General features: G+C 67.7%; 208 protein-coding genes and 1 other RNA gene (2 of these 209 cut by a window edge). 116 read left to right on the forward strand and 93 right to left on the reverse strand.

What is annotated here, in order from left to right; translation table 11 throughout:
• The 3 genes in view from ABL843_RS04125 to ABL843_RS04135 are tightly spaced (at most 3 nt apart) and all read right to left on the reverse strand, a layout consistent with a single transcriptional unit that may run on beyond the window.
• Positions 1–75 carry the beginning of an ABC transporter ATP-binding protein gene (locus tag ABL843_RS04125; RefSeq protein ID WP_418119075.1) on the reverse strand. 627 nt of this gene lie to the left of the window's left edge, so the window shows 75 of its 702 coding nt (coding positions 1–75); it begins with the start codon at positions 73–75; its stop codon lies beyond the left edge, outside the window.
• A 3-nt stretch (positions 76–78) separates the two neighbouring features.
• Positions 79–882 carry an ABC transporter permease gene (locus ABL843_RS04130; RefSeq protein ID WP_418119076.1) on the reverse strand — a complete coding sequence of 268 codons (804 nt, stop codon included), beginning with the start codon at positions 880–882 and terminating at the stop codon, positions 79–81.
• The gene (locus tag ABL843_RS04135; RefSeq protein WP_418119077.1) at positions 879–2,297 is read right to left on the reverse strand and encodes a mannose-1-phosphate guanylyltransferase/mannose-6-phosphate isomerase; all 1,419 of its coding nucleotides are present in this window, start codon (positions 2,295–2,297) and stop codon (positions 879–881) included. The genes ABL843_RS04130 and ABL843_RS04135 overlap by 4 nt, the downstream gene beginning before the upstream one ends.
• Positions 2,298–2,517: 220 nt before the next feature.
• On the opposite strand from ABL843_RS04135, the gene ABL843_RS04140 reads away from it, so the two are divergent.
• Complete coding sequence (locus ABL843_RS04140) at positions 2,518–4,380, forward strand: glycosyltransferase family 2 protein (protein ID WP_418119078.1); 1,863 nt, start codon at positions 2,518–2,520, stop codon at positions 4,378–4,380.
• 10 nt (positions 4,381–4,390) lie between these two features.
• Positions 4,391–5,374: a glycosyltransferase family 2 protein gene (locus ABL843_RS04145; RefSeq protein WP_418119079.1), complete on the forward strand. Its 984-nt coding sequence runs from the start codon at positions 4,391–4,393 to the stop codon at positions 5,372–5,374.
• 21 nt (positions 5,375–5,395) lie between these two features.
• On the opposite strand, the gene ABL843_RS04150 is transcribed toward ABL843_RS04145, so the two are convergent.
• Positions 5,396–6,145 carry a glycosyltransferase family 2 protein gene (locus tag ABL843_RS04150; RefSeq protein WP_418119080.1) on the reverse strand — a complete coding sequence of 250 codons (750 nt, stop codon included), beginning with the start codon at positions 6,143–6,145 and terminating at the stop codon, positions 5,396–5,398.
• Between the two features lie 45 nt (positions 6,146–6,190).
• Between ABL843_RS04150 and ABL843_RS04155 the strand changes: the two genes are divergently transcribed.
• From ABL843_RS04155 to ABL843_RS04170, 4 genes are all read left to right on the forward strand, one after another.
• Positions 6,191–7,288 carry a glycosyltransferase family 4 protein gene (locus ABL843_RS04155; RefSeq protein ID WP_184634494.1) on the forward strand — a complete coding sequence of 366 codons (1,098 nt, stop codon included), beginning with the start codon at positions 6,191–6,193 and terminating at the stop codon, positions 7,286–7,288.
• A 166-nt stretch (positions 7,289–7,454) separates the two neighbouring features.
• Positions 7,455–8,348: an acetylglutamate kinase gene (gene argB / locus ABL843_RS04160; protein WP_093207312.1), complete on the forward strand. Its 894-nt coding sequence runs from the start codon at positions 7,455–7,457 to the stop codon at positions 8,346–8,348.
• Positions 8,349–8,416: 68 nt separating this feature from the next.
• A complete protein-coding gene (slmA, locus tag ABL843_RS04165; RefSeq protein WP_126021561.1) occupies positions 8,417–9,067 on the forward strand; it encodes a nucleoid occlusion factor SlmA in 651 nt (216 codons plus the stop codon).
• A gap of 182 nt (positions 9,068–9,249) precedes the next feature.
• Entirely contained in the window at positions 9,250–10,131 is an 882-nt protein-coding gene (locus ABL843_RS04170; protein ID WP_418119081.1) for a DMT family transporter, read from the forward strand.
• A gap of 20 nt (positions 10,132–10,151) precedes the next feature.
• Here the strand turns inward: ABL843_RS04170 and ABL843_RS04175 are convergent, their stop codons facing one another.
• Genes ABL843_RS04175 through ABL843_RS04190 form a run of 4 tightly spaced genes read right to left on the reverse strand, consistent with a single transcriptional unit; the run spans position 10,152 to position 14,444 of the window.
• The gene (locus ABL843_RS04175) at positions 10,152–11,210 is read right to left on the reverse strand and encodes a malate/lactate/ureidoglycolate dehydrogenase (RefSeq protein ID WP_418119082.1); all 1,059 of its coding nucleotides are present in this window, start codon (positions 11,208–11,210) and stop codon (positions 10,152–10,154) included.
• A gap of 3 nt (positions 11,211–11,213) precedes the next feature.
• Entirely contained in the window at positions 11,214–12,146 is a 933-nt protein-coding gene (locus ABL843_RS04180; RefSeq protein ID WP_418119083.1) for an SMP-30/gluconolactonase/LRE family protein, read from the reverse strand.
• A gap of 25 nt (positions 12,147–12,171) precedes the next feature.
• The gene (locus tag ABL843_RS04185) at positions 12,172–13,698 is read right to left on the reverse strand and encodes a UxaA family hydrolase (RefSeq protein ID WP_418119084.1); all 1,527 of its coding nucleotides are present in this window, start codon (positions 13,696–13,698) and stop codon (positions 12,172–12,174) included.
• A gap of 29 nt (positions 13,699–13,727) precedes the next feature.
• The gene (locus tag ABL843_RS04190; protein WP_418119085.1) at positions 13,728–14,444 is read right to left on the reverse strand and encodes a FadR/GntR family transcriptional regulator; all 717 of its coding nucleotides are present in this window, start codon (positions 14,442–14,444) and stop codon (positions 13,728–13,730) included.
• Positions 14,445–14,595: 151 nt separating this feature from the next.
• On the opposite strand from ABL843_RS04190, the gene ABL843_RS04195 reads away from it, so the two are divergent.
• The 3 genes from ABL843_RS04195 to ABL843_RS04205 are packed head-to-tail and all read left to right on the forward strand — an operon-like array spanning position 14,596 to position 17,088.
• The gene (locus tag ABL843_RS04195) at positions 14,596–15,351 is read left to right on the forward strand and encodes an SDR family NAD(P)-dependent oxidoreductase (protein WP_418119086.1); all 756 of its coding nucleotides are present in this window, start codon (positions 14,596–14,598) and stop codon (positions 15,349–15,351) included.
• 25 nt (positions 15,352–15,376) lie between these two features.
• Positions 15,377–16,225, forward strand: coding sequence for a fumarylacetoacetate hydrolase family protein (locus ABL843_RS04200; protein ID WP_184634508.1), 849 nt, complete (start codon positions 15,377–15,379; stop codon positions 16,223–16,225).
• Between the two features lie 35 nt (positions 16,226–16,260).
• A complete protein-coding gene (locus ABL843_RS04205) occupies positions 16,261–17,088 on the forward strand; it encodes a helix-turn-helix domain-containing protein (protein WP_418119087.1) in 828 nt (275 codons plus the stop codon).
• A 7-nt stretch (positions 17,089–17,095) separates the two neighbouring features.
• On the opposite strand, the gene ABL843_RS04210 is transcribed toward ABL843_RS04205, so the two are convergent.
• On the reverse strand, positions 17,096–17,983 hold the full coding sequence (locus tag ABL843_RS04210) for a LysR family transcriptional regulator (protein ID WP_418119088.1): 888 nt from the start codon (positions 17,981–17,983) through the stop codon (positions 17,096–17,098).
• 122 nt (positions 17,984–18,105) lie between these two features.
• Here ABL843_RS04210 and ABL843_RS04215 point away from each other — a divergent pair, with 122 nt between their 5' ends.
• The 13 genes from ABL843_RS04215 (at position 18,106) to ABL843_RS04275 (ending at position 31,492) form a co-directional block, all read left to right on the forward strand.
• Positions 18,106–18,864, forward strand: a complete 759-nt coding sequence (locus ABL843_RS04215) for an SDR family oxidoreductase (protein WP_418119089.1) — start codon at positions 18,106–18,108, stop codon at positions 18,862–18,864.
• A 153-nt stretch (positions 18,865–19,017) separates the two neighbouring features.
• The gene (locus tag ABL843_RS04220; protein ID WP_184634516.1) at positions 19,018–19,713 is read left to right on the forward strand and encodes a TetR/AcrR family transcriptional regulator; all 696 of its coding nucleotides are present in this window, start codon (positions 19,018–19,020) and stop codon (positions 19,711–19,713) included.
• Between the two features lie 67 nt (positions 19,714–19,780).
• The gene (locus tag ABL843_RS04225; RefSeq protein ID WP_418119090.1) at positions 19,781–21,577 is read left to right on the forward strand and encodes an acyl-CoA dehydrogenase C-terminal domain-containing protein; all 1,797 of its coding nucleotides are present in this window, start codon (positions 19,781–19,783) and stop codon (positions 21,575–21,577) included.
• A 44-nt stretch (positions 21,578–21,621) separates the two neighbouring features.
• Positions 21,622–22,065 carry a DUF2147 domain-containing protein gene (locus ABL843_RS04230; RefSeq protein ID WP_126021538.1) on the forward strand — a complete coding sequence of 148 codons (444 nt, stop codon included), beginning with the start codon at positions 21,622–21,624 and terminating at the stop codon, positions 22,063–22,065.
• Between the two features lie 36 nt (positions 22,066–22,101).
• Entirely contained in the window at positions 22,102–24,501 is a 2,400-nt protein-coding gene (locus tag ABL843_RS04235) for a 3-hydroxyacyl-CoA dehydrogenase/enoyl-CoA hydratase family protein (protein ID WP_418119091.1), read from the forward strand.
• A gap of 13 nt (positions 24,502–24,514) precedes the next feature.
• A complete protein-coding gene (locus ABL843_RS04240; RefSeq protein ID WP_418119092.1) occupies positions 24,515–25,000 on the forward strand; it encodes an endonuclease domain-containing protein in 486 nt (161 codons plus the stop codon).
• Entirely contained in the window at positions 24,997–26,193 is a 1,197-nt protein-coding gene (locus ABL843_RS04245; RefSeq protein WP_418119093.1) for an acetyl-CoA C-acyltransferase, read from the forward strand. The genes ABL843_RS04240 and ABL843_RS04245 overlap by 4 nt, the downstream gene beginning before the upstream one ends.
• 55 nt (positions 26,194–26,248) lie before the next feature.
• A complete protein-coding gene (locus tag ABL843_RS04250) occupies positions 26,249–27,148 on the forward strand; it encodes an alpha/beta fold hydrolase (RefSeq protein WP_418119094.1) in 900 nt (299 codons plus the stop codon).
• A gap of 28 nt (positions 27,149–27,176) precedes the next feature.
• Positions 27,177–28,013 (forward strand): acyl-CoA thioesterase, encoded by an 837-nt coding sequence (locus ABL843_RS04255; protein ID WP_418119095.1) that lies wholly within the window; start codon positions 27,177–27,179, stop codon positions 28,011–28,013.
• Positions 28,014–28,017: 4 nt separating this feature from the next.
• Entirely contained in the window at positions 28,018–28,767 is a 750-nt protein-coding gene (locus ABL843_RS04260; RefSeq protein ID WP_418119096.1) for an SDR family oxidoreductase, read from the forward strand.
• Positions 28,768–28,793: 26 nt separating this feature from the next.
• A complete protein-coding gene (locus tag ABL843_RS04265) occupies positions 28,794–29,390 on the forward strand; it encodes a 2-hydroxychromene-2-carboxylate isomerase (protein ID WP_184634532.1) in 597 nt (198 codons plus the stop codon).
• Between the two features lie 35 nt (positions 29,391–29,425).
• The gene (locus ABL843_RS04270; protein ID WP_418119097.1) at positions 29,426–30,190 is read left to right on the forward strand and encodes an enoyl-CoA hydratase; all 765 of its coding nucleotides are present in this window, start codon (positions 29,426–29,428) and stop codon (positions 30,188–30,190) included.
• Positions 30,191–30,385: 195 nt separating this feature from the next.
• A complete protein-coding gene (locus ABL843_RS04275) occupies positions 30,386–31,492 on the forward strand; it encodes an ABC transporter substrate-binding protein (protein ID WP_418120435.1) in 1,107 nt (368 codons plus the stop codon).
• Between the two features lie 151 nt (positions 31,493–31,643).
• Here the strand turns inward: ABL843_RS04275 and ABL843_RS04280 are convergent, their stop codons facing one another.
• Positions 31,644–32,078, reverse strand: a complete 435-nt coding sequence (locus ABL843_RS04280; RefSeq protein WP_184634536.1) for an acyl-CoA thioesterase — start codon at positions 32,076–32,078, stop codon at positions 31,644–31,646.
• A 41-nt stretch (positions 32,079–32,119) separates the two neighbouring features.
• On the opposite strand from ABL843_RS04280, the gene ABL843_RS04285 reads away from it, so the two are divergent.
• A complete protein-coding gene (locus ABL843_RS04285) occupies positions 32,120–33,964 on the forward strand; it encodes an ABCB family ABC transporter ATP-binding protein/permease (RefSeq protein WP_418120436.1) in 1,845 nt (614 codons plus the stop codon).
• Positions 33,965–34,010: 46 nt separating this feature from the next.
• The gene (locus ABL843_RS04290) at positions 34,011–34,949 is read left to right on the forward strand and encodes a 2-hydroxyacid dehydrogenase (RefSeq protein WP_418119098.1); all 939 of its coding nucleotides are present in this window, start codon (positions 34,011–34,013) and stop codon (positions 34,947–34,949) included.
• A 33-nt stretch (positions 34,950–34,982) separates the two neighbouring features.
• Here the strand turns inward: ABL843_RS04290 and ABL843_RS04295 are convergent, their stop codons facing one another.
• The gene (locus ABL843_RS04295) at positions 34,983–36,425 is read right to left on the reverse strand and encodes an amidase (protein WP_418119099.1); all 1,443 of its coding nucleotides are present in this window, start codon (positions 36,423–36,425) and stop codon (positions 34,983–34,985) included.
• A gap of 61 nt (positions 36,426–36,486) precedes the next feature.
• On the opposite strand from ABL843_RS04295, the gene ABL843_RS04300 reads away from it, so the two are divergent.
• The 7 genes from ABL843_RS04300 (at position 36,487) to ABL843_RS04330 (ending at position 43,108) form a co-directional block, all read left to right on the forward strand.
• A complete protein-coding gene (locus tag ABL843_RS04300; protein WP_126021525.1) occupies positions 36,487–37,470 on the forward strand; it encodes a LysR substrate-binding domain-containing protein in 984 nt (327 codons plus the stop codon).
• A 186-nt stretch (positions 37,471–37,656) separates the two neighbouring features.
• Complete coding sequence (locus ABL843_RS04305; protein ID WP_126021524.1) at positions 37,657–39,129, forward strand: aspartate ammonia-lyase; 1,473 nt, start codon at positions 37,657–37,659, stop codon at positions 39,127–39,129.
• A 145-nt stretch (positions 39,130–39,274) separates the two neighbouring features.
• A complete protein-coding gene (locus ABL843_RS04310; RefSeq protein WP_126021523.1) occupies positions 39,275–40,171 on the forward strand; it encodes a transporter substrate-binding domain-containing protein in 897 nt (298 codons plus the stop codon).
• Positions 40,172–40,269: 98 nt separating this feature from the next.
• Complete coding sequence (locus ABL843_RS04315) at positions 40,270–41,028, forward strand: amino acid ABC transporter permease (protein WP_375792069.1); 759 nt, start codon at positions 40,270–40,272, stop codon at positions 41,026–41,028.
• A gap of 1 nt (position 41,029) precedes the next feature.
• Positions 41,030–41,698 (forward strand): amino acid ABC transporter permease, encoded by a 669-nt coding sequence (locus tag ABL843_RS04320; protein ID WP_184634543.1) that lies wholly within the window; start codon positions 41,030–41,032, stop codon positions 41,696–41,698.
• 40 nt (positions 41,699–41,738) lie between these two features.
• Complete coding sequence (locus ABL843_RS04325) at positions 41,739–42,476, forward strand: amino acid ABC transporter ATP-binding protein (protein ID WP_126021710.1); 738 nt, start codon at positions 41,739–41,741, stop codon at positions 42,474–42,476.
• Positions 42,477–42,661: 185 nt separating this feature from the next.
• Positions 42,662–43,108 carry an SRPBCC family protein gene (locus ABL843_RS04330; protein WP_418119100.1) on the forward strand — a complete coding sequence of 149 codons (447 nt, stop codon included), beginning with the start codon at positions 42,662–42,664 and terminating at the stop codon, positions 43,106–43,108.
• Positions 43,109–43,151: 43 nt separating this feature from the next.
• On the opposite strand, the gene ABL843_RS04335 is transcribed toward ABL843_RS04330, so the two are convergent.
• Both ABL843_RS04335 and ABL843_RS04340 read right to left on the reverse strand, forming a co-directional pair.
• A complete protein-coding gene (locus ABL843_RS04335) occupies positions 43,152–44,246 on the reverse strand; it encodes a nucleoside hydrolase (protein WP_418119101.1) in 1,095 nt (364 codons plus the stop codon).
• A gap of 245 nt (positions 44,247–44,491) precedes the next feature.
• Complete coding sequence (locus tag ABL843_RS04340; RefSeq protein ID WP_418119102.1) at positions 44,492–45,328, reverse strand: dienelactone hydrolase family protein; 837 nt, start codon at positions 45,326–45,328, stop codon at positions 44,492–44,494.
• 119 nt (positions 45,329–45,447) lie between these two features.
• On the opposite strand from ABL843_RS04340, the gene ABL843_RS04345 reads away from it, so the two are divergent.
• Entirely contained in the window at positions 45,448–46,413 is a 966-nt protein-coding gene (locus ABL843_RS04345; RefSeq protein WP_418119103.1) for a GlxA family transcriptional regulator, read from the forward strand.
• Between the two features lie 34 nt (positions 46,414–46,447).
• Here ABL843_RS04345 and ABL843_RS04350 read toward each other — a convergent pair whose 3' ends face one another.
• The 5 genes from ABL843_RS04350 to ABL843_RS04370 form a co-directional block, all read right to left on the reverse strand.
• The gene (locus tag ABL843_RS04350) at positions 46,448–47,485 is read right to left on the reverse strand and encodes a DctP family TRAP transporter solute-binding subunit (protein ID WP_418119104.1); all 1,038 of its coding nucleotides are present in this window, start codon (positions 47,483–47,485) and stop codon (positions 46,448–46,450) included.
• Between the two features lie 158 nt (positions 47,486–47,643).
• Positions 47,644–48,942 carry a TRAP transporter large permease gene (locus ABL843_RS04355; protein WP_126021517.1) on the reverse strand — a complete coding sequence of 433 codons (1,299 nt, stop codon included), beginning with the start codon at positions 48,940–48,942 and terminating at the stop codon, positions 47,644–47,646.
• A complete protein-coding gene (locus tag ABL843_RS04360; RefSeq protein ID WP_418119105.1) occupies positions 48,939–49,526 on the reverse strand; it encodes a TRAP transporter small permease in 588 nt (195 codons plus the stop codon). Before ABL843_RS04360 ends, ABL843_RS04355 begins: the two co-directional genes overlap by 4 nt.
• A gap of 742 nt (positions 49,527–50,268) precedes the next feature.
• Complete coding sequence (locus ABL843_RS04365) at positions 50,269–50,706, reverse strand: hypothetical protein (protein ID WP_418119106.1); 438 nt, start codon at positions 50,704–50,706, stop codon at positions 50,269–50,271.
• Between the two features lie 632 nt (positions 50,707–51,338).
• Positions 51,339–52,283: a hypothetical protein gene (locus tag ABL843_RS04370; RefSeq protein ID WP_418119107.1), complete on the reverse strand. Its 945-nt coding sequence runs from the start codon at positions 52,281–52,283 to the stop codon at positions 51,339–51,341.
• A gap of 159 nt (positions 52,284–52,442) precedes the next feature.
• Between ABL843_RS04370 and ABL843_RS04375 the strand changes: the two genes are divergently transcribed.
• Genes ABL843_RS04375 through ABL843_RS04385 form a run of 3 tightly spaced genes read left to right on the forward strand, consistent with a single transcriptional unit; the run spans position 52,443 to position 54,255 of the window.
• Positions 52,443–53,027 carry a hypothetical protein gene (locus ABL843_RS04375; RefSeq protein ID WP_418119108.1) on the forward strand — a complete coding sequence of 195 codons (585 nt, stop codon included), beginning with the start codon at positions 52,443–52,445 and terminating at the stop codon, positions 53,025–53,027.
• Positions 53,024–53,416, forward strand: a complete 393-nt coding sequence (locus ABL843_RS04380) for a hypothetical protein (RefSeq protein ID WP_418119109.1) — start codon at positions 53,024–53,026, stop codon at positions 53,414–53,416. Before ABL843_RS04375 ends, ABL843_RS04380 begins: the two co-directional genes overlap by 4 nt.
• Positions 53,413–54,255: an ImmA/IrrE family metallo-endopeptidase gene (locus ABL843_RS04385; RefSeq protein WP_418119110.1), complete on the forward strand. Its 843-nt coding sequence runs from the start codon at positions 53,413–53,415 to the stop codon at positions 54,253–54,255. Before ABL843_RS04380 ends, ABL843_RS04385 begins: the two co-directional genes overlap by 4 nt.
• An 833-nt stretch (positions 54,256–55,088) precedes the next feature.
• On the opposite strand, the gene ABL843_RS04390 is transcribed toward ABL843_RS04385, so the two are convergent.
• The 12 genes from ABL843_RS04390 to ABL843_RS04445 all read right to left on the reverse strand — a co-directional run bounded on the left by ABL843_RS04390 (position 55,089) and on the right by ABL843_RS04445 (position 69,739).
• Positions 55,089–56,060, reverse strand: a complete 972-nt coding sequence (locus ABL843_RS04390; protein ID WP_418119111.1) for an NAD(P)H-dependent flavin oxidoreductase — start codon at positions 56,058–56,060, stop codon at positions 55,089–55,091.
• Between the two features lie 16 nt (positions 56,061–56,076).
• Entirely contained in the window at positions 56,077–57,009 is a 933-nt protein-coding gene (locus tag ABL843_RS04395; RefSeq protein ID WP_418119112.1) for an electron transfer flavoprotein subunit alpha/FixB family protein, read from the reverse strand.
• A 2-nt stretch (positions 57,010–57,011) separates the two neighbouring features.
• Complete coding sequence (locus ABL843_RS04400; RefSeq protein WP_019656080.1) at positions 57,012–57,761, reverse strand: electron transfer flavoprotein subunit beta/FixA family protein; 750 nt, start codon at positions 57,759–57,761, stop codon at positions 57,012–57,014.
• A gap of 49 nt (positions 57,762–57,810) precedes the next feature.
• Positions 57,811–58,812, reverse strand: coding sequence for a Bug family tripartite tricarboxylate transporter substrate binding protein (locus ABL843_RS04405; protein WP_418119113.1), 1,002 nt, complete (start codon positions 58,810–58,812; stop codon positions 57,811–57,813).
• Positions 58,813–58,844: 32 nt separating this feature from the next.
• A complete protein-coding gene (locus ABL843_RS04410) occupies positions 58,845–60,797 on the reverse strand; it encodes an acyl-CoA synthetase (RefSeq protein ID WP_418119114.1) in 1,953 nt (650 codons plus the stop codon).
• 43 nt (positions 60,798–60,840) lie between these two features.
• Positions 60,841–61,827, reverse strand: coding sequence for a Bug family tripartite tricarboxylate transporter substrate binding protein (locus tag ABL843_RS04415; RefSeq protein WP_418119115.1), 987 nt, complete (start codon positions 61,825–61,827; stop codon positions 60,841–60,843).
• 52 nt (positions 61,828–61,879) lie between these two features.
• Entirely contained in the window at positions 61,880–63,088 is a 1,209-nt protein-coding gene (locus ABL843_RS04420) for a CaiB/BaiF CoA transferase family protein (RefSeq protein WP_418119116.1), read from the reverse strand.
• An 81-nt stretch (positions 63,089–63,169) separates the two neighbouring features.
• On the reverse strand, positions 63,170–63,985 hold the full coding sequence (locus ABL843_RS04425) for an oxepin-CoA hydrolase, alternative type (RefSeq protein WP_418119117.1): 816 nt from the start codon (positions 63,983–63,985) through the stop codon (positions 63,170–63,172).
• Positions 63,982–65,136, reverse strand: coding sequence for an acyl-CoA dehydrogenase family protein (locus ABL843_RS04430; RefSeq protein WP_418119118.1), 1,155 nt, complete (start codon positions 65,134–65,136; stop codon positions 63,982–63,984). Before ABL843_RS04430 ends, ABL843_RS04425 begins: the two co-directional genes overlap by 4 nt.
• A gap of 12 nt (positions 65,137–65,148) precedes the next feature.
• Positions 65,149–66,357, reverse strand: coding sequence for an acyl-CoA dehydrogenase family protein (locus tag ABL843_RS04435; RefSeq protein ID WP_418119119.1), 1,209 nt, complete (start codon positions 66,355–66,357; stop codon positions 65,149–65,151).
• Positions 66,358–66,367: 10 nt separating this feature from the next.
• Entirely contained in the window at positions 66,368–67,558 is a 1,191-nt protein-coding gene (locus tag ABL843_RS04440) for an acetyl-CoA C-acyltransferase (protein WP_418119120.1), read from the reverse strand.
• 42 nt (positions 67,559–67,600) lie between these two features.
• On the reverse strand, positions 67,601–69,739 hold the full coding sequence (locus ABL843_RS04445; protein WP_418119121.1) for a 3-hydroxyacyl-CoA dehydrogenase NAD-binding domain-containing protein: 2,139 nt from the start codon (positions 69,737–69,739) through the stop codon (positions 67,601–67,603).
• Between the two features lie 140 nt (positions 69,740–69,879).
• On the opposite strand from ABL843_RS04445, the gene ABL843_RS04450 reads away from it, so the two are divergent.
• On the forward strand, positions 69,880–70,794 hold the full coding sequence (locus ABL843_RS04450; protein ID WP_184634590.1) for a LysR family transcriptional regulator: 915 nt from the start codon (positions 69,880–69,882) through the stop codon (positions 70,792–70,794).
• A gap of 21 nt (positions 70,795–70,815) precedes the next feature.
• Here ABL843_RS04450 and ABL843_RS04455 read toward each other — a convergent pair whose 3' ends face one another.
• The 7 genes from ABL843_RS04455 to ABL843_RS04485 all read right to left on the reverse strand — a co-directional run bounded on the left by ABL843_RS04455 (position 70,816) and on the right by ABL843_RS04485 (position 80,380).
• Positions 70,816–72,315: a sensor domain-containing diguanylate cyclase gene (locus tag ABL843_RS04455; protein WP_184634592.1), complete on the reverse strand. Its 1,500-nt coding sequence runs from the start codon at positions 72,313–72,315 to the stop codon at positions 70,816–70,818.
• Positions 72,316–72,401: 86 nt separating this feature from the next.
• Entirely contained in the window at positions 72,402–73,004 is a 603-nt protein-coding gene (locus tag ABL843_RS04460; RefSeq protein WP_126021495.1) for a YbhB/YbcL family Raf kinase inhibitor-like protein, read from the reverse strand.
• Between the two features lie 42 nt (positions 73,005–73,046).
• Positions 73,047–73,421 (reverse strand): Rieske (2Fe-2S) protein, encoded by a 375-nt coding sequence (locus ABL843_RS04465; RefSeq protein WP_418119122.1) that lies wholly within the window; start codon positions 73,419–73,421, stop codon positions 73,047–73,049.
• Positions 73,422–73,444: 23 nt separating this feature from the next.
• Positions 73,445–74,824 carry a sigma-54-dependent transcriptional regulator gene (locus ABL843_RS04470; RefSeq protein ID WP_418119123.1) on the reverse strand — a complete coding sequence of 460 codons (1,380 nt, stop codon included), beginning with the start codon at positions 74,822–74,824 and terminating at the stop codon, positions 73,445–73,447.
• Positions 74,821–76,860, reverse strand: coding sequence for a sensor histidine kinase (locus tag ABL843_RS04475; RefSeq protein ID WP_418119124.1), 2,040 nt, complete (start codon positions 76,858–76,860; stop codon positions 74,821–74,823). Before ABL843_RS04475 ends, ABL843_RS04470 begins: the two co-directional genes overlap by 4 nt.
• A gap of 122 nt (positions 76,861–76,982) precedes the next feature.
• Positions 76,983–77,984 carry a tripartite tricarboxylate transporter substrate-binding protein gene (locus tag ABL843_RS04480; RefSeq protein WP_418119125.1) on the reverse strand — a complete coding sequence of 334 codons (1,002 nt, stop codon included), beginning with the start codon at positions 77,982–77,984 and terminating at the stop codon, positions 76,983–76,985.
• Between the two features lie 83 nt (positions 77,985–78,067).
• Positions 78,068–80,380: a DUF6351 family protein gene (locus tag ABL843_RS04485; RefSeq protein ID WP_418119126.1), complete on the reverse strand. Its 2,313-nt coding sequence runs from the start codon at positions 80,378–80,380 to the stop codon at positions 78,068–78,070.
• A 435-nt stretch (positions 80,381–80,815) separates the two neighbouring features.
• On the opposite strand from ABL843_RS04485, the gene ABL843_RS04490 reads away from it, so the two are divergent.
• The 8 genes from ABL843_RS04490 to htpX all read left to right on the forward strand — a co-directional run bounded on the left by ABL843_RS04490 (position 80,816) and on the right by htpX (position 88,061).
• Complete coding sequence (locus tag ABL843_RS04490; protein WP_418119127.1) at positions 80,816–82,078, forward strand: putative DNA modification/repair radical SAM protein; 1,263 nt, start codon at positions 80,816–80,818, stop codon at positions 82,076–82,078.
• 22 nt (positions 82,079–82,100) lie between these two features.
• Positions 82,101–83,531 carry a UdgX family uracil-DNA binding protein gene (locus ABL843_RS04495; RefSeq protein WP_418119128.1) on the forward strand — a complete coding sequence of 477 codons (1,431 nt, stop codon included), beginning with the start codon at positions 82,101–82,103 and terminating at the stop codon, positions 83,529–83,531.
• 111 nt (positions 83,532–83,642) lie between these two features.
• Positions 83,643–83,861, forward strand: coding sequence for a YgaP family membrane protein (locus tag ABL843_RS04500; protein WP_126021487.1), 219 nt, complete (start codon positions 83,643–83,645; stop codon positions 83,859–83,861).
• Positions 83,862–83,864: 3 nt separating this feature from the next.
• Entirely contained in the window at positions 83,865–84,392 is a 528-nt protein-coding gene (locus ABL843_RS04505; RefSeq protein WP_418119129.1) for an RNA polymerase sigma factor, read from the forward strand.
• Positions 84,393–84,440: 48 nt separating this feature from the next.
• Positions 84,441–85,472: a dihydroorotase gene (gene pyrC, locus ABL843_RS04510; RefSeq protein ID WP_418119130.1), complete on the forward strand. Its 1,032-nt coding sequence runs from the start codon at positions 84,441–84,443 to the stop codon at positions 85,470–85,472.
• Positions 85,469–86,266, forward strand: a complete 798-nt coding sequence (locus tag ABL843_RS04515; protein ID WP_418119131.1) for an NYN domain-containing protein — start codon at positions 85,469–85,471, stop codon at positions 86,264–86,266. Before pyrC ends, ABL843_RS04515 begins: the two co-directional genes overlap by 4 nt.
• Positions 86,263–87,024 (forward strand): DUF3025 domain-containing protein, encoded by a 762-nt coding sequence (locus ABL843_RS04520; RefSeq protein WP_418119132.1) that lies wholly within the window; start codon positions 86,263–86,265, stop codon positions 87,022–87,024. The genes ABL843_RS04515 and ABL843_RS04520 overlap by 4 nt, the downstream gene beginning before the upstream one ends.
• Positions 87,025–87,185: 161 nt before the next feature.
• On the forward strand, positions 87,186–88,061 hold the full coding sequence (htpX, locus tag ABL843_RS04525) for a protease HtpX (protein ID WP_019658374.1): 876 nt from the start codon (positions 87,186–87,188) through the stop codon (positions 88,059–88,061).
• Between the two features lie 81 nt (positions 88,062–88,142).
• Here htpX and ABL843_RS04530 read toward each other — a convergent pair whose 3' ends face one another.
• The 6 genes from ABL843_RS04530 to cysK form a co-directional block, all read right to left on the reverse strand.
• Positions 88,143–88,685, reverse strand: a complete 543-nt coding sequence (locus ABL843_RS04530; protein ID WP_418119133.1) for a hypothetical protein — start codon at positions 88,683–88,685, stop codon at positions 88,143–88,145.
• Complete coding sequence (locus tag ABL843_RS04535) at positions 88,682–89,125, reverse strand: hypothetical protein (RefSeq protein ID WP_418119134.1); 444 nt, start codon at positions 89,123–89,125, stop codon at positions 88,682–88,684. The genes ABL843_RS04530 and ABL843_RS04535 overlap by 4 nt, the downstream gene beginning before the upstream one ends.
• Before the next feature lie 96 nt (positions 89,126–89,221).
• A complete protein-coding gene (locus ABL843_RS04540; protein ID WP_418119135.1) occupies positions 89,222–90,139 on the reverse strand; it encodes a ProQ/FINO family protein in 918 nt (305 codons plus the stop codon).
• A 123-nt stretch (positions 90,140–90,262) separates the two neighbouring features.
• Positions 90,263–90,829 (reverse strand): VUT family protein, encoded by a 567-nt coding sequence (locus ABL843_RS04545; RefSeq protein WP_418119136.1) that lies wholly within the window; start codon positions 90,827–90,829, stop codon positions 90,263–90,265.
• Entirely contained in the window at positions 90,829–92,499 is a 1,671-nt protein-coding gene (locus ABL843_RS04550; RefSeq protein WP_418119137.1) for an NAD(P)/FAD-dependent oxidoreductase, read from the reverse strand. Before ABL843_RS04550 ends, ABL843_RS04545 begins: the two co-directional genes overlap by 1 nt.
• A gap of 147 nt (positions 92,500–92,646) precedes the next feature.
• Entirely contained in the window at positions 92,647–93,567 is a 921-nt protein-coding gene (gene cysK, locus ABL843_RS04555; protein WP_019658370.1) for a cysteine synthase A, read from the reverse strand.
• A 122-nt stretch (positions 93,568–93,689) separates the two neighbouring features.
• Here cysK and ABL843_RS04560 point away from each other — a divergent pair, with 122 nt between their 5' ends.
• From ABL843_RS04560 to ABL843_RS04595, 8 genes are all read left to right on the forward strand, one after another.
• Positions 93,690–94,217, forward strand: coding sequence for a shikimate kinase (locus ABL843_RS04560; protein WP_418119138.1), 528 nt, complete (start codon positions 93,690–93,692; stop codon positions 94,215–94,217).
• Between the two features lie 34 nt (positions 94,218–94,251).
• Positions 94,252–94,580: RNase P RNA component class A (gene rnpB, locus ABL843_RS04565), an RNA gene on the forward strand.
• Positions 94,581–94,751: 171 nt separating this feature from the next.
• The gene (locus ABL843_RS04570) at positions 94,752–95,216 is read left to right on the forward strand and encodes a MarR family winged helix-turn-helix transcriptional regulator (protein WP_126021706.1); all 465 of its coding nucleotides are present in this window, start codon (positions 94,752–94,754) and stop codon (positions 95,214–95,216) included.
• 6 nt (positions 95,217–95,222) lie between these two features.
• Positions 95,223–97,352: an FUSC family protein gene (locus ABL843_RS04575; protein ID WP_418119139.1), complete on the forward strand. Its 2,130-nt coding sequence runs from the start codon at positions 95,223–95,225 to the stop codon at positions 97,350–97,352.
• On the forward strand, positions 97,349–97,555 hold the full coding sequence (locus tag ABL843_RS04580) for a DUF1656 domain-containing protein (RefSeq protein WP_019658367.1): 207 nt from the start codon (positions 97,349–97,351) through the stop codon (positions 97,553–97,555). Before ABL843_RS04575 ends, ABL843_RS04580 begins: the two co-directional genes overlap by 4 nt.
• Before the next feature lie 16 nt (positions 97,556–97,571).
• Positions 97,572–98,513 (forward strand): HlyD family secretion protein, encoded by a 942-nt coding sequence (locus ABL843_RS04585; RefSeq protein WP_184634634.1) that lies wholly within the window; start codon positions 97,572–97,574, stop codon positions 98,511–98,513.
• The gene (locus tag ABL843_RS04590) at positions 98,510–99,985 is read left to right on the forward strand and encodes an efflux transporter outer membrane subunit (protein WP_418119140.1); all 1,476 of its coding nucleotides are present in this window, start codon (positions 98,510–98,512) and stop codon (positions 99,983–99,985) included. The genes ABL843_RS04585 and ABL843_RS04590 overlap by 4 nt, the downstream gene beginning before the upstream one ends.
• Positions 99,982–101,220 carry a multidrug effflux MFS transporter gene (locus ABL843_RS04595; protein ID WP_418119141.1) on the forward strand — a complete coding sequence of 413 codons (1,239 nt, stop codon included), beginning with the start codon at positions 99,982–99,984 and terminating at the stop codon, positions 101,218–101,220. Before ABL843_RS04590 ends, ABL843_RS04595 begins: the two co-directional genes overlap by 4 nt.
• Here the strand turns inward: ABL843_RS04595 and ABL843_RS04600 are convergent.
• From ABL843_RS04600 to ABL843_RS04610, 3 genes are all read right to left on the reverse strand, one after another.
• The gene (locus ABL843_RS04600; RefSeq protein WP_126021470.1) at positions 101,210–101,752 is read right to left on the reverse strand and encodes a hypothetical protein; all 543 of its coding nucleotides are present in this window, start codon (positions 101,750–101,752) and stop codon (positions 101,210–101,212) included. The genes ABL843_RS04595 and ABL843_RS04600 overlap by 11 nt on opposite strands.
• A gap of 145 nt (positions 101,753–101,897) precedes the next feature.
• On the reverse strand, positions 101,898–102,617 hold the full coding sequence (locus ABL843_RS04605; protein WP_418119142.1) for an RNA pseudouridine synthase: 720 nt from the start codon (positions 102,615–102,617) through the stop codon (positions 101,898–101,900).
• Between the two features lie 5 nt (positions 102,618–102,622).
• Positions 102,623–104,293 carry an MBL fold metallo-hydrolase gene (locus ABL843_RS04610; protein WP_126021468.1) on the reverse strand — a complete coding sequence of 557 codons (1,671 nt, stop codon included), beginning with the start codon at positions 104,291–104,293 and terminating at the stop codon, positions 102,623–102,625.
• A 136-nt stretch (positions 104,294–104,429) separates the two neighbouring features.
• Between ABL843_RS04610 and ABL843_RS04615 the strand changes: the two genes are divergently transcribed.
• The gene (locus ABL843_RS04615) at positions 104,430–105,458 is read left to right on the forward strand and encodes a Bug family tripartite tricarboxylate transporter substrate binding protein (RefSeq protein WP_418119143.1); all 1,029 of its coding nucleotides are present in this window, start codon (positions 104,430–104,432) and stop codon (positions 105,456–105,458) included.
• Positions 105,459–105,467: 9 nt separating this feature from the next.
• Here the strand turns inward: ABL843_RS04615 and ABL843_RS04620 are convergent, their stop codons facing one another.
• The 8 genes from ABL843_RS04620 to ABL843_RS04655 form a co-directional block, all read right to left on the reverse strand.
• Entirely contained in the window at positions 105,468–106,298 is an 831-nt protein-coding gene (locus ABL843_RS04620; RefSeq protein ID WP_418119144.1) for a TorF family putative porin, read from the reverse strand.
• A 116-nt stretch (positions 106,299–106,414) separates the two neighbouring features.
• Positions 106,415–106,861, reverse strand: coding sequence for a type II 3-dehydroquinate dehydratase (gene aroQ / locus ABL843_RS04625; RefSeq protein WP_184634650.1), 447 nt, complete (start codon positions 106,859–106,861; stop codon positions 106,415–106,417).
• Positions 106,862–106,911: 50 nt separating this feature from the next.
• Complete coding sequence (locus ABL843_RS04630) at positions 106,912–107,712, reverse strand: sugar phosphate isomerase/epimerase family protein (RefSeq protein WP_221297365.1); 801 nt, start codon at positions 107,710–107,712, stop codon at positions 106,912–106,914.
• 5 nt (positions 107,713–107,717) lie between these two features.
• Positions 107,718–108,473 carry an amino acid ABC transporter ATP-binding protein gene (locus tag ABL843_RS04635; RefSeq protein ID WP_418120437.1) on the reverse strand — a complete coding sequence of 252 codons (756 nt, stop codon included), beginning with the start codon at positions 108,471–108,473 and terminating at the stop codon, positions 107,718–107,720.
• A 68-nt stretch (positions 108,474–108,541) separates the two neighbouring features.
• Complete coding sequence (locus ABL843_RS04640) at positions 108,542–109,375, reverse strand: transporter substrate-binding domain-containing protein (protein ID WP_184634654.1); 834 nt, start codon at positions 109,373–109,375, stop codon at positions 108,542–108,544.
• A 59-nt stretch (positions 109,376–109,434) separates the two neighbouring features.
• On the reverse strand, positions 109,435–110,082 hold the full coding sequence (locus ABL843_RS04645; protein WP_375792079.1) for an amino acid ABC transporter permease: 648 nt from the start codon (positions 110,080–110,082) through the stop codon (positions 109,435–109,437).
• A gap of 13 nt (positions 110,083–110,095) precedes the next feature.
• Positions 110,096–110,764, reverse strand: a complete 669-nt coding sequence (locus ABL843_RS04650) for an amino acid ABC transporter permease (RefSeq protein WP_184634658.1) — start codon at positions 110,762–110,764, stop codon at positions 110,096–110,098.
• A 117-nt stretch (positions 110,765–110,881) separates the two neighbouring features.
• Positions 110,882–111,931 carry a Gfo/Idh/MocA family protein gene (locus ABL843_RS04655; protein WP_184634660.1) on the reverse strand — a complete coding sequence of 350 codons (1,050 nt, stop codon included), beginning with the start codon at positions 111,929–111,931 and terminating at the stop codon, positions 110,882–110,884.
• Between the two features lie 115 nt (positions 111,932–112,046).
• Here ABL843_RS04655 and ABL843_RS04660 point away from each other — a divergent pair, with 115 nt between their 5' ends.
• On the forward strand, positions 112,047–112,970 hold the full coding sequence (locus tag ABL843_RS04660; RefSeq protein ID WP_418119145.1) for a LysR family transcriptional regulator: 924 nt from the start codon (positions 112,047–112,049) through the stop codon (positions 112,968–112,970).
• A 10-nt stretch (positions 112,971–112,980) separates the two neighbouring features.
• Here ABL843_RS04660 and ABL843_RS04665 read toward each other — a convergent pair whose 3' ends face one another.
• The gene (locus ABL843_RS04665) at positions 112,981–113,910 is read right to left on the reverse strand and encodes a DMT family transporter (RefSeq protein WP_418119146.1); all 930 of its coding nucleotides are present in this window, start codon (positions 113,908–113,910) and stop codon (positions 112,981–112,983) included.
• A gap of 63 nt (positions 113,911–113,973) precedes the next feature.
• Positions 113,974–114,747, reverse strand: a complete 774-nt coding sequence (locus ABL843_RS04670; protein ID WP_418119147.1) for a GntR family transcriptional regulator — start codon at positions 114,745–114,747, stop codon at positions 113,974–113,976.
• A gap of 166 nt (positions 114,748–114,913) precedes the next feature.
• On the opposite strand from ABL843_RS04670, the gene ABL843_RS04675 reads away from it, so the two are divergent.
• From ABL843_RS04675 to ABL843_RS04695, 5 genes are read left to right on the forward strand one after another with little or no spacing between them, the layout of a single operon-like run.
• The gene (locus ABL843_RS04675) at positions 114,914–115,138 is read left to right on the forward strand and encodes a DUF3311 domain-containing protein (protein ID WP_184634668.1); all 225 of its coding nucleotides are present in this window, start codon (positions 114,914–114,916) and stop codon (positions 115,136–115,138) included.
• Positions 115,135–116,610: a sodium:solute symporter family protein gene (locus tag ABL843_RS04680; RefSeq protein WP_184634670.1), complete on the forward strand. Its 1,476-nt coding sequence runs from the start codon at positions 115,135–115,137 to the stop codon at positions 116,608–116,610. The genes ABL843_RS04675 and ABL843_RS04680 overlap by 4 nt, the downstream gene beginning before the upstream one ends.
• A gap of 31 nt (positions 116,611–116,641) precedes the next feature.
• The gene (locus tag ABL843_RS04685; RefSeq protein WP_418119148.1) at positions 116,642–117,844 is read left to right on the forward strand and encodes an amidohydrolase family protein; all 1,203 of its coding nucleotides are present in this window, start codon (positions 116,642–116,644) and stop codon (positions 117,842–117,844) included.
• Positions 117,841–119,121 (forward strand): cyanate transporter, encoded by a 1,281-nt coding sequence (locus ABL843_RS04690; RefSeq protein ID WP_418119149.1) that lies wholly within the window; start codon positions 117,841–117,843, stop codon positions 119,119–119,121. The genes ABL843_RS04685 and ABL843_RS04690 overlap by 4 nt, the downstream gene beginning before the upstream one ends.
• Before the next feature lie 5 nt (positions 119,122–119,126).
• Entirely contained in the window at positions 119,127–119,621 is a 495-nt protein-coding gene (locus tag ABL843_RS04695) for a nucleoside deaminase (RefSeq protein ID WP_418119150.1), read from the forward strand.
• A 23-nt stretch (positions 119,622–119,644) separates the two neighbouring features.
• Here ABL843_RS04695 and ABL843_RS04700 read toward each other — a convergent pair whose 3' ends face one another.
• The gene (locus tag ABL843_RS04700) at positions 119,645–121,477 is read right to left on the reverse strand and encodes a WD40/YVTN/BNR-like repeat-containing protein (protein WP_418119151.1); all 1,833 of its coding nucleotides are present in this window, start codon (positions 121,475–121,477) and stop codon (positions 119,645–119,647) included.
• 180 nt (positions 121,478–121,657) lie between these two features.
• Here ABL843_RS04700 and ABL843_RS04705 point away from each other — a divergent pair, with 180 nt between their 5' ends.
• The 3 genes from ABL843_RS04705 to ABL843_RS04715 all read left to right on the forward strand — a co-directional run bounded on the left by ABL843_RS04705 (position 121,658) and on the right by ABL843_RS04715 (position 123,696).
• On the forward strand, positions 121,658–121,912 hold the full coding sequence (locus ABL843_RS04705) for a hypothetical protein (protein ID WP_418119152.1): 255 nt from the start codon (positions 121,658–121,660) through the stop codon (positions 121,910–121,912).
• 189 nt (positions 121,913–122,101) lie between these two features.
• A complete protein-coding gene (locus ABL843_RS04710; protein ID WP_126021456.1) occupies positions 122,102–123,091 on the forward strand; it encodes a patatin-like phospholipase family protein in 990 nt (329 codons plus the stop codon).
• 56 nt (positions 123,092–123,147) lie between these two features.
• Positions 123,148–123,696: an RICIN domain-containing protein gene (locus ABL843_RS04715; protein ID WP_369659623.1), complete on the forward strand. Its 549-nt coding sequence runs from the start codon at positions 123,148–123,150 to the stop codon at positions 123,694–123,696.
• A 23-nt stretch (positions 123,697–123,719) separates the two neighbouring features.
• On the opposite strand, the gene dkgB is transcribed toward ABL843_RS04715, so the two are convergent.
• Positions 123,720–124,544, reverse strand: a complete 825-nt coding sequence (dkgB, locus tag ABL843_RS04720; protein ID WP_369659622.1) for a 2,5-didehydrogluconate reductase DkgB — start codon at positions 124,542–124,544, stop codon at positions 123,720–123,722.
• 46 nt (positions 124,545–124,590) lie between these two features.
• Entirely contained in the window at positions 124,591–125,793 is a 1,203-nt protein-coding gene (locus ABL843_RS04725; RefSeq protein ID WP_369659621.1) for an MFS transporter, read from the reverse strand.
• A gap of 435 nt (positions 125,794–126,228) precedes the next feature.
• Between ABL843_RS04725 and ABL843_RS04730 the strand changes: the two genes are divergently transcribed.
• Positions 126,229–126,540 carry a hypothetical protein gene (locus ABL843_RS04730; protein ID WP_418119153.1) on the forward strand — a complete coding sequence of 104 codons (312 nt, stop codon included), beginning with the start codon at positions 126,229–126,231 and terminating at the stop codon, positions 126,538–126,540.
• Positions 126,541–126,684: 144 nt separating this feature from the next.
• Here ABL843_RS04730 and ABL843_RS04735 read toward each other — a convergent pair whose 3' ends face one another.
• The 7 genes from ABL843_RS04735 to ABL843_RS04765 form a co-directional block, all read right to left on the reverse strand.
• Positions 126,685–126,993, reverse strand: a complete 309-nt coding sequence (locus ABL843_RS04735; protein ID WP_369659620.1) for a hypothetical protein — start codon at positions 126,991–126,993, stop codon at positions 126,685–126,687.
• A gap of 116 nt (positions 126,994–127,109) precedes the next feature.
• The gene (locus ABL843_RS04740) at positions 127,110–127,613 is read right to left on the reverse strand and encodes a hypothetical protein (protein ID WP_369659619.1); all 504 of its coding nucleotides are present in this window, start codon (positions 127,611–127,613) and stop codon (positions 127,110–127,112) included.
• The gene (locus ABL843_RS04745; RefSeq protein ID WP_369659618.1) at positions 127,610–127,984 is read right to left on the reverse strand and encodes a hypothetical protein; all 375 of its coding nucleotides are present in this window, start codon (positions 127,982–127,984) and stop codon (positions 127,610–127,612) included. The genes ABL843_RS04740 and ABL843_RS04745 overlap by 4 nt, the downstream gene beginning before the upstream one ends.
• Positions 127,985–128,147: 163 nt before the next feature.
• Complete coding sequence (locus ABL843_RS04750) at positions 128,148–128,525, reverse strand: hypothetical protein (protein WP_418119154.1); 378 nt, start codon at positions 128,523–128,525, stop codon at positions 128,148–128,150.
• Positions 128,526–128,598: 73 nt separating this feature from the next.
• Positions 128,599–129,603, reverse strand: coding sequence for a M35 family metallo-endopeptidase (locus tag ABL843_RS04755; protein ID WP_369659616.1), 1,005 nt, complete (start codon positions 129,601–129,603; stop codon positions 128,599–128,601).
• Between the two features lie 158 nt (positions 129,604–129,761).
• Positions 129,762–130,349 (reverse strand): hypothetical protein, encoded by a 588-nt coding sequence (locus ABL843_RS04760; protein ID WP_369659615.1) that lies wholly within the window; start codon positions 130,347–130,349, stop codon positions 129,762–129,764.
• Positions 130,350–130,454: 105 nt separating this feature from the next.
• Positions 130,455–131,438 (reverse strand): LysR substrate-binding domain-containing protein, encoded by a 984-nt coding sequence (locus ABL843_RS04765; RefSeq protein ID WP_369659614.1) that lies wholly within the window; start codon positions 131,436–131,438, stop codon positions 130,455–130,457.
• Between the two features lie 146 nt (positions 131,439–131,584).
• Between ABL843_RS04765 and ABL843_RS04770 the strand changes: the two genes are divergently transcribed.
• Positions 131,585–133,021: an MFS transporter gene (locus tag ABL843_RS04770; RefSeq protein ID WP_418119155.1), complete on the forward strand. Its 1,437-nt coding sequence runs from the start codon at positions 131,585–131,587 to the stop codon at positions 133,019–133,021.
• Positions 133,022–133,070: 49 nt separating this feature from the next.
• Here ABL843_RS04770 and ABL843_RS04775 read toward each other — a convergent pair whose 3' ends face one another.
• Positions 133,071–133,376 (reverse strand): hypothetical protein, encoded by a 306-nt coding sequence (locus tag ABL843_RS04775; RefSeq protein ID WP_418119156.1) that lies wholly within the window; start codon positions 133,374–133,376, stop codon positions 133,071–133,073.
• Between the two features lie 520 nt (positions 133,377–133,896).
• On the opposite strand from ABL843_RS04775, the gene ABL843_RS04780 reads away from it, so the two are divergent.
• Both ABL843_RS04780 and ABL843_RS04785 read left to right on the forward strand, forming a co-directional pair.
• The gene (locus ABL843_RS04780) at positions 133,897–134,463 is read left to right on the forward strand and encodes a DUF3455 domain-containing protein (RefSeq protein ID WP_369659611.1); all 567 of its coding nucleotides are present in this window, start codon (positions 133,897–133,899) and stop codon (positions 134,461–134,463) included.
• 206 nt (positions 134,464–134,669) lie between these two features.
• Positions 134,670–135,791, forward strand: coding sequence for a PDDEXK nuclease domain-containing protein (locus ABL843_RS04785; protein ID WP_369659610.1), 1,122 nt, complete (start codon positions 134,670–134,672; stop codon positions 135,789–135,791).
• Here ABL843_RS04785 and ABL843_RS04790 read toward each other — a convergent pair.
• Positions 135,778–136,965 (reverse strand): MFS transporter, encoded by a 1,188-nt coding sequence (locus ABL843_RS04790; RefSeq protein ID WP_418119157.1) that lies wholly within the window; start codon positions 136,963–136,965, stop codon positions 135,778–135,780. The genes ABL843_RS04785 and ABL843_RS04790 overlap by 14 nt on opposite strands.
• A gap of 86 nt (positions 136,966–137,051) precedes the next feature.
• Here ABL843_RS04790 and ABL843_RS04795 point away from each other — a divergent pair, with 86 nt between their 5' ends.
• On the forward strand, positions 137,052–137,681 hold the full coding sequence (locus ABL843_RS04795) for a 2-hydroxychromene-2-carboxylate isomerase (RefSeq protein ID WP_418119158.1): 630 nt from the start codon (positions 137,052–137,054) through the stop codon (positions 137,679–137,681).
• Positions 137,682–137,693: 12 nt separating this feature from the next.
• On the opposite strand, the gene ABL843_RS04800 is transcribed toward ABL843_RS04795, so the two are convergent.
• Both ABL843_RS04800 and ABL843_RS04805 read right to left on the reverse strand, forming a co-directional pair.
• On the reverse strand, positions 137,694–139,073 hold the full coding sequence (locus ABL843_RS04800) for a DUF4303 domain-containing protein (protein ID WP_418119159.1): 1,380 nt from the start codon (positions 139,071–139,073) through the stop codon (positions 137,694–137,696).
• Between the two features lie 50 nt (positions 139,074–139,123).
• Entirely contained in the window at positions 139,124–140,032 is a 909-nt protein-coding gene (locus tag ABL843_RS04805) for a LysR family transcriptional regulator (protein WP_418119160.1), read from the reverse strand.
• Between the two features lie 188 nt (positions 140,033–140,220).
• On the opposite strand from ABL843_RS04805, the gene ABL843_RS04810 reads away from it, so the two are divergent.
• The 11 genes from ABL843_RS04810 to ABL843_RS04860 all read left to right on the forward strand — a co-directional run bounded on the left by ABL843_RS04810 (position 140,221) and on the right by ABL843_RS04860 (position 150,937).
• Positions 140,221–140,874: a hydrolase gene (locus ABL843_RS04810; RefSeq protein WP_418119161.1), complete on the forward strand. Its 654-nt coding sequence runs from the start codon at positions 140,221–140,223 to the stop codon at positions 140,872–140,874.
• 25 nt (positions 140,875–140,899) lie between these two features.
• Positions 140,900–141,193 carry a DUF1427 family protein gene (locus ABL843_RS04815; protein WP_184634705.1) on the forward strand — a complete coding sequence of 98 codons (294 nt, stop codon included), beginning with the start codon at positions 140,900–140,902 and terminating at the stop codon, positions 141,191–141,193.
• A 95-nt stretch (positions 141,194–141,288) separates the two neighbouring features.
• Positions 141,289–143,181, forward strand: coding sequence for an amidohydrolase (locus ABL843_RS04820; protein ID WP_418120438.1), 1,893 nt, complete (start codon positions 141,289–141,291; stop codon positions 143,179–143,181).
• An 11-nt stretch (positions 143,182–143,192) separates the two neighbouring features.
• The gene (locus ABL843_RS04825) at positions 143,193–143,591 is read left to right on the forward strand and encodes a DoxX family protein (protein WP_126021431.1); all 399 of its coding nucleotides are present in this window, start codon (positions 143,193–143,195) and stop codon (positions 143,589–143,591) included.
• Positions 143,584–145,185, forward strand: a complete 1,602-nt coding sequence (locus ABL843_RS04830) for an MFS transporter (protein ID WP_418119162.1) — start codon at positions 143,584–143,586, stop codon at positions 145,183–145,185. The genes ABL843_RS04825 and ABL843_RS04830 overlap by 8 nt, the downstream gene beginning before the upstream one ends.
• A gap of 71 nt (positions 145,186–145,256) precedes the next feature.
• Entirely contained in the window at positions 145,257–146,132 is an 876-nt protein-coding gene (gene dapF, locus ABL843_RS04835; protein WP_418119163.1) for a diaminopimelate epimerase, read from the forward strand.
• Entirely contained in the window at positions 146,129–146,833 is a 705-nt protein-coding gene (locus tag ABL843_RS04840) for a DUF484 family protein (RefSeq protein WP_184634711.1), read from the forward strand. The genes dapF and ABL843_RS04840 overlap by 4 nt, the downstream gene beginning before the upstream one ends.
• Positions 146,830–147,465 carry a YdcF family protein gene (locus ABL843_RS04845; protein ID WP_418119164.1) on the forward strand — a complete coding sequence of 212 codons (636 nt, stop codon included), beginning with the start codon at positions 146,830–146,832 and terminating at the stop codon, positions 147,463–147,465. The genes ABL843_RS04840 and ABL843_RS04845 overlap by 4 nt, the downstream gene beginning before the upstream one ends.
• 119 nt (positions 147,466–147,584) lie before the next feature.
• Positions 147,585–148,538 carry a tyrosine recombinase XerC gene (locus ABL843_RS04850; RefSeq protein ID WP_418119165.1) on the forward strand — a complete coding sequence of 318 codons (954 nt, stop codon included), beginning with the start codon at positions 147,585–147,587 and terminating at the stop codon, positions 148,536–148,538.
• Between the two features lie 13 nt (positions 148,539–148,551).
• Entirely contained in the window at positions 148,552–149,775 is a 1,224-nt protein-coding gene (locus ABL843_RS04855) for a class I SAM-dependent rRNA methyltransferase (RefSeq protein WP_418119166.1), read from the forward strand.
• Positions 149,776–149,884: 109 nt separating this feature from the next.
• Positions 149,885–150,937 carry a CobW family GTP-binding protein gene (locus ABL843_RS04860; RefSeq protein ID WP_019656743.1) on the forward strand — a complete coding sequence of 351 codons (1,053 nt, stop codon included), beginning with the start codon at positions 149,885–149,887 and terminating at the stop codon, positions 150,935–150,937.
• A 111-nt stretch (positions 150,938–151,048) separates the two neighbouring features.
• Here the strand turns inward: ABL843_RS04860 and ABL843_RS04865 are convergent, their stop codons facing one another.
• Positions 151,049–152,548, reverse strand: a complete 1,500-nt coding sequence (locus ABL843_RS04865; protein ID WP_418119167.1) for a YdgA family protein — start codon at positions 152,546–152,548, stop codon at positions 151,049–151,051.
• A gap of 405 nt (positions 152,549–152,953) precedes the next feature.
• Between ABL843_RS04865 and dksA the strand changes: the two genes are divergently transcribed.
• The 21 genes from dksA to ABL843_RS04970 all read left to right on the forward strand — a co-directional run bounded on the left by dksA (position 152,954) and on the right by ABL843_RS04970 (position 177,419).
• Positions 152,954–153,916, forward strand: coding sequence for an RNA polymerase-binding protein DksA (dksA, locus tag ABL843_RS04870; protein ID WP_240650570.1), 963 nt, complete (start codon positions 152,954–152,956; stop codon positions 153,914–153,916).
• A gap of 49 nt (positions 153,917–153,965) precedes the next feature.
• Entirely contained in the window at positions 153,966–155,648 is a 1,683-nt protein-coding gene (locus tag ABL843_RS04875) for an STAS domain-containing protein (protein ID WP_126021420.1), read from the forward strand.
• Positions 155,649–155,704: 56 nt separating this feature from the next.
• On the forward strand, positions 155,705–156,250 hold the full coding sequence (gene hslV, locus ABL843_RS04880) for an ATP-dependent protease subunit HslV (RefSeq protein WP_019656748.1): 546 nt from the start codon (positions 155,705–155,707) through the stop codon (positions 156,248–156,250).
• 2 nt (positions 156,251–156,252) lie between these two features.
• Complete coding sequence (gene hslU / locus ABL843_RS04885; RefSeq protein ID WP_126021419.1) at positions 156,253–157,581, forward strand: ATP-dependent protease ATPase subunit HslU; 1,329 nt, start codon at positions 156,253–156,255, stop codon at positions 157,579–157,581.
• A 272-nt stretch (positions 157,582–157,853) separates the two neighbouring features.
• Positions 157,854–158,282 carry a division/cell wall cluster transcriptional repressor MraZ gene (gene mraZ / locus ABL843_RS04890; RefSeq protein WP_081270207.1) on the forward strand — a complete coding sequence of 143 codons (429 nt, stop codon included), beginning with the start codon at positions 157,854–157,856 and terminating at the stop codon, positions 158,280–158,282.
• A gap of 8 nt (positions 158,283–158,290) precedes the next feature.
• Positions 158,291–159,214 carry a 16S rRNA (cytosine(1402)-N(4))-methyltransferase RsmH gene (gene rsmH, locus ABL843_RS04895; RefSeq protein ID WP_418119168.1) on the forward strand — a complete coding sequence of 308 codons (924 nt, stop codon included), beginning with the start codon at positions 158,291–158,293 and terminating at the stop codon, positions 159,212–159,214.
• Position 159,215: 1 nt separating this feature from the next.
• Complete coding sequence (gene ftsL / locus ABL843_RS04900; RefSeq protein ID WP_418119169.1) at positions 159,216–159,590, forward strand: cell division protein FtsL; 375 nt, start codon at positions 159,216–159,218, stop codon at positions 159,588–159,590.
• Complete coding sequence (locus ABL843_RS04905) at positions 159,587–161,341, forward strand: peptidoglycan D,D-transpeptidase FtsI family protein (protein ID WP_418119170.1); 1,755 nt, start codon at positions 159,587–159,589, stop codon at positions 161,339–161,341. Before ftsL ends, ABL843_RS04905 begins: the two co-directional genes overlap by 4 nt.
• 2 nt (positions 161,342–161,343) lie before the next feature.
• Positions 161,344–162,912: a UDP-N-acetylmuramoyl-L-alanyl-D-glutamate--2,6-diaminopimelate ligase gene (locus tag ABL843_RS04910; RefSeq protein WP_418119171.1), complete on the forward strand. Its 1,569-nt coding sequence runs from the start codon at positions 161,344–161,346 to the stop codon at positions 162,910–162,912.
• Positions 162,909–164,357, forward strand: a complete 1,449-nt coding sequence (locus ABL843_RS04915) for a UDP-N-acetylmuramoyl-tripeptide--D-alanyl-D-alanine ligase (protein WP_418119172.1) — start codon at positions 162,909–162,911, stop codon at positions 164,355–164,357. The genes ABL843_RS04910 and ABL843_RS04915 overlap by 4 nt, the downstream gene beginning before the upstream one ends.
• 15 nt (positions 164,358–164,372) lie before the next feature.
• Positions 164,373–165,551, forward strand: coding sequence for a phospho-N-acetylmuramoyl-pentapeptide-transferase (gene mraY, locus ABL843_RS04920; RefSeq protein WP_093299737.1), 1,179 nt, complete (start codon positions 164,373–164,375; stop codon positions 165,549–165,551).
• 22 nt (positions 165,552–165,573) lie between these two features.
• Positions 165,574–167,751, forward strand: a complete 2,178-nt coding sequence (murD, locus tag ABL843_RS04925; protein ID WP_418119173.1) for a UDP-N-acetylmuramoyl-L-alanine--D-glutamate ligase — start codon at positions 165,574–165,576, stop codon at positions 167,749–167,751.
• Positions 167,748–169,046, forward strand: a complete 1,299-nt coding sequence (gene ftsW, locus ABL843_RS04930; protein ID WP_126021413.1) for a putative lipid II flippase FtsW — start codon at positions 167,748–167,750, stop codon at positions 169,044–169,046. Before murD ends, ftsW begins: the two co-directional genes overlap by 4 nt.
• Positions 169,043–170,107 (forward strand): undecaprenyldiphospho-muramoylpentapeptide beta-N-acetylglucosaminyltransferase, encoded by a 1,065-nt coding sequence (gene murG / locus ABL843_RS04935; RefSeq protein WP_418119174.1) that lies wholly within the window; start codon positions 169,043–169,045, stop codon positions 170,105–170,107. Before ftsW ends, murG begins: the two co-directional genes overlap by 4 nt.
• A complete protein-coding gene (gene murC / locus ABL843_RS04940) occupies positions 170,104–171,579 on the forward strand; it encodes a UDP-N-acetylmuramate--L-alanine ligase (protein ID WP_184634737.1) in 1,476 nt (491 codons plus the stop codon). The genes murG and murC overlap by 4 nt, the downstream gene beginning before the upstream one ends.
• Positions 171,576–172,547, forward strand: a complete 972-nt coding sequence (locus ABL843_RS04945) for a D-alanine--D-alanine ligase (protein WP_184634739.1) — start codon at positions 171,576–171,578, stop codon at positions 172,545–172,547. The genes murC and ABL843_RS04945 overlap by 4 nt, the downstream gene beginning before the upstream one ends.
• 2 nt (positions 172,548–172,549) lie before the next feature.
• Positions 172,550–173,338 (forward strand): cell division protein FtsQ/DivIB, encoded by a 789-nt coding sequence (locus ABL843_RS04950; RefSeq protein ID WP_126021409.1) that lies wholly within the window; start codon positions 172,550–172,552, stop codon positions 173,336–173,338.
• A gap of 30 nt (positions 173,339–173,368) precedes the next feature.
• The gene (ftsA, locus tag ABL843_RS04955) at positions 173,369–174,598 is read left to right on the forward strand and encodes a cell division protein FtsA (RefSeq protein WP_093196937.1); all 1,230 of its coding nucleotides are present in this window, start codon (positions 173,369–173,371) and stop codon (positions 174,596–174,598) included.
• Positions 174,599–174,768: 170 nt separating this feature from the next.
• Positions 174,769–175,983 (forward strand): cell division protein FtsZ, encoded by a 1,215-nt coding sequence (ftsZ, locus tag ABL843_RS04960; protein WP_126021408.1) that lies wholly within the window; start codon positions 174,769–174,771, stop codon positions 175,981–175,983.
• A 317-nt stretch (positions 175,984–176,300) separates the two neighbouring features.
• Positions 176,301–177,224, forward strand: a complete 924-nt coding sequence (gene lpxC / locus ABL843_RS04965) for a UDP-3-O-acyl-N-acetylglucosamine deacetylase (protein ID WP_165909589.1) — start codon at positions 176,301–176,303, stop codon at positions 177,222–177,224.
• Between the two features lie 18 nt (positions 177,225–177,242).
• Positions 177,243–177,419, forward strand: coding sequence for a hypothetical protein (locus tag ABL843_RS04970; RefSeq protein WP_019656766.1), 177 nt, complete (start codon positions 177,243–177,245; stop codon positions 177,417–177,419).
• A gap of 25 nt (positions 177,420–177,444) precedes the next feature.
• Here ABL843_RS04970 and ABL843_RS04975 read toward each other — a convergent pair whose 3' ends face one another.
• Positions 177,445–178,404 (reverse strand): LysR family transcriptional regulator, encoded by a 960-nt coding sequence (locus ABL843_RS04975; protein WP_418119175.1) that lies wholly within the window; start codon positions 178,402–178,404, stop codon positions 177,445–177,447.
• Between the two features lie 116 nt (positions 178,405–178,520).
• On the opposite strand from ABL843_RS04975, the gene glyA reads away from it, so the two are divergent.
• Positions 178,521–179,846 carry a serine hydroxymethyltransferase gene (glyA, locus tag ABL843_RS04980; protein WP_418119176.1) on the forward strand — a complete coding sequence of 442 codons (1,326 nt, stop codon included), beginning with the start codon at positions 178,521–178,523 and terminating at the stop codon, positions 179,844–179,846.
• 19 nt (positions 179,847–179,865) lie between these two features.
• Here the strand turns inward: glyA and ruvC are convergent, their stop codons facing one another.
• Complete coding sequence (ruvC, locus tag ABL843_RS04985; RefSeq protein WP_126021404.1) at positions 179,866–180,429, reverse strand: crossover junction endodeoxyribonuclease RuvC; 564 nt, start codon at positions 180,427–180,429, stop codon at positions 179,866–179,868.
• 150 nt (positions 180,430–180,579) lie between these two features.
• Here ruvC and ABL843_RS04990 point away from each other — a divergent pair, with 150 nt between their 5' ends.
• Entirely contained in the window at positions 180,580–182,658 is a 2,079-nt protein-coding gene (locus ABL843_RS04990; RefSeq protein WP_418119177.1) for a tetratricopeptide repeat protein, read from the forward strand.
• Between the two features lie 140 nt (positions 182,659–182,798).
• Here the strand turns inward: ABL843_RS04990 and ABL843_RS04995 are convergent, their stop codons facing one another.
• Positions 182,799–183,788 (reverse strand): phosphatidate cytidylyltransferase, encoded by a 990-nt coding sequence (locus ABL843_RS04995; protein ID WP_418119178.1) that lies wholly within the window; start codon positions 183,786–183,788, stop codon positions 182,799–182,801.
• 7 nt (positions 183,789–183,795) lie between these two features.
• Positions 183,796–184,674 (reverse strand): lysophospholipid acyltransferase family protein, encoded by an 879-nt coding sequence (locus ABL843_RS05000; RefSeq protein ID WP_418119179.1) that lies wholly within the window; start codon positions 184,672–184,674, stop codon positions 183,796–183,798.
• A gap of 9 nt (positions 184,675–184,683) precedes the next feature.
• Here ABL843_RS05000 and ABL843_RS05005 point away from each other — a divergent pair, with 9 nt between their 5' ends.
• Complete coding sequence (locus ABL843_RS05005) at positions 184,684–185,103, forward strand: DUF2809 domain-containing protein (protein ID WP_418119180.1); 420 nt, start codon at positions 184,684–184,686, stop codon at positions 185,101–185,103.
• Here the strand turns inward: ABL843_RS05005 and mtgA are convergent.
• The 5 genes from mtgA to ABL843_RS05030 form a co-directional block, all read right to left on the reverse strand.
• Entirely contained in the window at positions 185,069–185,812 is a 744-nt protein-coding gene (gene mtgA, locus ABL843_RS05010; RefSeq protein WP_418119181.1) for a monofunctional biosynthetic peptidoglycan transglycosylase, read from the reverse strand. The two genes, ABL843_RS05005 and mtgA, sit on opposite strands and share 35 nt — an antisense overlap.
• Positions 185,813–186,661 carry a shikimate dehydrogenase gene (aroE, locus tag ABL843_RS05015; protein WP_418119182.1) on the reverse strand — a complete coding sequence of 283 codons (849 nt, stop codon included), beginning with the start codon at positions 186,659–186,661 and terminating at the stop codon, positions 185,813–185,815.
• A 59-nt stretch (positions 186,662–186,720) separates the two neighbouring features.
• Positions 186,721–187,575: an energy transducer TonB gene (locus ABL843_RS05020; protein WP_184634750.1), complete on the reverse strand. Its 855-nt coding sequence runs from the start codon at positions 187,573–187,575 to the stop codon at positions 186,721–186,723.
• Between the two features lie 49 nt (positions 187,576–187,624).
• The gene (locus ABL843_RS05025) at positions 187,625–189,691 is read right to left on the reverse strand and encodes a ribonuclease catalytic domain-containing protein (RefSeq protein WP_418119183.1); all 2,067 of its coding nucleotides are present in this window, start codon (positions 189,689–189,691) and stop codon (positions 187,625–187,627) included.
• 124 nt (positions 189,692–189,815) lie between these two features.
• Entirely contained in the window at positions 189,816–190,409 is a 594-nt protein-coding gene (locus ABL843_RS05030; RefSeq protein ID WP_184634753.1) for a YqiA/YcfP family alpha/beta fold hydrolase, read from the reverse strand.
• A gap of 386 nt (positions 190,410–190,795) precedes the next feature.
• Here ABL843_RS05030 and ABL843_RS05035 point away from each other — a divergent pair, with 386 nt between their 5' ends.
• The 6 genes from ABL843_RS05035 to ABL843_RS05060 all read left to right on the forward strand — a co-directional run bounded on the left by ABL843_RS05035 (position 190,796) and on the right by ABL843_RS05060 (position 198,075).
• Positions 190,796–191,542, forward strand: a complete 747-nt coding sequence (locus ABL843_RS05035; protein ID WP_126021702.1) for a response regulator transcription factor — start codon at positions 190,796–190,798, stop codon at positions 191,540–191,542.
• A gap of 6 nt (positions 191,543–191,548) precedes the next feature.
• The gene (locus tag ABL843_RS05040; protein ID WP_418119184.1) at positions 191,549–193,411 is read left to right on the forward strand and encodes a sensor histidine kinase; all 1,863 of its coding nucleotides are present in this window, start codon (positions 191,549–191,551) and stop codon (positions 193,409–193,411) included.
• A 32-nt stretch (positions 193,412–193,443) separates the two neighbouring features.
• On the forward strand, positions 193,444–194,598 hold the full coding sequence (gene rodA / locus ABL843_RS05045) for a rod shape-determining protein RodA (RefSeq protein ID WP_126021393.1): 1,155 nt from the start codon (positions 193,444–193,446) through the stop codon (positions 194,596–194,598).
• A gap of 33 nt (positions 194,599–194,631) precedes the next feature.
• Positions 194,632–196,092 carry a metalloprotease TldD gene (gene tldD / locus ABL843_RS05050; RefSeq protein ID WP_418119185.1) on the forward strand — a complete coding sequence of 487 codons (1,461 nt, stop codon included), beginning with the start codon at positions 194,632–194,634 and terminating at the stop codon, positions 196,090–196,092.
• A gap of 84 nt (positions 196,093–196,176) precedes the next feature.
• Positions 196,177–196,716 (forward strand): hypothetical protein, encoded by a 540-nt coding sequence (locus tag ABL843_RS05055; protein ID WP_184634758.1) that lies wholly within the window; start codon positions 196,177–196,179, stop codon positions 196,714–196,716.
• A gap of 240 nt (positions 196,717–196,956) precedes the next feature.
• The gene (locus tag ABL843_RS05060; RefSeq protein ID WP_126021390.1) at positions 196,957–198,075 is read left to right on the forward strand and encodes a 3-deoxy-7-phosphoheptulonate synthase; all 1,119 of its coding nucleotides are present in this window, start codon (positions 196,957–196,959) and stop codon (positions 198,073–198,075) included.
• 12 nt (positions 198,076–198,087) lie between these two features.
• On the opposite strand, the gene ABL843_RS05065 is transcribed toward ABL843_RS05060, so the two are convergent.
• Together ABL843_RS05065 and mpl are read right to left on the reverse strand one after the other, a co-directional pair.
• On the reverse strand, positions 198,088–198,606 hold the full coding sequence (locus tag ABL843_RS05065; RefSeq protein WP_418119186.1) for a cupin domain-containing protein: 519 nt from the start codon (positions 198,604–198,606) through the stop codon (positions 198,088–198,090).
• Positions 198,603–200,006 (reverse strand): UDP-N-acetylmuramate:L-alanyl-gamma-D-glutamyl-meso-diaminopimelate ligase, encoded by a 1,404-nt coding sequence (gene mpl, locus ABL843_RS05070; RefSeq protein ID WP_418119187.1) that lies wholly within the window; start codon positions 200,004–200,006, stop codon positions 198,603–198,605. The genes ABL843_RS05065 and mpl overlap by 4 nt, the downstream gene beginning before the upstream one ends.
• A gap of 111 nt (positions 200,007–200,117) precedes the next feature.
• Between mpl and ABL843_RS05075 the strand changes: the two genes are divergently transcribed.
• From ABL843_RS05075 to ABL843_RS05105, 7 genes are all read left to right on the forward strand, one after another.
• Positions 200,118–200,714 carry a hypothetical protein gene (locus tag ABL843_RS05075; protein WP_184634762.1) on the forward strand — a complete coding sequence of 199 codons (597 nt, stop codon included), beginning with the start codon at positions 200,118–200,120 and terminating at the stop codon, positions 200,712–200,714.
• Positions 200,715–201,269, forward strand: coding sequence for a TlpA family protein disulfide reductase (locus ABL843_RS05080; protein ID WP_418119188.1), 555 nt, complete (start codon positions 200,715–200,717; stop codon positions 201,267–201,269). It abuts the gene before it with no gap.
• 100 nt (positions 201,270–201,369) lie between these two features.
• Positions 201,370–201,843 (forward strand): acetyl-CoA carboxylase biotin carboxyl carrier protein, encoded by a 474-nt coding sequence (gene accB, locus ABL843_RS05085; RefSeq protein ID WP_369659581.1) that lies wholly within the window; start codon positions 201,370–201,372, stop codon positions 201,841–201,843.
• 2 nt (positions 201,844–201,845) lie between these two features.
• Positions 201,846–203,195, forward strand: coding sequence for an acetyl-CoA carboxylase biotin carboxylase subunit (accC, locus tag ABL843_RS05090; protein WP_184634765.1), 1,350 nt, complete (start codon positions 201,846–201,848; stop codon positions 203,193–203,195).
• A gap of 15 nt (positions 203,196–203,210) precedes the next feature.
• Positions 203,211–204,104, forward strand: a complete 894-nt coding sequence (gene prmA / locus ABL843_RS05095; RefSeq protein ID WP_418119189.1) for a 50S ribosomal protein L11 methyltransferase — start codon at positions 203,211–203,213, stop codon at positions 204,102–204,104.
• Between the two features lie 83 nt (positions 204,105–204,187).
• Positions 204,188–205,723: a zinc-ribbon and DUF3426 domain-containing protein gene (locus tag ABL843_RS05100; RefSeq protein WP_418119190.1), complete on the forward strand. Its 1,536-nt coding sequence runs from the start codon at positions 204,188–204,190 to the stop codon at positions 205,721–205,723.
• Between the two features lie 66 nt (positions 205,724–205,789).
• The gene (locus tag ABL843_RS05105; RefSeq protein ID WP_126021381.1) at positions 205,790–206,692 is read left to right on the forward strand and encodes a carbohydrate kinase family protein; all 903 of its coding nucleotides are present in this window, start codon (positions 205,790–205,792) and stop codon (positions 206,690–206,692) included.
• 102 nt (positions 206,693–206,794) lie between these two features.
• Here ABL843_RS05105 and ABL843_RS05110 read toward each other — a convergent pair whose 3' ends face one another.
• From ABL843_RS05110 to ABL843_RS05145, 8 genes are all read right to left on the reverse strand, one after another.
• Entirely contained in the window at positions 206,795–207,304 is a 510-nt protein-coding gene (locus tag ABL843_RS05110; RefSeq protein WP_019656794.1) for a histone H1-like DNA-binding protein, read from the reverse strand.
• A 196-nt stretch (positions 207,305–207,500) separates the two neighbouring features.
• Complete coding sequence (locus tag ABL843_RS05115; protein WP_126021380.1) at positions 207,501–208,760, reverse strand: ribonucleotide-diphosphate reductase subunit beta; 1,260 nt, start codon at positions 208,758–208,760, stop codon at positions 207,501–207,503.
• Positions 208,761–208,951: 191 nt separating this feature from the next.
• Positions 208,952–211,876: a ribonucleoside-diphosphate reductase subunit alpha gene (locus ABL843_RS05120; RefSeq protein ID WP_418119191.1), complete on the reverse strand. Its 2,925-nt coding sequence runs from the start codon at positions 211,874–211,876 to the stop codon at positions 208,952–208,954.
• Between the two features lie 349 nt (positions 211,877–212,225).
• A complete protein-coding gene (ampD, locus tag ABL843_RS05125) occupies positions 212,226–212,837 on the reverse strand; it encodes a 1,6-anhydro-N-acetylmuramyl-L-alanine amidase AmpD (RefSeq protein ID WP_418119192.1) in 612 nt (203 codons plus the stop codon).
• Positions 212,824–214,398, reverse strand: a complete 1,575-nt coding sequence (locus ABL843_RS05130; RefSeq protein ID WP_184634774.1) for a sigma-54-dependent transcriptional regulator — start codon at positions 214,396–214,398, stop codon at positions 212,824–212,826. The genes ampD and ABL843_RS05130 overlap by 14 nt, the downstream gene beginning before the upstream one ends.
• 5 nt (positions 214,399–214,403) lie before the next feature.
• Positions 214,404–216,101, reverse strand: coding sequence for a two-component system sensor histidine kinase NtrB (locus ABL843_RS05135; RefSeq protein ID WP_418119193.1), 1,698 nt, complete (start codon positions 216,099–216,101; stop codon positions 214,404–214,406).
• The gene (locus tag ABL843_RS05140; protein ID WP_184634778.1) at positions 216,098–216,358 is read right to left on the reverse strand and encodes a PP0621 family protein; all 261 of its coding nucleotides are present in this window, start codon (positions 216,356–216,358) and stop codon (positions 216,098–216,100) included. Before ABL843_RS05140 ends, ABL843_RS05135 begins: the two co-directional genes overlap by 4 nt.
• Position 216,359: 1 nt before the next feature.
• On the reverse strand, positions 216,360–217,175 hold the full coding sequence (locus tag ABL843_RS05145) for a cytochrome C assembly family protein (protein ID WP_126021374.1): 816 nt from the start codon (positions 217,173–217,175) through the stop codon (positions 216,360–216,362).
• Between the two features lie 115 nt (positions 217,176–217,290).
• On the opposite strand from ABL843_RS05145, the gene ffh reads away from it, so the two are divergent.
• Positions 217,291–218,679: a signal recognition particle protein gene (gene ffh, locus ABL843_RS05150; RefSeq protein ID WP_184634780.1), complete on the forward strand. Its 1,389-nt coding sequence runs from the start codon at positions 217,291–217,293 to the stop codon at positions 218,677–218,679.
• A gap of 69 nt (positions 218,680–218,748) precedes the next feature.
• Here the strand turns inward: ffh and ABL843_RS05155 are convergent, their stop codons facing one another.
• The 3 genes from ABL843_RS05155 to mdoH form a co-directional block, all read right to left on the reverse strand.
• On the reverse strand, positions 218,749–219,888 hold the full coding sequence (locus tag ABL843_RS05155; RefSeq protein WP_418119194.1) for an AAA family ATPase: 1,140 nt from the start codon (positions 219,886–219,888) through the stop codon (positions 218,749–218,751).
• The gene (locus ABL843_RS05160; RefSeq protein ID WP_418119195.1) at positions 219,885–220,784 is read right to left on the reverse strand and encodes an RNA ligase family protein; all 900 of its coding nucleotides are present in this window, start codon (positions 220,782–220,784) and stop codon (positions 219,885–219,887) included. Before ABL843_RS05160 ends, ABL843_RS05155 begins: the two co-directional genes overlap by 4 nt.
• Before the next feature lie 298 nt (positions 220,785–221,082).
• A protein-coding gene (mdoH, locus tag ABL843_RS05165; RefSeq protein ID WP_418119196.1) for a glucans biosynthesis glucosyltransferase MdoH crosses the window boundary here: on the reverse strand, positions 221,083–222,376 show its 3' portion. 719 nt of this gene lie beyond the right edge of the window; only the last 1,294 of its 2,013 coding nucleotides appear in the window; its start codon lies off the right edge, out of view; the stop codon is at positions 221,083–221,085.

The raw sequence follows: 222,376 nt of genomic DNA on the forward strand, positions 1-222,376 counted from the left end.
CTTCTTGAGCGAGTTCGCGCCGGCCCCGTAGATCGGGAAGTTGACGGCGACGTTCTTGAGGGAAATGAATGCCATGGATCAGAGCCAGTAGACGACGCGGCGACGGTACTTCGAGAAAATCAGGATGGCCAGGGTCAGGCAAACCGCCGTCCAGAACAGGATGCCGATCCAGCTGTGGATGTGCGCGGTGCCGCCCATCAGGGGCGTGCGAAGCAGGTCGAGCATCTGCGCGAAGGGGTTCCACAGCACGTACTTGGCGCGGCCGGGGAGGTTCTCGGGCAGCCAGAAGACCGGCGTGAGAAACATCAGCATCTGCATCACGCTGGTGATGATCTGGGTGACGTCGCGGTAGCGTGTGCAGATCAGCCCCAGCAGCAGGCCGAGCGCATGGGCGTTGATGATCAGGATGGCAAAGGCCGGCAGCACGAGCAGCACCGACCAGGACAGCGACACGCCAGCCCAGATCGCCACGGGTATATAGAGCACGATCTGGTGAGCGAACTGGATCAGGTTGCGTGCCAGGCTGCGCCAGACGAACAGGCTGATCGGAAAGTAGCCCTGCTTGAGATAGTTGGACGACCCGATGAACGCGTTGCAGGCGTCCGTCACGATGCTGGAGAAGAAGCCCCAGAAGATGATGCCCAGCGCCAGGTGAGGGAAGAAGCGGGAGAGATCGGTGCCGAACAGCGAACTGTAGAGCGGCCCCATGCCGGCGATCATCACGCCCATGCTCAGCGTGAGCCACATCGGCCCGAGCATGGAGCGGCGATAGCGCAGGACGATGTCGAACCAGGCGAGGGTCCACCAGATGTCTGTGCGGCGGGTGCCCTGCCACCAGTCTGACAGGGCGCTTCGATGAAGATTGGAGTGGACTTGACTCATGTACGGCCGTAGGTGTCTGCGAGGCGGACGATGTCGTCCTCGCCCAGGTACCCGCCGCATTGGACTTCGATGAGCACCAGTTCCTCATCGCCGATGTTGGTCAGGCGATGTTTTTCCTTCAGGGGAATGTAGCGATATTGACCGGGGAGGGTTTCGTACTCGGTTTCTCCGATCTGCACGATGCCACGGCCCTGAACCACCACCCAGTGCTCGGCGCGCTGGTGGTGATACTGCAGCGACAGCGCCTCGCCGGGTCGCACCGTGATGCGTTTGACCTTATAGCCCTCTTCTTCCTTGAGCGATGCGTAGGTTCCCCAGGGACGATGGACCACGGGCGGAAGGTGCACCGTCTCGTGCTTGCGGGCCTTGAGCACGTCGACGACCTTCTTCACCTTCTGCGCGCTGTCCTTGTGAAGCACCAGCAGCGCATCGGGTGTGTCGACTATCACGAGGTCGCGGACCCCCACGGTGGCAACGACCTTCGGGCCATAGCTCTCGACCTGTACGTGCGTGCCCGTCGTATCCAGAGCAACGACGTCGTCGGGGAGGGTATTGCCGCTGGCGTCAGGCGTCAGCGCATTGGAGACTGCGGGCCAGGAGCCCACGTCGCTCCAGCCGAACTTGGCCGGGACGACATGCACGTTGGAAGCGTGCTCCAGCACCGCGTAGTCGATGCTGATGTCCGGCTGCAGGCCGAACGCGTGCAAATCGAAATTGACCGAGTTGCCTGCGGACTTCGAGGTTTCCATCGCATGCCGCGCCGCCCGGATGACATCGGGCGCATGCTTCTCGAGTGCCGCGATGATCGTGTCGGCCGTGAAGGCGAACATGCCGCTGTTCCAGTAGTAACGTCCCGTGGCCAGGTACTTCTGCGCGGTTTCGAGGTCGGGCTTTTCCACGAAACGCTTGACCGCCTGGCTCTCGCGCGAGACATGCTCGACTTCGATGTAGCCGAAGCCGGTATCGGGGCTGGTGGGGCTCACGCCGAACACGACGAGGTTGCCTTCCTGTGCCAGGCGGAAGGCTTCGGTGGCGCTGGCGACAAAAGCCTCCACGTCCGGGACGAGGTGGTCCGCGGACAGGACAAGCATCACCGTGTCGCCGCTGAACTGGCGAGCACACTGAAGTGCGGCCAGCGCAATTGCCGGGCCGGTATTGCGCCCCTTGGGTTCGAGGAGGAAAGTCGTCGATGGCGGATCGCTCATCTGCCCGAGCACGTCCTTCGTCAGGAACAGGTGATCCTTGTTGGTCACGACCATCAGGTCACCGGTGCCGCAGGCCTGTCCGCGTTCGACGGCCTGTTGAAGCAGCGTGGAATCGCCGAGCTTCATGAAAGGCTTGGGAAAGGCCTGGCGCGAAGCAGGCCAGAGCCTGGAACCGGCGCCTCCCGAAAGCACCACAGAGAGTAACCTCATCGTTTTCCTTTAGCTTTTTAACCGGCCAATTTTAAGGGAGCCCCCCGGAGGGCTTGGCGGGACGGACGAAACGTCGGCCTTCGGCCCTCTTGTTGCAGCTGGTTGCGCAGATAATCCCCTGCCGCAAGGCCCGCGACGCTAGGTTCCGGCATCGCCCCGGCTGATTCAGCTTTTCCTCAAGGCTCCGCCCGCATGCCGCGAGGCGGTGCCCAATCTCTTTATGAAATCTGTCTATCGATTCATCCTCGGCCTGGCCGGACTCTGGCAAGGCCCCGGAATGATGGGGCGCGTGCAGCGGGCATGGCGAATGTTCAAGAAGTCGGGCTGGCCTGGCATCCGCTGGGAGCTGGGCCGGCGTTTCGGGGGCTACAACGACTACACGAAGTGGGTGCAGCGTTACGACACCCTGACGCCCGAGCTGCGCGAGAAGATCACCCAGCGTGTGGCCGCAATGAAGGATCGGCCGCTGATTTCGGTCGTGATGCCCACCTACAACCCCAACCCGGCTTGGCTGCGCGAGGCCATCGAGTCGGTGCGCAGCCAGATCTACCCGAACTGGGAGCTCTGCATCGCGGACGACGCCTCGCCATCGGCGGAAGTGCGCGAGATCCTCAAGTCGTACAGCGAAAGCGACCTGCGCATCAAGGTCGTGTTCCGTCCGAAGAACGGCCACATTTCGGCCGCTTCCAACAGCGCGCTCGAACTGGTTTCCGGCCCCTGGGTAGCGCTCATGGACCACGACGACCTGCTGCCGGCCCATGCGCTCTTCTGGGTGGCCGATTGCATCGCGGCCCATCCCGACGTGAAGCTGATCTACTCGGATGAGGACAAGGCCGACGAGGGCGGCCACCGCTTCGGGCCCTACTTCAAGTCCGACTGGAACGTCGATCTCTTCCGTTCGCAGAACATGTTCAGCCACCTGGGCGTGCTCTCGACCGAGCTCATGCGCTCGGTCGGCGGCTTTCGCGTGGGCATGGAGGGCTCGCAGGACTGGGACCTGGTGCTGCGCTGCATGGAGCGGGTCGAGCCGGGCCAGATCCGCCACATTCCGCGCGTGCTGTACCACTGGCGCGTGCACGTCGAAAGCACGGCCAAGTCGATGAATGCCAAGCCCTATGCCGCCCTCGCAGGGGAGCGTGCGCTGAACGAGCATTTCGAGCGCACGGGCGTGCGGGCCACCGCCGAACACCTCGATTTCGGGTATCGCGTGCATTACGCCTTGCCCGATGTCTTACCGTTGGTTTCCGTGATCATCCCGACGCGCAATGCCCTGCAGCTCACGCGGCAGTGTGTCCAGTCGATCCTGGAGAAGACGAGCTATTCGAACTACGAGATCATCATCGTCGACAACGGCTCCGATGATCCGGACACCCTGGCCTGGTTCAAGCGTATCGCCTCCGAAAAGCCCAATGTCCGCGTGCTGCGCGACGACCGCGACTTCAACTACGCGGCGCTGAATAACGGCGCGGTATCGGTTGCCAATGGCGAGCTCGTGGCACTGGTCAACAACGACATCGAAGTCATCACGCCTGATTGGCTAGGCGAAATGGTCAGTCTCGCGCTGCAACCGGGCGTCGGGGCAGTGGGTGCGCGGTTGTGGTTCCCGAACAGGACGCTGCAGCACGCTGGCGTGATCCTCGGCGTAGGCGGCATTGCCGCCCACTCGCATCGCCGCATGCCGATGGGCCGTGAAGGCTATGCCGGCCGCGCGGCGCTGATCCAGACGCTCTCCGCGGTCACTGCGGCCTGCCTCGTGATCCGCAAGAGCCACTACCTGGAGGTTGGCGGGCTCGATGAAGTGCATTTGAAGGAATCCTTCAACGACATCGACTTCTGCCTGCGCCTGCGCGAGGCGGGCCTGCGCAACGTGTGGACGCCCTATGCGGAGCTGTTCCACTACGAGTCGGCCACCCGCGCCAAGGACGTTTCGCCTCAGAAGCAGGCCCAGTTCCAGGAAGAAGCTGCATACATGCACGAGCGCTGGGGCGACCTGATCCAGAACGACCCCGCCTACAGCCCCAACCTCATGCTGGCCCGCGAAGACTTCAGCTACGCCTGGCCCCCTCGCGTGGCGCCGGTCTGATCGAGGTCCGATGCCTCTCGCAGTCTCCGTCGCCCTCTGCACCCGCAACGGCGCACGCTATCTCCCCGAGCAGCTGCGCAGCATCTGCGCACAAGAGCCGCTGCCGCAAGAGATCGTCGTGTCCGACGACGGCTCCACCGACGACACGCTGGCGGTGGTGCGCGACATCCTCGCCCAGTGCGGCGTTGCCGACCGCATCGTGCTGCGCGTGTTCAGCAACTCCCCGCCGCTGGGCGTCACGCGCAATTTCGAGCAGGCGGTGCGCGCCTGCAGCCACGACCTCATCGCGCTGTGCGACCAGGACGACGTCTGGCACCCCGGGCGGCTGGCGCGCATGGTGGCGCAGTTCGAGGCGCGGCCCGATCTGCTGCTGCTGCATACCGACGCACGCCTGGTCGACGGCGATCTTAAGCCGCTGGGCTCCACGCTCTTCCATGCGCTCGAGGTGCAGCCGGCCGAGTTGCAGGCCATCGCGGGCGGCGAGGCCTTTGGCGTGCTGCTGCGCCGCAATCTGGTGACCGGTGCGACGACGATGTTCCGCAGGAGCCTGCTCGATGCGGCGCTGCCGTTCTCGCCCGAGTGGGTGCACGACGAGTGGCTCGCCGCTATTGCCGCTGCCACGGGCCGCATGGACGTGCTGCCCGAGCCGACCATCGACTACCGCCAGCACGGCAACAACCAGATCGGCGCGCGTCGGCTGACGCTGTCCGAGAAGGTGGCGAAGGCTTTCGTGGAGCGGGGCGACAAGCATGTGGCGCGGCTGCGCCGGGCCGAGGCGCTGCTGCGGCGACTGGAGCAGCTCGGCGACCGGGTACGGCCGGGCTGCCTGGATGCGCAGCTCGCCAAGGTTGCGCACCAGCGGTTCAGGGCCGAGTTGCCGGCGGCGCGTCCGCTGCGCGTGCTCCCGATCCTCCTGGAGGCCGCGCGCGGCCGTTATGAACGCTTCGGCCGTGGCAAGCAGGCCATCGTGCAGGACGTTTTCGAGCGCGGCTGACCGTCCCGGCTGAAGGGCCGGCTAGCGGCCCTGCAGTCGCAGGTATCGCCAGAACGAGGCCGACAGCCACACCTTCAGCAGGCTGGTCACGTGCCAGTACAGGTACTTCCTGCTGCGGTGGCTCTCGCGCTGCGCATCGTGCCGGGCGAGCAGGTTCTCGCCCACCTGCAGCTTCCAGCCCGCCAGGCGGGTGCGGGCGCAGATGTCGAAGTCCTCGCCGTACATGAAGAACTTCTCGTCGAAGCCGCCGACCTGCCGGTAGGCCTTGCTGCGAAAGAGCATGAACAGGCCTGGAATCCATGCCGGCACCGTCGGTCCCACGTAGCCGGGCTTCTTTCTTCCGACGATTTCCAGCGGCGTAAGCAGCGCCCGGTGTGGTTCGGGCTCCGTCTTGCCGGGTTCCAGGATGCGCGGCGTCAGCAGGCCGGCGTCCGTCGCGGCCTGCGCGAGCAGTGGCGACAGCACGTCGTTGTCGAAGCGGATGTCGGGGTTCAGCACCAGGAACCACTCGGTGCCGCAGCGTTCGAAGGCCTGGTTGTGATTGGCCCCGAAGCCCTTGGGGCTCGCGTTCTCGATCCGCTCCACCCTGAAGCCCCAGCTGCGGCCGGCAAGAACGTCGGCCTCGGGGATGTTCAATGTAAGCAAAACCTTGTCGATGACGGCGCGGCTGTGCCTGTCCAGCTGCTCCAGCAGCGGCAGCACCAGCGCGAGCTGGCCGTGGCTCACGATCGAAATGGTGATGCGAGGGCGGGAGGAGGAGGGCGTGGGCATGGTCTAATTTCGCCCGGGAATTCTAGGGTTCCCCAAACCCCACACATGATTGCTCTGATCGTCATCAGTTTCTTCGTCGCCGCCTTCTCGGTCCAGGTGTTCATGCGACGTGCGCGGCGGCATGCCCGCATCTACGGCGCCGACATGCCCCAGCGCTTCCACAAGGGCCACGTGCCGCGCCTGGGCGGCGCGGGCATCCTGATGGGCATGGGCGTGGCCTGGCTGGCTGCCGGCATCACCGGCACCGACCCGTTCAACGTCTCCTGGCCGGTCGCGACCTCGATGCTCACGCTGGTGTGCATCCTGCCCGCGGTGCTCGGCGGCATCGTCGAGGACGTCACCCAGCGCGTGAAGGTGCGCTACCGGCTGGGGCTGACCATCGGCTCGGCGCTGCTGGTTTGCTGGCTGCTGGGGCTGGGCGTGGCGCGCACCGGCTTCGAGACGGTCGACGGCTGGCTGGCGATGGTTCCCTATGCCACCGTGCTCTTCGCGGCCCTGGCGATCGGCGGCCTGCCGCATGCCTTCAACATCATCGACGGCTACAACGGGCTCGCGGGCACGGTCGCCGTGCTGGTCTGTCTGGCAATCTCGCACGTGGCGCTGCAGGTCGGCGACCGGCAGCTGGCGGCCATGGTGGTCTGCCTGGTCGGCGCCACCTTCGGCTTCCTGGTGTGGAACTACCCGCGCGGCAAGATCTTCGCCGGCGACGGCGGTGCCTACGTCTGGGGCATGGTGATCGCCGTGGCCTGCGTGACGCTGGTGCAGCGCCATCGCGTGGTGTCGCCGTGGTTCCCGATGCTGTTGCTGATCTACCCGGTGTGGGAGACGCTGTTCTCCATCTACCGCAAGCTGGCGCGCGGGCAGTCGCCGGGCACGGCCGACGCGCTGCACTTCCACCAGCTGATCTTCCGACGCATCGTGCGCGTGGCCTTCGCGGACGACGAGGCCCGCCAGCTGCTGGCGCGCAACAACCGCACCTCGCCCTACCTGTGGATGTTCGCGGCCCTGTCGGTGGTGCCGGCGGTGCTGTTCTGGAACAACACGATCGTGCTGATGTTCTTCTGCCTGCTGTTCGTGACGACCTATGTCGGGGCGTACCTGATGATCGTGCGCTTCAAGGTCCCGCGCTGGCTGAGGCCGTGACTGGCAAACCCCCAGGCTTCGCGCGCTCAGTGTCGCGCGCCTTCCCTTTTGCAGGGGGGCAACACCGGTTCCACGGTGTTCCCCGCGCAGTCAGCCGGCTGTCACCGGGATTGCGCGAGAATTTGAGCCTCACCTGATCGTCCACCGCTTCGGAGCCTGACCGCCCATGACCGACCCCGTCCTCAACATCCCCCCGCGCGACAAGGCCGAGATCCTGGCCCAGGCGCTGCCGTACATCCGCAAGTTCCACGGCAAGACCATCGTCATCAAGTACGGCGGCAACGCCATGACCGACCCGGCGCTGCAGGCCGACTTCGCCGAAGACGTGGTACTGCTCAAGCTGGTGGGCATGAACCCGGTGGTGGTGCACGGCGGCGGCCCGCAGATCGAGGCGGCGCTGAACCGCCTGGGCAAGAAGGGCAGCTTCATCCAGGGCATGCGCGTGACCGACGCCGAGACCATGGAAGTCGTCGAGTGGGTGCTGGCCGGCGAGGTGCAGCAGGACATCGTGGGCCTGATCAACCAGGCCGGCGGCAAGGCCGTGGGCCTGACCGGCCGCGACGGCGGCCTGATCCGCGCGCAGAAGCTCAAGATGGCCGACCGCAACGATCCCAACCTGCACCACGACGTGGGCCAGGTCGGCGACATCGTCTCCATCGACCCCAGCGTGGTCAAGGCGCTGCAGGACGACGCCTTCATCCCGGTAGTCAGCCCCATCGGCTTCGGCGAGGAGAACGAGAGCTACAACATCAACGCCGACGTCGTCGCCGGCAAGCTCGCCACCGTGCTCAAGGCCGAGAAGCTCATGCTGCTGACCAACACGCCCGGCGTGCTCGACAAGGACGGCAAGCTGCTCACCAACCTGAGCGCCCGCGAGATCGACGACCTGTTCGCCGACGGCACCATCTCCGGTGGCATGCTGCCCAAGATCGAAGGCGCGCTCGACGCGGCCAAGAGCGGCGTGAACGCGGTGCACATCATCGACGGCCGCGTGCCGCACGCGATGCTGCTGGAGATCCTGACCGACCAGGCCTACGGGACGATGATCCGCGCCCGTTGAGCCCGGCGTGGGCGCGTGCTCACTGCGCTGTGCGAGAATCAATTGATTACATCTTTGCACGCGCTCCCATGCAGAACGAAGAGACGACCAGTGCTTCCGGCGTAGAGACTCCTGCGGAAACGACCACTCCCCCGGCGCGCAAGCGCCCCAAGCCGGGCGAGCGGCGCGTGCAGATCCTGCAGGCGCTCGCCTCCATGCTGGAGCAGCCGGGCGCAGAGCGGGTCACCACCGCCGCGCTGGCCGCACGGCTCGAAGTGAGCGAAGCTGCGCTCTATCGCCATTTCGCGAGCAAGGCCCAGATGTTCGAGGGCCTGATCGACTTCATCGAGCAGAGCGTCTTCACGCTCGTCAACCAGATCCTCGAGCGCGAAGGCGCCACCGGTGCCCAGCAGGCCGCCCGCATCCTCACGCTGCTCGTGCAGTTCGCCGAACGCAACCCCGGCATGACCCGCGTCATGGTGGGCGACGCGCTGGTCTACGAGAACGAGCGCCTGCAGCAGCGCATGAACCAGTTCTTCGACAAGATCGAATCCACGCTGCGCCAGGTGCTGCGCGGCGCCGCCGCGGCCGACGGCTCGGCCACGCCCAGCGTCGACGCCCAGGTGCGCGCCGCGGCGCTCACGGCCTTCGTGGTGGGGCAGCTGCAGCGCTTCGCGCGCTCGGGCTTTCGCCGCGCGCCGTCCGAGCACCTGGAAGCGACGATCGCGCTGATCGTCTGACGGGGTACCCTGCAGGGGCCCTGGCCGGCTCGCCTCGAGCTCTCGGGCGGAGTAGCATCGTCCAGCCCCTCGCCGCCAGCCCAGGTGGCGAGCCGATGGTTGCCCCGATTGCCTCGACGGAGGGCGCATGAGCCATGGCACGGTCGGTCCGATGGAGCCCCGCCTGTGGCGGGTGTGCGAGCATGCCTGACGCGGCGCGTGGCCCCCAAGGTCTGCGGACCATCCTCCTCACGACGGTGGCCATGCTCGCATTCGCGGCCAACTCCCTGCTGTGCCGGCTCGCGTTGCAGCACAAGGGCATCGACCCCACGAGCTTCGGCAGCGTCAGGCTCGTGGCGGGAGCGCTCATGCTGGGGCTCATCGTGCGCTTCAGGGCGCAGCCGCAGGCCTCGCCGGCTCGCGTGGACTGGCTGGCCGCCGTCATGCTGTTCGGCTACGTTGCCTTCTTCTCCTTCGCCTACCTCAGCCTGCCGGCGGGCACGGGTGCGCTGATCCTGTTCGGCGCGGTCCAACTGACGATGTTCGGCGTGGGCCTGCGCTCCGGCACCGAGCGCTTCGGGGCGCTCGCATGGCTCGGCTTCGCGATGGCGGCGGGCGGGCTCGTCTACCTGGTGCTGCCGGGCATTGCCGCGCCGCCGCTGCTGGGCGCCGCGCTGATGGCGGTCGCTGGCGTGGCCTGGGGTGTGTATTCGCTGCGCGGCCGTGGCGTGGCCGATCCGCTGGCTGCCACCGCGCGCAACTTCACGCGTGCGGTGCCGCTCGCACTGGCGCTGAGCCTCGTGTTCGCGGCCAGCGCCCGCGCGGACGCGACCGGCCTCGTGCTCGCTGTCGCCTCCGGTGCGCTGACCTCAGGGCTCGGCTACGTGGTCTGGTACGCGGCCCTGAGCCGCCTCGGCGCCATGCGCGCGGCCACCGTGCAGCTGTCGGTGCCGCTGCTGGCGGCGTTCGGCGGCGTGCTGTTCCTGTCGGAGGCGATCACGCCGCGGCTGGCGGCGGCCTCCGTGGCAATCCTGGGCGGCATCGCGCTCGTGCTCGGCCAGAAGGCGCGAAGCGCCCGTCCTTAGGCTGGATGGCCGGCCAGGGGCTACGAGACCTGCACGCCCACCTTCGCGCCCGCCGCGACGATCTCCCCCCAGGTCGCATCGTCCACCCAGATCCCGTCCGTGCGCCGCGCCGATCGCGCCTTGCGCTCCGGCTCGCCCGCGATCTGCACTTCCTCGAAGCCCTGCCCGGGCGGGCTCTGCCGCAGCCAGGCGACGAACTCGCGGGCTTCCTCGTCGAAGGATTTCTGCGTGCCCAGCTTCGCCGGGTCGATCAGCACCGTGAGCATGCCGTTGAGCACGGTGCGCGCCGTGTCCGCCTGCCGATGCCAGGTGCCGCCGCCGGTGAGCGCGCCGCCGAGCAGCTCGCAGGCCACGGCCATGCCGTAGCCCTTGTGCTCGCCGAAGGTCATGAGCGCGCCGAAGAGGCCGTTGCCCTGCGGCACCACCACCACGCCGGGGTCGTTGGTGGGCGCGCCTTTCTCGTCGATGAGGTAGCCGTCGGGCACGCGCTCGCCCTTGTTGTGCGCCACGCGCATCTTGCCCTGCGCCACGCGGCTGGTCGCGTAGTCGAGCACGAAGGGCTCCGCGCCTGCGAGCGGAATGCCGATGCAGCACGGGTTGGTGCCGAAGCGCCCGTCGCCGCCGCCCCAGGGCGCGACCACCGGCCGCGAGAGCACGTTGACGAAGTGCATCGACACCAGCCCCTGCGCCGTCGCCATCTCCGCGAAGTGTCCGATGCGCCCCAGATGGTGCGCATGCGCCAGCGTGAAGATGCAGCTGCCGTGCTGCTTCGCCCGCGCGATGCCCAGTTCCATCGCCTGCACGCCGACGATCTGGCCGTAGCCGTGCTGGCCGTCCAGGCCCATCAGCGTGCCGATGTCGAGGTTCACGCGCACCGCGGCGTTCGGCTTCAGGCCGCCCTCGGCCACTGCGTCGACATATCGAGGCAGCATGCCCACGCCATGCGAATCGTGCCCGCTCAGGTTGGCAAGCACCAGGTTGGCCGCCACCTGCCGGGCCTCGGCGGGCGAGCTGCCCGCGGCTTCGAGGATGCGGGCGACGGTGGCCTGCAGGTGGTCGGCCTTGAGCGTATGGGACATGGATCAGGCTCCTTTCGCGTTCAGTGTGATGGCGTAGAGCGACGTGGTCGCGCAGATGAAGAGGCGGTTGCGCTTGGGGCCGCCGAAGCAGACGTTGGCCACGCGCTCGGGCAGCAGGATCTTGCCCAGCAGCGTGCCGTCGGGGTGGTAGGCGTGCACGCCGTCGAGCGCGCTGGTCCAGATGCGGCCTTCGGTGTCGAGGCGGAAGCCGTCGAAGAGGCCACTGGTGCACTCGGCGAAGACCTCGCCGCCGCTCAAGGTGCGGCCATCGGCTCCGAGCTTGAATTTTCGGATGTGCCGGGGACCGTCCGCCGCATGGCTGGCTCCCGTGTCGGCGATGTACAGCAGCGACTCGTCCGGCGAGAACGCCAGCCCGTTGGGCTTCACGAAGTCGTCGGCCATGAGTTCCACTTCGCCGCTTTGCGGATCGATGCGGTAGACATGGCAGGCGCCGATCTCGCTGTCGGCCTTCAGGCCCTCGTAGTCGGAAAGAATGCCGTAGCTCGGATCGGTGAACCACACGGCGCCGTCGGAATGAACCACCACATCGTTCGGCGAATTGAGCCGCTTGCCCTTCCAGTGCGAGGCCAGCACGGTGACTGTGCCGTCGTGCTCGGTGCGCGTCACGCGCCGCGTGAGGTGCTCGCAGCTCACCAGCCGGCCCTGGCGGTCGACCGTGTTGCCGTTGGTGTTGTCCGATGGCTCGCGAAAGGTGCCCACCGTGCCGTTGACTTCGTCGAAGCGCAGCATGCGGTTGTTCGGGATGTCCGACCACACCAGCGTGCGGTGCGCGGCGAACCACGCGGGGCCCTCGCACCAGCGCGCGCCGGTCCATAGGCGCTGCACGCGCTCCGGGCCCGGAATGCAGCCCTTGAAGCGCGGGTCCAATTGTTCGAAACCGGTGCCTTCCAGGAAGCCGAAGGGGAGAGTCGCCATGCCGTTCCTCGTCGATGGGTTCAATTCACATCACCGCGCCGACCTGCCACGGCACGAACTCGTTCTGGCCGTAGCCGTGCTGCTCGCTCTTCGAGTGCGCGCCCGAGGCGGTTGCCAGCACCAGCTCGAAGATGCGCTGGCCCATCTCCTGGATCGACGCGGTGCCGTCGACGATCTCGCCGCAGTTGATGTCCATGTCTTCCTCCTGGCGCTGCCACAGCGCCGAGTTGGTCGCGAGCTTGAGCGAAGGCGAGGGTGCGCAGCCGTAGGCCGAGCCGCGCCCGGTGGTGAAGCAGATCAGGTTGGCGCCGCCGGCGACCTGGCCGGTGGCGCTCACCGGGTCGTAGCCCGGCGTGTCCATGTAGACGAAGCCGTGCGCGGTGACGGGCTCCGCGTATTCGTACACCGCCTCGAGGTTGCTGGTGCCGCCCTTGGCGACCGCGCCCAGCGATTTCTCGAGGATGGTGGTGAGCCCACCTGCCTTGTTGCCCGGCGAGGGGTTGTTGTTCATCTCGCCTTCGTTGACGGCGGTGTAGTGCTCCCACCACTTGATGCGGTCCACCAGCTTCTGGCCGACCTCGCGCTTCACCGCGCGGCGCGTGAGCAGGTGCTCGGCGCCGTACACCTCGGGCGTCTCGCTGAGGATGGCCGTTCCGCCGTGCGCCACCAGCAGGTCGACCGCCGCGCCCAGCGCCGGGTTGGCGCTGATGCCCGAGTAGCCGTCCGAGCCGCCGCACTGCAGCCCGATCGTGATGTGCGCCGCGCTGCAGGGCTCGCGCTTCACCGCGTTGGCGCGCGGCAGCATCTCGTTGATGAGCGCCACGCCCTTCTCGACCGTCTTGCGCGTGCCGCCCGTGTCCTGGATGTTGAAGGTGCGGAAGTTCTCGCCCTCGGCCAGGTGGCCGGTCGCGAGCCAGGCGTTGATCTGGTTGGCCTCGCAGCCCAGGCCCACCACCAGCACGCCCGCGAAGTTCGCATGCGTGGCATAGCCCGTGAGCGTGCGCTCCAGTATCTGCATGCCCAGGCCCTGCGTGTCCATGCCGCAGCCGGTGCCGTGCGTGAGCGCGATCACGCCGTCCACGTTCGGGAAAGCGGCCAGCGCCTGCGGATTGGTCTTGCGAGAGAAGTGGTCGGCGATGGCGCGCGCGGCCGTGGCCGAGCAGTTCACGCTGGTCAGCACGCCGACGTAGTTGCGCGTGGCCACGCGGCCGTCGGCGCGCCTGATGCCCATGAAGGTGGCTTCGCGCTTGGTGGGGGCGGGCTTCACGTCGGCGCCGAAGGCGTAGTCGCGTTCGAAGTCGCCCTTGTCGGGGCCCATGTCGAGGTTCTGCGTGTGCACGTGCTCGCCGGCGGCGATGGGGCGGCTCGCGAAGCCGATGATCTGGTTGTAGCGGCGCACGGGCTCGCCCTGCGCGATGTCGCGCATCGCGATCTTGTGGCCCGGCGGGATCAGCCCGCGCACGGCCACGCCTTCGACGGCGGTGCCGCCAAGCAGCTGGGAGCGCGCGATGACGACGTCGTCGGCGGGATGGAGTCGGATGTAGGGAGTCATCGTGGTGTTCTTCCTCGGGTCCTCGGGGTTCAGGAAGCCTTGGTGCGGCGCCAGCTCGCGCTGAACCGCTGGTGGAACTTGTCCATGTGTTCGTGCATGGCGCTTCGAGCGGCGGCCGGGTCGCGCGCGGCGATGGCCTCGAGGATCAGCTCGTGCTCGCCGATGGCGACCTGCCACGACTCCATGGTCTCGAAGTAATCGATCATCCGGGCGAAGATCGGCCCGTGCCGCGACTCCCAGAAGCCTTGTACCGTCTCGGTCAGCACCACGTTGTCGCAGGCGTTGACGATGGCCAGGTGGAAGGCGCGGTCGCCCTCGTGCGGCACCTCGTTGCGCGCGGCCAGCTCGCGCATCATCCGGATCGCGCGGCGCATGGCGTCCACGTCCTTGCGCTTGCCTTGCAGGGCCGCGGTGGCGGCGGTCTCGCCCTCCACCATGCGGCGCGCGCGGATGATTTCGAGCGGTCCCCATTCGATGCCCGCAGCGCCATTGGGCGGCGCAGGCGTGCGGCTCGAGCGGTCGAGCACGTACACGCCCGAGCCGGTGCGCACCTCGACCCAGCCCTCCACCTCCAGCGCGATCAGCGCCTCGCGCACCGACGGCCGGCTCACGCCCAGCTGCCGGGCAAGGTCGCGCTCGGCGGGAATGCGCGCGCCCACCGCGAATTCGCCCTTGCCGATGAGCTCGCGCAACTGTTCGGCGATCTGGCGATAGAGGCGCTGGGGTTCGAGGGTCTGGAGCGGCACGGAGGAGGGCGGAAGGACGCGAAGGGGGGAGGAAAAAAGCGGTTAAGGGTTGTCCTGAATTGGCCAAGTGGTCAGGCCAATTCAGAATACGCCAGATCGCCCGCACCATCATCGGGCCAAACCCGAGGACATGGCCGAGGAGACGACCCAATTGAACCAGCTCGACTTCAACGGCCGCCACGCGGTCGTCACCGGCGGCGCCACGGGCCTGGGCTTCGGCATCGCACAGCGGCTGGTCGCCTCGGGCGGCAGCGTCACGTTGTGGGACCGCGATGAAGCCGCCGCCGCAAAGGCCGCCGAATCGCTCGGCGACAGGGCCTTCGCGCTGAAGGTCGACGTTTCGCAGCAGTCCTCGGTCGCCAGGGCGGTAGCCGACACGATGGCGCACGCGCCGCGCATCGACGCGCTGGTCAACAGCGCCGGCATCACCGGCCCCAACACCAAGCTGTGGGACTACCCGGTGGACGACTGGCGCCAGGTGATGGAAGTCAACATCAACGGCGTGTTCCTGTGCTGCCGCGAGGTGGTGGCGCAGATGCGCAGGCAGGGCGACCGGGGCTATGGCCGCATCGTCAACATCGCCTCGGTGGCCGGCAAGGAAGGCAACCCCAACGCCAGCGCCTACAGCGCGAGCAAGGCGGCCGTCATCGGCCTGACCAAGTCGCTCGGCAAGGAACTGGCCGACACCGGCATCCGCGTGAACTGCGTGACGCCCGCGGCGGTGAAGACGGCCATCTTCGACCAGATGACGCCGGAGCACATCGCCTTCATGCTCTCGAAGATTCCCATGGGCCGCTTCGGCACCGTGGAAGAGGTGGCCGCGATGGTCGGCTGGCTCTGCACGGAAGATTGCTCGTTCTCCACCGGCGCGGTCTTCGACCTCTCCGGTGGCCGCTCCACCTACTGATCAATCAATGCACTGAAAGGAAAGCATGAAACTCGTCCGCTACGGCAACCCCGGCAAGGAAAAGCCCGGCCTCATCGATGACAACGGCCAGCTGCGCGACCTGAGCGCCGTCGTCAAGGACATCGGCCCCGACCAGCTCGGCGACGCCGCCCTCGCCAGGCTGCGCAAGCAGAAGGTCGACAAGCTGCCGCTGGTCAAGGGCAAGCCGCGCTTCGGCTGCCCGGTGGCGAACGTGGGCAAGTTCATCGCCATCGGCCTGAACTACGCGGACCACGCGGCCGAATCCGGCCTGCCGGTGCCCAAGGAGCCGGTGGTGTTCACCAAGGCCAACAGCTGCGTGCAGGGCCCGAACGACCCGGTGATGCTGCCCAAGGGCTCGGTCAAGACCGACTGGGAAGTCGAGCTCGGCGTAGTCATCGGCACCCGCGCGCGCTACGTGCCGCAGAAGAGCGCGCTCGACTACGTGGCCGGCTACTGCACCATCAACGACATCAGCGAGCGCGAATACCAGATCGAGCGCGGCGGCACCTGGGACAAGGGCAAGGGCTGCGACACCTTCGGCCCCATCGGCCCCTGGCTGGTGACGCGCGACGACGTGCCCAACCCGCAGAAGCTGGCAATGTGGCTCGACCTGAACGGCAAGCGCGTGCAGACCGGCAACACGAAGACCATGATCTTCACCGTGGCCAAGATCGTGAGCTACGTGAGCCAGTTCATGACGCTGATGCCGGGCGACATCATCACCACCGGCACGCCCCCCGGCGTGGGCATGGGCATGAAGCCGCCGCTCTTCCTGAAGAAGGGCGACGTGATGACACTGGGCATCGAAGGCCTGGGCGACCAGCGCCAGGAAGTGATTCCCTTCAAGCTCTGAGCCCGGCTCCGCGCCTGTCTGCGATCATCCGTCGCATGCAGGCGCCTCCCGTCCATCGCTGCCAGGTCTTCGGCTCCCCGTGGGAGGGCGTGTACGGCACGTCGATCGACAGCGCGCTGCACTACGGCCGTCACTGGCACGCGACCTACGGGCTGGGCCTGCTCGAGCAGGGCGCCCAGAGTTCGGCCAGCGGTCGCGGCAAGGTCGATGCCTACGCGGGCGACCTGATCACCACCAACCCCGGCGAAGTGCACGACGGACAGCCGCTGGGCGGGCCTTCGCGGCGCTGGCGCATGGTGTACCTGGAGCCGGGCGTGATGAACGGCATCGGAGGCGTTATTGGCCCGGAGGTCGAGTTCACGCGCCCTGTGCTCAAGGACGACCGGCTTCGCCACACGCTGCAACGCCTGCTCGCGCGCCTCGATGCGTGGCATGCCGGCAGCAAGGGCACTGCTGAAGAGCTGGCTTGCGAGGAGTCGCTGGCCGAAGTCTGCGGCCTGCTGCTCGAGGCGCATTCCGCGAGGCCGCCATCGTCTTCGTCCGCTGCCGGCGGCGACATGCGCCATCTGCGCGAGCGTCTGGCCGACGACCTGTGCGAGCCGCCCGGACTCTCCGAACTCGCCGCGATGGCGGGCCTCAGCCGCTACCAGGTGCTGCGCCGCTTCGAGAAAGCCTACGGCGTGCCGCCGCATGCATGGCTGCTGCTGCAGCGCGCTGAACGCGCACGCGGCCTGATCCGGCGCGGCGGGAGCCTGGCCGATGCCGCCGTTGCGAGCGGCTTCGCGGACCAGAGCCACATGACCCGCATCTTCGCGCGCCACTTCGGCTTCACGCCCGGCGCGTGGCAGCGCGCCTGCCGCTAGGTTCCGCTCAGCGCAGCACGCGGATCAGCTCGTCGTACACCAGCCGCACGCGCGCCGGCACCGGTGCGCGCTGCGAGCGGTAGACGTGGATCGGCCAGGGCTCGGGTGCCTCGGCCTCCAGCACCTCCACCAGCTCGCCCGATTGCAGCAGGGGCTCGGCCAGCGGGGCCACGAGCTGGCCGAAGCCCAGGCCCGCGCGCACGGCCGCGCATTCGGCATCGACGTCGTCGGTGACGAAGGCCGGCGCCGCGACCGGCACCTGCCGCCCCTTGCTGAAGAACCACGACCACGGGCGGCCCGAGCTGCGGTCCATCAGCGCGGTGAGCGGAAAGCCGGGCAGCGCATCGAGGCTCTGCGGAATGCCGGTGCGCTCGATGAGCGCGGGCGCCGCCACCACGTAGAGACGCATCCTGCCGACCGTGCGGGCGACGAAGCGCGCATCGCGGATGGGGCCCGCGCGCACGCCGACGTCGATCTGCTCGTCGACCACGTCGGCATGGCTCTCCGACAGCCGCAGATCGAGCACCAGGCCGGGATGTGCGGCCAGCATCGGCGCGAGGGCCTGCGGGATCAGCCGGCGACCGAAGACGTTGGGGGCGGTCACGCGGACCGTGCCCGCGTGCTGCGATAGCGCGCGCCGGTCGGTGCGGTGGAACAGCGCATCGACGCCGCCCACCGCGGGACGCGCACGCTGCGCGAGCTGCCGGCCGAAATCGGTGAGCTGCACGCCGCGCGTGCTGCGGTGGAAGAGCGGCTCGCCCAGTTCCTCCTCGAGCTCGCGCACCGCGCGCGTCACCACCTGCGGCGACACCGAAAGGCGCACGGCTGCCTCGCGGAAGTTGGAGGCGTCGGCAGCGGTGAAGAAGACGCGCAGCGCCTCGAGGCGGTTGGACATGGAGTGTTCCTCGAATGGGAATTCTGAAGTCGCCAGAGTTTCATTTACTGGAATGCGTGGATTTTCCACACTGCATGCACTTCTTCAACGCTTCTTCAACACCTCCCGAAAGGAACTTCTCCATGACATCCGTTCAAGACAACATCAAGGGCAAGGTCGCCATCGTCACCGGCGCGAGCAGCGGGCTCGGCGAGTCGACCGCGCGCCACCTGGCCGCGCGCGGCGCCAAGGTGGTGCTGGCGGCGCGCCGCACCGACCGGCTCGAAAAGCTCGTCGCCGAGATCCGCGAAGCCGGCGGCGAGGCCATCGCAGTGGCCACCGACGTGGCCAAGCGCGCCGACCTCGAGAAGCTCGCCCAGGCCACCGTCGATGCCTTCGGCCGCATCGACGTGCTGGTCAACAACGCGGGCGTGATGCCGCTGTCGCCCATCCACAAGCTCAAGGTCGACGAGTGGGACCGCACCATCGACGTCAACATCAAGGGCGTGCTCTACGGCATCGCCGCTGTGCTGCCGCGCATGCAGGCGCAGGGCAGCGGGCACATCGTCAACGTGGCGTCCATTGCCGGGCTGAAGGTGTTCACGCCCATCGGCACCGTCTACAGCGCCACCAAGCACGCGGTGCGCGCCATTTCCGAGGGCCTGCGCGTCGAAGTGGGCAACAGCGGCGTGCGCGTGACCATCGTGTCGCCCGGCGCGGTGGAGTCGGAGCTCAAGCACGGCAGCACCGACGCCGAGAGCGCCGCCGGCGTGAAGGCCTTCTACGAGGCCAACCAGATCCCGGCCGATTCGGTGGCGCGCGCCGTGGTCTACGCGGTGGAGCAGCCGGCCGACGTGGACATCAACGAGGTCGTGCTGCGACCCGTGTCGCAGGAGTTCTGAGCCGGCCTGAAAGCATGAGAGAGATGCGGGACGGACCCGATGGCGGTCCGATCCGCCTCGATTAACCTTCAACAACTGAAGGTCAATTCGCGGCCTCGGGTGGAAAGGCCTGCAAAATAGAACGACCGTTCGTTTTTGCATGGAAATTCCACGATGACCGCAACCGCCGTTCCCGCCAAGCCCGCGCGCGCCGCCCAGAAAGGGCAGCAGACCAAGGCCGTCATCGTCGACGCGGCGCTGGCGCTGGCCGCGCAGATCGGCCTCGAAGGGCTGTCGATCGGCGCCGTGGCCGAAATCACCAAGATGAGCAAGTCGGGCGTCTTCGCCCACTTCGGCTCGCGCGAGGAGCTCCAGATCTCGGTGGTGCGCGAATACCACGCGCGCTTCGAGCAGGAAGTGTTCTTCCCCGCGCTGAAGGCGCCGCGCGGCCTGCCGCGCCTGCGCGCCATGTTCGCCAACTGGATGAAGCGCACCTCGACCGAGATCGACTCGGGCTGCATCTACATCAGCGGCGCTTCCGAATTCGACGACCGCCCGGGCCCGGTGCGCGATGCGCTGGTCGAGTCGGTCAGCATCTGGCAGGCGGCCGTGCTGCGCGCCATCGTGCAGTCGCAGAGCGAAGGCCACCTGCGCGCCGACGCCGACGAACGCCAGCTGGCGTTCGAGATCCACGGCCTGATCCTCGCGCTGCACTACGAAGCCCGCTTCCTGCAGGTGCCCGGCTCCATCGGCCGCGCCAACGTCGGCTTCGACAACATCCTCGCGCGCGCCGCCACGCCCGACGCGCCCAAGCCCGAAGCGGCCGCCGCACCCGCAGCCGCATCGCGCCGCCTCAAGACCGTGCGCTGACCCGCGCGCGGCCCGTTCCGTTTTCCCTTTTCTTTTTTCTATCTAGCTTCGACCAGGAGAGTTCCGGATGCCTACCTACAACCCCCCCGTACGCGACATGCAGTTCGTGCTGCACGAAGTGCTCAACGTCGCCGAGGAGCTCAAGGCGCTTCCGGCCCATGCCGAGATCGACGCCGACACCATCAACGCGGTGATCGAGGAAGCCGGCAAGTTCGCCGCCGAAGTGACCTTCCCGCTCAACATCAGCGGCGACGAGGAAGGCTGCACGCTCGACAAGACCACGCATGAAGTGAAGACCCCCAAGGGCTTCAAGGACGCCTACGCCAAGTACGTCGAAGGCGGCTGGCCCGCGCTGTCGTGCGACCCGGCCTTCGGCGGCCAGGGCCTGCCCTTCGTGGTCAACCAGTGCCTGTTCGAGATGCTCAACAGCGCCAACCAGGCCTGGACCATGTACCCCGGCCTCTCGCACGGCGCCTACGAGGCGCTCGCCGCCCACGGCACCGACGAGCAGAAGAAGACCTACCTGCCCAAGCTCACCAGCGGCGAATGGACCGGCACCATGTGCCTGACCGAGCCGCACTGCGGCACCGACCTGGGCCTGCTGCGCACCAAGGCCGAGCCGCAGCCCGACGGCACCTACCGCATCACCGGCAACAAGATCTTCATCTCGGCCGGCGAGCACGACATGACCAGCAACATCATCCACCTGGTGCTGGCACGCCTTCCCGACGCGCCCAAGGGCAGCAAGGGCATCAGCCTGTTCGTGGTGCCGAAGTTCAAGGTCAAGGCCGACGGCTCGCTGGGCGAGCGCAACCCGATCTTCTGCGCCGGCCTGGAGCACAAGATGGGCATCCACGGCAACGCCACCGCGCAGATCGTGATCGAAGGCGCCACCGGCACCCTGGTTGGCGAGCCCAACAAGGGCCTGGCCGCGATGTTCGTGATGATGAACGCCGCCCGTCTGGGCGTGGGCAACCAGTCGCTGGGCCTGACGGAAGTGGCCTACCAGAACGCGCTGGCCTACGCCAAGGACCGCATCCAGATGCGCTCGCTCTCGGGCGTGAAGGCCAAGGACAAGGAAGCCGACCCGATCATCGTGCACCCCGACGTGCGCAAGATGCTGCTCACGGCCAAGGCCTATGCCGAAGGCGGCCGCGCGCTGCAGATCTTCTGCACGCTGCTGCTCGACAAGGAACACAACCACCCCGACGAGAAGGTGCGCAAGGACTCCGGCGAGCTGGTCGCGCTGCTGACCCCCATCGTCAAGGCCTTCATCACCGACAACGGCCACATCTCCACCAACGCCTGCATGCAGGTGTTCGGCGGCCATGGCTTCATCAAGGAATGGGGCATGGAGCAGTTCGTGCGCGACAACCGCATCAACATGATCTATGAAGGCACCAACACCATCCAGTCGCTGGACCTGCTGGGCCGCAAGGTGCTGGGCAACAACGGCGCGTCGCTCAAGAAGTTCGGCAAGCTCGTCGCGAAGCTGGTGGAGGAAGAGGGCGTGAACGAGAAGATGGCCGAGTTCATCAACCCGATTGCCGGCCTGGGCGACCAGCTCACCAAGTTCACGACCGAGATCGGCTTCAAGGGTTTCCAGAACCCCGACGAAGTGGGCGCCGCCGCCGTCGACTACCTGCGCGTGGCCGGCCACTTCGTGTTCGGCTACCTGTTCGCCCGCATGGCGCAGGTCGCGCTGCGCGAGATCGCCGCCGGCAACACCGACCCCTTCTACGTCGGCAAGCTGCAGACCGCGCGTTTCTACTTCGCCAAGCTGTTCCCCGAGACCGCGACGCTGATGCGCACCGCGCGCGCCGGCAGCAAGGTGCTGATGGACACCGAGGCTGCACTGGCCTGAAGCCGAGAGTCCTTCCTCAACCGACACCCAACCTGGAGCCGCTCATGAAAGCAACGCTTGCAGCCGTCCTGTTCACCGTCACCGCCGCCTCCGCCATGGCGCAAGGCGCGGGCGTCACGCCGGTGGGCCTGTGGCGCAACGTCGACGACAAGACCGGCGAGGTCAAGGCCGAGATCCGCATCGCAGAAGCCAACGGTGCCCTGCTCGGGCGCATCGAGAAGTCGCTGAAGAAGGACACCAAGCCCGACGCGGTCTGCGAGGAATGCAGCGACGACCGCAAGGGCAAGCCCATCGCGGGCCTGGAGATCATCCGCGGCGGCAAGAAGGCCGAGGGCAAGGACGTCTGGGAAGGCGGAAAGATCCTCGACCCCGAGAACGGCAAGGAATACCGCGCGAGCTTCACGCCAGTGGATGGCGGCAAGAAGCTGGAAGTGCGCGGCTATCTCGGCCCCTTCTGGCGCACCCAAACCTGGAACCGCGTGCAGTAAGCGGCGCACGGTTTCCCACAACACACACCAATCAACATGTCCCGATTTCAAGTGAAGAAGGTCGCCGTGCTCGGCGCCGGCGTGATGGGCGCGCAGATCGCGGCCCACCTCGTCAACGTGCGTGTGCCTGTCGTGCTGTTCGACCTGGCGGCCAAGGAAGGCCCGAAGAACGGCATCGTCACGCGCGCCATCGACAACCTCAAGAAGCTCAAGCCCGCGCCGCTCGGCGATGTGGGCGACGCCGGCCTGATCGAGCAGGCCAACTACGACGACAACCTCGACAAGCTCGCCGAGTGCGACCTCGTCATCGAGGCCATCGCCGAGCGCATGGACTGGAAGCTCGATCTGTACAAGAAGATCGCGCCGCACGTCGCCAGGCACGCGATCCTGGCCTCCAACACCTCGGGCCTGTCGATCACCAGGCTCAGCGAGGCGCTGCCCGAGGCGCTGAAGCCGCGCTTCTGCGGCATCCACTTCTTCAACCCGCCGCGCTACATGTTCCTGGTGGAGCTGATCAACACGCCCACCACCGAGCCGCAGGTGCTCGACGACCTCGAAGCCTTCGTCACCAGCACCCTGGGCAAGGGCGTGGTGCGCGCGCACGACACGCCCAACTTCATCGCCAACCGCGTCGGCATCGCCGGCATGCTGGCAACGCTGAAGGAAGTCGAGAAGTTCGGCCTCACGCCCGACGTGGTGGACGACCTCTCCGGCAAGAAGCTGGGCCGCGCGAGTTCGGGCACCTTCCGCACCGCCGACGTGGTGGGGCTCGACACGATGGCCCACGTCGTGAAGACGCTGCAGGACAACCTCAACGCCGAGACCGATCCGTTCTACGCCAACTTCGCGACGCCGCCCGTGCTCGCCAAGCTGCTGGAGCTGGGCAACCTGGGCCAGAAGACCAAGGCCGGTTTCTTCAAGAAGGCCGGCCGCGACATCCTGCGCTTCGACCTGAAGAGCGGCGAGTACGTGCCCGCCGGCGCCAAGGCCGACGAGGTGTACGGCCGCATGCTCAAGAAGCCCGCGGGCGAGCGCCTGAAGCTGCTGCGCGAGAGCGAAGGACCGCAGGGCCAGTTCCTCTGGGCCATCCTGCGCGACGGCTTCCACTACGCTGCCGTGCACCTGGGCGACATCGCCGAGAGCGCGCGCGACATCGACTTCGCCATGCGCTGGGGCTTCGGCATGAAGCAGGGCCCCTTCGAGCTCTGGCAGGAAGCCGGCTGGGCGCAGGTCGCCAAGTGGGTGCAGGAAGACATCGACGCCGGCAAGGCGCTGAGCAGCGCACCGCTGCCCAGGTGGGTGTTCGAAGGCCCGGTGGCCGAGGCCGGCGGCGTGCACACGCCCGAAGGCTCGTGGAGTGCCTCGCAGAACAAGTTCGTGCCGCAGCGCAGGCTGCCGGTGCATGAGCGCCAGCTGTTCCCCGAGAGCGTGCTCGGCGCCAACGCGGCCGATGCCAGCACGGCCGGCACCACCATCAGCGACGAAGGCGACGTGCGCGTCTGGACGCTCGATGGCGAAGTGCTCATCGCCAGCATCCATTCGAAGATGCACGCCATCAGCCCCGACGTGGCCGAGGCGCTCGGCGCCGCGGTCGACCTGGCCGAGGCCGAGTACAAGGGCCTGGTGATCTGGTCGCCCGACGAGGTGTTCTCGGTCGGCGCCGACCTGCAGGCGATGCTGCCGGCCTTCGTGGTCGCGGGCATCGGCGCGGTCGAGGGCGCGGAAGAAGAGCTGCAGAACGTGATGCTCAAGATCCGCTACGCCAACGTGCCGGTGATCTCGGCCGTGCGCGGCATGGCGCTGGGCGGCGGCTGCGAGCTGGCCATCCACTCGGCCAAACGCGTTGCCGCGATGGAAAGCTACATCGGCCTCGTCGAAGTGGGCGTGGGCCTGATTCCCGGCGCGGGCGGCCTGACCTACATTGCCCGCCGCGCGGCCGAGAACGCCTCGGCCTCCACCGGCACCGACCTGCTGCCCTTCCTCACCGAAGGCTTCACCGCCGCCGCGATGGCGAAGGTGGGCACCGGCGCGCTCGACTCGAAGAAGCTGGGCTACCTGCTCGAGGGCGACGTGATCGTGCCGAACAAGGACGAGCTGCTGTATGTGGCGCTGCAGCAGGCCAAGGCCATGGCCGACGCCGGCTACCGCCCGCCGCTGCGCCGTACTTTCCGCGTGGCCGGCCGCAGCGGCGCCGCCACCATCAAGGGCCAGCTCGTGAACATGCGCGACGGCGGCTTCATCAGCGCGCACGACTTCCACATCGCCAGCCTGATCGCCAACGTGGTCACCGGTGGAGACGTGGACGCGGGCTCGCTCGTGACCGAGGAATACCTGATGACGCTGGAGCGCAAGGCGTTCTGCTCGCTCATCGTGCATCCCAAGACGCAGGAGCGGATCATGGGGATGCTCAGCACCGGCAAGCCAGTGCGCAACTGATCTCGCAAGGACCATGAGCGAAAACCTCGACACGGCCGGTTCCCTCTCCCGCTCGCGGGAGAGGGCTAGGGTGAGGGCTCGCAGCCTTCGCGCGACCCCGACCGATGCCGAGGCGTTGCTCTGGCACCACCTGCGCGACCGCCGCATGGCCACCTTCAAGTTCCGCCGCCAACGTCCGATCGGCCCGTACTTCGCAGACTTCGCATGTATCGAAACGAAGCTGATCGTCGAGCTGGACGGCGGGCAGCACGCTGAGGCTGTCGCGTACGACGAGGAGCGCACGCGCTTCATCGAAGCTCAGGGTTATCGCGTGCTTCGCTTCTGGAACCACGAAGTGCTGATGGAGACCGACGCGGTGCGCGCGCGGATCCTGCGGGCGCTGCAGGAAGACAACCCTCACCCCAACCCTCTCCCGCAAGCGGGAGAGGGAGCAAGACAGAAAGCCGCCGTCCCATCGGGCGAACGAGCAAGACAAGACACCAGGAATCTCAAGCCATGAAGCAAGTCCAAGACGCCTACATCGTCTCCGCCACCCGCACCCCCATCGGCAAGTCGCACCGGGGCTACTTCCGCAACTACCGCCCCGACGACCTGCTGGCCACCACGCTCAAGGCAGCCCTCGCGGCGGTGCCGAGCCTCGACCCGAAGGCCATCGAGGACATCATCTGCGGCTGCGCGATTCCCGAATCGCAGCAGGGCCTGAACGTCGCGCGCATCGGCGCGGTGCTGGCCGGCCTGCCGACCAGCGTGGGCGGCATCACTGTCAACCGCTTCTGCGCATCGGGCCTGTCGGCCGTGCAGATGGCCGCCGACCGCATCCGCGTGGGCGAGGCCGACGTGATGATCGCGGCCGGCGTCGAGAGCATGAGCATGGTGCCGATGATGGGCAACTCGCCCTCGCTGTCGCCTGCCATCTTTGAACGCGAAGGCGACGTGGGCATCGCCTACGGCATGGGCCTCACGGCCGAGAAGGTGGCGCAGCAGTGGAAGGTGAGCCGCGAGGCGCAGGACGAGTTCGCGCTCGCCTCGCACCAGAAGGCGCTGGCCGCGCAGCAGGCCGGCAAGTTCGCCGACGAGATCACGCCCATCGAGGTGACCGATCGCACGCCGAACCTGGAGACCGGCGAGTCCATCGCCAGGACCCGCACGGTCAATCTCGACGAAGGCGCGCGCCCCGACACCAGCCTCGAAGGCCTGGCCAAGCTGCGCACCGTGTTCGCCGCGCGCGGCACCGTGACGGCGGGCAACAGCTCGCAGACCTCGGACGGCGCCGGTGCGCTCATCCTGGCCAGCGAGAAGGCGGTGAAGCAGTTCGGCCTGACGCCGCTCGCGCGCTTCGTGAGCTTCGCCAGCAAGGGCGTGCCGCCGCACATCATGGGCATCGGCCCGATCGAGGCCATTCCCGCCGCGCTGCGCTATGCCGGCCTGAAGCACGAGGACATCGACTGGTTCGAGCTCAACGAAGCCTTCGCCGCGCAGTCGCTGGCCGTCATCAACACGCTGGGGCTCGATGCGTCGAAGGTCAACCCGATGGGCGGCGCGATCGCGCTGGGCCACCCGCTGGGCGCCACCGGTGCCATCCGCTCGGCCACCGTGGTGCACGCGCTGCGCCGCGAGAACCTGAAGTACGGCATGGTCACGATGTGCGTGGGCATGGGCCAGGGCGCCGCAGGGATCTTTGAACGCGTCTGATAGACGACGCGCAAGGCACCGCGACGAGTGCCGGCACAACGAAGGAGACAGCTTCATGCTTACGCAGCAGCTTCCGGTCGACGGCGGCGCCCAGCAACTGGCGGTGCGCCGCTACGAACCCGCCGGCACGCCGCGCGCGAGCGTGGTGATCGGCGGCGCGATGGGCGTGCGCCAGTCCTTCTACGAGCCCTTCGCGCAATGGCTCTCGCAGCAGGGCCTGCGCGTCTGGACTTTCGACTACCGGGGCTCGGGCGACTCGCGCGGCAACCTGCCGCTGCGCGAGGTCGATGCCGACCTGTTCGACTGGGCGCGCGACTACGAAGCGGTGATCGATGCCGCCAAGGCCGCGGCGCCCGGTGCGCCGCTCTACCTGCTGGGACACAGCCTCGGCGCGCAGCTGCCGGGCTTCCTGCAGCGGCCCGAGCAGGTCGACGGCCTCGTGAGCATCGCGGCCGGCAGCGGCTACTGGCGCGAGAACGCGCCCAAGCTCAAGCGCACCATCCTCTACTTCTGGTTCGTGCTGGTGCCGCTGGTCACGCGGCTGTTCGGCTACTTCCCGGGCCGCAAGCTCAGGAAGGTGGGCGATCTGCCGCGCGGCGTGATCCTGCAGTGGCGGCGCTGGTGCCTCAACCCGCGCTACAGCGTCGGCGCCGAGGGCGAACTCGCCGCGCGCAGCTACAACCGCGTGCGCTTTCCGGTGCTCGCGCTGTCGATGACCGACGACGAGCTCATGACGCTCGCCGGCACCAACAGCCTGTTGAGCTTCTATGCCGGCGCGCCGAGCGCCATCGAACGCATCGCGCCGGCCGACGTGCAGGCGCGTCGCATCGGCCACTTCGGCTTCTTCCGCGAGCAGTTCAGCCAGAGCCTCTGGCCGAGCACGGTGGACAAGCTGCACAGGCTCGCTTCGCTTACTGTGGTGCAGCACGCCGACGTCCCGCACACGACTGCGTAACGCCGGCCACCGGAGGCACACTGCCGCCATGACGACGAGCACGCACCCCTTCGACAAGGCCCTGAAGATCCACCACAGCGACATCCGCGTGGGACACTTCACCGGCATGACCAGCCCCGACTACTGGAACATGGTCGGGCCCTTCGGCGGCACCACCGCGGCGCTCGCGCTGCAGTCGGTGATGCAGCACCCCGACGTGCTGGGCACGCCCATCGCGATCACGGTCAACTACGCGGCGGCGCTCGAAGCCGGCGCCTTCGACATCCAGGCCACGGCCGTGCGCACCAACCGCTCCACGCAGCACTGGACGGTGCAGATCACGCAGGCCGGCGCCAGCGGGGCGCCCAACATGACGACCACCGCCACCGTGGTGACCGCCGCGCGCCGCGAGACATGGGGCGAGAGCGACATGCCCATGCCCGAATCGCCCAGGCCCGAGACGGTCGAGCGCATGAGCATCGGCCCTTCTGGCGTGGCGTGGATCAAGCAATACGAGATGCGCCCCTTCAGCGGCGGCATTCCCGCGAAGTGGGACGAGAGCCTGAGCCACAGCGAAACCCGCATCTGGCTGCGCGACGCCGAGCCCAGGCCGCTGGACTTCGCATCGCTGGCCGCGATGAGCGACATGTTCTATCCGCGCGTGTGGCTGCGCCGCGCGAAGCACGTGCCGGCGGGCACGGTGTCGATCACCACCTACTTCCACGCCGGGCCGCAGCAGCTCGCCGAGGTCGGCACCGGCTACCTGCTGGGGCGTGCCGCGGGCCAGCAGTTCTTCAACGGCTTCTTCGACCAGACGGCGCATCTGTGGAGCGAGAAGGGCGTGCTGCTCGCCACCTCGAACCAGATCGTCTACTACAAGGAATAGCGACATGGCCACCCTGCAGAAAGCCGCGCTCATCGTCGGCGCCGGCGACGCCACCGGCGGTGCCATCGCCCGCCGCTTCGCGCGCGAAGGCTATGCCGCCTGCGTCACGCGGCGCAGCCTCGACAAGCTGCAGCCGCTGGTCGCGCAGATCGAGGCCGACGGCGGCCGCGCGCACGCCTTCGCATGCGACGCGCGCAAGGAAGAGGATGTGGTCGCGCTCGTCGAGCAGATCGAATCGACCATCGGGCCCATCGAGGTGATGGTGTTCAACATCGGCGCCAACGTGCCCGAGAGCATCCTCACCGAAACAGCGCGCAAGTACTTCAAGGTGTGGGAGATGGCCTGCTTCTCGGGCTTCCTCAACGGCCGCGAGGTGGCCAAACGCATGGTGGCGCGCGAGATGCCCAGGAGCGGCCATCGCGGCACGATCATCTTCACCGGCGCCACGGCCTCGCTGCGCGGCGGCGCCAACTTCGGCGCCTTCTCCGGCGCCAAGATGGCGCTGCGCGCGTTGGCCCAATCGATGGCGCGCGAGCTTGGGCCGCAGGGCATCCACGTGGCGCACGTGGTGGTCGACGGGGCCATCGACACCGAATTCATCCGCAGCAACTTCCCCGAGCGCTACGCGCTGAAGGAAAGCGATGGCATCCTGAACCCCGATCACATCGCCGACAGCTACTGGATGCTGCACTCGCAGCCGCGCGACGCCTGGACGCACGAGCTCGACCTGCGCCCGTGGTCCGAGAAGTTCTGAAGAATTCCAGGAAGGAGACAAGAGCAATGACGAAATCCGTCGACTTCTATTTCGACTTCGGCAGCCCTGCCGCCTACCTGGCCGCGACGCAGCTCCCACACGTGTGCGCCGACACCGGCGCGCAGCTGGTGTGGAAGCCCATGCTGCTCGGCGGCGTGTTCCAGGCCACCGGCAACCATTCGCCGGCTGAGATCAAGCCCAAGGGACCGTACATGACGACGGACCTCCAGCGCTTTGCAAGGCGCTATGGCGTGCCCTTCGCGCACAACCCGCACTTCCCGATCAACACGCTGCTGCTGATGCGCGGCGCCACCGGCATCCAGATGAAGGAGCCCGAGCGCTTCGGCGCGTATGTGGATGCGGTCTACCATGCGATGTGGGTGGAGCCCCGGAACATGAACGACCCGGCGACCGTCGGCGCCGTCTTGCAGAATGCGGGCTTCGACGCGCCCGCGCTGCTCGCGCTGGCCGGTGCGCAGGAAACCAAGGACCGGCTCAAGGCCGTCACCCAGGAAGCCGTGGAGCGAGGCGTGTTCGGCGCGCCCACCATGTTCGTCGGCGACGAAATGTTCTGGGGCCAGGACCGGCTCGATTTCGTACGCGAAGCACTCGACGCCGCCTGAGGGCGGCACCACCCGTTTCATTCAAGGATCTTTCTATGAGCGATATCCTCGTCCACACCGAAGCCGGTGTGATGACCATCACCTTCAACCGCGTCGACAAGAAGAACTCGATCACCAGCGGCATGTACGCCGAACTGGCCGACGCGCTGGCCACGGCGGAAACCGATGCGGCCGTGCGCTGCGTGCTGATCCAGGGCGACCCGACCATCTTCAGCGCGGGCAACGACATCGGCGACTTCCTCAATGCACCGCCGGCCACGCAGGAATCGCCGGTGTTCCGCTTCCTTCGGGGCATCGCGACCTTTCCCAAGCCGCTCGTCGCTTCGGTGTGCGGTCCGGCCGTCGGCATCGGCACCACGATGCTGTTCCACTGCGACCTCGTCTACGCGGGCGACAACGCCGCCTTCTCGATGCCCTTCGTGAACCTCGGCCTGTGCCCCGAGGCGGCTTCGAGCCTGCTGGTGCCGCAGATGCTGGGCTACCACCGCGCCGCCGAGGCGCTGCTGCTGGGCGAACCCTTCATGGCCGAGGCTGCGCTCGAAGTGGGCCTGGTCAACCGCGTGGTGCCGCCGACCGAGGCGAACGCCATCGCCCAGGCGCAGGCCCGCAAGCTGGCGGCCAAGCCACTGAGCGCGCTGGTGGAAACCAAGCGCCTGCTGAAGAAGGGCCAGATGCCCGCCGTGCTGGAGCGCATGGGCGAGGAGGGCGCGAGCTTCGGGCGCATGCTGCGCGAACCGGCTGCGCGGGAGGCGTTCAGCGCCTTCATGGAGAAGCGCAAGCCGGATTTCTCCAAGGTCTGACAAGGGTCGGAAGCGCCTTCCGGGGCTTGCACGCTTACACTGTCCTGCGTGCAAGCCTCGGAGACAAGAACGCTCAAGACGCCCGTCCACCGGGCGAATGATGCTACTGAAAAAGTAGCATCCGGCATCTCGCGCAGGCGTACTTTAGGTTTGCTGGCCGGCACCCTGGCCGCCCCCTCGCTGGCCTTGGCGCGCATCCGGCCGCTGCGCATCGGCGTCATCGGTTCATGGTCCGGCCCCTACGCGGGCGGCGGCCGGCAGTTCGATGCCGGCATGTCCGTGTGGCTCGCGGCGCACAACCAGCACATCGCCGGAAGGCCGGTCGAACTGCTGCGGCGCGACGTGCCGGGCAGTGCGCCCGACCAGGCCCGCCGCCAGGCGCTCGACCTCGTGGAAAGCGAGCGCGTCGAGTTGCTCGCGGGCCTGGACTTCAGCTCCAACGCCTATGCCGTCGGCAACGTCGCTACGCAGGCCAGGCTGCCGCTGATCGTGATGAACGCGGCGTCCTCGGGCATCACGGTGCGCTGCCCGTATGCGGTGCGCGTGTCATTCACCATCGGGCAGGTCACGATGCCTTTGGCCCGATGGGCGCTGCAGCAGGGGCTGCGCGACGTCTGCACCGTGGTGGCCGACTACGCCTCGGGCGTCGATGCCGAGAGCGCCTTCGTCTCGGGCTTCACCGCGGGCGGCGGCCGCATCGGCGCGATGCTGCGGGTGCCGCTGGCCACGCTGGACTACTCGGCCTACATGCTGCGGCTGCGCGAACTGAAGCCGCAGGCGGTGTTCTTCTTCCTGCCTTCGGGGCAGATGCCGGCCACCTTTCTCAAGTTCTGGCGCGACCGGGGCATGGCCGACACCGGCATCCGCCTGCTGGCCACGGGCGACGCCACCGACGACCACTACCTGGAAGGCATCGGCGAGCTGGCCGACGGCCTCGTCACCAGCCACCACTATTCGTTCGCCCACGATTCGCCGGCCAACCGGCGCTTCACCGGCGTCTTCGAGACCGAATACGGCAGCCATCTGCGGCCCGGCTATTTCGCGGTCGCGGCGCACGACGCGCTGGAGGCCATCGACGCCGCGATGACCTTGCCGGCCGCACGCGGCAACGCGGGCGGAGAGCGGCTGGTGGATGCGTTCCGCGGGCTGAAGCTGGAGAGCCCGCGCGGCCCGGTCGAGATTGACGCCCACACGCGCGACATCGTGCAGACGGTGTACATCCGCCGTGTGGAGCGGCGCGACGGGCGGTGGGTCAACCGCGAGTTCGAACGTTTCGAGCGGGTGCGCGACCCTGGGGTTTGAGGTTTCGGGGGAGCGGACAGCCGAACGCAGAGGGCGCGAAGGTTCCGCAGAGATCGCAGAAGAAATCCAAAGAAATCTGGTTTTTCTTTCGCGTCCTTCGCGAAACCTTCGCGCCCTCTGCGTTCGGCTGTCCGGCTCCTTCAGCCGCGAATCAGGCGTCCGGTTTCTCGATCGGCCTCGGACGGCCGTTGTCGTCGATGGCCACGTAGGTGAAGGTGGCCTGCGTCACCTTGATGTACTCGCCCTGGGCGCGGAAGCGCTCGGCGAAGACTTCGACCGTGACGGTGACCGAGGTGCGCCCGATGCGCACCAGCTTCGAATAGAACGACAGGATGTCGCCCAGGCGCACCGGCTGCTTGAAGATGAACTCGTTGACCGCCACCGTGGCCTGCCGGCCCTTGGCGTAGCGCGCGGGGATGACGGAGCCGGCCAGGTCGCACTGGGCCATGACCCAGCCGCCGAAGATGTCGCCGTTGGCGTTGCAGTCCGCCGGCATCGGAATGACCTTGAGCACCAGCTCCATGTCGGTGGGCAGGCTCTTGAGGGTGGCGGCGGCCGTGGAGGCGGCACTGGAAGTATCTGACATGGGCACAATCTGGAACAAACAAGCAACCACGATTGTCCCCCATGCGCCGCAGCGGCGAAGCCCTTCCTTCCTCCCACGCCGCCGGCGGCCAGGCGCCGGCACCCGCAGGCGATCGCTCCGACTGGGCGACCCTGCGCCGGCTGTTCCCCTATCTCTGGCAGTACAAGTGGCGCGTGCTCGCCGCGCTGGCCTTCATGGTCGGCGCCAAGGTGGCCAACGTCGGCGTGCCGGTGCTGCTGAAGAACCTGGTCGACACGATGACGCCCAAGCCCGGTGCTCCGGACTTGGCCCAGGCGCTGCTCATCGTGCCCATCGGGCTGCTGCTGGCCTACGGGCTGCTGCGCTTCTCGACCTCGCTGTTCAGCGAACTGCGCGAGCTGATCTTCGCCAAGGCCACCGAGGGCACGGCCCGGCAGATCGCGCTGGAGGTGTTCCGCCACCTGCATTCGCTGAGCCTGCGCTTTCACCTGGAGCGCCAGACCGGCGGCATGACGCGCGACATCGAGCGCGGCACGCGCGGCGTGCATTCGCTGATCTCGATGTCGCTCTACAGCATCGTGCCCACCATCATCGAGCTGGTGCTGGTGCTCACCATCCTGGGCGTGAAGTTCGATGCCTTCTTCGTGTGGATCACGGTGGCGGCGCTGGTTCTGTACATCGTCTTCACCGTCACCGTGACCGAGTGGCGCACGAAGTTCCGCAAGACCATGAACGAGCTCGACTCGGTGGCGCAGAGCCGCGCGGTCGATTCGCTCCTGAACTACGAGACCGTCAAGTACTTCAACAACGAGGACTTCGAGGCCGGCCGCTACGACGCCAGCCTCGACCGCTACCGCAAGGCCGCCATCAAGAGCCAGCGCACGCTGAGCATGCTCAACACCGGCCAGCAGGCGCTCATCGCGATCAGCCTGGTGCTGATGCTGTGGCGCGCGACCTCGGGCGTGGTCGACGGGCGCATGACGCTGGGCGACCTGGTGATGGTCAACGCCTTCATGATCCAGCTCTACATTCCGCTCAATTTCCTGGGCGTGATCTACCGCGAGATCAAGCAGAGCCTGACCGACCTCGACAAGATGTTCGTGCTGATGGAAAAGGAGCGCGAGGTGCGCGACGCGCCCGATGCGCGGCCGCTGGCCGGCGTGGATGCCACGGTGCGCTTCGAGGACGTGAGCTTCGCCTACGAGCCCGCCCGGCCCATCCTCAAGCACGTGAGCTTCGAGATCCCGGCCGGCAAGACGGTGGCTGTGGTCGGCCCCTCGGGCTCGGGGAAGTCGACGCTGGCGCGGCTGCTGTACCGCTTCTATGACGTGCAGCAAGGCCGCATCACCATCGGCGGCGAGGACATCCGCGAAGTGACGCAGTCGAGCGTGCGCAAGGCCATAGGCATCGTTCCGCAGGACACGGTGCTCTTCAACGACACCGTCGAATACAACATCGCCTACGGCCGCCCGGGCGCCACGCGTGAAGAGGTGGAAGCCGCCGCCCGCGCCGCGCGCATCCACGACTTCATCGTCGCCACGCCCAAGGGCTACGAAACGACGGTGGGCGAGCGCGGCCTGAAGCTCTCGGGCGGCGAGAAGCAGCGCGTGGCCATCGCCCGCACGCTGCTGAAGAATCCGCCGATCGTGATCTTCGACGAGGCCACCTCGGCGCTCGACTCGGCCAACGAGCGCGCGATCCAGTCCGAACTCAAGAATGCCGCGCAGGGCAAGACCACGCTGGTCATTGCGCACCGGCTGTCGACGGTGGTCGATGCGCACGAGATCCTGGTGCTCGAAAGCGGCGTGATCGTCGAGCGTGGCACGCATGCGCAGCTGCTCGCGAAGCAGGGGCGCTACGCGCAGATGTGGGCTTTGCAGAAGAGCGAAGCAGCACCGCTGATGTAGCGCGATCATCCGTTCCTTCTTTTTTATCGATTCCAGGAGTTCAGACGTGCCGAACAAGATCCCCCTGCTGGTGCTCAACAGCCTCTCGAGCGCCCACCAGGCCCAGATCGCCGAGGTCTACGACATGACCTACGCCTTCGACCCCGGGCAGCGCGCGGCCGCCATCGCCGAGCACGGCAGGAAGTTCCGCGCGGTGCTGACCATCGGCGTGATCGGCATCACGCCCGAGGAGATCGACGCGATGCCCGCGCTGGAGCTGGTCTGCTGCATGGGCGCGGGCTACGAAGGCGTGCCGCTCGAGGTGACGCGCGCCCGCGGCATCGCGACCGCCAACGGTGCCGGCACCAACGACGACTGCGTGGCCGACCATGCCTTCGGCCTCCTGATCGGCATCGTGCGTGAGTTCCGCAAGCTCGACCGGCTGTGCCGCGAAGGCGTGTGGCGCGAAGCGATTCCGCAGCCGCCGAACGTGTCGGGCAAGAAGCTGGGCATCCTGGGCATGGGCACCATCGGCCAGAAAATCGCCAAGCGCGCCGCGGCCTTCGACATGGAAGTGGGCTATCACAACCGCAAGCCGAAGGAAGGCGCGGCGCAGCGCTACTTCGACGACCTGAAGTCGCTCGCCGCATGGGCCGACTTCCTCGTGCTGGCCGCGCCGGGCGGCCCGGCGACGAAGCACCTGGTCAATGCCGAAGTGCTCGATGCGCTGGGGCCGCAGGGCTACCTGGTGAGCATCGGCCGCGGCAGCGTGGTCGACACCGAGGCGCTGGCCGCGGCGCTGCGCGAGAACCGCATCGCCGGTGCAGGCCTCGACGTGTACGAGAGCGAGCCGAAGCGGCCCGAGCCGCTGATCGGGCTGGACAACGTGCTGCTCACGCCGCACATGGCGGGCTGGTCGCCCGAGGCGACGCAGAAGTCGGTGGACCACTTCCTCGCGAATGCCGAAGGGCACTTCGCGGGGCGCGGCGTCGTCACGCCGATCTGATGCATCTGCTCTTTCCCCCGCCGGGGGAGGGAGTCAAGCCAATACCGAGGGGCGGCGCGCCGCCCAGCCGCATGCCTGGTCATACGCATGCCCGAGCCGCAGCACCTCGAGGTCCGAATGGATCGGCCCCGCCAGCTGCAGTCCCATCGGCAACCCGCCTTCGCCGAAACCCGCGCGCACGTTCAGCGTCGGAAGCCCTGCCAGCGTGAAGGGCGTGACGATTTCCATCCAGCGGTGATAGGTGTCGCTCTTCACGCCGGCCACTTCGGAAGGCCAGTGCAACTCGGCGTCGAAGGGAAAGACCTGCGCCGTCGGCGCCAGCACGAAGTCGAAGCGCTCGAAGAGCTTGAGAAAGGCGCGGTACACGTTCGAGCGGTACACCGAAGCCTGGTAGAGCGAGGCCGCGTCGAGGTGCCGGCTCTGCTCGATCTCCCATTGCGCCTCGGGCTTGAGCTGCGCGAACAGCTTCGGATCGCTCAGGTAGGCGCCCAGCTTGCCGCCCACCAGCAGCTGCCGCAGTCGCAGCCAGGCGCTCCAGTTGTGCTCGCGAGGCACGTCGAGCGTGCAGGGCTCGACCTCGCAGCCGATGTCGCGGAAGGTGCCGAGTGCCTTCTCGCCGAGTTCGCGGATGCCGGCTTCCAGCGGCAGGTCGGGCCAGATGCTGCCGAGCCAGCCGATGCGCAGGCCCTTGGCGTCGCCCTCCAGCCGCAGTTCGTCAGGCGAGGTCAGGGCGTGCGGCGACGACAGCGGCACGCGCGCGTCGAAGCCCGCCTGCACGGCCAGCAGCCGCGCCGCGTCTTCCACCGTGCGCGCCATCGGGCCTTCGCAGCCCAGCTGCTGGAAGAAGAGTTCCTCGTCGGGGTTGCCCGGCACGCGCCCGCGCGAGGGCCGCATGCCGATCACGTTGTTGAAGGCCGCCGGGTTGCGAAGCGACCCCATCATGTCGCTGCCGTCCGCCACGGGCAGGATGCCCAGGGCCAGCGCCACGGCCGCACCGCCGCTGCTGCCGCCCGCGCTGCGCTCGGGCGCGTAGGCGTTGCGGGTGATGCCGAACACCGGGTTGTAGGTGTGCGAGCCGAGCCCGAACTCGGGCGTGTTGGTCTTGCCGATGACGATGGCGCCGGCGGCTCTGGCGCGCGCCACGTGCAGGCTGTCTGCGCGGGCGGCGGAGCGCGGGGACAGCGGCGAACCCATGGAGGTCGGCAGGCCTGCGGCATGGCTCAGGTCCTTCACCGCCAGCGGAAAGCCGTGCATCCAGCCGCGCCGTTCGCCACGCGCCAGCTCGGCGTCGCGCTCGTCCGCCTCGGCCAGCGACTGCTGCGGATCGCGCAGCGACACGATGGCGTTGAAGCGCGGGTTCAGCGCCTCGATGCGGGCCAGCGAGGCCTGCATCAGTTCCCGGCAGGACACCTCGCGCGCGGCGATGCGACGGGAGAGTTCGGTGGCGCTGAGGTCGAGCAGGTCGGCTTGAGGCATGGCGGATGAGGGAAAAGGAGGGGGCGCCCAGTATGGCGCGGCGCTCGCATAATCGCCGCGTATGGAAACAAAGTGGCTCGAAGACTTCATCAGCCTTGCGGAAACCCGCAGCTTCAGCCGCTCGGCCCAGTTGAGGCACGTGACGCAGCCGGCGTTCTCCCGCCGCATCCAGGCGCTCGAAGGCTGGGCCGGCACCGACCTGGTGGACCGAAGCTCGTACCCGACCCGGCTCACGCCTGCGGGGCAGACGCTCTACAGCCAGGCCATCGAGATGCTGCAGTCGCTGCAGAGCACCCGCGCCATGCTGCGCGGCCACTCGGCCGCCGGGCAGGACGTGATCGAGATCGCGGTGCCGCACACGCTGGCCTTCACCTTCTTCCCCTCTTGGGTGACGAGCCTCAGGGAGCATTTCGGGCCCATCAAGAGCCGGCTGATCGCGCTCAACGTGCACGACGCGGTGCTGCGCCTCGTCGAAGGCAGCTGCGACCTGCTGATCGCCTACCACCACCCCTCGCAGCCGCTGCAGCTCGACGCCAACAAGTACGAGATGGTCAGCCTCGGCCAGGAAACCGTGGCCCCCTGGGTCAAGGCCGACGCCGAGGGCGCGCCGCGCTACCGCCTGCCGGGCCGCCCGGGCCAGCCGCTCCCGTACCTGGGCTATGCGCCGGGCGCCTACCTGGGCCGCGTGGTCGACCAGCTGCTGAAGGAGTCGGGCACCGCCATCCACCTCGACCGGGTCTACGAGACCGACATGGCCGAGGGCCTGAAGGTGATGGCGCTCGAAGGGCACGGCATCGCCTTCCTGCCGCAGAGCGCGGTGCGCAAGGAGATCAAGGCGCGCAAGCTGGTGAGCGCGCTGCCGCCGGAGATCGACAGCCTGGAGGCGACCATGGAAATCCGCGCGTACCGGGAGCGCCCCGGCACACCGGCTCCGCTCAAGGCCGGCGCCGGCCGCGCCGCGCTGAAGGCGGCCGACACCCTGCAGCCCAAGCGCACGGCCGATGCGCTGTGGTCCTATCTCGTCGGCACCCAGCCGCAGCGCTGACGGCAGGGCGGCTTCACCGGAATTTGTGCATCGCACAATCTATAAATGCCGCGCATAGGCCCTCCCGCAAAAGGCATTGGCGCACCGAATCCGGCGCCACTACAGTCGCGGCTGCTTTTCGCTGTCACGATCCCAACCCACGGCACGCGCCCTGCGCGTGCTTTTTTTTAAGCCGAGGAACCTCCCATGAGCTCCAATTTCAGGACGGAACACGACTTCCTCGGCGAGAAGCAGATCCCCGCCATCGCCTACTGGGGCGTGCATACGGCGCGAGCGGTCGAGAACTTCCCCATCTCCGGCACCCGCATCTCGGCCATGCCCGACCTGGTGCGCGCGCTGGCCTACGTGAAGAAGGCCGCCACCCGGGCCAACGCCGACCTCGGCGCCATCGACCGCGACCGCGCCGCGGCCATCATCCTGGCCTGCGACGACATCGTCGAGGGCAAGCTGCTCGACGAGTTCGTGGTCGACGTGATCCAGGGCGGCGCCGGCACCTCGACCAACATGAACGCCAACGAGGTCATCTGCAACCTCGCGCTGGAGAAGCTGGGCCACGAGAAGGCGCGCTACGACGTGCTGCACCCCAACGACCACGTCAACGCCTCGCAGAGCACCAACGACGTGTACCCCACCGCGGTGCGCCTGGCGCTGTGGTTCGCCATCGGCCGGCTGCTCGAGTCGATGGCTTCGCTGCGCCGCGCCTTCGAGGCCAAGGCGCTGGAGTTCAAGGACATCCTCAAGATCGGCCGCACCCAGCTGCAGGACGCCGTGCCGATGACGCTGGGCCAGGAGTTCCTGACCTACGCCGTCATGATCGAGGAGGACGAGGCCCGCCTGCGCGAGGCGCGCGCCCTCATCGAGGAAATCAACCTCGGCGCCACCGCCATCGGCACCGGCATCAACGCGCCGCACGGCTACGCGAACCTGGCCTGCCAGTACCTCGCCGAGCAGACCGGCGTGCCGCTGAAGCAGGCCGCCAACCTGGTCGAGGCCACGCAGGACACGGGCGCCTTCGTGCAGCTGTCGGGCGTGCTCAAGCGCGTGGCGACCAAGCTCAGCAAGACCTGCAACGACCTGCGGCTGCTCTCCAGCGGCCCTCAGGCCGGCTTCGGCGAGATCCGGCTGCCGGCGCGGCAGGCGGGCTCGTCGATCATGCCGGGCAAGGTCAACCCGGTGATCCCGGAAGTCATGAACCAGGTGGCGTTCGAGGTCATCGGCAACGACATCACCGTGACGCTTGCATCCGAAGCCGGCCAGCTGCAGCTCAACGCCTTCGAGCCGATCATGGGCTGGAGCCTCTTCAAGAGCATCCAGCACCTGGGCCGCGCGTGCACCACGCTGCAGCACAACTGCGTGGAGGGCATCGAGGCCAACCGCGAGTTCCTTGCGAAGCGGGTGCGCGAGTCGGTCACGCTGGTCACGGCGCTGAACCCGCTCATCGGCTACGAGAAGGCCGCGCTGATCGCCAAGACCGCCCTGGCCACGGGCGGGCCGATCGACCTGGTGGCCGAGTCGCTGGGCATCATGACCCGTGCCGAGATGGACGCGCTGCTGGTGCCGGAGAACCTGACGCAACCTGTAAGATTGGCCGCACCCGTTCCCCCCGCGGCCGTGCCGACAGGCACGAAGGCTGCTAACCCCCTGCCATCGGCGTCATGAAGAGGCCCTCGCACCAGACGGGCGCCCACCCCTGCGCGAAACTGCACATTCAGTGTGCCGTGCACCGGGGTGGTTACCGATGTGCCCAAGCACGGTGTGTGTCTAGAATTTGTTTCTTTCTGTCTATTTCCCAAGGAGTCTTCTGATGAAAAAGCAATTGCTCGCGCTGGCAGTGACGGCGTTCGTGGCAACCGGCGCGTTCGCGCAGGCCACCGATACCCTCGCCAAGATCAAGGAGCGCGGCGCAGTCAACCTCGGCGTGCGTGACTCTTCCGGCCTGGCCTACACCCTGGGCGGCGGCAAGTACGTCGGCTTCCACACCGAAATGGCCGAGAACATCATCAAGGACCTGAGCAAGGACCTCGGCAAGCCCCTGACCATCAACTACCAGGTGATCACCTCGCAGAACCGCGTGCCCCTGGTCCAGAACGGCACCATCGACTTCGAGTGCGGCTCCACCACCAACAACGCGGCCCGCCAGAAGGACGTCGATTTCGCCTACACCACCTACGTGGAAGAAATCCGTATCCTCACCAAGGCCAATTCCGGCATCAACGGCATCGCCGACCTGAAGGGCAAGGTCGTGGCCACCACCACCGGCACCACCTCGGTCCAGACGCTGCGCAAGAACAAGCGCGCCGAAGGCGTCGACTTCAAGGAAGTCATGGGCAAGGACCACGCCGACAGCTTCCTGCTGCTCGAATCGGGCCGCGCCGATGCCTTCGTGATGGACGGCTCCATCCTGGCCGCCAACGCCGCCAAGTCGAAGAACCCCAAGGACTTCAAGATCGTCGGCGAAGTGCTGTCGGTCGAGCCCATCGCCTGCATGCTGCCCAAGGGCGACGCCAAGCTGAAGAAGGCCGTCGACGACAGCATCGTGCGCCAGATCAAGGACGGCTCGCTGGCCAAGCTGTACGACAAGTGGTTCATGCAGCCGATCCCCCCGAACAACGTCAACCTGAACATGCCGGCTTCGGAAGGCACCAAGGCCGCATGGGCCAACCCGAACGACAAGCCCATGGAAGCCTACGCCCCCAAGTAAGGCGTCGCGAGACCTGAAAAGCCAAGCCCGCGCGGCACCCTGCCGACGCGGGCTTTTCGATGCAATGGGCGCGGGCCCTGACCCGCGAAGGAGGATGGATGCTGAACCTGGACATGTCGGTCTTTTGCCAGGACACGCTCACCAATGAAGTGGTCGCAAGCTGCTTCGCACGCGGATCGGACCAGACCTATCTGCAATGGATGTTGACTGCATGGGGCTGGACCGTGAGCGTGGCGCTCACGGCCCTGTTCCTGGCGCTGGTCGTGGGCTCGATCATCGGCACGTTGCGCACGCTGCCCGACAGCCCCTGGCTGGTCCGGTTCGGCAACGCGTGGGTGGAGCTGTTCCGCAACGTCCCCCTGCTGGTCCAGGTGTTCATCTGGTACTTCGTGCTGCCCAAGATGATCCCGCCGATGCGCGACCTGCCGCCTTTCGTGCTGGTGGTCTGCGCGCTGGGCTTCTTCACCTCGGCGCGTATCGCCGAGCAATTGCGCTCGGGCATCCAGGCGCTGCCGCGCGGCCAGCGCTACGCGGGCATGGCCGTGGGCTTCACGACGCCGCAGTACTACCGCTTCGTGCTGCTGCCCATGGCGTACCGGATCATCATGCCGCCGCTGACCAGCGAATCGATGAACATCTTCAAGAATTCGTCGGTGGCCTTCGCGGTGTCGATTCCCGAGCTCACGCAGTTCTACCTGCAGGCCGGTGAAGAGACCTCGGCCCAGATCCCGATCTACATCGGCGTGATCGCTCTCTACGTCATCAGCGCCATGCTGATCAACCGCATCATGACCTTCATCGAGCGCAAGGTGCGCGTGCCGGGCTTCGTCGCCGCCGGCGGCACGGGGGGCCACTGACATGATGAATCTCGACTTTTCCTTCTACAACTGGAACCTCATCAGCACCTATGTGCTGAAAGGCTTCTACTTCAGCGTCGTCCTGACGGCCGTGGCCACGCTGGGCGGCATCTTCTTCGGCACCCTGCTGGCGCTCATGCGCCTGTCGGGCAAGAAGTGGCTGGACTTTCCCGCCGCGGCCTACGTCAACGGCATGCGCTCCGTGCCGCTGGTGATGGTGATCCTGGGCTTCTTCCTGCTGGTGCCCTTCGTGATCGGCCGCCCCATCGGGGCCGAAACCTCGGCCGTCATCACCTTCATCTGCTTCGAGGCGGCCTACTTCTCCGAGATCATGCGCGCCGGCATCCAGTCGATCCCGCGCGGGCAGGTCTTCGCCGGCATGGCCGTGGGCATGACCTACAGCCAGAACATGAAGCTGGTCATCTTGCCCCAGGCCTTCCGGAACATGCTGCCGGTGCTGCTCACGCAGACCATCATCCTGTTCCAGGACACCTCGCTGGTCTACGCCATCGGCGCCTACGACCTGCTCAAGGGCTTCGAGACCGCCGGCAAGAACTTCGGCCGTCCTGAAGAGGCCTACCTGCTGGCCGCCGTCGTTTACTTCGTCATGTGCTACGCCCTTTCCTGGCTGGTGAAACGCCTGCACAAGAAAATCGCCATCATCCGCTGACAGTTTGAGTGGCTAACCGGAGAAAGAAATGTCCGAAAAAATGATCGAAATCAAGAACGTATCGAAGTGGTACGGCCCGGTGCAGGTGCTCAACGACTGCTCCGTCAGCATCGCCAAGGGCGACGTGGTGGTGGTGTGCGGCCCGTCGGGTTCCGGCAAGTCCACGCTCATCAAGACCGTGAACGCGCTCGAGCCTTTCCAGAAGGGCGAGATCACCGTCAACGGCATCCCGCTGCACGACCCCAAGACCAACCTGCCCAAGCTGCGCTCCAAGGTCGGCATGGTGTTCCAGCACTTCGAGCTGTTCCCGCACCTGTCGGTGACCGAGAACCTCACCATCGCCCAGATCAAGGTGCTCGGCCGCTCGGCCGACGAAGCCAAGACCCGCGGCCTGAAGATGCTCGACCGCGTGGGCCTGATGGCGCACAAGGACAAGTTCCCGGGCCAGCTCTCCGGCGGCCAGCAGCAGCGCGTGGCCATCGCCCGTGCGCTGTCGATGGACCCCATCGTCATGCTGTTCGACGAGCCCACCTCGGCGCTCGACCCCGAGATGGTCGGCGAAGTGCTCGACGTGATGGTGAACCTCGCCAAGGAAGGCATGACCATGATGGTGGTCACGCACGAAATGGGCTTCGCCCGCAAGGTCGCCAGCCGCGTGATCTTCATCGACGTGGGCGGCCGCATCCTGGAAGACTGCTCGAAGGACGAGTTCTTCGGCCACCCGGAAAACCGCCAGCCGCGCACCAAGGACTTCCTCAACAAGATCCTGCAGCACTGATCGGCTGCCGCAAGGCCAGGAAGCAAAAGCCGCGCTGTCATTCGGGCAGCGCGGCTTTCTTGCTTTCGGCCAGGTCATGTTTGTGACTACGGGTTTTCCCTGATCTCGGCGCCTGTCGATTTTCATCAGGCTCATCCGACGTGCTATCGAGGGTCGTCCTCGATTTTCTTCAGGAGCAATCAATCATGGCTACCAACACCGTCCGTCTGCATCGCGTCCTTCGTACCTCGCCGGACAAGGTCTACCGCGCATTCGTCCAGCCCGGCGCCTTCGAGCGCTGGCTGCCGCCCTTCGGCTTCGTCGGCAAGATCCACGCGATGGAGCCGGTGGTGGGCGGCGCCTGGCGCATGTCATTCACCAACTTCGGCACCGGCAACAGCCATTCGTTCGGTGGCAAGTACCTCGAACTCGTTCCGGGCAAGCGCATCGCCTACGACGCGGCCTTCGACGACGCGAACCTTCCGGGCACGATGAAGACCACCGTGGTCCTGACCGAGGTGTCCTGCGGCACCGACGTCTCGATCGTGCAGGAAGGCATTCCCGAAATGATCCCGACGGAGATGTGCTACCTGGGGTGGCAGGAGTCGCTGGTTTCGCTGGCTCAGCTGGTGGAGCCGAACATTCCGGGCTGAAGGCTTCGCGCGAAGGCGAAGCGGCGATCTGAAGCAGGGACCGTCAAGGCAACCGCGAAATCCTCTGCGTCAGCAGATCGAAGAACCCCTGGGCATCGCCTTCCGCGATCCAGTTCACGTTGGCCGGCTTCTTCAGCCCGCCGTACCAGTCGACCACCGTCTGCCCGAAGCCCAGCCCCTCGCGGCTGTCGACTTCCACGTTCACCTTGCGGCCCCTGAAGAGCGAGGGCTGCAGCAGGTAGGCGACCACTGTCGCATCGTGCACCGGGCCGCCGGGCAGGCCGTAGTACTGCATGTCGTGCTGCACGTAGGCGTCGAGGATGTCGGCCACGGTCTTGCCGGCCTGGTTGCCCAGGCCGCGCAGCCTGGCGATGCGCTCGGGGCTCGTGAGCACCTTGTGAGTGAGGTCCAGCGGCAGCATGGTGATCGGCACACCGCTCTTGAGCACGATCTCGGCCGCGTGCGGGTCGGCGAACACGTTGAACTCCGCCGTGGGCGTGATGTTGCCGCCGTTGAAGTGCGCGCCGCCCATGAGCACCAGTTCGCGCAGGCCGCGCGTGATGTCGGGTGCCTGCGTGAGCGCCAGCGCGAGGTTGGTCTCGGGGCCGAGCATCGCGAGGGTCACGCTCTTCTCGGGCGCGGCGCGCAGCGTGCGGATCAGGTAGTCGACCGCGTTGCCCTCGGCCAGCGGCTGGCTGGGCTCGTGCACCTTCACGCCGGTGATGCCCTCGCTGCCGTGGATGTCGGCCGCGTAGATCGGCGTACGCAGCAGCGGGCGCGGCGCGCCGGCGTAGATGGCGATGTCGGGGCGCTTCGCCCACTCGCGCGCCAGGCGGGCGTTGCGCGAGGTCTTGGCAAGCGGCACGTTGCCGGCCACGGTGGTGAGCGCCTGGATCTTCAGCTGCTCGGGCGACGCCATGGCGAAGAGCAGCGCAATCACATCGTCGGCGCCGGGGTCGGTGTCGATGATGAGCGTGTGAGTAGTTGCCGGCGTGGCGTCTGTGGCGTGGGCCTTCGGGGCGATGAGGCTGGTGGTCAAGAGGGCGGCGAGTCCGAGAAGAAGAACCGGGAAGATCGTCGCCGCGAGGCGCGATGGCAATGACGACGGCGTTGCCGCTGCAGCAGCCCTGGAATGCATGAGGAACCTCCTTGCAGGCGCTGAAGAAGGGTGCGCCTTTCAAGTCAGTCTGCCAGAGCAACACACGCCGCGGACACCTGATCGCGCACGCATTTTCGGCTCCCGCGCGACCACCCGCAACGGCGCGTAGACCAAGGCTTTAGAGCCCGCGCGCAAGCGAAACGGAAAGTGCGCAAAGCACGCGACGAGGTTTCATCCGCGGCGCCCCGAAGCCGCGCACCGCCTGTTGCGAAAACGCCGCTTGCTCAGCCCCCGTTCGAACCAGTCAGCAGCCGCCGCGCGAAGAAGGCCAGTATCTCGTCGCGCGCAGCCACCGTCGGCTGCCCGGCCTCGTCGATCAGGTGCGCCGTCACCACGCTGTGCGGGCTCGCCACCACCTGCGCGAAGAAGGGCGGCGTGTCGGTACTGGCCGCGCTGTCGGGCAGCACGCGCGCGACGAAGCGTTCGCCCAGCGTCTGCTGGAAGGCCGCGAAGCGCTGCGCCCTGCAATGCCTGTCGCCCTCGAAGCGGTAGGCCATCACGGTCAGGTCTTCGCGCTCCAGCCGTTCGCGCACTGCGGCCAGCTCTTCGGGAGCCATGTTCATCGCCTCGGGCTTGTCCATCGGCAGCGAGGGCTGGCACATCACCGGCGCGAGCATCGCGGGCTCCAGCATCATCGAAAGCGCGAAGTTGCCGGTGAAGCACATGCCGATCGCGCCGACCCCGGGCCCGCCGCACTCCGCGTGCGCGAGCCGCGCCAGCGCGCGCAGCCACTGCGTGACCGGGCTCGACTCGTTGGCCGCGAAGGCGCGGAACTCGGCGCTCACGCAGGCGCGCTTGAACACCGCGATGCCTTCTTCCGCACCGGGCACGGCGCCGTCGCGGCCGAAGAGCGACGGCATGTAGACGCTGAAGCCCGCGTCACGTACCCAGCGTGCGAAGCGCGCTACGTGCGGGCTGATGCCGGGCATCTCGGTCATCACGATCACGGCCGGGCCCTGGCCCATGACGTAGACCTTCTTCTCGATGCCGTCCAGCGTGATCTGGCGTGCAGTGAAGTCGTCGAGCGGGTCGTCTTCGGTCAGGGGGCGTTGCTGTGACATGGAGTTCCTTTGCCGTTCAGGTCTTGCGAAAGTCGCGAAGCTTGTATTGGACGTTCGGTTTCACCACAATGGCAGTGTCCAATTCGACTCCTTTGAGGCTTTATCGGCCAACCCTCCAGATGCATGACTTCACCGTGCTGGTGCTGCCCGGCGCCTTCAACTCCAGCGTCGCGGTCACGATGGACATCCTCGGTGCAGCCGAAGCGATGGCCGACCGCGCAGGCGTCGCGCCGCCCCGCTGGCGCCTGTGCTCGGTGCATGGCGGACCGGTGCAGTTGCGCGCGGGCATGAGCCTCGACACCACGCGCCTGCCCGTGCGCCCGCGCGACGATCGCTCCACCTGGGTGGTGCCGGGGCTCGGCCTCAACACACCGGGCGAGATCCGTCGATGCCTCGAAAGCGACGACACAGCCAAGGCCATCGCCGCCCTCGCGCGCCACGCCAAGGCAGGCGGCCAGGTCGCGGCCTCGTGCTCGGCAGTGTTCCTGCTCAACGCCGCCGGCCTGCTGCAGGGCCGGCGCGCGACGGTCTCATGGTGGTACGCCCCGCTGCTAGCACGCATGGCACCCGGCTGCACCGTCGATGCCGACCGCATGGTCTGCTCCGACGGCCCCGTCGTCACCGCAGGCGCCGCCTTCGCGCAGACCGACCTGATGCTGCACCTGCTGCGCGAGCGCTGCGGCAGCGCGCTCACCGATCTGGTCTCGCGCATGCTGTTGATCGACGGCCGCCAGGCGCAGGCGCCGTTCATCGCGGCGGAGGTGCTGGCCAGCGGCAACGACCTGGTGGCGCGGCTCGCGGCGCGCGTCGAATCGGCATTGCCCGAGGCGCCCGCAGTGAGCGAACTGGCGCGCGAGTTCTGCATGTCGGAGCGCACGCTCTCACGGCACATCCACAAGGCCACCGGCAAGAGCACCCAGGCGCTGGTGCAGAGCGTGAGGCTGCGGCGCGCCCGCGCACTGCTCGAATCCAGCCGCATGACGGTCGAGCAGGTGGCGGGGGCGGTGGGGTATCAAGACGCCACGGCACTGCGGCGCCTGATGAAGAAGGTGGCCGGAGCGAACCCCAGCCGCTACCGCGCCTGAGCGGCAGGCGCGGCGGCTGTCGCTGTTCCCTGGATTACTTCTTGCGCGCGGCGATGGCCTGCTCGGCCTTCGCCACCAGGTCGGCGCCAATGGTCGACTTCCACTTGTCGTACACCGGCCGCGTCGCCTTCACGAACGCGGCGCGCTCGTCGGGCGTGAGGCTGGTCACGGTCACGCCCATGCCGGCGATGTCTTTCAGCACCGGCTTGTCGGCCTCCACCAGGCCCTTGCGCGCGATGGCGATCTCTTCCTTGCCCGCGTCGATGGCGGCCTGCCGCACGATGGCCTGGTCGGCCGGCGTCCACGAGGCCCAGATTTCCTTGTTGACCACGAACACCAGCGGGTCGGCCACGTAGCCCCAGGTGGTCACGAACTTCTGGCCCACCGTCTGCATCTTGAGCACCGTGAACAGGAAGAGCGGGTTCTCCTGGCCGTCGACCGCGCCGCTGGCCAGCGCGGGCTGCGCGTCGGCCCAACTCATCTGCGTGGGGTTGGCGCCCAGCGCGGTGAACATGTCGGAGTAGATGGGCGAGCCCACCACGCGGATCTTCATGCCCTTGATGTCGGCCGGCGACTTGATCGGCTTCTTCGAATTGGTGATCTCGCGGAAGCCGTTCTCGCCCCACGCCAGCGGCACCACGCCGGCCTTGTCGAGCGTCTTGAACATCTCCTTGCCGACCTCGCCCTGCGTGAGCGCGTCGATCGCCGCGTAGTCGGGCATCAGGAAGGGCATGGAGAACAGGTTGAGCTGCTTGACCTGCGGCGACCAGTTGATGGTCGAGCCCACGGCCATGTCGATCACGCCCTGGCGCAGCGCGCTGAACTCGCGCGTCTGGTCGCCCTGGATCAGCGACACGCCCGGGTACAGCTTGATGTTGATGCGCCCTTGCGTGCGCTCCTTCACCAGGTCTGCCCAGATCTTCCCGGCCTGGCCCCACGGCGTGGGCGGGCCCAGCACCAGCGACATCTTGTACTCGGGCTTGTAGGCGGCCTGCGCCATGGCGCCGGAAGAGAACATGCCGAGGGCGGTGGCTGCGGCTGCGAGGCCGAGCAGGGTGCGGCGGAATTTCATCTGATCTATCTCCTCGTTGTCAAAAAACGGACGGCGGAACAGCCGAACGCAGAAGTCGCAAAGGTCTCGCAGAAGTCGCAGAAGTTCTGAAGAATTTTGGTCTTCCTTCTGCGACCTTCGCGAAACTTTTGCGCCCTCTGCGTTCGGCTGCCCGCATTTCAATACCCCAGCTTGCGCGGCAGCCACAAAGCGAGTTCGGGGAAGACGATGACCAGCACCATCACCACGAACATCGAGAACAGCATCCAGCCCACCCAGCGCACGGTTTCTTCCATGCGCACCTTCGCGATGCGGCACGACACCATGAGGTTGACCGCCAGCGGCGGCGTGAACTGGCCCAGCGCCACCTTCAGCGTGAGGATCACGCCGAACCACACCGGGTCCCACTTGTAGTACTGCACGATGGGCAGCAGCAGCGGCACGAAGATCAGGAAGATCGACACGCCGTCGAGGAACATGCCCACGGTGATGAGCAGCAATATCAGCAGCGCCAGGATGCCGTACTCGCCCAGCCCCGAGTTCACGATGGCGCGCGTCACCGGGTCGATCACGCCCAGCGTCGAGAGCGAATACGCGAAGATGCCCGCCAGCGACACCACCAGCAGAATCACCGCCGAGAGCTCGCCCGACTCGCGCAAGATCACGAACAGGTCGCGCACCTTGATGGTCCGGTGGATACACATGCCCACGAAGAGGCCGTAGAACACCGCCACCACAGCCGCTTCGGTCGGCGTGAACCAGCCCGCGCGCATGCCGCCCAGAATGAGCACCGGCGCAGCCAGCCCCCAGGTCGCTTCGCGAAAGCTCTTCCAGAAGGGCGGGCGCGGCAACGTGGCCTCGAGCGCGCCCATCTTGTGCTTGCGGGCGAGCCACACGGCCGGAATCATCAGCGCCAGGCCCGCCATCACGCCGGGCACCATGCCGGCCGCGAAGAGCGCCGGCACCGAGGCGCCGGGCACCAGCACCGAGTAGACGATGAAGGCGACCGAAGGCGGAATCAGGATGTCGGTGGCCGCCGCAGCACCCACCACGCTGGCCGAGTAGGGCGCGGGGTAGCCCGCGCGCGACATGGCCGCGATCATCACCGCGCCCACCGCTGCCGCATTGGCCGGGCCCGAGCCCGAGATGCCGCCGAGGAACATGGCCACCGCAATGGCCACCAGCGGCAGCATGCCGGGGCCGCGCCCCACGATGGCGATGGCAAAGTTCACGAGGCGCAGCGCCACGCCCGAGCGGTCGAAGATGGAGCCGACCAGCACGAACATCGGAATGGCCAGCAGCGGATATTTGCCCAGGCCCGCATAGAAGTTCTGCGGCACGGCGAGCAGGCCGAACCATTGGGCGTCGCTGTTGGCCAGCGCGATGCAGGCGGCGCCCGCCAGGCCCAGCGCGGCGCCGATGGGCACGCCCACCAGCATCATCACGACGAAGGCGACGAAGAGCAGGGTGGCGATCACGATGCGTCGCCCTTGCCGTTGTTGTTGTCGTCAGCGTCGCTGTGCGTCGTCTCGCGTCCGCGGCGGATCATGAGGCCTATGGCCCGCAGCGCGATGGCGAAGGACACGATGGGCAGCCAGATCGAATACCACCACGAGGGCAGGCCGATGCCGGGCGTCGTCTCCTCGAAGCGGTAGTCGTCCCACACCATGCGGATGCTGAGCGCGCCGATGAGCGTGAAGAGCACGGCGATCATCAGCGCGCCGAACTGCGCCAGCCGCTTGCGCCGCGCCATCGAGCCGCTTTGGGAGAAGTACTCGATGCGGATGTGCCGGTCGCGCGCCACCGCGGCCGAGCCGGCCACCAGCGCCAGCATGATCATCAGGAACACCGAGAACTCTTCCGTCCAGGCGAACGAAGAATCGGTGAAGTAGCGAACGATGACGTTGGCAAAGGTGATGAGCGCCAGCGCGCCCATGATGATGACCGTGAGCCAGTCTTCGATGGCAAGGGGAACCTTGGTCGGTTCGTCTGCGGCTTCGATGTCGGGGGGAATGGGGCTGGCGGCGTCCAGCGTGGGGCCGGACTCGGTTGGAGTTGTCATCGCAGGATGGTCAGTGAGGCACGCACGAACGCCATGTCACCGGGCGGACGCCGGGACGCGTTCCGTACACCTCGACAGGGAAACTGTTACCGATGCTAGGGGGTCCATGACCATTCATGTATCGGGGGTTTCCTTAGCCGCTCGGCCTTGGGGCCGGCTCTTGGAGCGGCTTTCGGGGCGTGTGCGCAGGGCACCGGGTGCTCCCCTCCGCGAATGTCCTCCGGCCTGCGGCCTCCCCCTTTATTTCGCTGCGGGGAGCACCCGGCGCCCTGCGCACGGTGAGTGTGGTTGTGACGTTGGAGGTTCGACCGCTGCGGCGGATTGCAGGTGAATGTGTGTGTACCGCTGAGCTTTCGTGAGAGGCAGGCGGTGGACAAGTGGAGTTCCGAAGGGCTGGTGTCGGCTGCGGTGGGCTTGGGCATGACTGCGTTCAGTGTTCGCTTCAGTCCGGATTCCCGACGCGGAGATTGTGTCGTCGCTGTCGACACAATTGATCGAGTTTTTCAACAGAATCGACTGAGTGCAAGCATTCAACCGTACGCAATGTGAGTCAACTGCCGGCGCAATGCTGACGTCTACTGGCTTGAAGGATTTGGATAGGCTCCTTCTTGAGGGGCGGTCGGGATTCATGCGATCTCACGACAAAATGGCTGAACTCTCATTGGCGTGTGGGATACCCGAAGCTTTCGCCAATCGAGAATGTGCGGCTGAACCGCCTCTCAGCGGTTTCCTCTCGCTATCCTCAGGCCACCCGGATTAGTCCGGCGAAACAGCGATCGATACCGGCTTGACCGCGATAGCCTTCCGCCCATTCAGCGCTCTTCGAAAGATAGACGACCAGCTTGTTGTCTCTACGATTGCGGTCGTATTGTTGTGCAACCTGCAACCATTCCTTTGCGGGAAAGAAGAAGAACTCCTGCTCGTTCGCTTCCTTGCTTCCAAAGGCCAGCACAGCGCCTGCTTCCGCGAAACGCGTTGCATCCTCTCTATCGAGATTGAAGCCCGTGATTTTCGCCCTGTACTTCACCTGCACGGGCAGATGCCGGCTTCCATCAGGGGACGTGACTACGAGGTCGAATCCGTTGTCCACCAACGGTAGATAGACGTGCAGATGTCGCCCTACTAGAACCGTGGCAACAAACAGCTCCTTCGCTTTCCCGATCAGAAGAGTCTTGGTCATCCTGCTCTTTCACAATGTGTTGATTGTTGGACCCGACCCGACGAGAAGAACAAGCAAACAATGGCCGAAGGACGGCTCGCCGGACGGCTAGCTCACTGCGCTTTCAGCAATCGAACTGAATAACGCTGTATCCCCCACATGACTGCGAAGGTTTCGTCGACTTCATACCAGCGGCCGATGGGACGACCTGAACTGTGATTTGCGCCCATACAGGAACATTCGCAGTCGGCACCAACTGCATTCCAACACGCCGCAGCGCAAACCTCCTTCTCTCGGTAGAGCTGAATGACATAGCACGCGCGGTATCGCTCAAAAGCTAAGCGAATTGTTCGCTCAAACCAAGCCTGGGGAACTTCCCAAGCTCCGTTTTCTTTATCCCAAGCCGGTCTGTTTCTCTCGCCATTTCGAAGCCAAACTTTATTGTCTTGCGCGTAGGGAAGACGGACTAGCAACGGAGCGGGACGTTGCCGTTGGAATATCACGGGAAGCCAAGTCTGGCGCCAAAAACGGCTGAAGTCGTCAATAGGAGCTTTATCAGACATTGTTTTCCTAACGAATGCGTCCACCAGAATCTATGTGGGGATACGTGATCCGGCCGACGGCTTCCGCGGCGCTGTCTCGCCATCTGCGCACTACGCCGCCTTTCGGCCGTCGGTTAGCACTGAGTTGAGTGCATCGAACCAGTGCCGTGTGTGCACGATGCGCGCAATATGAGCTCCGGCGTCGAGGATCTCTGCCTTGGTCATCTGCGCGACGTGCTCCCAAGATTCCATCGGTAGCACATAAGTGGCGTTGTTCACGTGCGGGCATTCCAAGACGCACAGCTTCCATCGTGCGAAGCCGAAGACGGCGTAACCCTCGAAACCTCCAAGGCCAATGGCCACGAAGTCCGGTTTCTTGGCCCCTACGGCAGACAAGCGGGCACGTAGGACTCCCTGATTTCCCGCAGGAGCATGCTCGACCACATCTTCGAGGGCGGGCAATGCGGACTCCCACGGGTTGCGCCCCGGGGGTAGGAGCTGCCAGTGCAGGCGCCTTATGGGGGCATTGACCCAGCTGGTCAGGTTCTTGTCCAGCACTTCGAAACCGCCGAGTGCCTCGCGCATCATGTTGGCGCTGTTGGTCGCCACTATCGTGCTGGACTCGTCGTTGATGAACGGGCCTGCGACGACGTAGGCTTGACCATCGGCGCGGACCTTTACCTCCAACTCGATGCTGTAGGGCAAGACGTGAGTGCGGGGGTAGCGTTGGTACGGGACGTCAACCACCTTGGACTTCTCCTCGGTGTGGTTGCGACCCGCAAACTGCGTCCAAGTCCAGACGACTTGGCGGTAGGCGGTTTCTTTCGGCCGGTCGCGGTGGATGATGTCGAAGCCCTCGGCGTTGCGTCGGCATGCCGGCCCCTTACGCGCCGGGGGCAGTACGCGCTGGCCGGGGACGAGTGGCACATCGAAGCCGAGATTTTTCAGCCGCGTCTCGACGCCGGGGTGGACGATCAAGCCGAGCATGTACAGCTCGGACGGCTGGAGGTGCTTGAGGTACTTCGTAATGTTTCGGGTTTTCCGGTTAATCTGCATGGCTAGGGTTCCTTGGAAGTGAACGGGCTGCGGGAATGCCGCCCTTACCTACTAGGACTCCCTAGCCCGGCTCCGTGGACGCCGGCGCAAACAAAAAATTTTTCATTCGGCCCGTCCACGGCGGTGAGGTCGAGAGTCATAGGTAGGGAGACCTCGTCTATGTCTGCTATTCCCGAGCCCGAAGAGCGCCTGTCCAAGGCCGAGGTGGAGGCTGCCCTCAAGGGCCTGAGCCCGGCTGATTGGGCGCGTGCGACTTCCATCGCCACTGCCTTTTGCGGTGGTCTGACTGGTTGGACGCCGGACGATTTGCTGCAGGAAGCGCTGTGTAGCCTATTGGACGAAACGCGCATCTGGCGGCCCGGACTTCACCCTCTGGTCGTTCTCAAGACCGCGATGCGGAGCATCGCGAGCAACGCACGCAAGCACAATGGCGTTAGCCCCATCGATGAGAACGTGGTTGTAGACCCGTTCGAAGTCGGCGAGGATGAAAAGACGCCGGTGGCCCACGGCAAGGTCACCATCACCCCTGAGGACGAACTGTCTGGAAAGCAGCAGATGGCCGCTCTCTACGCCAAGCTTTGTGGCGATGAGGACCTGGAATTGCTCGCCATGACTTGGGCTGACGGTTTGCGAGGCGCTGACGCTCGCGACGCTCTCGGATGGGATGAGAAAACGTACGACGCGGCTCGAAACCGGCTCCTGCGCCGACTTAAAACGCTGGACCCCGACCGGAGACCGACATGAACACGAAGCCGACCAACGAATTTGACAACTTCATCGATGCCTTCGTCGATGAGCTAATTGCGACCCCTGACGACCGGATTCTGGAAGGCCTTGATCCGGCCTCAGTGCAAGCCAAGGGGCTTGGTCTTCTCCAGGCCGCCAAGACCAACGCCAGTCGTTCGCGGCTTGCTGCGGCCAAAGCCGGATACGCTGCCTTGAAGTCCAAGCCTGCCATGGCACCTCAGAACGTTTCGGCAGAGGAAGCGCGACGCTTCTTGGCACAGGCGGCCAATGACAACAGGTTCACCCTGGCTGCGCGCAACCTTGGCGAGCTATCTGATGACGAGGCGATAGCGCTATACGCAAAGCTCAAGAGTATCGAGTCATCCAGGGACGGAGATGACAAGTGACTTCAAGCATCGGCGAGCGCGCTGAGGCGTTAATTGCAGACTTGGGCATCAGTAGTCCTGATGAACTGGACATCGAGGCAATCGCCTTCGATTCCCAAGTCGAGGTCGTCTACGAGTCGATGACAGGATGCGAAGCGTCGCTCGTGGGTTACCGCGACCGTGCCATCGCCACCATCAATCCTTCGGGTGTTCGCGGACGCGAGCGGTTTTCCGTGGCACACGAACTCGGGCACTGGCACCTGCATCGGGGACGTTCTTTCAAATGCCGCGTGGACGACCCCAGCGCTAACCTGTCATCGGAGCGGGCCTTGGAGAAGGAAGCAGACAGCTTTGCGGCACACCTGCTAATGCCCGGTCCTCTGTTCAACCCCGTGATCGCGTCATTTGGGAAACCAACATTTCAGCAACTGACGCGCGTTGCAGGCGATTTTGAGACAAGCGTTATGGCCACTACGCTGCGTCTGGCCAACATCAATACGCTACCCGTCATCGTGGCCTGCTACGACCGCCAAGGCAGACGCTGGGCTATGCCCGCTCGCGACATTCCAAAGCGCTGGTTCCTCAAAGAGAAGTTGGACGAAGACTCTTTTACGTACGACTTGCTCTACCAGGGCAAAGAGTGCCGAGGATTAGGGAAACAGCCGGCGGACGTCTGGTTTGAGAATGATGATGCCGGCAAATTTGAAGTCCAAGAGCAGTGCATTGGCAGTGCAGAAGGCACAGCGCTCGTGATGCTCTACCTAGAGTCTTCGATGCTAGAAGCAGGATTCGACTGGACCGTCGGCCGAAAGTACAACGAGTATGGTTCTTACGTTGCTCGCAGAACGCCCACGCGCTAGCGCCAGACTCAGCATTCGCCGAAGCATTCTCAAGAGAACCTGATCGACCGCGGGCCGCGCTCCTGCGACCCGCAGACCAGCTCCTACCCGCCAGCCTCAGACGCCTCACGCCGCGCCTTCTCACTCATCTGAAACAACTCCCCCGCCTTCCGAGCCATCTCAGCCGCAAGCCAAAGCAGGTTATTCAGCTGCCGAGGCCCATCCCCGCTGCACCAGTCGATCTCTTCCCCGTGGCAAACCCACAGTAGAGCTTCAAGCTGAGTAAGGGTGTTCTCAAGAAGATCCGCCGGGTCTTGTTGGGCGGTTTCTGCGGAAGCTACCGGCGTAGTTGGCCGGGCTATAGTCTTGGTAGCCATTTTTGTGCGTTTCCTTTAGAGGTTGGTGCACGAACTTGGTTAGACGGCCGGGGTGTTACGAGCACCCTGGCCGTCGCCTTTTGATACCTCGCATCTGCATCGGCGCTTTCGCACCGACAACCTGCCGCGAGGCAAACAGCCTTCAAACATCTGGGTGGTGGATTGGTGTGCGGGCCTTTCTGCTCCCCTTGGTGGGGCATCGAGTGACAGGGGCATTCACTCTAGAGAAGAAGCCGGCGAAGAAGCCACTGCTACAGCACGAAGTCGCGCAGACTGCGAACTAATGCAGCTTCCGCAACGCGCTGCACATGCGCCTCGTGAGCCGCGCTGTGCAAGTCAGCAGCGGCACTCAACGCTCAGGCCGATGGGGTGCCTTGCGCAGCGAAATAAAGGAGGAGGCCGAAGGCCGGAGGACATTCGCGGAGCAAGGTACCCCGTCGGCCTGAGCGCCCCCGGAAAAGAGCAGAGCAGAAAGGCTCAGTCCATCCAGCCCCGAGCCCGGTCCAGATGCTCACGGCACTCGCGCACCATGCGTTCCAGCAGTTCCGCGCAAGTCGGAATGTCGTCGATCAGACCGATGCACTGGCCGGCCGAGACCACGCCGCCGTGCACCTCGCCAGACTCCAGCGCCGCACGTCCGCGCGCGCCGGCCACCAGTGGGCGCACGTCCTCGAACTCGCAGCCACCCGGCCGGTTCTCGGTGGCCACCACTTCTTCGGAGATGGCGTTGCGGAACACGCGCGCCGTGTTGTGCAGGGTGCGGAACATCAGCTTGGTGTCGCGCTCGGTCGCCTCCACCAGCGCCTGCTTGATGTTGTCGTGAATGGGCGCCTCCTTGGTCACGCAGAAGCGCGTGCCCATGTTGATGCCTTCGGCGCCCAGTGCCAGCGCTGCCGCCATGCCGCGCCCGTCGGCGATGCCGCCCGACGCGATGATCGGAATGCGCAGCTTGCGCGCCGCCACCGGCAGCAGCACGAGGCCGGGCACGTCGTCCTCGCCCGGATGGCCCGCGCACTCGAAGCCGTCGACCGACACCGCATCGACGCCGTTGCGCTCGGCCGAGAGCGCATGGCGCACCGAGGTGCACTTGTGGATGATCTTCACGCCGTGCTCCTTCAGCGCCGCGATGAAGTCCTTCGGGCTGTTGCCCGCGGTCTCGACGATCTTCACGCCGCTGTCGATGATGGCCTGCACGTACTCCGCATAGGGCGGCGGCTTCACCGCCGGCAGGATCGTGAGGTTCACGCCGAAGGGCTTGTCGGTCATCGTGCGCGTGCGCTCGATCTCGTGGCGCAGGTCGTCGGGCGTGGGCTGCGTGAGCGCGGTGACGATGCCGAGGCCCCCGGCGTTCGACACGGCCGACGCCAGCTCGGCGCGGCCCACCCATTGCATGCCGCCCTGGATGATCGGGTAGCGGATGCCCAGCAGTTCGGTGATGCGGGTCTTCATCGTCGCGGCCTCTCGCTTACAGCGCCTTCACCAGTTCCGGCACGGCCGTGAACAGGTCGGCCACCAGGCCATAGTCGGCCACCGAGAAGATCGGCGCTTCCTCGTCCTTGTTGATCGCCACGATCACCTTCGAGTCCTTCATGCCGGCCAAGTGCTGGATCGCACCGGAGATGCCCGCTGCGATGTACAGCTGCGGCGCGACGATCTTGCCCGTCTGGCCCACCTGCCAGTCGTTCGGGGCGTAGCCCGCATCGACGGCTGCGCGGCTGGCGCCGAGACCGGCGTTGAGCTTGTCCGCCAGGGGTGCCATCACCTCGGTGAACTTCTCTGCGCTGCCCAGGGCACGGCCGCCCGAGACGATGATCTTGGCTGCCGTCAGTTCCGGACGCTCGCTCTTCGTGACTTCGCGGCCCACGAAGCTGCTCTTGCCGCTGTCGGCCACGCCTTCAGCCGATTCGACGGCGGCGCTGCCACCGGTGGCTGCTGCGGCGTCAAAACCGGTCGTGCGAACGGTGATGACCTTGGTCGCATCGCTGCTCTGCACGGTGGCAATCGCGTTGCCGGCGTAGATCGGGCGCTCGAAGGTGTCTGCGCTCACCACGGCGGTGATGTCGCTGATCTGAGCCACGTCGAGCTTGGCGGCCACGCAAGGCGCGACGTTCTTGCCGTTGGCGGTCGAGGGGAACAGAATGTGGCTGTAGCTGCCGGCAATCGCCAGCACTTGCGCAGCGACGTTCTCGGCGAGATTCTCGGCAAGGCTAGGGCTGTCGGCGGCGATGACCTTGGTCACGCCTGCGATCTGTGCGGCGGCCTTGGCAGCTTCGGCTGCATTGGCACCAGCCACGAGCACGTGGACGTCGCCGCCGCAGGCCAGGGCTGCGGTCACGGTGTTGAGGGTGGCCGGCTTGATGCTGGCGTGGTCGTGTTCGGCAATAACAAGTGCGGTCATGTTCAGATCACCTTCGCTTCGTTCTTCAGTTTGTCCACCAGCGTTGCAACGTCGGGCACCTTGATGCCAGCGCCACGCTTCGGCGGCTCGGCGACCTTCAGGGTCTTCAGGCGCGGCTTCACGTCCACGCCCAGGTCTTCCGGCTTGACCGTGTCGAGCTGCTTCTTCTTGGCCTTCATGATGTTGGGCAGCGTCACGTAGCGCGGCTCGTTCAGGCGCAGGTCGGTGGTGATGACTGCGGGCAGCGTCAGCGCCACGGTCTCCAGGCCGCCGTCGACTTCGCGGGTGACGGTGGCCTTGTCGCCTGCGACCTCGACCTTCGAGGCGAAAGTAGCCTGGGGAAGATCGGCCAGTGCAGCCAGCATCTGGCCCGTCTGGTTGGCGTCGTCGTCGATGGCCTGCTTGCCGAGGATGATCAGTTGGGGCTGTTCCTTGTCAACCAGCGCCTTCAGCAGCTTGGCCACGGCCAGGGGCTGCAGTTCTTCAGCGGTTTCCACCAGGATGCCGCGGTCGGCGCCGATGGCCATGGCAGTGCGCAGGGTCTCCTGGCTCTTGGCATCGCCGCAGGAGACGGCGATGACCTCGGTGACCACGCCCTTTTCCTTCAGTCGAACCGCTTCTTCAACGGCGATCTCGTCGAAGGGGTTCATGCTCATCTTGACGTTGGCAATGTCCACTCCGGTGCCGTCGCTCTTCACGCGCACCTTCACGTTGTAATCGACGACCCGTTTGACGGGCACCAGAACCTTCATGGCTGTTCCTTTGAATAACGAAGAAGAAATGAATGGATGAGCGCAGGGCTTACTCGAGCTTGGCGCCCGACTGCTTGATGAGGCGCTCCCACACCGGGCGCTCGGCCTTCCACGCGGTGGCGAAGAGCTCGGGCGAACTCTCCTTGATCTCGAAGCCCATGGCCGCGACGCGCTCGCGCACGTCGGATTGCTGCGTGGCCTTGCGCACTTCGTCGGCGATGCGGTCCACGATGGGCTTGGGCGTCTTCGCGGGCGCCGCGATGGCGAGCCAGCCGGTCACGCGGTAGGCCTCGTCCTTCAGGCCCTGCTCGGCCAGCGTGGGCACATTGGGCAGGGTGCTCATGCGGCGCTCGCCGCTCACGCCGATGGCGCGGATCTTTCCGGAATCGATGTGCGGCTTGGCGACCAGCGCGCTGGCGTAGGCCATCTGGATCTGGCCGCCGATCAGGTCCTGCATCATCGGCGCCTCGCCCTTGTAGGCGACGTGGCTCATGTCCGACTGCGTGGCCAGGCTCATGTGCGCGCCGGCCAGATGCGGGTACGCGCCGATGCCGTAGGAGCCGTAAGCCACCTTGCCCTTGTTGGCGACGACGTACTTCAGCAGTTCGGGGCCGGTCTTGGCCGACACGCTCGGGTGTACCACCAGCACCAGCGGCGCCGCCGCGATCTGGTAGACCAGCGTGAGGTCGCGCGCCGTGTCGTAGGGCAGCTTCTCGTAGAGGAACTCGTTGGTCATGAGCGAGTTGCTCAGGCCCAGCACGATGGTGTAGCCATCGGGTGCAGCCTTGGCGACCGCGTCGGTGCCGATGATGCCGGCCGCGCCCGGTTTGTTGTCGATGACAACGGGCTGGCCCATGCCGGCCGACATCTTCTGGCCGATCACGCGCGCGAGCACGTCGGTGGCGCCGCCCGCTGCGAAGGGCACGACCATGCGGATGGGCTTGCTGGGGTAGGGGGCCTGTGCCTGCGCTGCGGGCAGCGCGCACAGCGTGGCGGCGGAAGCGGCGGCGCACAGCAGGGCGCGGCGGTTCGGAAAGTGGAAGGTCGTCATGGCTTGTCTCTGTCTATCGTTTCTGAAAAAGATCACTGCGTTGCGATGCGCGTCTTGAAGGGCAGGGGCTCCAACGCCTTGTGCAGCCGCTCCTGCAGTGGCGCGGCCAGCGCGCCCGCCGCGGCGCCGTCGATCTGCACGCGCACGAGGCTCTCGCCCTCGGTCTTCACCACGGGCCGTGCGGCCTCGGGCACGCCCAGCTCGGCGCAGGCTTCGGCGACGGCGGCGTTCACCACCTGCAGCGCGGCCATCGCGCGCAGCTCGGGCTTGTAGATCTTTCCGACGTTGGTCATCGGCATGGTCGCGATCACCGACACCCACTTGGGCCGCGCCGGGGCCTCGTCCACGCGCGCGGAGGTGAAGGCCAGCAGCTCTTCTTCGGTCGCCGAGGCGCCGGGCACCAGCGTCGCGAAGATCACGGGCAGCTCGCCCGCGTAGGCATCGGGCGCGCCCACTGCGGCGCACAGCTGCACGGCGGGGTGGGCGCCCAGCGCGTCTTCAATCGTCTTGGGGTCGATGTTGTGGCCGCTGCGGATGATGAGGTCCTTCGAGCGGCCGGTGAGGTTGAGCCGCTCCTCGTCGTCGATCCAGCCCAGGTCGCCGGTGGCGAGCCAGCCGTCGGCGGTGAAGGCCTTGGCGTTGTCGGCCGGGTCCACGAAGCCCGAGAACACGTTGGGCGACTTGAAGAGCACCATGCCCTGCTGGCCGCGCGGCATCTCGCGGTCGGTCGCGTTGCCGTTCTCGTCGAGCGCCACCACGCGCATCTGCATGTACGGCAGCCGAAAGCCCACGCAGCCCGCGGGCCCGTTCACGCCGGGCGGCGTGATGGTCGAGATGCCGGCCATCTCCGTCATGCCCAGGCTCTCGTGCACGTGCAGGCCGAACAGGCGCTCGAAGCGCGCGGCCAGCTCGGGCGCGAGCACGGCGGCGCCGGTGCGGCAGTAGGTGATGGAGGAGATGTCCGCGCCGTCCAGCGGCACATTCGCCAGCGCCGCGAGCACGGTGGGCACGGCCGACAGCGAGGTCGGGCGGTACTTCGCCACCAGCTTCCAGTAGTTGGCCAGCACCTCCTTGTTGCGCAGCAGCGAGGGCGTGGGAATGATCACCTCCACGCCCGCCGACAGCGACGAGAGCGAGGCCGGCAGCACCCCCGCCACGTGGAAGAGCGGATAGCCGTTGATGGAGATGCCGTTCTCGTTCATGCCCGCGACCTGCACGCTGGCCCATGCGGTGAACACCTGCGCGCCGTGGCTGTGGCGCGCAAGCTTGGGTGCGCCGGTGGTGCCGCCGGTGTGGAAGTAGGCGGCGATGTCCGAAGGCGCGATGTCGCGGCCGCTCACGAGGCGGTCGTCGGGTTGCGCGGTGCGCAGCAGGTCGAACTCGGCCACGCCCTCGGGCAGTGTTCCGGCGGCTCCCGGCGCCTCGTCGTGCGGCGCCACGCGCAGCACGGTGGTGAGCGTGGGCACCTGGCCGCGCAGGCGCATCGCCTTCGACCACATGCCCGATTCGGCATCCGAGCCGTAGGCGATCAGCACCTTGGCGCGGCCGGCGGTCATCAGCGCGACCAGCTTCTCGTCGGTGAGCAGCGGATTCAGCGGCTGCACGATGCCGGCGGCCTCGCCGCCCCACAGCGCCAGGTGGTACTCCAGGCAGCCGGGCAGCAGCACGGCCACGGCGTCGTCCGGCCCCACGCCCAGCGTGTGCAGCATGTTGGCGGTCTGGTGGATGCGCGCGAGCAGCTCGGCATACGACCAGCGGATCGGCTCGTCGGCCGGGTTGCCGGTGCGCAGGAAGGTCAGCGCGGTCTTGTCGCCGAAGGCATGGCCCGCGCTGCGGAAGATCTCGTAGGTGCTGCGCACCGTGAGCGCCTGCTCCAGCGGCGTTTCCTCGAGCTTGCGGATGTCGGCGAGGCTGCGAACGGGCAGGGCGGGGCGAAACGGCGCGCCGACCGGGGTGCTGTAGTTGTTCTCGTACTTCTGCGTCATGTCTTTGTCTCCTTGATGTCGTCGCCCTGCCGGCCCGGTTGTTCTACTGGTTCGTGATGTGGTTGTCGCGAATGACCTTGCCCCAGCGCTCGAAATCCTCGCGCATGCGCACGCCCGTCTGCTCCGGCGTGCGGTAGGCCGCGAAGGTGCCGACGCTCTGCAGCTTCTCCTGCACTTCCTTGTCGGCCAGCGCCTTCTTCAGCTCGGCGCTCATGCGCTCGACGATGTCCTTGGGCGTGCCGGCCGGTGCCAGCAGGCCGCCCCACGAGGTGGCGTCGAAGCCGGGGAAGCCCTGCTCGGCCACCGTCTTCACGTCGGGCAACAGGCTCACGCGCTGGCCGGAGCCGACCGCGATGGCGCGCAGCTTGCCGGCCTTGACGTGCGGCAGCACGCCCACGAGGTCGGAGAACATCGCGGGCACCTGGCCGCCGATCAGGTCGGTCACGGCCGGTGCGCTGCCGCGGTAGGGCACGTGCTGCATGTCGAACTTGCCGATGGTCTTGAGCTGCTCGGTCGTCAGGTGGCCGAAGCTGCCGGCGCCCGCGCTGGTGTAGTTGAGCTTGCCACCCTCGGCCTTGGCCTTGGCGATCAGGCCCTGCACGCCGGTCACATCGGGCAGCGACTTCGGATTGACCACCAGCACGATCGGCAGGTCGTAAATGCTGCCCACGGGCGTGAAGTTCTTGAAGATGTCGTAGCCGGTGGGGCCGTAGAGGTGCGAGGCCAGCAGCGTGGGCGTGGCCAGCGTCACGAAGGTGTAGCCGTCGGCCGGCGCGCGCGCCGCGGTGGCCGCGCCTACGGTGCCCGAGGCGCCGCTGCGGTTGTCGATGACGATGCTCTGGCCGAGCGAGGCCGACATCTTCTGCGCCACGATGCGCGAGGCCACGTCGGTGGGGCCGCCGGGCGGGAAGGGCACGATCAGCGTGATCGGCTTGGCGGGCCAGGCCTGGGCGAAGGCTGCGCCGGTGACGAGGGGCAGGGCGAGTGCGAGGAGCGCGCGGCGCAGGGGGCGGAAAGCGGGAGAGGCCATGGACTTCATTTCTTCAAGGATTCGGTTCGTTCGTTCATTCGTTCGCGCTCATTCAGACGACGCCGCCGGCCTTCAGCGCGGCCAGCTTCTCGTCCGACAGCCCCAGCAGCGACTGCAGCACGTCGTGCGTGCCTTCGCCCAGCGTGGGCGGCGCGCTGCGTACTGGCAGGCGCTCGCCGTCGAAGCGGTAGGGCGGCGCGAGCACGTTGACCGTGCCGGCCACGGGGTGCGGCTGCGTGGTCACCAGGCCGGCTTCGGTGGCGCGCTTGGAGTTCAGCGCTTCGAGCAGGCCCAGCACCTCGCCGCAGGGAATGCCCGCGGCGGTGAGCTTTTCGAGCAGGTCGGCGCGCTGGCGCTTCGCGAGTTCGGCATGCAGCTCGGGCAGCAGTACCGCGCGGTTGGCCGAGCGCAGGATGTTGGTCTTGAAGCGCTCGTCGGCCGCGAGGTCGGGCCGCTCGATCACCTCGGTGCAGAAGCGCGCGAACTGCGCGTTGTTGCCCACGGTGATGACCAGCGGGCCGTCGGCCGCGTCGAACACGCCGTAGGGAACGATCGACGGATGCGAGTTGCCGTAGCGCGGCGGGTCTTCGCCCATGAGCAGCGCTTCGAGCCCGTAGTAGGCGGTGATCATCAGGCCGCAGTCGAAGAGCGCCATCTCCACGTGCCGGCCCTTGCCGGTCTTCTCGCGCTGGTAGAGCGCGGCAAGAATGGCCTGCGCCGAGTACATGCCGGTGAACAGGTCGACGGCGGCCACGCCGAACTTCAGCGGCGGCTGGTTCGCCTCGCCGTTGAGCGCCATCAGGCCGGCCTCGCCCTGCACCACCAAGTCGTAGCCGGGGCGCGCGGCCTCGGGGCCGGTGCGGTCGTAGCCCGAGATCGAGCAGTAGACGAGGCGCGGGTTCTCCTTGCTCAGCTGCTCGTAGCCCAGGCCCAGCTTGTCGATGCCGCCGAACTTGAAGTTCTGGATCACCACGTCGCACTGCCTGGCAAGGTCACGCGCGAGCTGCTGGCCTTCGGGCGTCTGCAGGTCGAGCGTAACGGAGCGCTTGTTGCGGTTCACGCTGTTGAAGTAGGCGGTCTCGGTCTTGCCGACGCGCAGGCCCCAGTCGCGGGTGTCGTCGCCGCGGCCCGGGTGCTCCACCTTGATGACTTCGGCGCCCATGTCGGCCAGCACCATGCCGCACCAGGGGCCCGCGAGGATGCGGGACAGATCGAGAACGCGCACACCGGCAAGCGGCAGCGATGAATGGGGCAAAGGCATGAGATCAGCTCCCTGGAAACGAGAAAGCCCCGCACGGTGCATGCGTCGTGCGAGGCGAAAGGACGGGTAGGGCGGCCCGCGTCAGGACGCGTCCTGCTTGCGGCCGCGCAGCGCCGCGAAGTCGGCCTTGCGCTTGCCCAGGAAGGCGCCGATGCCTTCGGCCGCCTCGGCATCGCCTTGCGACTCGACCATGAACACGGCCTCGGCTTCGAGCTGCTCTTCCAGCGTGGCGCGGTGCGCCTGGCGGCACAGCGACTTGATGCGGGCGCTGGCGCGTTCCGGCCCGTTCGCCACCTTGGCCGCGAGCGCGATGGCCTCTGCCAGCGCGGCACCCTTGTCGGTGAGGCGGTTGACCGCGCCCAGCGCATGCAGCCGCTCGGCCGGCATGCGGTCGCCGGTCAGGCACATCTCGGTGAGCACCTGGCGCGAGACGAACTCCGACAGGAAGGCCGTGGCGCCGCCGTCGGGCGTGAGGCCGACCTTGACGTAGGCGACGGTGAAGAAGGCGTCGCGCGCCGACACCAGCATGTCGCAGGCCAGCGCCATCGACAGGCCCGCGCCTGCCGCGCCGCCCTCGACGGCTGCGATCACCGGCTTGCTGCAGTCGCGCAGCGCGCGGATCAGGTTGTTGAGGCCCTCGAGGATCTGGCGTCGCTCCGACGCCGGCAGCTCGCGACGCTTGGCCAGCAGGTTCAGGTCGCCGCCCGAGCAGAAGAAGTCGCCCGCGCCGGTGAAGACGATGGCGCCCACCTCGGGGTCGTTCTGCGCGTCGGCCAGCGCGGCCGACAGCTCGGCGTACAGCGTCGGCGTGATCGCGTTGCGCGAGGCGGGGTTGCTGTTGGTGAGAATGCGCACCGCACCCTCCTGCGAGATCAGCACCGTCTTGTTGTCGCTCATGCTGCGACCTCCTTGCCGGATTCCTTGCCCAGGGCGATGTAGCGCTGCAGATGGTGGTCTTCGTCGCCGAGCTGGTGGTCGATCATCACGAGGCGCTTGGCGTAGTGCGGCAGAGGCAGCTCCCAGGTCATGCCGATGCCGCCGTGCATCTGGATGCTCTCTTGCGCCACCAGCGCGCCGATGCGGCCGATGCTGAACTTGGCGGCCGACAGCGCGCGCTCGCGCGTGAGGCGGTCGCCGGTGTCGATGGCGGCTGCCGCGTTGATGACGGCCGAGCGGGCCTGCTCGATTTCAAGCAGCAGGTCGGCCATGCGGTGCTGCAGCGCCTGGAAGTTGCCGATCAGCGTGCCGAACTGCTTGCGCGTGCGCAGGTAGTCGAGCGTCGCGGTCTTGGCGGCTTCCATCGCGCCCAGCGCTTCTGCGCACAGCGCGAGCACGCCGCGGCCGATGGCGCGTTCCAGCGTGGCATGGCCCTGGCCTTCGGCGCCCAGCAGCGCGTCGGCGCCCAGCTTCACGCCGTCGAAGGAGAGTTCGGCGACCCGGCCGCCGTCGATGGCGGGGCAGCCGCGCACCGTGAGGCCGGCCGTCTTCGCGGGCACGAGAAAGAGCGAGATGCCCGCTTCGTCGTCCACGTTGCCCGAGGTGCGGGCCGAGACGAGGAACAGGTCGGCCTGCTCGCCCTGCGGCACGACAGCCTTGGTGCCGTGCAGCACCCAGCCGTCGCCATTGCGCTCGGCCTTGGTCTGCACGCGGGTGCGCTCGTAGTGCGTGTCGGCTTCGTCGTGCGCGAAGGCCGCGACGACCGCGCCGTTGATGATGTCGCCGAGCTTTTCCTTCTGCGTGTCGCTGCCGGCGGCGCTGATCGCCTCGCCGACCATCACCGCGCCCAGCAGCGGCTCGACCACCAGGCCGCGGCCCAGTGCCTCGAAGACCACGGCGATGTCGAAGCCGCCACCGCCGAAGCCGCCATCGGCCTCGCTGAAGAGCGCACCGATCACGCCGAGTTCGGCGAACTGCTGGAAGATTTCCTTGCTGAAACCGTGCTCCGACTTCGCGATGCGGTCGCGCGCCTCGAAGGCGTACTGCTCGCTGATGAAGCGGTTCAGGCTGTCGGCGAGCATGCGCCGGTCTTCGGTGTGTTCGAAGTTCATGGCATGTCTCCTTTACAGGCCTAGGATCATCTTGCTGATGATGTTCTTCTGGATTTCGTTGGAGCCGCCGAAGATCGACAGCTTGCGGTTGTTGAAGTAGCGCGAGGCGGCGGCTGATGCGTAGTCAGGGCCGAAGGTCTCGCCGGTGTAGCCGTCCTTCAGCGCCTCGGCGATGAAGGGGCGGCCATAGACGCCCATCGCGCGGCGTGCGAGCGACGAGATCTCCTGGCGGATCTCGGTGCCGCGGATCTTCAGCATCGAGCTTTCAGCGCCCGGCACCCCGCCGCCGGCCACCGCCGCGATCACGCGCAGGTTGGTGGTCTTCATGTTCTCCAGGTCGATCTCCACCCGCGCCATGCGCGCGGCGAAGGCAGGGTCTTCCGCCAGCGGCTTGCCGTTCTTGGTCTGCGTGGCCGCGATGCCCTTCAGCTGTTCGAGCGCGGCCACCGAGAAGCCCACGCCCGCGATATTGGTGCGCTCGTAGGTCAGCAGGTACTTGGCGCAGGTCCAGCCCTTGTTCTCCTCGCCCACGAGGTTCTCGGCGGGCACGCGCACGTCGGAGAAGAACACTTCGTTGACTTCATGCTCGCCGTCGAGCGTGATGATGGGGCGCACTTCCACGCCGGGCGAGGTCATGTCGATCAGCAGGAAGCTGATGCCTTCCTGCTTCTTCGCCTCGCGGTTGGTGCGCACCAGGCAGAAGATCATGTTGGCGTGCTGGCCCAGCGTGGTCCAGGTCTTCTGGCCGTTCACGATGAAGTGGTCGCCCTGCGCGTCGATGCCGCGCACGGCCGAGGTCTTCACCGCAGCGAGGTCGGAGCCTGCGCCGGGTTCCGAATAGCCCTGGCACCACCAGTCGGCGCCGTTGAGGATGCGCGGCAGCCAGTGCTTCTTCTGCGCCTCGTTGCCGTACTTGATGAGCACCGGGCCGAGCATGTTCACGCCGAAGGGCACGATGCGCGGCGCGAAGGCCAGCGCGCATTCGTTCTCGAAGATGAACTTCTCCACCGCCGTCCAGCCCGGTCCGCCGTACTGCTCGGGCCAGTGGTTGGCGAGCCAGCCGCGCTCGTTGAGGATGGCGTGCCATTCCTGCATGTCGGCCTTCTCGAGAATCTTGCCGCTGCGCACTTTCTCGGAGAGGCGTACCGGCAGCTTCGCGGCCAGGAAGGCACGCACCTCGCTGCGGAAGGCTTCTTCTTCGGGGGTGAAGTTCAGGTCCATCGCTGGCTCCTCAATAAATCTCGAACAGGCCGGCGGCGCCCATGCCGCCGGCGATGCACATCGTCACCACCGCGTACTTCGCGCCGCGGCGCTTGCCTTCGATGAGCACGTGGCCCGCGAGGCGCGCGCCGGTCATGCCGAAGGGGTGGCCGATGGAGATCGCGCCGCCGTTCACGTTGAGCAGCTCCGACGGAATGCCCAGCTTGTCCTGGCAGTAGATCGACTGCGAGGCGAAGGCCTCGTTGAGTTCCCACAGGCCGATGTCCTGCACCTTGAGGCCGTGGCGCGCGAGCAGCTTGGGCACCGCGAAGACCGGGCCGATGCCCATCTCGTCGGGTTCGCAGCCGGCCACCGCGAGGCCGCGGAACGCGCCCAGCGCCTTGATGTTGGCGCGCTCGGCGTCCTTGGCTTCCATCAGCACGCAGGCCGATGCGCCGTCCGACAGCTGCGAGGCGTTGCCGGCGGTGATGAACTTGTCCTCGCCCATCACGGGCTTGAGCTTGGCGAGCGCCTCGTAGGTGGTGCCGCGGCGGTTGCAGTTGTCTTCGGTGGCGGTCACTTCGCGGTAGGTGACTTCCTTCGTCTCCTTGTCGGTGACGGCCATCGTGGTGGTGCAGGCGACGATCTCGTCCTTGTAGCGGCCGGCGATCTGCGCTTCTTCGGTGCGGCGCTGGCTCTCGGCCGAGAAGCGGTCCTGCGCCTCGCGGCTGATGTTGTAGCGCTTGGCCACGATGTCGGCCGTTTCGATCATCGCCATGTACAGCGCTGGCTTGTGCTCGACGATCCACGGGTCCATGCCGCTGTCGCCGCTGTCGGTGGCGCTGCGGGTGCGGATCTGCGAGATGCTTTCGACGCCGCCCGCGATCATGGCCGGCGCGCCGTCCACCACGATGCGGCCCGCGGCCATGGCGATGGCCTGCAGGCCCGAGGCGCAGAAGCGGTTGACCGTGGTGCCGGCGATGGAGATCGGCAGGCCCGCGCGGATGATGGCCTGGCGCGCGATGTTGCGGCCGGTGGTGCCTTCGGGGTAGCCGCAGCCGAGGATCGCGTCCTCGATCAGCGCGGGGTCGAGGCCCGAGCGCTCCACCGCCGCCTTCACGGCGAAGGCCGCCAGCGTGGGGCCGGGGGTGATGTTGAATTCGCCGCGGTGCGCCTTGGTCAGCGGGGTGCGGGCGGTGGAAACGATGACGGCTTCACGCATGGGGGTGTCTCCTTGGACGGCTGGCTCTGTCTGTGCCTGTGACTACTCGGATTGGTTGAGGCTTGCGAAGTCGGCGCCGCGCTCCACCAGCTGCACCAGCAGCGGCGAGGGCTTCCAGAAGACCGGGTCTTCCTTCGCGAACTCCTGGATGTCGGCCAGCACCTTGGGCAGGCCCACGGTGTCGGCGTACTTCATCGGGCCGCCGCGGTGGCGCGGGAAGCCGTAGCCATAGAGGAAGGTCACGTCCACGTCGAGCGGGCGCAGCGCGATGCGCTGCAGCACGACGTTGGCGCCCTCGTTGATCATCGCGGCCATGTAGCGGCGCATGATTTCTTCCTCGGTGAAGGCGCGCGGCTTGATGCCGGCGCGCTCGCGCTCGGCGTCGATGATGGCCAGCACCTCGGGGTCGGGCTGGCCGGTGCGGGCGCCTTCGGGGTAGAGGTAGTAGCCGCGCTGCGTCTTCTGGCCGAACCAGCCGCGCTCGCAGATGCGGTCGGCGATCTGCACGTAGCGCGCCTTCGGGTCGCGCGTGGCGGCCTTGCGCTTGCGCGTGGCCCAGCCGATGTCGCCGCCCGCGAGGTCCGATACCTGGAAGGGGCCCATCGGGTAGCCGAAGTTGCGCACCGCCTCGTCGATCTGGTAGGGCGATGCGCCGTCTTCCATCATGTGGTCGGCGGCCTGGCGGTACACGGCCAGGATGCGGTTGCCGATGAAGCCGTCGCACACGCCGGCGCGCACCGGCACCTTCTTGAGCTTCTTGGCGAGCTCGAAGCCGGTGGCGACCACGTCGGCGCTCACCTTGGCGGGCACCACGATCTCCAGCAGCTTCATGATGTTGGCGGGCGAGAAGAAGTGCAGGCCCACCACGTCCTGCGGACGCGAGATGCTGGCGGCGATCTCGTCGATGTCGAGGTACGAGGTGTTGGTGGCCAGCACCGCGCCGCGCTTGCACACGCGGTCGAGTTCGGCGAACACCGCCTTCTTCACGGCCATGTCCTCGAACACGGCTTCCACCACGATGTCGACGTTGGCGAGCGCGTCGTAGCTGGTCGAGCCCGAGAAGCGCGCCATGACGTTGCCCTTGGCCTCGGGCGTCATGCGGCCCTTGGCGATGAGGCCGTCGTACACCTTCTCGACGTTGGCGCGGCCGCGCGCGAGCTGCGTGTCGTCGCGCTCGATCATGGTGACGGGCATGCCCGCGTCGAGCATCGCCACCGCGATGCCCGCGCCCATGGTGCCGCCGCCGACGATGCCGGCCGACGCCAGCGCGCGCGGGCTGGCCGACTTGGTCTCGGGGGCCTTCAGCACTTCGCGCTCGGCGAAGAAGGCGTGGATCAGGCCGGCGCGCTGCGGGCTGTCGATGCACTGCAAAAACAGCTTGCGCTCCAGCGCCATGCCTTCGTCGAAGGGCAGCGTGAGCGCGGCCTCGACGGCCTCGACAATCTTCATCGGCGAGAACAGGCCGCGGCTCTTCTTGGCGGTGTCGGCGCGCGCGGCTTCGAGGGCGGCGCGGGCGGCTTCCTTGTCGGCCAGCGCGCCGGCGTCGCGGGTGCGGCGCACGGGGGCGCTGGCGGCGATCAGTTCATTCGCGTAGGCGAGGCCTTCGGCGCGCGCGTCGGCTTCGGTGGCGAGGCGGTCGACGAGGCCGAGCGACAGCGCTTCCTTCGCGCCCGCGTGGCGGCCGCTGAGCATGAGTTCGATGGCGGGCTTCACGCCGATGAGGCGCGGCGCGCGCTGCGTGCCGCCCGAGCCGGGCAGCAGGCCCAGCGCCACTTCGGGCAGGCCCAGCTTGGCGGTGGGCGAGGCGATGCGGTAGTGCGCCGACAGGGCCACTTCCAGCCCGCCGCCCAGCGCGGCGCCGTGGATCGCCGCGACCACCGGCTTGGTGCAGTTCTCGATCTTCAGGCAGGCCTCGGGCAGCGAGGGCGGCTGCGGCGTCTTGCCGAACTCGCGGATGTCGGCACCCGCGATGAAGTTGCGGCCCGCGCCGACGATCAGCACCGCCTTGGCCGCGCCGTCGGCCTCGGCCGCGTCGATGGCAGCCACGAGGCCGCGGCGCACGTCCACGCCCAGGGCGTTGACGGGCGGGTTGTCGATGGTCACCACGAACACGTCGCCTTGACGCTCGAAGGTGACGGGACCGGTGGACGTGGAGGGGCTGGGGGTGTCGTTGGTGGCCATGTGCTGCTTGTCTCTCGCGTTGCGGACCAGGTGGGTCCGAGGCTCTGGGGGTGAACCCCGCATTCTTGGCCGCTCTCCTGGCTTTGACAATTGCATAGCCGGTTGACAGACTGTCAAATCATTTTTGACAAAATCGGCCCATGGACCTCCAGTCGCTCACCCTGTTGGTGGAAATCCTCGATGCCGGCAACCTGAGCGCGGCCGCGCGGCGGCTCAAGATGACCCGCGCCAACGTCAGCTACCACCTGAACCAGCTCGAACGCTCGGTGGGCGCACAGCTCGTGCGGCGCACCACCCGGCGCGCCGAGCCCACAGAGATCGGCCTGCGCCTGTACCAGCACGGCATCGCCATCCAGGCCGAGCTGCTGGCGGCGCGCGAATCCGTCACCACGTTGGGCCAGGGCCTGCAGGGCCGCGTGCGCCTGAGCGTGCCCAGCGGCTACGGGCAGCTGGTCATGGCCGACTGGCTGATCGACTTCAAGCGCCAGTACCCCGGCATCGTGCTCGACGTGGTGTTCGAGAACCGCATCGAGGACCTGCTGCGCGACGAGGTCGACATCGCCATCCGCGTGATTCCCGAGCCCCCGCAGAACCTGGTGGCGCGCGCGATGGGGCCGGTGCGCTACGTGGCCTGCGCCTCGAGCGAGTACGCCGCGAAGAACCCGCTGCCGGTGCAGCTCGACGCGCTGCAGGGCGCGCCGGTGGTCACGGCCGCCGTCATCGGCCGGCAGCTGCGCGTGTCGGCCTACCAGGGCGAGACACGCAGGGAGGTGATCCTGGAGCCCACGCTCATTTCAGAGAACTTCCTGTTCCTGCGCCAGGCCATCCTCGCCGGGCTGGGCATCGGCCTCGTGCCCGACTACGTGGTGCAGGAAGACGTGCGCCGCGGCGACGTGGTGACCACGCTGGACGACTGGCGCCTCTCGATCTTCGGCACGCAGATGTTCATGCTCTACATGCCCAACCGCCAGCACACGCGGGCGATCCGGACCTTCATCGATTTCGTGCTGGAACGGGTGAGGGGGCCGGGCGATGGAGAACCGTCTTCCCGATAGCGGGCGCCAGCGCTGGCAGCCCTACCTGCGGCGGTCGGCTTCGGTGCTCTCGTAGTACCGCGACTTGTCCTCGTACATCGCCCGGTCGGCCCGCTGCAGCGCGGCCTCCAGCGGCTCGTCGCCGTGGCAGGTCGCGAGGCCGATGGCCAGGCTCAGCGCGTGGCCGCTCTGGCCGGCGTGGAACTGGTTGTTCATTTCCAGCAGCGTGAGGATGCGCTCGCGCATGGCCTCGGCGCCGCGTTCGTCGGTCATGGGCAGCAGCACCGCGAACTCGTCGCCGCCGATGCGCGCGGGCCAGGCGGGCAGGTCGACGGCCTTGTCGAGCACCTCGCCCATGCGGCGCAGCAGGGTGTCGCCGGCGGCGTGGCCTTCCTGGTCGTTGACCTGCTTCAGGCCGTTGAGGTCGATGGCCACGATCGACACCGGCCACGGGCCCTTGCGCGAGAGGCGGTTGAGCTCCTCGGTGTAGTAGGTGCGGTTGCACAGCTGCGTGAGCACGTCGTGCTTGCCGAGGTATTCGAGATACGCCTCGGCCTTCTTGCGCGCGGTGATGTCGACCAGCGAGACCAGCACCAGGTCCCAGGTGTCGAGCCGGTCGTCCTGCACCGCGAACTGCATGTGGATGTTGAGCACCTCGCCCGACAGCGAGTAGTTGAGCACTTCGCGGTGCTGCACGGTCTTGCCGTTCCAAAGGTCCTGCAGCTGCTCGGCGAAGGACTCGCGCATCTCGTCGCGGAAGATGCGCGGCAGGTTGCCCAGCAGCGTCTGCAGGTCGGGCGCGCCGAACATGCGCAGCGTCTCGTGGTTGACGTCGATGACGCGGATCTCCTGCATGCAGCGCGTCACGAAGTCGGGGTGCACCTTGATGAAGGTGGCGAAGTCGGTGATGCCGCGCGAGCGGATGGTTTCCATCAGCGAGCGCACCGCGCTGAAGTCTTCCACCCACAGCGACACCGGCGAGCGGTCGAACAGGCTGCGCGCGTACATCGCGCTCTCGTCGCGCAGGCGCTGCGCGGCCACGCGCTCGGTGACGTCGTCCAGCGCCACCAGCACGCGGCTCCAGCTGTCTTCGTAGCCCGGCAGCACGCGGGCGCGCACGCGCACGTCGAGCCGGCGGCCGTCGAGCGCGTAGTTGACCGTTTCGCTCTCGAAGCTGAGCTGGCCGCGCCAGAGCTGGTCGAGCTCGTGCACCACGGTGGCCGACATGTCGCCGCGGAACACGCGGTCGAGCGCGCCCAGCAGGGTCTGCTCGCTGTCGGCGCCGAAGAGCTTCAGCGTGTGCTGGTTGACCCGCAGCACCTTCAGCAGCGCCATGCAGTCGCTGATCCGCTGCGGTTCGGCCTGCAGGTGCGCCACCAGGTCGGTGATGCCCTCGGCGCGCCAGCCGTCGAGCTTGCGCTTGAGGTCGCCGTAGTCCTCGATCCAGAGGGAGACCGGCGCCAGGTCGAACATGGCGTCGAGGTCGCCGGCGGCGGAAGGCGAAACCGGCGTGGAGCCGGAGGTGGCGGCGGGCAGGGCCATCGATGAAGCTTTCGTGGAAGCGGCTGCAGCCAATGCTGGCGGGCTGGCGTGACGAGGTCTTAATTATTAACTGCGGCCAACCCGGCTCAGCGGCTGTAGAGGCCCACCACGCTCTGGCCGCCCAGCGCACGGCCCTTGAGCGCGGCCAGCAGCGCGTCGCGGCCCAGGCCGGCGGGCAGGCTGCCCGGCGCGAGCTCGGTGGCGATCACTGTCATGACGTAGTGGTGCGGCCGGTCGCCCGCCGGCGGGCACATGCCGCGGTAGGAGGGCGTGCCGGCCACGTTCGGGCCCATGGTGAAGTCGAAGTTCGAGCCCGCGGCCCCTTCGCCCGCCTTGAGCTCGCCGCGCTCGGCCGCGATGTTGTAGGCCACCCAGTGCGAAACGCCGAGGCCGGCCGCGCCGTCGGGGTCGAACACCAGCACCGCGACCGACTTGGTCTTGGCCGGCAGGTTGCTCCAGGCCACCGGCGGCGAGATGTTCTTGCCGCCGCAGTCGCCAACGCCCGCGTGCTCGGCCGGAATCGTGCCGCCGTCCGCGAAGGCGCTGGAGCTGACCTTCATGCCCGTGGAGCCCTTGCCCACCGGCGAGGACATGCCCGCGCAGCCCGCCAGCAGGCCGGCCAGCGCGAGCGCCGCGGCCGGCAGGGCCGCATGCGGGAGAGTGCGAAATCGGGTGTTGCAGTTGCGCATGTCGTTGCTCCTGGATGGTTGTTGTCTTGTCCTGGCTTGCTTTCAGCCGGCCGCGCCGGGCCAAACGCTGCCGTCGGCCTTCTCGTGCACGGCCACCGGCGTGAGCCGCGCGCCCCGGCACGGGCCGCCGACGCACTTGCCGGTGTCGGGCTCGAAGATGGCGCCGTGCCGCGCGCACATCAGGAAGCGGCCTGAACTCTCCAGCACCTGGCCCTCGAAGTCGAGCGGCCCGCCGGCATGCGGGCACTGGTTGAGGTAGGCGTGCACCGCGCCCTGCCAGCGCACCGCGAAGGCCGGTACGCCCTCGGGGGTGTTGAACCTGGCGGCCAAGCCGCCTTCGGCAAGGCCGGTGGCCAGCGGCAGGGCCGATGCGGCGGATGGATCAGGCTGTGGGGCGGTCGTGGCGGCTTCGGTCATCTGACCGCGAGCCTAGCCAAGGTTCAGGCGCTGCGCAACGCGCGGCGTGGCATTGTCTCGTCGGACGGGGCCGCGTCCAGCGGGCCGAGCCGGCGCATCTTGTCGTACAGCGTCTTGCGCGGCACGCCCAGGCGTTCGGCCGCGGCGGCGGCGCTGCCGTTGCAGGCCTCCAGCGCCTCGCGGATCAGGTAGCGCTCGAACTGCGCCATCTGCTCGTCGAGCGAGTGCGGTTCCTGCGCGAGGCTGCGGAAGCCCTCTTCGCCGTCCCACAGCCCGAGCACGAAGCGGTCGGCGATGTTGCGCAGCTCGCGCACGTTGCCGGGCCAGGCATGCGCCATCAGCGCCTGCAGGTGGCGCGGCGCGACGGCGGGCTGCTCGCGTCCGTGGCGCAGCGCCGCCTGCATCGCGAAGTGGGTGAACAGCAGCGGAATGTCCTCGCGCCGCTCGCGCAGCGGCGGCAGGTGCAGCACCACCACGCTCAGGCGGTAGTAGAGGTCGTCGCGGAACTTCTGCGCCTGCGCGGCCTGCAGCAGGTCGGCCTTGGTGGCGGCGACCACGCGGCTGTCCATCGGGCGCAGCTCGTTGGAGCCCAGCCGCTCGAACTGCCGCTCCTGCAGGGCGCGCAGCATCTTGACCTGCAGGTTCATCGGCATGGTCTCGATCTCGTCGAGGAACAGCGTGCCGCCTCGCGCATGCTCGATCTTGCCGATGCGCCTGCGCGCCGCGCCGGTGAAGGCGCCGGCCTCGTGGCCGAACATCTCGCTCTCGAACAGCGCCTCGGGCATGCCGCCGCAGTTGATGGCCGCGAAGTTGCCCTCGCGCCGGCGCCCGCAGTCGTGCAGGCAGCGTGCCACCAGCTCCTTGCCGGTGCCGGTCTCGCCGAGGATCAGCACGTCGGCGTCGGAGCCGGCCACGTCCAGCACCAGCCGGCGCAGCCGCTGCATGGCCGAGGAACGCCCGATCAGCCGCGCCTCGATCGATTCGTAGCCCGCGAGCTTGCGGCGCAGCTGGTCGACCTCGAGACTCAGCGCGCGCTTCTCCAGCGCCCGCTGGACCACCTCGGTGAGCTGGTCGGGCGAGAAGGGTTTCTCCAGGAAGTCGTAGGCGCCCAGGCGCATGGCCTGCACCGCCATGGTGATGTCGCCGTGGCCGGTGACGAGGATGACGGGCAGCGTCGGGTCGATCTGCAGCGCGCGCGACAGCAGCGCCAGCCCGTCCATGCCGGGCAGCCTCACGTCGGTGACCAGCACGCCGGCAAAGCCCGGTACCACGCGCGGCAGCACCTGCTCGGCCGAGCCGAAGCCCGTCACGCGCAACCCCGCCAGCTGCAGCGCCTGCGTGCTGCCCAGCCGCACGGCCGGGTCGTCCTCGACGAAGAGAACCTCGAGTTCGTGTTCAGTCATGAAATGTTCCCTGCATTGCGTGTGCCGCCATCGCGCAGCGTGACCACGAAGGCCGCGCCGCCGAGTTCGCTCTCGCCGGCGCGCAGCAGCCCGCCGAAGTCGCGCACGATGCCGGCCGAGATGGCCAGCCCCAGGCCCAGTCCCAGGCCCTGTTCCTTGGTGGTGAAGAAGGGCTCGAAGAGGCGCGGCATCACCTCGGGCGCGATGCCGGTGCCGTTGTCGTGCACCTCCACCGCCACGCCCTCGGCGCTGCGCCGCGCCACGATGCGCACGCGGCGCGGGCTGGCCCCGGCGGCCGCGACCGCGTCGAAGGCGTTGACCAGCAGGTTCACCAGCACCTGCTCGAGCCGGTTGCCCTCGCAGCGCGCGAAGAGCCCCGGCTCGATGAACTGCTCGAGCTCGATGTGTTCCTGGCGGATGCGCTGGCCCAGCAGGAAGAGCGCATCGGCGATCACGTCGGCCAGCGCCACCGACTGCAGCTCCACCGCCGAGCGGCGCGCGAATTTCTTGAGCTGCGCGGTGATCTGGCCCATGCGGTCGGTCAGCTCGCAGATGGTGCGCAGGTTCAGGTCGACCTGCTCGGACTGCCCGCGCTCCAGGAACACCACCGCGTTGGCCGACAGCGTACGCAGCGCGGCCAGCGGCTGGTTGAGCTCGTGCGTGATGCCCGCCGACATCTGGCCCAGCACGGCCATCTTGCCGGTCTGCACCAGGTCGTCGAGCGTGTTCTTCAGCATCTCCTCGGCGCGCTTGCGCTCGGCGATCTCGGTCTGCAGGTGCTGGTTGGCCTCGCTCAGCGCCTCGGTGCGCAGCTCGACCTTGTGCTCCAGCTCGTCGTAGGCGCCCTGCAGCGCCTCGCGCGCGGCCAGCCGCTGGTGCACGATGCGCCGGCGCTGCTGCAGGTACATCACCAGCAGCGTGAGAAACACCAGCGCGAACATCGTGGCCAGCGCGCTGGTGCGGGCGAGCGCGTGCGCAGGCTTCATGTCCGACAGCATGATGAGCTTCCAGTCGGTGCCGTCGACCGGGCGGCTGTCGAGCAGGTAGTCGGGGCCGAAGGGCGTGGCGCCGGGGCGCTGCGGCGCCTCCTCGTTCGCGCGCAGCTGCACCACGGTGCCTTCGCCGCCCGACAGCGGCCGGTGCTCGCGCATGTCGATGGGCGTGAGCGCGCCGGCCTCGGTGTACTGGCGCGTCTGCGCGAGCTGCCGGAGCGTCTCGCTCGACAGCGGGCGCAGCGCGCGGAATTTCCAGCCGGGGTCGGACGAGAGGAACACCACGCCGTTGCCGTCGATGGCGAACACGCGGTCGGCCGAATGCGACCAGGCCGCGTCGAGCTTGTCGAGGTTGACCTTCACGGTGGCCACGCCCAGCCGGCGCGCGCCGTCGATGATGCCGAAGGAGAAGTAGTAGCCCGGCTCGCGGCTGACCGTGCCGATGCCGTAGAAGCGCCCCGGCACGCCGCGCAGCGCGTCCTGGAAGTAGGGGCGGTACGAGAAGTTCATGTCCACGAAGCTGCCCGGCTGGTTCCAGTTGCTGGCGGCCAGCGTGAGGCCGGTCTCGTCCATCACGTAGATGGCCGAGGCCTGGGCGTGCGCGTTGACGGTCTCGAGGTAGACGTTGGCGTCCAGCTGCTGGCCGGCGTCGCGCGGCTTGCGCAGCAGGTCGAGCACGTCGGGGCTCAGCGACACCACCTGCGGCAGGTATTCGTAGCGGCTGAGCTCGCTGCGCAGGCTGGTGGCGTAGATGTCGAGCCGGTGCAGCGTGCCCTGCTGCAGCGAGCGGATGCCCGCGCGCTCGCCCAGCAGGTAGGCCAGCGCGCCGCCGGCCGCAATGAGGCACAGCCACACGCAGACGGCGGCCCACAGGCGCCAGCGCGCAAGGGCCGGCGCCCCGGCCGCGAGGGTGGGGGCGTCGCCGTGGAAGCGCGCCAGCACGGCCTTGTCGCGCAGGTCGTCGGGCGATCCGGCAAAGCCGGCCCGGTAAGGCGCGGAAAGCTTCAGCACGGCGCGGCCGGCCGATAGGAGCAGTGACGACACGGGAGCGGGAAGCGGGAGTCCGCCGTCGGGCAGCAAAGGGCCCTGATGGTATGCAGCACTCCCTGCCGCGCCGAGGCGGAATTACCCTCGCTGTCGCCGATGCGTCGCACCATGCGCGTGCCTCAGTCGGCGTACACGCCGGCAGCCTTGATGACCGGGCCGAAGCGCGCCACCTCCTGCTGCACGAATTTCCTGTGCTCGGCCGGCTCGACGCGCCGGTCGGCCACCACCACCGCGCCCAGGCCTTCCTCCTTCCTGATGAAGTCGGGGTCCTTCAGCGCGACCTTGAGCGCGTCGTTGAGCTTCCTGAGCACCGGCGCGGGCGTGCCCTTGGGCGCGTAGAGGCCGTGCCAGATGGTCACCTGGAAGTTCTTCAGCCCCGACTCGTCCAGCGTGGGCAGGTCCTTCAGCGCGGGCGTGCCCAGCCGCTTGAGCGTGGTCACGCCGTAGGCCTTGACCTTCCTGGCCTCGATCTGCGAAGTGGTGTTGGTGGTCTGGTCGCACAGCAGGTCGATCTGCCCGCCGAGCAGGTCGGCGATGGCGGGGGCGGTGCCCTTGTAGGGCACGGTGGTCATCTCGGCCTTGAGTTCGTTTTGCAGCAGCAGGCCGCACAGGTGCGAGGCCGAGCCGATGCCCGCGTTGCCGAGGTTGGTCTTGCCCGGGTTCTTCGCGATCCACTCGCGCAGTTCCTTGAAGTTGCCGGCCTCCAGCTGGGGCTTGCCGATGACGGTCATGGGCACGTCGTTGATCATGCCCAGGTACTCGAAGTCGGTCTCGTAGTCGTAGGGCAGCTTGCGGTAGAGCACCGGCGTGGTGGCCATGCCCACGTGGGTGAGCAGCAGCGTGTAGCCGTCGGGCCGGGCGCGCGCCACCTTGGCGTTGCCGATGGTGCTGCCGGCACCGGCGGCGTTGTCGATCACGATGCTGGTGCCGTCCAGCGGCTTGCGCATGGCCTCGGCCAGGTCGCGCGCCACGCGGTCGGTGGGCCCGCCTGCGGCGAAGGGAACGACGATGGTGATGGGCTTGCCCGCGGGAAAGTCCTGCGCGTGCGCGCCGGTGGCTGCAGCGAGGCCGAAGGCCAGCGTCAGGGCGAGATGGAAGGCGGACACAGGGGTCTTCTTCATGGATGCTTTCAAGGTTCACTCCAGGGGAAAAGGCGGGCGGGCCTGCATGTGCGGTCGCGCGTGCAGGCCGCCCGCGGCTTGGCTTACAGGAAGCTCGACATCAGCTTCTTCGTGATGTCGAACAGCAGGTTCACGGGCGACGGCCCGAACGACAGCCAGGTGCCGGCGAGCGGCTGCTGGCCGACGCCGGGCTTGGTCCAGTCGCACACGCCGTCGGGGAAGGCTGCGTTCAGGCGTGCCCATTGCGTGGGGTTGAAGCTGACGCTGTAGTCCGACGGGTTCAGCGGCTTCAGCTGGCACTTGGCGATGTCGTCGGTGAGCGGGCCGCCCGCTGCCATGCGCGGCGTGGTGCCGGCCGGGTAGAAGGTGTTGCACGCGCCGGTGCCGAAGGCGGTCTGCTCCTCGGTGTACTTCAGGCCCGCGTTCCAGCAGGCGTCCTGCAGGTCGGCCGGGCGGTTGGCGGCGATCTTCTGTGCCTTGGTGCGCTCGGAGGTGTCGGCCTTCACCGCGGTGAGCCACTTCACCATCTCGTCGAAGGCGGCCGCGCTGCCGCCGCCCATGGTCCACATCACGTGGTTGTCGATGTTGCCGTTGGCGCGGCGCAGGCGCTCGCGCATCGAGAACGAGTGGATCTTGGTGTGGATGTCGCCGCCTGTGGCGCCGTCGTTGTAGTCGCGCAGGTCGATGATGGCGGTGGACGCCAGCCCGCCCGCGCCGTTGACGATGCGGCCCGACTGGTAGGCCCGGCGCAGCGCGTCGGTGTCGCCCACGGTGCGCGCGGCGGTGCGCTTCATGTCGCGGTCGACGCCGCCCACGCGCTCGTTCAGGTCGAGGAACTTCTCGATGCCGAGCTTGCCCTCGTTGAGCGCGTTCAGGCCGTACTGGATGCCCACGTTGTCGATCGGGCGCAGCGCGAAGCCCTCGGCCTCGGTCTTGCCGTAGACGTTCACCGTGTGGTCGAACACCGTCGCGCGTGCGCCCGTGGGGTTGGTCAGCGCGTTGTAGCGCTGCTCGGTGGGCACGCCTGCGGGGAACGAAACAGTGGGGTCCAGGCGACCCGCGCTGTTGCTCATGTTGGGGATGTTGCCGATCTGCAGGTAGCCCGAGATCGCCTGCTTCTCGGCCGTGGTGTAGGCCAGCGCCGCGGTGGCAGGGTCGTTGAAGTAGTTGTTGAGCACGCGCGAGTCGTGCAGCTTGAAGATGGTGGAGGAGGTGACGTCGGCGAACACCTGGCTCACCACCACGCCGTCGAAGAGGCCGGGGTAGTTGTCGCTGGTCTGGTGGCTCTGGTAGGAGCCGCCCGAGCCGCCAGTGCCGATGGTGTGGGCGGGCACGCCGAAGTTCTCGATGAAGCGCTCCTTCACCATCGCGATGGTCTCCGAGGAGAGCTGGTCGTTGCAGTTGGTGCCGAAGACGTTGAGCGTGGAGGTGGTCACGGCGAAGCCGCGGCTCTGGTAGGTCGGGTTGATGAGCGTGGCGAAGTCGTTGCCCTGCTGGAACCAGCCGCCCTGGCAGCCGCCGCCCAGCGGATAGAGCAGCGTGCCGTTCCAGCCGGCCGGGCGCGAGGTGGGCGAGGGCGCGGGCTCGTTGAGCACGTCGTGCAGGATCGCCGACTGGTACAGCCCGCGGTTGATCGTGCCGCTTTCGAGCCGCACCACGTAAGGCACCTGCTTGCCGTTGACGGTGAGCCAGGCCATGTTGGCCGGGTAGGCGGTGATCGATTCCGGCACGAAGCGCACGTTGCTGCCGGCGGTGGTGCGGTAGTAGTAGTCGACGCGCGTCTCCACCGAGCACTTGCCGTCGTCCAGCGGCTTGAGCACCTGGCCGCCCATGCGGGTGAAGGTGGCGTAGCCGCACACGAAGGGCTCCTCGTGCGGGCCGGAGATCACCGGGCCGGTGATCGGGTAGGCCGTCAGCTGCAGCTTCGCGCTGTAGCCGCCGTAGCTGGCGACCAGCTCGTTGGAGCCCAGCTTGAGCTCCGTGACCTTGCCCACCAGGCGGCCGCTGGCGGGGTCGCGCGAGAACGCCGCCGTCACGTCGCGCCCGTCGACCGACACCGCGAGGCCGCCGTCGGCCTTCTCGCGCAGCAGCTCCAGCTCGACCAGCGCGTCGTCGCCGGTCACCAGCTGCGGCGACGAGGACAGCACGCCGATGCGCAGCGTGGCATCGACCGGCGGCGGGTTGCCGGGGCCGGACGGGTCGGTGGGCGTGGTGCCGCCGCCTCCTCCTCCGCCACCGCCTCCGCCGGCAGCGGGCGGGATGAAGCTGAAGCCGCCTCCACCTCCGCCGCTGCCGCCGCCGCCGCCGCAGGCGGTGAGCGCCAGCACGGCCAGCAGCGTGCCGATGCGCACGGGGGTCGGGCGAAGGCGGGTGCTCTTCTTCTGGGTTCTGATCATCTTCTCTGTCTCCGTTGTGGTTCTGGTTGAACAAGCGATGGGGGAAAAGCGGCTCCCCCCGGCCGGCACGGCCATGCGGCGGCGCGACCCGGCGCGGGCCGGATCGAAGCGCGACGCGCGGCGCGTCAGTGCGAGGCGGTGAGTGGGAGGCCGGCCGGCGGCGGCGGCGCGGCGGCGAGTGCGGGCAGGTCGGTCATTGGCGTGTCTCCATCCTCTGTCGGGTGTGCCGCATGGATAGCAACGCATGTGCCACGCAGGCCGTCAAACCCAAGTGACTGATTCCATTGGAGTTTTTTCGGAAGACCTGCGGTTTTCCCGCAAATCGGCGGCTGAAAAACCAGCCATCGCCGGCGTCGCGCGGCCGGAAAACCGCACGCCAGGGGCAGGACACAATCAGCTTAAAACTGTATATTCATACAGTATTCGACCGATCCCATGGAAATCCAGCGCAAACTCGCCATCCTGGCCGACGCCGCCAAGTACGACGCCTCCTGCGCGTCGAGCGGCTCCCAGCCGCGCGACTCGCTCGGCGGGCGCGGCATCGGCTCCACCGAGGGCGCCGGCATCTGTCACAGCTACGCGCCCGACGGGCGCTGCATATCGCTGTTGAAGGTGCTGCTGACCAACCACTGCCAGTACGACTGCCTCTACTGCGTGAACCGCGCATCGAGCAACGTGCCGCGGGCGCGCTTCCGGGTCGAGGAGGTGGTGCAGCTCACGCTCGACTTCTACCGGCGCAATTGCATCGAGGGCCTGTTCCTCTCCAGCGGCATCGTCAAGTCGCCCGACCACACGATGGAGCAGGTGGTCGAGGTGGCGCGCCAACTGCGCGAGGAGCACGACTTCCGCGGCTACATCCACCTGAAGACCATTCCCGACGCCAGCGACGAACTGCTGGCGCGCGCCGGCCGCTATGCCGACCGGCTCAGCATCAACGTCGAGCTGCCCACCGCCGAGGGCCTGCGCGCGCTGGCGCCCGAGAAGGACGAGAGCGCCATCCGCCGCTCGATGGCGCGGCTGCGGCTTCGCATCGACGACACCCGCGAGGAGGCGCGCCGCGTGTTGCCGATCCGCGCGCTGCCCGGTGCCGCGCCGGCCGCCGCGAAGCCGCCGCCCTTCGCGCCCGCCGGCCAGAGCACGCAGATGATCGTGGGCGCCGACGCCACCGACGACCGGCACATCCTGGCCTCCAGCGCCACGCTCTACGGCGCCTACAAGCTGCGGCGCGTGTACTACTCGGCCTTCAGCCCCATCCCCGACGCGGCCCGCGCGCTGCCGCTGGCCGCGCCGCCGCTGATGCGCGAGCACCGGCTCTACCAGGCCGACTGGCTCATGCGCTTCTACGGCTTCGAGCACCAGGAGATCGTGGCGTCGCCCGACGGCCTGCTGCGGCTGGACGTCGACCCCAAGCTGGCCTGGGCGCTGGCGCATGCGGAGCGCTTCCCGGTCGACCTGAACCACGCCCCGCGCGAGATGCTGCTGCGCGTGCCCGGCCTCGGGGTGAAGGCCGTGGAGCGGCTGCTGCAGGCGCGGCGCGTTCGACGGGTGCGTGCCGACGACCTGCGGCGCCTGCACGTGCCGGCGCGCAAGGTGCTGCCCTTCGTGGTGGCGGACGGGCACCGGCCGGCGGCCAACGCGATGGCGATGTCCGGCTCTGCTGCCGCGGCGGCGGAGCCGGCGCAGGCGGCGCTGTTCTGAGGGCGGCAAGCCTGGCATCGGCATGCGCGTGTGTCTCGAAGACCCGGTCGATCTCGATGCCTTCCGCGGCCATGCGCGGCGGCTGCTGGCTGCCGGCGTGCCGCCGGAGCAGGTCGAATGGAGCGAAGGTGGCAACGATCTGTTCGGCGAAGCGCCGGACCTGCCGCCCGCGCAGGTGCAACCGGCGGCAGCCCGGCAGGCCGTGCCCGCATCCTTCGTCGAACTGTGCGCCGACGTGATCCTGCACCGCGACGCGCAGCGCCTGGCCTTGCTCTACCGCCTGCTGTGGCGCCTGGTGCACGAGCCGGCGGTGCGCCACGACCCGCTGGACGCCGACATGATGCAGGCGCAGCTCATGGCCCGCTCGGTGCGCCGCGACATCCACAAGATGCGCGCCTTCGTGCGCTTCACCCGCGTCGTGGACGCGCAGGGCGCCGAGCGCCACGTCGCGTGGTTCGAGCCCGAGCACCGCATCGTCGAGGCCAACGCGCCTTTCTTCGCGCGCCGCTTCGCGCAGATGCGCTGGGCCATCCTCACGCCGCGGCGGTGCGTGGAATGGGACGGGCAGGCGCTGTCGTTCCGCGAGGGCGCGGACCGCCGCCAGAAGCCCGCGCCCGACGAGGGCGAGCAGCTCTGGCTCACCTACTACGAGAACATCTTCAACCCCGCGCGGCTCAAGCTCGCGACGATGCGGCGCGAGATGCCGCGCCGCTACTGGCACAACCTGCCCGAGGCCGCGCTGATCCAGCCGCTGGCCGATGCGGCCGAGGCGCGCAGCCAGTCGATGATCGAAGCGCCGGCCACGCCCGCGCGCCGCATCCGCCCGCCGCTGCTGATGCATCCGCGCCCGGCCGAAGGCGCGGCGACCGCCGACCTGGACGCGCTGCGCGCCGCGGCGCATGCCTGCCGCGCCTGCCCGATCGGCGCGCTCGCCACCCAGGCCGTGTGCGGCGAGGGCCCGGCCGGCGCGCATCACATGCTCGTCGGCGAACAGCCCGGCGACCAGGAGGACCTGGCGGGCCGGCCCTTTGTCGGGCCGGCGGGCCAGCTGCTCGACCGCGCGATGGCGCAACTGGGCTGGGCGCGGGAAAGCGTCTACCTGGCCAATGCGGTCAAGCACTTCAAGTACGAGCTGCGCGGCAAGCGCCGCATCCACAAGACCGCCGGCCAGCGCGAGGCCGAGGCCTGCGCCCACTGGCTGGACAGCGAGATCGCGCTGGTGCGGCCCAAGGCGCTGGTGGCCCTGGGCGCCACCGCCGCGCGCGCCCTGCTCGGGCGGCCGGTGGCGGTGCAGGCCGAGCGCGGCGCCTGGCTGCGCGAGCGCGGGGACGGCCGGCCGGTGCTCGTCACGCTGCATCCTTCGGCGCTGCTGCGCCTGCCGCCCACGGAGCGTGCCGAGGCGCAGGCGCGCTGGCTGGACGACCTCGCGCGGGCGATGGCGGCGCCCGCGTAGAAGAAAAGAAAAAAAGAAAATCCGCGCATCCCGCGAACCGTTTCGCGGGCTCGGCGCCTCTTCGTGTCCGAGGGTCTTCCTCAGCACTCAAGAAGGATCGAAGGAATCGCCATGCTCTACGCCAAGAACCTACCCGGCTGGGAACGCGCGCTGCGCATCGCCATGGGCCTCGCCGGCCTCGCTTTCACCGCCATCGGCTGGAGTACCGCCGGCTTCGGGCTTGCCGTGGCCGTCGCCCTCATGGGCGCCATCCTGGCGCTGACGGGCCTGTTCGGCTTCTGCCCGATGTGCGCGATGGTCGGGCGCAAGCTCGACGGAAAAGGGCGCTAAACGATGGCCTCCGGCACCGACCGCACCGGCCTGATCCACGCCGCGCAGACCGGCGACCCGGCCGCCATCGCCAGTCTGCTCGCGGTCTGCCAGGCCGACGCGCGCCGCTACGCCTGGCGGCACTGCCAGGCCAGCGACGTGGACGACGCTGTGCAGGAGTCGCTGCTGGTCGTCGCGCGCAAGGTGCGGGGGCTGAAGGCCGCGGCGGCGTTCTCGTCGTGGCTTTTCACCGTCATCCGGCGCGAATGCCTGAGGCTGCAGCGCGCGATGTTCCGCCACGACCCGCTGGACGACGATGGCGATGAGGTGGCCGAGCGGCAGCTGGCCAGCCGGGGCGACGCCGCGCTGCGGCTGGACCTGACCCACGCGCTCGAATCGCTGCCCGCGCACTACCTCGAAGTGGTGCTGCTGCGCGATTTCGAGGAGCTGACCATCGCGGAAATCGCCGAACGGCTCGGCGAGCCGGCGGGCGCCGTCAAGAGCCGGCTGCACCGCGCGCGTTCGCTGGTGCGCGAGTACCTGCTGGCGTGATCCCGGCCTGCGCGGCCGGGAGGGGGCCGATGCGACAATCGGCCCGCCATGACAGACACCCTCACGATCACCCGCCCCGACGACTGGCACCTGCACGTGCGCGACGGCGCCGCACTCGAAGCCGTCGTTCCCCACAGCGCCCGCCAGTTCGGCCGCGCGCTGATCATGCCGAACCTCCGCCCCCCAGTGACCACCGCCGCGCAGGCCGTGGCGTACCGCGACCGCATCCGCGCCGCCGTGCCCGCGGGTACGCGTTTCGAGCCGGTGATGTCGCTCTATCTCACCGACAAGCTGCCGCCCGAGGAGATCGCGCTGGCTGCCGAAGCAGGCGTGCGCGCGCTCAAGCTGTATCCGGCTGGCGCCACCACCAACAGCGATGCCGGCGTGACCGACATCCGCAAGACCTACAAGACGCTCGAAGCCATGCAGAAGCACGGCCTGCTGCTGCTGGTGCACGGCGAGGTGACCGACCCGGCCATCGACCTGTTCGACCGCGAGGCCGTGTTCGTCGACCGCGTGATGATCCCGCTGCGCCGCGACTTCCCCGAGCTCAAGGTGGTGTTCGAGCACCTCACCACCAAGGAAGGCGCCCACTACGTGCGCGACGCCGGCCGCTTCACGGCCGCCACCATCACCGCGCACCACCTGCTGTACAACCGCAACGCCATCTTCACCGGCGGCATCCGCCCGCACTACTACTGCCTGCCGGTGCTCAAGCGCGAGACGCACCGCGTGGCGCTGGTCGAGGCGGCCACCAGCGGCAGCGACCGCTTCTTCCTGGGCACCGACAGCGCGCCGCACCCGGCGCACCTGAAGGAGCACGCGCTGGGCTGCGCCGGCTGCTACACGGCGCTCACCGCCATCGAGCTCTACGCCGAGGCCTTCGACAACGCGGGCGCGCTCGACAAGCTCGAGGGCTTCGCGAGCTTCCACGGCCCCGACTTCTACGGCCTGCCGCGCCACACCGACACCATCACGCTCAAGCGCGAGAGCTGGACCGTGCCCGAGACCGTGCCCTACGGCGACGCCACGCTCAAGCCGCTGCGCGGCGGCGAGACCGTCAACTGGAAGCTGGCATGACGGTTCCCACGCTGCGCGTGATGCTGCTGATCGACGCCGACAACGTGTCGGCCGAAGTCATCGAGCAGGCGGTGCAGCGCACCATGGACGAATACGGCGCCATCCACGTGCGCCGCGCCTACTGCAACGCCGAGATGGCGGTGAACCGGCAGGCGCTCTTCAAGCGCCTCTCGGTGCGGCCGATGGTGAACCTGTCGACCGGCAAGAACAGCACCGACATCGCGCTCGCGGTCGATGCCATCGACCTCGCCATCGCCGAGCGGCCCGACGTGGTGGTGCTGGTGTCCTCCGACTCCGACTTCGCGCCACTGGTGATCCGCCTGCGCGAGAAGGGCTGTCGCGTCTGCGGCATCGGCCAGCAGGGCAAGACGGGCGACGAAACCATCGGCATCTACGACGCCTTCACCGACATCGCGCACAACGCCGTCGCCAAGCCGGCCGCGCGCACGGTGGCCGCGAAGAAGACGGCCGCTGCGAAGGCTCCGCGCGCCAAGGCCGAGCCGGCCGCGAAGAAGGCCGCGGCACGCAAGACGACGAAGGCGAAGGCCGCCGCCAAGGTGCAGCCGCAGCAGCCGCCGCCTCCGTCGGAAGCAGCCGAATTCATTCTGCAGGCCGCCCCGGCCCTGCGCAGCGGCAAGGACGTGCCGCTCAACGACGTCGCCAAGGCCCTGCGCACCGCGGGCCTGCTCGGCAAGAACAGCAGCTCGCTCAAGCTCTTCGAGAAGCTCACGGCCGAGTTCGCGCTGATGCAGCACCCGGACCGCATCCGCTGGACCGGCGCCCCCGCGCCTTGACCCTGCCGGCGATCGACTGGGCGCAGCCATGGCTCGCGCCCTATCGCGCCGATGGCGAGGCGGCAGCGCAGGCCGTCGCGCGCAACGACGGCTGCGTGGCGGCCGGCCTGCAGGACATCGGATCCACATCAGCGCCCGATTTCGTGAGGCAGTACGAGCTTCCCGCCGGGCAGGCGTACGAGGCCCACATCTTCCGGACCCGAACGGTGCCGACCCGCGACAACCTGCACGACTTTTTCAACGGCCTGGTCTGGCTCGCCTTTCCACGGACCAAGCGCCGCCTCAATGAACTGCAGGCCGGCGAGATCGCGCGCGACGGCGTCGGTGCCACGCGCGGTGCGCTGCGCGACGCGCTCACGCTGTTCGACGAGAACGGCGCGCTGCTGGATGCGCCGCCAGCGCTGTGGCGGGCGCTGGTCGCGCGTGATTGGCACACACTCTTCGTCAGCGGGCGCGGGCTGTGGAGCGAGGCACGGCTGGTGCTCTTCGGCCATGCGCTGCTCGAGAAGTTGGTGACGCCGCGAAAGCCCATCACCGCGCACGTCCTGCTGCCGGCGGATGGAGAAAACGGCCCGGCGGCGCTCCACGACGTCTCGGTGGCGGGCATGCTCGATGCGCAACGGCTCGGGCGCAAGCCCTTCGTGCCGCTGCCGGTGCTCGGCGTGCCCGGCTGGTGCGCCGGCAACGAGGCCGCACAGTTCTATGACGATCCGAAGGTCTTCAGGCCCTTGGCCGGTCGGGGAATACCGGGGGCCTAGAACTTTTGCTCCTATCATGGCTCCACCCGGCTGCCGCCGACCGGAGCTCCAAGAACACACACAACACCCAGGGCTTCCATGCCGCGAACCGCTTGAATGCGGCTTGAAGAGAGCCCCGGGGCCCTCATCTGGATGGCAGATTTCCCCACGGAGAATTCAACTTGAAACGTATCCTTCTGTTTGTCCTGACCAACGTGATGGTCGTCGCGGTGCTCGGCGTGGTCGCCAGCCTGCTCGGCGTCAATCGCTTCCTCACGGCCAACGGGCTCAACCTCACGGCGCTGCTCGGCTTCGCGCTGGTGATGGGTTTCGGCGGCGCGATCATCTCGCTGCTCATCAGCAAGCCGATGGCCAAGTGGACCACCGGACTGCACATGATCGACAACCCCCAGACGCCCGACGAGGCCTGGATCGTCGGCACGGTGCGCAAGTTCGCCGACAAGGCCGGCATCGGCATGCCCGAGGTCGGCATCTTCGAAGGCGAGCCCAACGCCTTCGCGACGGGCGCGTTCAAGAACTCGTCGCTGGTGGCGGTGTCCACCGGCCTGCTGCAGAACATGACGCGCGAAGAGGTCGAGGCCGTCATCGGCCACGAGGTGGCGCACATCGCCAACGGCGACATGGTCACCATGACGCTGATCCAGGGCGTGATGAACACCTTCGTCGTGTTCCTGTCGCGCGTGATCGGCTATGCCGTCGACAGCTTCCTGCGCCGTGGCGACGACCGCTCCTCGGGCCCCGGCATCGGCTACTACGTGAGCACCATCGTGCTCGACATCGTGCTCGGCTTCGCCGCCGCGATGGTGGTGGCCTGGTTCTCGCGCCAGCGCGAGTTCCGCGCCGACGCCGGCGCCGCCGCGCTGATGGGCCAGAAGCAGCCGATGATCAACGCGCTCGCCCGACTGGGCGGCCTGCCGGCCGGTGAACTGCCGAAGGCGGTTGAAGCGATGGGCATCACGGGCAGCATCGGCAAGCTGTTTGCCACGCACCCGCCGATCGAGGAGCGCATTGCGGCGCTGCAGAACGCGCAGCGCTGAGCGGCAAGACGCCGACAAACAAAAAGGGGCTGGTCGATTGAGCAGCCCCTTTTTCCGTTCGACGAAGCGAGTGGTGTTCGCTCAGAGGTTGAGTGCCGAGATGGCCGCCATGCCCTGCTTGATGTTGTTGCGCGCGGCACCTTCCACCGACATGCGCAGGCGGGTCGTGCCCACGAGCGAATCGAACGCGCCACCCGTGTAGGTCGACTTGATGACCTGGCGCATTGCCACCGATTTGTCGGAGGTCTTGATGAGCGTCCAGCCCGCTTCCATGTCGACCGTGAACGCGGCGCCGAACGAGGGCTTGGTCAGCTTGGAGATCGCGACCGACAGCTCGTAGTCCCCGCTCTTGCCCTTGACGATCTCCTTGAACAAGGCCGACTGGGTGATCGATTTCTCGATGGCGGCGCGCAGGTCGTCATCGGCGATGTCCGAACTCCACATGGGATTCGTTTCGTTGCCGCCACCGGTCTTGACCGAGAGCGAGTAAGGCAGCTTCTTGCTCGATGCGGTGGCGGGAGCCGTCATGGCATCGCGATTGGCCGGGGAGGCGCAACCTGCAAGGACGAAGACAACGGCGAGGGTGGCCAGCGCAGCGGCGCGGCGAAAGGCTTGATTGATCATTTCTGCTTTTCCGATGCTTTGAAGATGTTGCCGACCACTTCGTCCACCATTTCCGGCGGCGACAGGCGGGTCAGCGAGGTGTGGAGCGAATTGCCGGTGGCCAGCGGGAAGTCGGACTTCGGATCCCGTACCGTGACAGTGAGCTCCATCAGGTACATGGTGATGTCCCACCACCATTTGTCGACGTAGGTCACGACGGCGTCGACCTGTTCGGGTGGCTTGCTGGCGTCGACAACCTCAAGCCCGCGCTTGCGCAGGTTGCCGGTGATGAGTTCCTGGACCGTGCCGTCCTCACCTCCGAGCTTCTTGACCTGCACCACGCGCAGCTTGTCGAGGTTTGCCGAGGGATCGACGGTGGCAGTTGCGCGATTGACCGCGCATCCGCTCGCGAAGATCGAAACGGCCACGGCTGCGAAGAGCAGCCGGATGACTCTTTTCAATTTTTTCTCCTCCGCCCGAAATTGGGCCGGAGGAATGTAACTGAAAATGTATGAAAAGGTTTCCGGTGCGCTGACGATAGCGACCGAAGTGTGAAATCAGTCCGGGGTGGCAGCGCTGTCCAGCGTCGGAGCCGTGGCTTCGGCTGTCACGACCTCGGCCGTCGCAGCGGCATTCCGGTCGGCCCGCGCACGTTGCAGCGTGCGCGTGACCTCGCCCTGCGTCATGCCGTACATCTCCGCAAACTCCTTCTCGCTGCGCCCGCTGGCCTCGAAGGCGCGCAGCAGCGCCTCGCGCTTGGCGGCCTGTTCCGCGAGCAGGGCCAGGGCTTCGTCGAGCACGGCGTTGTTGTTCGCGTCGCGCGAGCGCACCAGCACGGCGTAGGCCTCTCGGTCGAGGCCCGAGGCTTCGACGGCGCGGGCCAGGCGCGCTACCAGTTGGGGGCGCAGGTCTTCGCCGGTGCGCTGCGAGCGTCGGCGGTGCAGTTCGAGGATGGCGTGGTGCACATGCTCGGGCGCGACCGGCTCGGCGACGTTGCCGTCGAGGTCATGGCGCGGATGGCCGGCTGCCACGCTTTCGAGATAGCGGGTGGAGCGCGCGTGCAGGCCCATCGCCACCTTCAGGTCTTCGGCCTTGAAGTCGTCGGGGTGGCGGGCGATCAGCTCTTCGTACACGCCGAGCTTCAGCGGCAGGAAGCGCGCGCCGAAGAGGTTCGGGTACAGCTCGAACAGGCGCTCGAGCGCCGGGTGCACCTTGCGTTGCGGGCGCGCGGGCTGCTGAGGCTGTTGTTGCTGCTTCTGTTGCGAAGGCTGCTGGCGGCCCTGCGCCTTCTGCGGCTTCTTGCGCTGCTGCGGACGCTGCCTGCCGGCCTGCGTGGGGGCTTGATCGGCTTCAGGCGCGGTCTTCGCGCCGTCCGTGCCGGCACGCAGGGCCTGCAGCTGCTGCGCCATGTCCATGCGCTCGCCACGGGGGCGGCGCGACTTGTTGTTCGGGTTGGCGGTGGTTGCTTCGGTCATTCTGGATATCCGGCGCAAAGGCGCGAAGAAAGCAGGAAGGAATTCAGTGGTGGAATGCGATCGCGCATGCAGCGCGGCGCAGGGAATGGAGTGCTCGGTACATTGTCGTTTGCGTGGCCGTCGTCAGCCCATGGCGGCCGAGGCGCGCGCGGCCTGGCGGCCGATCAGCAGCCTGAAGGGCAGCAGCATCAGCACGCCCACGGCCAGCTTCACCGCGAGGTCGCCGAGCGCCCAGGTGAGCCACGGACCCTCGGTGCCCGCGAAGGCGATGCCCCAGAACACGATGCTGTCGAGCACCGCGGCGATCACCGTGGCCACCAGCGGCGCGCGCCACCAGAGGCCGCGGCGCAGGCGGTCGAAGACGCCGATGTCGAGCAGCTGCGAGGCGATGAAGGCCAGCCCCGAGGCCGCCGCGATGCGCACCGGCGCCAGCAGCAGCGACACGCCCACCGCCACGGCGAAGCCCACCCACGCCACGCGCCGCGCCATGCCGGGGCCGAAGCGCCGGTTGACGAGGTCGCTCACGAGGTAGGCCACCGGGTAGGTGAAGGCGCCCCAGGTCAGCCAGTCGTTGATGGCGAACTGCACGAGGATGTTGGAGGCGAGCACCACCGCCGCCATCGCCAGCGTGGCGACGATCAGGTGGCCCAGGGCGGGGCGTTCGAAGCGGATGGAAGACTGCTGCCGCATCAGACGCTCGCGGTGCGTTCGCGCTCCGACTCGGCCAGCACGCTGCGCGCCACGGCCTCGGCCACCTTGATGCCGTCCACGCCGGCCGACAGGATGCCGCCCGCGTAGCTCGCGCCTTCGCCCGCGGGGTACAGGCCGCGCACGTTGAGGCTCTGGAAGTCGTCGCCGCGCGTGATCTTGATCGGCGACGAAGTGCGCGTCTCGACGCCGGTGAGTACCGCGTCGTGCGTGTCGAAGCCCTTGATCTTGCGGCCGAAGGCGGGGAAGGCCTCGCGCATCGCTTCGATGGCGTAGGCGGGCAGGGCCTTGTGCAGGTCGGTCGGCGTCACGCCCGGCTTGTACGAGGGGACCACGCTGCCGAGCGCGGTGGAAGGCTTGCCGGCGATGAAGTCGCCCACCAGCTGGCCGGGCGCGCGGTAGTCGCCGCCGCCGAGCACGAAGGCGTTGCTTTCCAGCTCGCGCTGCAGCGCGATGCCTGCGAGCGCATCGCCCGGGGAATTCGATTCCCATCCTGGGAAATCGCGCGGGTCGATGCCCACCACGATGCCCGCGTTGGCGTTGCGCTCGTTGCGCGAGTACTGGCTCATGCCGTTGGTGACCACGCGGCCCGGCTCGCTGGTGGCCGCGACCACGGTACCGCCCGGGCACATGCAGAAGCTGTAGACCGAGCGGCCGTTGCTCGCGTGGTGCACCAGCTTGTAGTCGGCCGCGCCCAGCAGCGGATGGCCCGCGTGGCGACCCCAGCGCGCGCGGTCGATGAGGCCCTGCGGATGCTCCACGCGGAAGCCGATGGAAAAGGGCTTGGCCTCGATGTGCACGCCGCGCGCATGCAGCATCGCGAAGGTGTCGCGCGAGCTGTGGCCCAGCGCCATCACGACGTGGTCGGCGCGAAGCTCGCTCGTCTGGCCGGTGGCCTGGTCGAGCACGGTGAGGCCGCGAAGGTGGCCGCTTTCGATGCGCACGTCGGTCACGCGCTGCTCGAAGCGGATGTCGCCGCCCAGCGCCACGATCTGCTCGCGGATGTTCTCGACCACCTTCACCAGCTTGAAGGTGCCGATGTGGGGATGCGCGACGTAAAGAATTTCGGGCGGCGCACCGGCCTTCACGAACTCTTCCATCACCTTGCGGCCGAGGAAGCGCGGGTCCTTGATCTGGCTGTAGAGCTTGCCGTCGGAGAAAGTGCCGGCGCCGCCTTCGCCGAACTGCACGTTCGACTCGGGGTTGAGCTCGCTCCTGCGCCACAGGCCCCAGGTGTCGCGGGTGCGCTGGCGCACGGTCTTGCCGCGTTCGAGCACGATGGGGCGGAAGCCCATCTTCGCGAGCATCAGCGCCGCGAAGATGCCGCAGGGGCCGAAGCCGATCACCACGGGCCGCGTCGACAGGCCCTTGGGCGCGCTGGCCGGGGGCGTGTAGCGCATGTCGGGCGCCGGCTGGATGTGCGGATGGCCCGCGTGCCTGGCGAGCAGGGCGGCTTCGAGCTTCGCGTCCGACAGCTGCACGTCGCAGATGTAGACGGTGAGCAGCTCGGCCTTGCGGGCATCGAAGCTGCGCTTGTAGATGGTGTGGGAAGCGATCGCTTCGAGTGGGACGCCGAGCGTCCTGGCGATCAGTTCGGCCAGCGCCTCTGGCGCGTGGTCGAGCGGGAGTTTGAGTTCGGAGATTCTCAGCATGGCGTGGGGCTTGTGACTATCAAGCAGCCAGCAATTTTACTCGCCCCCAGGCTGCGCGACACTGCGTGTCGCTACGCCAACCCCCTACCGGGGGCAACACCGACGGCCCGGCAAAGCCGGTTCCGTGGTGTTTCGCGACAAGAACCTTCAGGCCGGCAGAAAGCCCTCTACGGACAGATAGCGCTCGCCCGTGTCGTAGTTGAAGCCCAGCACCACCGCATCGGGCGCGAGCGACGGCAGCTTCTGCGCGATGGCCGCGAGCGTGGCGCCCGAGGAGATGCCCACCAGGATGCCTTCCTCGCGCGCGCAGCGGCGGGCCATTTCGCGCGCGGGCTCCGCGTCGACCTGCAGCACGCCGTCGAGCAGCGAGGTGTCGAGGTTCTTTGGGATGAAGCCCGCGCCGATGCCTTGGATGGGGTGCGGCGAAGGCTGGCCGCCCGAGATGACCGGCGATGCCACCGGCTCCACCGCGAACACCTGCAGCTTGGGCCACTTCTTCTTGAGCACCTTCGCCACGCCGGTGATGTGGCCGCCCGTGCCCACGCCGGTGATCAGCACGTCGATGCCGTCGGGAAAGTCGGCGGCGATTTCCTCGGCCGTGGTGCGCACGTGCACGTCGATGTTGGCGGGGTTGTTGAACTGCTGCGGCATCCATGCGCCGGGCGTGCCGGCCACGATCTCTTCCGCGCGGGCGATGGAGCCCTTCATGCCGTTGGCGCGCGGCGTGAGGTCGAAGGTGGCGCCGTACGCCAGCATCAGGCGGCGGCGCTCCACCGACATGCTGTCGGGCATCACCAGGATCAGCTTGTAGCCCTTGACGGCCGCCACCATCGCCAGGCCGATGCCGGTGTTGCCCGAGGTCGGCTCGACGATGGTGCCGCCGGGCTTGAGCGCGCCGCTCTTCTCGGCGTCTTCCACCATCGCGAGCGCGATGCGGTCCTTGATCGAGCCGCCGGGGTTGGCGCGCTCGGACTTGATCCACACCTGCTGCTTCGCATTGCCGAACAGGCGGTTGATGCGGATGTGCGGCGTGTTGCCGATGGTCTGGAGGATGTTCTGGGCCTTCATGGATGCAATCTCCTTGGATCGATGCGTTTGTCGGACGGACAACGCGCATTGTGAGACCAGCCCGTGTGCCTTCGGCCCCGATCTCCCTGATCGGCCGCGGAGTGCCTTGGCAGAATGGCCGGATGAAACTGGTGTTCATCCATGGGCCGGTCGCTTCCGGCAAGCTGACGATCGCGCGGGCGCTGGGGCAGCTCAGCGGCTTCGCGGTCTTCCACAACCACCTGGTCGTCGACGCCGTCGCGGCGGTGTTTCCCTTCGGCTGCGAGAGCTTCATGAAGCTGCGCGAGCAGATGTGGCTCGCCACCATGCGCGAGGCCGCGCGAACTGGGCGCTCGCTGATCTTCACCTTCGCGCCGGAGCCTTCGGTGGCTGCCGATTTTCCGCAGCGCGTGGTCGAGACCGTGGCGGCCGAGGGCGGCAGCACGGCATTCGTCCAGCTGAAGCTGTCGCGCGACGAGCAGGAGAAGCGCATCGATGCCGCGAGCCGGGCCGAATTCGGAAAGCTGCGCTCCCTCGAACTGCTGCGGCAGCTGCGCGACCAGTTCGAAGCGTGCGAGCGTGCGATGCCGCCCGGCGAGGTGGTCATCGACACCGCCGTGACGCAGCCGCAGGAGGCTGCACGCGAGATCGCCCGCGTGCTGGCGCTGTAGGCCCGGCGCCGCGCCGGGCGATAATCCACCCCGTGAAGCACGCCAGACCGCCGCTGGTGCAAGTGCCGAAAGGCCGCACTGGAGGAACGTCCGGACTGCACAGGACAGCGCAGGAGTTAACGACTCTCCACCGTGAGGTGAGGATCAGAGCAACAGAGACGAGCCGATTCAGTTCGGGTGAAACGGGCAATCTCTGCGCGCAGCAACACCAAGTAGGCCAGTATCGAGGTGGTTCCGCTGAGCTGGCGGGTAGGTGGCATCGAGCCGTCTGGTGACAGGCGGCCCAGAGTAATGGCGGTCACGCCGCGGGTTCCGCAAGGAGCTCGCGGTGCACAGAATCCGGCTTATCGGCGGGCTTCACACTTTTCTTTCTCTCCCTTTCCGTTTTTTCACGTCCTTCGGCCCTGAAGGCGGGCGCGAGCCTTGCCGCCTGCAAGGATTGGTAGTTACCCGTATAATCGATAGCATGCTAATTAATAGGCGGCTATCGTGAACGACCAAGCCAATATCCAACCGACGCGCGAACAGGCACTGATGCGCCTCGGCACGTCGCTGGCGGTGCTGCAGCGCGGCTACCGCGCCGCGGCGGACAAGGCGGTGGCGCATGTGGGCGTGTCGCAGACGCTGGCCTATCCGATCGTGATGCTCGGGCGCATGAACGGCGATGTGCGCCAGGGCGTGCTGGCCGAGGCGCTGGGCATCGAGGGCCCGTCGCTGGTGCGCTCTGTCGACCAGCTGGTGGAAGCCGGCCTCGTCGAGCGCCGCGAAGACCCGGCCGACCGCCGCGCCAAGACCCTGCACCTCACCGAGGCCGGCAAGGCCGTCTGCGAACCCATCGAGGCGGCGCTGACGCTGATGCGGGTGTCGCTGTTCGACGGCGTGTCCGACGAGGACGTCGCCGCCTGCCTGCGCGTGTTCAGCGTGCTCGAGGAGCGCATGGGCGTGCGTGCCGTGCAGAGCCTGCCGCCGCTCGCGCCGACGCAGGAAGGGCGCAGGTAGCAGCAGATGGCCTCGTTCAGCCTGCCGCGCTTCAGCCGCGCGGAGATCCTCTTTTCCGGCAAGAGCTTCGCCGCGGCCATGCTGGCGATGTACCTCGCCAGCCGCGCCGGCCTGCCGCGTCCGTTCTGGGCGCTCATGACCACCTACGTCGTCGCCCATCCGCTGGCCGGCGCGGTGCGCTCCAAGGCGGTCTACCGTTTCCTCGGCACGCTCATCGGCAGCACCGCCACCGTGCTGCTGGTGCCGGCGCTGTCCAACGCGCCCGAGCTGCTCACGCTGGTGCTCGCGCTGTGGGTGGGGCTGTGCCTGTGCATTTCGCTCTTCGACCGCACGCCGCGCTCCTATGTGTTCATGCTCGCGGGCTACACGGCGGCGCTGATCGGCTTTCCGTCGGTGCAGACGCCGCTCGCGCTGTTCGACACCGCCGTGGCCCGCGTGGAGGAAATCGGCCTGGGCATCTTCTGCGCCACGCTCATCCACAGCCTCGTGCTGCCCGCGGGGCTCGCGCCGATCGTGCTGGGCCTGCTCGACCGCACGCTGCAGGACGCGCGCAAGTGGCTGGGCGACCTCTTCCAGCCCGCCGGCCGAAGCAGTGCCGAGCCACGGCGCCTCGACGACGACCGCCGCCGCCTCGCCGGCGACATCACGCAGCTGCGCCTTCTCTCCACCCACGTTCCCTTCGACACCACTCACCTGCGCTGGACCGCCGGCGCCATCCGCGCGATGCAGGACCGCGTCGCCGCGCTCACGCCCGCGCTCTCCGCCGTCGAAGACCGCCTGCTGGCGCTGGAGCAGGCCGAAGGCGTCATCGCCCCCGACGTGGCCGCCGTGCTCGCGAAGGCCGCTCAGTGGTTGCGTGAAGAGGCCGACGGCCCCGGCGACGCCGCTGCCCGTGCTGCGCGCCTGCAGGAGTTGCGCCGCGCCATCGACGCCCTGGGCGCCACGCCGCCCGACGCCGATCCGCAGGCCCGCTGGGGCAGCGCGCTGCGCATCGGCCTCGCGGGCCGCCTCGAAGAGCTCGTCGACGGCTGGAACGCCTGCGCCCAGTTGCGCCAGGACATAGACGAGGGGCTGAAGGGCGCCGCGCCGCTGCGCCGCACGGCCGCGCTCGGCAGCCGGGTGCTGCACCGCGACTACGGCATGGCGCTGCTGTCGGCGCTGGCCGCCGTCATCGCCATCTGCCTGTGCGGCGCGTTCTGGATCGTCACCGGCTGGCCCATGGGCTCGGCCGCGACCATGATGGCCGCCGTCTTCTGCTGCTTCTTCGCGACGATGGACGACCCCGTGCCGGCGATCCACGGCTTCCTGAAGTGGACGCTGTGGTCCATCCCGATCTCGGCCGTCTACGTGCTGGTGCTCATGCCCACGGTGCAGGACTTCGGCATGCTGGTGGTCATCTGTGCGCCGCTCTTCCTGCTGCTGGGTTTCTACCTGCCGCGTCCCACGCACTTCATGCCCGCGATGGCGCTGATCTTCGGCGTGTGCGGCACGCTGGCGATGCACGACACCGCCAGCTCCGACCTGGTGAGCTTCATCAACAGCATGATCGGCCAGATCGTCGGCGTGGTCGTCGCCGCGCGCGTGACGCGTCTCGTGCGCTCGGTGGGCGCCGACTGGAGCGCGCGGCGCATCCAGCGCGCCACCTGGCGCGAGCTGGGCGACATGGCCGCCTCGTCGCATCCGCAGTACGCGCAGAGCGACGCCTACGCCGTTCGCATGCTCGACCGCATCGGCCTGCTCGCGCCGCGCATCGCGCAGGCCGGCGGCACCGTCGAGGGCGTGGCCGCCAACGACGCGCTGCGCGACCTGCGCATGGGTGCCGACATCGCGGTGCTGCAGCGTGTGCGCGGCCAGCTGCCGCTGGCCACTTCGGCCGCGCTGCTGGGCGGCATCTCGCGCTTCTTCCGACAGCGCGCGGAGGGCCGCATGAATCCGCGCCCGCCCGGCCTGCTGCCGCAGATCGACGAGGCGCTCGGCGCCGTGCTCGATGCGCGCGACACCGCGTCGTCGTCGTCTTCTTCTTCAGCCTCGCGCTCGGCCGTCACCGCACTGGTGGGCCTGCGCCGCAATCTCTTTCCCGACGCGCCGCCCTCGCTCGCGGGCACGTCCCTCACTTCGCAAGGAGCTTCCGCATGATCGGCGAAGCCAGCTTCTACGGCCTGTACCTGCCCTGGATCATGGTGCTCGCGCTCGCGGCGCTGCTCGTGCTGTGGGGCGTGCGCCGCCTGCTCGCGGCCACCGGCGCCTATCGCTGGGTGTGGCACCCGGCCCTCTTCGACATGGCGCTCTACCTGCTGCTGCTCTACGCGCTCAGCCGCGCCAGCGCCTACCTCCAATGACAACAACGAGATTCCAATGAAAGCCGCCCGAACTTCCGACGACAGCAATCCGTGGGCCCAGCGCCTGGGCCGCGTTCTCTTCACCCTGGCCGTGGTCGCCGCCGCCGTGTGGGCCGGCCTGCGCCTGTGGGACCACTACGAACTCGCGCCGTGGACGCGCGACGGCCGCGTGCGCGCCAACGTCGTGCAGATCGCGCCCGACGTCTCGGGCCTGGTCACGGCAGTGCCCATCCACGACAACCAGCCGGTAGCCGCCGGCGCGCTGCTCTTCGAAGTGGACCGCGCGCGCTACGACCTCGCCGTGCGCCAGGCGCAGGCCGCGCTCGCGGCGCAACGCGCCGTGAGCGCGCAGGCCCAGCGCGAGAACGCGCGCAATGCCGGCCTCGACGAGCTGGTGTCGAAGGAGTCGCGCGAACAGACCCGCTCGCGCGTCGAGCAGATGCAGGCGGCGGTCGCGCAGGCCGAAGTGGCGCTCGACTCGGCCCGCCTCAACCTGCAGCGCGCCCAGGTGCGCGCACCGGCCGACGGCCTGGTCACCAACCTCGACCTGCGCCAGGGCAGCTACGCCGCGGCGGGCCGGCCGGTGCTCGCGCTGGTCGATGCGCAGTCGTTCTACGTCGAAGGCTATTTCGAGGAAACCAAGCTGCCGCGCATCCACCTCGGCGACCGCGTGCGCGTCACGCCCATGGGCGGCGGCGCTGTGCTCGAAGGCTCGGTCGAGAGCGTGGCCGCCGGCATCGCCGACCACGACCGCTCCACCAGCGCCAACCTGCTGCCCAGCGTGAATCCCACCTTCAACTGGGTGCGGCTCGCGCAGCGCATTCCGGTGCGCGTCAAGCTCGATCCGCTGCCGCAGGGCGCGCGCCTCGTCGCGGGCCAGACGGTCACGGTGCAGGTGCTGGAGAACAAGCCGGCGCAGAAGACGGCGGCAACGGCTTCCACGCCACAGAAGGGATGAACGACATGACCAGCTTCGCATTCCGCATCGCATCGCTGGCCGCCGCCGCCGCGCTCGCGGCCTGCGCGGCGGTCGGCCCCGACTACAAGCAGCCGCCCGAGGCGCTGGCCAGCCAGCCTGCAGCGGGCAAGCCCTTCGCAGAGGCGCCCGCCAACGCGGCGCCGCTGCCCGCCCACTGGTGGCGCCTGTACCACGACCCGCTGCTCGACAAGCTGGTCGAACAGGCCCTCGCGCACAACACCGACCTGCGCCAGGCCGTGGCGAACCTCGAGCGTGAACGCGCCATCGAGGACGAGACCGCCGGCGCCAGGTACCCCACCATCGGCGTCAACGGCGGCCCCTCGTTCGGCCACGTCTCGGGCCTGTCGCTGCTGCAGAAGGGCTACGAGCCGCCGAGCACCTTCAACTACAGCGCGGGCGCGTCGCTCTCCTACCAGGTCGACCTGTTCGGCCAGATCCGCCGCGCCATCGAAGCGTCGCAAGCCAGCACGCAGTCCGCCGAAGCCGCGCTCGACCTCGTGCGCGTGAACGTCGCGGCCGGCACCGCGCGCGCGTACGCCGAAGCCTGCTCCACCGGCCTGCGGCTGCAGATCGCGCAGAAGTCCGTTTCGCTGCAGCAGGACGCCGTCAACGTCACCGACCGCCTGCAGCGCGCGGGCCGTGCCGGCGCCATCGACGCGAACCGCGCACGCGCGCAGCTGCAGCAGCTCAATGCCGCGCTGCCGCCGCTGAAGGCCGAGCGCCAGGGCGCGCTCTACCGTCTCGCCACGCTCACCGGCGCGCCGCCGCAGGACTTTCCGCGCGAGGTGGCCGACTGCACCGTGCCGCCGCGCGTGGCCGGCGTGCTGCCGGTGGGCGACGGCGCCGCGCTGCTGCGCCGCCGCCCCGACATCCGCCAGGCCGAACGCAGCCTCGCCGCATCGACCGCGCGCATCGGCGTGGCGACTGCGGAGCTCTATCCGAAGGTCACGCTGGGGCTCTCGGGCTCTTCCGCGGGCCATGCCGACGGCTTCGGCCGCAAGGACACCTTCGCCTGGAGCCTGGGCCCGCTGATTTCCTGGACCATTCCCAACACCGGCGTCGCGCAGGCCCGTATCGCGCAGGCAGAAGCCGGCACGCGCGCCGCGCTCGCCAAGTTCGACGGCACCGTGCTCACCGCGCTGCGCGAGACCGAGACCGCGCTCGCCACCTACGCACGCGAGCTCGACCGCCGCGCTGCCCTGCAGGCCTCGCGCGACGAGAGCGCCAAGGTCGCGGCGCAGGCGCGCCAGCTCTACCAGAACGGCCGCACCGGCTACCTCGATTCGCTCGACGCCGAACGCTCGCTGGCCGCCAGCGAAGCCGCGCTCGCGGCCAGCGAGGCGCAGCTGGCCGACGACCAGGTGGTGCTGTTCATGGCGCTGGGCGGCGGCTGGGAGCTTGACGAAGCCCATCTCGCGCAGGGCTCGACGCCGGCCAGCATCAAGCAATGACGCCGACATCCGCTCAGCCGCCGCGCCGCCCGCACGCGCCGCTGTGGCTGCTCGCTCTGGTCACCTTCAGCGGCACGCTGGCCATGCACATCTTCGTGCCCGCGCTGCCCATCGCCGCGAAGGGCCTGGGCGCCGGCATCGGGCAGATGCAGATGACGGTGAGCCTCTACATCCTCGGTCTCGCGCTGGGCCAGCTGGTGTACGGCCCGCTGGCCGACCGCTTCGGGCGGCGTCCGGTGCTGCTGGGCGGGCTGGGCATCTACTGCGTGGCGGGCCTGGCCGCGGCGCTCGCGCCCGAGGTGCACTCGCTCATTGCGGCGCGGCTCTTCCAGGCGGTGGGCGGCTGCTCGGGGCTCGTGCTGGGCCGCAGCATCGTGCGTGATACGGCCGAGCCGCAGGAGGCCACGCGCCGCCTCGCGCTGATGAACCTGATGGTCACCGTCGGACCCAGCCTCGCGCCGCTGATCGGCGGGGCGCTCGCCACCACGCTGGGCTGGCGCTCGATCTTCTATGCGCTCTTCGGCCTGGGCGTGGTCGGTTTTCTCTTCACCTGGCGCATGCTGCCGGAGACCGGTGCGCCCGGCGCCGCCGTGAACGCCCGCGAGCTCGGGCGCAACTACCGCAAGCTGCTGGCCTCGCCGGCCTTCCTGGGCTTCTCCGTCGGTGGCGGCTGCGCCACCACGTCGATGTACGCCTTCATCGCCTCGGCGCCCTTCATCTTCGTCGACCAGTTGCACCGGCCGGCGCACGAGGCGGGCATCTACCTCGCGATCCTGGTGTCGGGCGTGTGGCTCGGCAGCTTTCTCACCAGCCACCTGATCTCGCGGGTGCGCGTCGACCGCCTGATGACGCGATCGAACGCATTGAGCGTGGTGGCGGCCTTCGTGCTGCTCGGCGCGGCGCTCAGCGGCCATCTCTCGGTGCCACTGATCGTCGCGTGCATGTTCCTCTTCACCGTCGGCGTGGGCATGGCCTCGCCGCCGGCACTCACGCAGGCGATCAGCGTCAACCCGCAGGTCATCGGCTCGGCCTCGGGCCTCTACGGCTTCACGCAGATGGCCGTGGGCGCGCTGTGCACCGCGCTCGCGGGCATGGGGCACACGAACCCGGCGCTGGCATCGGCCATCGTGCTGGCGGGAGCGGGCATCGTGGCGCAGCTGTCGTTCGCGGTTGCGCTGCGCACGCAGAAGCGCGCGGCAGCAGCAGAGGCAGCGGCAACAAGCCTCAGCGCGTGAACAGCCACCCGCCCTTGGGCTGGCGCACCAGTTCGTGGCGCTTGACGGCGCGCTCTTCGCCGTCGTCGCCCACGTAGACCACCTCGAAGCGCAGCAGCTTGGGCGAGACCATCTTCCAGTTCTGGATGCGCTTCACCGTCACGCAGGCGGTCTTGTCGTGGTACTGCATCTCGGCCATCGGGCCGCCCTGGAAGCCGGTGCCGTCGAACAGGCGCCCGGGCGCGGCGAAGGGGTTGAGCACCGCGCCGTTGCGCGCCGTGATGCAGCCCTCGGTGCGAACGAAGGACTCGATGGTCGGCGAGGCGCTGCGCACCACCTTGCCCACGGCCGGGCTCGGCGGCTTGCTGGCGATGGCCTCGCGGATGCGCTCGACCTGCTGCTCGGTGATGGGCGCGAGGCCGTCCTTCGACACCACGGGCGGCGGCGGTGCCGGCGGCGGGGGCGGCGGCGCGGGCGTGAGGTAGGAGCACCCCGCCACGAGTGCCAGCGGCACGGTGCAGGCGAGGGCGGCGCCCGGTGTAGCGAACTTCATGACTCAGTCTCTCCCTGAGGGCGGCCCCTGGAGGCCGCGGGCTGAAAATTGCGGGCCGCGCGAATGCGGTGCATCGTCGTTGTCGTCCTCTGTCTTCTCTCTCGACGGTTCCTCTTTTTTCTCTTCTCTGTTCTTGCTGTCGTTGTCAGAAGCGTTCGTGGGGTGCAAGATAGCGCCACTGGCCGGGCTGCAGCCCCGCGAGCGGCACGCGGCCGATGCGGATGCGCCGCATCGCCAGGATGCGAAGGTCCGCGGCGTCGCAGATGTGCGCAATCTGCCCGGGCCGCGCGCCCTTGAGCGCGAAGCGCAGGCCGGTCTGTTCAGCGGTCTGGCGCCCGATGCTCACGCGTGCGGGCGAGCGTTCGAGCCGCGCGAGCACCTCGGGGCTCACTGCGCCGGCCACGTCGACCATCACCTCGTGCTCGAGGAAGGCGGCGTCTTCGTGCAGCTTGCGCTCCACGCGCCATTCCTGCGTGTACGCCACCAGCCCGCTCGCGCCGGCCTCGAGCGGCGTCATGCAGCGCTGCGCCCTTGCATGCGCCGGCAGGAAGCGCAGGCCGGCGCGCTCGGGCTCGTGGTGGTTGGCGGCAACGAGCAGTTCGTGCGCGGTGTCGATGGGCATGCCCGCAGGCTTGTACAGCAGCAGCGTGACGGGCTCCACCGGCTGCGGCTTCACGCCGGCCTCGATCTCCACCCGCTGGTGCGGCAGCACGCGCGACTGCGGCAGCGTCTGCTGCACGCCGTCGACGCGCACCGCGCCGTTCTCTATCAGCAGCTCCGCATCGCGCCGCGACACGCCGGCCTGCGCGGCCACGCGCTTGGCAAGGCGGATGCCTTCGCCGTCGACGGGCGAGGTAGTCGCCATGCCGCTCATCGATGCGCGGCCAGTTGCCGGATGTGCGCCACATGCGCAGCCAGCGAGCGCGCGGCCACCGGCCACATGCGTTCGGGCACGTCGTCGTAAGCCAGCGGCAGCCAGTCGTCGGGCGTGCCCTCGGGCAGCTTCTGCATGGCCGCCGCGATCTTGGCTTCGCGCTTGAGCCGGTGCGCCTTCAGCATGCCGATGGCGGTGCGGGCGAAGCCGATCACGTAGCCATGCGCGGGCAGGATGAAGTCGATGCCGCCCGCCTCGCAGGCCTTGTCGAGCGTGTCCAGCGAATCGAGGTATGCGCCCATGTCGCCGTCGGGCGGATCGATCACCGTGGTGCTGCCATTGAGGATGTGGTCGCCCGAGAACAGCAGGCCGTCTTCCTCCAGCACCAGGCACAGGTGGTTGGCCGCGTGGCCGGGCGTGTGAATCACGCGCAGCGTGTGCGAGACGGCCTCGCCCGCTTCGGTGGTGCCCGAGAGCACCAGGCGCTCGCCGTCGGCCAGTTCGCGCTCGGGCGTGAAGCGCGCGGTGGAGCGTGCCGTCGGCTTCGAGGCCAGCCCGAGGATCGGCGGCTTGCTTGCGTTCTTGCACAGCGCCTGCAGCGGCGCCGCGCCCGGCGAGTGGTCGGCATGCGAGTGAGTGCAGACGATCATGCGGATGTCGCCATGCGTGGCGCGCCACAGGCGGCCGATGTGGTCGAAGTCGTTCGGGCCCGGGTCGATCACGATGTAGCCGGTGGCCGCGTCGCCCACGATGTAGCTGTTGGTGCCAGGGCCGGTCATGATGCTGGCGTTGGGCGCGGTCAGGCGCGTCACGTTCTTCAGCAGCGGCACCGGGGTTTCGCTTTGCCAGTCGAGCGCATGCGCGATCTGGCCGTCTGGGCACACCATCGCGAGTTCGCCGTAGGGCGATTCGTGCTCCATGTAGCGCGCGTCCTCGCCCTTGAGCAGGCCGGCGCGCGGGCAGCTGGTCCACAGCGGCACCTCGCCTGCGCAGGCGGCGAGCAGTCCGTCGACCGTGGCGTAGGTGGCCATGCGCTGCAGCGTGCGCACGGTCGGGAAGATCATGAAGAAGCTGCCGGCCTCGTGGCGCGCGAGCGCATCGGCGGGGCGTACCCAGCAGGGCTCGAACTGCTCGCTCTCGTCGGCGGTGGGCACCTGGCCCTCGGGCATGCGCGCCACCAGGAAGGGCACGTCGAAGCGGCGCGGCAGGTCGCGGTCGGTCATCCAGTGCGCGAAGGTGAAGACGCGGTCGGAATCGAGCACCAGGCCGCGCGCGGCGCACTGGTCTGCGAAGGCTGTGCCGGCCGTGTTGCCGCGGTCCATCGAGGCGACCTCGTCTGCGCTCACCGGCTGGCCGTCGGCCTGGCGGTGCGCGAGCAGGATGCCCAGCTCCTCGAAGGCCTCGCGGATGGCCGCGATGGCCTGCGTGCGCTGTACACGGCTTTGCGTGGGGCGGCGCGTGGCGATGCGCTTGGCGGCCTCGTCGGCCTCGTCGATGTGGCCGCCGGGAAACACGTAGGCACCGGGCGCGAAGCTGGCGGTGGCGGAACGGCGGGTCATGAGCACTTCGATGCCGGCGGCGCTGTCGCGCAGCAGCAGCACCGTGGCGGCCGGGCGCAGGGGCGCGGGCTCGCGTGGGGCGTGTAGTTGTTGGGTGGAGCGGACCATGGGGCGATTATCGGGAGCAGGCGCGATACCTGCATGTCGCGCATAAGCTCATATGGAATCGGGCATCAGCCGCGCGCCACAATGCGCGTGCACCGTCTGTATTGAAGACAAAAGACTGAACGACCGAAAGACTGCCATGGCTCATTCTCCATTCACCCGTCTTGCCAGATTCGCCCGACCCGCCCGTCGCACCGTGCTGCTGGCCGCCGCCTCGCTGGCGACAACCGCCGTCTTCGCCCAGCACGCGGCGCACGACTGGCCGCAGCAACCCGTCACGCTGATCATGGGATTCCCGGCCGGCTCGGGCGTGGACGTGGTGGCCCGCACCATCCAGGAGCCGCTGGCGAAGCAGTTGGGCAAGCCGGTCATCATCGACTACAAGTCGGGCGCCGCGGGCAACATCGCCAGCGACTACGTGGCCCACGCGAAGCCCGACGGCTACACGCTCTCCTTCGGCACCGCCGCCACGCACGGCAGCAACGCCGCGCTCTACAAGAAGCTGCCCTTCGACGTGGAGGCCGACTTCGTGCCGGTGGCGCCGGTGCTCGACGTGTCGAACGTGCTCACCATCAATTCCGACGTGATCAACGTCAAGACCTTGAAGGAATTCGTCGAGCTGGTCAAGGCCAACCCCGGCAAGTACAACTATGCGTCTACAGGCAACGGCGCCGGCACGCACATGGCCTTTGCCGAGTTCAATTCGCGCCTGGGCCTGAACATGGTGCACGTGCCCTACAAGGGCGGCCCCGAGGCCATCACGTCGGTGGTGCGCGGCGAGACCTGCTGCATCATGAACCAGGTGCAGACCGTGCTGCCGCACTACAAGGCCGGCAAGGTGCGCCTGCTGGGCGTGACCACCGCGGCGGCCGTGCCCGCGGTGAAGGAGGTGCCCACCATCGCATCGAGCGGCCTGCCCGGCACCAAGGGCTTCGACAGCTCGATCTGGTTCGGCATCTTCGCGCCCAAGGGCACCGACCCGCAGATCGTCGACAAGCTCAACGCGGCGGTGAAGGCGGTGCTCGAGACGCCCGAGATCCGCGAGCGCTTCGAGAGCCAGGGCAACACCGTGCGCATCGAGTCGCCGGCACAGTTCAAGAAGACCGTGCACGACAACCGGGTGAAGTGGGCCGAGGTCGCGAAGGCGGCGAACATCAGCATCGACTGATGCTGGTGCTCAGAGCGTCTTCGTCAGCGTGAGGATGAAGCGCGCCTTGTTCGGCGAGTAGGTCTGCCTGCCCAACGGCCCGAAGCCCAGGTCGATGCCCGGATTGCTCACGGACAGATACGCGCTCTGCCTGTTGGCTCCCTGCACCGAGCCTGCCAGCGAGAGCCCGTTGCCGAAGTCGTAGCTCGCGCCCACGTTGTAGTCGACGTAGCTCTTGTAGCCCAGGCTGCGGATGTCGCTCGACATGTTCGTGTAGCCCACGGCCGCCTTCAGCGTGAGCTTGGGCGCGATCTCCTTGCTGTAGGCGAGGTTCAGGTAGCCGGTGTTGGTGCCCTTGAGGCCCGAGCCGGCCTTGTTGCCCGCATAGCCGAAGTAGTCCTTCGACACCGTGTGCGAGTACTTCAGCGTGAACGAGCCGATGGTCTCGTCGGTGTAGCCCGCGCTTCCGTAGAGCTCGGTGGTGTTGCCCGAGGAGTTGCCCGGGTAGATGTACGTGAGCGCGCCCACGTCCATGTCGAAGGGGCCGGCCTTGAACTTGTAGCCGCCGTAGATGTCGCTTTCGATGCTGTTGCCCTTGAGCCAGTTGACGCTCGAATTCCAGTTGCCCAGGTAGAAGCCGCTGTCGCCGAAGGCGTAGTCGAAGCCGCCCTGGATGGCGGGCTTGAAGGCGCTGGTCTTGGCGTAGTCGTTCTTGCCGAGCATGTCCTGGTCCTGGCCGCGGAACTTGTAGTCGGTGGTGAGCGACACATTGCCGCTGAGCTGTGCGCTCGCGAGCACCGGCAGGGCGCCCAGGGTGGGAAGAACGAGCATCGGCAGTGCGATGCGCAGAAGGTTTTTCATCGAAGAAATCGCTGACGAATGGAGGAGCCGGCAGCGTAGGGGCGGGCGTCTAAACGCCACGTAAAAATCGAAGCCCGCTGCGCAAAAGTTTCATCGCAGCGCTGGCCGAGATGGAGCTACGAAGCCTCTTGCCTGGCCGCCGACACCGCGGCGCGCAGTGCCAGCAGATAGCTGTCCACCCCGAAGCCGCAGATCTGCCCCTTCACGATCTCGGCAAAGACCGACTTGTGCCGGAACTCCTCGCGCGCGTGGATGTTCGACATGTGCAGCTCCACCACCGGGCAGGTCAGTATCGCGAGCGCATCGCGTATGCCGTAGCTGTAGTGGGTCCACGCGCCGGCGTTGATCAGCACCGCGTCCTTGCCCTGTTCGAAGGCCTGGTGGATGCGCTCGCACATGGCACCTTCGCTGTTCGTCTGGTAGCTCTCCACCTCCGCGCCGAGCTCGCGGCCGAGCGCCTGCAGCGCAGTGTCGATCTGCGCCAGCGTGGTGGTTCCGTACTGCTCCGGGTCGCGCTTGCCGAACATGTTGTGGTTGATGCCGTGAAGCATGAGCACGTTCATCGCGGTTTCCTTTCCTGGTGTTGATGATTCGGTCGGCTGTGGCCTCACGGTCAGCGCGAGGACTGCCATGAGGCCAGGAGCTTGCGCGCCGCGTTGCACGCCCTCGCGGCACGCTCCGCGGCTGCGAGTGCCGGATGGGTACTGCCGGTCGGCACTTCCACGCCGACGGGAATGTCCCGCGGCAGTGCATCCATGAAGGCCTTCAGCGGCAACTCGCCTTCGCCGGGGAACAGTCGTCCTTCGCGCGCCTCGGCCACGAGGCCTGCATCCGTCGGGTCCTGCCGCGGCGCATCACAGAGCTGCACCGAGCCCAGCGCGCCAGCCGGTACCTCCCGCAGCATCGCGGCGGTGCCGCCGCAGCGGAACAAATGCAGTACGTCGATCAGCAGGCGCCCGTTGGCCCGTCCCGCGCGCTCGACGATCGAGAGCGCCTGCTGCAGCGTGCCGATGACGCGAAAGCGCATGAACTCCAGGTCCACCCCGAGGCCGGCCCCCGCCGCGAGGTCGCACAGCTCGCCGAAGCGATCGACGAGGCGATACGTGTCGGCATCGTCGCCCGACACATTGATGCGGCTGGCGCCCAGCTCCGCGGCCAGCGCCACCACCGCAGCGAACTCGCCGATGCGGACCCCGGGTGTCAGCGGAATGAACTCGACGTCGTGAATGCCCACGCCGGCATCGGCCATCCGACGGCGCCACACCGGCACCGTGGCAACACTCGGCGGATACGAGACCGCACCGGGCGCGGCAGGAAGGATACGGATGCCGACGCTCTGGAAACCGGCTTCGGCGGCCAGGTCGAACAGCGCGGGAGGCGCCACCTCGAGCACCGTGAGATGGGCAAGCGACAAGGGTGTCATTTGTGCAGCACCTGTCCCAGGAAATCGCGCAGCCTCGCGTGCTTCGGGGCCCCGAAGAACTCCTCGGGCGAGGCTTGCTCGACGATCTCGCCGCGGTCCATGAAGAGCACCCGGTCGGCCACGGCGCGCGCGAAGCCCATCTCGTGCGTCACGCACAGCATCGTCATGCCTTCCTCGGCAAGGCCGGTCATGGTGTCGAGCACTTCCTTCACCATCTCGGGGTCGAGCGCGGAGGTCGGCTCGTCGAACAGCATGATCCGCGGCGTCATGCACAGCGCCCTGGCGATGGCAACGCGCTGCTGCTGTCCGCCCGAGAGTTGTGCCGGGTACTTCCTCGCGTGTTCGGGAATTCGCACGCGCGACAGGTACTTCATCGCCGTGGCCTCGGCTTCGGCCCTGCCCGTGCCGCGCACCTTCATCGGCGCGAGCATGCAGTTCTCCAGAACCGTGAGATGCGGAAACAGGTTGAACTGCTGGAACACCATGCCGACCTCGGCGCGCACCGCCTTGACGTTCCTCGCGTCGGCGCCCAGGTCGATGCCGCCGACGACGATGCGGCCCTTCTGGTAGGGCTCCAGCCGGTTGATGCAGCGGATGGTCGTCGACTTGCCGGAGCCCGATGGCCCGCAGATGACGATGCGCTCGCCCTTGCGCACTTTCAGGTCGACGTCGGTCAGCACCTGCATCGTGCCGAACCACTTGCTGACCTTTTCCATCGTGATCACGGTTTCCGCGCCGACCGCATGCGGCATGGCGTGGTCCGGCGCGATGCCGCAGTCGTTGGAAATCATGGTGTGCCGGCTCCCAGGGGCTTGCGCCGTCACTTCGCCACCACGCGGGGCAGGGCGGACTCGGTCTCGCCGGTGGCGGGCAGGTCCTTGTCCATGTCCTGTCCGATCCACTTCCTGTAGAGCGCGGGCAGCTCGCCGCTGGCGAGCTTGCGCGCGATGAAGTCGTTGATGTAGCCGACCCATTCGCGCTCGCCCGGCCGCACCGTGGCGCCTTGGAAACCACGGGCTACCACCAGCTTGACCTCGTACTTGCCCGCGCCCGCGACCTGCGCGATGGGGCCCAGTTGCGAGTTCGCGGCGCCGGCCAGATCCACCTGGCCCGACAGCAGGGCCTGCACGGCGGCGGCGTCGTCGTCGAAGCGCTGGATAGTGGCGCCGGTGCGCGCCTGCGTCACCGACGAGTCCTGCACGCTGCCGCGCGGCACGCCGATGCGCAGGCCCTTCAGGTCGGCGTAGCTCTTCATCGGCGGCGTGCCCGCCTTGCCGATCAGAACGGTCTCCAGGTACGAGTAAGGCCGGGAGAACAGCACGACCTTCTGCCGGTCGGCAAGGATCGTGACCACCGCCGCGAGCACGTCGACCTGCCCGGTCAGCAGCGCCGCCGTGCGGTTGGCCACCGTCACCGGCGTGAACTCGGGCCTGACGCCCAAGTCCTTCGCGAGCATTTCCGCGAACTCGATGTCGTAGCCCGTCAGCTTGCCGCTCTTGTCGCTGAACCCCCAGGGCACCTGGGCCACCTGCGCGCCGATCTTCAGCACGCCGGCCTTCTTGATGTCGGCCACTTTCTGCGCCTGCGCGAGGCCTTGCACCGCCAGGCCCAGCAGCAGCGTGAGCGCGGCGCGGCGGATGAATTGTCGAGACATGGTTTGCTCCTCGGGTGGATGCGGAGAGGTCCGCGGTTTCTTGTCTGTCGGAAACGGAATCAGTGGGTGGAGGCGAAGCGCCGCTCCAGTCGCGCGCTGTAGCGCGACAGCGGAAAGCAGATGGCGAAGTAGCAGGCTCCCACCAGCCCGAAGGCGAGCAGCGGCTTGTACGTGATGCTGGAAACCAGCTGGCCCGAGCGCGAGAGCTCGACGAAACCGATGATGGCCGCCAGCGAGGTCCCCTTGATGAGCTGCACCAGGAAGCCTACCGTCGGTGCGAACGACATGCGAAGCGCCTGCGGCAGCACCACGTGGCGCATGCGCGTGCCGTAGCCGAGCCCCAGCGCGGCGGCGGCCTCGGTCTGCCCGCGCGGCACCGCCTGAATGCCGCCGCGCCAGATCTCGCCGAGGAAGGCGCCGGCATGCAGCGTCAGCCCCACGGCCGCAGCCACCCAGACGTTCACCTTCCACCCGAGCACCGGCAATCCGTAGAAAACCAGGAACAGCTGAAGCAGCATCGGCGTGCCCTGGAAAAAGTCGATGAAGGCGCCCGCGGCGATGCGCAGCCCTTTCCAGGGCGAGGTGCGCGCCAGCGCCACCAGCAGCCCCGCCAGGCCACCGCCCATGAAGGCGATGGCGGACAGCATCAGCGTGGCGCCCATGCCGGCGGCGACGAGCCAGAACTCGGTCAGCGTGAAGTCGCGGATCATGCTTGCCTCCTCACCGCGCGGGATAGGAGAAGTACAGCCGGTCGATCGCCTTGAAGAGCGTCGAGAAGATCGTCGACATCGCCAGGTAGAGCAGCGCCGCGACGATGTAGACCTCGAAGCTGCGGAAGGTGGCCGAGTCGATGTTCTGCGCGACCGACGTCAGCTCTTCGGCCGAGATCGACGAGACGATGCTGGTCGTCAGCAGCAGCATCACGAACTGCCCCGTCAGCGCCGGATAGATGGTCCGCAGCGCGGGCTTGAGGACGACGTGGCGCAGCGTCTGCAGGGGGCTCAGGCCGAGGGCCGCGCCGGCCTCGAACTGTCCGCGCGGCACCGACTCGATGCCCGTGCGCAGGATCTCCGCGCAGAAGGCCCCCAGGTTCAGGCTCAGCGCCAGCACCGCCGCCGCGTTCGGCGTGAGGCTCACCCCGAGCGATGGCAGCCCGAAGAAGACGAACAGCACCTGCACCAGGAACGGCGTGTTGCGGATCAGCTCGATGTAGGCCTCGGCGAACCAGCGAAGCCCTGCCAGCGGCGACCGTCTGGCCAGCACGGTCAGCAGTCCGGCGGCCAGGCCGATGGCCACCGACACCGCGGAAAGCCGCAGTGTCAACCAGCAGCCTTCGGCGAAGGCTTCCCAATGCGGCATCAGCACCGCGAAGTCGAATGTGTAGCTCATGGCTGTTTGCTCTTGTCTCGTGGAGCGGTTGTTGTTGGATCTCTTGTCTGTCTCCGTGCCTTGCGGCGGCCTGCGCGGCCCCCGGCGCCCGCGTCGGGCGGGATGCGCGTGCCTGCGCTACGAAGGCAGCGTCACGCTGCCTCCGCTAGAGGCGGCCTGCGTCACCGCCAGCGTCGCTTCCAGCGTGCGGAAGCCGTCGAGCGCGGAGCACACCGGCTCCTCGCGGCCTTCGATGAGTGCGGCGAAATGACGGATCTGCTCGCTGTAGGGGCAGCCGGTGTGCACGGCGGTGCGCTCCTGCGTCAGCGGGTCGTGCCAGCCCTGGGCGGGCCCCTGGTCCTCGCGGTAGTGCCAGAGCTCCAGGCGCGGCAGCGTCAGCGAGCCCTCGGTGCCCGAGTAGTAGTGCGCGTTGATGTCCTGGCGCGGAAAGCGCTCCGCCTCGCCCACACCCAGGTCCCAGTTCCACGGCGCGGCCGCGGTGTCCGATACCGTGACCGTGCCCAGCGCGCCGTTGCGAAAGCGCAGCGCCACCACGGCCGTGTCCTCGACCTCGAAGCCGCGCACCGCGTTCGAGGCCAGTGCTTGCACGCTCTCGATCTCCCCGTACAGATGGCGCATCAGGTCAATGTCGTGGATCAGGTTGATCAGGATCGGCCCGCCGCCCTGCTGGCGCCGCCACGTCACGTCGAAGTAGTCGCGCGGCTTGAGCCAGGTGCACATCACCGTCGCGCTCACGGGGCGGCCGAGCGCGCCATCGGCGACGATGGCACGGGCCCTGCGCATGATCGGGTTGTGGCGGCGCTGGTGTCCCACCAGCACGGGCAACCCCGTGGCTCTCGACGCCTCGCAGATGCGCCGCCCGTCCTCGAGCGTGTCGGCGATGGGCTTTTCGACCAGCACAGCCGCACCGTGCTCCAGGCATTCGATCGTGATCCGCGCATGGGTCGCGTTCGGCGTGGCGACCACCACGCCCCTGGGCCTGGTCTCGGCGAGCAGCGCGCGATGGTCGGCGAAGCAGGGCACGCCCACCGCACGCGCCAGCTCGGCCGCCGTAGGCGTGGGATCGGCGATGCCGACCAGTTCGGCGTCGGCGCTGCCCAGCACGCGATCGATGTGGGTCTTGCCGATCAGGCCTGCGCCGATGACCGCGATGGGGAGTTTGCTCATGGTCCTTTGTCTCGTCTCGTTGGCTGTGGGAACTGCCGCGGAGTCTAGTAACAACGATAGAAACTACAATCCGCCTTCTGTTGACCCGATATCAACAGATCGTTGATAAAAAGCCATGGACCTGAAAGACCTGGAAGTGTTCTGCGAGGCCGCCCGCCGCTCCAGCTTCGTCGGCGCCTCCCTGGAGATCGGAACCACCTCGGCGCACATCAGCAAGCGCATCGCCATCCTCGAATCCCAGCTCGGCGTGCGCCTGTTCCACCGCACCACGCGGCGCGTGGTGATCACCGAGGACGGCGAGCGCGCCTACCAGTGGGCGCAGCGCATCCTCGACGACGCCAACGCCATGTCGGAAGCCTTCAGCAGCGCCAAAAAGGAGCCCTCGGGGCCGCTGCGGATCGCAACCAGCCAGCGGCTGGGGCGCGAGCATGTGGCGCCCATCCTGTCCGCGCTCGGCAAGCGCTATCCGCGCATCGAGGTCTGGCTGGAGCTGATGGACCGGCGCGTCGACCTGATCACCGAGAACTTCGATCTCGACATCCGCGTGGGCGACCCCACCCAGCCGCGGCTCATCGCGCAGCGCATGGTCGAGAGCCGGCGCATCCTCTGCGCCTCGCCCGACTACCTCGCGCAGCACGGCCACCCGAAGACGGTGGCCGAACTCGCGGAGCACGAGTGCCTGCTGTTCCGCGAGCGCGACCAGCCCTTCGGCAACTGGCGGTTGATGGGTCCCCGGGGCATGGAAGCCGTCAAGGTGACGAGCCGGTTCAGCTCCAACCACAGCGATGTCGTGCGAGGCTGGAGCATCGACGGCAAGGGCATCTGCCTGCTGTCGATCTGGGACGTCGCGCAGCCGCTGATCGACGGCCGCGTGACGCGGGTGCTGCCCGCCTATCACGAGCCGGCCGACATCTGGGCCATGACCAGCACCCGCTCAGCCGGCTCGGCGAAGGTCCGCGTGTGCGTGGAGTTCCTGAAGAAGCGGCTCGCCAACGGGCCGCATGCGTTGAACATCGATCCGGAGGGGCCGAGAAGCTGAGCGGAGGTCCTCAGCCGCCTCGCACGCGCTTCGTGGCGGGCATCGTCATCGCCACCACGCCCGTCACCACGCAGGCCAGCCCGATCCACGCCGTCGGCGCCAGCCGCTCGCCCAGGAACACCACGCCGATCGTCACGCCGATGGGTACGCGCAGGTAGGCCTGGGCGGCGGTGGACATCGGCCCGAGCGTCTTGATGAGCCGGAAGTAGATCGTGAAGGCAAGCGCCGTGGAGAGCACCGCGAGCGCGAGCACCGCCGACATCGACGCGGCCGACGGCGCGAGCGTCCAAGGCCTGTCGATGAGGATGCTCGCTGGCAGCAGCATCGCCGCGCCGCTCACGAGCGATCCAGCCGCCGGCACCATCGGGTCCAGCCCCTTGAACACGCGGCCGAACATCGCGGCGCAGCCGTAGCAGACGGCGGCGGCCACCAGGGCGAGCTGCGCAAGCAGCGAATGCCCGAGCCCGTTCAGCGCCTCGAAGCCCACGATGAGGCAGATGCCCGCGAGGCCCGCGCCCACGCCGAACAGGCGGCGCAGCGTGGGCCTGTCGGCGCCGCCGAGGCCCAGCCCCAGCAGGAAGATGAAGATCGGCGAGGTCGAGTTGAGGATGGTCGCCAGCCCCGCGTCGACGCTGCGCTCCGCCCATGCGATGAGCGTGAAGGGCAGCACGCTGTTGAGGCAGGCCTGCAGCACGAAGCGGCCCCACGTCGCGGGCTCCGTCGGCAGCCTCACGCCGCGCATGTGAAGCACCGCAAGCAGCAGCAGGCCGGCGACGAGCGTGCGCGCCGCGATCAGCGTGACCGGCGGGATCGTCGCCACGCCGATCTTGATGAAGGTGTACGAGGCGCCCCAGCAGGTGGCGAGCACCGCGAGCAGCACCCATTCGAAGGCGAGGTTGGCGCGGGGCGTGTCGATGGAGGAGGGTGTGGATGCGTGCATGGTGCGCCGATCATTCCCTCACCGGCGCGGCCACACTTCGGCCGCGAGCTAAGCGTGGATGCCTCAGTGGTCGTGCGCGTGCGGTTTGCTGCCGCCGGTGCCGCCGCCATTCAGCAGCGTCGCCAGGTCGACTTCCTGCTCCGCTGCCGCCCCCGCGATCACCCGCTGTTCCAGCTCGTCGAGATGCTCCAGCGCCACGGCCAGCGCCTTGTCGAGCGACTTGCCCGTGGCCAGCGCATCGATGATCTGTTCATGCTCGCGCGGTGCGCAGCTCGCGGCCTCGGCGGAGTCGTAGAGCGCCTTGTAGAGCTCGGTGTTCGAGATCAGCCGCTTGATGTACGACAGCAGCTCTTCACTCTGCGCCATCTCCGCAAGCAGCAGGTGGAAGTCGCCGGCCAGCCTGACCGCGTCTTCGCGCCGGCCTTCCTTGAAGGCCTTCTGCTCCGCCTGCACGTGCTTGCGCAGCGCGGCCACCTGGTCGCGCGAAAGGTTGCCGAACAGCGTGGTCACCAGCCCCGCTTCCACGATGCGGCGCGCACGATAGATGCCGCGCATGTCGTCGATCGAGGGGTTGGGCACGAAGGCGCCGCGGTTGTGCTCCAGCACCAGCCGCTTTTCCGAGCCCAGCCGCGCCAGCGCCTTGCGTACCGCGCCGCGCGTGCAGCCCAGCGCTTCGGCCAGCGCGCGCTCGCGCAGCGGCGTGCCGGGGCGCAGCTTGCCGCTCAGCAAGGCCTTGGAGACGGCGCCGTAGACGCGTTCGTCCACGTTCGCATCGTCGGCTTCCGTGAGTTCGGGGGAGGGGGCGGTCGCTGGGGATTTGCGGGCGGCGGAGGGCATAGGCAGCCGGATTATTGCCTGCGCCCGGCAGCCTCAGGGAAAGCCCCCGGATTGACTCGGCACCCTGCGCTCCGTACCATCCGCCTCCGTTTGGTTAACCAAATAAAACTGTATGGTTAACCAAAATTCGAGAAAATCCCAACCCGAGACAAGAATCGAGGCCTCCATGAAATCCGCCAAATGGCTTGCCGCACTGCCGGTCGCCGCCTTCTTCAGCGGGGGATGGCTGTCCTCCGTCGCCCCCACCTTCGTGCTCGGCATGCCCTTCCTGATGGTGTGGAACGTCAGCTGGCTGGTGCTGACCTCGCTGATCATGGTGGTCATCGACCGTGCCGAAGGCGACATCGACGCGCCTTCTCCTTCTTCTTCCTCCACCGGAGACGCGCGATGAACGCGGCACTCGGCGTCATCGCCCTGTTCGTCGTCGGCGCGCTGGCCCTCGCCGTGCTCGCGCGGCGCGGCCGCACCATGAGCCTGGAGCAATGGGCGCTCGGCGGGCGCGGGCTGGGCGCCATCATGGTGTTCCTGCTGATGGCGGGCGAATCGTTCTCCACCTTCACCTTCCTGGGCGCGAGCGGCTGGTCCTACAGCAAGGGCACGCCGGCCTTCTACATCCTGGCCTACGGCGGGCTGGCCTACCTCATGGCCTTCTGGATGCTGCCGGCCATCTGGCGCTACGCCACCGCGAACAAGCTGGTGTCGTTCTCCGACTTCTTCGCCCACAAGTACGACAGCCGCGCGCTGGGCGTGCTGGTGTCCATCGTGGCGCTCATGGGCATGGTCGCGCTGCTCACCATCCAGCTGCGCGGGCTCGGCATCATCGTGTCGGAAGCTTCGTACGGCTCCATCGCGCCGCAGGTGGCGATCTGGATCGGCACGCTGGTCATGGTCAGCTACATCCTGTTCTCGGGCATCCACGGCTCGGCCAGCATCGCCATCGTGAAGGACATCCTCATCCTCGCGCTCGCCGTGTTCCTCGGCATCTACCTGCCGTGGCACTACTACGGCGGCGTCACGCCGATGTTCACCGCCATCCATGCGGCGAACCCCAGCTTCTTCGAATTTCCGAAGGAAGGACTGAACCTCACCTGGTACAACTCGACCATCCTGCTGACGGCGCTGGGCTACTACCTCTACCCGTTCAACCTCACCTCGGTGTACGCCGCCAAGAGCGCGAGCGCGGTGCGCCGCAACACCATCCTGATGCCGCTGTACCAGGTGGTCATCGCCTTCCTGTTCCTGGTCGGCTTCGCGGCCATCCTGCAGGTGCCGGGGCTCAAGGGCTCCGACGTCGACCTGGCCCTCTTCGGCCTCGTGAAGCACACCTTCGACCCGTGGTTCGTCGGCGTGATCGGCGGCACGGGCGTGCTCACGGCTCTGGTGCCGGGCTCGATGATCCTGCTCACCGCCTCCACCGTGATCGGCAAGAACGTCTACAAGGAAGGCTTCGCGCCCCACGCCACCGACAAGCAGGTGTCGCGCGTCGCACGCTGGGTGCTGCCGGTGTTCGCGCTGGTGGCGGTGTACTTCGTGCTGCGCGGCGGCACCACCATCGTGTCGGTGGCCATCTTCGCCTCAAGCCTGCTCACGCAGCTGCTGCCCTCGCTGCTCTTCAGCCTCATGAAGAAGCCCTTCGGCAACAGGCACGCGGCCTTCGCCGGCATCCTGGCGGGCGGCGCGGTGCTGGGCTTCATGATGACCACCGGCTCCAACCTGGGTACGCTGTTCCCGGCAGCGCCGGTGGTGTTCAAGTCGCTCAACACCGGGCTCGTGGCGCTGGCGACGAATGCGCTGGTGTTCGTCGTGGTGGCGCTGCTCACCCCGAACACGACCCGCCGCGCCATCGCAGCCCAGCCTGCCTGACAGCCATGGATAGAGAAACGGACCGCCCCACATGCCATCGCTCCTGATCCGCAACGTGCGCCCCATGGGCGCCTCCTCCGTCGACGTGCTGGTGCAGGACGACCGCATTGCCGCTATCGGCCCGGCGCTTGCCGCGCCGGCCGGCACTACCGTCGAGGAAGGCCACGGCGCCTTGTTGCTGCCCGGCCTCGTCGAAGGCCACACGCACCTCGACAAGACGATGTGGGGCATGGACTGGTACCGCAACGAAGTCGGCGTGAACCTCATCGACAAGATCGAGAACGAGCGCGCCTTCCGCCATGCCAGCGGGCACGACGCGGCCGCTCAGTCGCTCGTGCTGGCCAAGGCTTTTCTCGCGCTCGGCACCACGCGGCTGCGCACGCACGTCGACGTCGACACCCAGGCCGGCCTGCGCCACCTCGAAGGAACCATCCGCACGCGCGAGGCGCTGAGCAAGCTGCAGCAGATCCAGATCGTCGCCTTCCCGCAGTCGGGCCTGCTGGGCCGTCCGGGCACGGCCGAGTTGCTCGACCAGTCGCTGGCGATGGGCGCCGACGTGCTCGGCGGCCTCGACCCCTGCGCCATCGACGGCGATCCGGTGAAGTCGCTCGACGTGCTCTTCGGCATCGCCCACAAGCACCAGCGCCCGGTCGACATCCACCTGCACGAGCCCGGCGCCATGGGTGCCTTCTCGCTCGACCTGATCCTGCAGCGCACCGAGGCGCTGGGCATGCAGGGCAAGGTGGCCATCAGCCACGGCTTCTGCCTTGGCGACGTGAGCGAACGCGAGCGCGAGGCATTGCTCGCGCGCATGGCGAAGCTCGGCGTGGTGCTCGTCACCAGCGCACCGCCTTCGCGCACCGTGCCGCCGCTCATGGCCTGCAGGCAGGCCGGCGTGGCCGTGCTCGGCGGCAACGACGGCATCCGCGACACCTGGTCGCCCTACGGCAACCCCGACATGCTCGAGCGCGCCATGATCATCGGCCTGCGCTACAACCTGCGCCGCGACGACGAGATCGAAGTGGCGCTCGACACCGTCACCCACTCGGGTGCACGCGGCTGCGGCTTCGAAGCCTATGGCCTTGAAGTGGGCTGCCGCGCCGACCTGGTGCTGGTCGATGCGCAGACCGTCGCGCACGCCGTCGTCTCGCGCCCCGTGCGCAAGCTGGTGGTGGCGGGTGGCCGCATCGTGGCGCGCAACGGCGTGCTGCAGGCGGATGTGGCGTCTCTGTGAGGGCAGGGCGCAGTCGTGACGGAGGCATCGCCTTCGCGATCGTCATCGTGCTGGTGGCGCTGAACCTACGCGCCTTTCTCACCTCGAGCAGCCCGCTGCTCGAACCCATCCGCCTCGCGACCGGCATCGGCTTCCATGCGGTGGCGCTGCTCACCGTGCTGCCGATGTTCGCGATGGGCGCCACATCGCTCTTCGGCGCGGCGGTCGGCCAGCGCATCGGCGCGCGCGGTGGCGTCGGGCTCGGGCTGGCGGCCATCGCCCTGGCTTGCGCGAGCCGGTACGTGGCTGGCGGCGCGGCGGCACTGCTGTGGAGCGCCGCACTCGCCGGCGCAGGCGTGGGCCTGGTGCAGGCGCTGATGCCCGGCGTGGTGAAGCAGGCCTACCCGGCGCGCATCGGCGTGATGACGGGGCTGCACTCCGCAGCCATCATGGGCGGCGGCGGCCTCGGCGCCATGGCCAGCCCGTGGGTGGCGCACGCATTCGGCGGCGCCCAGCCCGACTGGCACGCGGGCCTGTCGATCTGGTCGCTGCTCGCCGTCTTCGCTCTGCTGTACTGGCTCAACATGCGGCGCATGGAATTCACAGCCGATGCGCCAAGGCAAGGCCTTTCGTGGTTGCGCTGCTTCGCCAGCCGCCGCGCATGGCTGCTGGCAGCGTGCTTCGGCCTCATCAACGGTGGCTATACCAGCCTCGTCGCATGGCTGCCGCACTTCTATGCACAGCAGGGCTGGACCGCGCAGCAGGGCGGCTCGGTGCTCGCGTTGATGACGGCCGCGCAGGTGGTTTCAGCACTCGCCATGCCAGCCATCGCACGAAGCCGCGGCCGTGACCTACGGCCCTGGCTGGTGCTCACGCTCGCCGCGCAGTTCGCCGGCTTTTGCGCGCTGACCTTCGACGCACCCGTGCCGGCAGTCGCCATCGCCGTCGTGCTGGGCTTCGGCCTCGGCGGCGCGTTCTCGCTGTGCATGGTGCTCGCCCTCGATCACCTGCCCGACCCCGCACAGGCCGGCGCCCTCGCGGGCTTCATGCAGGGCGTGGGCTTCATGATCGCCGCGCTCGCGCCCTTCGTCACCGGCTGGGTGCGCGAGCACACCGGCGGCTTCACGCTCGCGTGGGCTTATCTTGCTGCCGTCGTTGTGGTGCTGCTGCCGCTCATGCTGTGCTTCGATCCGCGCCGCTATGCTGCCTCCACGGCCGGTCTGTTCGATGTGCGCGGCGCGCTGCCCGGTGCTCCATCTCTTGCCGCGCTCGACAGCGCGGCCACCAGAAAGGTCTGAACACCATGTACCAGGAACAATTCATGCAACGGGCGATCGCCCTTTCTGCACAAGCGCTGAGCGAGCCTGGCACCGAGCCCTTCGGCGCCGTTGTCGTGAAGGACGGCGTGATAGTCGGCGAAGGCTTCAACCACTCCGTCGCGCATCACGATCCGACATCGCATGGCGAGGTCGAAGCGATCCGAGATGCTTGCCGCAAGCTCGGCACCGTCGACCTGCGCGGCTGCGAGCTCTACACCTCCTGCGAGCCCTGCGCGATGTGCGTGGCGGCGATGCACATTGCGGGAATCGCGAAGCTCTACTACGCGGCGTCACTTGCGCAGTCGGGCGAGGCGTTCGAGGGCGTGACGGTGGCGGCGCGGCATCCGATCGATGTGGATGCGCTGCGCGCCGAAGCGGGTGCGACGCTCGCGCAACGCAGCTTGCCGGCCGAGCAGAAGATGGATCGCGAGGCGGTGCGGATTCTTTCGGACTGGGCTGCGACGCGCAAAGGAGCGTGAACTCCACCCGGCCTTGCCGCCGCTCAAGAGCTGGTGGCGAGGATGCGTTGTGCCCAGTTCTTCTTTCCTGCAGTCTCCAGTCCTTCTGCGATCAATCGCTTCGGCGTTCGAGGCGTGGTACCTTGGCGATCGAACGGAGCACGTCGACTTGTAGCCTTCAGTACCTTGATCGCAAGTTCAGGGTGCCCGGAATTCAGAAGGTCCAGTGTTGTCTGGTCCGCAGAAGGGAACCGCTTCGCATTGATGTACATGTTTACCCATCTTGCGACTCGGTCTGGGGTCGAGCCAAGGCGGTCCCGCCGGCGCAGCAGTTCCAGGAGTTCCCCCTCCGGAGCATCCATTCTTGCAGTGGCTTTGGCTCCCCAGTCATATCCTGACTTGATCAGGTCGTCCGCAATGTCGTCCAGATTTAGATCGAGGGCCTGCGTCAGCAGCCGTTTCTCTGCGAGTGAACTGGCGAAAGACACCGCACCAGCTTTGCGCAGTTCGGACCACATCATCGGCTGGATGAACTCCTGCTGATCGGTTTGAGTCCGGCGTGCGAACAGATCAGCCTCGAGTACACCTCCGAGGCGATTGCCCGCACTGTTGATGTCGACACCACTCGCAAGCGTGCGCAGGAGCAAGTCGCGATCTCTGAAGAGCACAGCCTGGATAAGTGGGGGCTCGGCAACCGCTGCCCAGGCTATCGGAGTCCCGTCGCGGAACATGAGTCCGGTTTCCGATGCTAGCCAGGTTTTGCCTCCGTCGTCACTCCGATATAGGCCGCCAGCCTGCCAGGCGGCAAGCATGCGCTGCGGATCTACTGCATCGAGAAGCAAAGCGGTTGAGGCCCATCTCTTGTCTTTCAATTCGGGAGTTTGGCAGTCGGAAAGAGATGAGGTTGCAGGGGATCGCGGCGGTGTCCAGGACCGCCCCGCGTCAGTGCTGACATAAAAGCAGGTTGAACTCGGCGAAGCCCCGTTGTCCCAAATGCATCGCGCAAGAAGCACATCGGCCATGGCGGGTGAGCGCTGGACGCCGCACCATGTTTCACCTACCGAAGGAGGCACGGGCAGCGTGGGTGTCGATGTCGGCCCACGTTGATCGAGGTTCTGGAATCCATTGCTCGCCGGTGCCCAGCTCTTTCCTGAGTCATTGCTTTGGAGCCAATTGCCCTGAGCATTGCGCAGGACCAGTTCGCCCTCGCTGATTGCGATCAGATTGGAAAGCCGACCGCCGCGCTGTAGGCGCATCGGTTGAATTTCGAACTCGTGGATCTTTTCCCAGGACAGCCCCGCGTCTCTGGAGCGCAAGAGTACGTTCTCGTCAAGGCTGTAACTGAGGGAGCCTGCCTGTCCTGCAGTTGAAGGGGGCAGACCTCCCGGTTGCCTACGCCATGTTCTTCCATCGTCAGTTGATCGGAACCATCTACCGTCATACGCCCACCAGGCGCTGGCTTGTGTCCCGGCCGGGACGATCAAGCGGGTGGGGAAGAAGGTTCCACCGGTAGAGCCGCTCGCTTCGGAGAACTTCAATGGAGCAGTCTGGGTCCAAGTCAGTCCGCCGTCGAGTGACTCCTGCAGCCTGGGCTTCTTATCTGTGTCGATCCTGAGGTCAAGCACGAGCACGTGTTGCGCATTCCTCGGGTTGACGTGCAGTTCGGTGTACTTGGCAGGTTGAGGCAATCGCAGTGGCTCCCATGTCTGGCCACGATCGTTGGAGCGAAACACTATGCCGTTGGCCAGGGCATATATCCGATCCGGCTGCTGCGCCGATTGCGCGAAATGCCGAATCTCAACACCTCGCCAAAGGGGCATGCTGGCAAACGCTGCCCAGTGAAGCCAGAGTGTCAGTAGTCCGATCAGAAGCCGCATTCGTCAATATCCTCTCGTCGACCGGTGGTGACCTTCCCCGGTGCCATGCTTTACCGGTCAGGTCGGACTGTATCTGCTCCATCGAATTTCACGACGATGTTGTTACTCCCTGTCCCGCGCTGCCCTGAATAGAGTGCACCCATGGCGCCAAGCGAAGCGCGCCGCAGCAAGGAGCCGCCAATGATCTTCACCAGAAGCGACGAAGACACCGCAAGCCAGACCTCACCCCGCGTCGCACGCGCACTCGAAACCTATCGCAGCGTCATCGCATGCCACGAACACATCACGCGCGGCAGCGGCGTTCACTTGCTCACCGCGGCACTGATGCTGCCTTGCTACCAGGCCGAATTCCGCGATCTCGCACTCGCGATGACCCCGGAAGAAGAGCGCGAACTAAGGTACGCGCTCGATGCGATTTGCGAGACCGCAGCGTGAAGACGACTACCTTCGCAGCAAGTTTTGCCACTCCAGGTTTCATTCCGAAAGCTTGCGCGGCTTGCGGAATTACAGAGTTGGATTGAACGGGATTCCACTCGTAGCGGCAAACATCGCGAACGCCCAGACTCCGCTTCCCCGGCCGGGAAGTCATTTCATGGAAGTCATTTCTCTTGAAAGGAGTTGGCTATGGCGGAAACGCAGAAATTCACCATCCTCTCGTTCGTAGGCGGCGGCATACGAGGGCTGATGCCTGTATCGGTGCTCAATAAGCTGTACGCGAAGTACCCCCAGATCATCGACAACACCGACCTCATCGCGGGTTGTTCGACGGGTTCGATCATCACGAGCGAGCTGTTGGCGGGCAAGTCGCCTCAGGACATCATCGATCTCTTCACCTCCCAGAACGGGGAGATCGGGTTCTACCAAAAGATGAACACTGATCCGAAGCAGCCCGCGTATTCGATCGACGAGGTCTACGCCTCGCAGTTCGCGCTGCATGGCACCACGAAGGTCCAGGACATCGTCACGAAGAAGGTGCTCTTCGTCACCTTCAACGTCGGCGGGCTCGAGGTGCAGAACTCGGTGCAGACGGCCATACCGTGGCAGCCGGTCATGTACACGAACATGATCCCCGACCACGGCGACGTGGAGATCGCGAAGGCGGCCACTTCGAGCGGCGCGATGCCCGGGCAGCTGGGCTCGTTCGAAGGCAACGTCGACGGCTGCTTCTTCAACCACGACCCGACAGTCGCGGCGATCGCGCTCGCGGTGAAGGCGGGCCATGCGCTGGAAGACATCACGGCCATCACCTTCGGCACCGGCTACATGCCCGACTGGATCGCCAGCGACACCCACAACTGGGGCGCCGACCAGTGGATGAACGGCACTGCGAACCCCTTCAACAATTCGCCGCCGTTCCTCATGAACCAGGTGAAGTCGTCGCCGGTGCTCGACATGAGCCTGAACGGCACTTCGACCGAGCTCATGCCGATGCTCGCCAAGATGCTGCTGGGCGACCGCTACACCAACATCAACCCGACGCTGCCCTTCTTCGTTCCGGAGAACACGGTCTACCCGCAGGCCCTGCAGCTGCTGCAGGACAAGGGCGCCAACGCGGACACCGCGTATGCCGAAGCCCTGGTGCAGAAGTACTGGGTCGAACACGCGCTCGGCTGAGCACCATCTGCAAGCGGGCAAGAAAGAAAACGCATTCCAGGAAAGGAGAAACGACGATGTCGATCACCGCAAAAGGTGCTGCAGCGCCAGCATCCTCACCCGCGATTCCCATCGAGAAGCTGGACCTAGGTCCGTACAACATCCAGTACCTGCCCGACGGCCACTATGTGCTGGACGTGAGCGGCAACAACCCCGCCAAGGGCGCTGGCGTCATCGGCTACACGCTCAAGGTGCCGCAGGCCGGCAACCAGCAATGGCTGTTCGTTCCCTCGCCCGATGCGCCGGGCTGGTGGTACCTGCAGACGCTGATGGACACCAGGTTCGTCCTGACGCTGCAGCCCGGCTCCACGGTAGTCCCCACGCCCGTCGTGATGACGTCCGTCGACCTGGCCAATGCCGACAGGCAACTCTGGAGCCTGCTGTCCACCGAAGAGCCCGGCTACTGGTACATCCAGAGCAAGTTCGGTGCGAACAACTCGAACGCGCCGCTGGTCATCGGGCTCACCGACAACAAGGTGGAAGCCGGCGCCGTGGCCGGGCCCATCAGCTTCACCGGGTTCCGGGCACAGGCCTGGGGGTTCAGGCCCGTGGGCAACGCGGGCTGAAAGCAAGCAAGCGTGAAGGGAGCTCAGTCCCAGGCCGGCGACAGACCGGCCGGGTCCGTGAGGCGCTCATTGCGGTCGAGCGCCGCGATCTGCGCCATCTCGGCGTCAGTCAGCGTCAATTGCAACGCCTTCAGGTTGCCCTCGAGGTTCGCGCGCCTGGTGGACGACGGAATCACCGCATAGCCCAGCTGCATCGCCCACGCCAGCACCACCTGTGCGGCGGTGGCGTTGCGCGCCTTGGCAATCGCCTCGACCACCGGATCGCCCAGCACCTTGCCGTAGGCCAGCGTCATGTAAGACGTGATGTGGATGCCCGCGCTCTTCGCGAACTCCGCCACTTTGCGGTTCTGCAGGTAGGGGTGCAGCTCGATCTGGTTGGTGGCGATGTTCTGCGCGCCCACGGCCGCGATGGCTTCCTTCATCAAAGCGATGTTGAAGTTCGACACGCCGATGTGCCTGGTGAGCCCCTGCGCCTTGGCCTCGGCGAGCGCGCCCATGAACTCGGCCACCGGCACCGCGTTGCCGGGCGAGGGCCAGTGGATGAGCGTCAGGTCGACTTGGGTTGTGCGCAGCTTCGCGAGGCTTTCCTTCAGGCTGGGCACCAGCTTGTCTTTGGCGTAGTTGTCGGTCCAGATCTTGGTGGTGATGAAGAGGCTCTCGCGCGCCACGCCGCTTTCAGCGATCGCCTGGCCCACCTCGGCCTCGTTGCCGTAGATCTGCGCCGTGTCGATGGCGCGGTAGCCCACGTCGAGGCCGTTCTTCACCGAGTCGATGACCACCTGGCCCTTCAGGCGGAAGGTGCCGAGGCCGAAGGCGGGAATGGGGTTGTTGATGACGTTCGTGTTCATGGTTTTTCCTTGCGTGTTCGAAGAAAGAAAGAGGAAAGAAAGAAGTTCAGTGCCCGACCGGCACCGGCCCCGAGGCGCGCACCGGAATGCCTGCGCGGTGGTCGAGCGTTCCGCTCCATTGCGTGAGCGCCAGCGACACCAGCACCACCAGCGCGCCGATCCACGGCGTATGCATCAGCCCCAGGTGCGTCACGATCAGCCCACCGGCCCAGGCCGCGCCGGCAATGCCCAGGTTGAACGCCGCGATGTTCAGGCCCGAGGCCACGTCCACCGCCTGCGGCGTGAAGCGCTCGGCCTGCTTCACCACGTACACCTGCAGCCCCGGCACGTTGCCGAAAGCCACCGCACCCCACATCAGCACCGCCAGCAGGGCCAGCCACTTGTGCGGCGCCGCGAAGTTGAAGAGCAGCAGCACCGCGGCCAGCAGCGCGAAGATGATCTTCAGCGCCGGAATCGGGCCCTTGCGGTCGGCCAGCTTGCCGCCCCAGATGTTGCCCACCGCCACCGACACGCCGTACACCAGCATCACCCAGCCCACGGCACCGGCGCTGAAGCCAGACACTTCGGTGAGGATCGGCGCGAGGAACGTGAACGGAATGAACGAGCCGCCATAGCCGATGGCCGTCTTCGCATACACCAGCAGCAGGCGCGGCTCGGCCAGCACCTTGGCCTGCTGCGCCAGCGAGGCCGGCGGCGTGTGGCGGATGTTGCCGGGCACGAAGACCCAGCTGCCGATGAAGGCGATAACGCCCAGGGCAGACACCGCCAGGAAAGTCTCGCGCCAGCCGAAGTGCTGCCCGATGAACGTACCCAGCGGCACGCCCGTGACCAGCGCTACCGTGAGGCCCGTGAACATGATCGCGATGGCACTCGCCGCCTTTTCCTTCGGCACCAGGCCGGTGGCGATCGTCGAGCCGATGGAGAAGAACACCCCGTGCGCCAGCCCCGTGAGCACGCGGGCGGCAATCAGCGATTCATAGCTCGGCGCCTGCCACGCCAGCAGATTGCCGAGCGTGAACAGCGCCATCAGCCCGAGCAGCAGCGCCTTGCGCGGCAGCTTGCCCGTGAGCGCGGTGAGCACCGGCGCGCCGATGGCGACGCCCAGTGCATAGAGGCTGACCAGCAGGCCGGCGGAGGGGAGGCCGATGTGGAGGTCGGCAGCGACTGTGGGGATGAGGCCAACGATGACGAACTCGGTCGTTCCGATGGCGAAGGCGCTGAGGGTTAGCGCCAGTAGGGCGATGGGCATGAGGGCACTCCTGAGGGGATGTGGAGGAGTGTCTTGCGGTTACCTTTGCGGATAAATGGGGTTCTGGGAAGAAGATATTTGACGTCGAGTCAATGAGGGAGCGTCGGCTTTGCTGGCGCTCACCCGGATCGGGAGTGGCAAGGCACCGTCGGTCGGCTTGGAGTGCGTCGATATACTGCCTCGTCGCGCAAAAAAAGCGCGATCGGGTTTGGAAGCCCGTCGAAACTCTGCGACGAAAGCCGCAGGCATGAACTGCACCGCACAGGTCTGCGGCTTTTTCGTTCGCATGCCACCTTTTGGCGGCTCGAACGGGAGGGCGCGAGCCCTGCCGGTTTCTTGCAAGAGTTTCCCGGTCTTCCAACCCGTTCGAGCTGCCGCCCTCGTTTGGAAGCGGGTGCGGCGGTTGTAGCAAACCGAAATTCTTGGAGGCCTCTCATGGCTCAAGCTGCTCCCGCATCAGCGCAATCCTGCGCTTGTCCCGCATCCCCCAACCTCGACGACCTCGCCCTGCAAGCCTGCGACGACGCCGACAACCTCAACGACGTGATACGCGCCTACGCCGCGCTCAGGAAGCTCGTCGACACGAGCGCCCTGAACGACAGCGAGGAGCTCACCCCCAGCCGCACCGAACTGAGCGCCTTGCTCGGTGTGCTCAACGACGCGCTGACGGCGCGCATCGACGCCATCAACCTCGCGGCCGGCGCGGTGCGCGAAGCACTGCAAGGGCGCAAGCCGGGCCTCGCGTGAGGTAGTCGGCAGCGAAGAGTCCGTTGTTCATTCGTGCAGCCGGTCTGGCCGGCTGATCGTCTCCGCTCGGACTGGGCGGTGAAGCTTGGACGTGCAAGGGCTCTTCGAAGTTGTTCCTCAGTGCTGCGCCGGCGGCCGCGGCCGCTAAGCGCCGTGGATCATCAGCATGACCCAGAAGGTCACCCACAGTGCGCCGGCTCCAATCAGATACATCCCCAGCAGAAAAGCAGCCAGATAGCCAATGCGTCGCCAGATTCGAGGGGTGCTCGGAACGAAGTGCCAATAGATCCAGGCCGCCCATACAAAAAGGATAGCGGCGGTGACCGGAACGATGTTCTCGAAGAGTGGCTGGAATTTGCGCTCGTCCAGCGCCCCAACAGCCACGAACATTGCCGGCATCGCGAGGAACCACGCCAGCACGTTGAAAAGAAGACGTGCCCAGACCTTGATCATCGAATTGCTTCTCCCTTTAAGAAATGCTCCGGCACTGGTGTGTCCCGGCTCGGAGCTTGATGCGGAGGCGTTGAGATCGAGAGCGCGCAGCCTGTGCTGCTTCAAATACGCAACGCTCACTGCTGCTGGGGCGATGCTGCGGGGCCTTCAATCCACTTGCAGCATGAGCGTGTCTTGGCGCAAGCTGGTTGAACCGTGGCTTGCAGCCTGTCCAGGCGCTCCAGCCGTCTTGTCGGCGGGCTTTCGAGTTCATCGACATGGGTTTCCACTTCGAAAGAAGTCCCGTCGCTGAGCGTCTTCAGAAGGCCGGCGATTTCGGCAAGGCGGAGATGTGCCTTTCTCGACGAATCGGCATCGCCCTTGATCGCGAACGCAAGGATGTCGGCGCGGTATATGCCGTGTGTCGCTCGGCGTGTGTCCTTCTGCTCGATGAGCCAGTTTGTCAGAGAGATGACCTGTTCCGACCCGAGGCGCGTGCTGGTCGGCGGGAACTGCACTTCGCGTTCGAGCCCACCAAAAGAACATGCGATGGCCCCATTGAAGGCGACAGTGCAGACGAGGGCGACGCCCGCACACAACCATCTTCCGCGAGGCAGCGTGGACTCGAATTGCTCTTTCATCTTTGCGAGGCCGGTGGTTTGTAGAGAGGGTCCCCCTCTTGGCACGGGCATTCGTGCGGGCAGGCCGGAAGGAAATCGATATCGACGCGCTTCACCAGGTCGCTTCCCTCTGGGGCCGGGATAGCGGCGACATACCCTTTGGTGGGCAAGTCGACTTCGCGCACGTCGAATTGCAAGCCTTCCCTGAGGACTCTTGCGACGTTCCTGGCGCGTTTCACCCCTAGATTGCTCGCGTCGTGCTCGCCGAATGCCGCTTGCGTTGAAAGAAAAAGCGACTCGCGATTCGGATACTGCAATCGGAGCATCGCCGTCCAATTGGCGAGCTTGAGAACCTCCTTGGCCGGAACGGTCGCTGAGTTCCGCTCGAACACGACGCCGATGCTTCTGCTCGGGCTGCAAGCCCATGCGGCTGGCGCGAGCAGAAGAGCAAGAGATGCAAGAAGGTATCTCGGAAAAGTTGGCCAGCAGCCTTTCATTTCAACGCCTCGGCTCGACGCCGTGCTCGATGTGTCGGCAGGTCGGCCTGCACTCGCATCAACGCTCCAAACCATCGGGTTGGCCGGGATTGCAGCCCGGCAGTTTCGAGGTCCTCAGGTTCGGATATAGCTGTATGGCAGCGAAGTCGTTGACCACAAGGCCTGCATCTTTTCTCTCTCGGTAGCTATGCGCAAACTGCTCGACTTCGATGGGCACGGGAAAGAGACCTTTCAACGCCTGTGTCGTGTTGTCGGCTCGCATTCTTGCGAGGCGCATTGCATCCTCCGAGGTTCTGCTTGGCACCTTGACCGTCGCACCTGCTTCTACGCCGGCGCTCTCGTAGATTCCGTACATCGCGTCGGCACGACCGACCCACTCCGCCAACCGCTTGAGTTGGGCGCGATCGAGCTCAGCAGAGCCATCGGCAAAGGCCAAGGTGATCTGAATGATTCGCTGGCATGCAGCGACGTGGCTGCTGGCCGCGAGCAGAGTCAGTGTCAGCAGCCACCTAGCTCGCATAGAAAACCTCACTCCACACAACATAGCCGGCAATGCTGTCCGCGTTTGTCTTCATTCCTGCTGGGTCCGTTCTTGCTGCCGCACGTGATTGACTCAGGTGATAAAGCTTGTCGAAGCTGCTGAAAGTGTCGTCGAAGTGGGTTACTTCATGGATGAGCGTCGAGAGCTGCGAATCATGGGTCGCGGAAAGGTCTCGCAGATCGCAAAACGGGACATTGATTGCGATCGTCCGCGTTGCGAGGTCCGGCTTGCAGACCATCGCGACCGTCTCATTGTCGTAGGGGGGAACGATACAGCGGAGCCCTTTCCCTTCAGGTGTAAGGCGAATGAAGTTCTTGCAGTTCATCCCCCTCAGGACGGATTCGCACGAGGCCAAGCCTTTCTGCAGGTATTCGCGCATCGATTGGTCCGAAATACCAAACCACTCTTCCACCCTCGACATATCGTTCGCATTCCAGCGCGCCAACTCGGGAAGACGCTTCTCCGCAATGAGAAGAATGGCCTTGTCTCGCAATTCCAGCATCTTTTCGCAGAACTGCTTGTTGGTCATGTTCGGGCAGATGTTCTCAGTCTGTTCGGCTTCGCGCGGATGCTTCACGGCAGAGTCGACCACCTTTTTGCTAGCTGCGACGGTCTCGCGGTCCCCGGAAAACCATCCGCAAGAAGTAGTCAGGTTGGCGCTGAAAACTCTGTGCGCCATGCTCGAGCCGTCGTCGTAATCCACTGAATGTTGCAGCGAAGCCAGGAGTGGCTGCGGTACCGGGCAGTGGCACACCACCACATCCCCCTCCAGCGCTATCTCCGATATGAAATGCGGCCGCCGCGGCCCTCCCGCCTTGGCGATGATGCCCACACTGTTGCATCCTTCGCAGTAGGCCCTGCCACCGATCAGCGCGGGCCGATGCCCGAAGAAATCGACCATCGGGCCGTCGTAGGGCAGCACCCTCCCGCCTGCGGCCGGCGGATCGCCGGCCAATACAACTTTGCGCATCATCCTGAAACCTCCCTTGTCGAGTCGGGGAGTTGTAGAGCGATGCGCGTGTTGACACTGTGGACCAACGTCAACCGGCTACAAGTTCTTCACGCTGGCTGGAGTTTTCGGTTCTTTTGAAGAGAAACGCGGCACGCGTTGCGGGCGATCCGGGCCTTGTCTCAGCGCGCGGGTGTCTGGGTTTCCACTGGAGAGGTGTCAATCGCCTCCACGGGCAGCGGCCCGGTGAAGATCCGCTGGAGGCGCTGGCCCGTCCACAGGTAGTAGAACTTGCCCTGCAGGGGCTTCTCGTTGAAGCTGCCGGAGATGATCAGCAGCCGGCTGTCGAGCCGGAAATCCACGCGCTCATCGTCGTTGCCCATGGCGCCCGCGATCGCATCGACGCCGGGAAGGGTGTAGGCCTGGCCCGTGTTCTGATCGAGCACCGCGAAGTTGCGGCAATCGGTGCCGCATCCCCAGCTCGCCACCCGCAGATGGCCGGCGAAGTTGGGCGGCTCCTTGTAGGCGTTGTGGATCACGGTGGTGTAGCGCCGGGCCGTTCGGGTTGTCAGCCGCAGCGGCGGGTGCGGGCCTGCGCGGGGCTGATCTCGCGCGGTGATCGGGTAGTCGGTGAATTTCGGCGGGGCCTTGGGCGTGGCAGCCGTGGCGGCCGGGCACAGCAGTGCCAATGAGAGCGCGAAGGCAACCGCCAGTGCTTGTGGAAGCGCGAGCCGGCTGGCGCGCCGGGTTTCTCGAATCGTCGGGGTCATGGGGGCCTTTGCGAAATGCCGGCACGCAAGGAATGCGGCCCGAAAGAACCGCGTGCGGAGGCGTTCGATTCTCCACTTTGGGCGGCTGTCCCGAGCAAGCCACGTTCATGAGGTGGCCGACTTGCCTGGCTGCCCGATATCGCGATCTTTCATCTCCCCCAGCATCCATTCCCGAAACGCCACCACCCGCGCGTCCTCGCCGCTCTCCTGCGGATATACCAGGTAGTACGCATAAGGCTGCTCCATGCGCACGCCGATGTCGAACAGCCGCACGAGCCGCCCCTGCGCCAGGTCGCCCGCGATCAGGTCCAGGTCTGCCAGCCCCACGGCGCCGCCTTCGAGCACGGCCTGCACCACGAAGCTCGAATCGGTGAAGCCCACGAAGCGGCTGTCGTCGATGTCCTTGTCGTCCACGCCGGCCGCGGCCATCCACATGCGCCAGTCGGGCCAGGTCATGGTGTCGGTCTTCCAGTCGACATGGCAGAGCGTGAGGTCGTGGCGCAGCAGGTCGCGCGGCTCGTTCAAAGGCGGACCGTTCTCGATGAGCCTGGGGCTGCACACGGGCACGATGAGGGTATCGAAGAGCCGGTCGGCGTGCGCGCCTTCATAGCTGCCGGTGCCGAAGCGGATGGCAATGTCGATGTCGTCGGCCTCGAAGTCGCGCAGTTCGTCGGTGATGTCGAAGCTCAGCTCCAGCCCCGGGTTCGTGGCCCTGAACTTCGGCAGCCTCGGCAGCAGCCAGTTGGTGGCGAAGCGCGCGCTCAGCGACACGCGCAGTTGCGCCGCGCTGCGCGTGAGCTTGCGCGCGCGGCCCGCGGCGCGGTGCAGGTTGTCGAGCGCGTCGGCAGTCGCCTCGAACATCACGGCGCCAGCGGGCGTGAGCTGGATGCTGCGGCTGGTTCGCGTGAAGAGCACCACGCCGATCTGGTCTTCGATTTCCTTGATCTGGTAGCTCACGGCCGCGGGCGTGAGGCCCAGTTCGTCGGCCGCGCGCGTGAAGTTGCGGTGCCGCGCGGCCGCCTCGAAGGTGCGCAGGGCGCGCGTGCCGGGGAGCATGCGGTTCGTGCTGGTGGCGCTGTTGCTGGTCATGGTGATGGTGGTTTCGTGCCGATCGGCCGGTCGATCGATCTTCAAGCCTTGTTTGATGCTTCGTTGAGAACTACTCGTTTCCCAAGCCGCGAGCGGCACGGGAGGATCAGGCGAATCAACCGAATGAAGAAGCGAGTGAATGAACGATGTCTGCCAGCCTGAACAACCCAAGTGGCGCGAGCACTGCTGAAGGCGCTGCTGCCACCGCCGACAACCACGACCCCTTGCATTGGCCCGCGCGCATGTGGATCGCGCTGCTCATCTTCAGCGGCGTGATTCTGCTCGACGGGCTCGATATCTCGATGATCGCGGTGGCAATCCCCGAGATCCAGCAGGCCTTCGGCATCGGCGCTGCCACGGCGCAGTGGCTGGTCAGCGCGTACATCCTGGCCTTCGGCGGCTTTCTGCTGCTGGGCGGGCGCTGCGCCGACCTGTTCGGCCGCAGGCGCGTACTGGTGGCTGGGCTGGCGGTGTTCGCGCTGGTGTCGGTGGGCGGCGCCTTCGCCACCGACGCGGGGCTGCTGATCGTCTCGCGCTTTGTCAAAGGCATGGCCGCGGGCTTCACCGGGCCGGCTGCGATGTCTCTGCTGGCCACCACCTTTGCCGAAGGGCCGGCGCGCAACAAGGCATTCGGCATCTTCAACCTGTTCGAGGCCTCGGGCTACTCGTCGGGCCTGCTCATCGGCGGGCTGCTGGCTGCGCTGAACTGGCGCTACATCTTCGTGCTGCCCATTCCCGTCGCGCTGCTGCTGATGATCGCCGCGCTGCGCTGCCTGCCGCCCGACGCGCCGAGCGCCGGCAACAAGAGCCGGCCGAAGCTCGACATCGGCGGCGCCGTCACGCTGGTGGCGGGCATGCTGCTGCTGGTGTTCACCGTGGTGTCGGCGGAAGAGGCGGGCTGGGCTTCGGCGCGCACCATCGGCGGCTTCGTGGTGGCGCTGGCGTTGCTGGCTGCGTTCATCGTCATCGAGCGCATGGTGAAGGAGCCGCTGGTGCGGCTGGGCATCTTCCGCAACCGCGAACTGGTGGCGGCCAACATCAGCGCCGCGCTGCTTTACGGCGGCGCCATGGGCTTCCAGTTTCTCGTCGCGCTTTACTTGCAGAACATCCAGGGCTGGAAGCCATGGCAGATGGCACTCGTACTGCTGCCGGCCGGCCTGATGGTGGTGCTCGTCGGCCCGAAGATCGGCGCGCTCATCAGCCGCTTCGGCGTCAGGCGCGTGCTGCTGGTGGGGCTCTCGGCTTTCGTGCCGTGTTACTTGCTGATGCTGCGCATCGGCCCCGAGCCCGACCTGTGGGGCGTGCTGCTGCCCGCATCGGTGCTGTGGGGCGTGGGTTTCGCGCTGAGCATCTCGGCGCTGATGGTGGCGGGGACGAACGGCGTGGCCGATGAGGAGCAGGGACTGGCCGCGGGGCTGCTGAACAGTTCGCTGCAGGTGGGTGGGGCTTGCGGGTTGGCGGTGCTGACTGCGGCGATTGCGCCTGGGACGGAGTTGGGGATGCTCTATTCGGGTGTGTGGGTGATTCTTGGATTTGCTGTGTTGACGTTGGTGGCGCAGGGGGTGAGGGCAGGTCGGCGGTAGCGGGTTGCTCGGCGCCGCAGCGCAGGCTCTGCGGCGCCTCTTCTCGGCGTCACAGCCCGTAGACGGCGACGATGGTCAGGAAAGTCAGCCAAAGGCCTGCGGCACCCAGCAGAGTCATCATGGCGAAGAAAGCCACGAGGTATCCGATGCGGTGGGATAGGCCGGACGCAGATGGAACGAACTTCACATAGATGAAGACGGCCCACAGCAGCAGCGCAGAAACTCCCATCGCCACGACCGACTCCGACATCGCCAGGATTCGCTGCTCGTCCAGGTAGCGCATGCCGAGGCTGAGCAGGGGCATCGCCACGGTCCACGTCAGCATGTTCAGTGGTAGCCACCAGCGTGCGCTCATCGGATCGCCTCGCCCTTGTAATAGTGGCCAGGCATGGGGTTCTCCCAACCTGGGGTCTGATATCCAGGCGCCGACACCATGGGCACGTAACCCATCACGCTCCGCAGCAGGCCTGCAACACAGGAGCTGCTGTTGTATTCGCCGGGACGCATGACGGAACCTCGAACGTTCTTCGGAATGGAGTATGGAGACACGTAGCTCCCTGTGATTGACCTGCGCTCCAACGACGCTGCTGCATGAACAGATGTTTCGACGCAACTTCGTTCCCGGCGGTCCGGCCACCGAAGAGTCGCGCTCGGCCCAAGAGGTGTACCCGCCAGCGATCGAAACCACTGTTGTCTATCGTCAATCGACCGTTCGTATTTCACGGCCCGGCTCGCATTCGATCCGGGCGGCTTACCCCCATGAAGAAAAGGTGAAATCCGGCGCGCTGCATCCGATCCGCCGCGCGGTACGTACAGCCTCCAGCAGCGAGGAGCTGCTGCTGTCCGCCCATCTACCGACAACCAGGAGAACCTTCATGCACACCACCCGTCTCGTCGCCGCGCTCGGCGTCGCCCCGGCCATTGCCTTGCTCGCCGCATGCGGCTCGATGCCCTCGGGCTCGATGGCCCCCGCCTTCAACCAGTCCACGCTCCCGCCGACCATCCAGGTCCCCGCCGGCAACAAGGTCGCCATGGAAACCGTGGGCAAGGGCGACATCACCTACGAGTGCCGCGACAAGGCGAACGCGCCCGGGCAGACCGAGTGGGTGTTCGTCGGCCCCGACGCCAAGCTGTGGGATCGCGGCGGCAAGCAGGTCGGCAAGTACTACGGCCCGCCGGCCACGTGGGAGTCGAACGACGGCTCCAAGCTCACGGCAACGCAGCTGGCGGTGGCGCCCTCGGGGCCGACGAGCCTGCCGTTCCAGTTGGTCAAGGCCAATCCGGCGGTCGGCAGCGGTGCGATGACGGGCGTGACCTACATCCAGCGCGTGGCGCTGCAAGGCGGCGTGGCACCGGCGGCGGTGCCTTGCACGCCGGCCACCAAGGGACAGAAGCAGGTCGTGAAGTACCAGGCGGACTACATCTTCTGGAAGGCGTCTTGAGGAGCCGAAGCGCGAAACCTGCCTTCCAGATTTCGCGTCGAAGAACTCGCTCATCGGCAAGGAAGGCGTTGACACTGTGGACCAGTGTCAATTGGTCAGAAATTTTTCACGTCAACTGCGGTTTTGCTCTTGGCGTAGCAAAGCGCATGCGATTGAGCAGTGCTTTCGGCAGGTGACGCACGCACGTCTCGCCTACAGTGCTGCCGATGAATCGCCGCACCGAGATTTCGACCGACTACGTCACATTCATCAGTGAGTTGAAAGCGCGCGTAGCCGCCGCGCGCCTGTCGGCTGCGCGTGCGGTGAACCGGGAGCTGATCGCGCTGTATTGGGATATCGGCAAGGCCATCGTCGAGCAGCAACGGACTCGGGGCTGGGGGCAGTCGGTGGTAGAGCAGATTGCCCGGGACTTGCGTGCATCGTTCCCGGGCTCCCAAGGCTTTTCCGCGCGGAACGTCTGGGACATGCGGCGGTTGTACGAGGAATACACGAGCCCGGAAATTCTGCGACAGCTTGTCGCAGAAAGCGGCAAGCGCCCGCCGAGACAGTCTGCTGCGGCGCAGTTTCCAGATTGGGCTGAAGAGCTTCTGCGACGGCTTGTCGCAGAAATTCCATGGGGCCATCACTTGCTGTTGCTGAGCAAGCTGGGAGTTGCGGCGCAGCGACTCTTCTACTTGCGGGCGATCGCCGCGTTGGGCTGGAGTCGCAACGTGCTGCTCAACCAGATCAAGGCTCAGGCGTACGAACGCTCGCTCGCCGACCGGAAGAGCCACAACTTCTCGCTTTCGCTGCCGGGCCACTTGGCGGAGCAGGCCGAAGAAGCATTGAAGAGCAGCTACAACCTCGAATTCCTGGGCATCAGGCGAGCTGTTAAAGAGCGCGAACTCGAGAGTCAACTGATCGACAAGTTGCGCGATTTCATTCTCGAATTGGGCTATGGCTTCTGCTTCATCGGACGCCAGCATCGACTGACCCTCGGACGCAACGAGTACTTCATCGACCTGCTTTTCTATCACCGCTTCCTGAAATCGCTCGTTGCCGTCGAACTGAAGATGGGCAGGTTCGAACCGGAATACGCAGGCAAGATGGACTTCTATCTGAACCTGCTCAATGAGAAGGAGCGTGCGCCGGACGATGCTCCTTCCATCGGGATCATCCTGTGTGCAGAAAAGGATGGCCTGGAGGTGGAGTTCGCGCTCAAGAGCAAGTCGAACCCGATCGGGGTGGCCGAATACCAATTGCAGGGCAAGTTGCCGACGGAGATGAAAGGCAAACTCCCCTCGCCACGGCAATTGCAGGACGTCGTCCGCGCCGTCAAGATCCGCTAGCAGCAGTCTTCCGCCTGTTTGCGACGGCGGCGGCAAGGCCGATGCCTCCCACCACCAAGCACAGCGCAAGGATCACCCCACGCGCATGCACCGAATCCGCAAGAGCCCCTACCACCAGCCCCGCCAGCGGCTGCGTCAGGTTGTTCAGCAGCACGATCACCCCGGTGGTCTTGCCGTAGTCCTGCGCCGGAATGATCCGCTGCCTGTGGATGCGGATGTAGATGCTGAACATCTTGTCGAACCCGACCACGAGTAAAAAGCCGGCCGCATAGCCCCAGTGGCTGGTGCTCGCGGCGGTGAGCAGGCCGCCGCCGAAGATCAGCGCGTACGCGGTGGCGCCCATGCGCTTGAGCGGAATCGAGCCGCGGATGATCGCCAGCAGGATCGCGATGCTGGCCACGGCCCCCAGGGTCTGCAGCGTCGCGTAGTAGGTGGCCGAGCGCTGGTGCAGCCCGGTGACCATCGCGGCGGACGAGGCGAGGGTGGTGCCGAGCATCAGGTTCACGCCCGAGGTGAGCATGGTCAGCCGCAGCAGGCCCGGCAGTCGCAGCACGTGGCCGAGCGCGGTCGCGATGGGGCGCAGGATGTGGCCCGCCTCGCCTTGCGGTTCGTGCAGCTGCATGGGGTTGCCGCGGCGCCAGTACGAAGTCGCGACGTCGGCCAACAGGAAGAAACCGGCCGCCGCGCCGACCACCGCTTGCCATGGCCACAGCGCGAACAGCGCCGCGGCCACCAGCGGGCCGAGCACGGTGCCGGTCTGCTCGGCGGTCTGGGCATACGCCAGCACCTTGTCGAAGCGGTTACCGTTGGCGATCTGCGGCAGGATCACTTCGCGCGCCATCACGCCCTGGGTGGTGAGCACGCCGCACACCGCCGAGAGGCCCACCAGCCAGCCGATGCCGCCCATGGCCTCGTTGGCCAGCACGCCGAGCACGCAGACCAGCGCGCGAAGAATCTGGCTGCCGCGCAGCAGCTTGAGCGGCGACACCCTGTCGCACAGCGCGCCGCAGATCGGGAACGACAGGAACCGCGGCAGCGTCTCCGCCGCGAAGGCATAACCCGACCACGCCACGTCCTGCGTCACCTGGAACACGACCAGCGGCACGAGGAACAGCAGGATCTGGTCGGCGAGCCTGGAGAGGAACAGCGAGAAGAGAAAGGCCGGGAACTTCATCGCTTCGCCGCTGCCTGTGCCGACCCCAAGGGGAGAAGGGGGAGAGTTGCAGCATCGGCGGGCATGCGCTGAAGATAATCGAAGCCATGATCGCGCTCGACTGCTACTACAGCCTCTCCTCTCCCTGGGCCTACCTCGGCGGCCCGCAACTCCAGGACATCGTGCGCCGCCACCACGTGCGGCTCGCGCTCAAGCCCTACGACTTCCAGGCCGTGGTGCCGCAGACCGGCGGCATCCCGCTGAAGACCCGGCCCGAGCCGCGCCGCACGTACCACGCGCTCGAACTGGCGCGCTGGAGCGACTACCTCGGCATGCCGATGAACCTGGAGCCTGCGCACTACCCGAAGGGCGCGCCCACCGACCCGAACTGGAACAAGTACCCCGGCTGGATGGTGATCGCCGCCCAGTTGCAGGGCCTCGATGCCCAGCCGCTGTCGCACGCGCTGCTGCGCGCCCTTTGGGCCGAGGAGCGCGACACCTCCAAGGCCGAGGTGCGCATCTGCGTGGCCGAGGAGAACGGCTACGACGGCGCCTCGCTGCAGGCGATGGAGCAGTCGGCCGAAGTGCTGGCGGTTTACCGCGCCAACAGCGCCGAGGCGGTGGAGGCCGGCGTGTTCGGCGCGCCGACCTTCATCCTGAACGGCGAGCGCTTCTGGGGACAGGACCGGCTCGCGTTCCTCGACCGGGCACTGGACAAGCTGCGCGCTGCGGGCTGAGCGCACCCGCCTTCAGGCGCTGCCCTGATCGGCAAGGCACTGCCGGGCGGCTTCGCGCACGCGCTCGTCGGCGTCGTGCAGGCCGGCGTGCCGCACCTGCGCCTGCCACGGAAGTGCCGCACGCTTCCACGCCATGAGGCCGCGAACGGCTTGCCAGCGCACGTCGGCGTCGTCGTCGTGTGCGAGGCGATCGGCCAGCGCCGGCAGGATGCGTTCGCCGGCTTCGGCGCCCAGCCCCCGTTCGTCCAGCAGGCTGGCCGCATGCCGGCGGACGAAGGCGTGCGGGGAGGCCAGGCCGCGCAGAGCCTCGTCAAGTTCCCCGGCGCGCAGCGTGCAGTAGCTGCTGCCGGGCTTGAGCTTGTCGTGCACGACGGCGACTTCGGCCGCGGAGCCCGAGAGCAAGGTTTCCAGTTGCCGGTAGTCGAGGGCCGCGGGCGTCGGGTCGCGAAAGGACGAATACGGGGCGCAGAGCCCGCGGATGGCGACTGCCGCCCGCTCGGGCTCGCCGCGCCACTCGACGAGCCGCCCGAAGAGCCATTCGCCGTCGCCCAGGTACGCCAGCGTCGCGGCGCACCAGGCGTGCGTGGGCTTGTCGCCGCGCGCGAGCAGCCTCTTGCGCAGCGCGTCCAGCACCTCGGGCGTCGCCAGCCCGATGCGCCCGAGCATCCTGGCGGCGTCGCTGCCGAACCTGCCGCGCGGTCGGGCCAGTTGCTCGACGAGCGCCGGCACGGCGGGTGCGCCGATGTCGATCAGCCATTGCTCCGCGTCCTCGGCATCGACCGGCTTGCCATCGAAGCGGCCGAGACGCCCGACAAGCCAGGCCACCCGCTCTTCGACGGGCAGGGACGCGACGCGCATGCGCTCCCGCTGCGCTACCGCTTCCTTGGGAAAGAGGGCCTGGAACGCGGCATCGCCGATGCAGCGGCGCGCCAGGTCGAGGCCGTTCTCGTCGTCGTGCAGGAAGAGCACGAAGTCCGGCGTGAGCTGGGGCGCGTCGCCCAGCGCGGCCCGGACGTTCCGCGCGGCCGAGACGAGCATGTCGATGCATTCCCGCTCGGCGAGCAGCCAGCCTTCGCGGGTTTCGTCGCGGGTGAGCTCGCAGGCAGCGTCGGCGGCCGCATCCAGGGCCGGGCTGGAGAACTGGATCTCGTCCCAGCGCCAGTCGGCCGGATTCCACTCGGCCGACCAGAAGTCGCCGCTGCCCTCGTCCTCGCGGGCGCTCACGCTGTTGGCGGAGAGTGCAGGCAGATAGATCGGGCCGTCGAGTTCACGGTACATGCCGCTGAAGGCGACGGCATACAACCGCTCGCCGGGGTTCTGGTTCAGCAGTTCGCGCAGTGCACGCGTGGCGTCTTCGACGATCAGCGGCTCCAGCGCTTTCCAGTGGCTCATGCGGGCGTCTTTTCTTCCTTGAATCGCGCAATCCTAAGTTCGACCAAGTCTCAGCTCGACCGCGGCAGCAGCGCCGGTATCAGCTTGCGGTTCATCCGCTCGCGCCACCAGCGCAGTGCCTGCCCCTGCGCGCCGGTCTTCCAGGCCAGCCAGAAGGACTCGGGCGGGCGCGGCTCCTCGGTGGGCAGTTCGACCAGCGTACCGCGCCTGAGCTCGTCGACGATGCACGCGCGCGGCAGGAAGCCGTGGCCCAGGCCGGCCACCTGGCAGGCGATCTTCGCGGGCATCGAGGGCACGGTGATGCGCGGCTGGCCGGCCAGCAGGCCGACGGTGCGCTCCGAGAGCGTGCGCGCGCTGTCGCCGACCACGATGGCGTTGCATTCCAGCAGGTCGCCGCGCTGCAGCGGCCGGCCCAGCCGGGTGAGCGGGTGCGAGGGCGCGACGCAGAAGGCGAAGTCGAGGCTGCCCACGGTCACGGCCTGGTAGCCGCCGCCGGCCGGGCCGTCGCCGGCGGCGATGACGATGTCGGCGCGGCCTTCGCGCAGCGCCTCCCAGCTGCCGGTGAGCGCCTCGCAGCCGATGCGCAGCCGCGTGCCGCAGCGCAGGTCTTCGAAGGCGCGGATGTCGTCGATGAGGGCCTGCGTGGGAATGAGCGAGTCGTGCACCAGGCGGATTTCCGACTCGTAGCCGGTGGCGATCTGGCGCATGCGCGATTCGAGGTCGCTCGCGGCGCCGAGCAGCCAGCGGCCTTCCTTGAGCATTTCCTCGCCGGCGGCGGTGAGGCTCACGCGCGGGCCGTTGCGCTCGAAGAGCAGCATGCCGAGCTGTTCCTCCAGCTTGCCCACGGCGTAGGAGATGGTGGAGGGCACCTTGTTGAGATGCGAGGCGGCCGCGGCGAAGGAGCCGTGGCGCGCGATGGCGTCGACGATCTCGATGGCTTCCAGGCTGAGTTTGAGCATGCGGTAGCTTGCGAGGGTGAAGAAGGGGTGGAAAAGCAATGTTCGAAAAATTCGATCATTGAAGATGAAAAGTTTCGTCGATGACGGCCTCGCGGCCCCCGATGATTCGTTCCATGCCAAGGGGATTTCTCTCCGGAAGCAATTGTGAATCAGATCGAACATTCAACCAACCCGCAGGAGTTTTTCACATGTCCATCAAAGCCACCCCCACCGCCGGTTCCAAGCTGCTCACCCCCACCGACCACACGCTGGTGATGATCGACTTCCAGTCGCAGATGGCCTTCGCCACGCACTCGATCGACGCCGTGAACCTGCGCAACAACGCCGCGCTGGTGGCGCAGGCGGCGGCCGGCTTCGGCGTGTCGACCATCCTCACGACGGTGGCCGAGAAGAGCTTCTCGGGCCCGATGTTCAGCGAGATCACCGATGCCTTCCCGGGCCAGAAGATGCTGGACCGCACCTCGATGAACACCTGGGAAGACGCCGCCGTGATCGAGCGCGTGAACCAGATCGGCAAGCCGCGCATCGTGCTCGCGGGCCTGTGGACCAGCGTGTGCATCGTCGGCCCGGCGCTGTCGGCACTCGACCAGGGCTTCGAGGTGTACGTGATCGCCGACGCCTGCGGCGACGTGTCGGCCGAGGCGCACAACCGCGCGATGGAGCGCATGGTGCAGGCCGGCGCGCAGCCGATGACCTCGCTGCAATATCTGCTCGAGCTGCAGCGCGACTGGGCCCGCGGCGAAACCTACGAGCTGACCACCGGCATCGCGAAGAAGGTGGGCGGCGCCTACGGTATCGGCATCAACTACGCCAAGACCATGTTCGGCGCCCACGAGGGTTGATCGACGACACGAGGCCGACGAGATCATGAAGCCCTATGTCCTCTCGCTCGCGCTCGGCCTCCTGGTCGGCGTGATCTACGCACTTTTCCAGGTGCGCTCGCCGGCGCCGCCGGTCATCGCCCTGGTGGGGCTTCTGGGAATCCTGCTCGGCGAGCAGATCCCGCCGCTCATCAAGAGCGTGATCAAGCCCGAGGCGGCGGCCACCTCGTGGCTGCATCACCAGGTCAAGCCGCATGTGTTCGGCGAACTGCCGAAGTGCGCCCAGCCCGCGGCGGCGAACACCGCCGAGGCACCATCCTCCGGAAGGCGCGACGCATGAACCCGTTCGCAGACCCCAGCCGCCGGCGCCTCCTCGGAGCGCTCGGCGCCACCCTTGCAGCCCCCGGCCTTGCGGTCGCCTCTCTTTCCAGCAACATGACCAACACCGAAACCCCCGACCTGATCCTGCACAACGGCCGCTTCACCACGCTGGACCGCGCCAACCCGGTGGCCGAGGCCGTGGCCATCAAGGACGGCCGCTTCACCCGCGTCGGCCGCGCCGAAGAGGTGCTGCCGCTGGCCGGCGGCGCCACCCGCGTGATCGACCTGCAGGGCAAGCGCGTGCTGCCGGGGCTGATCGACAACCACCTGCACATCATCCGCGGCGGCCTGAACTACAACATGGAGCTGCGCTGGGACGGCGTGAGGAGCCTCGCCGACGCCATGGGCATGCTCAAGCGCCAGGTGGCGATCACGCCCGCGCCGCAGTGGGTGCGCGTGGTGGGCGGCTTCACCGAGCACCAGTTCGCCGAGAAGCGCCTGCCGACCATCGAAGAGCTGAACGCCGTGGCGCCCGACACGCCGGTGTTCATCCTGCACCTGTACGACCGCGCGCTGCTCAACGGCGCCGCGCTGCGCGCCGTGGGCTACACGAAAGACACGCCCGCGCCGCCCGGCGGCGAGATCGTGCGCGACAGCGCCGGCAACCCCACCGGCCTGCTGCTGGCCAAGCCCAACGCGGCCATCCTCTACGCCACGCTGGCCAAGGGCCCGAAGCTGCCCTTCGACTACCAGCTCAACTCCACGCGCCACTTCATGCGCGAGCTCAACCGCCTGGGCGTGACCGGCGCCATCGACGCGGGCGGCGGCAACCAGAACTACCCCGACGACTACGAAGTCATCCGCAAGCTGGCCGACGACGGCCAGCTCACCATCCGCCTGGCCTACAACCTGTTCACGCAGAAGCCCAAGCAGGAGAAGGACGACTTCCTGAACTGGACCGCCAACTCCAGATACAAGCAGGGCGACGACTACTTCCGCCACAACGGCGCAGGCGAGATGCTGGTGTTCTCGGCCGCCGACTTCGAGGACTTCCGCCAGCCGCGCCCCGAGATGGCGCCCGAGATGGAAGGCGACCTCGAAGGCGTGGTGCGCATCCTGGCGCAGAACCGCTGGCCCTGGCGCATGCATGCCACCTACGACGAAACCATCAGCCGCTCGCTCGACGTGTTCGAGAAGGTCAACAAGGACACCCCGCTGGCCGGCCTGAACTGGTTCTTCGACCATGCCGAGACCATTTCCGAGAAGTCGATGGACCGCATCGCCGCGCTGGGCGGCGGCGTGGCGGTGCAGCACCGCATGGCCTACCAGGGCGAGTATTTCGTGGAGCGCTACGGCGCCGCCGCTGCAGAAGCGACGCCGCCGGTCAAGCGCATGCTGGAGCGCGGCCTGAAGGTCTCGGCCGGCACCGACGCGACCCGCGTGGCCTCGTACAACCCGTGGGTATCGCTGTCCTGGCTGGTCACGGGCAAGACGGTGGGCGGCCTGCAGATCACGCCGCAGCGCAACCTGCTCGACCGCGAACAGGCGCTGCGCATGTGGACCGAGAACGTCACCTGGTTCTCGAACGAGGAGGGCAGGAAGGGCCGCATCCAGGTCGGCCAGCTCGCCGACCTGGTGGTGCCCGACCGCGACTTCTTCGCCTGCCCCGAATCGGACATTGCCGACACCACCGCGCTGCTGACCATGGTGGGCGGCAAGGTGGTTTGGGGCGCCGGCCCCTTCGCCCCGCACGACGAGGGCTCGGTGCCGCCCGCCATGCCCGACTGGTCGCCCGCGCGCACCTTCGGCGGCTATGCCGGCTGGGCCGACAAGAAGGAAGGCGCGCCGCTGCAGAAGGTCATGCGCAATGCAGCCATGTCCTGCGGCTGTGCCAACAACTGCAATGTGCACGGCCACAGCCACGCCACGGCCTGGAGCAGCAAGCTGCCCGTTGGCGACCTGAAGAGCTTCTGGGGCGCGCTCGGCTGCGCCTGCTGGGCGGTATGAGGAAGATGACGATGCGCTGGACAACCGCACCCCTGCTGCGCTGGATCGCCTTGCTGCTGCTGTGCGCCGCCTACCTGCAGGGCGGCCTGAACAAGGCGATGGACTTCGACGCGGCCCTTGCCGAAATGAACCACTTCGGCCTGTCGCCCGCGGGGCCGCTGGCCCTGGCGGTGATCGTGCTGGAGCTGGGCGCCTCGGCGCTCATCCTCACCGGCCGGCTGCGCTGGCTCGGCGCGCTGGCGCTCGGCGGATTCACGCTGATGGCGACCTTCGTGGCGCTGCGCTTCTGGCAGATGCCGGTGGGGCAGGAGCGCTTCATGGCGGCAAACTCCTTCTTCGAACACCTGGGCCTGGTCGGCGGCTTCCTGCTCGTCGCCTGGCACGACCTGAAGGAGCGTGCACATGTCTGAAACCTCGCAAGGCACGACCGCGCCCGCGGCGCAACCCGGCGCCTTCGCGCCGCTGCGCCAGCCGGTCTTCGCGGTGCTGTGGGCAGCCACGGTGCTCGGCAACATCGGCAGCTTCATGCGCGACGTGGCCAGCTCGTGGCTGGTGACCGACCTGTCGGCCAGCCCGACGGCGGTGGCGCTGATCCAGACGGCGGCGACGCTGCCGATCTTCCTGCTGGCGATTCCGGCCGGCGTCCTGTCGGACATCCTCGACCGGCGGCGCTTCCTGATCTTCGTGCAACTGGTGCTCGCCGCGGTCAGCGGCACGCTGCTGGTGCTCTCGCACACCGGCGCGCTCACGGTGCAATACCTGATCGCGCTGACCTTCGTGGGCGGCATCGGCGCGGCGCTGATGGGGCCGACCTGGCAGTCGATCGTGCCCGAGTTGGTGCCGCGTTCCGACCTGAAGGGCGCCGTGGCGCTGAACTCGCTGGGCATCAACATCGCGCGTTCCATCGGGCCGGCGGCGGGCGGGCTCATCCTCGCGAGCTTCGGCGCGGCCGCCACCTACGGCGTGGACGTGCTGAGCTACGTGTTCGTGATCGCGGCGCTGCTGTGGTGGAAGCGCCCGCCGGCGGAAGACACGGCGCTCTCGGAGAACTTCCTCGGTGCCTTCCGCGCCGGCCTGCGCTACACCCGCGCCAGCAAGGAGCTGCACGTGGTGCTGCTGCGCGCGGCGGTGTTCTTCCTGTTCGCGAGCTCGGTGTGGGCGCTGCAGCCGCTGGTGGCGCGGCAGATGCTGGGCGGCTCGGCCGGCTTCTACGGCGTGCTGCTCGGCTCGGTGGGTGCCGGCGCCATCGGCGGCGCGCTGGTGATGCCCCGGCTGCGCGCCCGGCTCGACGCCGACGGAATGATGCTGCTGGCCTCGCTGCTCACCGCCGCGGTGATGGGCGCCCTGGTCTTCGCGCCGCCCAAGTGGCTGGCGGTGGCGCTGCTGCTGGTGCTGGGCCTGGGCTGGATCGTGGCGCTGACCACGCTCAACAGCGTGGCCCAGTCGATCCTGCCGAACTGGGTGCGCGGTCGCGGCCTGGCCGTGTACCTCACGGTGTTCAACGGCGCGATGGCGGCAGGCAGCCTTGGCTGGGGCCTGGTGGCGCAGCAGATCGGCGTGCCGATGACGCTGGTGGCCGGCGCCGTCGGGCTGGTGGTGGCGGGCCTCGTCTTCCATCGCGTGCGGCTGCCGGCCGGCGAGGCTGACCTGCAGGCCTCGCACCACTGGCCCGAGCCGCTCTTGGCCGAGCCGGTGGCGCACGACCGCGGGCCGGTGATGATCCAGGTCGAGTACCGCATCCGCAAGGAGGACCGCGAGCCTTTCCTGCAGGCGATGAAGCGCCTGTCGCTCGAACGCCGCCGCGACGGCGCCTATGCCTGGGGCGTGCACGAGCACACGGCCGACCCGGAGCGGGTGATGGAGTGGTTCCTGGTCGAGTCCTGGGCGGAGCATCTGCGCCAGCACCATCGCGTGTCGCATGCCGACGCGGACCTGCAGAGCGAGGCACTGCGCTTCCACATCGGACCCGGCAAGCCGGAGGTGCACCACTTCCTGGCGCTGTAGGGCTGGAAGCGACCGGGGCGGGGCTTGGGCCCTCGGTCGCCAGGGGCGATGCCCGTGGCGATAATCCCGGAATGCGAATCCGCTTTACCAAGATGCAGGGAGCCGGCAACGATTTCGTCGTGCTGGACGAAACGCGCGGCACGCTGGGCCTCAGCGCCGCGCAATACCGCTTTCTGGCCGACCGCCATTTCGGCGTCGGCGCCGACCAGATCCTCACCGTGCGGCCCTCGCCGGGCGAAGGCATCGACTTCCAGTACGTGATCCACAACTCCGACGGCGGCGAGGTGGAGCAGTGCGGCAACGGCGCGCGCTGCTTCATGCGCTTCGTCAGCGAACACCACCTGACCGAGAAGAAGCAGGTGCGCGTTCAGACCCTCTCCGGCGTGATCGAACCCCGCATGGGCGCCGACGGCCGCGTCACGGTCGACATGGGCGCCCCCATCTTCGAACCTGCCCGCGTGCCCTTCGACCCCGCCGGGCTCGACCCGCAGGCCGAGGGCGGGTGGCACAAGTGGCATCTGGCCCTGGGCACCCACGCCGGCAGCGCTATCGTTTCCGTAGCTGTGCTCTCGATGGGCAACCCGCACGCGGTGCAGGTGGTCGACAACGTCGACACCGCCCCGGTGGCCGAGCAGGGCCCGCAGATCGAGCACCACCCGCGCTTTCCGCAACGGGTGAATGCCGGGTTCATGCAGGTGGTCGACCGATCCAGCATCAGGCTGCGGGTGTTCGAGCGCGGTGCCGGCGAAACGCTGGCCTGCGGCACCGGCGCCTGCGCGGCGGTGGTGGCGGGCATCCGCCTCGGGCTGCTGGATCGCCGCGTGGACGTGCAGACGCACGGCGGCGTTCTCACGATCGAGTGGCAGGGGGAGGGCCAGCCGGTGCTGATGACCGGACCGGCCGTCACGGTCTTCGAGGGAGACATCGAGGTGCCGGAGCTGCCATGACCCACTTCACGAGCAACAACAACGACGCCAACGCCATGAACCCGATCACCGAAGACGACATCGCCAACTACCTGGCGAACACGCCCGACTTCTTCGAGCGCCATGCCCAGTTGCTGGCGCAGGTGCAGCTCACCAGCCCGCACGGCAACCGCGCCGTGAGCCTGCAGGAGCGCCAGGCCGAGATGCTGCGCGAGAAGATCAAGGCGCTGGAGCATCGCCTGATGGACATGATGCGCCACGGCACCGAGAACGTCGTGATCGCCGACCGCCTGCAGCGCTGGACCACGGGCCTGCTGACCACGCGCGACCCGCGCAGCCTGCCGTACCGCATCGCGGTCGACCTGCAGTCGCTCTTCCTGGTGCCGCAGACGGCCATCAAGGTGTGGGACTGCGGCAGCGAATACCTCAACGAGGCCTACGCCCAGTGGGTGAGCGACGACGTGAAGGCGCTGGCCACCTCGCTGACCTCGCCCTACTGCGGGCTCAATTCGGGCTTCGAGGCCTCCAGCTGGCTGCCCGAGCCGCAGGCCGCGATGTCGATCGCGCTGATTCCGCTGCGCCCCGGCCCCGAGTCGCCGGCCTTCGGCCTGCTGGTGCTGGCCTCGCCCGACGCGCAGCGCTTCAACGCCGAGATGGGCACCGACTTCCTGGAGCGCATCGCCGAGCTGGCCTCGGGCGCGCTCTCGCGGCTGCGTCCTTGAAACGTCCGCGCTGGTTGCGGCGGCCCTGGCAGGTCGTGCTGGCCGGTGGGCTGGCGGCTGTGGCCCTCGTGTACGCGGCCATCGGTGCATTCATCTGGCGGCATTCCGAGGACTTGCTCGCGAATCCGCCCCGGCGGCAGGCCGACGCGGCGCTGGTGCTCGGCAGCCGGGCGTACCTCGACGGCAAGCCGCACCCGTGCCTGACCGGCCGGGTCGACACGGCCCTGGCGCTGGCGAAGGCCGGGCTCGTGCGGCAGCTGGCCTTCTCGGGCGGCGTGGATTCCGAGGACAGCCGCATCGAGGCCATCACGATGGGCGAGCACGCCATCGCCTCGGGCTTCACCGGGCCGATGGTGCTGGAGCCCGCATCGACCTCCACGCGGCTGAACCTGTCGCTGTCGCGCCCGCTGCTGCTGGCCGCGGGGGTGCGCCGCGTGGTCATCGTGTCGGAGCCCTTCCATCTGTGGCGCGTCGAGCGTCTCGTGAAGATGAGCGGCTTCGACAAGAGCTTCGACGTGCAGTACGCGGCAGCGCCCACGTCCTGCTGGCAGGCGCTCGGGCCCTTCTCCAAGGGTGCGTTGCGCGAGCCGGCGGCCATCATCAACAATGCGGCCCATGGCTACCTCTTCTAGTGCGCCCCCAGGCTTCGCGCACTTCGTGTCGCTCCGCCTAACCCCTCGCCGGGCGCGACACCTGCGGCCCGGCAAAGCCGGTTCCGCGGCATTCCTGAGCCTGGCCCTGCGCTGAGCAAATGGACTGGATCGAGAAATACCTGGAGCACGTGCGCGTCGAGCGCCGGCTCGCGGCGCGCACGGTGGAGCTCTACGCCTTCCACCTGCAGTCCCTGCGCGAGCACGCCGCCGAGGCGAAGCTGCCGCTGGACCGCGTGCAGACCGCCCACATCCGCCGCTGGATGTCGCAGCTGCACGGCGCAGGGCGCGAGCCGCGCGGCATCGCGCTGGTGCTGTCGTGCTGGCGCAGCTTCTACCGCTGGCTGGGGCACGAAGGGCTGGTCGGCTTCAACCCGGTGCAGGACGTGCACGCGCCCAAGGCTGGCCGGCCGCTGCCCAAGGCGCTGGGCGTGGACGACGCGGTTCGGCTCGCAGAGCTGTACGACCCCGAGGCCGACCCCTGGACCGAGGCGCGCGACGGCGCCATCGTCGAGGTGCTCTACGGCTGCGGCCTGCGCGTGAGCGAGCTCACCGGGCTCGACGCGCAGGCCAGCGCCACGGCGCGCGGCTGGGTCGATCTCGATGCGATGGAGGCCAGCGTGCTCGGCAAGGGCAGCAAGCGCCGCATCGTGCCCATCGGCAGCAAGGCGGGCGAAGCGCTGCGCGACTGGCTCGCGGTGCGCGGCGACTGCCCCGGGCTCACCACCGCCCGGCTGCGCGACCCCCAGGCCGCGGCCGCACTCTTCATCAGCGCCAAGGGCATGCGCATGTCGGCGCAGGCGGTGTGGAAGCTGCTGCGCGAGCGCAGCCTCAAGGCCGGCCTCTCGGCGCCGGTGCATCCGCACATGCTGCGCCATTCCTTCGCGAGCCACGTGCTGCAGTCCAGCAGCGACCTGCGCGCGGTGCAGGAGCTGCTTGGCCACGCCAGCATCGCGACCACGCAGGTCTACACGCGGCTGGACTTCCAGCACCTGGCCAAGGTCTACGACGCGGCGCATCCGCGGGCCAAGGCCCGCGAAGACAAAGACAAGTAAGCGACAAGAAACAATGAAAACCCTTCGCCTCAAGCCCGGCAAGGAGCGCTCGCTGCAGCGCCGCCATCCCTGGGTGTTCGAATCCGCCATTGCGCGCGGCGGCGCCGACTCCGGCGAGACTGTGCGCGTCGAATCGCACGACGGCACCTTTCTCGCATGGGCCGCCTTCAGCCCTCTTTCCAAGATCCGCGCGCGGGCCTGGAGCTTCACCGAGACGCAGCGCATCGATGCGGCCTTCCTCGCCTCGCTGTGCGCCCGCGCAGTGGCCGCGCGAGGCCTGTTCGACCTGCAGAGCGACGGCGTGCGGCTGGTGCACGGCGAGGCCGACGGACTGCCGGGGCTGATCGTCGACCGCTACGGCGACACGCTGGTGGCGCAGTTCCTCTCGGCCGGCGTGGAGCGCTGGAAGGGCGCGCTGGCCGATGCGCTGCTGAAGGCCACGGGTCTTTCGAAGCTCTACGAGCGCTCCGACGCGAGCGGCCGCGAGCGCGAGGGCCTGAAGCCGGTCACCGGCTGGCTGCGCGGCGAAGGGCCGACCGAAATCGTCATCCGCGAGCATGGCTGGAAGCTGTCGCTGGACGTCGCCACCGGCCACAAGACCGGCTTCTACCTCGACCAGCGCGACAGCCGCCAGCGCTTCGCCGAGCTGGCGCAGCACCGGCGCTTCAGGCGCGTGCTGAACTGCTTCTGCTACACGGGCGGGTTCACCGTGGCGGCACTGGCGGGGCTGAAGGCCGCGGGCGCGCTCGAGGGCGCGCAGATGGTGTCGGTCGATTCGTCGCTGCCGGCGCTGGAGCGGGCGAGGGGGCATCTGGCGCTCAACGGCTTCGATGCCGCCGGCGGGCAAGGCATCGAGGCCGAGTTCCTCGACGCGAACGTCAACACGGTGCTGCGCGAGTTCATCGACCAGGGCCGCACCTTCGACGCCATCGTGCTCGATCCGCCCAAGTTCGCGCCCACCGTGGCGCATGCCGAGCGGGCCTCGCGGGCCTACAAGGACATCAACCGGCTGGCGCTGAAGATCCTGGAGCCGGGCGGGGTGCTCCTGACCTTCTCGTGCTCGGGCGGCATCAGCGCCGACCTGTTCCACAAGATCGTGGCCTCGGCGGGACTCGATGCGGGCGTGGACGGCTACATCGCCGAGCGGCTGGGTGCTGCGCCTGACCATCCGATGACCATCGAATTCCCGGAAGGCGAATACCTGAAGGGGCTGGTGGTGGTCAGGAAGCCTGCCTGAACGGCGCTTGACCCTGCCGGCAACGCAACTCAGTGGCATTGGCTAAACTGCCGGGCCGCGCCTTCCACGGCCCCCATTTCCCGTTTTCCGCTTCCGGAGCACTTTCCCCATGGCCCTCATTCCCGCGACCATCCTCACCGGCTTTCTCGGCTCGGGCAAGACCACGCTGCTCAAACGCATCCTGACCGAGGCCCACGGCCAGAAGATCGCGGTCATCGAGAACGAGTTCGGCGAGGAGAACATCGACAGCGACATCCTCGTGACCGAGTCGAAGGAGCAGATCGTGCAGATGAGCAACGGCTGCGTCTGCTGCACCATCCGCGAAGACCTGCGCGAGGCGCTGCAGCTGCTGGCCGCCAAGAAGCGCCAGGGCCTGCTCGACTTCGATCGCGTGGTGATCGAGACCACCGGCCTGGCCGACCCCGGCCCCGTGGCCCAGACCTTCTTCATGGACGACGAGATCGCCGAGAGCTACCTGCTCGACTCGATCCTCACGCTGGTGGATGCCAAGCACGCGCCGCAGCAGCTCAACGACCGCCAGGAAGCGCGCCGCCAGGTGGGCTTCGCCGACCAGATCTTCATCAGCAAGAGCGACCTGGTCTCGGCCGAGGAGACCGACGCGCTGATCCACCGCCTGAAGCACATGAACCCGCGCGCGCCGCAGCAGAAGGCGCATTTCGGCGAAGTGCCGCTCAAGGACATCTTCGACCTGCGCGGCTTCAACCTGAACGCCAAGCTCGACATCGACCCCGACTTCCTCAAGGAAGACGACCACGATCATCACCACCATGACCACGAGCATGGCGAGCACTGCGACCACCCCTCGCACAAGCACGACGGCCATGGCCACCATCACCACGTGGACGACGACGTGAAGAGCTTCGTCTACAAGGCCGATCGCGCCTTCGACCCGGCCAAGCTGGAAGACTTCCTGGGCGCGATCGTCAACATCTACGGCCCGCGCATGCTGCGCTACAAGGGCGTGCTGAACATGAAGGGCACCGAGCGCAAGGTGATCTTCCAGGGCGTGCACCAGCTCATGGGCAGCGACCTGGGCCCGGAATGGGGCAAGGACGAGGCGCGCCAGAGCCGCATGGTGTTCATCGGCATCGAGCTGCCGCGCGAGATCCTGGAACAAGGCCTGGAGCAGTGCCTAGTCTAGGCTGACCCCCAGGCTGCGCGCACTTCGTGTCGCTGCGCCAACCCCCTTTCAGGGGGCAACACCGGTGGCCCGGCAAAGCCGGTTCCACGGTGTTTCCCGACGGATCCGCGGCTACTTGCCCGTGCCGCCCATTCCGCCCAGCGGCTTGCCGTTGACCTTCAGGGCGCCTTCGCTGAACTCCACCTGGGCGGTGACGTCGTCGCCGTCGCGCTTCACGAAGCCGCTTTGCTCGCCCTGTTCGACCAGGCCGGCCACCATTTCGGGCGGGGGCGTCTGGCCACTCTCTGCACCGGTCTCGGCCAGCTTCTCGAGCCACTTCATGGGCAGCCGCGCGTGGGCCTTGAGCACGCCGCGCTTCATCATCAGCGCCATGCCCGGCAGCTGCAGGTCTTCGTCCGTCACGCCGGCCATGCCGGCCGAGTAGCCGAGCTCGGCGCGCTTGCCGTCGATCTCGACCAGCATCTTGTCGATGCCGGCCTCGGGCGCGTACTTGGCCATGGCCTTGAGGTCGGGCGTGAGCTGCTCGACCAGCGCCTGCATGGCCGCCTGGGAAGCCTTGCTGCCGCCCTTGCCGCAGCTGTTGGCGGCGCTGGACTGCATCCAGGCGTCGGCGAGCTTCCTATAGCCGGCGCCGTGGATGCGGCGGGCGCCGCTGGTCAGCTCGAACTTGTCGATCTTCGTCTCGCCTATCTTGCCGGTGCCCTTGAGGGTGCCGGTGGAGGCGTAGAGGCCGTCCTTCATGGTCGCGTCGCCCACGAGGTCGATGTTCTGCAGCACGACTGCCGGCAGCGCCTGCGGCGGCTCCGAGCCGTCCTCGGCCGCTTTCTTCCTGACGGCGAACTCCAGCGTGTCGAGCCGGCCCTCGGTCTTGCCGGTGGCCAGGAACCAGCCGGCGCTGCTGTCCATGTCGGCCTTGGCGGTGAGCTTGCCCATCTTCATGGTCACGCCGCGGAGCAATTCGTTGAAGTCCAGGCCGGGCATGCTCAGGTCGTAGTGCGCCTGGGTGCGTGCGGCGTTCACCTGCACGCGGGCCTGCAGGCCCTGCCAGTCGAGGCGGCCCTTGCCGTCCTCGGCCAGCTTGACGGGCGCGACCGTCAGGTCGCTCGTGAAGCCGCCATCGAAGCCGACCTTGGTGCGGGCCGACACGGGCTTGGCCTCTCCGAAGAATTTCTTCGCCTCGGCCTGCGCCTTGTCGTCGAGCACCAGTTCGCTGTCGATGGTGGCGGCCGCCAGCGTGCCGCCGGCCAGCGGGCCGTGGTGGATGGTGTCGCGGATGGTCAGGCGCAGCTGCTTCGGCGGCTTGATGGCGGGGGTATCGTCTTCCTCACCGTCTTCCTTTTCCTCTTCGTCCTGGCCAGCGGTGGGCTGGCTGGCTGCCGGCGCGGCCGCGTCGGCCGCGCAGCCGATTTCCAGCGTGACGGTGCTGACGGCGCCCAGGAAGCCGCGTTCGTACTTGCGCTCGGTCACGCGCACCAGCGCGGTCTGCTTGGGCAGCTCGTCCAGCGCGGTGTCGTAGCGCGACTTGATCTGCGAACCGGCCCACCAGGTGCTGCCGCCGTAGGCGGCGGCGATGGCCGCGGCCAGGACTCCCAAAACTGCTTTCTTGTTCAAGGCTTGTTGCTTTCTTGTGTCTGTCTTGCGATTGATCGGAATGATCGGATAGGCCCCCTGCGCCATATGGACAAGGGCCGGGGCCCGCGCGCCGCCCCCTCCGGCGGCGCCGGGCGATGCTAACGGAGTCGGACGACGCGCCGGAACATGTCCCGCGGGTTCGAGTTCTCTATACAATCGCGCGCCTGTTTCGCAAGCCACGTCCTGCTCCCAAGGACAAGATGTGACTTCCGGCACGGGGCGCCGTACGTTTCTGGCGGGCTTTCGGGGGTATAACCCCGGGGTTCGCCACTTGGCGGGCACCCCGACAACGGGAGCCTGCGCGGCCTGGAGGCTGCAGGAGGCTCCCATGGGAGGAGACACCCAGTGAAAGCGCGTTCCAGTTCGTCAAAGGAGCCAGTCACCGTGAAGAAACCCGCCGCCAAGGCCACGCCAGCAACCAAGCCCGCCGCCAAGAAGGCGCCGGCTGCGAAGCAGGCTGTACCTGCGGCCAGGAAGGTTTCCGGTCCCGCGACCAAGGAGAAGAGCGCACCGTCCAAGAAGCCCGCAGCACCACCGGCCAAGGCCGCGAGCGCTGCGACCAAGAAGTCCGCCAAGCCTGCAACTGCCGCCACGAAGACCGCGGACGCCGGCTCATCGTCATCCAAACCCGTCGGCCGTCCTGCGGCTGTTTCCTCTGTCCCCCCGATCCCCATGAAAAAAACGGCTGCCGCCTCCACTTCCGCCCCGGCGACACCCTCGATGCCCGCTCAAACAGCCACGCCCGCTCCCGCCGCGCGTGGTGGCCGCGTGTCCCGGCTGTCGCAACTGACCGTCCCCTCGATGCCGCAATCGGTGGCGTCGACGGCCGCCAAGTCCACCTTCTCCCAAAGCCATTCCAACGCGCTGGTGCCTCCGCCGCCCCTCGCCATCAAGAAAGACCCGAAACTGGCCAACAACTGGAAAACCAAGTCGCCCGCGGAACTGAGCGATGCCGAAGTCATCGCCATGCCCGACGACGAGTACATGAACGAAAAGCAGATGGCGTTCTTCCGCCTGAAGCTCGAAGAACTCAAGCGCGGCATCCTCGAGAACGCCGGCGAGACCACCGAGCACCTGCGTGAAGACACGGTGGTCGTGCCCGACCCGGCCGACCGCGCCACCATCGAGGAAGAACATGCCCTCGAGCTGCGCACCCGCGACCGTGAGCGCAAGCTGCTCAAGAAGATCGAGCAGTCGATCCAGCGCATCGACGCCGGCGACTATGGCTACTGCGACGAGACCGGCGAGCCCATCGGCGTCGGCCGCCTGCTGGCCCGCCCGACCGCGACGCTTTCGCTCGAGGCGCAGCAGCGCCGCGAACTCAAGCAGAAGATGTTCGGGGACTGAAGCCAGCATAAGGTAGATAAAAGCCAGCGTCTTCGATAGCCTTCTCCGAATGCCAAAGGAAGATTCGGGCCGCCTTCTTTCAAAGGTGGCCAAGTTTGTCCGCAATCCCCTGAAGGATTGGTCGGAGCTGGACGCGCCTTCCTCCGCCAGTTCGGCCTCCGATTCCTCGCTGCCCGCGCAGACCTACAGCCGGGAGATGCTCAAGGAGATGATCGAGCGGCGCCAGCGCAACGATTTCGTTCGCCGGCGCGAGTTCGACATGCTGCGCAAGCTGCGCCAGCGCGAGGCCGCGGCGCACGCCTTCGAGGCGACGGTCACGCCGTCTTCGTTCAACGTCAACAGCTCCTCCGAGAGATCGGAAGGCCGCGCGCTCACGCTCAAGAAGATCGACGAGATCGAGCAGCAGATGTCGCAGCAGTGGTGGAAGGGGCGCGGGCCGAACGGCGAGGTGCTGGTCAATCCGCCGCCCGAAGCCGGCGCCGAGACCCTGCCGCCGGTGGACACCGACGAACTGCTGTCGGAGCCGGCTCCGCCGTCCCTGGCGGTGGAGGCGGCACAGGTCGCCGGCGAGGCCGGCGCAGCGCCGGCCGTCGCGGCCAGCGTGCCGCTGCTGTCGTCGCGCCTGGCGCACGACGGCGCGCTCGAGGAAGCAGTGATCCGTTTCGCCCACGGCGACGACACTGGCGCCGAAGCGATCCTGCTGCAGGCGCTGGCTTCGCCCCCCGACAGCGTGTCGCCGGTCGAAAGCGCGACCGACGCAGCCTCCGAGCGCGACGACAACCGCTGGCGGGCTCTCTTCGACCTGTACCGCGCCACCGGCGACGCCGCCAAGTTCGCCGCTGCCCGCATGCGCTATGCGCAGCGCATGCGGCGCATGGGACCCGACTGGGTCTCGCTGGAAGAGCTGGCGCGCAGCGTCAAGGCCGTCACGGCGAGCGAGGAGGCTGCCGGCATCGCCGAAAGCGGCGCTCCCGCCGACTGGACCTGCCCCACGCGCCTCGCGCGCGAAGGCCTCATGGATCTCACCCGCGCGCTGTCGAAGGCGGGCTCGGTGTGGACGCTCGACTGGCGTGGCCTGCATGCCATCGAACCCGAGGCCGCCGCGCCGCTGCGCGTGCTCTTCACCCACTGGGCCGATTCGCCGGTGCAACTGCGTTTCATGGGCTCGTCGCAGCTGCTGGCCGTGCTGTCCGAGGCCGCGCCCAACAACGAGCGCGGCACCGACGACGTCTGGTGGCAACTGCACCTCGCGGCGCTGCGCATGATGCACCTGCCCGACGACTTCGAGCTGGTGGCGCTCAACTACTGCATCACCTACGAGGTGTCGCCGCCCGCCTGGGCAGACCCGAAGGGCGAGTGCACCACGCTGGCCGCCCCACCTGCCAGCCGGCCCAGCTCGGTGTGGTCGCTGCTGTCGGTCGGCGGCGATTCGGAGAGCTTTCCTTCTACCGACAGCGGTTTTGCCGCGCTGGCGGGCGACCTGCGGGGCGAGTCGCTGTCGAACTGGCAGCGGCTGGACCACGACCTGCGCCACACCACGGCGCCGGTCATCTCGTGCGCGGCGCTGCTGCGCATGGACCTCGCCGCCGCAGGCACGCTGCTGAGCTGGGTGCGCACGCGCGACGCCAACGGCGAGCGCGTGCAGTTCGTCGACGTGCACCGGCTGGTTGCCGCGCTGTTCAATCTGGTAGGCATCGCCGATCACGCCACGGTGGCCGTTAGGAAAAACTGAAACCCGCACCGCCTCGCGGCGGTTGCATTGCCGCCGCGCACCCCCAGATGGCTGCGATGGAACAGTTTCACGGCACCACCATCGTGAGCGTGCGCCGCAAGACCCCCCAGGGCGACCAGGTCGCCATCGGCGGGGACGGGCAGGTCACTCTCGGCAACATCGTCATCAAGGGCTCGGCGCGCAAGGTGCGCCGGCTGTATCACGGCAAGGTGCTTGCCGGCTTCGCGGGCGCCACGGCGGACGCCTTCACGCTCTTCGAGCGTTTCGAGGCCAAGCTCGAGAAGCACCAGGGGCACCTGACCCGCGCCGCGGTCGAACTCACCAAAGACTGGCGCACCGACCGCGTGCTGCGCAAGCTCGAAGCGATGCTCGCCGTGGCCGACGCCACCACCTCCCTCATCATCACCGGCAACGGCGACGTGCTGGAGCCCGAGGACGGCGTGATCGCCATCGGCTCGGGCGGCGCGTACGCCCAGTCGGCGGCCAAGGCGCTGATCGAGAACACCGAGCTTTCGGCCGAGCAGATCGTGCGCAAATCGCTGGCGATCGCCGGAGAAATCTGCATTTACACGAACATGAACCATACGGTGGAAGCGCTCTGACCATGTCCATGACCCCCCAGGAGATCGTCTCCGAGCTCGACAACCACATCGTCGGCCAGCCGGCAGCCAAGCGCGCCGTGGCCATCGCGCTGCGCAACCGCTGGCGCCGCCAGCAGGTCGACGACAAGCTGCGCCACGAGATCACGCCGAAGAACATCCTCATGATCGGCCCCACGGGCGTGGGCAAGACCGAGATCGCCCGCCGCCTCGCGCGACTGGCCGATGCGCCCTTCATCAAGGTCGAGGCCACCAAGTTCACCGAGGTGGGCTACGTGGGCAAGGACGTCGATTCGATCATCCGCGACCTGGCAGAGATCGCCGTCAAGCAGACGCGCGAGGCGGAGAGCGTGAAGGTTCGCGCGCGCGCCGAGGATGCCGCCGAAGAGCGCATCCTCGACGTGCTGCTGCCGCAAGCGCGCAGCGCCGACGGCACCTCCACCGCGACCGACACCAGCAACGCCACCCGGCAGGCCTTCCGCAAGAAGCTGCGCGAGCACCAGCTCGACGACAAGGAGATCGAACTCGACCTCGCCGAAACCCGCGCGCCGCTGGAGATCATGGGCCCGGCCGGCATGGAGGAAATGACCGAGCAACTGCGCGGCATGTTCGGCCAGATCGGCGGCGGCAAGCGCAAGATGCGCAAGCTCAAGATCGCCGAGGCGCTGCGCCTCCTGACCGACGAGGAGGCCGCCAAGCTGGTCAACGAGGACGAGATCCGCACGCAGGCGATCGCCAACGCAGAGCAGAACGGCATCGTCTTCATCGACGAGATCGACAAGGTCGCGACCCGCAGCGAAGCCCAGGGCTCCGACGTGTCGCGCCAGGGCGTGCAGCGCGACCTGCTGCCGCTGGTGGAGGGCACGGCCGTCAGCACCAAGTACGGCGTGGTGCGCACCGACCACATGCTGTTCATCGCGAGCGGCGCCTTCCACCTGAGCAAGCCCAGCGACCTCATTCCCGAGCTGCAGGGGCGCTTTCCGATCCGCGTGGAGCTGCAGTCGCTCTCGGTGGCGGACTTCGAGAGCATCCTCACGCAGACGCGCGCCTCGCTGGTGAAGCAGTACCAGGCGCTGCTCGCCACCGAGGGCGTGACGCTCGAATTCACGCCCGAGGGCGTGAACCGGCTGGCCACCATCGCCTTCGAGGTGAACGAGCGCACGGAGAACATCGGCGCGCGCCGTCTGTCGACCGTGATGGAGCGCCTGCTGGATGAGGTAAGCTTCGACGCGACCCGCCTCGAAGGGCAATCGATCCGCATCGATGCCGCTTATGTCGACCAGCGCCTTGCGGCACTAAGTCACGACGAAGACCTTTCGCGCTTCATCCTCTGAAGCCGCTTCCCTCTTCCCCTGTAACGGGGGAATCCTTCACGCATCACTTTCACTGCGTGAGCTAAGTACTTCATTTTCAACGAAATTCGCCGATTCCAAGGATTTGGAATCGGCGCTAAGTCGTTGATTCCATTACAAAAAATAGCCCAAACGGCCAGTTGCTTCCGAAGTGTTTCCTGCTACAGTGCAAAAAAGTGCAGTTAAGTGGGAAAAAGTGCGGGTAGTGCCCCTTTCGGGTGCCGCAGCACTCCCAACACAGGGGTTTCGTGGTCGTGTTTCAAGGCGCTTCATCGCTCAGTCTGGATGCCAAGGGGCGGCTCTCCGTGCCGACCCGGCATCGTGACGTCCTGAGCGCGACGGCAGGCGGCCAGCTCACGATCACCAAGCATCCGCACGGATGCCTGATGGTGTTCCCCCGTCCCGAATGGGAAAAATTCCGCGAGCGCATCGCCGCGCTGCCGATGTCGGCGCAGTGGTGGAAGCGCGTCTTCCTTGGCAACGCCATGGACGTCGAGATGGACGGCACCGGCCGCATCCTCGTGTCGCCCGAGCTGCGCGCGGCGACCGGCATCACGCGCGAGACGCTGCTGCTGGGCATGGGCAACCACTTCGAGCTCTGGGACAAGGCCACCTACGAGGCCAAGGAGGCCGAGGCCACCCAGGGCGAGATGCCGGACGTATTCCAGGACTTCGCGTTCTGAGGGGCACCGTGAACACGCCCTGGACCCACACGACCGTCTTGCTCGGCGAGGCGGTGGAAGCTCTTCTATCCGGCAGCGCCGCAGCTGCCGGCACCTACGTGGACGCCACCTTCGGAAGAGGAGGGCACGCGCGCGCGATCCTCGCGCGGCTGGCGCCGGAAGGCAGGCTCATCGCATTCGACAAGGATGCGGAAGCAGTGGCCGAAGCAGCGCGCATCTCGGATGCGCGTTTTTCCATCCGCCACCAGGGATTCCGCTCGATCGGCGAACTGCCCGATGCGAGCGTCGCCGGCCTGCTCATGGACCTGGGCGTGAGCTCGCCGCAGATCGACAACCCGGTGCGCGGTTTCAGTTTCCGTTTCGATGGCCCGCTCGACATGCGCATGGACACCACGCGCGGCGAAAGCGTGGCCGAGTGGCTGGCAACGGCCGAACTACAGCAGATTGCAGAGGTGATCCGTGACTATGGCGAAGAACGGTTTGCTGTTCAGATTGCAAAGGCGATTGTTGCTCGCCGACAAGAACGGGGCCCAGTTTCAACCACCACCGAACTGGCCGAGCTCGTGGCTGGCACGGTCAAAACCCGCGAGCCGGGCCAGAACCCTGCAACGCGCACATTTCAGGCTTTTCGGATTTTCATCAACGCCGAGCTTGAAGAGCTGCAACAGGCGCTAGAAGCCAGCCTGTCCATCCTGAAGCCGGGGGGGCGGCTGGCGGTCATCAGCTTCCACTCGCTGGAAGACCGCATCGTCAAGCAGTTCATAGCGAAGCACTCCAAGGAGGTCTACGACCGCCGCGCGCCGTTCGCCGCGCCCAAGGTCATGAAGCTGCGCGCGCTGGAGCGCATCAAGCCCTCGGAGGCCGAGGTGAGCGGGAACCCGCGGGCGCGCAGTGCCATTCTTCGCGTGGCAGAACGTACCGGCGCCGACTGACATGGCCCGTGTAAATCTGCTCCTGCTGATGGCCGTCATTGCGACGGCTTTGTACCTTGTGCACACCCAGTATCTGTCGCGCCAGCTCTATACCGAGCTCGACCGCGTGCAGCAGGATGCCCGCCGCCTCGAGACCGAGCGCGACCGCCTGCAGGTCGAGAAGCGCGCGCAGGCCACGCCGCTGCGCGTGGAGAAGCTCGCCAAGGAGCAGCTGCAGATGCGCACCACCTCCCCGGCGATCACGCAGTACGTGCGCCCTGACGGCTCCGTGATTCCCGCCGTCGCACCTGTGGCGCCGACGCCCCCCACCACAGGCAAGCCGGCCGCCAAACCTGCGGCCAGGCCGGCCGCAACCGCAGCGAGGGCCGCGCGATGACCCGGGGCAACCGCAGCGTCCGCTACACCACCAGCCCCCTGCTTGCGAGCAAGACGCCGGTGTGGCGCAGCAAGCTCATCGTCGCCGGCATCGCCTTCGGCTTCCTGGTGCTGGCCGGCCGGGCTGCCTACGTGCAGGTCATCGGCAACAGCTTCTTCCAGCGGCAGGGCGAGGTGCGCTTCGCGCGCACGCTGGAGTTGCCGGCCAACCGCGGCCGCATCCTCGACCGCAACGGGCTCATCCTCGCATCGAGCGTGGTCGCGCCCAGCATCTGGGCCATCCCGGAGGACATCGAGCGCGACGACCCCGAGGTGCGCGCCAAGCTCAGGCAGGTGGCCAAGCTGCTGGAGATGCCGCAGAAGGACTTCGACAAGAAGCTGGAAGACGAGGACAAGACCTTCGTCTGGATCAAGCGCCAGGTCGACGAGCCCATCGCCAAGCAGATCGCCGCGATGAACCTCAAGGGCATCTACCAGCGCAAGGAATACAAGCGCCAGTACCCCGAGGGCGAGGCCGCCGCGCACGTGGTGGGCTTCACCAACGTGGAAGACAACGGCCAGGAAGGCATCGAGCTGGCCTTCAACAAGGACCTGGCCGGCAAGGCCGGGTCGCGCCGCGTCATCAAGGACCGCCTGGGCCGCGTGGTCGAGGGCGTGGGCGAGACCGTGCCGCCGCTGGACGGCAAGGACATCCAGCTCAGCGTCGACAGCAAGGTGCAGTTCTTCGCCTACCAGAAGCTGCGCGACGCCGTGACCGCGCGCAAGGCCAAGGCCGGCAGCGTGGTGGTGCTCGATTCCGTCACCGGCGAGGTGCTGGCACTGGCCAACTACCCGAGCTACGTGCCCGACAAGCGCCAGAACCTCACCGGCGAGCAGCTGCGCAACCGCGCGATCACCGACACCTTCGAGCCCGGCTCGACCATGAAGCCGATCACGGTGGGCATGGCGCTGGAAGCCGGCCGCGTGAAGCCCTCGACCTTGATCGAAACCGGCCCCGGCCGCTACCAGATCGGCGGCTTCACCATCAGCGACACGCACAACTACGGCACGCTGACAGTCGAGGGCGTGATCCAGAAGTCGAGCAACGTCGGTGCGCTCAAGATCGCCCAGAAGATGACCCCGCACGAGATGTGGGACACCTACACCGCGCTCGGCTACGGCCAGAAGCCGCAGATCCAGTTCCCCGGCGCCGTCACCGGCCGGCTGCGGCCCTGGAAGACCTGGAAGCCGGTCGAGCAGGCCACCATGGCCTATGGCTACGGCCTGTCGGCGTCGCTGTTCCAGATGGCGCATTCGTACACCGCGTTCGCGCACGACGGCTCGCTGATTCCGGTGACCATCCTGAAGAACTCCGAACCGCCGGTGGGCGTGCGCGTGTTCTCGCCCTCCAACGCGCTGGCGGTGCGCAAGATGCTGCAGATGGCCGCCGGCCCCGGCGGTACCGGCACGCGCGCGCAGACGGTGGGCTACTCGGTCGGCGGCAAGTCGGGCACGGCTCACAAGCAGGTCGGCAAGGGCTACGCCAGCAACAAGTACCGCGCCTGGTTCACCGGCATGGCGCCTATCGAGAAGCCGCGCATCATCGTCGCGGTGATGATCGACGAGCCCAGCGACGGGCAGTATTTCGGCGGCCTGGCGGCCGCTCCCGTGTTCAGCGAGGTCGTGCAGCAGACGCTGCGCATGATGAACGTACCGCCCGATCTGGCGGTCAAACCGCTTGTGATGACGCAGGGCGTCGACGAGAGCTTCTGAACATGCTGACCTTCACTTCCCCCCAACTGGTCGCCGCCTGGCTGAAGGAGCGCGCGCCGAACGCCGCGCTGCATGCCGACAGCCGCGCCGTGGGTGCGGGCGACGTCTTCATCGCCTGGCCGGGCGCCGCCACCGACGGCCGCAGGCACGTGGCGGCCGCGCTGGCGCAGGGCGCCGCCGTCTGCCTGGTGGAACACGAGGGCGTCGAGCCCTTCGGCTTCGACCAGGACGAATACCGCGAGCGCATCGTGAGCTACCCCGGCCTGAAGGCCGCCACCGGCCCGATCGCCTCGGCCTTCTACGACAACCCCTCGGCCCTGCTCGAAGTGCTGGCCGTGACGGGCACCAACGGCAAGACCTCCACCGCATGGTGGCTGGCCGAGTCGCTCTCCACGCTGCGCGCGGCGGGCGGCGTGCGAGTGATGAAGCCCGACGGCACCATGCAGCGCGACGCGCCATCGCCCTGCGCCGTGATGGGCACACTGGGCATCGGCGTGCCGCCCGATCTGACCTACACCGGCCTGACCACGCCCGACCCGGTGATGATGCAGCGCGAGCTGCGCGCGCTGGTCACGAACGGCTTCGGCGCCTGCGCCATCGAGGCCTCGTCCATCGGCATCGCCGAGCGCCGCCTCGACGGCGCGCAGATCGCCGTGGCCGTGTTCACCAACTTCACGCAGGACCATCTCGACTACCACGGCAGCATGGACGCCTACTGGCAGGCCAAGGCCGAGCTGTTCCGCTGGCCCGGCCTGCGCGCCGCGGTGATCAACATCGACGACACGCACGGCGCCAGCCTGTGCGCGAACCTGATCGACGCCGGCATCGGTGCGCTCGACGTCTGGACCGTTTCGGCCGCCGGCAAGCCGGCCCGCCTCATGGCGCGCGACATCGGCTACGACGCGCAGGGCCTGCAGTTCTCGGTGGCCGAGCACGGCACGGCTGCCGTGGAGCGCCTGTCGACGGGGCTCATCGGCCAGTACAACGTGTCCAACTTGCTGGGCGTCCTCGGCACGCTGCGCGCGCTGGGCCTCACGCTCGCCCAGGCCGTGGCCGCATGCGCCAACCTCACCAGCGTGCCCGGACGCATGGACCGCGCCGGCACCGGCGAAGGCGCCCCGCTGGCCGTGGTCGACTACGCCCACACTCCCGATGCGCTCGACAAGGCGCTGATCGGCCTGCGCCCGCTCGCAAAGCAGCGCGGCGGCGCACTGTGGTGCCTGTTCGGCTGCGGCGGCGACCGCGACCCGATCAAGCGCCCGATGATGGCCGCCGTCGCCGAGCGCCAGGCCGACCGCGTGATCGTCACCAGCGACAACCCCCGCAGCGAAAAGCCCGACGCGATCATCAGCCAGGTGCTGCGCGGCTTCTCGCGCCCCGACGCGGCGCAGGTGCAGCCCGACCGGGCGGCAGCCATCGCCGACGCCATCGCGCAGGCTGCGCCGCAAGATGTGGTGCTGATCGCAGGCAAGGGCCACGAGGCCTGGCAGGAAATCGCCGGCCAGCGCATCGAGTTCTCGGACAAGGCCCATGCGCTGCAGGCGCTGGCAAAGAGGGGTGCCTCGGCATGAGCGGCATCACGACACCCCTGGACATCACCCTGGCCCGGATCCAGCAATGGATTCCGGGTTCTCGCCTCGTGGGCGACGGCTCCATCGTCATCGCCCGCGTGCACACCGACACGCGCACGCTCGCGCCCGGCGACCTGTTCGTCGCGCTCAAGGGCGAGCGCTTCGACGCCAACGATTTCCTGGCCGATGCGAAGAAGCAGGGCGCCGTGGCCGCCATCGCGCACCACGGGCTGGAGGCCGCGGGTCTCGCCGGCCTCGAGGTGCCCGACTCGCTGGTCGCGCTCGGCGCGCTCGGCGCGGGCTGGCGCGCGCAGTTCGACCTGCCGCTGATCGCGGTGACGGGCAGCAACGGCAAGACCACGGTCACGCAGATGATCGCGGCCGTGCTCTTCGCCTTCCGGGCCGAGCGCTCGCTCGCCACGGCCGGCAACTTCAACAACGAGATCGGCGTGCCGCTCACGCTGCTGCGCCTGCGCGCGCAGCACCAGCGCGCGGTGCTCGAGCTGGGCATGAACCACCCGGGCGAGATCGCGCGGCTGGCGGCCATCTCGCGCCCGACCATCGCGCTGGTCAACAACGCGCAGCGCGAGCACCAGGAATTCATGGCCACCGTCGAGGCGGTGGCCATCGAGAACGCCGCCGTGTTCGCCGTGCTTCCGGAAGACGGCACGGCCGTCTTTCCCTACGGCGACGAGTTCACCTCGCTGTGGACCGACATGGCGCACGACGGCGGTTCGCGCCGCTGCCTGACCTTCGGCGAGCACGAGGATGCCGACATCTCGCTGCAGCACGCCGAATGGAAGCAGGGCGCCTGGGCCGTGAGCATCCGCACGCCGGTGGGCGCCTTCGACGCGCGGCTGCACATCGCGGGCCGGCACAACGTCGTCAACGCGCTCGCCGCCACGGCCTGCGCGCTCGCGGCGGGTGTGTCGCTGGAAACCATCGGCGCCGGCCTCTCGGCCTTCGAGCCGGTCAAGGGTCGTTCGCGCGCAAGCGAAGTCGCGCTGCCCGGCGGCCATGCGATCACGCTGGTCGACGACAGCTACAACGCCAACCCCGATTCGGTGATCGCCGCCATCGACGTGCTCGCCGCCCTGCCGGGCCCGCGCCTGCTGGTGCTGGGCGACATGGGCGAGGTGGGCGACCGCTCGCCCGAGTTCCACGCCGAGGTCGGCGAGCATGCCCGCGAGCGCGGCATCGAGTCCGTCTACACGCTGGGCGACGCGACGTCGCACACCGTCGCCGCCTTCGCCTGTGCCGACGGACGCCATTTCAACGAGTTCGACGCGCTGAGCGCGGCCGTGCTCGCACGCCTGCCGCAGGTCGGCAGCGTGCTCGTGAAAGGATCGCGCTTCATGAAGATGGAGCGCGTGGTGCAGGTCGTCGAGGCGCAGGCACAACTACAACAACCACAACAACAAAAGGAGGCCGGTCATGACGCATGAGCCGCGCGAAACCACATGCTGCTGACCCTCGCTCAATGGCTGCAGACGCTGTCGCCCGAGTTCGGGTTCCTGCGCATCTTCCAGTACCTCACCTTCCGCGCGCTGATGGCCGCGCTGACGGCGCTCGTGGTCGGCCTGGTGGCCGGGCCCTACGTGATCCGCCGCCTCACGGCGCTCAAGATCGGCCAGCCGGTGCGCGGCTACGGCATGGAAACGCACCTCACCAAGAGCGGCACGCCCACCATGGGCGGCGTGCTGGTGCTGTTCGCCATCGCCTTCGCCACGCTGCTGTGGTTCGACATCTCCAACAGGTTCGTGTGGATCGTGCTGTGGGTCACCATGGGCTTCGGCGCCATCGGCTGGGTGGACGACTGGCGCAAGGTGGTGCGCAAGGATCCGGAGGGCATGCGCTCGCGCGAGAAGTATTTCTGGCAATCGGTGGTGGGGCTGATCGCGGCCTTCTACCTGCTCTTCAGCATCTCGGAAAGCTCCAACTGGCGCGTGGTGCAGCTGTTCTTCGCATGGGTGCAGTCGGGCTTCGACCTCGACTTCCCGCCCAAGATCAACCTGCTGGTGCCCTTCTTCAAGGAAGTGAGCTATCCGCTGGGCGGCATCGGCTTCGTGATCCTCACCTACCTGGTGATCGTGGGCGCGAGCAATGCCGTGAACCTGACCGACGGCCTGGACGGCCTGGCGATCATGCCGGTGGTGATGGTGGGCTCGGCGCTGGGCGTGTTCGCCTACGTCACGGGCAGCGCGGTGTATTCCAAGTACCTGCTGTTCCCCAACATTCCCGGCTCGGGCGAGCTGCTGGTGTTCTGCTCGGCCATGGCCGGCGCGGGCCTGGCGTTCCTGTGGTTCAACACGCACCCGGCGCAGGTGTTCATGGGCGACGTGGGCGCGCTGGCGCTGGGCGGCGCGCTGGGCACCATCGCGGTCATCGTGCGCCAGGAGATCGTGTTCTTCATCATGGGCGGAATCTTCGTGGTCGAGGCGATCTCCGTGATGGCACAGGTCACCTACTTCAAGTACACGAAGAAGCGCTTCGGCGAGGGGCGGCGCGTGCTCAAGATGGCGCCGCTGCACCATCACTTCGAGAAGAGCGGCTGGCGCGAGACGCAGGTCGTGGTGCGCTTCTGGATCATCACGATGCTGCTGTGCCTCGTGGGCCTTTCGACGCTGAAGCTGCGCTGAGAGAGAAAAGAAGAAGACAACCATGCGGCACCTGAAAGACCTCCCCGTCCTCATCCTCGGCCTCGGCGCGTCCGGGCTGGCGATGGCGCGCTGGTGCGCGCGCCACGGCGCGGTCGTGACCGTGGCCGACACGCGCGAGGCGCCGGCATTGCTTCCGACGCTGCGCGAGGAGCTGCCAGGCGTGAACTTCGTCGGCGGGCCGTTTTCGGCCGCGCTGGTCGAAGGCACGCCGATCCGCGCCGTGTACCGTTCGCCGGGCCTTTCGCCGGCGACCATCGCGCCGGTGGCCGATGCGGCGCGTGCCGTGGGCCTGCCGGTCGGTGGCGAGCTGGATCTGTTCGCGCGTGCGCTGCAGGACCTGCGGACGGTGGAAGTGCCGGTGGTCGAGGCCGAACCGGAGGCGGAAGTCACCGCCGCAACGGAAGCCGAGCCGGTTGCCGAAGCTCCCGCCGAGCCTGAAGCACAGGCCGAGCTGGCGCTGGAAGAGCCTGCGCCCGCCGAGGCCGCAGCTCCGGTCGAGCCTGCAGAAGCACCCGCGCCAGTAGAAACATCGGAAACCGCTGAAGCCCAGCCCGAGCCGGCCGCCCCCGCGATGGCCGAAGCGATGCCGCGCGATCCGTCGATCAGCGTTGCCGTGCCGCCGCCGCAGGAAGGCGAAGTGGCCGTGCCGGCCGAAACCGTTGCGGAGCAAGCATCCGAAGCCGCGCCTGAAACGGCGCCGGAATCCACCGAAGCAACCAGCGCTGAAGCAGCGCCGGAAGCCACGGCTGCCGAAGCAGCTCCCGAATCACCCGAAGCCCCGGCAGCGGAGCCCGCACCCGCGCCCGCGCCCGCCACCGTTTCGCGCCTGCCCACCACCGGCAAGCCCTACGTCCCGACCGCCGCCAAGGAAGCCGCGGAGTTCGTCGCGCGCATCGCCGAGCTCTCCGTCACCAACCCGGCCTCGGCGGCCGTCGAGGAAGAGCCGTCGCCGCAGCTCGAACTGGCACCGCCCGTCGAACCCGAAGCGCCCAAGGGCTACACGCCCGCGGTGCTCGCCATCACCGGCACCAACGGCAAGACGACGGTCACCTCGCTCACCGGCCAGCTGGTCGAGCGCGCGGGCAAGACGGTGGCCGTGGCCGGCAACATCGGCCCGACGCTGCTCGACACGCTCTCGGCGCACATGGACGCCGAGACGCTGCCCGACGTGTGGGTGCTGGAGTTGTCCAGCTTCCAGCTCGACGGCGTGCAGGGCTTCGAGCCCACGGCCGCGACGGTGCTCAACCTCACGCAGGACCATCTGGACTGGCACGGCGACATGGCCGCGTACGGCGCGGCCAAGGCGCGCATCTTCGGCGCGCACGGGCTCATGATCCTCAACCGCGACGACGCCGGCGTGATGGCGATGCTGCCCGCGCCCGTCAAGGTCAAGCTGCAGCGCCCGCAGATCCGCACGCATGTCACCTTCGGTTCCGCGATGCCGCTGCGCCCGGGCGACTACGGCATCGAGCGCGTGAACGGCATGGCCTGGCTGGTGCGCGCGCTGGAAGCCGACGAAACGCAGAAGCGCAAGCGTGGTGCCGTGGTCGAGGAAGAGATCTTCCTGCAGCGGCTGATGCCCGCCGACGCGCTGCGCATCCGCGGCCGCCACAACGCCATGAACGCGCTCGCGGCCCTGGCGCTGGCCAGCGCCGCCGGCTGCCCGCTGAACGCCATGCTCTACGGCCTGCGCGAATACCAGGGCGAGCCGCATCGCGTCGAGCCCATCGCCGTCATCGACGAGGTCGAGTACTTCGACGACAGCAAGGGCACCAACGTGGGTGCCACCGCCGCCGCGCTGACCGGCCTGGGCGAGGAGCGCCGCGTGGTCGTCATTCTTGGTGGCGAAGGCAAGGGGCAGGACTTCGAGCCGCTGGCCGCGCCCGTTCGCCAGTACGCGCGCGCCGTGGTGCTCATCGGCCGCGACGCGCCGCTGATCGAAGCCGCGCTGGCATCGACGGGCGTCTCGCTGCTGCACGCCGCCTCGATGGACGAGGCGGTGAAGCTCGCATCCGTGCGCGCCAACCCCGGCGATGCCGTGCTGCTGTCACCGGCCTGTGCGAGCTTCGACATGTTCAAGGACTACGCACACCGCGCCGAGGTGTTCCGCGAGGCCGTGCAGGCCTACGAGGACAGCCCGCGCGGCCTGGGCGACTCGACGACGGAGGAACAGGTTTGAACTCTGCCGCATCAGGCGCCACGCCCAACGCACGCACCAGCCGCTTCGGCGGCTGGTTCAGGCGCGCGCGCAGCGGGATCGACTCGCTGCCCGTGCACCTGCCCGTGCGGCTGGGCGGCGCCGGCATCGCGCAGACCAAGGCCACGCCGATGCGCGTGCTGGGCTTCGACCAGGCGCTGGTCTGGGTCACGGTGGCGCTGCTGACCTGGGGCCTGATCATGGTGTATTCGGCCTCCATCGCGCTGCCCGACAACCCGCGCTTCGCGCGCGCGGGCTACAGCGCCTCGTATTTCCTCACGCGGCACGCGGCCTCGGTGGTGTTCGCCTTCATCGCCGCGCTGCTGACCTTCCAGATCCCGATGAAGACCTGGGAGCGCGCCGCGCCCTGGCTCTTCGTGGCCTCGCTGCTGCTGCTGGTGGCTGTGCTCATTCCGCACATCGGCATCAACGTGAACGGCGCGCGCCGCTGGCTGCCGATGGGCTTCATGCGCTTCCAGCCGTCGGAGCTGGCCAAGCTCGCGATGGTGCTCTACGCCGCCAGCTACATGGTGCGCAAGATGGAGATCAAGGAGCGCTTCTTCCGCGCCGTGCTGCCCATGGGCGTGGCGGTGGTGGTGGTCGGCATGCTGGTGATGGCCGAGCCCGACATGGGCGCCTTCATGGTGATCGCCGTGATCGCCATGGGCATCCTGTTCCTGGGCGGCGTGAATGCGCGCATGTTCTTCCTGATCGCCGCGCTGGTGGTGGTGGCCTTCGGCACCATCGTCGCGAGCAGCCCGTGGCGCCGCGAGCGCATCTTCGCGTACCTCGATCCGTGGAGCGAGGAGCACGCGCTGGGCAAGGGCTACCAGCTGTCGCACTCGCTGATCGCCATCGGCCGCGGCGAGATCTTCGGCGTCGGCCTGGGCGGCAGCGTCGAGAAGCTGCACTGGCTGCCCGAGGCGCACACCGACTTCCTGCTGGCCGTGATCGGCGAGGAGTTCGGCCTCGTCGGCGTGCTGCTGATCATCGGCCTGTTCCTCTGGCTCACGCGCCGCATCATGCACATCGGCCGCCAGGCCATCGCGCTCGACCGCGTGTTCTCGGGCCTCGTGGCACAGGGCGTGGGCGTGTGGCTGGGCTTCCAGACCTTCATCAACATGGGCGTGAACCTCGGCGCGCTGCCGACCAAGGGCCTGACGCTGCCGCTGATGAGCTTCGGCGGCTCGGCCATTTTGATGAACCTGGTGGCGCTGGCGATCGTTTTGCGCATCGATTACGAAAACCGAGTGCTGATGCGCGGAGGTCGCGTATGACGGGCCGCACCGCACTCGTCATGGCCGGCGGCACCGGGGGCCACATCTTCCCCGGACTCGCGGTGGCCGAGGCCCTGCGCGAGCGCGGCTGGAAGGTGCACTGGCTGGGCGCCCCCGGCAGCATGGAAGAAAAGCTGGTGCCGCCGCGCGGCTTCGCCTTCGAACCCGTGCAGTTCGGCGGCGTGCGCGGCAAGGGCCCGCTCACACTTTTCCTGCTGCCGCTGAAGCTGCTGCGCGCCTTCTGGCAGAGCCTGGGCGTGGTGCGCCGCGTGAAGCCCGACGTGCTGGTGGGCCTGGGCGGCTACATCACCTTCCCGGGCGGGATGATGGGTGTGCTGGTCGGCAAGCCGCTGGTGTTGCACGAGCAGAACTCGGTGGCCGGCCTCGCCAACAAGGTGCTGGCGGGCGTGGCCGACCGCGTGTTCACCGCCTTTCCCAACGTGCTGAAGAAGGCGCAGTGGGTGGGCAACCCGCTGCGCGCGGCCTTCACTTCCAAGCCGGCGCCGGCCGAGCGCTTCGCAGGCCGCAGCGGTCCGCTGAAACTGCTTGTGGTCGGCGGCAGCCTTGGCGCTCGCGGTCTCAACACCGTGGTGCCGCAGGCACTCGCGCGCATCGCGCCGGCCGAGCGCCCGCGGGTGCTGCACCAGAGCGGCGCCAAGCAGATCGACGAGCTGCGCTCCAACTACGAGGCCGCGGGCGTCGAAGGAGAGCTGACGCCCTTCATCGAAGACACGGCGCAGGCCTATGCGGACGCCGACATGATCGTCGCGCGCGCCGGTGCCAGCACCGTCACAGAAATCGCGGCCGTCGGCGCAGCAGCGCTGTTCGTGCCTTTCCCCTCGGCGGTCGACGACCACCAGACCACCAATGCGCGCTTCCTCGTGGACGCGGGCGGCGGCTGGCTGGTGCAGCAGGCCGACCTCACTCCTGAATTGCTGGCTGACTTGCTACAGAAAACCGGGCGCGATGCGCTGATAGAGAAGGCCGAGAAGGCCAAGACCATGCAGAAGACCGAAGCCGTCGAGGCGGTCGTCCGCGCCTGCGAGGAGCTTGCCAAATGAAGCACGCGATTCGTCACATCCATTTCGTGGGCATCGGCGGCTCCGGCATGAGCGGCATCGCCGAAGTGCTGCTGAACCTGGGCTACAAAATCACCGGCTCCGACCTGGCCGACAGCGCCACGCTGCGCCGGCTCGCGGGCCTGGGCATCGGCACCTTCGTGGGCCACGCGGCCGCGCATATCGACGGCGCGGATGCGGTCGTCACGTCGACGGCGGTGCAGCCGGACAACCCCGAGGTGCTGGCTGCGCGCGAGAAGCGCATTCCGGTGGTGCCGCGCGCGCTGATGCTGGCCGAGCTGATGCGCCTGAAGCAGGGCATCGCCATTGCCGGCACGCACGGCAAGACCACCACCACCAGTCTGGTGGCGAGCGTGCTCGCGGCCGCCGGGCTCGACCCGACCTTCGTGATCGGCGGGCGCCTGAACAGCGCCGGTGCCAACGCGCAGCTCGGCAGCGGCGACTACATCGTGGTGGAGGCCGACGAGTCGGACGCCTCGTTCCTGAATCTGCTGCCGGTGATGGCGGTGGTCACGAACATCGACGCCGACCACATGGAGACCTACGGGCACGACTTCGCGAAGCTCAAGAAGGCTTTCGTCGACTTCCTGCACCGCATGCCGTTCTATGGCGTGGCCATTCTGTGCACCGACGATCCGGCGGTGCGCGAGATCGTGGCCGACGTGACCTGCCCGGTCACGAGCTACGGCTTCGGCGAGGACGCCCAGGTGCGCGCCATCGACGTGCGCGCCGTCGGCGGCCAGATGCATTTCACCGCGCAGCGCCGCAACGGAGTGACGCTGCCCGACCTGCCCATCGTGCTGAACCTGCCGGGCGAACACAACGTGCGCAATGCGCTGTCGGTGATCGCGGTGGCGGTGGAACTCGGTATTCCCGACGAAGCCGTGCAGCGCGGGCTCGCAGGCTTCAAGGGCGTGGGCCGCCGCTTCCAGAGCTACGGCGACGTGGCTGTGCAGGGCGGGGATGCTGCCGGCACCTTCACGGTGATCGACGACTACGGCCATCACCCCGTGGAGATGGCCGCCACCATCGCGGCCGCGCGCGGCGCATTCCCGGGCCGCCGGCTGGTGCTGGCCTTCCAGCCGCACCGCTACACCCGCACGCGCGACTGCTTCGAAGACTTCGTGAAGGTCATCGGCACGGCCGACGCGGTGCTGCTCGGCGAGGTCTATGCCGCCGGCGAGGCGCCCATCGTGGCGGCCGACGGCCGCACGCTGGCGCGCGCGCTGCGCGTGGCGGGCAAGGTCGAGCCGGTCTTCGTCGACGACATTGCCGCGATGCCGCGCGCCATTCTCGACAACGCCCGCCCGGGCGACGTGGTGCTCTCGATGGGCGCGGGCTCCATCGGCGCGGTGCCGGCCAAGGTGGTCGAGCTCGGCGCGGCCGGTGCCGCGACCGGCGCCTCTGCCCCTTCAACATCCGAGCGCGGTTCGCGCAAAGGGAGGGCCTCATGAGCCTCCAGGACCCCAAACTCTTCGGCAAGGTCGCCGTGCTCTTCGGCGGCAGTTCCGCCGAGCGCGAGATCTCCCTGATGTCGGGCACCGGCGTGCTCGAGGCGCTGCGCTCGCGCGGCGTGGACGCGCATGCCTTCGACCCGTCGCAGCGCGACCTGTCGGAGCTCAGGAGCGAAGGCTTCGCGCGCTGCTTCGTCGCGCTGCACGGCCGCCACGGCGAGGACGGCACCGTGCAGGGCGCGCTCGAGCTGCTCGGCATTCCCTACACCGGCTCTGGCGTGATGGCCTCCAGCGTGGCGATGGACAAGGTCATGACCAAGCGCATCTGGCAGGCCGACGGCCTGCCCACGCCCAAGTACGTGCGCCTGGCCTTCGACCAGCAAAGCCGCGAGCAGGTCAGGGCGGTGCCCGACGTGCTCGGCCTGCCGCTGATCGTGAAGCCGCCGCGCGAAGGCTCGTCCATCGGCGTGACCAAGGTGCAAGGTTATTCAGAGATGCAGGACGCGGTGGCGCTGTCGGCCAGGTACGACGCCGACGTGCTGTGCGAGGAATTCATCGAGGGCGAGGAAGTGACCTGCGCCGTGCTCGGCCATGGTCTCGACGCGCGCGCGCTGCCGGTGGTGCGCATCGCCGCGCCCGAGGGCGCCTATGACTACCAGAACAAGTACTTCACCGACGATGTGAAGTACCAGTGCCCGAGCGGCCTGCCCGAGGCCGAGGAGCACGAGATCCAGCGCATCACGCTGGCCGCCTACCGCACGCTCGGCTGCCGCGGCTGGGGCCGCGCCGACGTGATGATCCGCGCGAGCGACCGCAAGCCCTTCCTGCTGGAGATGAACACTTCGCCCGGCATGACCAGCCATTCGCTGGTGCCGATGTCCGCGCGCGCCGCGGGCATCGCGTACGAGGAGCTGTGCCTGCGGGTGCTGGCTTCCGCCACGCTGGACGCGACGGGAGGCTCGCTATAGCCATGGCCGACAGCATTCCAGCGCCCTTCGACGTCAAGCTCATGAACATCGTCGCCAACCTTGCGTTCGCGGCGGTGGCGCTCATGCTGCTTGCCGCGGGCGCGTGGTGGGTGCTGCGCCAGCCTTTCTTCCCGATCGCCGGCATCAAGGTGGACGGCGAGGTCACGCACAACAACGCGGTCACGCTGCGCGCCAACGTGGCGCCGCAGCTGTCGGGCAACTTTTTCACCATCGACCTGGCCCGCGCGCGCGCGGCCTTCGAGTCGGTGCCGTGGGTGCGCAGCGCGGTGGTGCGCCGCGAGTTCCCGAACAAGCTGCGCGTGACGCTGACCGAGCAGGTGCCGGTGGCCAACTGGGGCGACGAGGCGGGCTCGAAACTGATCAACGGCTTCGGCGACGTGTTCGAGGCCAACGTGGCCGAGGTGGACGACAACCTGCCGCGCCTGGACGGCCCGATCGAGCAGGCCGGCCAGGTGCTGGGCATGTACCGCGTGCTGCAGCCGCAGTTCCAGCCGTACGACCTGGGGATCGACGAGCTCACGCTGTCGAGCCGCGGCAGCTGGAAGGTGGTGCTCGACAGCGGCGCCGAGATCGAGCTCGGCCGCGGCCAGAGCGAAGAGGTGACGGCCCGCCTGCAGCGCTTCCTGAAGACCGTGACCCAGGTCGCGGGCCAGTACCGCCGCACCATGGCCGACGTCGAAGGCGCGGACCTGCGCCACAACGACGCGTATGCCCTGCGGCTGCGCGGCGTCACCACGGTCTCGCCCGAGGCCCCAAGAAAAATCAAGTAGCGAATACCGAGGAATCGAGGACATATCCCAATGCCCAAAGAATACAAAGACCTGGTCGTAGGACTCGACATCGGCACCGCCAAGGTGATGGTGGTCGTGGCCGAGGTGCTGCCCGGCGGCGAGCTCAAGCTGGCCGGCCTGGGCATCGCGCCGAGCAATGGCCTCAAGCGCGGCGTGGTGGTGAACATCGACGCCACCGTGCAGAGCATCCAGCAGGCGCTGAAAGAGGCCGAGCTGATGGCCGACTGCAAGATCAGCCGCGTCTACACCGGCATCACCGGCAGCCACATCCGCGGCATCAACTCCAGCGGCATGGTGGCGGTGAAGGACAAGGAAGTGACGCCCGCCGACGTGGCCCGCGTGGTGGAGACGGCACGCGCCATCAACATCTCCAGCGACCAGCGCCTGCTGCTGGTGGAACCGCAGGAGTTCGTGATCGACGGCCAGGACGTGAAGGAGCCGATCGGCATGAGCGGCATGCGCCTGGAGGCCAAGGTGCACATCGTGACCGGCGCGCAGAGCGCGGCCGAGAACATCATCAAGTGCGTGCGCCGCTGCGGCCTGGAAGTCGACCAGCTGATGCTGAACCCGCTGGCCTCCAGCCAGGCGGTGCTGACGGAAGACGAGCGCGAGCTGGGCGTGGTGCTGGTGGACATCGGCGCCGGCACGACGGACGTGGCGATCTTCACCAACGGTGCGATCCGCCACACGGCGGTGATCCCGATCGCGGGCGACCTCATCACCAGCGACATCGCGATGGCGCTGCGCACTCCGACGAAGGACGCGGAAGACATCAAGGTCGAGAACGGCTTCGCCAAGCAATTGCTGGCCGACCCCGAGACGCAGGTGGAAGTGCCGGGCCTGGGCGACCGCGGCCCGCGCATGCTGAGCAAGCAGGCGCTGGCCGGCGTGATCGAGCCGCGCATCGAGGAGATCTTCTCGCTGGTGCAGCAGGTGGTGCGCGAGTCGGGCTACGAAGAGGTGCTCTCGTCGGGCGTGGTGCTCACGGGCGGCAGCGCGGTGATGCCGGGCATGGTGGAACTCGGAGAGGACATCTTCCTCAAGCCCGTGCGCCGCGGCATCCCGAAGTACTCGAGCGCGCTGTCGGACATGGTCGCGCAGCCCCGCGCCGCGACGGTGATGGGCCTGCTGGAGGAAGCACGCTTCGCGCGCATGCGCGGCTTCAAGGTCGCGCAGAAGAATGGGTCGGTAAAGACTGCATTCGGACGTTTCAAGGACTTCATCGTGGGGAATTTCTAGCCATGATCAAGTCTCCACTCTGGCTCGCGCGTGGCAGCCCTCCCATGCATTTCAACGAGCGATGGCGACGAACAGGTCCACCATCGCGACGGTCTCATCGTTGATCCCGTCAGTACACAAGAAATATTCACAGACACATAACGGCAACTGCAAGATTCAAGGAGTTAAAAATGACCATCGAAATGATCGAAGTCGAAGAGTTCAACCAGGGCACGCAGATCAAGGTGATCGGTGTCGGCGGTGGCGGCGGCAATGCGGTCGCCCACATGATGGAGCGTGGCGTGCAGGGCGTTCAGTTCGTCTGCGCGAACACCGACGCGCAGGCCCTGCAGCGCAGCAACGCACACAAGATCATCCAGCTGGGCACCAGCGGCCTGGGCGCCGGCAGCAAGCCCGAGAAGGGCCGTGACGCGGCCGAGGCCGCGGTGGACGACATCCGCGCCGCCATCGACGGCGCGCACATGCTGTTCATCACCGCAGGCATGGGCGGCGGCACCGGCACCGGCGCCGCTCCCGTGATCGCCCGCGTGGCGAAGGAAATGGGCATCCTCACCGTGGGTGTGGTGACCAAGCCCTTCGACTGGGAAGGCGGGCGCCGCATGACCAATGCCGACGCCGGCCTGGCCGAGCTCGAGGCGAACGTCGACTCGCTGATCGTCGTGCTCAACGAGAAGCTGCTCGACGTGCTGGGCGAGGACGTCACGCAGGACGAAGCCTTCGCTCAGGCCAACGACGTGCTGAAGAACGCCGTGGGCGGCATCTCGGAAATCATCAACGAGTACGGCGGCGTGAACGTCGACTTCGAAGACGTGCGCACCGTGATGGGCGAGCCCGGCAAGGCCATGATGGGCACCGCTGCCGCAGCCGGTCCCGACCGCGCGCGCATCGCAGCCGAGCAGGCCGTGGCCTGCCCGCTGCTCGAAGGCATCGACCTCTCGGGCGCAAAGGGCGTGCTGGTGCTGGTGACGGCATCGAAGAGCTCGCTGAAGCTGAACGAGTCGAAGCTGGCGATGAACACCATCCGCGCCTACGCCTCGCCGGACGCGCACGTGATCTACGGCGCTGCCTACGACGACAGCCTGGGCGACGAGATGCGCGTGACCGTGGTGGCCACCGGCCTGTCGCGTCCCGACGCTCGCCGCCAGCAGCCGACGCTGGAAGTCATCCGCACCGGCACCGACAACATCCCGTTCACCGTGCCGACGCTCGGTGGCGTGGGTCACGCCGGCGGCACGGGCGGCAGCCAGCCCAACTACGACGGCATGGCCGTTCCCAGCGTGTGGCGCACCAACCGCACGATGGCCGCCGCGAAGGTGGACGCGCTGTCCTCGGGCGGCATGGACGACTTCGAGATTCCCGCGTTCCTGCGCCGCCAAGCTGACTGAACCTGGCTCGTCCCCCAGGCTGCGCGCATTTCGTGTCGCTTCGCCAGCCCCCTGCCGGGGGCAACACCTGAGGACCGGCAGAGCCGGTTCCTCGGTGTTTTGCGAAGGGACCAGCTCGACGCAGAGGGCACGAGAGGGCGTAAGGGGCACGGGGACGACCCGAAAGGGACGTCCGCTGGCTCTAGGCGCTGCGCTCGCCTCGTGCCCTTTGCGTCCATTTCGGGCCAATTCGAAGGAATTGCATAGAACCCATGTCTATCGGTGCCATAGCGAGGGGCATAGGCCGCCACGCCCGTCGCGCGCCTAAAATCCCGGCCGTGCTGCAACAACGAACCCTCAAGTCCATCAGCCGCGCCGTGGGCGTGGGGCTTCACAGCGGCCAGCGCGTGGAGCTGACGCTGCGGCCGGCACCGGCAGACACGGGCATCGTGTTCCGCCGCGTCGACCTGCCGGAGCCGGCGGAGATCCGCATGACGGCCGAGTCGGTCACCGACACGCGCCTGGCGTCCACGGTCTCCACCGGCGGCGCGAAAGTGCAGACCGTCGAGCACATCATGTCGGCCTGCGCGGGCCTGGGCATCGACAACCTCTACATCGACATCACGGCCGACGAAGTGCCGATCCTCGACGGATCGGCTTCCTCGTTCGTGTTCCTGCTGCAAAGCGCGGGCATCGCGCTGCAGAAGGCGCCGCGCCGCTTCATCCGCGTGACCCGCAAGGTCGAGGTGCGCGAAGGCGAGGGCGCCAACGAGAAGTGGGCGAGCCTGGAGCCCTATCACGGCTACAAGCTGAGCTTCGAGATCGACTTCGACCACCGCGTCGTCAACTCCACCGGCCAGCGCGTGGAGTTCGACCTGGGCACCGGCTCGTACAGCCGCGACATCGCGCGCGCCCGCACCTTCGGCTTCACGAAGGAAGTCGAGTACATGCGCAGCAAGGGCCTCGCGCTCGGCGGCGGCCTCGACAACGCCATCGTGATGGACGACACCAAGGTGCTGAACGAAGGCGGACTGCGTTACGACGACGAGTTCGTGAAGCACAAGATCCTCGACGCGATGGGCGACCTGTACATCATCGGCAAGCCGCTCCTGGCCGCGTATACCGCCTTCCGCTCGGGCCATGCGCTCAACAACAAGCTGCTGCGCGAGCTGCTCTCGCACAGCGACGCCTACGAGGTCGTGACCTTCGAGGACGAGAAGCGCGCCCCGCGCGGTTTCGGCGAAGTCGCGCGGGCCTGGTAGGCCGCTCGTTCCTCTCACATGCTTCTGTTCCGCTGGGCCATCCTGCTGCTTCTGCTGGTGGCTGGCGTGTGCTTCGCGTTCTACGCGGGTACGGGGCAGGTCAAGTACCGGCGCATCGGCTGGATCGTGCTGAAGTGGACGTTGCTGGCGGCATTCGGCTTCTTCGCCGTGCTGATCGCGGAGCGGGTGGCGTAGAGCCGGCTATCCCGATAGCAGGCTTTCAGCCCGCTGCCAGCGCCTGCAATGCCTGCACCTGCCGCGCGAGCAGCGGCCCCTTGCGGTGCGCAGGCACCAGCAGCATCACCGTATCCCCCAGCGCTTTCGGCCGCCCCCAGGGCGCATGCAGCTTGCCTTGAGCCAGCAGCGGTGCGACGAGTCGCTCGCGGCCCATCAGCACGCCTTCGCCATCCACTGCGGCCTGGAGCGCAAGGCTGTAGAGCGAGAAGTCCGGCCCTGCCGCGAGCGCTTCGGCTTCTGCCGCCACGGTGCCGGGCTTCACGGCCTGCAGCCAGCGCTGCCAGTCGTCGCGCCAGACGGTGTCGTGCAGTCCGCCGCTGCGCTGCAGCAGTTCTGTCAGATCTTCGAGTGCGCGTGGACGGCTGCTGGGCAGGGGCTCGCGCAGGCGCGGACTGCACACGGGCAGCAGTCGGTCGCGCACCAGCGGGATCGACTGCGCGCCTGCCGCAGTCTCGATGCGTTCGCCGGCGCGCGCATAGAACAGGCCCAGATCGAAGGGCTCGCGGCGGAAGTTTGGTGGCTGCTCGAGTGCCGTCACCGACACCTGCACGCCGGGCAGCTCCGCCTTCAGCCGCGACAGGCGCGGTGACAGCCACAGCTGCGCAACTGCCGGCAGCGCAGCCACCTGCAGCGTGCTGCGGCGCGCGGCGGTCTGGGTCTCGTGGCGCAGTGCCTGCACGGCCAGGCCGAGCTGATCGACCGCCGCGCTGAGGGCCGGCAGGGCGCGCCGCCCGTGCGCGCTGAGGCGGATGCCCTGGCTGTGCCGCTCGAAGAGCGCGCCGCCGGCCCATGTCTCCAGCGCCTTGATCTGCTGCGCGATAGCCGCCGGCGTGACGAAGAGTTCTTCTGCCGCGCGCGCGAAGCTGCCATGGCGCGCCGCCGCCTCGAAGGCGCGCACCGCGGTGTGCGGCGGCAGGCGTGGGCGGGGTGGTGCGAGCGGCATGGGCAGATCCTTCAGGCCAAGTTTTTCTACGGCTCGGGGCCAGATTATCCGGTTTGCCCCGTCGGCGAGGGCAGGCGACGATGCAGCCATCCCCCTTTCATAGCGAGATCCGCCACATGCCTGCCGCCGCCCTGCAACGCCGCCCCTGGGTTCCCGCCGCCAGCGAGGACCATGTGCTTTCCATCGCCGCGGACGCCGCCTCGCGCGATGCTGCAGGCGTGGCCGCCGAGATCGAACGGCTGGTGGCCGACAACCACCGCATCCACGACGTCGACGGCCTGAACCTCAACCCCGCCACCAACGTGATGAACCCGGCCGCCGAGGCGCTTCTGTCGCGCGGACTGGGCTCGCGCCCCTCGCTCGGCTATCCGGGCGACAAGTACGAGATGGGCCTGGAGGCCATCGAGCGCATCGAGGTGGTCGCCGCCGAGCTGGCGGCCGAGGTGTTCGGTGCGAAGTTCGCAGAGGTGCGCGTGAGCTCGGGCGCCCTGTCGAATCTCTACGTGTTCATGGCGACCTGCCAGCCCGGCGACACCATCGTCGTGCCCCCGCCCAGCATCGGCGGGCACGTCACGCACCATGCGGCAGGCGCCGCAGGGCTCTATGGCCTGAAGCCGGTTTCCGCGCCGGTGGATGCCGACGGCTACACGGTCGACCTCGCCGCGCTCGCGAAGCTGGTGCGCGAGACAAGGCCCAAGCTCGTCACCATCGGCGGCAGCCTCAACCTGTTTCCGCATCCGGTGCCCGCGATCCGCGAGATCGCCGACGGCGTGGGCGCGAAGCTGCTCTTCGACGCGGCGCATCTCTCGGGCATGGTGGCCGGCAAGGCATGGCCGCAGCCGCTGGAGCAGGGTGCGCATGCGATCACCATGAGCACCTACAAGAGCCTGGGCGGACCGGCGGGCGGGCTGATCGTGTCGAACGACGCGGCGCTGATGGAGCGCATCGACGCCATCGCCTATCCCGGCCTCACGGCCAATTCGGATGCGGGCCGCACGGCGGCATTGGCCCGTGGCCTGCTCGACTGGAAGGTGCATGGTATCGCCTATGCGGCCGCGATGCGGGAGACCGCGCAGGCACTGGCGCGCGAACTCGATGCGCGGGGGCTGCCCGTGTTCGCGAAGGCACGCGGCTTCACGCAGTCGCACCAGTTCGCGCTGGAGGCCGCACGATGGGGCGGCGGCCAGCGAGCGGCGAAGAAGCTCGCGAAGGGCGGCCTGCTGGCCTGCGGCATCGGCCTGCCGATCGCACCCGTGGAAGGCGACATCAACGGCCTGCGCCTCGGCGTGCCCGAGATCGTGCGGCTGGGCTTCACGCCCGCGGACATGTCCCAGCTTGCTGACTGGATCGCACGAGCCCTCGAGGGCGATGCGGCATCGGTTGCAGCCGAAGTGCGCGAGCGCCGCAAGCGCCTCGGCGAGCTGCGCTACATCGTGCGCTGACGCAGGCAGCCGCTTCGGCTCAGCGCGAACGCCCCTGCCGGTAGGTGCCGGCAGGCAGCGCCGCGGAACTCTTCGATGCCTCGGCCGCTTCGGCCAGCCGTGCCATCGAACGTCCCACCTGCGCATGCGTGATGGCGATGCCCAGCGCGTCCGCCGCGTCGGCGCCCGGCAGGCCCGGCAGGTCGAGCAGGCGACGCACCATCTCCTGCACCTGCGCCTTGGCGGCCTGGCCGTGGCCGGCCACCGCCTTCTTCATCTGCAGCGCGGTGTACTCGGCCACCGAGAGATTGTTGGTGACCAGTGCGGTCACGCAGGCGCCGCGCGCCTGCCCCAGCAGCAGCGTGGACTGCGGGTTGACGTTGACGAAGATGATTTCCACCGCCGACGCGTCGGGCTGGTAGCGCGCGGTGATCTCCGCGATGCCGTCGAACAGCACCTTCAGGCGCGCCGGCAGGTTGTTGCCGGTGCCCAGGTGCCGGGTGCTGATGGTGCCGCTGGCCACGTAGCGCAGCGCATGGCCGTCCGCGTCGACCACGCCGAAGCCGGTGGTCTGCAATCCGGGGTCGATGCCGAGAATGCGCATGAAAGGAAACGTAAAGGCCTAAGCCTGGGAAAAGATTGTCAAAAGAGTTGCGAGGAGGGGGCCGAAAGCCGGCTGATCGTGGGCAGAATGCGCCCCGGTCCGTACCGTCCGCCCCGCCCCGCGCGGGGCGCGCCATTCAAGGAAGCGAATGTGAATGTAGTCGAGTCCTCCGCGCAGCAGCAACTGGACGAGGTGCAAGCCTTGATCGCGCGCCTGCAGATGCACCCCGCCGAACGCGCGGCCGCCAGCTTCCGGCGCATCGAGCTGCTGGACGACCTGGGCCGCCGCAAGGAAGCGGTGGCCGCCAGCGTCAGGCTGCTCGACGAGTTCGCGGCGAAGCCCGAGGTCGGCGTGGTCGTGCCCTGCTGCCAGGCCTTGCGCCTGCTGGCCCACATGCTGCGCCAGCTGCACCGCCCCGCCGATGCGCTCGCCACGCTCGACCGATTGATCGCGGCGCACGGCCAGCGCCCCGAACCCGAGATTCGCGAGCACATCGCCCATGCGCTCTACCAGCGCACCTGGTGGATCGACGAGCCCGCCGCGCGCTGCGAAGCCTGCGATGCCATGAGCGAGCTGCTCGACAGCCAGCCCGACGCCGCCTTCGACACCTGGCGCGTGGAGGCGCGGCTGCTGAAGGCAGAGGTCGAGCACCACCGCGGCCTGCCGCAGGACGCACTGGCCACGCTGGAGGCCGTCATCGAACGCTTCGACGGCAGCACCGACCCGGGCGTGGTGCTGCGCGTGGCGCGTGCGCGCCTGGCTTCGGTGCTGAACCTGCGCGAGCTGGCACAGCATGCGCAGGCGCAGGTGATGTGCCTCGCGGTGGCCGACCAGATCGAGGCCGGCCTGGCCCATGCGGCGCCCGAGCTGCGCATCGAGGGCGTGCGCGCGCTGACGCTCTTCTTCGACGGCTTCGGCATCGACGAACATGCGAACCGCGCCGAACTGGTCGGCTGGCTGCTCGAGCGCTACGGCCACGATGCCTCGCCGCAGGTGCGGCGCATGGCGGTGCGCCGCGCCTACGACTGGTCGGTGGGCCTGCGCGAGTCGGACGACGGCGAGGCCGCGCTGGCCGCCTGCGAGCGGCTGCTTGCCACCTTCGGCGCGGACACCGATCCGGTGGTGCATCGCACCGTGGCGAGCGCGCAGCTCAACAAGGGATTCGTGCTGCTCGAACGGCTGGGCCGGGCCGATGAAGCGCTCGCCGCATACCAGCAGCTCGCGAGGCAACTGCAAGGTACGCCCGCGTCCGAGTTGCAGGACACGCTGGCCAAAGCCCTCTCCGGCCGGGAAGCCTGCCTCAAGCGGCTGCGCAAGGCCGAGGCCGGAGCTCATTTGCCGGAACTGCCGGCGGAGCTGCGCGACGAAGTGCGCGACAAGGTCCGGCAGGGCCGCAAGCACGGTGATGCCGGCGAATTGCAGGAGGCCGTTGCGCTGTTCGACCAGGTGCTGTCCGCGCACACCGCGTCGCCGCATCCGGAGTTGCGGCGGCAGTGCGCGCGGGCGCTGGTGCACAAGGCCTTCTGCCTGATCGCCCTCGAACGCTTCCACGAAGTGGTCGCGGCCGCCGATGCGATCGACGTGTACTACGGCGCCGACCCTTCGACCGAGATGCAGGAGACCGTTGCGCAGGGTCTGCAATACAAGAGCACCGCGCTGGACCGGCTCGGCCTGCACGACGACGAGATGCGCGTGCACGACGAGATCGTCGCGCGCTGGGGCAACTCCGAGCTGCCCGACCTGCGCGGGCGCGTGGTGGGCGCGCTGTTCCGCAAGGGCGCGACGCTGCGCCAGGCCCGCCAGCTCGAGGCCGCGGTGGCCTGCTACGACGAGGCCATCGCGCGTACCAGCAGCGCGAGGGAGGGCACGCTGCAGCTCTGGGCCGCCAAGTCGATGATCAACAAGGCCAAGGCGCTCGACAAGCTGGGCGATGCTGCCGGGCAGATCAAGGCCTATCGCACTCTCATAGCCCGCTTCGGCGATTCCGGCGACGCCGCGCTGCGCGAGCGTGTCGTCAATGCCTGCGAATGGCTCGCCGAGGCCGAAGGCCGCCAGGGGCGCGTGGAGGCGCAGCGCGCGGCCCTAGAAGCCGCGCTGGGGCGCTTCGGCACCGCACTATCGGCCGAGCAGCGCACGCGTCTCACGCGCGAGCTGCAGGCGCTGAAGGCGAAGGCACTGGGCCGCAAGGCGAAGGAAGTTTTCGGCCGCGTGGTGCGGCGCAGGGCCTGAGGCCGCCACCCAACCCGATCCGTCTCAGGCTTTTTTCCAGGAATACCGCGGAACCGGCTTTGCCGGGCCGCAGGTATTGCCCCCTGCAAGGGGGTTGGCGAAGCGACACGAAGTGCGCGCAGCCTGGGGGTTTGCCTAGTTCATGCGTTGAAGTACCAGCGGATGGAGTGGAAGAAGATGGGGGCGGCGAAGCACAGCGCGTCGACGCGATCCAGCAGCCCGTTGGCGCCCGTCACGCCCGCATCCTTGCGGCCCCAGTTGGGAATGCCCCGGTCGCGCTTGAGCGCCTTCATCACCAGGTGCCCCATCGAGCCCGAGATGCAGGCGATGATCGACACCGCCAGCGCCTGCCCGAACCTGAAGGGCGTGATGAACGAGAACAGCGCGCCCACCAGGCTCGCCACCGCGATGCCGATGGCCCAGCTGGTCCAGTTGAAGCTGCGGCTCACGTTGGGCGCGAAGGGCGCGCGCTGCATGCGCCGCGAGATCAGGTGCTGCACCAGCACCGAGGTCTGCACCACGAACACCAGGAAGAACACGAGGAACGCGCTCTTGCCCTCGTAGCCCGGAAAGCTCAGCAGCAGCAGCGCCGGCACGTGGCTCATGCCGTAGACGCAGACCATGATGCCCCACTGCAGCTTGGCGTTGCGCTCCAGGAACTGGCTCGGGTCGTTGGCCAGCGCGCTGGTCACCGGGATCGCGAGGAACACGTACACCGGGATGAACACGGTGAAGAGGTCGAAGCGCGCGGTGGCCACCAGCCAGAACTGGATCGGCAGCACCACGAAGAAGGCGAGGATCAGGCTGCGGTGGTCGCCGCGCCGCGTGGGCGAGAGCGTGATGAACTCGCGCAGCGCGAAGAAGGAGATGAGCGCGAACAGCACCGTGGCCACCGTCTCGCCGAGCGCCCAGCCGATCCAGAAGACCAGCACCATGAACCAGGTGGTGCCCAGCAGCTTGCGGAAGTGCGCCAGCTCGGCCTGCCAGGCGGCGTCGTGCACGGGGTTGCGCTTTTCCCTGAAGCTCAGGAAGAAGGCGGTGGCGCTCACGACCGCGAGCACGCCGAAGATGATGAGAAAGAGCGCCGCGACCTGCTGGGTCGGGCTGAGGCTGCGCAGGAACTGGTTCATGTCGTCGTCAGACGTCGCGCAGGGCGATCACGGCGGCGCGCGCCCGGTCGAGGAAAGGGCGGCGCTCCTCGCCTTCCTCCACGCGCACCGGCGCGCCGAAGGTGACGGAGCACAGGATGGGCACCGGCACGATCTCGCCCTTGGGCATGACGCGCTGCACGTTGTCGATCCATGCGGGCACCAGTACCACGTCGGGGAACATGGTGGCCAGCGTGTAGAGCCCCGACTTGAACTTCTGCGGTTCGCCGGTGTGGCCGCGCGTGCCTTCGGGAAAGATGATGATCGAGTCGCCGCTGCGAAGGGCTTCGACCAGCGGGGCCAGCGGATCGGAGGCAGGGGCCGCCGGCGTGGGCGCGGGTTCGGGCGCCGCGGGCGGGGGTGGTTCGGGAGACGGCGCAGGCGGCGGGGCAGGGGGCACGGGCAGGTCCAGCTGGCCTTGTGCGCCGGATGCTGCTTCGACGGGCGGTGCCGGCGGGGTCAGGGGCAGCAGCGGCTCCATCGAGGGCTCGATGCGATCTTCCAGTGGCCGGGCGGCAGGCGCCGGCGGCGCAACCTCGGGAGCGGCAGGAGTCGCCGGCGCTGCAGGAACTGCCGCAGGCGCTGCCGCGGCCTGCCGCTCCACGTACACCGCGTTGAACACTTCAGTCGTGATCCAGCGCTTGACCGGTGTGTTGGCCCAATAGTCGCGCGCCGCGATGGGCCGCGTGATGCTGCGCAATTCTTCCGGCAGCGCCGCCCAGATCATCACCAGGTCGGCATGGCTCTGGTGGTTGGCGAAATAGATGCGCTGCTCGGCCTTGGGCGGACAGCCGTACCAGCGCGCCTGCGCGCCCGTGAGCAAGCGGACGATCCCAAGAAGCAGCCAACCCGTGAGCTTTGCCAGCATATGGGCGCGATGATACGGGCCATGCGATGGCGTTTCGATCCTCTTTCACTGGCGTGGGCGGTGGCCCTGTTTCTTGTATTGCTGATGCTGGCCACCGTGGGTGCGCGCTGGGGCTGGCTGCGCAGCTTCTTCGGCGACGTGCTGGCCGTGGCGTGGGTGTATTTCGTGTTCAAGACCGCGATCGGTGCGCGCGTGCTGCCGCTGGCGCTGGCCGCGCTGGGCGTGGGCCTTGCGGTCGAACTCGGACAGTACCTCGCGGCGACGTGGCACCTGCACATTCCGAACCGCGCGCTGCGTATCGTGCTCGGCAGCACGGCGGACTGGTGGGACGTGCTGGCCTACACCATCGGCTTCGCCGGCGTGCTGGCCATCGAGGGCCTGCGCGGCGGGTTCCTCAGGGCAGCTCGGCCGCGGGCATCCGCGCCATGACGGTGGAGGCGCGCCCGCTCAGGTAGGGCGAGCCCGGGCGCCGTTCGAAGAACTTGGGGCTGGGCAGCATCACCGCGAGGCGCGCGGCCTCGTTGGCACTCAGGCGCGAGGCCGGCTTGCGGAAGTAGTACTGCGACGCCGCCTCGGCGCCGAACACACCTTCGCCCCACTCGACGTTGTTGAGGTAGATCTCCAGGATGCGCCGCTTGTCCAGCAGCACCTCGAGCAGCGTGGCCAGCACCAGCTCCTGGCCCTTGCGCAGCATGGTGCGCTCGCCCGACAGCAGCAGGTTCTTCGCGAGCTGCTGCGTGATGGTCGAACCGCCGCGCAGCTGCACCGGCCGCACCGGCTTGCCGCGCGCTGCCGCACGGGCTGCGCGCTTGGCGGCCAGCTCTTCCGCCTTGGCGTTGCGCTGGCGCGCGCGCTCGATGGCTTCCCATTCCACGCCGTTGTGGTCGACGAAGCCGGCGTCCTCGCTGGCGATGACCGCGCGCTTGAGCGTGTCGTTGATCTGCCAGTAGGGCACCCACTCCTGCCGCCAGCCGCCGCCGCGGCCTTCATGAATGGCGATCTGGAAAGCCTCGGAGCGCTGGAAGGCGGTGCTCTGCGGATCGACCACAGCCATCGCCGCGATGCGCGCCACGAAGAAGAGCTGCAGGGCCAGGCCCGCCACCGCGAGGCAGGCGATCAGGCGCAGCACGGCCTTCATTTATTTCAGCTCGGCCCGGATCTCGGCCAGCACCTGTGCCGAAGGCGGCCGGACGCCGCGCCAGATCTCGAAGGACTCGGCCGCCTGCTCGACCAGCATGCCCAGCCCGTCGCGCGCCACCGCGCCGTGCGCTTCGGCCCAGGCCATGAAGCCGGCGGCGGCGGGGCCGTACATCATGTCGACCGCGAGCCCGCCTTCGCGCAGCACGCTGGCCTTCACCGGCACCGCGTCGCCCGCAAGGCTGGAGGCGGTGGCGTTGACCACCACGTCGAAGGCGCCCGGCACTTCGTCGAGCGCCCAGGCTTCGAGCGATGCGCCGTGGCGCAGCGCGATGGCCGCATGGCGGCGCACCAGCTCGACGGCCTTGTCCACGGTGCGGTTCGCGACCACGACGCGCGAGGCGCCTGCGTCGAGCAGCGGCCCCAGCACGCCGGCAGCGGCGCCGCCCGCGCCGATCAGCAGCAGCGCCTTGCCCTGCAGCGGCACGCCCGCGTTGCGCACGATGTCGTTGACCAGGCCGATGCCGTCGGTGTTGTCCGCACGAATGCCGCCATCGGCCTCGAAGCGCAGCGTGTTGACCGCCTGCGCGAGAAGGGCGCGCTCGCTGGTGTGCTGCGCGAGCGCCGCGGCCTCGAACTTGAATGGCACGGTGATGTTGCAGCCGAGCGCGGCGTCGCCGCGCTCGGCGGCTTCGCGGCGGAAGGCTGCGATGCCCTCGGCGAAGGCACCGAGCGGAATGAGCCGCCGGCCGTATTCCAGCTGCTGGCCGCACAGCTGCGCAAAGCGCGCGTGGATGCGGGGCGAGCGGCTGTGCTCGACGGGGTTGCCCATGACGCAGTACAGGTCCATGGTGTCTGCCTTTTCTGGTTGCGCCTGCCGTTGCGGTGCGGCTGTTTTCCGGATTCCGGTTACTGCGAGGAGAGTTCGACCGAGCCGTCGTGCGAGAAGCGGAAGTGCGGGCGGATCACGATCTGGTCCGCGTGCTCCTTGCGCATCGCGTCGGTGAAGGTGCCGAAGTTGCCCACGCTCGCGACGATGGCCTGCGCCCGCTTGTCGAGCACGGCCTGGCCCGAGCTTTCGTCGATCACGGTCGAGAGCAGCCGGCCATCGAAGTTGACGGTGATGGTCATGGTGAGCTCGCCGTAGAGCTTCTTGCCGGCCAGCGTCGGGAAGTTGGCCGTTCCCTGCGCTTCCACCCGGCGGCGCAGCGAATCGACGTAGGTGGCGAAGGCGGCCTCGCGCGTGAAGGGGCTGAGGTAGCGCTTCTTGGGACGCGCGTTCTCCTCGTTCACGCGGCGCTCGATCTCGGCCAGCAGGTTGATCATCTGGCGGCGCTTTTCCTCCTGCGCCTTGGCCTCGGCCGGATCGCCGGCGTTGCGCGGATCGGGCGCGGGCATCGCGGCCAGGTCGCGCTTGAGCTGGGTGAGCATCTGCATCTGCTCGGCCTGCATGGCGTCTACCTTGCGCTGCGCGTCCTCGAACGAGTCGCCCACGGTGGTGAAGCTCGACGGCGGCAGCGGGCTGGTGGCGCGGCCCTTGTCGAGGTCGCCGCCGCCCGCGAGCGAGGTCTGCGCGCGCAGCCGCGCGGCGGGGTCGGGCCGGTCGTTGGTCTTGGTGTTGACCAGGATCACCTCCAGCGGCGTGTCGCTGAAGACCTTGTTGAAGGATTCGGGATCGACGAATCGCACCGTGAGCAGCGCGGCGTGCACAACGACCGACACGCCCAGTGCGATCTGCAGCGTGCTGAGGTCCTTGAAGTTCATTCTCTAGACTCCTCCAGGGGCCGCATTTCTCCGGACGATCCGCCGGGGTTCATGCAGGCGTGTTTTCTTCGGGTGCTGCCTCGCTGTCGTTCAGGTCGACGGCGATGGCGATCGGGCCCGCAACCACTTCTTCTTCGCCGTCGTCGCCTTCCTCCTCGGCGGATGCGCCGGCCTTCGGCGCGTCGAGGCGCTCGAGCACCGTGCCGCTCACGTCGAGGGCGATCTCGTCGATCTCGCCGAGCTTCACGCGCAGGCGCGCGCCGCGCTCCTGCTGCCCGGCCACGGGGAACACCAGCGGCAGGGTGTCGGCACGCACGAGCGCGCCGTTGGGCATGTCCTTGATGACGGTGGCCTCCAGCTCGGTGATGCCCTGCTGCTGCAGGTACTTCAGCGTCCAGAAGCGCTCCATGCCGCCCTGGTAGGCGTTGTACGCGGTGTAGGCCGCGTCGAAGCCCGAGAGAATCGAGAACAGGTCTGCGTCCTTCGGCTTGAAGGGCGCGGCCAGCGCGGCGGTCTTGCCGTGGCGTGCGGCGGCGATGATCTGCCACTGGTTCACCAGGTCGGTGTAGCGGCGCAGCGGCGAGGTGCTCCAGGCGTAGCTCTTCACGCCCAGGCCTGCGTGCGGCAGCGCGCGCGTGCCCATGCGCACCTTGATGCCGGGCGCGAGGCTGGCCTGGCTGCGGTAGAGACCCGGCACGCCGAGCTCGCCGAGCCAGCCGCCCCAGCTGCTGTTGGCCAGGATCATGGCTTCGGACACGATCAGGTCGAGCGGTGCGCCGCGCTGGCGCGTGCTGATCTGTACCTGCTCGCCGCCGGTGGGCTCGGCGCCGTCGTTGCCGACGAGGCGGAAGTTGTAGTCGGGCCGGTTGAAGCTCTCGGGCTTGCCGCGCACCACCTCGCGCTGCGCCTTCAGCTGCTTCGCCAGGCGGAACAGGAACGACAGGGGCGCGCGCATGCGGGCCGCGGCGTCGGGTGTGCTGTCGGCATTGAAGGCGGCGTCTTCCAGCCACTGCTGCGTGACGACGGTGTCGAGCTGGTCGTGGCGCAGGTTGGCCACGATCGGCACGCGCTCCAGTTTCGTCTCGGTGCCCTGCAGCTCCAGCGTGGCTTCGTCGAAGCGCGCGTAGAGCGACACGGCCGGGCGGTCGCCACCTTCGAGCAGCGTGTAGGTGTCGACCACCTCGTCGGGCAGCATCGTGATCTTGTAGCCCGGCATGTAGACCGTGGACATGCGCGCACGCGCCACGTTGTCGATCGGGCTGCCGGGCGTCAGCGCGAGCGCCGGAGCGGCGATGTGGATGCCGACCGTGACGGTGCCGCTGCCCAGGCCCTGCACGGAGAGCGCGTCGTCGATTTCGGTGGTCTGCGAATCGTCGATGGAGAAGGCCTGCACGCCCTCTGCCAGCGGCAGGTCGTCGGCGATGGCGGGCGCCGCGAGCGCGGGGAAGCCGGTGCCCTTGGGGAAGTTCTCGAACAGGAAGCGGCGCCAGTGGAACTGGTAGGGCGAGTCGATGGCGCCGGCGCGTTCAAGCAGGTCGAGCGGCGGACGCTGCGTGGCGCGCGCGGCCTCGACCACGGCCTTGTATTCGGGGGCGTTCTTGTCGGGGCGGAAAAGGATCTTGTAGAGCTGTTCGCGCACGGGAGCCGGGCACACGCCCTCGGCGAGCTGCGCCGCCCACTCGGCGATCTGCGCCTGGATGGCCTTCTTCTTCTCGATGGCGGCCAGCGCCTGCTGCACGATCTCGGCCGGCGCCTTCTTGAAGCGGCCCTTGCCGGCGCGGCGGAAGTAATGCGGTGCCTCGAAGAGCGCGAACAGGGCGGCGGCCTGCTGGGCGAGCGAGGGCTTCTCGCTGAAATACTCGGCGGCCAGCTCGGCGAAGCCGAATTCGCCCTCGGGCGCGAACTCCCAGGCGAGATCGAGGTCCATGCCGGCGGCGAGCGCGCGCCCTTCGGCGATCAGGTCGGCGGGCGACGGCTTCTCGAAACGAAGGACGATGTTGGCGCCCTTGACCTTGACGCGCTTGCCGGTGTCGAGCTCGACCTGCGCCGATGCTTCGGCCTCCGACAGCACGCGGCCGCCGAGGTACTTGCCGGCTTCTTCAAACAATACAAACATCCGTCGATTGTCCCACGCGGAGTTGGGCTCACCCCCAGGCTTGCCCACTTCGTGTGGCCTCCCGCCCCTTCCGGGGGCGACCCCTGCAGCCCGGCGAAGCCGGTTCTGCGGTGTCCCCGGAAATTCAAACGGGGTTGATGAAGGCCATCACGTCGTCCAGGTGGGCCTTTTCGAAGTCGGACAGGGCATGGTCGCCGCCTTCGAGCAGCTTGATGTTGCTGTCGGGGTAGCGCGCCGACATCTCGTGCCAGTCGAGCGCCTCGTCGCCCTTGGCGATGATGGCGAACACGCGCTCGGGCCGGGTGAGCGGGCCGACCTCCATGGCGCGCAGCTCGTGGATGTATTCGGGGCGGAAATAGAAATGCTCGGCCGGGTCGTGCCAGGCGGTCTGGTCGCCGATGTAGAGCATGAGGTCGCGCGCGGGGTGCACGGCCGGGTTCAGCAGCACCGCGCGGCAGCGCGTCATGCCGGCCACATAGGTGGCGTAGTAGCCGCCCAGCGACGAGCCCACCACGGCCATCGACTTGCGCGGCCAGTGCGCGATGCCCTTCATCACCATGTCGATGGCATCGTGCGGCGACGGCGGCAGCTGCGGACACCACCATTGCAGGTTCGGATGCCGCCGCGCGACGCGATCCGCGACGATCCGGGCCTTGGTCGAACGAGGCGAAGAGCGGAAGCCGTGCAGGTAGAGCAGGTGGGTTGTTTGCGGATCCATGCGAGGAAAGGAAGGGCGGTGCGGCGGTGGTGCCTCGCTTGCCGGGAACGGGTAATTCTGCATGAGGTCTGTTCTCGCGAGGCCGCTTCCGACATACAAAAACCGGCTGGCCGGGTTCGTCGGCAAGGCCGCAGCCTGCCGGGGCCCGGGGCGCACCGGCGTTCCGCATGCTCCTGCGCCTGGGGGCATGCCGCGCATCTGGAATTCGAAAGTACTCAGGCTGAGTTCGCTGCGGTGCAAATCGCCTACATTCCGGTTACTTCGCTCGCCCGGGCTGCAGGAATGTGCCCGGAAAAAAGCGGCCAGAGTTTCGAGCAAAGCCTGTTGGCGCACATATCCCATGAACGAGGGATGTGCGCATGGATGCCCCGTGCTCGCCGAGGCTTATGCTCGGAGGAATGAACATTGAGGCTCAGGACGACGCGTCGCTACGCCGCTGGGGCGTGCTCGTGGTCGAGGACGACAGTCGCGCGCGCGCCTTTTTCGAGGCGAGCGTGCAGCGCAGCCCGCGGCTTTTCTGGCTCGGCAGCGCGGGTACCGTGCAGGAGGCGCTGGGCTGGCTGTCGCGCACGACCACCATTCCCGATGTGTTGCTGGTCGACCTCGGCATGCCCGACGGCACCGGGCTCGACGTGATCCGCGAGGCGGTCTCGCGTTTTCCTGGCTGCGAACCGCTGGTTGTGTCGGTCTTCGGCGACGAGGAAAACGTTCTCGCGAGCATCGAGGCCGGCGCCGTGGGCTACATCCACAAGGACGCCGCGCCCGAGGACATCGCGCAGACCATCGTCGAGATGAAGGCCGGCGCCTCGCCGATCTCGCCCATGATCGCGCGGCGCGTGCTCGCCAAGTACCGCAGCCTGCAGACTGCGGCGCCTTCCGGCACCACGCCGGGCTCGGCGCCCGAGGCCGCCGCCGAGGAAGCCGACCGCGGCCTGCTCTCGGCGCGCGAGCACGAGGTGCTGACGCTGATCGCTCGCGGTTTCTCCTATGCCGAGATCGCCCGGCTCAAGGGCCTGAGCGTGCACACGGTGCAGACCCACATCAAGAACCTCTACGGAAAGCTCGCGGTGCATTCCAAGAGCGAGGCCGTCTTCGAAGCGACGCGTCTCGGCCTGTTGTCTCATCCGGGCTGAGCGCAGATGCGGCCGAACCGGGTGTCGCTGGTGATGTCGTGGCTGGCGATGCTCCTGATGGGCCTCGCCGGCCTTTTCGGCGCTTGCGGCGTTTCCGCCGCGTCCGCCGCCGAGGCGCCGATCGAACTGCGCCAGGGTACCGTGACGACCACGGTCGACGGCGTTACGCGCACCGAGCCGGTCGAGCTTTCCTACCACTGGGACCGGCAGCACAACGGACGCCCCGGCACGGCCAGCTTCGACCTGCCGTTCACGCTCGAGGCCGAGCCCGAGACGCCGTGGGGCATCTTCATTCCGCGCGTGGGCAACGTCTTCGAGGTGCAGCTCAACGACGCGCTGCTGCAGACCTACGGCGACATGAAGCGCAACAACGACGCCGACTACGCCAAGGCGCCCATCTACGTGCCCGTGCCCGGCAAGCTGCTGCGCAAGGGCGACAACCTGCTGCAGATCCGGCTGCATGCCGACACCGCCCGCCTCGCGGGGCTGTCGCAGGTGGTCGTCGGGCCGGCCGCGTCGGTTCGCAACGAGCTCTTCGAGAGCGCCAACGCTTGGCGCTTCACCGGCTCGGTGCTGCTGATGGCCTTCAGCCTGATCGTGGGCGGCATCGCGCTGGCGCTGTGGCTGACGCAGCTCGACGTCGATGCAAACGGCATGCCGCGGCGCGTGGCCATCTATTTCTGGGCCGCGCTGGCGGAGTTCTTCTGGGCGGTGCGCATGGCCGACGGGCTGGTCGCCGAGCCGCCGCTGTCCTGGGGGCTGTGGGGCGTGCTGATGGCTGCCTGCTACGCCGGCTGGGCGGCCGCCTCCATGATGTTCGTCTACCACCTCGCGGGCTGGGCGAACGAGCGGCGCCACCGCTGGGTGCGCTGGCCGGTGGCCGGCGTGGTGGTCGGCACGGTGCTGTTCAGCGCGCTCTCGCTGCAGCGGGACGAGCCGGCCTGGTTCACCGCCTGGCTCGCCGTGGAGCTCGTGTTCGTTGCCGCCTTCGTCGGCGCCTTCGCCCTCGCCACGCTGCGCCACCCGAACGACGACCGCCTGCTGATGGCCGGCGCCGCGCTGGTCACGGTGGCATTCGCCGCGCGCGACTGGCTGGTGGTCCGCCTGAGCGACGCCTACGGCGAAACCACCTGGGTGCGCTATTCGTCGGTGTTCTTCGGCGCGGTGCTGCTCCTGATCGTGCTGCGGCGCTTCCGCGCGGCGGCCGTGCAGGCGCGCGGCTCGGTCGCGGCCCTGGCCGAGCGGGTGGCGCAGCGCGAGCGCGAACTGGCGGCCACCTATGCCGAGCTCGAGGCCGCGGCGCAGGTGCAGGCGCGCACCCACGAGCGCGAGCGCATCCTGCGCGAGATGCACGACGGCGTGGGCTCGCACATCAGCTCGGCCATCCGCCAGCTGCAGTCGGGCCAGAGCAGCTCGGGCGACCTGCTGCGCACCCTGCGCGACTCGCTGGACCAGCTCAAGCTGCAGATCGATTCCATCCACCTGCCGCCGGGCGACGTGGGCGCGCTGCTCGCCGCGGCGCGCTACCGGCTGGAGCCCCGGCTGGCGTCCTCGGGCATCGAGTTCGAATGGGCGGTGGACGAGGTGGAGCCGGTGGAGGGGCTGGACGCGCACGGCATGCGGCAGCTGCAGTTCCTGCTATTCGAATCGATTTCCAACGTGCTGCGGCACGCCGAGGCCACCGTGCTGCGCTTCGAGGCCGGCATGAAGGGCAAGACGGTGCAGCTGCGGGTGATCGACAACGGCAAGGGCTTCGACACCACCAGGGTCATGCCGCGTTCGTTGGCGGAGCGCTCCGGGGCCATCGGGGCGCGCCTGACGGTCGAAAGCCGACCGGGGCGCACGGTCGTTCAGCTCGAATTCGATTGAGGGGGCCGGTGGGGCTGGGATAATCCGCCCTCATGTCCGCCGTGTTCAATCAGCCCTCCCTGGCGCGTCGAATTGCGCCCATCTTCCAGGGCTTCGACGGCTTTCTGGCCTTCGCCGTGCTGCTGCTCGCCTTCGCAGGGCTGCTCACCATGTATTCATCGGGCTACGACCACGGAACCCGTTTCGTCGACCATGGCCGCAACATGCTGCTGGCCGGCTTCATCATGTTCGTGGTGGCGCAGGTGCCGCCGCAGCGGCTGATGCTCGCGGCCGTGCCGCTCTACACGATGGGCGTGGCGCTGCTGGTGGCGGTGGCGCTCTTCGGCATCACCAAGAAGGGCGCCCAGCGCTGGATCAACGTGGGCGTGGTGATCCAGCCCAGCGAAATCCTGAAGATCGCCATGCCGCTGATGCTGGCCTGGTGGTTCCAGCGGCGCGAGGGCCAGCTCAGGCCGCTCGACTTCGTGGTGGCGACGATGCTGCTGGCGGTGCCGGTGGGGCTCATCATGAAACAGCCCGACCTGGGCACCTCGCTGCTGGTGCTGGCGGCGGGCCTGTCGGTGATCTTCTTCGCGGGGCTGCCCTGGAAGCTGATCGTGCCGCCGGTGGTGATCGGCGCGGTGGCCATCACGCTGATCGTGGGCTTCGAGTCGCGGCTGTGCGCCGACGGCGTCGACTGGCGCGTGCTGCACGACTACCAGAAGCAGCGCGTGTGCACGCTGCTCGACCCGAGCAAGGATCCGCTGGGCAAGGGCTTCCACATCATCCAGGGCATGATCGCCATCGGCTCGGGCGGCGTGGGCGGCAAGGGCTTCATGCAGGGCACGCAGACGCACCTCGAATTCATTCCCGAGCGCACCACCGACTTCATCTTCGCCGCCTATTCCGAGGAATTCGGGCTCATGGGCAACCTGGCGCTGATCTCCGCCTTCATCCTGCTGATCTTCCGGGGGCTGGTGATCGCGGCCAACGCGGGGACGCTGTTCTCGCGCCTGCTGGCCGGGGCGGTGACGATGATCTTCTTCACCTACGCCTTCGTGAACATGGGCATGGTCAGCGGCATCCTGCCGGTTGTGGGCGTGCCGCTGCCCTTCATCAGCTATGGCGGCACCGCGATGGTGACGCTGGGGCTGGGGCTGGGCATCCTGATGTCCATCGCCCGGGCGAGGAGGCTCGCCCAGAACTGAGCGCGGACGGGGGGCGAGCCATAGAATCCTGAAATGATCTCTCGCGAACCCACCATCGAGCGCCTTGCCACGGCGCAACAGTTCCTTCTCACGCCGTTCGGCCTCGACGAATCGCACCTGAGCAAGGCCCTGGCCGAGATCACCGCGCACCGGGTGGACGACGCCGACCTGTACTTCCAGTACACCCGCAGCGAAGGCTGGAGCCTCGAGGAAGGCATCGTCAAGACCGGCAGCTTCAGCATCGACCAGGGCGTCGGCGTGCGAGCGGTCAGCGGCGAGAAGACCGCCTTCGCCTACTCCGACGACATTTCCGAGGCCTCCCTGCTCGATGCGGCGCGCACTGTGCGCTCCATCTCTTCCGCGGGCCGCGCCGGCAAGGTGAAGACGGCGCCCCGCAAGATCGCCTCCAGCCGCTCGCTCTACCAGGGCATCGACCCCATCGCCACGCTCGACAGCACCGCCAAGGTGAAGCTGCTCGAGAAGGTCGAGAAGCTCGCCCGCTCGCGCGACCCGCGCGTGGCGCAGGTGATGGCGGGGCTGGCCAGCGAGTACGACGTGGTGCTCGTTGCCCGCGCCGACGGCACGCTGGCCGCCGACGTGCGGCCGCTGGTGCGCCTGTCGGTCACCGTGATCGCCGAGCAGAACGGCCGCCGCGAGATCGGCTCCGGCGGCGGTGGCGGGCGCTTCGGCCTGGCGTATTTCTCCGACGAGCAGATCGCCGAGTACGTCGACCATGCCGTGAAGGCGGCGTTGACCAACCTCGACGCGCGCCCGGCCCCGGCCGGGGAAATGACGGTGGTGCTGGGCTCCGGCTGGCCCGGCATCCTGCTGCACGAAGCCATCGGCCACGGGCTGGAGGGCGACTTCAACCGCAAGGGCTCGAGCGCGTTCTCGGGCCGCATCGGCCAGCGCGTGGCGGCCAAGGGCGTGACGGTGCTCGACGACGGCACCATCGCCGACCGCCGCGGCTCGCTCAACGTCGACGACGAGGGCAACGCCAGCCAGCGCAACGTGCTGATCGAGGACGGCATCCTCAAGGGCTACATCCAGGACGCGCTCAACGCGCGCCTCATGAAGGTCAAGCCCACCGGCAACGGCCGCCGCGAAAGCTATGCCCACGTGCCGATGCCGCGCATGACCAACACCTACATGCTCGGCGGCGACAAGGAACCCGACGAAATCGTCGCGAGCATCAAGAAGGGCCTGTACGCCACCAATTTCGGCGGCGGGCAGGTCGACATCACCAGCGGCAAGTTCGTGTTCTCGGCCAGCGAGGCCTACTGGGTCGAGAACGGCAAGATCCAGTACCCGGTGAAGGGCGCGACCATCGTGGGCAACGGTCCCGACGCGCTCACCCGCGTGACCATGATCGGCAACGACATGGCGCTCGACTCCGGCGTGGGCACCTGCGGCAAGGAAGGCCAGAGCGTGCCCGTGGGCGTCGGCCAGCCCACCCTGCGCATCGACGGCCTGACTGTAGGTGGAACGGCTTAGGACTTTCGGCACTTGTGGACTGTTTCCTCCCGTTGCTAAGCTGCGCTCCTTTTTTTGCGAAGAACGCATTCAAGGAGCATTTCGATGGGGAACAGGATCAATTCGCCCGCCGTTCTGTGGGCCGTGACCGCCGTGGTGGCGGTGGCCTCCGCCGGTTGCGCATCCCGCGGCAGTTCTGGTAGCCAGCCCGCGGCGGCGCCCGCACCCGCGGCGGCGGCTGCGGCACCTGCCGCGCGCGGCGGAGCCAAGGCCGGCATGGACGCCCAGGGCAACGTGATCGACTCCTCCAAGGTCGAGGCCGGCAGCGGCCGCACCGTCAAGGGCCTGAACGGCTACGAAGGCGAGATCACCGGCAACCCGGCGCGTAACAGCAAGTTCGCGCGCCTGCAGATCGGCATGAGCGCCCGGCAGGTCACCGACATCGCCGGCCAGCCCACCGATCAGGGCGCATATGTAACCGGCAAGGCCTTCATTCCCTTCTATTTCGGCAGCGACCGCCATCGTTTCGAGATGACCTACAAGGGCCAGGGCCGCCTGATCTTCGCGGGCGGCGGCATGGGTGACTATTCCTCCGGCAACCTGATCTGGATCATCCACAACCCCAACGAATCGGGCTACCGGTAAACAACAGCGAGCCCGGTCCCTTGACCGGGTTTCGCTTTTCCGTGCTACATTGCCACCCCATGTCCGCTGTCCGCGCTTACTTTTTTGCCTACTTTTGGTTCCCGGTTTCCGGCGGACGAGAGGCGAGCGCGTAAAAAGCACACACGAATACCCTCCCAGAACCGCCGGTGGCCTCAAGCCCCGGCGGTTTTTTCTTGTCCCCTCGATTCCAACTCCAGCAGCACACAAGGAAGAAGCACCATGAGCACGAACAACTCCCCCGCCAGCGACAGCTGGTATGCGCGCGTCGAAAAAACCAGCAAGACCGACGACGAACGCATCAAGGACATCAACGTGCTCCCCCCTCCAGAACACCTCATCCGCTTCTTCCCCATCCGCGGCACCGCGGTCGAGACGCTGATCGAGGACACCCGCGGACGCATCCACAACATCATGGCCGGCAAAGACGACCGGCTGCTGGTGATCATGGGCCCGTGCTCGATCCACGACCCGGCCGCCGCGCTCGAATACGCCCGCCGCCTGAAGGCCGAGCGTGAGAAATACGCCGGCACGCTGGAGATCGTGATGCGCGTGTACTTCGAGAAGCCGCGCACCACGGTCGGCTGGAAGGGACTGATCAACGACCCGTACCTGGACGAGAGCTTCCGCATCGACGAAGGCCTGCGCATCGCCCGCCAGCTGCTGATCGACATCAACCGCATGGGCCTGCCGGCGGGCAGCGAGTTCCTCGACGTGATCTCGCCGCAGTACATCGGCGACCTGATTTCCTGGGGCGCCATCGGCGCGCGCACCACCGAAAGCCAGGTGCACCGCGAACTCGCCTCGGGCCTGTCGGCGCCCATCGGCTTCAAGAATGGCACGGACGGCAACATCCGCATCGCCACCGACGCCATCCAGGCGGCGGCGCGCGGCCATCATTTCCTGTCGGTGCACAAGAACGGCCAGGTCGCGATCGTGCAGACCAACGGCAACCGCGACTGCCACGTGATCCTTCGCGGCGGCAAGGCGCCCAACTACGACGCCGCCAGCGTCGAGGCCGCCTGCAAGGACCTGGAAGCCGCCAAGCTGCCGCCCACGCTGATGGTCGACTGCAGCCACGCCAACAGCTCCAAGCAGCACCAGAAGCAGATCGACGTGGCCAAGGACATCGCCGCTCAGATCGCTGACGGCTCCAAGCGCGTCTTCGGCGTGATGGTCGAAAGCCACCTGCAGCCGGGCGCCCAGAAGTTCACGCCGGGCAAGGACCAGCTCTCGGGCCTCGAATACGGCAAGAGCATCACCGACGCCTGCCTGGGCTGGGAAGACTCGGTGCAGGTGCTGGACACGCTGTCGCAGGCGGTCAAGCGCCGCCGGGGCTGAGGAGGCTGTTCCTCAGAGCATCGCTGCCAAGTCGGGCCAGTGGTGCCGCATCGACGCAGCCTCGTCGCTGTCGGACGGCACCAGGGAGAAATCGGCGAAGTCGAAGCCCGGCCCGACCATGCAGGCGACCAGCGTGTAGTCGCCCGAGCTGTGGCTCTGGATCGGCCGCGCCGCCTGCCATTGGCCGGCGGGCACCACGTGCTGGGGACGAGTGCCGTGGATGTCGACCGGGCCCAGACGCGTGTGGGCCGGCGCGGTCCGCATCGCGGCGTCGCAGGTCCACAGCGCGAGCGGCACGCCTTCGAGGTGCACCCAGACTTCGTCGGACAGCACCCGGTGCCAGCGCGAATGCTGGCCCGCCTCGAGCAGGTAATAGATGCTGGTCAGCGCGCTGCGCGGCGGGCGGCCATCGGCCGGCGTGACGTTCGATGTGGAGCGGAACACCTCGGCGTACCAGCCCCCTTCGGGGTGCGGTTGGAGCTTCAGGGTCTCGACCAGTTCGCGGGCTCGGGCGATCGGCATGGCGGTCATGATGCGGCCGCCGCGTGCAGGGCCGCAAGCAGTTTGTCGTGCACGCCGCCGAAGCCGCCGTTGCTCATGCAGACGATGTGATCGCCCGGCCGGGCCGCGGCGACGATCTGCTTCACCAGCGGCTCGATGGCCCCCGCGACCTGCGCGCGATCGCCCATCGGCGCGAGCGCGGCGGCTACGTCCCAGTCGAGGCCGGCCGTGTGGCAGAACGACAGGTCGGCCGATTCCAGGCTCCACGGCAACTGCGCTGCCATGACGCCCAGCTTCATCGTGTTGCTGCGTGGTTCGAAGGCAGCGAGGATGCGCTCACTTTTGCGGCCAGCGTCGTCCAACTTCTTGCGCAGGCCGTCGAGCGTGGTGCGGATCGCGGTGGGGTGGTGGGCAAAGTCGTCGTAGACCGTGATCGCGCCGCCGTTGCCTTCGACCATGCCGCGCAGTTCCATGCGCCGGCGCACGTTGCGGAAGCTGCCGAGCGCCCGGGCCGCGTCGGCCGGCGCCACGCCCACATGCTCGGCCGCGGCAATGGCGGCCAGCGCATTCATCTGGTTGTGCAGTCCGGAAAGCTCCCATTCGACCCGGCCGACCGCCTCGCCGCGCAGCAGCACCTCGAAGGCGTCGTGGGTGCCGTGTGCCTGCCACTCGCCGCCCGCGCCGAAGCGCGCGAGTTCGCTCCAGCAGCCCTGGGCCAGCACGCGCTGCAAGCTTTCCTCGGTGGCGTTCACCACCAGCCGGCCGGTGCCGGGCACGGTGCGCACGAGGTGGTGGAACTGGCGTTCGATGGCGGCAAGGTCGTCGAAGATGTCCGCGTGGTCGAACTCCAGGTTGTTCAGCACCGCGGTGCGCGGCCGGTAGTGCACGAACTTGCTGCGTTTGTCGAAGAAGGCCGTGTCGTACTCGTCGGCCTCGATGACGAAGGCGGGGCCGTCACCCAGTCGGGCCGAGACGCCGAAGTCCAGCGGCACGCCGCCCACCAGGAAGCCGGGGGACTTGCCGCCCTTTTCAAGGATCCAGGCAAGCATCGATGTGGTGGTTGTCTTGCCGTGGGTGCCGGCCACCGCCAGCACGTGGCGGCCCAGCAGAACGTGTTCGGCCAGCCACTGCGGGCCGCTGGTGTAGGGCTTGCCGGCGTCGAGGATGGCTTCCATCAGCGGGAACTTGGGGCTCCCGTCGGCCAGCCGCGCGCGGGAGACTACGTTGCCGACCACGAACATGTCAGGGGCCAGCGAGAGCTGGTCGGCACCGAAGCCCTCGATCAGGTCGATGCCGAGGGCGCGCAGCTGGTCGCTCATCGGGGGGTACACGCCGGCGTCGCAGCCCGTGACCCGGTGGCCGGCTTCGCGGGCGAGGGCGGCCACTCCGCCCATGAAAGTGCCGCAGATACCCAGGATATGAATGTGCATTGGTCGATTCTAGGTAAGCGGTGTGCAGGCCCTTCGGCGGGGGCGCCCGTTTGTCCCGTGCCGCGTACTGATGTTCATGTGAGGGGCGCCTACTGCGGGCAAAATGCCCCGATGGACACGTCCAAGCGTGAAATCGCCGCCGCCGCAGCCCGCCTCGTCGTGGAGGAGGGGCTCGAATACGGCCCCGCCAAGCGGCGGGCCTTGCGCGACCTGGGGCTTTCGACGCGCACCGCGCTGCCGAACAACGACGAGGTCGAAGCCGAGGTGCGCGAGTACATCGAGCTCTTCTGCGCCGACACGCAGCCACAGGAATTGCACGCATTGCGCCTGCTCGCGCTCGAATGGATGGAGCGCATGGCTGTCTTCCGCCCTCATGTGGGCGGCGCCGTCTGGCACGGAACGGCCACGCGGCTGTCAGACATTTATATTCAGTTGTTCTGCGATGATCCCAAATCGGCGGAGATAGCCCTGATCGATCACCACGTGGACTACGAACCGCGCATGGTGACCGGCTTCCACGGCGAGCAGGTCGAGGCCCTGAGCGTGCATGCGCCGAGCCGCGCGCTCGGCGAGGAAATCGGCGTGCACCTGCTTGTGTACGACCTCGACGACCTGCGCGGCGCCCTGAAGCCCGATGCCCAGGGGCGCGTGCCGCGCGGTGACCTGCCCGCATTGCGCCGACTGATTGAACGAGAAAAGGACAAGTGAATGACTTCTTCGCCCACCCGACGCGGCATGCTCTATGCCGGCGTGGCGGCCGCGGCTGCGGCCGCCGGGCTCGGCGGCGCCTGGTGGAAGGAGCGCAGTGCAGGGGGCGGTGCGGGCGGCAAGGAGATGCTCGACGCAGCCTTCTGGGCCCAGAGCTTCGAGCGTCCGGAGGGCGGTGACCTCGTCCTGTCGAGCTTGCGCGGCAAGCCGCTGCTGCTGAACTTCTGGGCGACATGGTGCCCGCCCTGCGTCGAGGAAATGCCGATGATCGACGCCTTCTTTCGTCAAAATGGGGCGAATGGATGGCAAGTGGTCGGATTGGCCATCGATCAGCCGAGCGCCGTGCGCAAGTTCCTGCAGCGCACGCCGGTCACCTATCCCACGGGCCTGGCCGGCCTGCAGGGCACCGAACTGGTCAAGAACCTGGGCAACACGGGTGGCGGACTGCCTTTCACGCTGGTCCTGAACGCGAACGGCTCCGTGGCCGCCCGTAAAATGGGCAAGCTCGAAGCGACCGACCTGGAGACTTGGCGGCGTGAACTGGTTCATGGTTAGAATCAGTTCCTTACGCTGGCGTTAGACGCCGAACGCCGAAAATCACCGATTTTCGAACAAGTTATATCCTGAAGACCGGCACAGCCGGCACTGGAGTCCCATGGATCTGCGCAAACTCAAGACACTGATCGATCTGGTGTCCGAATCGAATATTTCCGAACTGGAAATCACGGAAACCGAAGGCAAGGTTCGCATCGTCAAGGGCGGCGGCGCCGCTCCGGTGCAGTATGTGCAAACCCTGGCCGCGCCTCAGGCCGCTGCGGCCGCGCCGGCCGCGGCCGTCAGCGCCCCGGCGGCTCCCGCCGCGGCCGCTGCGCCCACCACCGAGGCCGCGCCGTCCGGCCATGCGGTGAAATCGCCGATGGTCGGCACTTTCTACCGTTCGTCGAGCCCGGGCGCTCCGGCATTCGTCGAGGTCGGCAGCAAGGTCAACGAGGGCGACACTCTCTGCATCATCGAGGCGATGAAGATCCTCAACGAAATCGAGGCCGACAAGTCCGGCACCATCACCCAGATCCTCGGCGAAAACGGCCAGGCGGTCGAATACGGACAGCCGCTGTTCATCATCGAGTAAGCATGTTCAAGAAGATCCTGGTTGCAAACCGGGGGGAAATCGCCCTCCGGATCCAGCGCGCCTGCAGCGAGCTCGGCATCAAGGCCGTGATGGTCTATTCCGAGGCCGACCGCGACGCCAAGTACATCAAGCTCGCCGAAGAGGCTGTCTGCATCGGGCCGGCTCCCTCGGCGCAGAGCTACCTCAACATGCCGGCGATCATCTCGGCGGCCGAGGTGACCGACGCCGAGGCGATCCACCCCGGCTACGGCTTCCTGAGCGAGAACGCGAACTTCGCCGAGCGCGTGGAGCAGAGCGGCTTCCAGTTCATCGGCCCCACGCCCGACAACATCCGCACCATGGGCGACAAGGTGTCGGCCAAGCAGGCGATGATCAAGGCCGGCGTGCCCTGCGTGCCCGGCTCGGAAGGCGAGCTCTCGGACGACGCTGCCACCAACAAGCGCATCGCGCGCGCCATCGGCTACCCGGTCATCATCAAGGCCGCCGGCGGCGGCGGTGGCCGCGGCATGCGCGTGGTGCACACCGAGGCGGCGCTGGTCAACGCGATCCAGATGACGAAGGCGGAAGCCCAGGCGGCCTTCAACAATCCGGCCGTGTACATGGAGAAGTTTCTCCAGAACCCGCGCCACATCGAGATCCAGGTGCTGGCCGACAAGCACAAGAACGCCGTCTACCTCGGCGAGCGCGACTGCTCCATGCAGCGCCGCCACCAGAAGGTGATCGAGGAGTCGCCCGCGCCCGGCATCCCGCGCAAGCTGATCGAGAAGATCGGAGAGCGCTGCGCCGCGGCCTGCAAGAAGATCGGCTACCGTGGCGCCGGCACCTTCGAGTTCCTCTATGAGAACGGCGAGTTCTACTTCATCGAGATGAACACGCGCGTGCAGGTGGAGCACCCGGTGACCGAGTTCACCACCGGCATCGACATCGTCAAGACGCAGATCATGGTCGCGGCGGGTGAGCGCCTGCCGTTCACGCAGCGCCAGATTCAGATGAACGGCCACGCCATCGAGTGCCGCATCAACGCGGAAGACGCCTGGAAGTTCATTCCCTCGCCGGGCCGCATCACCATGTGGCACCCGCCGGGCGGCCCGGGCGTGCGCGTCGACTCGCATGCGTACACCAACTACTTCGTGCCGCCGAACTACGACTCGATGATCGGCAAGATCATCGTCTACGGCGACACGCGCGAGCAGGCGATGGCGCGCATGCGCACGGCGCTGAACGAAACGGTGATCGAAGGCATCCAGACCAACATCCCGCTGCACCGCGAGCTGATGGTCGACGCCAAGTTCATGAGCGGCGGTACCAACATCCACTATCTGGAAGAGTGGCTGGCCGCACACAAGCGCTGAGCCTGGAACATCGCGATGTTTGAACTTCGCCTCATGGCGCCGGAAGACCGGGTCGAGACGCTGTGCGAAGCGCTCGATGCGCTCGACGCATTGAGCGTGTCGGTGGAAGACGCCGACGCGCAGACCGATGCGGAGCAGGCGCTGTTCGGCGAGCCGGGCATGCCGCCGCCCAAGGAGGGCTGGCAGCGTTCGCGCGTGATCGCGCTCTTTCCCGACGAGGCGCAGGCCAAGGACGCCGCTTCGGTGCTCGCGCTGCAGGACTTCTTTGACGAAGGCTGCGAAGTGCTCGGCATCGCGACGGTGCCCGAGCAGGACTGGGTGCGCCTGACGCAATCGCAGTTCGCGCCCGTCGAAGTCACGCCCGAGTTCTGGATCGTGCCGACCTGGCACGAGCCGCCCGAGCAGGCCAGGCAGGTCATCAGGCTCGATCCGGGCCTGGCCTTCGGCACCGGCACGCATCCCACCACGCGCATGTGCCTGCGCTGGATCGCGACGCGAGGCGAGGGGGCCCTGGCCGGCAGGCGCGTGCTCGACTACGGCTGCGGCTCCGGCATCCTGGCGATCGGCGCCGCGAAGTTCGGCTCCACCGACATCGATGCCGTCGACATCGACGAAGCAGCGGTCTCCTCGACCGTGCTCAACGCCGAAGCCAACGGCGTGAAGCTCAAGGCCGGCCTGCCCGACGCCGCCAAGGGCGAATACGACGTCGTGCTGGCCAACATCCTGGCCACGCCGCTCAAGCTGCTCGCGCCGCTGCTGCGCGGCCATGTGAAGTCGGGCGGCTCGCTCGTCATGGCCGGCATCCTCGAACGCCAGGCCGACGAACTGAAGGAAGCCTACGCACCGTACGCGGTGCTCGAAGTCAGCGACAGCGAGGACGGCTGGATCCTCATGACGGCCCGCTGCTGAGCTGCTGCGGCGCACGCGGCCGGTTTCTTGCGTGGCCTTGAGCCCCTCGCGCGGCGAGGGCCCAACCCTACAATCGCCCGGTCATGAGTCTCGTCACGCGCTGCCCTGCCTGCACCACCACCTTCAAGGTGGTGCGCGACCAGCTTCGCATCTCGGATGGCTGGGTGCGCTGCGGCCGCTGCAGCAATGTGTTCGACGCGACGCTCGACCTGCACGAGACATCCGAAGGGACCGGCGGGACAGCGGTTGCGCCTGGTGCGTCGCCGGCGGTGCAGGGCAGTGGCTTCATGCCGGGGCTGGTCGAGCAGCCTGCTGCGGAGCCGGCGCCTTCGCCCGAGCCTCCCGCGCCTTCGCCTTCGCCTGCACCGGAACCCTTGCCCCCGGCCGAGCCCGGACTCGAGGAACCGGAGCAGCCCCTGTCGTCATCCGCCGAGGATGCGGACTTCTTCGACGACGAGCCCGAGCATCAGCGCCAGCGCAAGGATTGGCTCACGGACGAGGAGCACCTGCTTCCGCCGGATGCCCTGGTGCTCGACCCCACGCCGAAGACCGTGTCGCCGCTGGTGCAGTCGCCGCCTCCTGCCCCGGCGTCGCCGCTGCCCGCGTTCTCGCTGACCCTGCCCGAGCACGGCCTCGCCGCCGACGAGCCGTGGTCCGACCTCGACGCCACGCAGCCCGCCTGGAAGCCGCCGCCGAGCACGCTGCCGCCGTTTCCGAACATCGACCTGAATCTTGCGTCTCCGCCGCCCGCGCCGCCACCACCGGCGCCGCCGCTGCCGGTTACGCCGCGCATCGTCAAGACGCGCACGCTCATCCAGCGTGCGAGCGATGACGACGCCGCCGACGACGGTGGTGCCGCGGACGAACGCGAGCAACTGGAGAAGGAACACGACCAGGTCCAGATGCAGAAGGCGCTGCGCCGGGCTCGTGCAAAGTCGGCCAAGATCGCAAGCGCCAAGGCGCGCGAGGAGCGTGCGGCCGCGAAGGCATCGCCGGCCCTGGTGGTGCGGGAAGAGACCGAAAGCGGAGCCGACGAGCCCGATCCGGTGCTCTCGCCGATCTTCGAGCCGCCGCCGGGGCATCCCTTCGCGGAGGACGACGAGCCGCTGGAAAAGGCACCGGGCTTCTGGCAGCGCAGGGGTGTGCGGGTGCTGCTGGTCCTGCTGGCGGTTCTTGCGGCGCTGTTGCTGGTTCTGCAGATCGTTCGCCATGAACGGGACGGCATCGTCGCGCGCCAGCCCAACCTGCGGCCCACGCTTGCGGCGCTGTGCCAGTACACCGGCTGCGAGCTCGGCGCGCTGCGCCAGATCGGCGACATCGTGATCGAAGGCGCGGCCTTCGCGCGCGAGAAGAGCGGCGGCAACGACTACCGCCTGAGCTTCACCCTGCGCAACGGCGCCACGGTGCCGCTCGCGATGCCGGCCGTCGAGCTCTCGCTGCTCGACACGCAGGAGCGCGCCGTGGTGCGCCGCGTGCTGATGCCGACGGACTACGGCGCTCCGGCCGTGTTGCAGGCGCGCGCGGATCGCGCGGCCTCGCTGCCCCTGACCTTGTCCGCTTCGGAAGCGGCGGCGCTGCCGCCCGTCGCGGGCTATCGCGTCGAGGCTTTCTATCCCTGAGCGGGGCTCGTGCGCGCGTGTGTCCTTCTCGCTTTCATCCACCACTCAACACACCAACGGCTAACCATGGCAGCAGTGATTTGCGGTTCCCTCGCATTCGACACCATCATGACTTTCGAGGGCCGGTTCGCCGACCAGATCCTTCCTGATCAGTTGCACATCCTCAATGTGTCGTTCCTGGTGCCGACGCTACGCCGCGACTTCGGCGGCTGCGCGGGCAACATCGCCTACAGCCTCAATGCGCTGGGCGGCACGGCGCTGCCTATGGCCACGCTGGGCAGCGATGGCGCCACGTACCTCGAGCGCATGCGCTCGCTGGGCATCAGCACGGAGTTCGTGCGCCAGCTCGACGACACCTTCACCGCGCAGGCGATGATCATGAGCGACGTCGACAACAACCAGATCACCGCCTTCCACCCCGGCGCGATGCAGCAGGCGCACGTCACCAAGGTGGCTGCGCGCGAGGACATCAAGCTCGGCATCATCGCCCCCGATGGCCGCGACGCGATGCTGCAGCACGCTGAGCAGTTCGCCGCAGCGGGCATCCCGTTCGTGTTCGATCCGGGCCAGGGCCTGCCGATGTTCGACGGCGAGGCGCTGCGCCATTTCGTCGATCTGGCGAGCTGGGTGGTGGTGAACGATTACGAAGGAAAGATGCTGTCGCAGCGCACCGGCTGGAGCCTTGCCGAGATCTCCAGGCGCGTGCGCGGCCTCGTGGTCACGCTGGCGGCCGAGGGCTGCGAGATCTGGACCGATGGCGAGCGCGAGCACGTGCCGGGCGTGGTGGCCACCGAGGTGGTCGAGCCCACGGGTTGCGGCGACGCATGGCGTGGCGCGCTGCTCTTCGGTCTGGAAAAGGGCTGGCCGCTCGCACAGTGCGCGGCGCTGGGCAACAAGGTCGGCGCGATCAAGATTGCGCAGCGTGGCCCGCAGAACTACGAGATCGATCGCAAGGCGCTGGGCGTCTGATCTTCTCTTTGAGAGAGCGCCTGGAAGGGCGATAAGAGGCGATAAAAAAAAGCCCGGCACCGTGAGGTGCCGGGCTTTTTGCCTTCAAGGCCGCTGAGAAACTCAGGGCTTGCTGGCCGTGGGGAACGGCCAGGCTGCCTGGGGGTTCAGCGTCGTTTGCGCCGCAGGGGCAGGCGCTACGGCGGCAGCCTTGGCAGGAGCAGCGGCCTTGGGAGCCTTCTTCGCAGCAGGCTTCTTGGCAGCAGGCTTTTTCGCGGCTTTCTTGGCCGCAGCCTTTTTGGCAGGGGCCTTCTTGGCAGCAGCCTTCTTCGCGGGCGCCTTCTTGGCAGCGGCCTTCTTCGCCGGGGCCTTCTTGGCAGCAGCCTTCTTCGCAGGCGCCTTCTTCGCTACGGCCTTCTTGGCAGGAGCCTTCTTGGCAGCGGCCTTCTTCGCCGGTGCTGCCTTCTTCGCTGCTACCTTCTTTGCCGGAGCCTTCTTGGCAGCGACCTTCTTGGCCGGTGCCTTCTTGGCGGCTACCTTCTTGGCAGGAGCCTTCTTGGCGGCGACGGCCTTCTTAGCCGGAGCCTTCTTTGCAGCGGCTTTCTTAGCCGGAGCTTTCTTTGCAGTTGCCATTTCTATTTCTCCTTGATCAAGTTGAAAAAATCAACCTATTGAAGCACTCCACGCACGTTGGGTAACGTGAAGCGATTCATGGTGTTGGAATCTTTGCTCCAGCACCATGAACACCTGAGCCCTCGTCCATGCCGCGCTCTTCGGCGCGATCGGTGGCAAGGGCAATTCTTGAATTCATTAATTCTTTTCGAAAGATTCAATCCCAGGAGAGCGCACCACCCGACTGGTATTCGATCACGCGGGTTTCGAAGAAATTGCGCTCTTTCTTCAGGTCAATCATTTCGCTCATCCACGGGAACGGATTTTCTTCGTTCGGGAAGAGCGTTTCGAGGCCGATCTGCTGTGCACGCCGGTTGGCGATGTAGCGCAGGTAGCCCTTGAACATGGAGGCGTTCATGCCGAGCACGCCACGGGGCATGGTGTCTTCGGCGTATCTGTATTCGAGCTCGACGGCACGCAGGAAGAGTGCCTTGATCTCCGCCTTGAACTCCGCCGTCCAGAGGCCGGGATTCTCGAGCTTGAGCTGGTTGATCAGGTCGATGCCGAAATTGCAGTGCATCGACTCGTCGCGCAGGATGTACTGGTACTGCTCGGCGGCGCCGGTCATCTTGTTCTGGCGGCCCAGTGCGAGAATCTGCGTGAAGCCGACGTAGAAGAAGAGGCCTTCCATCAGGCAGGCGAACACGATGAGCGACTTGAGCAGCTTCTGGTCGGCCTCGGGCGTGCCGGTGTGGAAGTTGGGGTCGCTGATGGCGTCGATGAACGGGATCAGGAACTGGTCCTTCTCGCGGATCGACGGCACTTCGTTGTAGGCGTTGAAGATCTCGCTCTCGTCCAGGCCGAGCGACTCGACGATGTACTGGTACGCGTGCGTGTGGATCGCTTCCTCGAAAGCCTGGCGCAGCAGGAACTGGCGGCATTCGGGCGCCGTGATGTGGCGGTAGGTGCCCAGCACGATGTTGTTGGCGGCCAGCGAGTCGGCGGTCACGAAGAAGCCGAGGTTGCGCTTGACGATGCGGCGCTCGTCTTCGCTCAGGCCGTTCGGATCTTTCCAGAGCGCGATGTCGCGCGTCATGTTCACTTCCTGCGGCATCCAGTGGTTGGCGCAGGTGGCGAGGTACTTCTCCCACGCCCACTTGTACTTGAACGGCACCAGCTGGTTGACGTCGGTCTGGCCGTTGATGATGCGCTTGTCCGAAGCCTTGACGCGCTGGGTGGATTGGGCGGCGACTGCGGGCGTTGCTGCTGCAGGAGCGGCGGTGGCAACCGGGCGCACCTGCGCGCCGTCATCGAGCGTGCTGAAGGTGCGGAGGGCGGGTTGCGCGACGGAAGACGAAGCCGGAGCGTCCACCGAACGGCCTGCGGGCAATCCGCCGGTCGATGCGTTGTGGTGCTGCAAACCTTGTTGCATATCCTTTGGTAAGGAGGGCTTGACTTCTTCGTCCCAGGTCAACATAGAAAAATCCAATGCTCAAATTATCGGAGTAACGATGTGAGTTGCAAAGTGCTCGTTCACATCGCACGCCATTTATGTGGTTGTTATGTTGCTCGCATGCATCGCGCGATGTCAGTCAATGCCTTGATTGATTGAACGTCGCGCGATTTCGCGAGCACCTCACTGAGTTGTTGTCGCGAGCACCGAAGCGTTTACTGGCACGCTTCGCAGGTCGGATCGTCCACGCCGCAGAACGCGATGTCGGTGGCGGGAATCGCGCTCATCTGCGCCTTTGCCGCAGCAGCAGCGGCTTCGAGCGCGCTCATGCCGGAGGAAGAAGTCGCTTCGCCGTTGCCCGACGACACCGCGTTGAGGCGGCCCGACTGCACCGTCGACTTCTCTGCGTGCGTCGCGCTCTGCGTGCGCAGGTAGTACGTGGTCTTCAGGCCGCGCAGCCATGCGAGCTTGTAGGTGTCGTCGAGCTTCTTGCCCGACGCGCCGGCCATGTAGATGTTCAGCGACTGCGCCTGGTCGATCCACTTCTGGCGACGCGCGGCGGCTTCCACCAGCCACGTGGTCTCGATCTCGAACGCGGTGGCGTAGAGCGCCTTCACGTCCTGCGGCACGCGGTCGATGGGGCGCAGCGAACCGTCGAAGTGCTTCAGGTCCATCACCATCACGTCGTCCCACAGGCCCAGGCGCTTGAGGTCGCGCACCAGGTAGTGGTTGATCACGGTGAATTCGCCCGACAGGTTCGACTTGACCGAGAGGTTGCCGAAGCAGGGCTCGATCGAGGCGTCCACGCCGATGATGTTCGAGATGGTCGCGGTCGGAGCAATCGCCACGCAGTTCGAGTTGCGCATGCCGTCGGCCTTGATCTTCGAGCGCAGCGCGTCCCAGTCGAGGGTGGCCGAGCGGTCGACCTCGACGTAGCCGCCGCGAGCCTTCTCGAGCAGGTCGAGCGAGTCGATCGGCAGCACGCCCTTGTCCCACAGCGAACCCTTGTAGCTCGAGTACTTGCCGCGTTCCTTGGCCAGCTCGGTCGAGGCCCAGTAGGCGTGGTAGCAGATGGCTTCCATCGACTCGTCGGCGAACTGCACGGCTTCCTGCGAGGCGTAGGGAATGCGCAGTTCGTACAGCGCGTCCTGGAAGCCCATCAGGCCCAGGCCGACCGGACGGTGGCGCAGGTTCGAGTCGCGCGCCTTCTTCACGGCGTAGTAGTTGATGTCGATCACGTTGTCGAGCATGCGCATCGCGGTCGACACGGTCTTCTTCAGCTTCTCCTGGTCGACCTTGCCGTCCTTCAGGTGCTGCAGCAGGTTCACGGAACCCAGGTTGCACACGGCGGTTTCGGTGTCGCTGGTGTTCAGCGTGATCTCGGTGCACAGGTTCGACGAGTGCACGACGCCAGCGTGCTGCTGCGGCGAGCGCACGTTGCAGGCGTCCTTGAACGTGATCCAGGGGTGGCCGGTCTCGAACAGCATCGTGAGCATCTTGCGCCACAGGTCGGTCGCCTGGACGGTGCGGCTCGGCTTGATCTCGCCGCGGGCAGCCTTCTCTTCGTAGGCGACGTAGGCCTTCTCGAAGTCGGCGCCGAACAGGTCGTGCAGGTCGGGCACGTTGGAGGGCGAGAACAGCGTCCAGGTGCCCTTTTCCATCACGCGGCGCATGAACAGGTCGGGGATCCAGTTGGCCGTGTTCATGTCGTGCGTGCGGCGGCGGTCGTCGCCGGTGTTCTTGCGCAGTTCCAGGAACTCCTCGATGTCGAGGTGCCAGGTTTCGAGGTACGTGCAGACGGCGCCCTTGCGCTTGCCGCCCTGGTTCACGGCCACGGCCGTGTCGTTCACCACCTTCAGGAAGGGCACCACGCCCTGCGATTCGCCGTTCGTGCCCTTGATGTGGCTGCCGAGTGCGCGAACGCGGGTCCAGTCGTTGCCCAGGCCGCCGGCGAACTTCGACAGCAGCGCGTTTTCCTTGATCGACTCGTAGATGCCGTCCAGGTCGTCGGGCACGGTGGTCAGATAGCAGCTCGACAGCTGCGAGCGCAGGGTGCCGGCGTTGAACAGCGTGGGCGTGCTCGACATGAAGTCGAACGACGACAGCACCTCGTAGAACTCGATGGCGCGCGCTTCGCGGTCGATCTCGTTGAGCGACAGGCCCATGGCCACGCGCATGAAGAAAGCCTGCGGCAGCTCGATGCGGGTCTTGCGCACGTGCAGGAAGTAGCGGTCGTACAGGGTCTGCAGGCCGAGGTAGTCGAACTGGTTGTCGCGCTCGGGCTTCAGGGCCGCGCCCAGGCGGGGCAGGTCGTACTGCAGCAGCTTCTCGTCGAGCAGGTCGTTGTCCACGCCCTTCTTGATGAACTGCGGGAAGTAGTCGGCGTAGGCGGATGCGCGTTCGGCGGGCAGCACTTCGCGGCCGATGATCTCCTTGAAGATCGTGTGCAGCAGCAGGCGTGCGGTGGCGAAGGTGTAGTCGGGATCTTTTTCGATCAGCGTACGGGCCGCCAGGATTGAGGCCTTGTAGACCTCGTCGAGCGGCACGCCGTCGTACAGGTTGCGCATCGTCTCGGCGACGATGGGAGCGGCCGTGATGCTGTCGCCCAGGCCTTCGCAGGCCGACTCGATCAGGCTCTTGAGTTCGTTCAGGTCGAGCGCTACCAGCTCGCCCTTGTCCAGCACGTGCAGCGCGGGAGCGGCCGGCACTTCCTGCTCGCCCTGCTTCGAGCGCTCCTGCGTGCGGCGCTCGCGGTACAGCACGTAGGCGCGGGCGATCTCATGGTGGCCGCCGCGCATCAGGCCGAGCTCGACCTGGTCCTGCACGTCCTCGATGTGGAAGGTGCCGCCGCCCGGACGGGAACGCACCAGCGCGCGGATCACGCCCTGCGTGAGCGTGTCGACCGTCTCGCGCACGCTGGCCGATGCCGCGCCCTGCGTGCCGTGCACGGCCAGGAAGGCCTTCATCATCGCGATGGCGATCTTGTTCGGCTCGAAGGGAACGACGGCGCCGTTGCGGCGGATGATCTGGTAGTGGGCCAGGTTCTGGCCGGCGGGGGAGCCAGCAGTGTCTCGCTGCTGCTGCGACGGCGTGGAGGGGATGGCACGCGGGGTCGATTGGGGGTTCAGGGCTGTTTGCATTCGCTTCCTCTCAGTTGGCAATTCTTGTTGGATGGCGGCACCTGGCCCGGCGCCGCACCGGTGTACGGTACCGGACGGGGGACACTATATCTAGGGTGCACGGGGCGTACAACCCACTAGATGTAGCGTTTTCCAATGGATACAAGGATTGCCGGTATTACTTCCGCAATAGAACACCTGCAAAGATGCCCCATGAATACTGGCCTATGGTCCTGCAACCCGCATGGGTCGTGGCTTGCAGGCCGATTTGGGCCTGCAGGGCGCATGGTTGCTGCATCGCGCGTTTGAAAGACTCTATTTGCTGCGGCGCATGAGCGTCGCATCGCAAGCCGCCGCGCGATTGAAAAAATTAGCGCCGGATCACCTGCTCGGGAAACATCTGTGGATTCCAGCCGAGCTGTTCGCGCAGCAGGCGCCAGTCGAAGCCGGCGCCCGGGTCCTGCTTGCGCCCCGGCGCGACGTGCTCGTGGCCGGCGATGTGCCCGACCGGAAAATGCTGCGCGATGGCGACGCACAGGCTCGCGAGCGTCTCGTATTGAGGCTCCTCGAAGGGCTGCCCTTCCAGGCCCTCCAGCTCGATGCCGATGGAGTAGTCGTTGCAGTTTTCGCGGCCGCGCCAGGACGACACGCCCGCATGCCAGGCGCGGTCGTCGCAGCTCACGAACTGCCAGAGTTCGCCGTTGCGCCGCACGTAGAAATGCGACGAAACCTCCAGCCCGCGTATGGCCTGGAAGTAGGGGTGCGCATCCCAGTCGAGCCGGTTGGTGAAAAGCCGCTGCACCTCGTCGCCGCCGTACTCGCCGGGCGGCAGGCTGATCGAGTGCAGCACGATGAGGTCGATCTGCGCGCCCTGCGGCCGGGGCCCGAAGTTGGGAGAGGGCAGGGCTTTCGCGAAGCGGTACCAGCCGGCCCGCCAGAGTGCGTCGCCGGACGCCGGGGGGGCTTCTTCAGTCGTCGGCATGGCTGCTGTTCGCACCATCGTCGCCGTTGGGCGTGGTGATGCCCAGCCGCGCGATGCGGTAGCGGATCTGGCGCAGGCTCATGCCCAGCCGGGCGGCGGCGGCAGTGCGGTTGAAGCCGCTCTCGTGCAGCGCGCGCACGAGAATCTCGCGCTCCTGCTGGTCGAGGTAGGCCTGCAGGTCGGAGGGCAGCGGCGGCGGCGCGGCCCTGGGCGGTGCCACCACGGGCGCACTCGGCGCCGGTGCCGGCACGGCAAGCGCATCGGCACCGACGGGCGACAGCGGGGCTGGCGCGGAGGACGCGGCAGCTTCGGCAGCGGCCGTGAAGCCGCCCATCAGATCCAGATGCAGCTCGTCGCCGTCGTTCAGCGCCACCGCGCGGTGCAGCAGGTTCTCGAGCTCGCGCACGTTGCCGTTCAGCGGATGCTGCGCGAGGCGGCGCAGCAGTTCGTCAGACAGGTGCGGCACCGGCAGCCCGCCGTCTTGTGCGATGCGCGAAAGCAGCGCGTTGCACAGCGCGGGCAGGTCCTCGCGGCGGTCGCGCAATGCGGGCACCGCGATCTCGATCACGTTGAGGCGGTAGAAGAGGTCTTGCCGGAAGCGGCCTGCCTGCACCTCGGAGTGCAGGTCCTTGTGGGTGGCGCTGACGATGCGCACGTCGACGGCTTCTTCCTGCGTCGAGCCGATCGAGCGCACGCTGCGCTCCTGGATCGCGCGCAACAGCTTCGACTGCATCGCCAGCGGCAGGTCGCCGATTTCGTCGAGGAACAGCGTGCCGCCGCGCGCGGCCTGGAAGTAGCCGTCGCGATCCTGCGAGGATCCGGTGTACGAGCCCTTCTTCGCCCCGAAGAACTCGGCCTCGAGCAGGTTCTCGGGAATCGCGCCGCAGTTCACCGCGACGAAGGGGCCTTCGCTGCGCTGGCTGCAGGCATGCACCGCGCGCGCGACCAGTTCCTTGCCGGTACCCGATTCGCCGCGCACCAGCACCGGCGCCATGCCCCGCGCCACCTTGGCGATGCGTGACTTGACCAGCCGCATCGGCTCCGATTCGCCCACCAGCCGGTCGAGCGCGGCGATGCCGGTGCCGGACGTAGGCGCCGCCTCTGCTTCGGCCCTGTTGCTTCCAGCGGGCGTCGCCTGCACAGGCTTGGCCAGCGGCTGCGGCGTCGTCCGCGCCTGCACGGCGGAAGCCACCACCGCGCGGAACTGCTTGAGGTCGACCGGCTTCGTGAGGTAGTCGAAGGCGCCGGCCTTCAGCGCCTCCACCGCGTTCTCGGCGGAGCCGTAGGCGGTCATCACCACGCAGCGCTCGCTGCGCTGATTCTTCTGGATGCGGTGGATGATCTCCATGCCCTGCCCGTCGGGCAGCCGCATGTCGGTGATCACCGCGTCGAAGCGCGCGGCCTCCAGGTGCTGCCAGGCTTCCGACACGCTGCCCGCCGCCTCGACGCGATAGCCCTCGCGCAGCAGCGTCAGCTCGTACAGCGTGCGCAGATCGGGCTCGTCGTCGATGACCAGGATCTGCGCCGGCCGCTGGGTGGAAGAAGAGGGGGAGTTGCTCACGGGCGCTATTGTGTCAGCCGGTTTTCGCTGGGGGCGAAGCTGACGAAGAATTCGTTGCCCTCGGGCCCGCCCGGCACCAGCGCGCGGCGCTCGTAGCCGATGGTGGCGCCGTGCCGCCGGCACAGCTCGCGGCACAGGAAAAGGCCCAGGCCGCTGGAGCGGCTCTCCGAGGAGAAGAACGGCTCGAACAGGTGCCGCTGCACCGCCGGTTCGAGCGGTGCGCCGTCGCTCCACACCATCAGGCTCGGGCGGCTGGTGCCGCTGCGCTGCAGCGCGGTCAGCACCTGGATCGAGCCCTCGCGCGTGCCGGCGTAGCGCGAGGCGTTGTCCAGCAGGTTCACGATCAGCCGGCGCAGGTGCTCGGCGTCGAAGCGCACCTCGCTGGCGGGCGCATCGAGCGACACCAGCACGCCCTTGCGCTGCGTCTGGCGCACCCATTCCTCGGCCAGCACCTGCACCGCGGGGTCGAGCACCAGCTGCTCGCCCAGCGAGAGCACGCGCTGCTGGCGCGCGCGGGAAACGTCGAGCACGTCGTCCACGATGCGCGCCAGGCGCTGCGCGTTGTGCTGCACCATGCTCGTCAGCTTGCGGTGCGCCGGGTCGGTCAGGTCTTCGTTGAGCAGCGCGCTGGCCTGCGTGATGGCGGCCAGCGGGTTGCGGATCTCGTGCGCCACGGCGGCCGACATGCGGCCCATGGCCGCCAGCTTCTCGGTGCGGATGCGGGCCTCGAGCTCGCGCAGGTCCTGCAGGAACATCACGCACAGGCTGTCCGCGCGCTTCTCGCTGGCGGGCGTGAGGCGAGTGCGCACGCGCACCTCGCGCGCCGCGCCGCGCGCCTGCGCCACCGGAATTTCCTCCGTCTGCGGCGCCCGCCGCGCGAAGGTCTGGCGGGCCAGCGCGGCGAGTGCGTGCCAGGCCGGCTGCGCATGCAGCGGGAAGGGCAGCGTCAGCCTGGCCAGGCCCTGGCCGAGGATGGCGTCGGCCGCTGGGTTGGCCGCATGCACCAGGCCCTCGGCGTCGATCACCAGCACGCCTTCGCTCAGCGTCTCGATCACCAGGTCGTTGACCTGCGCCTGCATCTGCGCGCTGCTGCGGTTGCGCTGCGCCACCGCTTCCTCGCGCGCCAGCCGGCGGGCCATCTCGTGCGCGAGCAGCGCCACCACGAAGAATCCGGTGCCGGTGAGCGCCGCCTGCACGAAGCGCGGCGACGAATCGGCTGGCTGCTGCAGCCAGTGCCAGCCCGCGTCGGCCAGCAGCAGCAGCGTGACGGTGGCAGTGGTGCCCAGGCTCACGATCATGGTGCCCAGCACCGCGCTCATGAGCACCGGCAGCGCGAACAGCGGCGTGTAGTTGACGTTGCCGCCCTGCAGCACCTGCAAGGCGGCGAAGGCCGCCAGGTCGATGCCGATGGTCATCAGCCACGACGCGGCGAAGCCCCGGATCGGCGGCTGGAAGCGCGAGTAGCGCATGCCCAGCCACGTCGCGGCCAGGTACAGCGCCGAGACGGCGATGGCCGCCGTCTGCATGGTCTGGCCGATCGCGAACGCCACGCCCTGCAGCAGCACCAGCACCAGTGCGACGAAGCAGCGCGCGCCCATGAAGCCGCGCCAGAGGCGGCCCAGCGCCGAGCTCTCGGCCGGGCCCTGGTCGAGCACGTCCCAGTCGGTGACCGGCTCGCCGCGCGACCACAGGGGCGTGCTCATTGCTGCGTGGCGGCTTCGCGGTGCGCGGTGCTGCAGTAGACCGCGCCGCCGGGGCCGGCGATGGCATCGGTCGCCGGCAGGTGCAGGCCGCAATGGGCGCAGCGCACCATGGCCTGCGGCTGGCTGGCGGCCGTGCGCTGCTGTTGCCGTGCCTTGGCCGCGCGCTCGCGCATGGCGTCGTGCATTTCTTCGCGCCGGTTCTTGCGCCAGAGCCAGATCGCGACCCAGAGCACCGCGAGGACGAGGAGGTATTTCATTTCAGACGGGGGGGCGCGCGAGAACCACTTCGAGCACGAAGCGCGAGCCGACGTAGGCCAGCAGCAGCAGCGCCGAGCCGGCATAGAGCACGCGGCGCGCGGTGCGCCCGCGCCAGCCGAAGCGGGCGCGGCCGATCAGCAGGATCGCGAAGCTGATCCAGGCGAGCACCGAGAAGATGGTCTTGTGGTCCCATTTCCAGGCACGGCCGGCGGCGCCGTACAGCTGCTCGCTGAACAGCAGGCCCGCCAGCAGCGTGGCCGACAGCAGCACGAAGCCGGCGGTGACGAAGCGGAAGGTGAGCCGCTCGAGCGTGAGCAGCGGCACGCCGCCTTGCGGTTCCACGGCCGCGGCCAGGCGGATCTGCTTCTCTGCGCGGGTGATGAGCCAGGCGTGCACCACCGCGGCGCCGAAAAGGCCGTACGAGGCGATGCCCAGCGCCAGGTGCAGCGGCAGCCATGGCGAGGCCGTCACGTGCAGCGGCGTGCCGGGAAACAGGATGGCCAGCAGCACCGCGGCCGCGCCTAGCCAGGCGAGCGCGCGACGCACCTTCAGTTGCGGATACATGCGGCTTTCGACCGCGTAGACAGTGAGCACCAGCCAGGCCGTGACCGACAGCGCGGGCGCGAAACCGAAGCGCGGTTCGCTGCCGACGAGACCATGGGCGAGAGCGGCGGCGTGCAGCAGCCATGCGATCCCGAGCGTCCATTGGGTCGATTGGCGGCTGAATCTGGCGCCGGCGGCGGCGACAAAACCGTAGGCAACCGCGGTGGCGATGCCCAGAGCCACGCCGAGCGGGGAGGGGATCGCTAAAATCATCGGCCGGAGTTTAGCGTCTCGCTATTGCGTTCCCGGCGCCCGGCTTCAAGTTCTTTCCCGTCTCCCAGGCTTCTCATCCGGCCCGCGCCGCAGCGGGCAGCAAGGCATCTCCCTCATGGCCACCGCCCTCACAGAAAAGTTCTCCCGCCTCGTCAAGACGATGAGCGGCCAGGCCCGCATCACCGAAAGCAACGTGCAGGACATGCTGCGCGAGGTGCGCATGGCGCTGCTGGAAGCCGACGTGGCCCTGCCCGTCGTGCGCGATTTCGTCGCCCGCGTGAAGGAGAAGGCGCTCGGCCAGGAAGTGCTGGGCTCGCTCAAGCCGGGCCAGGCGCTGGTGGGCATCGTCAACCGCGAGCTCGCCGCCACCATGGGCGAGGGCGTTTCCGACATCAACCTCGCGGCCCAGCCGCCGGCGGTGATCCTGATGGCCGGCCTGCAGGGCGCCGGCAAGACCACCACCACCGCCAAGCTGGCCAAGCACCTGATCGAGAAGCGCAAGAAGAAGGTGCTCACCGTGTCGGGCGACGTGTATCGCCCCGCCGCCATCGAGCAGCTCAAGACCGTCACCAGGCAGGCCGGCGCCGAGTGGTTCCCCAGCACGCCCGACCAGAAGCCGCTGGACATCGCGCGCGCCGCGCTCGACCACGCCAGGCGCCACTATTTCGACGTGCTGCTGGTCGACACGGCCGGCCGCCTGGCCATCGACGAAGTGCTGATGGCCGAAATCAAGCAGCTGCACGCCGCGCTCGATCCGGTCGAAACCCTGTTCGTGGTCGACGCCATGCAGGGCCAGGACGCAGTCAATACCGCCAAAGCCTTCAAGGAAGCGCTGCCGCTCACCGGCATCATCCTGACCAAGACCGACGGCGATTCACGCGGCGGCGCGGCGCTGTCGGTGCGGCAGGTGACGGGCGTGCCGATCAAGTTCGCGGGCGTGAGCGAGAAGATCGACGGCCTGGAGGTGTTCGACGCCGAACGCCACGCCGGCCGCATCCTGGGCATGGGCGACATCGTGGCGCTGGTCGAGCAGGTCACGGCCGGCGTCGACGTGGCGGCGGCGCAGAAGCTCGCCGCCAAGGTCAAGAGCGGCGCGGGCTTCGACCTCAACGACTTCCTCGGCCAGCTGCAGCAGATGAAGCAGATGGGCGGCCTCTCCAGCCTGATGGACAAGCTGCCCACGCAGATGGCCGCCAAGGCCAGCGAGGCCGACCTGAGCCGCGCCGAGCGCGACATCCGCCGCAAGGAAGGCATCATCAACAGCATGACTCCGCTGGAGCGGCGCAAGCCCGAGCTGCTGAAGGCCACGCGCAAGCGCCGCATCGCGGCCGGTGCCGGCGTGCAGGTCCAGGAAGTGAACCGCCTGCTCAACGAGTTCGAGCAGATGCAGGGAATGATGAAGAAGATGAAGGGCGGCGGCCTCATGAAGATGATGAAGCGCATGGGCGGCATGAAGGGCCTGGGCGGAATGGGCGGCCCCGGCGGGCCGAAGCTGCCGTTCTGAGCGGACGCCGCACGCACACATATATATAGAAGAAGGCCCGCCGGGATGAATCGGCGGGCCTTCTGCTTTTCAGGTCTGGACCTCGTAGACCGTCTCGTGCGCCTCCACCGGCGCCGGCAGCTCCCAGCGGTTCAGCATGCGTTCGATGCCCGCGTTCGACAGCGTGGTGTCGCGCTCGCGGTTGCGGCGCATCAGCTCCGCGTGCGGCGCTTCCAGGTACACCAGCTCGATGTGCGCGTGGTAGGCCCACAGCAGGTCGAGCGTCTTGGTGCGCATCTGCTGGCTCAGGTGCGTGGCGTTCCAGACGAAGCGTTCCTGCCTGCGCAGCAGCGCCTTCGCCTGGTCGACCGCGTGGTGCGCGGCGAGGCCGTCGTTCTCGCCGTGCTTCAGGCCGAGCTCGGCGCGGGCATCGTCGAAGGACACCACCGGCCAGCCCTTTCGATGCAGCGCGACCCAGTGGTTCTTGCCGCTGGCGGGCAGCCCGCACATCACCGTCACCTGCGATCCGGCGTTCTGGAACAGCGGGTAGTCGGGGCTGGTGTCGGCGCCGCGGAAGTAGGCCAGGCGCGTGTGGGCGTCGGCCATCTTTCGCGGGCCTTCCCAGCAGCCTTCCTCCTGCGCCAGCTGCTCGAAGAGCGCGATGTCGGCCATGCTGTCCGCGCGCTTCTCGTAGTGGCGCCCGAGCATGTCGCAGCGCGCCACGCAGCACAGGTCGGGCAGGCTCAGCTCCCACGAGAGCTTGTGCACCAGCCACTCCGGCCGCACGCCCTTGCGCGAGGCGAAGGCGTGGAACGGCACCTGGTGCACCGCGATGATCCGGCACACCGCCTCGCGCAGCGCGAAGGGCACGCGGGCCTTCCACATCAGCACGCGCACGTCGACCGAGCCCCGGCGCGAGTGGCCCGGCTGGCCGATGCGGCCGCTGGCTTCGTCGATCACTGTGGTGTCGGGCTTGGCGATGTCGTGCAGCAGGCATGCCATGAACAGCACGAAGCGGCCGTCGGCATCGGCGCGGCGGTAGTGCCCGTCCTGCATCAGGGCGTCGAGCACCATCCGCGTGTGGATGCCGACGTTGCCTTCGGCGTGGTAGTACGGGTCCTGCGGCGTCTCTTCGAGGCGCAGCAGGGCCGGCAGCAGATCGCAGCATTGCGCCCAGTCGGTGTCCTTGCCGGGCTCGGGCACCAGGGCGCGCAGGTCGTCGAAGTTCATCGCTTTCTCCCCGTGGTCGTCAGTTCGGCCGGATCGCGCAATGTGCGCAGGCCCAGGTCCTGCCATGTCAGCTGCGGCGTCGGCGCGTAGAGGTCCACGCCCGGCGCGAGCTGGTTGGGCAGTACCGGCCGTCGGCTGTGGTGCGAGCCCGAGTCGAGGATGGTCTGGACGAAATCCGGGCGCACCCACTTGTAGCGGCCCGTCACCTGACCGTTGGACTCGGTCTTGAGGTACAGGCCCTCGGCGAGGTCGGACAGGTCGGTCTGCTGCCGAACCAGATCGAGCGGCTGGCCTTCCTGTGCCACCGCAGCTTCGAAGGCGGGCCTCCAGCTTGTGCTGCGTGCCAGCGAGGGCCGCACGAGCGCCTGCAATGCTTTCGCTTGGCGCGGCATTTCGCCTTCGTAGAGCACGGGCACCGGCAGCACCGGGCTGCCTTCGAGCAGCGCATGCCGCGCCGGCGTCGACAGGAAGCACTGCGACTGCCGGTCGTAGACGTCGAACTCCAGGAAGAAGGCCGGCAGCCGGTCGTACCAGCAGCTGTGCTTGGCGAAGCACCATTCGCCATACATCACATAGCGGTCTTCGAGCCGCTCCAGCAGCGCCGCCTCATGCGCGGCGGCCCAGTGCTTGAACAGGTTGAACTGCCGCTCGCCGGCGCCGCCCGCGAGGTAGTGGCCGCGCGACTGCAGAAGCAGTTCGCCTGCGGAAGTGAACGACACGGCTGCGTTGGCGCCATCGAGCTTTTCCTCGATGACCACATGCATGCCTTGCAGTTCCGACAGCGGCGCCTGGCCGTCGTCGCTGTCGCCGGCCTGCAGCCGGGAGCCTTCCAGGTGCGCAGTACGCGGGTACTTGAGCAGCGGGATCGATGAAAGAGAAGAAGAGAGGGGAAACACGTTTGTTCTCCGGTTGGAACCAGGAAGAACCGACAACGTGCGGGAGCGAAGCTGGAAAGCTGGAAGAAGCGGATTGCGGTCAGCGGAAAGCGCAGCTTGGCGCCCGACATGACCGGCAATGAAGCGGCGTTGTCGGCGTCAGAGGGTGATGACGGCGAGACGGGGCACTTGGCGCTCCTGTGGATCGAGGGGGATCCGTGGGTGGATGAAAAAAGAGTCGGCGATTCTAGCGATATGCGCGCCATGAAAAAAGCCGGCGCAGTGGCCGGCTTCTTTCGGAGGTTGGAGCTTCAGAGCATCAGGCCGTCGCGAGAGCTGCCGGACGCGCCAGGCGCAGCGCGTGCATCCATGCACGGCGCAGCACGGCCGGCGAGCGCGATTCCTCGGGAATCAGCAGGTAGCCGCGGTCGCGCAGCGTGGTGCCCAGCGCGATCTGGCTGGTCAGCACGGTCAGCGGGATCGCCAGCAGCAGCGGCAGGCCGACGGGCATGAGCCAGACCAGCGCGCTCGGGTCGATCATGGCGACGCCTGCGGCCAGCATCGCGATCACCAGCGTCATGGGCGCCAGCTGCGAGGCAGCGACCTTCCACGGCACGGCGGCGGCTTCACGCGGGGGCGACTTCCAGTCGAGCTTGATGCCGGTGAGGGCGACCAGCACGAAGAGCGAATGAGCCAGCATGCGCACCGGTGCCTGCACGATCGCCAGGCCGGCTTCCATCACCGAGCTCTTCACCAGGCCCCAGAGGCCGCCGTACTGGCGCTGCTCGCCGCGCATCAGCACGGCGGCGATGCCCAGCACGCGCGGCAGGAACAGCAGGCACAGGGTCCAGACCCACAGGCCGGCCAGTTCGGCGGGCAGCACGCTCCAGCTGTAGACCAGGCTCGAGCCGCTCAGCCACAGGGCCGTGCCCAGCGTCAGGAACGCGAGCCACAGTGGGGCCGAGACGTAGGCCATGGTGCCGGTCACGAACATCGCGCGGTGCACGGAGTGGATGCCGGGTTCGGCCATCAGGCGGGCGTTCTGCAGGTTGCCCTGGCACCAGCGGCGGTCGCGCTGGAGTTCGGCCAGCAGGTCCGGCGGTTGCTGTTCGTAGCTGCCGACCAGGTCGGACACCAGCCACACGTGGTAGCCGGCGCGGCGCATCAGGGCGGCTTCGACGAAGTCGTGCGACATGATGCCGCCCGACATGCCGCCGGTGCCCTTGATCGGGGCCAGCGCGCAGTGCTTCATGAAGGGCTCGACGCGGATGATCGCGTTGTGGCCCCAGTAGTGCGACTCGCCCAGTTGCCAGAACTGCATGCCCAGCGTGAAAAGGCGGCCGGTGACGCGCGAGGCGAACTGCTGTGCGCGTGCGTGCAGCGTGACGTGGCCGATGGCCTGCGTCGCGGTCTGGATGATGCCGGCGGTGGGGTTGGCTTCCATCAGCTTGACCATCGAGGTCAGGCAGTCGCCGCTCATCACCGAGTCGGCGTCGAGCACGACCATGTAGCGGTAGTCCTTGCCCCAGCGGCGGCAGAAGTCGGCCACGTTGCCGGCCTTGCGGTGCGTGCGGCGGGTGCGCAGGCGGTAGTAGACCTCGACCTGCGGCTGG

It is taken from the genome of Variovorax sp. 350MFTsu5.1 (assembly GCF_048302515.1).
Taxonomy (GTDB): domain Bacteria; phylum Pseudomonadota; class Gammaproteobacteria; order Burkholderiales; family Burkholderiaceae_C; genus Variovorax; species Variovorax guangxiensis.

What these genes read in the sequence shown, in the direction of transcription:
- ABL843_RS04245 (WP_418119093.1), top strand. Translation starts at nt 24,997, where the DNA reads ATGAAGCAAGTCCAAGACGCCTACATCGTCTCCGCCACCCGCACCCCC.
- ABL843_RS04875 (WP_126021420.1), top strand. Translation starts at nt 153,966, where the DNA reads ATGCCAAAGGAAGATTCGGGCCGCCTTCTTTCAAAGGTGGCCAAGTTT.
- ABL843_RS04755 (WP_369659616.1), bottom strand. Translation starts at nt 129,603, where the DNA reads ATGATGCGCAAAGTTGTATTGGCCGGCGATCCGCCGGCCGCAGGCGGG.
- pyrC (WP_418119130.1), top strand. Translation starts at nt 84,441, where the DNA reads ATGACAGACACCCTCACGATCACCCGCCCCGACGACTGGCACCTGCAC.
- ABL843_RS04660 (WP_418119145.1), top strand. Translation starts at nt 112,047, where the DNA reads ATGGACCTGAAAGACCTGGAAGTGTTCTGCGAGGCCGCCCGCCGCTCC.
- ABL843_RS04315 (WP_375792069.1), top strand. Translation starts at nt 40,270, where the DNA reads ATGCTGAACCTGGACATGTCGGTCTTTTGCCAGGACACGCTCACCAAT.
- ABL843_RS04140 (WP_418119078.1), top strand. Translation starts at nt 2,518, where the DNA reads ATGAAATCTGTCTATCGATTCATCCTCGGCCTGGCCGGACTCTGGCAA.
- aroE (WP_418119182.1), bottom strand. Translation starts at nt 186,661, where the DNA reads ATGGACCTGTACTGCGTCATGGGCAACCCCGTCGAGCACAGCCGCTCG.
- ABL843_RS04145 (WP_418119079.1), top strand. Translation starts at nt 4,391, where the DNA reads ATGCCTCTCGCAGTCTCCGTCGCCCTCTGCACCCGCAACGGCGCACGC.
- ABL843_RS04360 (WP_418119105.1), bottom strand. Translation starts at nt 49,526, where the DNA reads ATGACAACTCCAACCGAGTCCGGCCCCACGCTGGACGCCGCCAGCCCC.
- ABL843_RS04775 (WP_418119156.1), bottom strand. Translation starts at nt 133,376, where the DNA reads ATGAGCGCACGCTGGTGGCTACCACTGAACATGCTGACGTGGACCGTG.
- ABL843_RS04860 (WP_019656743.1), top strand. Translation starts at nt 149,885, where the DNA reads ATGGCCCTCATTCCCGCGACCATCCTCACCGGCTTTCTCGGCTCGGGC.
- glyA (WP_418119176.1), top strand. Translation starts at nt 178,521, where the DNA reads ATGCCTGCCGCCGCCCTGCAACGCCGCCCCTGGGTTCCCGCCGCCAGC.
- ABL843_RS04995 (WP_418119178.1), bottom strand. Translation starts at nt 183,788, where the DNA reads ATGAACCAGTTCCTGCGCAGCCTCAGCCCGACCCAGCAGGTCGCGGCG.
- ABL843_RS04490 (WP_418119127.1), top strand. Translation starts at nt 80,816, where the DNA reads ATGGAAATCCAGCGCAAACTCGCCATCCTGGCCGACGCCGCCAAGTAC.
- mpl (WP_418119187.1), bottom strand. Translation starts at nt 200,006, where the DNA reads ATGCACATTCATATCCTGGGTATCTGCGGCACTTTCATGGGCGGAGTG.
- ABL843_RS04635 (WP_418120437.1), bottom strand. Translation starts at nt 108,473, where the DNA reads ATGCCGCATGCGGTCGGCGCGGAAACCGTGATCACGATGGAAAAGGTC.
- ABL843_RS04310 (WP_126021523.1), top strand. Translation starts at nt 39,275, where the DNA reads ATGAAAAAGCAATTGCTCGCGCTGGCAGTGACGGCGTTCGTGGCAACC.
- ABL843_RS04445 (WP_418119121.1), bottom strand. Translation starts at nt 69,739, where the DNA reads ATGGCCACCAACGACACCCCCAGCCCCTCCACGTCCACCGGTCCCGTC.
- cysK (WP_019658370.1), bottom strand. Translation starts at nt 93,567, where the DNA reads ATGAAGGCCCAGAACATCCTCCAGACCATCGGCAACACGCCGCACATC.
- ABL843_RS05030 (WP_184634753.1), bottom strand. Translation starts at nt 190,409, where the DNA reads ATGGATCCGCAAACAACCCACCTGCTCTACCTGCACGGCTTCCGCTCT.
- ABL843_RS05110 (WP_019656794.1), bottom strand. Translation starts at nt 207,304, where the DNA reads ATGGCAACTGCAAAGAAAGCTCCGGCTAAGAAAGCCGCTGCAAAGAAG.
- ABL843_RS04435 (WP_418119119.1), bottom strand. Translation starts at nt 66,357, where the DNA reads ATGGACCTGAACTTCACCCCCGAAGAAGAAGCCTTCCGCAGCGAGGTG.
- accB (WP_369659581.1), top strand. Translation starts at nt 201,370, where the DNA reads ATGGATCTGCGCAAACTCAAGACACTGATCGATCTGGTGTCCGAATCG.
- ABL843_RS05005 (WP_418119180.1), top strand. Translation starts at nt 184,684, where the DNA reads ATGATACGGGCCATGCGATGGCGTTTCGATCCTCTTTCACTGGCGTGG.
- ABL843_RS04550 (WP_418119137.1), bottom strand. Translation starts at nt 92,499, where the DNA reads ATGCTGAGAATCTCCGAACTCAAACTCCCGCTCGACCACGCGCCAGAG.
- ABL843_RS05155 (WP_418119194.1), bottom strand. Translation starts at nt 219,888, where the DNA reads ATGAACTTCGACGACCTGCGCGCCCTGGTGCCCGAGCCCGGCAAGGAC.
- ABL843_RS04540 (WP_418119135.1), bottom strand. Translation starts at nt 90,139, where the DNA reads ATGACCGAAGCAACCACCGCCAACCCGAACAACAAGTCGCGCCGCCCC.
- ABL843_RS04365 (WP_418119106.1), bottom strand. Translation starts at nt 50,706, where the DNA reads ATGACCAAGACTCTTCTGATCGGGAAAGCGAAGGAGCTGTTTGTTGCC.
- ABL843_RS04715 (WP_369659623.1), top strand. Translation starts at nt 123,148, where the DNA reads ATGTCGATCACCGCAAAAGGTGCTGCAGCGCCAGCATCCTCACCCGCG.
- ABL843_RS04185 (WP_418119084.1), bottom strand. Translation starts at nt 13,698, where the DNA reads ATGACTCCCTACATCCGACTCCATCCCGCCGACGACGTCGTCATCGCG.
- ABL843_RS04295 (WP_418119099.1), bottom strand. Translation starts at nt 36,425, where the DNA reads ATGCCTCAAGCCGACCTGCTCGACCTCAGCGCCACCGAACTCTCCCGT.
- ABL843_RS04505 (WP_418119129.1), top strand. Translation starts at nt 83,865, where the DNA reads ATGGCCTCCGGCACCGACCGCACCGGCCTGATCCACGCCGCGCAGACC.
- ABL843_RS04450 (WP_184634590.1), top strand. Translation starts at nt 69,880, where the DNA reads ATGGACCTCCAGTCGCTCACCCTGTTGGTGGAAATCCTCGATGCCGGC.
- ABL843_RS05035 (WP_126021702.1), top strand. Translation starts at nt 190,796, where the DNA reads ATGCTCGGAGGAATGAACATTGAGGCTCAGGACGACGCGTCGCTACGC.
- ABL843_RS04760 (WP_369659615.1), bottom strand. Translation starts at nt 130,349, where the DNA reads ATGACCCCGACGATTCGAGAAACCCGGCGCGCCAGCCGGCTCGCGCTT.
- ABL843_RS04695 (WP_418119150.1), top strand. Translation starts at nt 119,127, where the DNA reads ATGTACCAGGAACAATTCATGCAACGGGCGATCGCCCTTTCTGCACAA.
- ABL843_RS04350 (WP_418119104.1), bottom strand. Translation starts at nt 47,485, where the DNA reads ATGAAATTCCGCCGCACCCTGCTCGGCCTCGCAGCCGCAGCCACCGCC.
- ABL843_RS04605 (WP_418119142.1), bottom strand. Translation starts at nt 102,617, where the DNA reads ATGGCGACTACCTCGCCCGTCGACGGCGAAGGCATCCGCCTTGCCAAG.
- ABL843_RS04830 (WP_418119162.1), top strand. Translation starts at nt 143,584, where the DNA reads ATGTCTGAAACCTCGCAAGGCACGACCGCGCCCGCGGCGCAACCCGGC.
- ABL843_RS04580 (WP_019658367.1), top strand. Translation starts at nt 97,349, where the DNA reads ATGATCGGCGAAGCCAGCTTCTACGGCCTGTACCTGCCCTGGATCATG.
- ABL843_RS04135 (WP_418119077.1), bottom strand. Translation starts at nt 2,297, where the DNA reads ATGAGGTTACTCTCTGTGGTGCTTTCGGGAGGCGCCGGTTCCAGGCTC.
- ABL843_RS04225 (WP_418119090.1), top strand. Translation starts at nt 19,781, where the DNA reads ATGCCTACCTACAACCCCCCCGTACGCGACATGCAGTTCGTGCTGCAC.
- ABL843_RS04800 (WP_418119159.1), bottom strand. Translation starts at nt 139,073, where the DNA reads ATGAGCCACTGGAAAGCGCTGGAGCCGCTGATCGTCGAAGACGCCACG.
- ABL843_RS04600 (WP_126021470.1), bottom strand. Translation starts at nt 101,752, where the DNA reads ATGAAGTTCGCTACACCGGGCGCCGCCCTCGCCTGCACCGTGCCGCTG.
- ABL843_RS04790 (WP_418119157.1), bottom strand. Translation starts at nt 136,965, where the DNA reads ATGAAGTTCCCGGCCTTTCTCTTCTCGCTGTTCCTCTCCAGGCTCGCC.
- ABL843_RS04570 (WP_126021706.1), top strand. Translation starts at nt 94,752, where the DNA reads ATGCGCCTCGGCACGTCGCTGGCGGTGCTGCAGCGCGGCTACCGCGCC.
- ABL843_RS04470 (WP_418119123.1), bottom strand. Translation starts at nt 74,824, where the DNA reads ATGACTGAACACGAACTCGAGGTTCTCTTCGTCGAGGACGACCCGGCC.
- ABL843_RS05020 (WP_184634750.1), bottom strand. Translation starts at nt 187,575, where the DNA reads ATGAACTTCAAGGACCTCAGCACGCTGCAGATCGCACTGGGCGTGTCG.
- ABL843_RS04480 (WP_418119125.1), bottom strand. Translation starts at nt 77,984, where the DNA reads ATGAAGAAGACCCCTGTGTCCGCCTTCCATCTCGCCCTGACGCTGGCC.
- ABL843_RS04370 (WP_418119107.1), bottom strand. Translation starts at nt 52,283, where the DNA reads ATGCAGATTAACCGGAAAACCCGAAACATTACGAAGTACCTCAAGCAC.
- ABL843_RS04710 (WP_126021456.1), top strand. Translation starts at nt 122,102, where the DNA reads ATGGCGGAAACGCAGAAATTCACCATCCTCTCGTTCGTAGGCGGCGGC.
- ABL843_RS04780 (WP_369659611.1), top strand. Translation starts at nt 133,897, where the DNA reads ATGCACACCACCCGTCTCGTCGCCGCGCTCGGCGTCGCCCCGGCCATT.
- ABL843_RS04785 (WP_369659610.1), top strand. Translation starts at nt 134,670, where the DNA reads ATGAATCGCCGCACCGAGATTTCGACCGACTACGTCACATTCATCAGT.
- ABL843_RS04725 (WP_369659621.1), bottom strand. Translation starts at nt 125,793, where the DNA reads ATGCCCATCGCCCTACTGGCGCTAACCCTCAGCGCCTTCGCCATCGGA.
- ABL843_RS04575 (WP_418119139.1), top strand. Translation starts at nt 95,223, where the DNA reads ATGGCCTCGTTCAGCCTGCCGCGCTTCAGCCGCGCGGAGATCCTCTTT.
- ABL843_RS04585 (WP_184634634.1), top strand. Translation starts at nt 97,572, where the DNA reads ATGAAAGCCGCCCGAACTTCCGACGACAGCAATCCGTGGGCCCAGCGC.
- ABL843_RS04380 (WP_418119109.1), top strand. Translation starts at nt 53,024, where the DNA reads ATGAACACGAAGCCGACCAACGAATTTGACAACTTCATCGATGCCTTC.
- ABL843_RS04215 (WP_418119089.1), top strand. Translation starts at nt 18,106, where the DNA reads ATGACATCCGTTCAAGACAACATCAAGGGCAAGGTCGCCATCGTCACC.
- ABL843_RS04390 (WP_418119111.1), bottom strand. Translation starts at nt 56,060, where the DNA reads ATGAAGACCCGCATCACCGAACTGCTGGGCATCCGCTACCCGATCATC.
- murG (WP_418119174.1), top strand. Translation starts at nt 169,043, where the DNA reads ATGACGGGCCGCACCGCACTCGTCATGGCCGGCGGCACCGGGGGCCAC.
- ABL843_RS04330 (WP_418119100.1), top strand. Translation starts at nt 42,662, where the DNA reads ATGGCTACCAACACCGTCCGTCTGCATCGCGTCCTTCGTACCTCGCCG.
- ABL843_RS04655 (WP_184634660.1), bottom strand. Translation starts at nt 111,931, where the DNA reads ATGAGCAAACTCCCCATCGCGGTCATCGGCGCAGGCCTGATCGGCAAG.
- aroQ (WP_184634650.1), bottom strand. Translation starts at nt 106,861, where the DNA reads ATGAACGTGCTCATGCTTCACGGCATCAACCACAACATGTTCGGCAAG.
- ABL843_RS04685 (WP_418119148.1), top strand. Translation starts at nt 116,642, where the DNA reads ATGCCATCGCTCCTGATCCGCAACGTGCGCCCCATGGGCGCCTCCTCC.
- ABL843_RS04170 (WP_418119081.1), top strand. Translation starts at nt 9,250, where the DNA reads ATGCCTGACGCGGCGCGTGGCCCCCAAGGTCTGCGGACCATCCTCCTC.
- ABL843_RS04465 (WP_418119122.1), bottom strand. Translation starts at nt 73,421, where the DNA reads ATGACCGAAGCCGCCACGACCGCCCCACAGCCTGATCCATCCGCCGCA.
- ABL843_RS05040 (WP_418119184.1), top strand. Translation starts at nt 191,549, where the DNA reads ATGCGGCCGAACCGGGTGTCGCTGGTGATGTCGTGGCTGGCGATGCTC.
- ABL843_RS04810 (WP_418119161.1), top strand. Translation starts at nt 140,221, where the DNA reads ATGTCCATCAAAGCCACCCCCACCGCCGGTTCCAAGCTGCTCACCCCC.
- ftsZ (WP_126021408.1), top strand. Translation starts at nt 174,769, where the DNA reads ATGACCATCGAAATGATCGAAGTCGAAGAGTTCAACCAGGGCACGCAG.
- ABL843_RS04130 (WP_418119076.1), bottom strand. Translation starts at nt 882, where the DNA reads ATGAGTCAAGTCCACTCCAATCTTCATCGAAGCGCCCTGTCAGACTGG.
- ABL843_RS04340 (WP_418119102.1), bottom strand. Translation starts at nt 45,328, where the DNA reads ATGTCACAGCAACGCCCCCTGACCGAAGACGACCCGCTCGACGACTTC.
- ABL843_RS04200 (WP_184634508.1), top strand. Translation starts at nt 15,377, where the DNA reads ATGAAACTCGTCCGCTACGGCAACCCCGGCAAGGAAAAGCCCGGCCTC.
- argB (WP_093207312.1), top strand. Translation starts at nt 7,455, where the DNA reads ATGACCGACCCCGTCCTCAACATCCCCCCGCGCGACAAGGCCGAGATC.
- ABL843_RS05065 (WP_418119186.1), bottom strand. Translation starts at nt 198,606, where the DNA reads ATGACCGCCATGCCGATCGCCCGAGCCCGCGAACTGGTCGAGACCCTG.
- ABL843_RS04400 (WP_019656080.1), bottom strand. Translation starts at nt 57,761, where the DNA reads ATGAAGGTTCTGGTGCCCGTCAAACGGGTCGTCGATTACAACGTGAAG.
- ABL843_RS05105 (WP_126021381.1), top strand. Translation starts at nt 205,790, where the DNA reads ATGGCAGCAGTGATTTGCGGTTCCCTCGCATTCGACACCATCATGACT.
- ABL843_RS04485 (WP_418119126.1), bottom strand. Translation starts at nt 80,380, where the DNA reads ATGATCAGAACCCAGAAGAAGAGCACCCGCCTTCGCCCGACCCCCGTG.
- ABL843_RS04175 (WP_418119082.1), bottom strand. Translation starts at nt 11,210, where the DNA reads ATGTCCCATACGCTCAAGGCCGACCACCTGCAGGCCACCGTCGCCCGC.
- ABL843_RS05080 (WP_418119188.1), top strand. Translation starts at nt 200,715, where the DNA reads ATGACTTCTTCGCCCACCCGACGCGGCATGCTCTATGCCGGCGTGGCG.
- ABL843_RS04155 (WP_184634494.1), top strand. Translation starts at nt 6,191, where the DNA reads ATGATTGCTCTGATCGTCATCAGTTTCTTCGTCGCCGCCTTCTCGGTC.
- ABL843_RS04975 (WP_418119175.1), bottom strand. Translation starts at nt 178,404, where the DNA reads ATGCCGCTCGCACCACCCCGCCCACGCCTGCCGCCGCACACCGCGGTG.
- ftsA (WP_093196937.1), top strand. Translation starts at nt 173,369, where the DNA reads ATGCCCAAAGAATACAAAGACCTGGTCGTAGGACTCGACATCGGCACC.
- ABL843_RS04905 (WP_418119170.1), top strand. Translation starts at nt 159,587, where the DNA reads ATGACCCGGGGCAACCGCAGCGTCCGCTACACCACCAGCCCCCTGCTT.
- ABL843_RS05075 (WP_184634762.1), top strand. Translation starts at nt 200,118, where the DNA reads ATGGACACGTCCAAGCGTGAAATCGCCGCCGCCGCAGCCCGCCTCGTC.
- ABL843_RS04670 (WP_418119147.1), bottom strand. Translation starts at nt 114,747, where the DNA reads ATGCCCTCCGCCGCCCGCAAATCCCCAGCGACCGCCCCCTCCCCCGAA.
- ABL843_RS04220 (WP_184634516.1), top strand. Translation starts at nt 19,018, where the DNA reads ATGACCGCAACCGCCGTTCCCGCCAAGCCCGCGCGCGCCGCCCAGAAA.
- murC (WP_184634737.1), top strand. Translation starts at nt 170,104, where the DNA reads ATGAAGCACGCGATTCGTCACATCCATTTCGTGGGCATCGGCGGCTCC.
- ABL843_RS04730 (WP_418119153.1), top strand. Translation starts at nt 126,229, where the DNA reads ATGGCTCAAGCTGCTCCCGCATCAGCGCAATCCTGCGCTTGTCCCGCA.
- ABL843_RS04410 (WP_418119114.1), bottom strand. Translation starts at nt 60,797, where the DNA reads ATGACGCAGAAGTACGAGAACAACTACAGCACCCCGGTCGGCGCGCCG.
- ABL843_RS04615 (WP_418119143.1), top strand. Translation starts at nt 104,430, where the DNA reads ATGGCTCATTCTCCATTCACCCGTCTTGCCAGATTCGCCCGACCCGCC.
- ABL843_RS04250 (WP_418119094.1), top strand. Translation starts at nt 26,249, where the DNA reads ATGCTTACGCAGCAGCTTCCGGTCGACGGCGGCGCCCAGCAACTGGCG.
- ABL843_RS04280 (WP_184634536.1), bottom strand. Translation starts at nt 32,078, where the DNA reads ATGTCAGATACTTCCAGTGCCGCCTCCACGGCCGCCGCCACCCTCAAG.
- ABL843_RS04320 (WP_184634543.1), top strand. Translation starts at nt 41,030, where the DNA reads ATGATGAATCTCGACTTTTCCTTCTACAACTGGAACCTCATCAGCACC.
- ABL843_RS04805 (WP_418119160.1), bottom strand. Translation starts at nt 140,032, where the DNA reads ATGCTCAAACTCAGCCTGGAAGCCATCGAGATCGTCGACGCCATCGCG.
- ABL843_RS04740 (WP_369659619.1), bottom strand. Translation starts at nt 127,613, where the DNA reads ATGAAAGAGCAATTCGAGTCCACGCTGCCTCGCGGAAGATGGTTGTGT.
- ABL843_RS04325 (WP_126021710.1), top strand. Translation starts at nt 41,739, where the DNA reads ATGATCGAAATCAAGAACGTATCGAAGTGGTACGGCCCGGTGCAGGTG.
- ABL843_RS04530 (WP_418119133.1), bottom strand. Translation starts at nt 88,685, where the DNA reads ATGATCAATCAAGCCTTTCGCCGCGCCGCTGCGCTGGCCACCCTCGCC.
- ABL843_RS05025 (WP_418119183.1), bottom strand. Translation starts at nt 189,691, where the DNA reads ATGTTTGTATTGTTTGAAGAAGCCGGCAAGTACCTCGGCGGCCGCGTG.
- ABL843_RS04640 (WP_184634654.1), bottom strand. Translation starts at nt 109,375, where the DNA reads ATGTCTCGACAATTCATCCGCCGCGCCGCGCTCACGCTGCTGCTGGGC.
- ABL843_RS04495 (WP_418119128.1), top strand. Translation starts at nt 82,101, where the DNA reads ATGCGCGTGTGTCTCGAAGACCCGGTCGATCTCGATGCCTTCCGCGGC.
- ABL843_RS04440 (WP_418119120.1), bottom strand. Translation starts at nt 67,558, where the DNA reads ATGCGTGAAGCCGTCATCGTTTCCACCGCCCGCACCCCGCTGACCAAG.
- ABL843_RS05120 (WP_418119191.1), bottom strand. Translation starts at nt 211,876, where the DNA reads ATGCAAACAGCCCTGAACCCCCAATCGACCCCGCGTGCCATCCCCTCC.
- ABL843_RS04820 (WP_418120438.1), top strand. Translation starts at nt 141,289, where the DNA reads ATGACCAACACCGAAACCCCCGACCTGATCCTGCACAACGGCCGCTTC.
- ABL843_RS05000 (WP_418119179.1), bottom strand. Translation starts at nt 184,674, where the DNA reads ATGCTGGCAAAGCTCACGGGTTGGCTGCTTCTTGGGATCGTCCGCTTG.
- ABL843_RS04770 (WP_418119155.1), top strand. Translation starts at nt 131,585, where the DNA reads ATGTCTGCCAGCCTGAACAACCCAAGTGGCGCGAGCACTGCTGAAGGC.
- ABL843_RS04500 (WP_126021487.1), top strand. Translation starts at nt 83,643, where the DNA reads ATGCTCTACGCCAAGAACCTACCCGGCTGGGAACGCGCGCTGCGCATC.
- ABL843_RS04515 (WP_418119131.1), top strand. Translation starts at nt 85,469, where the DNA reads ATGACGGTTCCCACGCTGCGCGTGATGCTGCTGATCGACGCCGACAAC.
- ABL843_RS04545 (WP_418119136.1), bottom strand. Translation starts at nt 90,829, where the DNA reads ATGCGGCAGCAGTCTTCCATCCGCTTCGAACGCCCCGCCCTGGGCCAC.
- ABL843_RS04455 (WP_184634592.1), bottom strand. Translation starts at nt 72,315, where the DNA reads ATGGCCCTGCCCGCCGCCACCTCCGGCTCCACGCCGGTTTCGCCTTCC.
- ABL843_RS04260 (WP_418119096.1), top strand. Translation starts at nt 28,018, where the DNA reads ATGGCCACCCTGCAGAAAGCCGCGCTCATCGTCGGCGCCGGCGACGCC.
- ABL843_RS04255 (WP_418119095.1), top strand. Translation starts at nt 27,177, where the DNA reads ATGACGACGAGCACGCACCCCTTCGACAAGGCCCTGAAGATCCACCAC.
- ABL843_RS05135 (WP_418119193.1), bottom strand. Translation starts at nt 216,101, where the DNA reads ATGAGCACGCCCCTGTGGTCGCGCGGCGAGCCGGTCACCGACTGGGAC.
- ABL843_RS04205 (WP_418119087.1), top strand. Translation starts at nt 16,261, where the DNA reads ATGCAGGCGCCTCCCGTCCATCGCTGCCAGGTCTTCGGCTCCCCGTGG.
- ABL843_RS04620 (WP_418119144.1), bottom strand. Translation starts at nt 106,298, where the DNA reads ATGAAAAACCTTCTGCGCATCGCACTGCCGATGCTCGTTCTTCCCACC.
- ABL843_RS04300 (WP_126021525.1), top strand. Translation starts at nt 36,487, where the DNA reads ATGGAAACAAAGTGGCTCGAAGACTTCATCAGCCTTGCGGAAACCCGC.
- accC (WP_184634765.1), top strand. Translation starts at nt 201,846, where the DNA reads ATGTTCAAGAAGATCCTGGTTGCAAACCGGGGGGAAATCGCCCTCCGG.
- ABL843_RS04150 (WP_418119080.1), bottom strand. Translation starts at nt 6,145, where the DNA reads ATGCCCACGCCCTCCTCCTCCCGCCCTCGCATCACCATTTCGATCGTG.
- ABL843_RS04460 (WP_126021495.1), bottom strand. Translation starts at nt 73,004, where the DNA reads ATGCGCAACTGCAACACCCGATTTCGCACTCTCCCGCATGCGGCCCTG.
- ABL843_RS04375 (WP_418119108.1), top strand. Translation starts at nt 52,443, where the DNA reads ATGTCTGCTATTCCCGAGCCCGAAGAGCGCCTGTCCAAGGCCGAGGTG.
- ABL843_RS04945 (WP_184634739.1), top strand. Translation starts at nt 171,576, where the DNA reads ATGAGCCTCCAGGACCCCAAACTCTTCGGCAAGGTCGCCGTGCTCTTC.
- mtgA (WP_418119181.1), bottom strand. Translation starts at nt 185,812, where the DNA reads ATGAAGGCCGTGCTGCGCCTGATCGCCTGCCTCGCGGTGGCGGGCCTG.
- ABL843_RS04825 (WP_126021431.1), top strand. Translation starts at nt 143,193, where the DNA reads ATGCGCTGGACAACCGCACCCCTGCTGCGCTGGATCGCCTTGCTGCTG.
- ABL843_RS04240 (WP_418119092.1), top strand. Translation starts at nt 24,515, where the DNA reads ATGAGCGAAAACCTCGACACGGCCGGTTCCCTCTCCCGCTCGCGGGAG.
- ABL843_RS04610 (WP_126021468.1), bottom strand. Translation starts at nt 104,293, where the DNA reads ATGGTCCGCTCCACCCAACAACTACACGCCCCACGCGAGCCCGCGCCC.
- ampD (WP_418119192.1), bottom strand. Translation starts at nt 212,837, where the DNA reads ATGCCGACGACTGAAGAAGCCCCCCCGGCGTCCGGCGACGCACTCTGG.
- ruvC (WP_126021404.1), bottom strand. Translation starts at nt 180,429, where the DNA reads ATGCGCATTCTCGGCATCGACCCCGGATTGCAGACCACCGGCTTCGGC.
- mraY (WP_093299737.1), top strand. Translation starts at nt 164,373, where the DNA reads ATGCTGCTGACCCTCGCTCAATGGCTGCAGACGCTGTCGCCCGAGTTC.
- ABL843_RS04235 (WP_418119091.1), top strand. Translation starts at nt 22,102, where the DNA reads ATGTCCCGATTTCAAGTGAAGAAGGTCGCCGTGCTCGGCGCCGGCGTG.
- ABL843_RS04650 (WP_184634658.1), bottom strand. Translation starts at nt 110,764, where the DNA reads ATGAGCTACACATTCGACTTCGCGGTGCTGATGCCGCATTGGGAAGCC.
- ABL843_RS04420 (WP_418119116.1), bottom strand. Translation starts at nt 63,088, where the DNA reads ATGCCTTTGCCCCATTCATCGCTGCCGCTTGCCGGTGTGCGCGTTCTC.
- ABL843_RS04665 (WP_418119146.1), bottom strand. Translation starts at nt 113,910, where the DNA reads ATGCACGCATCCACACCCTCCTCCATCGACACGCCCCGCGCCAACCTC.
- ABL843_RS04180 (WP_418119083.1), bottom strand. Translation starts at nt 12,146, where the DNA reads ATGGCGACTCTCCCCTTCGGCTTCCTGGAAGGCACCGGTTTCGAACAA.
- ffh (WP_184634780.1), top strand. Translation starts at nt 217,291, where the DNA reads ATGGCCACCGCCCTCACAGAAAAGTTCTCCCGCCTCGTCAAGACGATG.
- tldD (WP_418119185.1), top strand. Translation starts at nt 194,632, where the DNA reads ATGATCTCTCGCGAACCCACCATCGAGCGCCTTGCCACGGCGCAACAG.
- ABL843_RS05100 (WP_418119190.1), top strand. Translation starts at nt 204,188, where the DNA reads ATGAGTCTCGTCACGCGCTGCCCTGCCTGCACCACCACCTTCAAGGTG.
- dkgB (WP_369659622.1), bottom strand. Translation starts at nt 124,544, where the DNA reads ATGAACACGAACGTCATCAACAACCCCATTCCCGCCTTCGGCCTCGGC.
- rodA (WP_126021393.1), top strand. Translation starts at nt 193,444, where the DNA reads ATGTCCGCCGTGTTCAATCAGCCCTCCCTGGCGCGTCGAATTGCGCCC.
- ABL843_RS04560 (WP_418119138.1), top strand. Translation starts at nt 93,690, where the DNA reads ATGAAACTGGTGTTCATCCATGGGCCGGTCGCTTCCGGCAAGCTGACG.
- ABL843_RS04590 (WP_418119140.1), top strand. Translation starts at nt 98,510, where the DNA reads ATGAACGACATGACCAGCTTCGCATTCCGCATCGCATCGCTGGCCGCC.
- ABL843_RS05140 (WP_184634778.1), bottom strand. Translation starts at nt 216,358, where the DNA reads ATGAAATACCTCCTCGTCCTCGCGGTGCTCTGGGTCGCGATCTGGCTC.
- ABL843_RS04680 (WP_184634670.1), top strand. Translation starts at nt 115,135, where the DNA reads ATGAACGCGGCACTCGGCGTCATCGCCCTGTTCGTCGTCGGCGCGCTG.
- ABL843_RS05115 (WP_126021380.1), bottom strand. Translation starts at nt 208,760, where the DNA reads ATGTTGACCTGGGACGAAGAAGTCAAGCCCTCCTTACCAAAGGATATG.
- murD (WP_418119173.1), top strand. Translation starts at nt 165,574, where the DNA reads ATGCGGCACCTGAAAGACCTCCCCGTCCTCATCCTCGGCCTCGGCGCG.
- ABL843_RS04395 (WP_418119112.1), bottom strand. Translation starts at nt 57,009, where the DNA reads ATGACCGCACTTGTTATTGCCGAACACGACCACGCCAGCATCAAGCCG.
- ABL843_RS04840 (WP_184634711.1), top strand. Translation starts at nt 146,129, where the DNA reads ATGACCCACTTCACGAGCAACAACAACGACGCCAACGCCATGAACCCG.
- ABL843_RS04950 (WP_126021409.1), top strand. Translation starts at nt 172,550, where the DNA reads ATGGCCGACAGCATTCCAGCGCCCTTCGACGTCAAGCTCATGAACATC.
- ABL843_RS04210 (WP_418119088.1), bottom strand. Translation starts at nt 17,983, where the DNA reads ATGTCCAACCGCCTCGAGGCGCTGCGCGTCTTCTTCACCGCTGCCGAC.
- ABL843_RS05145 (WP_126021374.1), bottom strand. Translation starts at nt 217,175, where the DNA reads ATGATTTTAGCGATCCCCTCCCCGCTCGGCGTGGCTCTGGGCATCGCC.
- ABL843_RS04405 (WP_418119113.1), bottom strand. Translation starts at nt 58,812, where the DNA reads ATGACGACCTTCCACTTTCCGAACCGCCGCGCCCTGCTGTGCGCCGCC.
- ABL843_RS04855 (WP_418119166.1), top strand. Translation starts at nt 148,552, where the DNA reads ATGAAAACCCTTCGCCTCAAGCCCGGCAAGGAGCGCTCGCTGCAGCGC.
- ABL843_RS04305 (WP_126021524.1), top strand. Translation starts at nt 37,657, where the DNA reads ATGAGCTCCAATTTCAGGACGGAACACGACTTCCTCGGCGAGAAGCAG.
- ABL843_RS04415 (WP_418119115.1), bottom strand. Translation starts at nt 61,827, where the DNA reads ATGGCCTCTCCCGCTTTCCGCCCCCTGCGCCGCGCGCTCCTCGCACTC.
- ABL843_RS04425 (WP_418119117.1), bottom strand. Translation starts at nt 63,985, where the DNA reads ATGAGCGACAACAAGACGGTGCTGATCTCGCAGGAGGGTGCGGTGCGC.
- ABL843_RS05055 (WP_184634758.1), top strand. Translation starts at nt 196,177, where the DNA reads ATGGGGAACAGGATCAATTCGCCCGCCGTTCTGTGGGCCGTGACCGCC.
- ftsL (WP_418119169.1), top strand. Translation starts at nt 159,216, where the DNA reads ATGGCCCGTGTAAATCTGCTCCTGCTGATGGCCGTCATTGCGACGGCT.
- ABL843_RS04735 (WP_369659620.1), bottom strand. Translation starts at nt 126,993, where the DNA reads ATGATCAAGGTCTGGGCACGTCTTCTTTTCAACGTGCTGGCGTGGTTC.
- prmA (WP_418119189.1), top strand. Translation starts at nt 203,211, where the DNA reads ATGTTTGAACTTCGCCTCATGGCGCCGGAAGACCGGGTCGAGACGCTG.
- ABL843_RS04795 (WP_418119158.1), top strand. Translation starts at nt 137,052, where the DNA reads ATGATCGCGCTCGACTGCTACTACAGCCTCTCCTCTCCCTGGGCCTAC.
- ABL843_RS04265 (WP_184634532.1), top strand. Translation starts at nt 28,794, where the DNA reads ATGACGAAATCCGTCGACTTCTATTTCGACTTCGGCAGCCCTGCCGCC.
- ABL843_RS04915 (WP_418119172.1), top strand. Translation starts at nt 162,909, where the DNA reads ATGAGCGGCATCACGACACCCCTGGACATCACCCTGGCCCGGATCCAG.
- hslV (WP_019656748.1), top strand. Translation starts at nt 155,705, where the DNA reads ATGGAACAGTTTCACGGCACCACCATCGTGAGCGTGCGCCGCAAGACC.
- ABL843_RS04705 (WP_418119152.1), top strand. Translation starts at nt 121,658, where the DNA reads ATGATCTTCACCAGAAGCGACGAAGACACCGCAAGCCAGACCTCACCC.
- dapF (WP_418119163.1), top strand. Translation starts at nt 145,257, where the DNA reads ATGCGAATCCGCTTTACCAAGATGCAGGGAGCCGGCAACGATTTCGTC.
- ABL843_RS04285 (WP_418120436.1), top strand. Translation starts at nt 32,120, where the DNA reads ATGCGCCGCAGCGGCGAAGCCCTTCCTTCCTCCCACGCCGCCGGCGGC.
- ABL843_RS04910 (WP_418119171.1), top strand. Translation starts at nt 161,344, where the DNA reads ATGCTGACCTTCACTTCCCCCCAACTGGTCGCCGCCTGGCTGAAGGAG.
- ABL843_RS05060 (WP_126021390.1), top strand. Translation starts at nt 196,957, where the DNA reads ATGAGCACGAACAACTCCCCCGCCAGCGACAGCTGGTATGCGCGCGTC.
- ABL843_RS04335 (WP_418119101.1), bottom strand. Translation starts at nt 44,246, where the DNA reads ATGCATTCCAGGGCTGCTGCAGCGGCAACGCCGTCGTCATTGCCATCG.
- ABL843_RS04850 (WP_418119165.1), top strand. Translation starts at nt 147,585, where the DNA reads ATGGACTGGATCGAGAAATACCTGGAGCACGTGCGCGTCGAGCGCCGG.
- ABL843_RS04970 (WP_019656766.1), top strand. Translation starts at nt 177,243, where the DNA reads ATGCTTCTGTTCCGCTGGGCCATCCTGCTGCTTCTGCTGGTGGCTGGC.
- ABL843_RS04430 (WP_418119118.1), bottom strand. Translation starts at nt 65,136, where the DNA reads ATGAACTTCGAACACACCGAAGACCGGCGCATGCTCGCCGACAGCCTG.
- ABL843_RS04675 (WP_184634668.1), top strand. Translation starts at nt 114,914, where the DNA reads ATGAAATCCGCCAAATGGCTTGCCGCACTGCCGGTCGCCGCCTTCTTC.
- ABL843_RS04230 (WP_126021538.1), top strand. Translation starts at nt 21,622, where the DNA reads ATGAAAGCAACGCTTGCAGCCGTCCTGTTCACCGTCACCGCCGCCTCC.
- slmA (WP_126021561.1), top strand. Translation starts at nt 8,417, where the DNA reads ATGCAGAACGAAGAGACGACCAGTGCTTCCGGCGTAGAGACTCCTGCG.
- ABL843_RS04345 (WP_418119103.1), top strand. Translation starts at nt 45,448, where the DNA reads ATGCATGACTTCACCGTGCTGGTGCTGCCCGGCGCCTTCAACTCCAGC.
- ABL843_RS04595 (WP_418119141.1), top strand. Translation starts at nt 99,982, where the DNA reads ATGACGCCGACATCCGCTCAGCCGCCGCGCCGCCCGCACGCGCCGCTG.
- ABL843_RS04765 (WP_369659614.1), bottom strand. Translation starts at nt 131,438, where the DNA reads ATGACCAGCAACAGCGCCACCAGCACGAACCGCATGCTCCCCGGCACG.
- hslU (WP_126021419.1), top strand. Translation starts at nt 156,253, where the DNA reads ATGTCCATGACCCCCCAGGAGATCGTCTCCGAGCTCGACAACCACATC.
- ABL843_RS04270 (WP_418119097.1), top strand. Translation starts at nt 29,426, where the DNA reads ATGAGCGATATCCTCGTCCACACCGAAGCCGGTGTGATGACCATCACC.
- ABL843_RS04815 (WP_184634705.1), top strand. Translation starts at nt 140,900, where the DNA reads ATGAAGCCCTATGTCCTCTCGCTCGCGCTCGGCCTCCTGGTCGGCGTG.
- ABL843_RS04700 (WP_418119151.1), bottom strand. Translation starts at nt 121,477, where the DNA reads ATGCGGCTTCTGATCGGACTACTGACACTCTGGCTTCACTGGGCAGCG.